This is a genomic window from Serratia sp. 22264 (assembly GCF_052045345.1).
Classification (GTDB): Bacteria; Pseudomonadota; Gammaproteobacteria; order Enterobacterales; family Enterobacteriaceae; genus Serratia; species Serratia plymuthica.
The window spans coordinates 112,755-343,440 of the sequence record NZ_JBQEOY010000004.1; the positions used below are offsets into that span (position 1 = coordinate 112,755).

A 230,686-nucleotide genomic window follows, 5' to 3' on the forward strand; every position below is an offset into this window, starting at 1 on the left:
AATCGCCGCGCCGCAGTTTTTTTAGCTCAAACGCGCTGTAGCCGGGACGCACGTAGCGTGTCGGTCCTTCCTCTTCCAACTGCGGTTGGTATTCATCCGAGAAATAATAGCTGGCATCCACCTGTTCCTGCAGCAGGCGCTGCGGCGCCATTTGCCGGGTTTTTGGCCTGGGTTTGGGGTGGACAACGGTATCCTGACGCAGTTTTTTTGCGCTTGCTATCGACTCTCTGAAGAGCTGCAATTCATCTTTGCTCAGAGGGTGCTTGTTCTTCATTTTTTATTCACCGGAAATCATTTATCACGACAGTTTACCGTGTCGCGGGTATCTGTCGACGCAAAACTCCCGTCCGAATGAAAATGAGAATGTCTTAACGCGACTATTGCTGCTGATTTGTCGCGGGCTTCATGGCAAACTATGCGGCTAAATCATGAATTACAGTGCCTGCCGGAGGGCAAATTGGACAAAATTTTCGTCGACGAAGCAGTGAATGAACTGCACACCATTCAGGATATGCTGCGCTGGGCGGTGAGCCGCTTCAATGCCGCCAATATCTACTATGGTCACGGAACTGATAATCCGTGGGACGAAGCGGTGCAATTGGTGCTGCCAACCCTGTTCCTGCCGCTGGACATTCCAGAGGACATGCACACCGCACGTTTGACCTCCAGCGAGCGCCATCGCATCGTTGAACGCGTGATTCGCCGCGTCAACGAGCGCATCCCGGTAGCTTACCTGACCAACAAAGCCTGGTTCTGCGGCATGGAGTTCTATGTCGATGAACGTGTGCTGGTGCCGCGTTCGCCGATTGGCGAATTGATCAACGATCACTTCAGCGCGCTGATCCCGCACCCACCGCGCCACATTCTGGACATGTGCACCGGCAGCGGCTGCATCGCCATCGCCTGCGGTTACGCTTTCCCGGAAGCGGAAGTGGACGCGGTGGATATCTCCAGCGACGTGCTGGCGGTGACCGAGCGCAATATTCAGGCGCATGGCGTCGAGCATCAGGTTATCCCGATCCGCTCCGATCTGTTCCGCGACGTTCCCGCGATCCAGTACGATCTGATCGTCACCAACCCACCGTATGTGGATGCGGAAGACATGTCCGATCTGCCGCAGGAGTTCCGCTTTGAACCGGAACTGGGCCTGGCGGCGGGCAGCGACGGCCTGAAGCTGGTGCGCCGCATTCTGGCCTGCGCGCCGGATTACCTGAGCGACGACGGCGTGCTGATTTGTGAAGTGGGCAACAGCATGGTACATCTGATGGAACAATATCCGGATATTCCGTTCACCTGGCTGGAGTTTGACAACGGCGGTGACGGCGTATTCATGCTGACCAAACAGCAACTGGTCGATTGCAAAGAACACTTCAGCATCTACCGCAGCTAAGACTTCTTCGGGCCTGTTCTGACGGGCCCACAAAGATCATCATTAACGGTAAGGAGCCGTGATGGCAGGAAACAGTATTGGGCAGATTTTCCGCGTCACCACATTTGGTGAATCTCACGGTGTGGCGCTGGGATGTATCGTAGACGGTGTACCGCCGGGTATCCCGCTTACCGAAGCCGATTTGCAGCACGATCTGGACCGCCGCCGTCCGGGGACTTCGCGCTATACCACTCAACGCCGCGAACCTGATCAGGTGCGCATTCTTTCCGGCGTGTTCGAAGGCGTGACGACCGGCACCAGCATCGGGCTGATGATTGAAAATACCGACCAGCGTTCGCAGGACTACGGCGCCATCAAAGACGTGTTCCGTCCGGGCCATGCAGATTACACCTACGAGCAGAAATACGGCGTACGCGATTACCGTGGCGGCGGCCGTTCTTCGGCGCGTGAAACCGCGATGCGCGTAGCGGCCGGGGCGATAGCCAAGAAATACCTGCAACAGAAATTCGGCGTCCAGGTGCGCGGCTATCTGGCGCAGATCGGCGACGTGGTCTGTGAACTGAAAGATTGGGATCAGGTCGAACAGAACCCGTTCTTCTGCCCGGATCCGGACAAGCTGGAAGCGCTGGACGAACTGATGCGCGCGCTGAAAAAAGAGGGCGACTCGATCGGCGCCAAGGTCAGCGTAGTCGCCGACAATGTGCCGGTGGGCCTCGGTGAGCCGGTGTTTGACCGTCTGGACGCCGATCTGGCGCATGCATTAATGAGCATCAACGCGGTAAAAGGCGTGGAAATCGGCGACGGTTTTGCCGTGGTGACCAAGCGCGGCAGCGAAAACCGCGACGAAATCACGCCCGAAGGTTTCCAGAGTAACCATGCGGGCGGCATTCTCGGCGGCATCAGCAGCGGCCAACCGGTGGTCGCTCATCTGGCGTTGAAACCGACCTCCAGCATCATGGTGCCGGGCCGTACCATCAATCGCCAGGGCGAAGCGGTAGAAATGGTGACCCGTGGTCGACACGATCCCTGCGTAGGCATTCGCGCGGTTCCAATCGCCGAAGCGATGATGGCGATTGTGCTGATGGATCACCTGCTGCGCCAGCGTGCGCAAAACGGTGATGTGGTTTCTAACGTTCCACGCTGGTAATTACGATGAAAAACTGGATGTTAGGCATCGTTGCCCTGATGGCGTCAGGTTCTGCCATGGCGTTGACGCCGTGGCAGAAAATTGATCACCCGGTGGCCGGCGCGCCACAGGCGATTGGCGGTTTTGCCAATGGTTGTATCGTCGGTGCCCAGCCGCTGCCGCTGAACTCACCGGATTATCAGGTGATGCGCCCCGATCAACGCCGCTATTTCGGTCATCCCGATCTGCTGGCGTTCATTCAGCGCCTGAGCAGCAAAGCCAACCAAAAAGCGCTGGGTACGGTGCTGATCGGCGATATGGCGATGCCGGCCGGTGGGCGCTTTAGCAGCGGCCACGCCAGCCATCAGTCCGGGTTGGATGTCGACATCTGGTTACAGCTGCCGCGCCAGCGCTGGAGCGCGCAGCAACTGCTCAAACCGCAGCCGATCGATCTGGTTTCCGGCGACGGCAAACAGGTTGTGGCGCGTCAGTGGCAACCGCAGATTGAATCTCTGATCAAAATGGCGGCGCAGGATGCGGAAGTGACGCGCATCTTCGTCAACCCGGCGATCAAGCAACGCCTGTGTCTGGATGCCGGCGCCGACCGCGACTGGTTGCACAAGGTGCGGCCGTGGTTCGGCCACCGCGCGCACATGCACGTGCGTCTGCGTTGTCCGGCAGGCAGCCTGGAGTGTCAAGAACAAGATACCCCGCCGCCGGGCGATGGTTGTGGGGCGGAGCTGGCGAGCTGGTTCGTGCCGCATCAACCCAGCGCCAAACCGGGCAAGCCGGTCCCACCGCCATTGCCGCCTTCCTGTCAGGCTTTGCTGGATAACCATTTCGCTGCGGAATAATAAATGGATTGGTTCGTCGTTGGCCCCGAGATGCTCGGGGTTTTGTTCGTGGTGGCGTTGCTGGCGGGTTTTATCGATTCCATTGCCGGAGGCGGCGGCCTGCTGACCGTGCCGGCGCTGCTGGCGGTGGGGGTTTCCCCGGCGCAGGCGCTGGCAACCAACAAGTTGCAGTCGGTGGGCGGTTCGTTTTCCGCCAGCCTGTACTTTATCCGCCGGCGGGCGGTGGATCTTAACGATCAGAAACTGACGATCCTGTTGGCGCTGATCGGTTCCATCGCCGGGGCGATTCTGGTGCAGCATATGCGCGCCGATCTGCTGCGACAAATGCTGCCGCTGCTGGTGATTGGCATCGGTCTGTACTTTTTGCTGACCCCGCGTCTGGGGGAAAGCGATCGTCAGCGCCGCCTGAGCGCGTTGCCGTTCGGGCTGGTGGCCGGTGGCTGCGTCGGTTTTTACGACGGTTTCTTTGGCCCCGGCGCCGGTTCGTTCTATGCGTTGGCCTACGTGACGTTGTGCGGCTTCAATCTGGCCAAATCCACCGCGCACGCCAAGGTGCTGAACTTCACCTCCAACGTTGGCGGCCTGACGTTTTTTATCATCGGCGGTAAAGTGGTGTGGGGCATTGGCCTGGTGATGCTGATGGGGCAGGTGCTCGGCGCACGCCTGGGCGCACATATGGTGATGACCCGTGGGCAGAAGCTGATTCGGCCCATGATCGTCATCGTCTCGCTGGTGATGAGCTGCAAACTGCTGTACGACAACCACGGCGCGGAAATCCAGCAGTGGCTGGCGCTGCATATTTAGCATGCCGGAAGATCGCTAAAGTGGAATAATTACCACTTTATTTTTGTGGTTATAGGGTTTTTTATTTATGTCAGACACACAGACTACCCATCAATACGCGCAATTGATTGATATATTTAATCAATGCTTTAGCGAAGACTACAACACGCGGCTGGTCAAGGGCGATGATGAGCCGATCTACCTGCCGGCCGACGATGCGTTGCCGTACCACCGCATCGTTTTTGCCCACGGTTTTTATGCCAGCGGCCTGCATGAGATCTCGCACTGGTGCATTGCCGGTGAAGAGCGTCGCAAATTGGTGGACTTCGGCTACTGGTACTGCCCGGACGGGCGCGATGCGCAAACACAAAGCGAATTCGAAGCGGTAGAAATCAAACCGCAGGCGCTGGAGTGGATGTTCTGCGTGGCCGCCGGTTTCCCGTTCAACGTCAGCTGCGACAACCTGAACGGCGACTGCGAGCCGGATCGTATCGCCTTCCAGCGCAAGGTGCGCGACCGGGTGTTATCGCTGCTGGAACAGGGAATACCCACAAGACCTGCGCGCTTTATTCAGGCGTTACAATCGTTCTACAATACGCCCCCGCTGGCCGCCGGGCATTTTCCCTATCCGGAAGATTTCTGTTAGCGCCACAGCTTGCTATTTAAAGAGGAAATTTGATGATCGCAGAATTTGAAGCGCGCATTCTGGCGCTGATTGATGACATGGTAGAGCACGCCAGCGATGATGAACTGTTTGCCGGTGGCTACCTGCGCGGTCATCTGACGCTGGCGGTGGCTGAGGCGGAAGAGCACGACGAGCACACCGCCGAAGCACTGAAAGCGCGGGTGGAAAATAGCCTGCATAAAGCCATCACCGCCGGCGAGTTGTCGCCACCGGACCAGATTTTGGTGCGCGGCATGTGGGAAAATCTGTACCAGACCGCATTGCCGACCCCCTGATGCCCATCACAGGGCGCTTCAAAAGCGCCCTGCAACTTCTGCATTAAACCGCACGCCCCTTTAGCAATTTTCTCACCCACATCCGGTTCGGATTCAACGCCGCCAGCATCTCCGCGTCGCCCGGCAAGGGTTCGCCAAACAGCTGCGCCGCCAGGATCTCTGCCGCCAGCGGTGCCGAACACAGCCCGCGCGAACCCAGGGCGCCAAGAACAAACAGGTTGGGATAAAGCGGGGCGTCTGCCACGGTTTCGCCAAGCTGACGGTGGCGTTGCAAATCCTGATACTGCGTCAGCGTAGCCTGATAGTCCGGCACTGCGCCAATCATCGGCAGGTGATCGCGGGTAGCGCAGCGCACGCCGCAGCGGGCATGGTGCGCGCTGACGTCCACCTCTCGCGGCCATGCTTGTTCCGGTAGGCAGCGCAACAGACGCGCTCGGTTATCCTGCTGCTCTTCCTCGCGGTATTCAGTGGCGGTATCGCCGCGCTGGTAACTGGCGCCGATACAGTGCTGTTGATTATGAGCATTGACTGGTGTCAGGTAGCCGTCGTAGCACAGCACCTGCTTCAATTCGCTCAGCACCGGGGTGGTAGGAATATGGGAAACCTGGCCGCGTACCGCGTATACCGGCAGCGCTTCACTTTGCGCCAGGTCGGAAAGGCGGTGGCCATTGGCCAGAATGACCGTGGCATGCCGGCGGGTTTCGCCATTGCCGAAGCCGAGCTGCCAATTGCCGTCTGTGTGTATGAGGTTGTTTAGGTCATACTCGTAATGGCAATGCATCCCCTGACGTTGCGCCAACGCAATGGCGCCCCGCGTCAGCTCAGCCGGGCATAGCCAACCGCCTTGCGGGTAGCTGACGCCGCCAAAACCGCTGTCTACGCCGCACAGTGCGCTGAGCGTAGCGCGATCGGCCTGTGCCGCCAGCGCCGAAGGCCATTCAACCGCCACTATCTTGGCAATTTTCCCGGCACTTTTCTCATCAAAGGCCAATTGGCTGACGCCGCACCATTGATGATCGAATGCCACGCCTTGTTGCAACAGCGCATCGTACTGGCGGCGGGCAAACGGGAAGGCGGCGCTGAAAAAGGTTTCCAGCGCGTCCCCGCGGCCGTTCAGCAACGGATAGAGCGCACCCTGACGGTTACCCGATGCACCTTCGGCCGGTTGCGGATCGGCGCAGTATAACGTCACTTTCGCGCCACGCCGCAGCAGGGCGAGAGCGATAAGCGCGCTGGCGACGCCGCCGCCGATGATGGCGATATCGTCAGTGTTTTCCGCCTCCGGGCGCAGGAACCAGGGCGCGGGATGCGGCAAGGCCGGCGCATTGGCGGGTAACTCGCCGATCAGCATTTCGCGTTTTTGACCGAAACCTTTGCTCTTTGTTACCTCAAAACCCGCCTGTTGCAACCCGCGCCGTACAAAACCTGCGGCGGTAAAGGTGGCTAAGGTACCTCCCGGCCGGGCGAAACGCGCCATGGCGGCGAACAGCTGCTCAGTCCACATATCCGGGTTTTTCGCCGGCGCAAAACCATCGAGGAACCAAGCGTCGACCTGATGATTCATGCTGGGGTCAAAGTGCGGCAGCAGCGCGTTGACGTCGCCGAACCACAGATCCAGCGTAATGCGGCCCTGAGCCAGCAGCAGGCGGTGGCAGCCCGGTAACGGTAGCGGCCATTGAGCGCGGAGCTCATCGGCATAGGGGGCCAGTTCCGGCCAGCGTGCGTGCGCGGCCGCCAGATCGGCGTGCAACAGCGGGAATTTTTCAAAACTGATGAAATGCAGCCGTTGCAGCGGGGCATCTTGCATTGCAGCACGAAAACCGGCAAACGCCTGCCACAGAGTTAAAAAGTTGAGCCCGGTGCCAAAGCCGGTTTCCGCGACGATAAACAGCGGGCGCGGGTGCTCGCTAAAACGCTGCGGCAGCCGGTTGCCCTTGAGAAATACGTAACGGGTTTCTTCCAGCCCATCCTGATTAGAAAAGTAGACGTCATCAAACTGTTTCGAAACAGGTGTACCCTGTTCGTTCCAGGATAACGCTGCGGTTTGGATCGGGGCGTGGCTCACGGTTAGTTGCTCGTAACTCAAGGGGTGACGGGATTCTAACGGGGCTAGCGAAATGGCGCAAACTGGATAAGAATAAAGCTGAAAAACGCTGATCGGACTTGTTCGGCGTACATCTGTACGCTAAAGTGCGATGCAAAATCCCGAATGTAAAATTGTGGAAGAGGTACTGAATGAAACGTGCAGTGATTACTGGCCTGGGAATCGTCTCCAGCATTGGTAACAACCAGCAGGAGGTCCTGGCGAGCCTGCAGGAAGGACGTTCTGGGATCACTTTCTCCCAGGAGCTGAAAGATTCCGGCATGCGTAGTCACGTATGGGGCGATGTTAAATTGGACACTACCGGTCTGATCGACCGTAAAGTGATGCGCTTTATGAGCGACGCGTCCGTTTATGCCTATCTTTCCATGGAAGAAGCCATCAAGGATTCCGGCCTGGCTGCCGATCAGGTTTCCAACGATCGCACCGGTCTGGTGGTTGGCTCAGGTGGTGGTTCTCCGCGCAACCAGGTTGCAGGTTCCGACGGCATGCGCGCCAAAGGCCTGCGCGGCGTGGGTCCTTATATGGTGACCAAGGCCATGGCTTCAGGCGTTTCCGCTTGCCTGGCAACCCCGTTCAAAATTCGTGGCGTTAACTACTCCATCAGCTCTGCCTGCGCCACCTCTGCACACTGCATCGGTCACGCGGTGGAATTGATCCAACTGGGCAAGCAGGACGTGGTCTTTGCCGGCGGCGGTGAAGAGCTGTGCTGGGAAATGGCCTGTGAGTTCGATGCGATGGGCGCACTGTCCACCAGCTACAATGAAACCCCGGAAAAAGCTTCCCGCACTTATGACGCAGCGCGTGACGGTTTCGTCATCGCCGGCGGCGGCGGTATGGTGGTGGTTGAGGAGCTGGAACACGCTCTGGCGCGCGGCGCGCACATCTATGCGGAAATCATCGGCTACGGTGCGACCTCCGACGGTGCCGACATGGTGGCTCCATCAGGTGAAGGCGCAGTACGTTGCATGAAGATGGCGCTGCAAGGCGTGGATACCCCAATCGATTACATGAACGTGCACGGCACTTCCACGCCGGTGGGCGACGTGAAAGAACTGGGTGCCATTCGCGAAGTGTTTGGCGACAATACCCCGGCTATCTCTTCCACCAAGGCCATGACCGGTCACTCTCTGGGTGCCGCGGGCGTGCAGGAAGCGATCTACAGCCTGCTGATGGTTGAGCACGGCTTTATCGCGCCGAGCATCAACATCGACAACCTGGACGAGAAAGCCGCTGGCATGAACATCGTGACTCAGCCGACCAAACGCGAGCTGACCACCGTGATGTCCAACAGCTTCGGTTTCGGTGGCACCAACGCCACGCTGGTCATGCGCAAGCTGCAAAAGTAATTTAGCCGCAATCCATGCCAGTTGATCAAGCCCGCTTCGCAGCGGGCTTTTTACTGCCTGTCGCTGCCCGTTCAGAGTTATCCCAAATTACATCTTTTGACGGATCATTAACGCCTCGTTCAGCCTTTTACGCATACAATAGCCCGATAACGCGATTATCACTCGGCGTAGCGTTTTCAGAGTGATCGAACCTTGAGGCATGAGTATGAAAAAGTTAATTGCGGTTGGGTTGCTGTCAGTGTTTCTGGCGGGGTGCGCGACTGAGTCACCTTGTGTCCCGGTTTATGACGATCAGGGGCGTTTGGTGCACACCAACACCTGCATGAAGGGCACGACGCAGGATAACTGGGAAACCGCGGGCGCTATCGCCGGTGGTGCGGCGGCGGTTGCCGGCCTGACGCTGGGTATTATTGCGTTAACCAAATAATCGTCTGTCGGTGAATGTCCCCGTAAAAAGCTCAGCCATTGCTGGGCTTTTTCTTTGGGCGATGAGCCGCCAGTTGATTGAAGTCATGGTATTTTTATTTCTGGTTCGCTGACGGATACCGCTTTGTCAGCGGGTGTAAATTCCATTCCTGCGCCTGCCCTGGGTCGATATACTCCCGCTATCTCATCCGTTGGAATCATCTGATGTCGGCTTTGACGTCCATATCCTTATCCATGCACCGTCTGCGCTTCGCTAAAAAGCGGGCCTGTGCATGGTTATGGGTCGTCAGCTGGCTGTTGTTGAATACCCAGCTGGCGTTGGCCAGCCATAACTGCAACCTGCAGTTCAGCGGCGAAGCGCCGATGGCACAGCATATGATGCATATGCAAAACAGCGTGCCGTCGCAGCAGCAGATACAAGCCCAAGAGCCGCTATGCGAGAAACACTGCGTACCTGAGTCAGCCCAACAGGATCACACCAACCTGACGTTGGCTGCTTTGCCCACCAGCGGCGAATTGGCCATCATTACGCCTTTCCCGTCACGTTCTACCTCGTCCAATACCTGGCAAACGCCGCCAATAACAGGCCCGCCGGCAGAGATTGTTTTCTGCCGGTTCCGTGAATAGCTCTGACAACCGCTTTGCCGTCCCCGACGGTTTTCCGCGTTTGTTAACTATTTTATGGAGTACCCGTTATGCGTAATGTATTTGTCGCCGTAGTGTTCACCCTGTTTTTTGCCTTTACCTCCAGCGCTGCCGATAGGGCGATGCAGGATCCTGCCGCCAAACCGACCGTCGAAATCCACAGTCAGGGCATCATCAAAGCCTGGGATGTGCGGAAGGTGTCCATCGCTCACAAGGCCATTCCTGCGCTTGATTGGCCGCCAATGTCCATGAGTTTCCTGCTCCCTCCAGCGCCTTCCTTCGCCGCATTGCCGGTGGGTACCGCGGTTGACTTCAGCTTCCTGCCGATCGACGGCGGTTACCGGCTGATCGCCATCGCCGCTGCTCGACCATAACGGAGGCGTTATGACCATTATCCTTTCTCACCCTTGGCGGGTGGGCTGGCTGCTGCTTGCCTGTTGGGCACCGGCCACCCTGGCGGCGGGTCTGACGCTGCAACAGTCATTGATGGCGGCCGAAGGTTATTCGGCGGAGTTATCCGCCAATCGGCATCAGGTGAACGCCTTGCAAAACATGGCGGATTCGGCGATGCAGTTGCCCGATCCCAAGCTGAAGTTCGGCATTGAAAATGTGCCGGTGCAGGGCGGTAACGCCCAGCGTTTTACCCGCGAAGGCATGACCATGGGACGAATCGGCATCATGCAGGATTACGTCAGCGGCACCAAACGTCAGCGTAAAGCGGATACCCTGCGTGCCGAAGCCAGCCAGACGGATGCAGGCAGCGCCACCATTCGCGCTCGTCTACAGCAACAAACTGCGCAGGCGTGGCTGGCGTTGGCGTTGAGCCGACAAACCTTGAGTGATGCCTCAGCGCTGGTGACGGAGAGTGAACGTCAGATCGCCACTCAGCATGCTGCCGTGGCCGGCGGTGGAACGCCTGCGAGCGGCGTACTGGACGCCAGGCTGACGCTGCTGAGCATGCAGGATCGCATCAGCGAGGCGCAGCGTGACGTTGCTGTCGCGCAGGCACGCCTGGCGCAACTGACCGGCCTGTCTGCAACGGATACTGCCGGGGCGATGCCGCGCTTTGAGCGTTTACCGGCCGACAGCGACGTATTGCGGCAGGCCATCAGGCAGCATCCCGAAGTGCTGCAAGCCAGCCGCGAGGCTGACGTTGCCAAAGCGCGCTCGGCTCAATCCGCGGTGGCGGCAATACCGGATGTCGGTGTTGAGGTGTATTACGGCAAGCGCGCCGACGATTACGAGGATCTGGCCGGGGTGATGTTTACCGTCGATTTGCCGTTGTTCCGCGCACAGCGGCAGGACAAGGACTATGCCGCCGATGTTTCCCGCAGCATGGAGGCCAACGATCGGTTGACGCTGTTGATCCGTGACCATCAGGCACAACTCGATACGCTGTTGGCGCAGTATCAGGCAGCGCAGGCGCAGTGGCAGCGCCAGCAACGTCAGGTCATTCCCCTGCAGCAACAGCGAGTGAGCCTGTTGTTAGCGCAATATCGCAGCGGTAAAAACGACCTGTCTGCGGTGCTGGAAGCGCGACGGGCGCTTCTCGACAGCCGCCTCAGTGCCGGTAAGGCCGCCAGGGAACTGGCGCAGATTTGGGCCGCCATTCGCTATCTCACCCCTCTGGAATCGATGCAATGAAAATACAATTCAAGCTGGCGCTGTTAGCGGCGCTGATCGGCAGTGGGCTGGCGGGATACTGGTTTGGTGCAGCGGGGGGAGACGCGCCCGCGCCGGCCGCCAAGAGTGAGCGACAGGTACTTTATTGGTACGACCCGATGATGCCGGGACAGCGTTTTGACAAACCGGGTAAATCGCCTTTTATGGATATGCAACTGGTGCCGCGCTATGCCGATGAGGCAGAGCCCGAGGGCGGCGTGACCATCAGCGCCCGCCAACAGCAGAACCTGGGCGTTCGCACCGAAGCTGCGCAATTGCGCCAACTGGCGCCGCAACTCAGCGCTTTCGGCAGCGTCGCGACCGATGAACGTGGAGTTCAGATTATCGCTGCCCGCGCCAACGGGCTGGTGGAAAAACTCTACGTGCGTGCCAGCCAGCAACAGGTGAAAAAGGGCGAAGCCTTGGCGCAACTGTGGATCCCCGACTGGAGTGCGGCGCAGCAGGAGTATCTGGCGGTACGCCAACTGGGAGACACCGCGTTAAGCGCCGCCGCACGCCAGCGGTTGCAGCTGCTGTTTATGCCCGAAGGGGTGATTCGGCAGGTGGAGCGCACGGGTAAACCCGAGCCGCGCGTCAAGATCACGGCACCGGGAAATGGGTTTGTGAATAAGCTCAACATTCTGGAAGGCGCTCAGGTCACCGCCGCGCAGGGGCTGTTTGAGATAGCCAGCCTCGATCCGGTGTGGATCGTTGCCGATTATCCGCAGGCGCAGGCCGGATTGCTGAAAGTGGGCGATAAGGTGCAGGCGGCTTCCGCCAGTTGGCCTGGTGAAAGATTTGAAGGCGAGGTGAGCGAACTGCTGGCCAATGTCGATCCGCTGACCCGAACCTTCAAAGCGCGCATCCTGCTGAAAAATCCTCAGCAAAAACTTCGGCCGGGCATGTACCTGCAACTCACGCTGTCGCACAGCACCCTCGGTCAGCCGGTGTTGGCGATACCGCAGGAGGCGCTGATCGGCAGCGGCGATCGCAATAGGGTGTTGCTCGCCGAAGGCAATGGGCATTTCACGCCGGTTGAGGTGGTGGCCGGGCGTGCACAGGATGGCTGGGTGGAAATCAAACGCGGGCTGAGCGTCGGGCAACAAGTGGTGACTTCCGGCCAGTTCCTGATCGACTCCGAAGCCAGCATGCGCAGCGCCCTGCCGCAGATGGCGGCGCAAACCGAGCTGAAACAGTACCAGGCTGAAGGCGTGGTTGAGGCATTGAATGATAGCGCCATAACACTGTCCCACGGCCCCGTGCCGGAGCTGCAGTGGCCGGCGATGACCATGGATTTTGCTCTGCCGTCGGCGGGGTTGCCGGCCGGCATCAAACCTGGCGACAGGGTGAAAATCGCTTTTACCGTTGATGACCAAGGTTCGCATATCAGTCAGATTGTGCTGACGAGCGCTGCGCATGGGGGCGATTTATGATTGCTTTCGTGATCCGTTGGTCGCTGCGCAACCGGCTATTGGTGCTGCTGGCTTCGGTGTTGTTGGCTGGATGGGGTGTCTGGGCATTGCAGAAAGCGCCGCTGGATGCATTGCCGGACCTGTCTGACGTACAGGTGATTGTCCGTGCCACTTACCCCGGCAAGGCACCGCAAGTGATTGAAGATCAGGTTACCTATCCGCTGACCACCACGCTACTTACGGTACCGGGAGCCAAAACGGTGCGTGGTTTTTCCATGTTTGGCGACGCTTACGTCTACGTGCTGTTTGAGGATGGCACCGATCTTTACTGGGCACGCTCGCGGGTGTTGGAGGCGCTGAGCCAGGTGCAATCCTCGCTGCCGGCGCAGGTGAAAGTAGCTCTGGGGCCGGACGCCACCGGTGTCGGCTGGGTTTACGAATATGCTCTGGTGGATAAAAGCGGGAAACATAGCCTGGCCGACTTGCGCGCGCTACAAGACTGGACGCTGAAATTTGAACTGAAAACCGTCCCCAACGTGGCTGAAGTGGCCAGCGTCGGCGGTATGGTTCGTCAGTATCAGGTGGTACTGGATCCGCCAAGCCTGCGCGCGCTGAATATCACGCATCAACAGGTGGTAAGTGCCATTCAGGATGCCAACCAGGAAGGCGGCGGTGCAGTGCTGGAGATGGGGGAAGCGGAATATATGGTGCGGACCTCGGGCTACCTGAAAAAGCGGAGTGACTTTGCCAACGTGGTGATTACCGTGCGTGACGGCGTACCGATCCTGCTTTCGCAAGTGGCGACGTTGCGCGAAGGGCCGGAGATCCGTCGTGGTGTGGCTGAGCTGAACGGCGAGGGTGAAGTGGCGGGCGGCATCGTAGTGATGCGCTACGGTAAAAATGCGCTGGAGACCATTAACGCGCTGAAGGTGAAGCTGCAAGAAGTTCAGCAGACCTTGCCGCCCGGTGTGGAAATTGTGACTGTGTATGATCGTTCGCAACTGATCGAACACGCGATTGAAACCCTGTCCCACAAGCTGCTGGAAGAGTTTCTGGTGGTAGCCCTGGTCTGCACTTTGTTCCTGTTCCATTTCCGTTCGGCGCTGGTGGCGATGATCACGCTGCCGCTGGGCATTCTTGGTGCTTTTGTGGTCATGCATTATCAGGGCGTCAACGCCAATATCATGTCGCTGGGCGGGATAGCTATCGCGATTGGTGCCATGGTGGACGCGGCGATCGTCATGATTGAGAACATGCATAAGGTGCTGGAGCAGTGGCGGCAACGCCATCCCGGGCAGCAGCCGACGTCGACGGATTATTGGCGCATTTCAGAGCAGGCTGCGGTGGAAGTGGGGCCGGCGCTGTTTTGCAGTTTGCTGATTATCACGTTGTCCTTCATTCCGGTGTTCACCCTGCAGGCGCAGGAAGGGCGAATGTTCTCCCCGCTGGCCTACACCAAAACCTACGCCATGGCGGTGGCCGCTGGCCTGGGCATTACGCTGGTGCCGGTGCTGATGGGCTACTTTATTCGTGGCCGTATTCCCGACGAGCATGCCAACCCGATTAACCGCTGGCTGATCCGCCTGTACCAACCGGTGTTGGCGGCGGTGTTGGCGTGGCCGAAAACTACGCTCGGGGTTTCGTGCTTATTGCTGTTGTTGACGGCATATCCGCTTAGCCGATTGGGCAGCGAATTTATGCCGCAGCTTGACGAAGGCGATCTGCTTTATATGCCATCGTCATTACCGGGCATGTCGGCGCGTGAGGCGAGCAGGTTGCTGCAACTGACCGACCGGCTGATCAAAATCGTGCCGGAAGTGGCGACGGTATTCGGCAAGGCGGGGCGGGCGGAGAGCGCGACCGATCCCGCGCCGTTGACCATGCTGGAAACCACCCTTAGTTTCAAGCCGCGTGACCAGTGGCGGCCGGGTATGACCATGGATAAATTGGTGGCGGAGCTGGACGCGGTGGTCAAGGTGCCGGGCATTGCCAATGTTTGGGTTCCGCCGATCCGCAATCGGCTGGACATGTTGGCCACCGGGATAAAAAGCCCGGTTGGCATCAAGGTGAATGGTAATAACATGGCCGACATCGAGCGGATTTCCGGGCAGATTGAGCAGGTGGTAAAACAGGTGCCGGGTGTCACCTCGGCGCTGGCGGAGCGCATTACCGGCGGCCGTTACGTGGACATTGATATCGATCGCCAACGCGCCGCGCGCTACGGCGTTTCGGTGAAAGAGCTGCAATCCATGGTGGCGACCTTGGTGGGGGGAGAGAACATTGGCGAAACCGTCGAAGGCCGGGCGCGTTATCCGATCAATGTGCGCTACCCGCGTGAGGTGCGCGATTCGGTGCAGCAACTGCAGGCGTTGCCGGTGTTGACCGCCGGCGGTGGTCAGGTGCCATTGTCGATGTTGGCGGACATTCGTGTCACGGAAGGGCCACCGATGCTGAAAAGTGAAAACGCGCGGCTCTCCAACTGGATTTATGTCGATCTGCGCGGACGGGATCTCAAATCGGCGGTGGAAGAGATGCAACGGGCGGTCGCGCAGCAGGTTAAGCTGCCGGCGGGCGTGTCGTTGAGCTGGTCCGGGCAGTTTGAGTATCTGGAACGTGCCAGCGCCCAATTGAAAATCGTACTGCCGGTGACGTTGGCGATCATTTTCGTGCTGCTGTTTGTTACCTTCAGCAGCGTGCGTGATGCGCTGTTGATCATGGCGACGCTGCCGTTTGCGCTAATAGGCGGCGTGTGGCTGCTGTATCTGCTGAACTACAACCTTTCGGTGGCCGGGGCGGTGGGCTTTATTGCACTGGCGGGGGTGGCGGCGGAATTTGGCGTGATCATGGTGCTGTACCTGAATCATGCGCTGGAAAAACACCGCCAGCCGGGGAAACCGCTCACCCGAAAACAGCTGATGGACGCCATCGCCGAGGGGGCGGTATTACGGGTGCGGCCAAAAGTGATGACCGTCGCTACCATCATGGCTGGGCTATTACCGATCATGTGGGGCAACGGCGCAGGCTCTGAAGTGATGCGCCGCATTGCGGCCCCGATGATTGGCGGGATGCTCAGTGCACCGTTGTTGTCGATGCTGGTCGTCCCGGTGGTCTACTTATTGTTGCATCGCAAAGGATGATGGAGCGGGGCGCAGTGTGCTGCGTCCCGCTTTTACGAAACGAAGACTACTTCGCCAGAAACGCTTTGAACTGCGGCGTCATCACGGCGTTGAAACCGTCATCGGTTTTGCTGATCAGGTACACCGCCAGCCCTTTTTCTTCCGCCAGCTTCAGCGCTTTTTCCGTCCCCAGCACCATCAACCCGGTATCCCAGCCGTCCGCTTCCAGCGCGGTTGACGCTATCACCGTGGCGGAGACCAGCCGGTGGGTAATGGGCCGGCCGGTAACGGGATCGATAACGTGCGAATAGCGCTGGCCATTCTGTTCGAAGTAGTTGCGATAGCTGCCGGCGGTACTGATGCCGTAGCCTTGCAGATCGACCAGCGCCTGCACCGCATTTTCCCTGTCGGTCGGTTTTTGGATCGCCACTCGCCACGGCTTGCCCTGGCCGTTGACGCCGCGTGAGGACACCGCGCCGCCGACCGACACCAGATAGTTGGTGATGCCGTTGCGCGCCATCAGTTTAACAAGCTGGTCAACGCCGTAGCCTTCACCCAGGGTCGAGAGATCGACATACATGTTCGGCAGATCTTTTTGCAGCCACTCCCCACGGCTGTCGCTGAGCAATTTGAGATGCTGCAGGCCAATATTTTTTTGCGCGGCTTCAATCTGCTGCTGCTCCGGCACCTTGACTGCGCGTTTGTCCGGGCCAAAACCCCACAGATTCACCAGTGGGCCGACGGTAATATCCATCGCACCCTGCGTATCGCGGCCGATTCGCTGGGCCGTCAGGATAATATCCGCCATCCCGCGCGGGATGGGTTGCGGGTCGGTACTGTGCGATTGATTGAAGCGCGACAGCACCGACGCGGGGCGGTAGGTGGAAATATCATCGTTGGCCCGTTCGAGCAAGGCGTCGACCTGCTGTTGCAGCAACGGCTTGCTGATCTTGACGTCACCGCTGATTTTGACGCTGTAGAAGGTGCCCATGGTTTTGCCTTCGAGGTCGATCTGCGAACGGGTTTCCTGATCGTTACAGGCGGCAAGCAGGCTGAGCGCGGTGCTCAGCAACAGCCCTTTGGCGATAGCGTTGACCATGAAAAATCCTTAGAAACGTAGAAAGGCGCTACAAATAAAGTAAAGCGCGGCAAATGAAAAGCGCAGAAAGGTAAAATAGCATTTTGCTGGCATTGCCGCCGCGCTTGGGCTAACGTCTGGCTCCTTATTCCAGATTGATTTTTGAAGCGATGACCATGAGTTCAAACGCCGCTGCCCGGCTGATCCAACCGTTCCTGAAAGATCGTTTCCTGCATATCCTGCTGTTGGCCGGTGTGGTGATGGCCGCCCTAAACCCGCAGCAGGTGCCTGCATTAGCCGGTTTTATCGACTGGCGCACCATTATTACCCTGCTGGGGCTGATGCTGCTGACCAAGGGCGTTGAGGTCAGCGGCTATTTTGATTTTGTTGGCCGTAAAATCATCAACACGTTGCGCAGTGAACGGTGGCTGGCGCTGTTTTTGGTGTTTTCCGCCGCGCTGCTGTCTTCGTTCCTGACCAATGACGTGGCGTTGTTTATCGCCATTCCGTTGACCATTACGCTAAAAAAACTTTCCTCGCTGCCGATCGGTCGGCTGATTATCTTCCAGGCGCTGGCGGTCAACGCCGGCTCGCTGTTAACGCCGATCGGCAATCCGCAAAACATTCTGCTGTGGAGCAAGTCGTCGCTCTCTTTCCTGGGGTTTATCATTCAGATGGCGCCCTTTGGCGCGGCGATGATGGTCAGCCTGCTGGTCCTGGCCTGGTTCAGCTTCCCGGCGCGGGATATCGTAAAGGCACCGCATACTGAGGGCTATCCCTATCAGCGGCCGCTGTTGCTGAGCTGCGTGGCACTGTACGCGATTTTTCTGCTGTGTCTGGATGTCGGTTTGGCGCTGTACGGCCTGTTGGCGGTGTTTGCCGGTTTCTTGCTATTGGCGCGCCGGGTGCTGTTGCAGATCGACTGGAGCCTGATTTTTGTCTTTATCGCCATGTTTATCGACGTCGGCTTGTTTACCCAATTGCAGGCGATTCAGCCCTGGTTCGCCGATATCACCCGGCTTGGTGACGGCGGCATTTACGCATTGGGGATTGGGCTGTCGCAGATCATCAGCAATGTGCCGGCGACCATTTTGCTGCTCAATTACGTGCCTTCCAGCCAACTGGTAGCCTATGCGGTGAACGCCGGGGGCTTTGGGCTGGCGATTGGCTCGCTGGCGAACCTGATTGCGTTGCGCATGGCGGGGGAGCGCAAGATCTGGCTGAAATTCCATTACTACTCGCTGCCATTGCTGGCCTGGGGTGCGCTGCTCGGCTGGCTATTGGCCTGACACCGGCCGCGCTTTGCTGCGCGGCCAACGCTTTTCTAACCACGCGCAGCCAGCAAACAAATGCTGCGGGTCACCTGATAAGATTTCACAAAGGAACTGACCGGCAGAAACTCGAAACGCGAATGGAAATTGTGCGCGCCGGTGAAGTAGTTCGGCGTCACCACGCCACGGCTGGACAGCGCTGCGCCGTCGGTGCCGCCGCGCATCGGGATCACCTTCGGCGGAATGCCGTGTGCGGCGAGGGCGCCGAAAATCAGTTCGATGGCGCGCTTGTCTTCACCGATTGAATTGCTGATATTGCTGTAGATATCCGTAACGCTGCAGCTCACCCTGGCGCGCGGGTAGTTCGCCGCCACCTGCCGCACCACTTCCTGAATACGCGCTTTACGCGCATTGAAAGCGACCAGATCGAAATCGCGAATCGACACTTTTAGCGTGGCGAGATTGGCGTTGGCGGTGATGTCGTTGAACCAGAAATAGCCTTCGCGCCCCTCGGTATGTTCCGGGGTATCCAGGATATCGAACTGATTGATGATGTCGGTGGCGATGCGAATCGGGTTGATCAGCACGTTCTTCGCCGACATCGGGTGCGCAGTCACGCCCTCGATACGGATCTCCGCCGCCGCCGCATTGAAGTTTTCATAAACCACTTCGCCCAGTTCACAGCAGTCGATGGTGTAGGCGAAATCTACGTCAAAGCGCGCCAAATCCAGCGCTTTGGCACCGCGCAGGCCGATCTCTTCATCCGGCACAAAGGCCACCACAATGTCGCCGTGGCGGTCTGTGGCGCTCAGGTTAGCCAGCAACGTCATAACGACAGTAACCGCCGCCTTGTTATCGGCGCCGAGCACGCTGGTGCCGTCGCTGAAAATAATGTCTTCGTTCGGATAGGCCTGGATCTCCGGATGTTCGGCGGTGCGCAGCCAAATGTCGTGCTCCGCGTTCAGGCAGAGATCCTGGCCGCTAAAGTGCAGGCGCTGAGGATGTATGTGCGCCGACAGACCGACGTCGACGGTATCGATATGGGTAATAAAACCGATGCGCGGCGCACCGGGTTGGTTGCCGGGCTTGCGGGCGGTCACGGTGGCGTGCTCGTCGATTTGCACGTCCTTCAGCCCCAGTTGGCGCAACTCGGCTGCCAGCAACTTTGCCATATCATGCTGGCCGGGCGTGCTGGGCAGGGCGTTGACGGCGGCATCGCTCTGGCTGGTGACCGCCAGATAACGAAAGAAACGTTCGGTAAGCTGTTCGGCAATGGCGCTGGTCATGCGGGTTCCTCTCGATAAGCTGTCTATCGGTTTTAATGCTAAATCAGCCGGTTGTCCATTGCTGCAATGCTTTCTCTGTCGGAATGCGAGACGCCGCGCAGAATAAAAAAATAGCGGCGCAACTAGGAAATAGTCGCAGGTATCTGCGGCAGAATCGTTGTTAGCTGTGGGGGAAAGGGTGCCCCAACAATAAATCTGATCGTTAAAGGAGAACCGATGCGCTCACGTAATGCTTTGCTTATTACTCTGTTATCCCTGGGAATGTCTCATGCCGCCTGGTCATCCACCGCTGCCGGCAATGCCAACAGTAACGTCAACAGCCGCGAAGTGGCCAGCGCACTCGGCGGCCTGAAGAACAAAACCTATGATCTGGAGCAGGCGCCGAAGATCCGCATCGCCAGCTTCAATATTGCCGCCGGCAAGGTCAGCGATATGACCGCCATCGCCAAGGCGATCAAGGCGATGAACGTCGACGTGGTGGCGCTGCAGGAAGTGGATAAGCTCACCGGCCGCAGCGGGAAACTCGATCAGGCGGAGGAATTGGCCAAGCTGACCGGCATGCACGTAGCCTTTGGGCGGGCGATAGACTTTGACGGCGGCGAATATGGCCTGGCGTTTCTGTCGAAATACCCCTTGCATGACAGCAAGATTTATCCGCTGCCTTCCGGCCAGCGTGAACAGCGCATTGCCTTTAGCGCCCAGACCGACGTGCCCGAGTTTCCGGCGCCGATCACTTTGATCAATACCCATCTGGACACCAAGGAAGACCCGGCCATGCGCCTGGATCAGGTGCGTGAATTAAACGATCGCACCATCGAGATACGTGGCATCAAGCTGCTGTTCGGCGATATGAACGACGTACCGGGCAGCGTCACCTGGACCGAACTGAGCCGTTACTGGAACGACATCATGCCCACGACGCAAGATGGCCGCAGCTGGCCGGCGGAAAATGCGGAAATCAAAGTCGATTATATCTTTAGCGGCAATGCCCAACGCTGGCATCTCGACAGCCTGACGGTGCCTAACGCCAGCGGCGACTGGAATGGCATTCACTGGCCCGCGGTCAGCGATCACCTGCCGGTGGTAGCCGAGCTGCGGCTGACCGAGCAGTAAAGGGCCCGAGTAAACGCGGGTGATTGACAGCCGCAGAGCCCGCTGGTTACTATCTGGCGATACAACCCAGGGTTCTGGGTTGCGTAAGCGTTCACGTAATCCAACGCGCTCGTTCTTGTTGCCTTTGGCAACGAGAGAAGAGAGCGTTGGAGTCATCTGGCTCTCTCTGTATTTCCCCTTTTGAGTGAGCAATCTATGTCATCTACGATTTCACATGCGGAGCCTTCCGCTAACAAAGCGCTGCTTTCGCTGACCTGCGCGATCTTTCTCACCTATCTGACTGTAGCTTTGCCGTTGCCGGTGATCCCGCTGTACGTGCATTTTGAACTGGGCATGAGCAACCTGATGGTGGGGGTCGCGGTGGGGATTCAGTTTCTGGCGACGGTACTGACCCGCGGTTACGCCGGTCGGCTGGCTGACCGCTTTGGCGGCAAACGCTCGGCGCGACAGGGGATGATTGCCTGTTCGCTGGCCGGCGTCGCCTATCTGGCGTCAGCGCTGCTGCCGGCGGCGCCAGAGATCAAATTCGCCCTGCTGATCCTCGGACGCCTGATTTTAGGCTACGGCGAAAGCCTGCTGCTGACCGGCACCCTGACCTGGGGCTTTGGTCTGGTGGGGGCGGCCCGCTCCGGCAAGGTAATGTCCTGGACCGGCATGGCGATCTACGGCTCGCTGGCGGCAGGCGCGCCTGTCGGCCTGATGTTGCATCAGCACTGGGGCTTTATGGCGTTAGGCGTGTCTACTTTGCTGCTGCCGCTGATCGCCATGCTGCTAAATATGCGTGTCGCGGCGGTGGCGCCAACGCACGGTGAACGTCCTTCGCTGTGGAAAATGGTGGGCAGCATTTGGCAACCGGGCGTAGCGCTGGCATTGCAGGGCGTGGGTTTTGCGGTGATTGGCACCTTTGTGTCGCTGTATTTTACCGCGAATGGCTGGGGGCATGCCGGCCTGGCGCTGACGATGTTCGGCGTGGCATTTGTGGTGATGCGCCTGCTGTTTGGCCATTATCCCGACAAGTTCGGCGGCATCCGCGTGGCGCTGGTTTCATTGCTGATTGAGGCCTTTGGCCTGCTGCTGCTGTTCTCGGCCGCCACGCCGCTGATGGCGTTGGTTGGGGCGGCATTCACCGGTTTAGGCTGCTCATTGATCTTCCCCGCACTGGGCGTGGAGGTGGTGAAACGCGTGCCGCCGCAGGTGCGCGGCACGGCCGTCGGCGGTTACTCGGCGTTTCAGGATGTCTCTTACGCCATTACCGGCCCATTGACCGGGCTGTTGGCCACGTCGCTGGGCTATTCCTCGGTATTTATGGCCGGAGTGGTGTGTGCGTTGACCGGCGTGGCTTTCACGCTGTTGTTTGCGCGCAGCAACGCTAAGCGGGAATGATCCTGGCCAGCCGTTCTACCCCGGCACGGATCTCCCCCGGCGTCAGGGCGGCGAAACCCAACAGCCAGCCGTCGCGTCGCGCCTGCGCCGTTTGATACTGTGCCGCCAGTCCGGGCGTGATCACACCCAGCTGCTGCGCCTGGCGGGTGAGGGCCATTTCCTGGCCCGGCGGCAGCCAGACGCTGAGTTGCAATCCGCCACCCGCCTGCTGTGGGGTGGCATAATGCCCAAGCTTTTCCTGCACTTCCTGCAGCAAGTGGTCACGACGGCTGCGGTACAGCTGGCGCATGTAGCGGATGTGGGCGGCAAAATGCCCTTGATGGATGAATTCGGCGGTGACCGCCTGCATCAGTTGGGCGCTGTGGCCGTCGTAAACCGTACGTGCGGTGGTAAAAGGTTCTACCAGAGCGGGCGGCACCACCAGATAGGCCAGCCGCAGAGAAGGGAAAAGCGCTTTGGAAAAGGTGCCTAAATACAGTACGTTGCCCTGGCGATCCAGCCCCTGCATCGCCGGCATCGGCTGACCGTCATAGTGAAATTCACTGTCGTAATCGTCTTCAATAATCCATGCCCGCTGCCGCTGGGCCAACGCCAACAGTTGGAGTCGCCGTGCCAGGCTCAGTGCCACGCCGGTGGGATAGTGGTGCGAGGGCGTCAGGTAAATCAACTGCGGCCTGGGTAACTGCTCATGTGGTTGCATACCGGCTTCGTCCACGCTGACCGGTACCAGCTCTGCACCTGCGCTGGTAAAGGCGTTTCTGGCGCCGGCATAACCGGGGTCTTCCATCCATACCTTGTCGCCGCTGTCCAATAGCAGGGCGGCGATCAGCTGTAGCGCCTGTTGCGAACTGGTCAGCACCATGACCTGTTGCGCGTCGCAGTTGACCCCGCGCGCCTGGCTAACGTAACCGGCAATGGCCTCACGCAGCGGCAGGTAACCCTGAGGGTCGCCATAGCGCATCAGGTTTTCTCCCCGCAGGCGCAATTGCTGAGCGGTGAGCTGCTTCCACAACTTTAACGGAAAGGCACGCAGATCCGGGGAGCCGGCGGCAAACGGCAGCGGTTGCTGCGGATCGCGGCAGCCACCGGTTTGCACGATCTGCCGGCCACGTGATGACAAGCGAGGCTCGCCCGCGATTTTGCGTGCTGAAGGGGACTTCACTATGTCGATCGCCACAAAGGTGCCCTGGCCAACCCGTCTCTGCAGGTATCCCTCGGCCTCCAGTTGGCTGTACGCCGCCTCGGCGGTCACCCGCGAGACGCCTAAATCCCCGGCCAGAACCCGTGATGAGGGTAACCGTTGCCCACGGCTCAGCGTTCCGTTATGAATAGCGCGGCGCAGCGTGCCGCAAACGCGTTCACGCAAGGTGCCTGCGTCCTGTTCCGGCCGTTGGAAAAGCGAGATTAGTGCACGGGTCATAATGGGTCTTGTCTTGTGGCGAGAATGGGTATCAATCATAAGACCAAAATCAGGCAATATTGTCATCAGTCTCATCCACAGGAGTGAATTTTATGGCGGCATCTTCATTGGTTTTGGCATTTCCCCCTGGGCCGGCGGCGCAAAGCCTGGACTATCTGGCGGCGAAATTGAGTTATTACGCGGACGCATGGGATGTGGCGGAAGATCTGCGCAACGGCGTCAGCGAGATCCTGGTGATAGATACTCGCGCGCAAGCCTTGTATGCGGCCGGGCATATTCCCGGCGCTATCAGTTTGCCGCATCGGCTGATGGACGAGGCCGGCACGGCGCATCTGGATCGCAATAAAGTCTATGTCACCTATTGCGACGGCATCGGCTGCAACGGCTCGACCAAGGGGGCATACAAGCTGGCGCAACTGGGGTTCAGAGTGAAGGAGCTGATTGGCGGGCTGGATTTCTGGAAACGCGATGGCCATCCATTGGCCACCGGTGAGCAGCCGGGTTCGCTGCGGGGCACTGTAGCAGGGGAAGACTGCGGTTGTGCCTGACGGTTAAAACACCAGCGCCAAGACCACCGCCAGTACCAGAATCAGCAGGATAAACGCCACTGCCGGCTTGTTCAGCGCCTTTTGCAGCGGTTGAGGCAGCGCGGCGATCAACGGATTGAGCAACGGCTGCGGTTCGGCAGGGCCGCCGGCGATCGGCTGAGTGGGGCCGGTTTTTTCAAGACGGCGGGCAAACAGCTGGTTGATGGCATCGCTCATCTGCGGGTGGGTGAGCGGTGCGCTGGCGTTGCAGTTGAAACGCGACTGGCAGTAGTCATTCAACTGTTGTTGTTCCTGTGGGTCGGCCGGTTGTTTAAGTGCGGCCAACAGGCTGTTCAGCGTCGGTGCGGACTGCGGACTAAGCGCCACTTTGACCTGCAAAAACTGGTTTAACAGTTGGAAATGGCGAGCCGGTAGCGGGTCGTTGGTTTTTACCCCGGCCAGATCAAACAGCGTCTGCCAGATCTTGATCGGCGACTCGCCGGTAGCGGCGCTGAGTTTGGTCACCTGCTGTTGCAGGTTTTGGTGCTCGGCAGGCAGTAACGGGCGATCGCTGGTGGCGGTCTGCTGCGGATGAGGAATGGCCAGGCTGCCGGTCTGCAACAGGTTCAACACCTGCTGCAATTGCGGATGGCTCAATTGGCTCAGCACCGTGTGGCCAAACTGCTGGCGAATAAAATCGCTGACGGCCTGGCGGTTATTGCCCTGAGGCAACAGTTCGGTGAGTTGCTGAAGCAACTGGCGGCTGGCATGACTTTGCTGCACCTGGTTCAGGCGGTTTTGCAACAGTTGCTCGGCCGGCTGGAAATGGCGAGCCAGCAGTTCGCTGCTATTATGGTCTGCCCCGAGATCGTGACGCAGCGTGGCCCAGATTTCTGCGGACTTGGCCGGGCTGAGCGCCATGATCTTAACGATCAACTTCTCCAGCGTAGTGCGTTGCGCTGGAGAGAGCGGGCCGTCGTCGGTGGTTGTGGTTTTGCCCGGGTTCGGAGGGCGATCGCTGGCGATCGGGGTGCCCGGTCCACTCAAAGGTTGCATATCACCAGTCCTTCGCTGTGTATCCCCTTCTTACTTGAGGTTGCAGCTGCGTTGACTGTGCAATCTCACCCGAACCACTTACTGAGTCATCGGGATTCACTTGCTTGCCGCCTTGCCGCAACCCCAATTACTTTGGGGAGAGAAAAATCGTCGTACCCGGCGAAAAGCGCAGGTGTGCCTCCATGATACCTGTAAATGGCCGCTACCAATACCGCCCTCAGACATTTCTTTACAGGCAAAATGATTGCTAATCACGTCTGCGCCGCTAAGATAAGCCCAGACTTGGCATTGAGGGCAGCATGGTTAAACAGCAGCGGATTGCGAAATGGTTTTTATGCCTGGCTTGCCTGGTGGTGCTGACCTGCATGACTCAACGCATGGCGGGCCTGCATGCGTTGCAGCAGGCGATGGGCCTGCCCGTTGCAGGTGTCGCACTCTCCGCCCCCGATGACGACGCTGCACTTCAGCCCAAGCCCTGCGAACTGAGCGCCAAGTCCCTGTTGGCCGCGCCGCCGGTGATGTTCGAAACGCTGCTGTTCGGTCTTGGCCTGCTGTTGGTGCTGCTGGCACCCACCGTGGCCGCGCGTTTGCGTATTCCTCCTCCCAGAGTGATTTCTCCCACGACCCTCAGGGTACACCTCCGATTATGCGTATTCCGTGAATGAGTTAATCACCCGTCCTTTTTGGTGATTGACTCATTTATGGAGAAAAAACATGTTGAATATCATCAGGTCGGCGCTTGCCTGCCTGTTAATGCTGTGGCTGCCCGCCTTGCAGGCGGCAGACAGCGGCTGGCTGCAAAGCCCGGCCAACGATCACGCCAAAGTGCGGCTGCGCGCCGACACGTCGCACCCTGGGGAGACCCGGCTGCTGCTGGCAATAGAGTTGCAACAAGGCTGGAAAACCTACTGGCGTTCACCCGGCGAAGGCGGTATTGCGCCGGCGATAAGCTGGCAAGGCAACCCGCTGCCGGCCACCTGGTTTTGGCCGACGCCGCAGCGTTTTGACGTAGCCGGCATTTCCACTCAGGGATATCACGATCGGGTTGAACTGCCGATAGCGATAAAGGGCGCCGTACCGCCTCAGTTGGCGGGCACCTTGACGCTGTCTACTTGCAGTAACGTCTGCATCTTGACCGACTATCCGTTCAGTCTCGATCTCGGCGCGCCCCCAGACGCGCAGTTTAACCACGACTTTGCTCAGGCGATGGGGCAGGTGCCGATAGCCGATGGTCTGGTTGACGGCATTAAAGCCGGTTATCAGCGCGGGGAACTGCAGATCATCGCCGAGCGCACCGCCGGCTGGCAACAGCCCGAGTTGTTCTTCGATACGCTGGAGGATGCCGATCTCGGCAAACCGCAGATCGGCACCGACGGCAGTCGGATGTTGGCGCAGGTACCGGTCAGTGATGGCTGGGGGGATAGCGCACCGGACTTGCGCGGCAAAACCCTGACGTTGGTCATCAGTGACGGTGGCATCGCGCAGCAGGTTCAATTGCCGATTGGCGGGCCGCTGGTTTCTCCGGCTGCGGCGGCTTTCCCGCTGTGGCAGGCGGTGCTGATGGCGCTGGCCGGTGGGCTGATCCTCAACCTGATGCCCTGCGTGCTGCCGGTGCTCGGCATCAAACTGGGCTCGATTTTGCAGGTAGAACTGCGGGATCGGCGCAGCATCCGACTGCAGTTTCTGGCTTCGTCATTGGGTATCGTAGCCTCGTTTATGGCGTTGGCGTTGCTGATGACGGCGCTGCGGTTGAGCAATCAGGCGCTCGGTTGGGGCATTCAGTTTCAAAACCCGTGGTTTATCGGCTTTATGGTGCTGGTAACGTTGTTGTTCAGCGCCAACCTGTTCGGCCTGTTCCACGTGCAGCTTTCCTCTTCGCTGAATACCAAACTGGCGACCCATAACGGGCACGGCCTGAGCGGGCATTTCTGGCAGGGCGCTTTTGCCACCTTGCTGGCGACGCCCTGTTCGGCACCCTTTCTTGGTACTGCCGTGGCGTTTGCCCTGGCCGCGCCGCTGCCGGTGCTGTGGGGCATGTTTGTCGCGTTGGGGATCGGTATGAGCCTGCCGTGGCTGCTGATTGCCGCCTGGCCGGCGCTGGCGCTGCGTTTGCCGCGTCCGGGGCGTTGGATGAACGCGTTACGGTGGGTAATGGGGCTGCTGATGCTGGCCTCTTCGCTGTGGCTGCTGAGCTTGATGGTGAATCATATTGGCGCCACCCCGACGCTGGCCGTGGGCGGCATGGCGCTGCTGGCGCTGCTGTTGGCGGTATGGCGACGGCATGGCGTGCGCCTTGCTGCCGGATGGGTTGCCGCCACGCTGGTGCTGTTCGGCGTGGCGTTGTTGGCCGGTTCGCTCACCGCCGGGGTGTGGCGTCAGCCGTTGCAGGACAAGGTGCGCTGGCAACCGCTGAGCGAGCAGGCGATCACCCAGGCGTTGGCCGAGCGTAAGCGGGTGTTTATCGACGTCACTGCCGACTGGTGCGTCACCTGTAAAGCCAATAAATTCAACGTACTGTTGCGCGATGATGTGCAAAAAGCGCTGAATGCCGAAGACGTGGTCGCTCTGCGGGGTGACTGGAGCCGTCCTTCTGCCGAAATCAGCGCCTTCCTGCAACGGCGCGGCAGCGTTGCCGTGCCTTTTAACCAGATTTATGGCCCCGGCAGCCCTGACGGTGTGGTGTTGTCCCCGCTGTTAACCCGCGATGCCGTGTTGCAAACCCTGTCCGCCGCCAAAGGAAATTCACAATGAAAAAGTTACTGATGTTATTGATGCTGATTGCCGTTCCCGTCTGGGCCGCCGCCCCCTTTACCCCAGAGCAGGAGTTGCGCATTAAGGAACTGATCCGCGAAACCCTGGTGTCGAACCCGGATATTCTGGCGCAGGCGGTCGATGCCTGGCAGCAGCAGACCGCCGGCCAGCAGATCGATCAGGCAATTAAGCAAAACGCCAAAGCTTTGTATGAAGACCCTGCCAGCCCGCGTCTGGGGGCCGGCAACGCCAGGCTGACTCTGGTTGTGTTCACGGATTACAACTGCCCGTACTGTAAGCGCTTTGATCCGATGCTGGAAAAAATCGTCAAACAAAATCCGGAGGTAGCGCTGGTGGTGAAACTGCTGCCGTTCAAGGGCGAAAGCTCGGTCAGCTCTGCGCGTGTCGCTCTAACTGCCTGGCAGCAACATCCGGACCAGTTTTGGGCGTTGCACCAGCGGCTGATGGCGAAAAAGGGCTTCCACGACAGCGCCAGCATCGCCGCCGCCCAGCAGAAAACCGGGGTGAAAGCGGTGGCGCCGAGTGAGCTGAGCATGACCACGCTGCGCACCAACATGGAACTGGCGGAAAAACTGGGGGTGCAGGGAACGCCTGCGACGCTGATTGGCGACCAGATGCTGCCGGGAGCGGTGTCTTACGAGGAATTGGAGGCGATAGTGAAACAGCAACTGGCGAAGGCCAAAAATGGCTAAGCTGCGGCGCTGGGGGCGCGAACTCTTGATCCTGCTGCTGATTGTGCTGGCGGTGGTGATGGCGATGGACTGGCTGCGCGCACCGCAGGCGCCGGCGGCTTTCGATGTGCAGGCGTTGACCACATTGAGCGGCGAGAGGGTTTCACTCGCGCAGCTCAGCCGGGACAAGCCGCTGCTGGTCTATTTCTGGGCCAGTTGGTGCGGCGTGTGCCGCTTTACCACGCCATATGTTGCCAGGCTGGCGGAGGAGGGCGGCAATGTGCTGACCGTGGCGCTGCGTTCCGGTGACGATCTGCAGGTCGAACAGTGGCTGGCGCGCAAACGGCTGACGCTGCCGGTGGTTAACGATCCGCGCGGCGAGCTGTCGGCGCAATGGCAGGTTGGCGTCACCCCGACGCTGGTGGTCATTTCCCAGGGCAAGGTGGTGCAAAGCACCACCGGCTGGACCAGCTACTGGGGAATGAAACTGCGTCTGTGGTGGGCCGGGCGATAAGCCCCGGTCTATTTGGCGGCGATGACCTCATTAATCGCCCGGCAGAGTCGGGCGATACCTTCTTCAATCAGCGGCGGCGTATTAGCGGCGAAATTCAATCGCAAGCCATGCGTACCACGTTGTTCCTGAGCATAAAAACACTCTCCGCGCGCAAAGGTGACGCCGTGGCGCCAGGCCACCGGCATCAACGTTTCGTTGTTAACCGCAGCGGGCAGCGTCAGCCAGATAAACAATCCGCCCTCAGGCGTCTCAAAGTGGCAGCCGTGCGGCAGATGCTGCTGCAATGCCGTTACCATGGCATCGCGGTGCTGGCGGTAGATCCGCCCGGCACGCCGCAGCTGTTTGTCATAGCGGCCAATGGTGACGAAGGCGTCCAGCGCCCGCTGGATCAAGTTGGAGCTGGTAAAGCTGTCGACGTGTTTTAACCGCGCTACCCGCTGATATTGCTCACTGTCTGCGACCAGGTAGCCGATGCGCATGCTGGGCAGCAGCATTTTGGAAAAAGTGCTGACATACATCACCGCGCCCGGCGAGGCCTGCGCCCGCAGTGACGGCAGCTGTTTGCCGTTGTAGCGCAGATCGCCGACGAAATCGTCCTCCAGGATCAGCACGCCGGCATGTTGCGCCAGCGCTAGCAGGCGTCGGCGGCGGGCTTCGCTCATGCAACGCCCGGTCGGGTTATGAAAGTTGGGGATGGTATAAATCAGTTTTGGCCGGTGTTTTTCCAGCAGCGCTGGCAGGTGTTCAACCCGCATGCCGTGTCGATCGCTGGGGATGGTGACGATATTGAGCCTGTGCAGGCGCAGTAGCCCCAGCGCTTCGGCGTAGGTGGGTTCTTCGACGATCACGGTATCTCCCGGCTCAAGCAGGCTTTGCACAATCAGGCTGATGGCGTGTTGCGAGCCGTTGGTGATCAGCACCTGTTCCGCTTGGGTGGGGATGCCTTGGGCGGTGAGGATCCGTCCCAGCGTATCGCGCAGCGGGTAATAGCCGCAGTATTCGCCATAGCCGAAAGCTTCTTCGGCATGGCGGCTGAGCACCGACAGCAATATCTTGCGGAATTCTTCCTGGGGAAAAACCTTCGGGCTACCGACACCGGCGGCAAAGTTGATGATGTTTTCCGGCAGCGGCGTGTCGGGGTAGCCGTCCAGCCGCGAGGTCAGCGTGGTGAAACGCTCTGCCGGGAACGGCGTATCGGACGTCGGCTGCGGTTGAGCAGGCCGCGCGCTCGGATGCAGGACGTAGGCACCGCTACCGCGCCGTTGGCGCAGAAATCCTTTGGACGCCAGTTCGGCGTAGGCATTGTCGACCGTCAGCCGGCTGACGGCCAGTTCGGCTGCCAATGTACGGGTGGACGGCAGTTTGTCGCCATCAACAAAGACGCCGCTCAGTATCGCCCGCCGCAGCGCCTCTTCAATTTGCAGATACAGCGGGACATCCTGCTGGCGGTCTAACGGGATATGCATGGAAATTGGCTCGGTCAGGGACGATGATTTTTACTATACCTCATGGCCATCGGGCTTCAAGCGGATAAAAGTGGCCTGCACAACAATGGGAGAAAGTGGCTCTGGCGACAAAATTTCGCCGCGTTAGAATTCCTGCCTGAGTCCGTTATCGCCGTTTTTGAGGGTGTCATGTCATTACCGTCGGGTATTTCAGCAAGGCCGGTTTTCCCCGGTGCGCGTATTTTGCAGGGCAGCAGTCAGGGGTATGTCATTGCCATCGTCAGCGCCATGCTGCTGGCCTTTACCGCCATTATTATCCGTGTGCTGACGGAGCATTATCACTTGCCCACCTTTGTGCTGGCCTTTTGGCGTGCGGCGTTGGTTGCCCTGGTATTATTGCCGTTGCTGTTGCTGATCAAACCCGAATGGGCGCGTTTGCAGCCTGCGCAGGTGCCTTTTTATGCCTGTTATGGCCTGCTGCTGGCGGTGTTCAACAGCCTGTGGACGCTGTCGGTAGCCTTGAATGGCGCTTCTGTGGCGACCATTCTTACTTACTGCTCGGTAGGTTTTACCGTATTTCTTGGCTGGGTGATGTACAGCGAACGGCTGAACCTGCGCCAACTGCTGGTGATTGTGGTCAGCCTGGGCGGCTGTTTCCTGGTCAGTAACGGCGACAGCCTGGGCAACGCCCATTTCAACCTGCTGGGGCTGTTGATTGGCATGTTGTCCGGTATCGGCTATACCCTGTACACCCTGGGCGGGCGCGTAGCCACGGAACGGCGCTATCCGGTGTGGAATACCATTTTGTATGTGTTTGGTTTTTCGGCGGTTTACCAATGGCTGTTCAACATCGCGCTGACGCTGTTTCCCCTGCCGGCATTTCAGGGCATGACCGGCTCTTTGTGGTTCCTGTCCCAGGGGGCGCAGGGCATTGAATGGAGTGGCTGGCTGTTGCTGGTTATCCTGGCCGCCGGGCCGACGCTGCTGGGGTTTGGCCTGTACAATATCAGCCTGAAGACGTTGCCGCTGGCGGTTGCAAACCTGATTTTGTCGCTGGAGCTGGTGTTCACGGCGGTCATTGCCTATTTCCTGCTGGGGGAAAACATGAACCGGCTGCAACTGCTGGGCAGCGCGCTGGTGATGGGTGGGGTGTTGATGCTGAAGAAGAAGACGGCTCAGGCCTGATTTGTTACCCTTATGCCTCGCTGGAGAGGCAATCATGACTAACAATCCAAGATTAAAAAAGGCGATCATCGCTTAATCGGGCCGTGTTTGGTGAACGAAAACACGGCCACAGATCTCGTTCCGTGGCTCTTGCAACCAGCAAAAGAGAAAGCGCCATGTCTGAAAAACACTGGTCCAAAACAGAACTGCTGCACCAAACGGTGACCAATCCCAATATTATCGTCAAGGGAACCCACAGCTATTACAGCGACTGCTGGGATAGCGGTTTCGAACGCTCCGTCGTGCGTTATTTACACGGCGACGCGGTCAGCCAGCAGTGGCCACCGTTGGGGCCGATAGACAAATTGCTGATCGGCGATTATGTCTGCATAGCCGCCGAGGCGGTGATCCTGATGGGCGGCAATCATACGCACCGTATCGATTGGCTGAGCCTGTACCCGTTTATGGAGAGCATCCAGGCCGCTTATCAGCCCAAGGGCGATACCCGACTGGGCGACGGCTGCTGGATAGGCATGCGGGCGATGCTGATGCCGGGCGTCACTATTGGCGAAGGGGCGGTGGTGGCTGCAGGCAGCATAGTGACTGCGGATGTCGAACCTTACGCCATCGTGGGCGGCAACCCGGCGCGGCCGATCAAGCTGCGGTTTACTCCGGAGACGATCGCAGGGTTACTTGCGTTGCGCATTTATGATTTGTCGGCGGAGGATTTTGCCCGTGTGCAACCTTGGCTGGCCGACAATGATATTGCCGCCCTGGAACGGGCGATAAACGACATTAAGCGTTAAAACTGAAAAGGGCGGGGTAATCTCCCCGCCCACTATACTTACTCGGCTTTGGCCGTTTCTTCCACCCTGCGGCGTTTTCGTACTCCGCGCAGCAACAGCGGCAACACCAGCACCGCTACCGCCAATGCCAGCAGCGTTTGCGCGATACCGCTGCTCCACAGAATGCCGAAATCCCCGTTGCTGATAGACAGCGCGCGGCGCAGGTTCTGTTCCAGCATTTCACCCAGCACGAAACCCAGGATCAGCGGCGACATCGGGAAGTGCATTTTCCGCAAGATATAACCGAACACCCCCAGCCCGACCATCAGCAGCAGGTCAAAGGTGGTGCTGTGCACCGCATAAACGCCCACCGCAGACACGGCGGCAATCGCCGGTACCAGGAACCACAGCGGGATGGTCAGCATGCGGGTAAACAGGCCGACCAGCGGCAGGTTCATGATCAGCAGGATCACGTTGGCAATCAGCAACGCGGCGATCAGGCCCCAGACAATGTCCGGCTGCTCGGTGAACATCGCCGGGCCTGGCGTGATGTTGTACAGCGTCAGTGCGCCCATCATCACCGCCGTGGTGCCCGAACCCGGTACGCCCAGCGTCAGCATCGGAATGAACGAGCCGCAGGCCGAAGCATTGTTGGCGGCTTCCGGCGCCGCGACGCCGCGAATATCCCCTTTGCCGAAGGTCTCGCTGTTGCCGCTGATTTTCTTTTCGGTCATATAGGTGAGCGCACTGGCGATGGTGGCACCGGCGCCGGGCAGAATGCCGACGAAGAAGCCGATCACCGAAGAGCGCAGCGTCGGGCCGACGCACTCGGCGGCCTCTTTGCGGTTAAACAACAGGCGACCGGTTTTACGCACCAGCTTTTGTCCGCCGCTGGTGCTTTCCAGCATCAGCAGGATTTCACTGACCGAGAACAACCCGATCACCACCACGATAAACTGCACGCCGTCGGAGAGATGCACGCTGTCGAAGGTGAAGCGGTAAACGCCGGTGTTGGCGTCTACGCCTACCGTCGCCAGCCCCAGGCCAATCAGCGCCGCCAGCAGCGACTTCAGCGGGTTTTGGCTCATCATGCTGCCCAGACAGGCGATGGCGAACACCATCAGGGCAAAGTACTCCGCCGGACCAAACGCCAGTGACCAGCGCGCCAGCAGCGGGGCGAACAGAATAATGCCGCCGATGGCGATCATGGAACCGACGAAAGAGCTGACCGCCGAGATCGACAACGCCACGCCGGCGCGGCCCTGTTGCGCCATCGGGTAGCCGTCCAGCGCGGTCATGATCGCCGCCGCGTCGCCGGGTACGTTAAGCAGGATGGACGAGATGCGGCCGCCGTATTCGCAGCCGATATAGACCGTCGCCAGCAGGATCAGCGCGGACTCGGCCGGCAGCTTGAGAGCAAACGCCAGCGGCAGCAGAATAGCCACGCCGTTGATCGGCCCCAGCCCCGGCAGCAGGCCGACAATGGTGCCGACGAAGCAGCCAATCAGCGCGATAATCAGGTTCTGCGGCACCAGCGCCACCTCGAACCCTTGGGTTAAATACATCCAGGTTTCCATCATCGCCCCCGTTAGCTCAGCCAAACGCCGAGTGGCAGTGTTACATCGAGTAATTGGTCAAAGGCGTAGTACAGCGCAACGCCCATCACCACGCCGGAGACCGCTGCCGCAAGCAGGCTGGCCTGGAACAGCAAGCCAATGCTGAAGGTCAGCAGTGCGGTGGCCAGCGGAAAGCCCAGCCATTCGAAGCCCCAGGCGTACAGCACCAGCGTAATCACCAGCACCAGCAGGCGTTGCATTACCTTGTTGTGCGGCCATTCGACGGTCTGCGGTTTGTTCAGCAGCAGCAGTGCCGCGCACAGCGACATCAGGCTGAGGATGGCCAGTGGGAAGGGGCGCGGCCCCAGCGGTTCATAGCTGTATTCGCTCTGAATGCCCCAGCCGATAAACAGGCCGCCGATGCACAGCAGCAACCAGAAACCGGCAAAAATGCGATCGCTCATGGTATTTCCCCCGGTTATTTAGCCAGGCCGAAGACTTTGGCCTGCTCGCGGTACTGATTGACCTGGTTTTTCACATAGGCATCCAGCTCCTTGCCGGCCAGGTTGAATTCAAACAGGCCGCGCAGATCGCGCTGCTTTTTGAATTCGTCGGTTGCCATCATTTTCTTGAAGGTGTCGAGCCACCACTGGTATTCCTCTTCGCTGACCTTCGGGCCAACGTAGAAACCGCGGATGATCGGCCAGATCAGATTGAACCCCTGTTCTTTGGCGGTCGGCACGTCGGCTAACTGGCCCGGCAGACGCTGTTCGGAGTACACCGCCAGCACGCGAATTTTGTCACCTTGCAGGTAGGGCACCATTTCGCTCAAATCGCCGGACACTGCCTGAATATGGTTACCGAGCAGCGCGGTGACCGGCTCGCCACCGCCTTCGAACGCGACGTAGCGCATCTTGTGGGGATCGACCCCGACCTCGCGCGCCAGCAGGGCGGTTTTCATCCAGTCCTGGCTGCCGATCGACGCGCCCGCGCCGAACACCACGCTGTTGGGATCTTTCTGGAAGGCGTTCATCAGCTCTTTGAGGGTTTTGTACGGCGAGTCGGCGCGCACGGCAATCATGCCGTAGTCGGTACCGACGGCGGCCAGCCATTTCACGTCATCGACGTTGTACCGGCCGAACTTCCCTTGCGAAAGGTTGAGCAGGGAGCCGCCGGAGAAGGCCACTACAGTGCCGAATTCCGCAGGGCGTTGGGCGACGATGGCGTTATAAGCCACCGCACCGACGCCGCCGGGCATATAGGTAACGCGCATCGGTTTGTCGATGGCTTGGGTTTCTTGCAGCGACACCTGAATCAGTTTGCAGGTCAGATCAAAACCACCGCCGGGCTTGGCGGGGGCGATGCATTCGGTGCGTTTCGGCGCTTCTATGGCAAAGGCCTGATTGGCTGCCAGCAGCAGGGCAGTTGCAGCCAGAGTACGGGTGATTGTTTTTTTCATTGCTTTCCCCAAGGTATTTTCTGTCGGTGTGAATCCCCGCCGATACGGGTTGCTGAATTGTTAAATCAACAACCTTTCATTTACCTTTCAGTCGCAGGGAAAGTTTACAAGATGTGATACGCGTCTCCTGTCCGGGACCAACTGTCGGTGCGCTAGCACATACGGCGTGGCAAGAACAGCCCGTAAACCTGGCTTAAAACATGTGTAATGTCAGTTTTGTTGCGTTGCTCTTGGGGTAAAATAATAAAAAATAAAATTATTACGGACGCATTATTATGTTTTTACTCGGGAAATTATTCGGTGGCAGGGACAACGCCAAGGTGAGCGCTATCAAGATGTTGCCGGCGGCTTATGCTGAAATGATTGGGGAGGCGGGGCATTGTCGGTTAAAACGCCTGCGCCCGGAGATCGGCGTTTTTGAACTGCATTTTTCTACGGCCAACGGCGAAAAACATGCCTGCCAAATGACCGCCTGCATCACCGGCGTGGACATCGTTTTTGCCGCCAATAATCGCTCCGTGCTGGTTTCTCCGCCGTTCAGCCCAGCCAAAGTGCGGCCGGTGCTTGATATCGCCTTGGCCGACAGCGGGCTTCCATGTTGAAATAAACCGGGTGCCGCCAGCACCCGTTGTTCTATATCGTAATTGTGTACCAGCTCCCAAAACGGGCTCTGCGCCACCCTTCTATCACGCCGCCTTCCATGCCATCCTGCTGTTATAAACATGTTAACAAGCGATATGTCGTCTCCTGACGATATGGCGCTGTATTCATCCTGCTTGTACAGATAAATCAATGGAATGGAAAAATGCGGCTGTTATTGGTAGAGGATCATCCCGAGTTATCCCATTGGTTGCAAAAGGCGCTGACCGGCGCCGGTTTTGCCGTGGACATCGCGCCGGACGGGTTGGCGGCCGACCACCTGTTGTTAAACGAACGCTATGCGCTGGTGGTGCTGGACGTAGCGTTGCCGCGCCTGAATGGCCTGGATCTGCTGGCCCGCCTGCGCAAGCGCGGCCAGGACCTGCCGGTGTTGCTGTTGACCGCCAGAACTGACGTTGCCGATCGGGTCAAAGGGCTGAATCTGGGCGCCGATGACTATCTCACCAAACCCTTTGAACTCGATGAGCTGGAAGCGCGCATTCGGGCGCTGCTGCGCCGCAGCGTCGGCGTTACCCAGCAGGCGCTGCAATATGGCGCGCTGACCTATCACGATGAAGGCTATTTTCGACTGGACGATAAACCGCTGTCGCTAACGCCGCGTGAGTTGGCGGTGCTGACCGCCCTGATCCACCGGCGCGGCCGGCCGGTCGCCAAACAGCAGCTGTTTGAACAGGTGTTTACCCTGTCCGACGAGGCCAATCCGGAGAGTATTGAGCTGTACGTGCATCGGCTGCGGAAAAAGCTACAGGGCAGCAACGTGGCGATCGTCACCCTGCGCGGTCTGGGCTACAGCCTGGAGCTCAGCAATGAGGTGGTTTAACGCACCGCGCTCCCTGTTTTATCAACTGCTGCTGTTTTTCGGTTTACCTTTGCTGGTACTGGGCGGCATCTCCATTTACACCCATTACTTTAGCGCCATGAACGCCGCCACATTAGCTTATGATCGCACGCTGCTGGCATCGGCGCGCACCGTGGCGGAGCGGCTGGTGGTGCGCAACGGCCGCCTGGAAGTGGATGTGCCTTACGTGGTGCTCGACAGCTTTGAGCGCAACATGAACGATCAGCTCTATTACGAAGTGATCTCTCCGCAGGGAAAAAGCATCTCCGGTTACGACGATCTGCCGCCCATGCCGCCGCATATCCTGCGATCCAGTCTGTATCCGGCGCTGGTGCATTTCTATGACGCAGAATACAGCGGCCGGCCGATCCGCGTGGCTGCGCTGTACCAGCCGGTCAATGAATCGGGCGTCATGGGCATGGCGACGATCCTGGTGGCGGAAACGCTGGAGTCGCGCCGTTACCTGGCACGGCAGATGATGCTTTCCGCCTTGCTCAGCCAGGGGACCGTGGTGGTGCTGACGATGATTCTGGCCTTCGCCTTGCTCAAGCGAGTGCTAAAGCCGATGCGCAAGCTTTCGGGCATCATGCTGCGGCGCGATCCGGGCGAACTGACGCCGTTACCGATGGTGTTGCCCTGGTCGGAAATGCAGCCTCTGCTGCTGGCGTTCAATCGCTATATCGAACGGCTGCGGGTAATGGTGGCGCGTCAGGAGCGTTTTAGCGCCGACGCCTCTCATCAACTGCGCACGCCGCTGACGGTACTGAAAACTCAGGTGGGGGTGGCGCTGGCCAGCGATAAGCCGGAGCAGTGGCGGGAAAGCCTGGCGGCGATGAGCGTCACGCTGGATAACACCGTGGCGCTGACCGATCGCCTGCTCTATCTCTCGCGGCTTAAAGCCCATGAGCATCACGCCGATCGCAAGCTGCAACCGGTGAATCTGGCGCAGGTACTGCGCGATGCCTGTTTTTCGCGCCTGCCGCAGGCGCGCAGCAAGCGTATTGATTTAGGCTATGAAGGGGAGTCGGTATGCTGGGTCGGCGGTGAGACGCTGTTGCTCACCGAGTTGTGCGCCAATCTGCTGGATAACGCGCTGAAATACGTGCCGAATCAGGGCGTGGTCACCGCGCGTCTGACGCTCGATAAACCGGCCGGGGAGTGCGTGCTGGAGATAGAAGATAACGGGCCAGGCATTGCTCAGCAGGATACCGCGCAGGCGCTGCAACCCTTCCACCGGCTGGATAACGTGGGCGATCAGCCCGGTGCCGGGTTGGGGTTGGCGCTGGTCAGCGACATTACCCGCTATCACGGCACCCGCCCGGAGCTGTTGACCTCGGCCGCGCTGGGCGGCCTGCTGGTGCGGGTGCGTTTTCAGCTGTTGCCTTAGGACTTCACTTCGGCCGCTGGTTTTTTTGCCTTGCGCCCTAACGGCGTGCGCAGGCGTTGCGACAAAATTACGCCCAGCAGCGTGACGCCGCCGCCGATCAAATGGTAGCTGTGCAGCTGTTCATGCAGGAACAGCACGGCGATGACGGCGGTAAAGACCGGCGACAGGTTCATAAATATCGACGCGGTATTGGCCCCGAGGCGCATCACGCCCTGGATCCACAAGAAAGGCGCGATGATCGAAGCCGGGATGCCGGCGAACAGCACCAGCGGGATATTCTGGCTGTTCAGCCCGACATCCTGCGCCATCAGAAAGTTGGGCAGCAACAGCACGACACCGAACAGGATTTGCACATACAGCGCCTGCCAATTAGGCAGAGCAATCATCCAGCGTTTGGTCAGCACGCCGTACAGCGCATAGGAAGCGGCGGCGGCGAACATCATCAGTTCGCCCTTGCCGATGCCATGTTGCAGCAGCTCGCCTGGATGACCGGCGCTGACCAGCCAGATCAATCCGCCGAAGGACAGCACGCTGCCGATCGCCACGCCGACGGTCGGTGCAATGCGCAGCAGTACGATGCTGATCAGGATGGTCAGCAGCGGGATCAGCGACACAATGATACCCATAAACAGCGCGCTGACGCTGTGCGCCGCATAGTAGGCCAGGCTTTGGTACAGCACCATGCCGAGCAGGCCGAGGATCAGCAATTTCCACCCGTTGGCGCGCACCTCCCGCCAATTGCGGATCACGCCGGGCAACACGAACGGGGTCAGGACGATCAGCGCCAGCAGCCAACGGTAAAACGAGATGGCGGCCGGATCGATTGTGGTGGCGGAGAGTTTGCTGACGACGGCGTTAACCGACCAGATCAGCACCGCCAGCAGCGGGAAGAGCATATTCACGATGATTATTCTCAATAACGACGGACATGCTGGCTAGTCTACTCGTGTCCGGTTTATTATATATAGCGATATCCAGACAATATTTTGTGTCAACAAGACAAATCACGGTGTGCAACCATGTCAGAAATCCGTCACTTTCCTGAAGCCTTGATCCCGGCGCCGCGTCCGGTGCAGTTTCGTTGCGAGGAGTTTAATGCCCGCACGGAATTCCAGCCGCACAGCCACCCTTGGGGGCAACTGATGTGGGTGAAAACCGGGGTGATGGTGATGAAGGTCGGCAATCAACGTTTTTTGGCACCGCCGGAATTTGTGCTGTGGGCGCCGGCGGGGATCGAGCACTCCTGCTACAACCAGCGGCAGGCGCAGTGCCGCATGGTGGATATCATGCAGTCGCTGTGCGTCGGGCTGCCGGCCGCCCCCTGTCTGGTGAGCGTGACGCCGATTTTCCGCGCCATCGCCGAAGATTTTTACGCACGCAAACAATACATCCCGCACGACAAACAGGATTTGCGTCTGTGTCGGGCGCTGATCGATCAACTGCATCTGTCGCCGGTCCAGCAAACTTATTTGCCGTCGTCCGAAGATAAATTCCTGGCGCCGGTGCTGGAAGCGCTGGAGCATTGCCCGTCGGACAACACCTCGCTCGCCGACTGGGCCGCCCGGGTCTATACCACCGAACGCACCCTGTCACGCCGTTGCCGGCAAGAGCTGGGCATGTCATTCAGTGAGTGGCGCCAGCGGTTGCGTTTCCTGCATGCCGTTTCGCTGCTTGAACAGGGCAAAACCGTGCAGAACGTCGCGCTGGAGGTGGGATACAGCTCGGCCTCGGCGTTTATCGTCATGTTTCAGCAAATTGCCGGCAGCACGCCCGAACGCTTTCGCCGGGCCTGATTCGGTGGCACACTCTTTCCCAGCCAAAATAAGTCGCAAATCGTCGGAGCAACAAGTGAAAATCCTGGTTGATGAAAATATGCCGTACGCGGCTGAATTGTTCAGTCGTTTGGGGGATGTGCAGGCGGTGCCTGGCCGCCCGATCCCGCGTGATGCGCTGGCGGATGCCGATGCGCTGATGGTGCGTTCGGTGACTAAAGTGAATGAAGATCTGCTGGCCGGTACTCGCATCGGTTTCGTCGGCACCGCCACCGCCGGTACTGACCATGTGGATGATGCCTGGCTGAAACAGCAGGGCATCGGGTTTTCCGCAGCGCCAGGCTGTAACGCCATTGCGGTAGTGGAATATGTGTTCTCTGCGCTGATGCTGCTGGCCGAACGCGACGGTTTTCAGTTGCGCGACAAAACCGTCGGTATTATTGGTGTGGGCAACGTAGGTTCGCGCCTGGATGCCCGCCTTAAAGCCTTGGGCGTCCGTACGCTGCTGTGCGATCCGCCGCGCGCAGAACGTGGTGACGCCGGTGAGTTCTGGCCGCTGGAAAAACTGGTGGCGGAAGCCGATGTGCTGACGTTCCATACGCCGCTGAATAAATCCGGTCCCTATCGCTCGCTGCACTTGGTTGACGCCGAGTTGCTGGCGGCGCTGCCCGACAACCGTATCCTGATCAATGCCTGCCGTGGCGAGGTGGTGGATAACGCCGCGCTGCTGCTGGCGCTGGAGAAAGGCAAAAAGCTGAGCACGGTGCTGGACGTTTGGGAACCGGAACCGGAGCTTTCATTACCGCTGCTGGCGCGGGTGGATATCGGCACTGCGCATATCGCCGGTTACACGCTGGAAGGCAAGGCGCGGGGCACCACTCAGGTGTTCGAGGCCTTCAGCCGCCATGTGGGTCAGCCACAGCAGATTGAGCTGGCCTCGCTGCTGCCGGTGCCGGAATTCAGCCAGATCCAGTTGAACGGGCCGCTGGATGAAGGCAAATTAAAACGATTGATGCACTTGGTGTATGATGTGCGCCGCGATGATGCGCCGCTGCGCAAAGTGGCTGGGCAAGCGGGCGAATTCGATCGCCTGCGCAAGCATTATCAGGAGCGCCGTGAATGGTCCTCATTGCGCGTCCAGTGCAATGACAGCGCCAGTGCGGAACTGCTGCACAAGCTGGGCTTCAGCGTGCTGTAAGGGGTCGGTATCCGGCTCCTTGCCTTAAAGGCATCGCGCCCAATACGTAAGGTTGCCTTAAGCAATCGCCGCTATAATAGGCGGCAAAGGATTATCGGGCGGTGGCAACACTGCCCGTCTGCTTTTTAAATGAATACTCTGGAGAAACCCAATGTCTGACGGCTGGAATATCGCTCTGCTTGGCGCCACTGGCGCGGTAGGTGAAGCGTTGCTGGAATTATTACAGGAACGCCAGTTCCCGGTGGGCGAACTCTATCCTTTGGCCAGTGAACGCGGCGCCGGGGCAACGGTACGCTTCAACGGCAAGTCGGTGCTGGTGCAAAAAGCGGAAGAATTTGACTGGTCACAGGCGCAACTGGCGTTCTTTGTCGCCGGTACCGAGGCGGCGGCCCGCTATGCGGAAGACGCCGGCAACATGGGGTGTCTGGTGATCGACACCAGCGGCCTGTTTGCGCTGGAGCCGGATGTACCGCTGGTGGTGCCTGGCGTTAACCCGCAGGTGCTGGCGGATTACCGCAACCGTAATATTGTCGCCGTGGCCGACAGCATGGTCAGCCAACTGCTGACGGCGATCAAACCTTTGACCGAGCAGGCCGGGCTTTCCCGTCTGCACGTCACCACTCTGATGTCGGTATCGGCACGCGGCAAAGTGGCGGTGGACGATCTGGCCGGCCAGAGCGCGCGCTTGCTGAACGGCATTCCGGCCGAGCCGGGCGTTTTCGCCAAGCAACTGGCGTTCAACCTGCTACCGCTGCTGGCCGACGAGCAGGGCAGCGTGCGCGAAGAACGCTTGATTGTCGATCAGGTGCGCAAAGTCCTGCAGGACGAAGGGTTGCCGATTTCCGTGAGCTGCGTACAGTCGCCGGTGTTTTACGGCCACGCGCAAGTGGTTCACCTGGAAGCGCTGCGCCCGATTTCTGCCGAAGAAGCGCGCAGCGAGCTGGAGCAGGTGGATGATATCCAACTGAGCGAAGAAGACGACTACCCGACTCAGGTAACGGAAGCGTCCGGCAGCGATGCGTTGAGCGTCGGCTGCTTGCGCAATGACTACGGCATTCCTGAAATCCTGCAGTTCTGGTCGGTGGCGGACAACGTGCGCTTCGGCGGCGCGCTGATGGCGATCGAAACCGCAGAGCGTCTGGTGCAGGAGCAGATGTACTGATGTCTGAAGTTGTCTTGCCCACCCAGCCGAGGTTAAAAATCGCGCTGGGGATTGAATATGACGGCAGCCGTTATTACGGCTGGCAGCGTCAGCAGGAAGTCGCCAGCGTACAGGCCAGTCTGGAACAGGCGTTGAGCAAGGTGGCGAATGCGCCGATTAGCGTATTGTGCGCCGGACGTACCGACGCCGGCGTGCACGCTACCGGCCAGGTGGTGCATTTTGAAACCACCGCGCAGCGCAAGGACGCCGCCTGGACGATGGGGGTAAATACCCATCTGCCGCCGGATATTGCCGTGCGTTGGGTGACCGGTGTGGCCGAAGATTTCCATGCGCGTTTCAGCGCCACCGCGCGTCGTTACCGCTACATTATTTATAACCACCGCTACCGCCCGGCGGTGTTGCAGCAGGGGGTGACCCATTTTTATCACCCGCTGGATGCCGAACGGATGGAAAGGGCGGCGCAGGCGCTGCTGGGCGAGAACGATTTTACGTCGTTCCGCGCCGTGCAATGTCAGTCGCGCACGCCATGGCGTAACGTAAAACACGTTAAGGTTACGCGCTACGGCGAGTATATCGTGGTAGATATTAAGGCGAATGCCTTTGTGCACCATATGGTACGCAACATTGTCGGCAGCCTGATGGAAATCGGCTGCGGCAATCAGAGTGAGAACTGGATGGCCGAACTGCTGGCGCTGAAGGATCGGAATCTGGCTGCGGCGACGGCGCGTGCCGAAGGCTTGTATCTGGTGTCCGTCGATTATCCTGAGCATTTTGGTTTGCCCCGGCCGCCAATGGGGCCGCTGTTTTTACCCGACGATTAGTTTTAGCTGACAATTAGACGCCGGCGCGCCCGACGCGTTGCTCCCTTGTACATCTGCCGGGTGGGTGAGACACCCGGTAAAAAGAGAGAATCTATGGACATCATCAAGTTTGTGATTGATTTTATTTTGCATATTGACGTGCATTTGGCCGAACTGGTCGCGCAATACGGCATGTGGGTCTATGCCATTTTGTTCCTGATCCTGTTTTGCGAAACCGGTCTGGTGGTTACGCCTTTCCTGCCGGGAGATTCTCTGCTGTTTGTCGCCGGCGCGCTGGCGGCGCTGCCGACTAACGATCTGAATGTGCATACCATGGTTGCGTTGATGGTCGGGGCTGCGATCCTCGGTGACGCGGTGAACTATACTATTGGCCGGCTGTTCGGCGATAAGCTGTTCAGTAACCCGAATTCGAAAATTTTCCGCCGCAGCTATCTGGATAAAACCCATCAGTTTTATGAAAAACACGGTGGGAAAACGATTATTTTGGCGCGATTTGTGCCGATCGTGCGTACATTTGCGCCGTTCGTCGCCGGTATGGGGAAAATGTCCTACCGTCATTTCGCTGCCTACAACGTGATTGGCGCGCTGGTTTGGGTGCTGCTCTTCACTTATGCTGGCTACCTTTTCGGTGATTTGCCGATCGTGCAGGAAAACCTGAAACTGTTGATCCTGGCGATCATCCTGGTTTCAATTTTGCCGGGCATCATTGAAATCTGGCGCCATAAGCGCGCGGCTGCCCGCCAGCAAAAACAGTAAAAACATCGCTTAACCTGTCGGTTCGACCAGTTTTTTATCCACAGTGTCGGGCCGATATGGTTTAATGAGCGACATTTATGGTCTGTTCCTGCGAGCAAACCCTGAAGCCAGTGCCTCGGTCACGCGTTTGTCGCGTTTCACTCGGGCACTTTTTCATTGGGTCTGTCTGCGGGGGGATTGTTAAAGCATGAACAGCGGACTGGCATGTGCCAGGTTCAAACAGAAAGGTCATCGATGAGCTGGATTGAACGAATTCTTAACAAGAGCAATATTACACAAACCCGTAAGGCGAGCATTCCTGAAGGGGTCTGGACCAAATGTGACAGCTGCGGTCAGGTTCTCTATCGCGCCGAGCTGGAACGTAATCTGGAAGTGTGTCCTAAGTGCGACCACCACATGCGCATGACTGCGCGCATGCGCCTGCATACCCTGCTGGACGAGGGCAGTGAGGTAGAACTGGGCAGCGAACTGGAGCCGAAAGATGTTCTGAAGTTCAAGGATTCCAAAAAGTATAAAGATCGTCTGGTTGCCGCACAGAAAGCGACCGGCGAGAAAGATGCGCTGGTCGTGATGAAAGGCACGCTGTACGGCATGCCGATTGTCGCCGCTTCTTTCGAATTTGCTTTTATCGGCGGTTCCATGTCTTCCGTGGTCGGTGCACGTTTCGTGCGCGCGGTTGAACAGGCGCTGGAAGACAACTGCCCGCTGGTGTGTTTCTCAGCCAGTGGCGGTGCGCGTATGCAGGAAGCGCTGATGTCGCTGATGCAAATGGCGAAGACCAGCGCAGCGCTGGCGAAACTGCAGGAACGTGGTCTGCCGTACATTTCGGTACTGACCGACCCGACTATGGGTGGCGTTTCCGCCAGTCTGGCGATGCTGGGCGATATCAACATCGCCGAGCCGAAAGCGCTGATCGGCTTTGCCGGCCCGCGCGTTATCGAGCAGACCGTGCGTGAAAAACTGCCGCCGGGCTTCCAGCGCAGTGAGTTCCTGATTGAAAAAGGCGCCATCGATATGATCGTGCGCCGTCCGGAAATGCGCCGCACTCTGGCGAGTATCCTTTCCAAGCTGACCAACCAGCCGCAGCCGCATTTCGATGAGGCGGAGCCGGTAGTCGCACAGGAAAATCAGGCCGACGCCTGAGGCCGATAAATCACCCGCGCAGGTGCAAGCCCGCGCGGGGTTCAGCCGTCGTTTTGTGGCTAAAGGCCGGCTGATATGCCCTATGAATTTCACGTTGCGGTCAACTCGCTGCAGCTTGAAAGGTGACGGGTGTTACGGAGAGCATCGCCTTTACCGCGGTGAGGGGGGTGCCCTGATGGATCAATGAACCCAATCAGTGATGGGACTCATGCAAAACCACCAAATTCCCCAAGCCACGTCGCCATTGAGCTCGTGGCTTTATTATCTTGAACGTCTGCACAGCCAGGCGATCGAACTTGGCCTGGAACGCGTACAGCGCGTTGCGGCGCATCTTGATTTACTCACTCCCGCACCGACGGTGTTCACCGTTGCCGGCACCAACGGCAAAGGCACGACTTGCCGGACTCTGGAAGCCATTTTGATGGCGGCCGGTCTGCGCGTTGGCGTTTACAGTTCGCCGCATCTGGTGCGCTATACCGAACGGGTGCGCATTCAGGGCGACGAGCTGAGCGAAACGGAGCACTGCCGTTCGTTCGCCGCCATTGAGGCGGGCCGGGGTGAAACCTCACTGACCTATTTCGAATTTGGCACCCTGTCGGCGCTGCAACTGTTCAAACAGGCTAAGCTTGACGTGGTGATCCTGGAAGTTGGCCTTGGCGGCCGCCTGGATGCGACCAACATCGTCGATCCGAGCGTGGCTGTGGTCACTAGCATCGCGCTGGATCATACCGACTGGCTGGGCAACGATCGCGAAAGCATCGGCCGCGAGAAGGCCGGAATTTTCCGCGGCGGCAAGCCGGCGGTGGTGGGCGAGCCGGATATGCCTGACACCATCCGCGAGGTGGCGGAAACGCTGGGCGCGACGCTGTATCGCCGTGGCGAAGCCTGGGATTACAGCGAACAGGGCGAACGCTGGCAGTGGGAAGGCGGCGGCACGCGGCTGACCGACCTGCCGATGCCCAACGTCCCGCTAGCCAATGCCGCGACCGCGTTGGCGGCGCTGCACTATTCCGAGTTGGAAATCGATGAGCGTGCGATCTTCACCGGCCTGCAGCAGGCGACGCTGCCTGGGCGCTTCCAGATTGTGCGACAGGATCCGATGCTGATCCTGGACGTGGCGCATAACCCGCACGCCGCAGGCTATCTGGCCGGGCGTTTGGCCAAGTTGCCGCGCAATGGCGGCAAGGTGCGTGCCGTGGTGGGCATGCTGTCGGATAAAGACATCGCCGGCACGCTGGCTTGCCTGAGCGAACAGGTGGATGAATGGTATTGCGCGCCGCTGGAAGGGCCGCGTGGAGCCAGCGTTGAATCGCTGGCGCAACATTTGACGGAACCGCGGCAGTTTGCCGATGTCGAAACTGCCTGGCGTCAGGCTATGCAGGACGCTGATGTTCAGGATATTGTGATCGTCTGTGGATCGTTCCACACCGTTGCGCACGTGATGGCGGCGTTAGACGAGATGCGGGGAGTGTGAGTGGCAAGCAAATTTCAAAACCGATTGGTAGGAACCGTCATTCTGGTCGCGCTGGGGGTCATCATCCTGCCAGGGCTGCTGGATGGAAAAAAGAAACATTACGAGGATGAGTTCGCGGCCATTCCCCTGGTGCCGAAACCGGGTGACGTGGAAGAAAACGACGTGGTGCCGCCGGTAACCCAGTCTTTGCCGGCGCAGCCGCCGGAAGGGGCGGGCGCACTGGTCGAGCAGCAGGCGGCGAACGAAGCGGCCTCGCAGCAGGCCGCACGCCAGACGGTGCAACAACCGGTTCAGGTCGCGCCGCCGGTCGAAACTCGCCCGGTGCAACAGCCGAAACCGAAGCCGGTCGAAACCAAACCGGTAGAAGTGAAGCCAAAACCGGTTGAAACCAAGCCGGTGGAAGTGAAGCCAAAGCCGGTGCAGCAGCCGAAACCGGTTGTTCAGCCGAAGCCTGAGGTTGTTCCGGAGGTTAAAGCTGAGCCCAAAGTTGAGCCGAAGCCAGAACCTAAACCAGAACCTAAGCCAGAACCGAAACCGGCCGCAGAAGAGAAAGCGCCGGCAGGGCAGGCTTATGTGGTGCAACTGGGGGCGCTGAAAAACGCCGCCAAGGTGAATGAGGTCGTGGCGTCGCTCAGGCTGTCCGGCTATCGCGCCTTCACCGTGCCGTCAACGCCGGTGCAGGGGCAGATCACCCGGATCTACGTTGGCCCGGACGCTTCAAAACAGAAGCTGCAGTCTTCGCTGTCTGCGCTGAACTCCATCAGCGGTTTGAGCGGCCAGGTGAAGCCCTACGGCGCACGTTGACAGGATTGGGGCACAGCATGCTGTGCCCCTGAATCGATGAGTGCTGGTGTAATCACTATTAAAAATGTGCCTTTCACAGGCAAAACGGCCTATGTAGGCGCGGCGATTGGGAATTTTTTTATCGCCGTTTTTTATTTGTAACGTGCTAGGAAATCCCCTACGCAAACGTTTTCTTTTTCTGTTAGAATTCGCCGCGAATTGGATGCAGGGGCGATTCATCATTGGAATAGTTCATGGTCTGGATTGATTACGTCATTATAGCGGTGATTGGATTTTCGGCTCTGGTGAGCCTGATCCGAGGGTTTGTTCGCGAAGCATTGTCACTTGTGACATGGGGATGTGCGTTTTTTGTTGCCAGCCATTTCTACTCTTACCTTGCGGTCTACTTCACTCGTTTTGAAGATGAACTGGTGCGAAACGGCATCGCGATTGCCATCTTGTTTATTGCGACCCTGATCGTAGGAGCTATTGTCAACTATGTGATTAGCTCACTGGTAGAGAAAACCGGGTTATCAGGCACCGACCGGGTGCTGGGCGTCTGTTTCGGCGCACTGCGCGGCGTGTTGATCGTTTCGGCGATGCTGTTTTTCCTGGATACCTTTACCGGCTTCTCGCAAAGTGACGACTGGAAACAGTCACAGCTCATTCCCCAGTTCAGTTATATCATCAGGTGGTTCTTTGACTACCTGCAGAGCACGTCGAGTTTCTTACCGACCCATTTACCGGGGCGGTAGCGCTGATGAGGAAAAGACAACATGTGCGGTATTGTCGGTATCGCCGGTTTTATGCCGGTAAACCAGTCGATTTATGATGCGTTGATGGTGCTTCAGCACCGTGGCCAGGATGCCGCAGGCATCGTCACCATAGATGCCCACAACGGGTTCCGTCTGCGTAAAGCAAATGGTCTGGTGAAGGATGTGTTTGAGGCACGCCATATGCAGCGCTTGCAGGGCAACATGGGTATTGGCCATGTGCGCTACCCGACGGCTGGCAGCTCCAGTGCCTCAGAGGCTCAACCATTCTATGTAAACTCGCCGTTCGGCCTTACGCTGGCCCATAACGGCAACCTGACCAACGCCCATGAGCTGCGCCAATCGCTGTTTGAAAGCGGTCGCCGCCATATCAACACCACCTCCGATTCCGAGATCCTGCTGAACGTACTGGCCAGTGAGCTGGACCGTTTCCAGGATTATCCGCTGGAGTCAGACAACATTTTCACCGCCGTTGCCGCCATGCATCAGCAACTGCGTGGCGCTTACGCCTGCGTGGCGATGATCATCGGCCACGGTCTGCTGGCGTTCCGCGACCCGAACGGCATCCGCCCGCTGGTGATCGGCAAACGCCAGCTTGAAGATGGCCGTAACGAGTATATGGTGGCTTCCGAGAGCGTAGCGCTGGATACGTTGGGCTTCGAGTTCCTGCGCGACGTGGCGCCGGGCGAAGCGGTGTACATCACCGAGAAGGGCCAACTGTTCACCCGCCAGTGCGCAGAGAACCCGAAAACCAACCCGTGCCTGTTCGAATTCGTCTACTTCGCACGTCCAGATTCCTTTATGGACAAGATTTCGGTCTACAGCGCCCGTGTGCGCATGGGGCAGAAGCTGGGTGAGAAGATTGCCCGTGAATGGGAAGATTTGGACATCGACGTGGTGATCCCGATCCCGGAAACGTCCTGCGATATCGCGTTGGAAATCGCGCGTATCCTGGATAAGCCGTATCGCCAGGGTTTTGTGAAGAACCGCTACGTCGGCCGTACCTTCATCATGCCGGGCCAGCAGGCGCGCCGTAAGTCGGTACGCCGCAAGCTGAACGCCAACCGCGCCGAGTTCCGCGACAAGAACGTGCTGCTGGTGGATGACTCTATCGTCCGTGGTACCACGTCCGAGCAGATCGTTGAGATGGCGCGTGACGCCGGGGCGAAACGCGTTTATCTGGCTTCTGCTGCGCCGGAAATTCGTTTCCCGAACGTGTACGGCATTGATATGCCGAGTGCCAACGAACTGATTGCCCACGGCCGTGAAGTGGACGAAATCCGCCAAATCATCGGTGCCGACGGTCTGATCTTCCAGGATCTGAACGATCTGATCGAAGCGGTGCGCGAAGAGAACCCGGACATCAGCCAGTTCGAATGCTCGGTGTTTAACGGCATCTATGTCACCAAGGACGTAGACCAGAACTACCTCGAGTATCTGGAATCGCTGCGCAACGACGACGCCCAGGCGATGCGTGGCCAGACCGAAGCAGAAAATCTGGAAATGCATAACGAAGGTTAAGCCTAAGCGCTAGCCAAAAAGGTGCACCGCGGCGTTTGTCGCGGTGCATTATCCTCCCCGACTTGCTTATGCACCGCCATTCCGGCAAAGTCTGCCTGATCCTACTTTCTCTTCGGCAGAGGCCAGCTTTATGAAACGACTCATCATCGGTATTTCCGGCGCCAGCGGCGCCATCTACGGCGTGCGCCTGTTGCAGGCATTGCGTGACGTCGCAGAGGTGGAAACCCATTTGGTGATGAGCAACGCGGCGCGGCAAACGCTTTCGCTGGAAACCGAGCTCGGTCTGCGTGAAGTGCAGGCGTTGGCTGACGTGGTGCATGACGCGCGCGACATCGGTGCCAGTATTTCTTCCGGCTCGTTCAAAACCCTGGGTATGGTGATTTTACCTTGCTCAATCAAGACGTTATCCGGTATCGCCAACAGCTATAGCGACGGCCTGCTGACGCGCGCCGCCGATGTGGTCCTGAAGGAGCGCCGCCGGCTGGTGTTGTGCGTGCGCGAAACCCCGTTGCATCTCGGCCATTTGCGCCTGATGACGCAGGCGGCGGAGATGGGCGCGGTGATCATGCCACCGGTACCGGCTTTTTATCACCAACCGAAAAGCGTCGATGACATCATCGATCAAACCGTGAATCGGGTGGTCGATCAGTTCGACATTGAATTACCGAAAGATTTGTTCACCCGCTGGCAAGGCTCCAATTAACAAATTTATCCCCAATTTGGCACATTTGTGCAACACCGCACTGAATTAGGGCGGCACATGCACCATAATGATCCCACTCCATCACGTTCACTGTTTCAAGGCTCTGGCATTTTGTCATTGCCCGTGACGCGGCCCTGACTGGCCGATTTATTTTTGCGGTTATCGTCCCAGGAAACAGTTTTGTGAAGGCCGGAGCCGTTCCCTCCGCCTACAGCAACAAATGTGGCACGATTACTGCAAATTGATTTGGTGGGAAAGTAATGCCCGCAGTGGCATCAGAAAAATCAATTTGAGGGTAATTTATGAAAAAGCTGGTTAAGGTTCTTCCTTTAGTCTTGGCTTTGAGCGCAGTAAGCAGCGCATTCGCCGCGCTACCATCGACGCTGAAGATAGGTACCGATCCGACCTATGCACCATTTGAATCCAAAAATGCCAAAGGTGAGTTGGTCGGCTTTGATATCGATCTGGCCAAAGAGCTGTGCAAACGCATAAATACCCAATGTACCTTTGTGGAAAGCGATTTTGACGCACTGATCCCCTCTCTGAAGGCGAAGAAAATTGACGCCATCATTTCTTCTTTGTCGATCACTGAAAAGCGCCAGCAGGAAATTGCCTTTACCGACAAGTTGTACGCCGCTAACGCCCGTCTGATCGCGCCGAAAGGCTCGAAGCTGCTGCCAACGGTGGACGCGCTGAAAGGCAAGAGCGTGGGCGTGCTGCAGGGCACCACCCAGGAAGCCTACGCGAACGCCATGTGGCAGCCTAAGGGCATCACCGTGGTGCCTTACCAGAACCAGGACCTGGTATATGCCGACCTGGCATCCGGCCGTATCGATGCCGCCTTCCAGGATGAAGTGGCGGGCAGCGACGGCTTCCTGAAGCAGCCTCCGGGCAAGGATTACGCTTTCGCCGGCGAATCGGTGAAGGATGACAAGTTCTTTGGCGTGGGCACCGGTATGGGGCTGCGCAAGACCGATACCGAACTGAAGGCGGCGCTGGATAAAGCCTTTGCCGACATGCGCAAAGACGGCACTTACGACAAGTTTGCGAAAAAATACTTCGATTTTGACGTCTACGGCGGTTAATCCCACGTACCGTTCCATGGTGTGACTACGGGGCCGGCCTGCTGGCCCCGATGGTTCGGGCTCCAATGACGACAGGGTGAAGTAGATGCTGCAAGGCTATTCCCAACTGATATTTGAGGGCGCTCTGGTGACGCTGGAACTGGCCCTCAGTTCCGTACTGCTGGCGCTGGTGATTGGTTTGATCGGTGCCGGCGGCAAGCTTTCCCATAACCGCCTGCTTTCTACGCTGTTTGGTGCCTATACCACGCTGATCCGAGGCGTGCCTGATTTGGTGCTGATGCTGCTGATTTTCTACGGCCTGCAGATTGCGCTGAACAACCTCACAGAACTGCTCGGCTTTTCGCAAATTGATATCGATCCGCTCAGCGCGGGGATTATTACCCTCGGTTTTATCTATGGTGCCTATTTCACGGAAACCTTTCGCGGCGCTTATATGGCGGTGCCGAAGGGGCAGATCGAGGCGGCTACCGCCTACGGTTTTTCAGGCTCACAGATATTCCGCCGCATTTTGTTCCCTGCAATGATGCGTTTTGCCCTGCCGGGCATCGGCAACAACTGGCAGGTAATCCTCAAGGCGACGGCGCTGGTGTCGATTCTGGGTCTGAACGACGTGGTGAAGGCCACTCAACTGGCCGGCAAAGGCACCTATCAGCCATTCTTCTTTGCGATAGTGGCCGGTGTGGTTTATCTGATTTTTACCACCGTTTCCAATGGCGTGTTGTTGTGGCTTGAACGGCGTTATTCATTGGGCGTCAAGAGGGCCGAATTATGATCGAGATTTTGCAACAGTATGGGCAATCGCTGCTGTGGAGCGACGGCTACCGCTTCACCGGTGTGGCGGTCACGTTGTGGCTGCTGATCTCATCGGTGGTGATGGGCGGCTTGCTGGCGATACCTATGGCGGTAGCGCGCGTTTCCTCAATCTCCTGGGTGCGTTTTCCTGTGTGGCTCTACACCTACATATTCCGCGGCACGCCGCTGTATGTGCAGCTGTTGGTGTTTTATTCGGGGATGTACAGCCTGGAGATCGTGCGAGGTACGGATTTCCTCAACGCGTTCTTCCGCAGCGGGCTCAACTGCACCATTCTGGCGCTGACGTTGAACACCTGCGCCTACACCACCGAGATCTTCGCCGGGGCGATCCGCGCGGTGCCGCACGGTGAAATTGAGGCGGCCAGCGCCTATGGGTTCTCTCGCTTCAAAATGTACCGCTGCATCATTCTGCCTTCGGCGCTGCGCACCGCGCTGCCGGCTTACAGCAACGAAGTGATCCTGATGCTGCATTCCACGGCTCTGGCGTTTACCGCCACCGTGCCGGATCTGTTGAAGATAGCGCGAGATATCAACGCGGCGACCTATCAGCCATTCTATGCCTTCGGCATCGCGGCTGTGCTGTATCTGGCGATCTCCTACGTATTGATCAGCCTGTTCCGCAAGGCCGAAAAACGCTGGATGGCGCACGTTAGTCACTGATAATGACGGGGAAAAACCATGTCTGAAAATAAATTAGCCGTCACTGAACTGCATAAGCGTTATGGGGAACACGAAGTACTGAAAGGCGTGTCGCTGGCGGCGAATGCAGGGGATGTGATTAGCATCATTGGCTCTTCGGGGTCCGGTAAAAGCACCTTTTTGCGCTGCATTAACTTCCTGGAGAAACCCAGCGAAGGCTCCATCAGCCTGAATAATGAAGATATTCGCATGGTGCGCGACAAGGACGGCCAACTGAAGGTGTTTGACAAGAAACAGCTGCAATTGCTGCGTACTCGTCTGACCATGGTGTTCCAGCACTTTAACCTGTGGAGCCACATGACGGTGCTGGAGAACGTGATGGAAGCGCCGGTGCAGGTGCTGGGGTTGAGCAAGACCGAAGCGCGCGAGCGCGCGGTGCGTTATCTGGATAAGGTAGGCATCGACGAACGTGCGCGCGGCAAATACCCGGTGCATCTGTCGGGTGGCCAGCAGCAGCGCGTGTCCATCGCCCGTGCGTTGGCAATGGAACCGGAGGTGCTGTTGTTTGATGAACCGACGTCGGCACTGGATCCGGAGCTGGTGGGGGAAGTGCTGCGCATCATGCAGAAGCTGGCTGAAGAGGGGAAAACCATGGTGGTGGTGACGCACGAGATGGAATTTGCGCGCCATGTATCAAGCCACGTGATTTTCCTGCATAAGGGGCTTATTGAAGAGCAGGGGCCACCGGCTGAGCTGTTTGGCAATCCAAAAAGCCCGCGCCTGCAGCAGTTCCTTTCCGGCGCTTTAAAATAATCGGTTGCCGGGGCCCTGCTCCGCCGGGCCCCGGCATTCCCCTCAGCGGGCGTCGATCCGTTGATTGATAACGTCATCCAGCGCCTGTTCCAGCTCCAGAAAGCGGAAACTGAACCCCGCCTCCTCCAGCCGTCTCGGCACCGCCCGTTGGCCGCCCAAGACCAGCACCGCCGCTTCTCCCATCAGTAAACGCATGGCAAATGCCGGCACGCGCAAAAACGCCGGGCGATCGAGCACGTTGGCGAGTTGGGCTGCGAACTGTTCGTTATGCACCGGGTAGGGGGCTACCATATTGAAGGGGCCCTGCAGGGTGGCGTGTTCCAGCAAATAAAGAATACCGTTGACCATGTCGTCGAGATGTATCCAGGGCAGATATTGGCGGCCATTGCCTATCGGCCCGCCCAGCCCCAGACGGAACGGCGGCAGCATTTTCGCCAGCGCTCCGCCTTTGCTTGCCAGCACCACGCCGGTGCGCAGCAGGCAGACACGGGTCGCGTCGCTTTGCGCTTGCAGCGCCAGGGATTCCCACCTTTGGCAGAGCTGATGGGTGAATTCGTCATGCGGAGCTTCATCTTCGGTGACTACCGCCTGGCCCTGATCGCCATAGTAGCCGGCGGCGGAACCGGAAATCAGCACGCCGGGCGGCGAGCTGCCGGCGTTAATCAACGCCGCTAACCGTTCGGTCAGATCCCAACGGCTGTGACACAGGCGCTCTTTCTGCGCCTTGCTCCAGCGTTTATCGGCGATAGGCTCACCGGCCAGGTTGATCACGGCGTCAAAGCCGTCCAGCGACGTTTGGTCCTGCAACGTTGACCAGTAGCTGACTTGTTCGCCAAACCGTTCATGCGCACGTTGTACGTCACGGGTCAGTACCGTGATTGAGTGAGACAGACTCAGCAGCCGCTGCGTCAGGCTGCTCCCTATCAATCCTGTGGCGCCGGTGATCAGGATCCGCATGGTCAACCTCCCTGATACGCTATTGTTTCAGCCCCGGCGATAACTCATGGTCATGGAAACCGAGTCGGCATAACGCAGGGCCAGTAGTTTATCGATCTCTACTTCAGCATAGGTTACCCAGGCATGTTCTTTCACGATATCGAGCACATCCTGAGTTAATTTTTCCAGCAGAGCGAAGCGGTTATCTTCAACATGGCGGATGATCGCTTTGGTGATGGTGCGGTAGTTGAGCGCGTCGTCGATGTTTTCGCTATTGCGCGCCTTATCCGCCGGGTAGTGGATTGCTACGTTAATCAGGACGTCCTGGCGGTTGTTGATTTCTTCTTCCTTGATACCGATGAAAGTACGCAACCGCAGATTTTTGATACGAATAATGGCGTCGGGTTGACTGAATGACATCAGAGAGTCTCCACAGGTCTGATTATTGGCGCTCAGAATACACGGAAAGTAGGGAAAAGATAACGCGCTGGAGAAAACTCCCCGGAGGCCGGGGAGTCGGGCGGTTAACCCTGTTCGGCCAGCTTGTAGGCGCGCCCGGTCGCCGGGCGGTTGCTGATGCGTTCGAACCAGTTGCGTACTGCCGGATAATCCGCCAGATCAATGCGCTGGCGCGGATGCGAAACCACCCAGGGATAGGTGGCGATATCGGCAATGCTGTAGTTGTCGCCGCCCAGGTACGGGTGCTTTTGCAGCTCGGCTTCCAGCACGCCATACAGGCGCTTGGTTTCCAGGTGGTAACGTTCGATGGCGTAAGGCACCGGCTGCGGCGCGTAATGGTTGAAATGATGGTTCTGCCCGAGCATGGGCCCGAAGCCTGCTACCTGCCAGAACAGCCACTGCAGCGTGGCGGCGCGCTCACGCAGCCCTTTGCTCAGCAACTTGCCGGTTTTCTCCGCCAGATACAGCAGGATTTCGCCGGATTCGAACAGGCTGATAGGCGCACCGCCGTCAACCGGTTGCTGATCGACAATCGCCGGGATTTTGTTGTTGGGTGAAATGCTCAGAAAGTCCGGCTTGAACTGGTCGCCGGCGCTGATGTTTACGCGGTGGATACGGTAAGGTAAGCCAACCTCCTCCAGAAACAGGGTAATTTTGTGACCGTTGGGAGTAGGCGCGTAATACAGGTCAATCATGGTGCCTCCTGCGGTAAAGTGATCTGTAAATCATTACACGTTGCAGCGATCTTCGCCGCATACAAAGGTATATCAAAGATTCAACTATACCCGATGAATTTCAAGTTGCTGCCAACATGCAGCTTGAAAGGCAACGGGTATATAGAGTTACCAACAATAGCAGCTAAGAATAGCAGGCTATGTGAGATTCGTCTGATGCTATATCCGCAAGAGATATCACAATTTCAGGCCAATGAGGTTTGACCTCTTGTCAGCCTTGCCGTCCTGGGCCACTGCGCTAAAATAACGCATATATCCATGCTAAAGGAATGGTTATGAAGCTGATATTCGCCTCCGATATACACGGTTCGCTCCCCGCCACTGAAAGCGTCCTGGATCGATTTGAACAAAGCGGCGCCGACTGGCTGATTCTTCTGGGCGATTTGCTGAATCATGGGCCGCGAAATGCGCTGCCGGCAGGTTATCAGCCCGTTCAGGTTGCCGAACAATTGAATCGCTATAGCGACAAGATCATCGCCGTTCGCGGCAATTGTGACAGTGAAGTTGATCAAATGTTGCTGACGTTTCCCATCACCGCATCCTGGCAGCAGGTGTTGCTGCAAAAAAGACGATTGTTTTTAACCCACGGTCACCTTTATCATCCCTCGGCACTGCCGCCGTTATCTTCCGGCGATGTCCTGGTCTATGGCCACAGTCATGTACCGCAGGCGGAACGGCAGGGAGAGATTTACTGCTTTAATCCAGGGTCGGTCAGCATTCCGAAGGGGGGCTTTCCCGCCAGTTATGGCATACTGGAGGAGGGCATTTTAAGTGTGGTTACCCTGCACGGCGGCAAGGCTGTTGCAGAGGTGGCATTAACGCACTAATTTATACACACACAATAAAAATCTTTGAAAAACACTCATTGATTAACCAGCGCGCGGGATGCAACGCGCCAAAATAGAAGGTTTTAGAGGATGGCGGAACAGGGTCAGGCTGCAGATACCGAGTGGGTTGATATCGTCAACGAGCAAAACGAAGTGATTGCTCAATCAAGTCGCCAACAAATGCGTGCTCAACGGCTACGTCATCGTGCTACCTATATTGTGGTGCATGATGGAATGGGTAAAATTCTGGTGCAGCGTCGCACCGACATTAAAGACTTCTATCCGGGCTGGCTGGATGCCACCGCGGGCGGAGTGGTACAAAGCGGCGAGAACGTGCTGGATTCCGCACGCCGCGAGGCGGAAGAGGAATTGGGTATCGCCGGCGTGCCTTTCGCCGAACATGGCCTGTTCTATTTTGAAGAAGAACAGTGCCGGGTTTGGGGCGCACTGTTTAGCTGCGTTTCCCACGGGCCTTTCGCCCTGCAGGAAGAGGAAGTGGTTGAGGTGAGCTGGCTGACGCCGGAAGAGATCACCGCCCGCTGCGACGAGTTCACACCGGATTCGCTGAAGGCGCTGTCGCTGTGGCTGACGCGCAACAACGAACAGGCTTACGGTAAACCGCTACGCGACACCGACGAAAACGCCTGAGAGTCGCCAGGTTGTCAACATGAAAAAGCCGGTCATATGACCGGCTTTTTTTATCGGATAACGTTGGGGGTTATCAGGCTTTGGCGGCCGCATCAGCCTGTGCAGACTGAATGGCGGTCAATGCCACGGTGTAAACGATATCGTCGACCAGTGCGCCGCGTGACAGGTCATTCACCGGCTTGCGCATGCCTTGCAGCATTGGCCCGATGGATACCAGGTCAGCAGAACGCTGTACCGCTTTATAAGTGGTGTTACCGGTGTTCAGATCCGGGAAGATGAACACGGTAGCCTGGCCTGCAACCGGCGAGTTCGGCGCTTTGGATTTCGCAACGTCGGCCATGATAGCGGCGTCGTACTGCAACGGGCCATCAATGATCAGATCAGGACGTTTTTCCTGTGCCAGGCGGGTTGCCTCGCGCACTTTCTCGACGTCGCTGCCCGCACCGGAGTTGCCGGTAGAGTAGGAGATCATCGCCACGCGCGGCTCGATACCGAAGGCGGCGGCGGAGTCTGCCGACTGAATCGCGATTTCTGACAGTTGCTCGGCGGTCGGGTCCGGGTTGATCGCGCAGTCGCCGTAGACCAGAACCTGGTCAGGCAGCAGCATGAAGAACACGGAGGACACCAGCGAGCTGCCCGGAGCGGTTTTGATCAGCTGCAGCGGTGGGCGGATGGTGTTGGCGGTGGTGTGAACCGCGCCGGAAACCAGACCGTCGACTTCGCCTTTCTCCAGCATCAGAGTGCCGAGAACCACGTTATCTTCCAACTGCTCGCGCGCAACCACTTCGGTCATGCCTTTGCTTTTACGCAGCTCAACCAGACGTGGCACGTATTGTTCGCGCACGGCGACCGGATCAACGATTTCGATGCCTTTGCCCAGCTCAACGCCCTGAGCCGCAGCTACGCGCTGGATCTCGTCCGGGTTGCCCAGCAGGACGCATTCCGCGATACCGCGTTCGGCACAGATGGCCGCCGCTTTCACGGTGCGTGGCTCGTCGCCTTCCGGCAGTACGATGCGTTTGCCGGCTTTACGCGCCAGCTCGGTCAGCTCGTAACGGAACGCCGGTGGAGACAGACGACGTGAACGCTCGGAGGTGGCGGTCAGCGACTCGATCCACTCTGCGTTAATGTGGCTGGCCACGTAGTTCTGCACTTTCTCGATGCGCTGATGATCGTCCGCCGGCACTTCGAGGTTGAAGCTTTGCAGGCTGAGCGAAGTCTGCCAGGTGTTGGTGTCGACCATGAATACCGGCAGGCCGGTCTGGAAGGCGCGTTCACACAGCTTTTTGATTGGCGCATCGATGGCGTAGCCGCCGGTCAACAGAATGGCGCCGATTTCCACGCCGTTCATCGCCGCCAGACAGGCGGAAACCAGCACGTCAGGACGGTCTGCCGAGGTGACCAGCAGGGAGCCAGGACGGAAGTGTTCCAGCATGTGCGGAATGCTGCGCGCACAGAAGGTCACGGACTTCACGCGGCGAGTCATGATATCGCCTTCGTTGATCACGGTAGCCTTCAGGTGGCGTGCCATGTCGATGGCGCGAGTGGCGATCAGATCAAAGCTCCAGGGCACGCAGCCCAGCACCGGCAGCGGGCTGTTGGCAAACAGCTGCGCAGGATCAACGTTAGTCACGCTGGCTTTGGTGGAGTCGTCGAAGATCTCTGACAGATCAGGACGGGTGCGGCCCTGTTCGTCAACCGGAGCGTTCAGTTTGTTGATGATGACGCCGGTGATGTTTTTGTTTTTGCTGCCGCCGAAGCTGCTGCGAACCAGCTCAATGCGTTCTTTCAGCTGCGCCGGGGAATCGTTGCCCAGCGCCAGGACGAAGACGATTTCCGCATTCAGGGTTTTGGCGATTTCATAGTTCAGCGCGTTGGCGAACTGGTGTTTACGGGTCGGCACCAGGCCTTCGATCAGCACCACTTCCGCGTCTTTGGTGTTCTCATGGTAGCGAGCCACGATCTCTTCCATCAGCACGTCTTGCTGGTTGGAGCTCAGCAGGCCCTCAACGTAGCTCATGCGCAGCGGTTCGGCTGCCGGAATGGTGGAGTTGCTGCGGATGATGGTGGTGGTCTGGTCGAGAGAGTCGCCGCCGGTGCGTGGCTGGGCGATAGGTTTGAACACGCTCAGACGAACGCCTTTCTGCTCCATGGAGCGGATGACACCCAGGCTGACGCTGGTCAGACCGACGCTGGTGCCAGTGGGGATCAACATAATTGTACGTGACACAGAATAGTCCTCTTCACGATTAACATGAGGCTAAAACAGCACCGCCAGCCTTGGCTGACGGTGTCGGAGAGCGTTACGCGGTCAGACGGGATGCGTCTTGCGCGATGACCAACTCTTCGTTGGTCGGGATAACCAGTGCCAGGCGGCTGCCGTCTTTGGTGATGGCGCCGGATTTACCGAAACGGGCGGCCATATTGCGCTCGTGGTCAATCTCGAAGCCCAGCAGGCCCAGTTTGTCCAGGGTCAGCTCACGCACCATGCCGGCGTTTTCACCGATGCCGCCGGTGAAGATCACCGCGTCCAGACGGCCTTCCATCAGCGCGCTGTAAGCGCCGATGTATTTGGCCAGACGGTGGCAGAACACGTCCATTGCACGCTTGGCGTCGGCTTTGCTTGTGTAGTTGTCTTCAACATAACGGCAGTCGCTGGTGACTTCGGTCAGGCCCAGCAGGCCGGATTCTTTGGTCAGCATTTTGTTGATTTGATCAACGCTCATGCCCAGGGCGTCGTGCAGGTGGAAGATGATCGCAGGATCGATGTCACCGCTGCGGGTACCCATCACCAGCCCTTCCAACGGAGTCAGGCCCATGGAGGTGTCAACGCACTTCCCGTTGCGCACTGCGGTAACGGAACCGCCGTTACCCAGGTGGCAAGTGATCACGTTCACTTCTTCAACCGGCTTGTTCAGCATCTTCGCGGCTTCTTGGGTCACGTAGAAGTGGCTGGTGCCGTGCGCGCCATAGCGGCGAACGCCGTGATCGCGATACAGGCTGTACGGCAGGGCGTACAGGAAGGATTCTTCCGGCATGGTCTGGTGGAATGCGGTGTCGAACACGGCAACGTTTTTATCCGCCAGGTGAGGGAAGGATTTCAGTGCTTCAGCAATACCGATCAGGTGCGCTGGGTTATGCAGTGGTGCAAATGGCACCGAATCTTTGATACCCTGCAAGACTTCATCGTTGATCACGGCAGAAGCGGTAAACTTCTCGCCGCCGTGCACAATGCGGTGACCGATAGCGGTCAACTGTGCAGAAAGCTCCGGTTTTTGTGCCAGAATAGTATTAACAATGTAGTTCAGTGCTTCGCTGTGCGCAGCGCCGGCACCCAGGGCCGCTTCGTGTTTGGCGCCGTCCATCTTCCACTTGAGGCGAGCCTCAGGCAGGTGGAAACATTCGGCCAGGCCGGAGAGGTGTTCTTCACCGTTGACAGCATCGATGATAGCGAATTTCAGGGAAGAACTGCCGCAGTTAAGAACCAGTACTAGCTTACTCGACATGGAAGTACCTACTTAAATAGTTCGTGTTGTTAAAGGAAAACCAAAACACGTGGTGAATTAATCGTCAATCAGACAACAAGCGTAGCGCATAATGCCGTTGACATTTATGATTAACATCATGTGAAGTGCACAAATCACATGATGATGAAAAAACCGATGATTTCTCTGCGGTTTAAGTAATCTTCATTTTTATAGGGCTAAAAGTTGACAGAATTATTGTCATCTTCTACCGGCCAAAAGGCCGGCTTAGGATACCGATAGCCTGCAGCAAACACAAAATAAATTTAAAGCTTCAAATTTTTTAGTATTGTGTTTGCGGTACCCCCATTTTTACTACGTGACGTTGAGGTACGCGATGACGAGCAAACCGTCTGGTTCCGTAAGCTGGTTTCAGGTCTTCCAGCGCGGGCAGCATTATATGAAAACCTGGCCGTCAGACAAACGTCTGGCTCCGGTCTTTCCGGAGAATCGCGTTGCGAGCGCCACCCGTTTTGCCGTCCGCTTTATGCCGCCGCTGGCGGTGTTTACCCTGACCTGGCAGATTGCGCTGGGCGGCCAGCTCGGCCCGGCGATCGCCACCGCGTTGTTCGCCTGCAGCATGCCGATGCAAGGCCTGTGGTGGTTGGGGCGTCGTTCGGTCACGCCGTTGCCGCCAACGCTGCTGCAGTGGTTCCATGAAGTGCGCAACCGGCTGACGGAAGCCGGTCAGGCGGTAGCGCCGGTGGAAGGGACCCCGACCTATCAAACGCTGGCGGATCTGCTGAAACGTGCCTTCAAGCAGTTGGATAAAACCTTCCTGGACGATCTTTAAACGTTAAAGGGCCGCAGTGATAGCGGCCTTTTTCGTGATAACGCCAATAACCCCGGTTTAAATCAAAGAACGGTCGAGTTGTGATTTCCTGCGATATTGCGCTGTGCGATGCTTTCGTCATAAGCAATTTACCGAGGAAATTATGATGGAAATGACCCATGCCCAACGACTGATCCTGTCGAACCAGTACAAGATGATGACGCTGCTCGACCCGGACAACACTGAACGTTACCGCCGTTTGCAGACGATCATCGAGCGTGGTTTTGGCTTGCAGATGCGCGAGCTGGATCGCGATTTCGGCGAAATGAGCGAAGAGGTGTGCCGCACTATCATCAACGTGATGGAGATGCACCACGCCTTGCAGGTCTCCTGGGATAATCTGAAAGACAAACAGGGTATCGAGGCGCGTCGCCTGGCTTTTCTCGGCTTTGATGCCGCCACTGAAGCGCGCCATCTGAGCTATGTGCGTTTCCTTGTTACCACCGAGGGGCGCTATACTCATTTCGATTCCGGCAGCCACGGCTTTAACGCCCAAACCAAAATGTGGGAAAAATACCAGCGTATGCTGGCAATCTGGCTGTCATGCCCACGTCAGTATCACCTGAGCGCCGTTGAGATTGCGCAAATTATCAATGCCTGATTAAAAGAGGTTTCCTGTGGAGTGTAAGGGTTTTCTGTTCGATCTTGATGGGACGTTGGTTGATTCTCTGCCGGCGGTGGAACGTGCCTGGATTAACTGGGCCAAACGCCGTGGCATTAATCCACAGGACGTACTGGATTTTATTCACGGTAAACAGGCCATTACCTCGTTGCGCCACTTTATGCCCGGTGAAAGTGAGGCTGCCATTCAGCAGGAGTTTCTGCTGCTGGAACAGGTAGAGGCTCAGGATACCGACGGCGTCACCGCACTGCCGGGGGCCGCGGCCTTGCTGGCGCGCTTGAATGCGCTCGACATTCCGTGGGCGATCGTCACCTCCGGCTCTATTCCGGTCGCCACCGCCCGCCGTAACGCCGGCGGCTTGCCGCAGCCGGAGGTGTTTATCACCGCCGAGCAGGTAAAACATGGCAAGCCTCAGCCGGACGCCTATCTGCTGGGCGCCGAGCGCCTGGGGCTGGCACCGCAGGATTGCGTGGTGGTTGAAGATGCGGCTGCCGGGATCCTTTCCGGGTTGGCGGCAGGTTGCCAGGTGATCGCGGTGAACGCCCCGGCCGATGCGCCCAAGTTGGATCAGGTCGATCTGCTGCTGTCATCCCTGGAGCAAATCGCGGTGAGAAAGACAGAGCGGGGTGCTGCAATCGATCGGGTTTCCTGACGGGCCTTATCTTCACCCAAATTGATTAGACCCCGCATCGGCGGGGTTTTTTTATGCTAATTTTTAAGACCTTGACTATGTCTGCCGGATGAGGCCGTTTTGAACAGCGAATTACTGTGGGTGCTGAGTTTACTGTTGATTGCCATCGTGCTGTTTACCACCAACAAGCTGCGGATGGACGTGGTGGCGCTGCTGGTGATCATCGCTTTTGTGTTGAGCGGTACGCTGACTCTGCAGGAAGCGACGGTGGGTTTCAGCGATCCCAACGTGATCCTGATTGCCGCGTTGTTTGTGATTGGCGAAGGGCTGGTGCGTACCGGCGTGGCCTATCAGGTGGGCGACTGGCTGGTGAAAGTCGCCGGCAGCAGTGAAACCAAAATGCTGATGCTGTTGATGATCACCGTAGCCGGGTTGGGGGCGTTTATGAGCTCGACCGGCGTAGTGGCGATCTTTATCCCGGTGGTGCTCAGCGTGGCGGCACGGATGAAAATCGCGCCGGGCAGGTTGATGATGCCACTGAGTTTTGCCGGCCTGATCAGCGGGATGATGACGCTGGTGGCAACACCGCCGAACATGGTGGTGAACAGCGAACTGGTGCGTGAAGGTATCGGCGGCTTCGGTTTCTTTGGCGTGACGCCGGTTGGCCTGGTGGTGTTGGTGCTGGGCGTGGGATACATGCTGGTGGCGCGGCGCTGGCTGGGCAATAACGACGGGGATAAAAGCCGGGAAACCTGGCAACGCCGCACCTTCCGCGATCTGATCCGCGACTACAAACTGACCGGCAGGGCGCGCCGGTTGGCGATCCGCAGCGGATCGCCGCTGGTGGGCCGCTCGCTGGATGAATTGCATCTGCGCGCTCGCTACGGGGCCAACGTGGTGGGGATCGAACGCTGGAAGCGCTTCCGGCGGGTGATGGTCAGCGCATCCGGCAGTACCGAACTGCGAGAAGGCGACGTACTGTTGATCGACATGTCGGACAGCCAGATCGACTTGCGCGAGTTTTGCAGCGAGCAGCAACTGGAGCCGATGGTGCTGCGCGGCGACTATTTCTCCGAACAGGCGCGCAACGTCGGCATGGCGGAGGTATCGTTGATTCCGGATTCGACGCTACTGGGCAAAAGCCTGCGCGAATCGACGTTCCGCAGTCGCTATGATTTGAACGTGGTCGGCGTTCGCCGCCATGGCGAAACCCTGTCGGGCAAACTGGTGGATGAATCGCTGACGTTGGGCGATATCCTGCTGGTGATTGGCGACTGGAAGGCAATCCGCCAACTGCAGGCAAAAACCCATGATTTTATTGTCCTCAATTTGCCGGCAGAGGTGGACGAGGTAGCCCCGGCCATCACCCAGGCACCGCACGCGCTGTTTTGCCTGGCGCTGATGGTGGCGATGATGCTGACCGATGAAATCCCCAATCCGATCGCCGCGCTGATTGCCTGCTTGCTGATGGGCAAATTCCGCTGCATCGATATGGAAAGCGCCTATAAGTCGATTCACTGGCCGAGCATCATTTTGATTGTCGGCATGATGCCGTTCGCCCAGGCGCTGCAGAAAACCGGTGGGGTGGACTTGATCGTGCGTGGATTGATGGACGTTGCCGGCGGTGCCGGGCCGCGTGTGATGCTGGTGTGTCTGTTTGCGCTGTGCGCCGCGATAGGTCTGTTTATCTCCAACACCGCCACCGCCGTGCTGATGGCGCCGATCGCCATTGCCGCTGCGCGCGAGATGGGCGTTTCGCCATACCCATTCGCCATGATTATCGCCATTGCCGCCTCGGCCGCCTTTATGACGCCGGTCTCTTCGCCGGTGAACACGCTGGTACTGGGGCCGGGGAACTATAAGTTCGGTGATTTTGTGCGGATCGGCGTGCCGTTCACGCTGCTGGTCATGTTGGTCAGCGTGATTATTGTGCCGTGGCTGTATGCATTTTAACGGCGCAGCGGGCTGCGCCAGGGCAGTTACAGGGAAGAGTCCAGGCTGATTTCATCCAGCGACAGGCTGAAGCTGGGGATAAACACATTCATGAAATAATCCATTTCCGGGCTGCTGCGCTGTTGCAGGGTCTTTTCAAGTCGGGCTTTCGCCAGCTTGAATTCGTTGTTGCCGGCAGACAGCTCTTCCAGGCATTTCAGGTAGGCGCACAGCGCATCGGCCTGTTTCACTACCAGTTTTTCGTCTTCGGTGTAGTAATGCTCATCGAGAATCGACCTGAAATCGTTACGTAATTCCGCCGGGATCATATCCAGCAGCTTCTGCTGGGCGATTTTTTCGATTTTCTTGTATTCGTGGGCGATCTGCGGATTGTAGTACTTGATCGGCGTAGGCATATCGCCGGTAATCACTTCGCTGGCATCGTGGTACATCGCCAGCAGGGCGACGCGCTCGGCGCTCAGGTTGCCATTGAATTTTCGGTTTTTGATCACCGCCAACGCATGGGCGACAAACGCCACTTGCAGGCTGTGTTCGGAAACGTTCTCGGTACGTACGTTGCGCATCAGCGGCCAGCGGTTGATCAGTTTCAAGCGGGACAGGTGGGCAAAGAAATGGCTCTGGCTCATGGTGCTCTCTTCTACAACGGCAAGTGAGGGTTCCATTGTGAGCAGTGACGACGGGTTATGCAACCGGGGCGTGCAGGGAAGGGGCGCAGCAACCGGCTGCGCCCGTTGAGATTACTGACGATAACTTTCCAGGAAGCGGCCCAGTTTGCCCACGGCCATTTCCAGTTCATCGACGCGCGGCAGGGTAACGATACGCACGTGGTCGGGATACGGCCAGTTGAATGCGCTGCCTTGCACCAGCAGCACTTTTTCCTGCAGCAGCAGATCCAGCACCATTTTCTGGTCATCATGAATGTTAAAGCGTTTGGCATCGATGCGCGGGAACATATACAGCGCGCCCTGAGGCTTCACGCAGGAAACGCCTGGAATGTCATTCAGCAGTTCCCAGGTACGGTTACGCTGTTCATACAGGCGGCCGCCGGGTTGAATAAACTCGCTGATGCTCTGGTAGCCACCCAGCGCAGTTTGGATCGCGTGCTGCATCGGCACGTTGGCGCACAGGCGCATGGACGCCAGCATCTCCAGCCCTTCGATATAGCCTTTGGCATGTTTCTTCGGCCCGTTCAGGACCATCCAGCCCTGACGGAAGCCCGCAACGCGGTAGGTTTTGGACAGCCCGTTGAAGGTGACGGTCAGCAGATCCGGTGCCAGCGCGGCGATAGAATGGTGTTCGGCTTCGTCATACAGAATCTTGTCGTAAATCTCATCCGAGAAGATGATCAGGTTGTGCTGACGGGCGATCTCGACAATCTGCTCCAGCAGTTCTTTGCTGTATACCGCGCCGGTCGGATTGTTCGGGTTAATGATCACGATGCCGCGGGTGCGTGGCGTGATTTTGCTGATAATGTCGTCCAGATCCGGGAACCAGCCCGCCTGCTCATCGCACAGGTAATGCACGGCCTTGCCGCCGGACAGTGACACAGCGGCAGTCCACAGCGGGTAATCCGGTGCCGGCACCAGCATTTCGTCACCGCTGTTCAGCAGCGCCTGCATGGATTGCACGATCAGCTCAGAAACCCCATTGCCGATGTAGATATCCTCAACGGTCACGTCACGGATGTTACGCGCCTGGTAGTGCTGCATGATCGCTTTACGCGCCGAGAAGAGCCCTTTGGAATCGGAGTAGCCTTGCGCCGTCGGCAGATTGCGGATCACATCGACCAGGATTTCATCTGGGGCGTCGAAACCAAACGGGGCAGGGTTGCCGATGTTCAGTTTGAGGACTTTATTGCCTTCTTCTTCAAGACGTTTAGCTTCTTTGAGCACCGGGCCGCGAATGTCATAACAGACGTTGTCCAGTTTATGGGATTTCTCAATGGGGGACATAGAAAGTTGGGCCTTTTGCTGGAATGGGGGCGTTCCTACCGTGGAACACCGCAACCCGCTCAATGTACTCCTGGCGCTGGCGCTTTTGAAGGGTTATGCACGCCTTTGGTGCAAACGAGTGGTCCAAAGGCCAATTTCAGCGCTGATAAACATGGGTAAAGTATTTATTTGGTTTTTAATATCCAATAAAAATGGTTTTGTGGTTTTTTATCCTGTTATGATGGCGTGGTGTTAACATTATTGACCTTGTTCAGAACGCTGGGGCTGCAGACTCTTGCGCACTGATAAGCCAGAGGGAAGGATTACCCGGATAAACTGTAAAGAAATGATAATACCGGAGTAGTCTGATAGCGGGTTGTCAATCGGCGACCCAAACTGAGTGATATGGAGATATTACATTAGTAATATTTCAGTCTCTTTCTTAAGTAAAATTTAACTGATTGTTCCCGTATTATTCATATGGGAAATGTTACTAATTGAATTTATTAAAATCATTAAGAGATGAACCTGCGCAACGAAGTAAATAACTTACTTCTTCTCGAGGATTGGGGAGCTAAAGCCTGTCAGATCGCGGAAATCACGCAGCACGATTGGTGTGGCAATCCAGCATTGTGAATGAGTAAAATCTTTGGTTCGGTAAAAATTAAACACTTTCACTAGTAATAAAGCACAGCGTTCTATAAGCATCCGCGATAGATCGCATTTTAAAAGGCGATAGAGGTAACGAAATATAAGTAATTTTTTTGCCCTCCACTAATGAGTGGGGTACTGTCATGTCAGGCATCGTCCCTTTAAACGATGTCTTAGAAACACACCAGGGTAGTTTGTAAATTAGAATTCAAAAAGTGAAGAAAACACTATGACAACTGCAAATCGTCCGATACTTAATCTCGACCTCGATCTGCTTAGAACCTTTGTAGCTGTTGCTGATTTGAACACCTTTGCGGCGGCGGCAGTAGCCGTTTGTCGTACCCAATCAGCCGTCAGTCAACAAATGCAGCGGTTAGAGCAACTGGTTGACAAAGAGTTGTTTGCCCGTCATGGGCGCAACAAATTATTGACCGAACACGGTATTCAGCTTCTCGGCTACGCCAGGAAAATCCTGCGCTTCAACGATGAAGCCTGTACCTCTCTGATGTACAACAATATAAAAGGTGTTTTGACTATCGGCGCTTCTGATGATACCGCCGATACCATCCTGCCTTTCCTGCTTAACCGCGTCACGTCGGTTTATCCTAAGCTGGCGATTGATGTGCGGGTGAAACGCAGCCCGTTTATGCTCGATATGCTGGAAAACGGCGAAGTCGATCTGGCGATTACGACGGTGGAAACCGAGGGGCATCCGCACATTGTGCTGCGCACTTCGCCGACCCTGTGGTATTGCTCTGCGGATTACCGTTATCAGGCCGGTGAGCCGATCCCATTGGTGGTGATGGACGAACCCAGCCCGTTCCGCTCGATGGCGATCAAACACCTGGATGATGCCGGGATCCCATGGCGCATCGCTTATGTGGCCTCGACGCTTTCAGCCGTTCGTGCCGCCTGCAAGGCCGGTTTGGGGATCACGGTCCGGCCGATCGAGATGATGAGTCCTGATTTGCGGGTGCTGGGTGCGGTAGAAGGCTTGCCGCCATTGCCAGATACCCAATATGCCCTGTGCAAGGACACGCAGTGCGGCAACGAACTGGCGATGGCGATTTTCAGCGCCGTACAAAACGGCAACGACAGTTACAGCTTCAATGGAGCGAGTTCATCCCAGCAGGATGATACTTGCCTGGTCGACGACGAGGAATAACCTCCCGGCGCGTTAAGCTGCACGTTAAAACCTCTGCTTCGGCGGAGGTTTTTTTTGGCCGTAATTTCGACAAAATTGACTTTATGACGGTTAGCGTGAGTTTGTTAGGCGAAATGGTTATTTGTTTAACTATTTACGGTAATGAGAACCGTTGTCAGATGGTGAATAAAGGGTTTTGCTTGTTTTTTGAACTTGGGGGAGTGTGCGTAAAGGCCTGGAATTAATATGGTTATTTTGGTAATTTATTGCAGGTGTTTTTACGTCTGAATTTGACAAAATTTGTTAAAGGCCCACACTTTTTTTGAGGAATTATGCTGAAAACGTGTCCTGGATCAAAAAAATACCCCTAGGTAGTGAGTGGAAGAACAGGAGATTCCTGAGACAATGGTATAGTAAAACTGAAATAAGCATGTTGGTTTATATCTATCTGTTTCTACACGGCAATTGACTGACACGATTTAGCCTAAGCCAGTCGCATCAAATGTTAATTAAATGATGGGTATGTAAACTAATGTGTAGATACTTTTGTCAAAGTTGACAAAAGGTTATAGAAAGGAGTAAAAAGCCCACAGTAAAACGCTGCCTAACTCTCTGTAAAAGCAGTTTGTTTGTGTGGTTAATTTATCCTTCCCTTAAATCGATGTGGTGCACTAACTGCCAGTTACAAGAGCAGTGCGATCGACGCCACTTTTGATGAGTAAGCATAGAGTATGTCAACAACCACTGAAGTTATCGCTCATCACTGGGCGTTCGCCGTATTTCTTGTCATGGCTATCGGGCTTTGCGGCCTTATGCTGCTGGGTGCGTTTTTCCTGGGCGGGAGAGCCCGCGCGCGCGCCAAACACACCCCGTTTGAATCCGGGATCGACTCGGTCGGTACGGCGCGCATGCGTCTGTCCGCCAAGTTCTACCTGGTCGCCATGTTCTTCGTCATTTTCGATGTTGAAGCCTTGTACCTGTATGCCTGGTCGGTCTCCGTTCGCGAGAGTGGTTGGGTGGGCTTTATCGAAGCCGCCATTTTCATTTTGGTGCTATTGGCCGGTTTGGTTTATCTGGTGCGTATCGGCGCATTGGATTGGACGCCGTCGCGTTCCAAACGTCTCAGTAAACCAGGCACAATCACTAACACCAACCGTCATCCGCAGTAGTCATTTGTGGTTAAAAACGAGGCATTAAGATGGACTATACGCTCACCCGCATAGACCCGAACGGTGAGAATGACCGTTACCCCCTGCAAAAACAGGAGATCGTCGCCGATCCCCTGGACCAACAGGTTCACCGCACGGTTTACATGGGTAAACTCGAGCATGCGCTGCATGACATGGTGAACTGGGGGCGTAAGAACTCTATTTGGCCATACAACTTCGGCCTTTCGTGCTGTTACGTGGAGATGGTGACGTCGTTTACCGCCGTTCACGACGTGGCGCGTTTCGGTGCCGAAGTATTGCGTGCATCGCCACGCCAGGCTGACCTGATGGTCGTGGCCGGTACTTGCTTCACCAAGATGGCCCCGGTTATTCAGCGCCTGTACGAACAGATGCTGGAGCCAAAATGGGTTATTTCGATGGGCGCCTGCGCCAACTCCGGCGGCATGTACGATATCTATTCCGTCGTGCAGGGCGTGGACAAGTTCCTGCCTGTCGACGTGTACATTCCTGGCTGCCCACCGCGCCCGGAAGCCTACATGCAAGCGCTGATGCTGTTGCAGGAATCCATCGGTAAGGAACGTCGTCCGTTGTCATGGGTTGTCGGCGATCAGGGCGTGTACCGCGCCAATATGCAGTCTGAAAGAGAGCGTAAACACGGCGAGCGTATCGCGGTGACCAACCTTCGGACGCCTGACGAGATTTAAGACGTTCATTTAACGTCCATCTTAGTGCGCTATTGGTTAACACAGCGAAAAGTGAACTTGCGGCGAAATAACCCTTTAGTGTGGTGAAAAAAAATTATGACAGATTCAACGACGCACGACGCCCTGCCATCATGGCAAACCAGGGATCACCAAGACGATCCGGTGATTGGCGAACTGCGCAACCGCTTTGGGCCGGAAGCCTTTACTGTTCAGCCCACCCGTACCGGAATGCCCGTGGTATGGGTTAAACCTGACCAGTTACTGGAAGTAATGACGTTCCTGAGAAAACAGCCGAAGCCTTATGTCATGCTGTTCGATCTGCATGGCGTAGACGAGCGTCTTCGCACCCACCGCGACGGTTTGCCTGCCGCGGATTTTTCTGTTTTCTACCATCTGATTTCCATCGAACGTAACCGCGACATCATGCTGAAAGTGGCGCTGTCTGAAAAAGACCTGCACGTGCCCACGGCGACCAAGGTATTCCCGAATGCCAACTGGTATGAGCGTGAAACCTGGGAAATGTTCGGTATTACCTTCGACGGCCACCCGCACCTGACGCGCATCATGATGCCGCAGACCTGGGAAGGCCACCCACTGCGTAAAGATTATCCGGCACGCGCCACCGAGTTCGATCCCTTTGTGTTGACCAAACAGAAAGAAGATCTGGAAATGGAGTCGCTGACTTTCAAACCGGAAGAGTGGGGCATGAAGCGCGGCACCGAAAACGAGGACTTCATGTTCCTCAACCTCGGTCCGAACCACCCGTCTGCGCACGGTGCGTTCCGTATTATTCTGCAGCTGGACGGCGAAGAGATCGTCGACTGCGTGCCGGATATCGGTTATCACCACCGCGGTGCCGAGAAAATGGGCGAACGCCAGTCCTGGCACAGCTACATTCCGTACACCGACCGTATCGAATACCTCGGTGGCTGCGTAAACGAAATGCCTTACGTGCTGGCAGTTGAGAAACTGGCCGGGATCAAGGTGCCGGATCGCGTTGACACCATCCGCGTAATGCTGTCTGAACTGTTCCGCATCAACAGCCACCTGTTGTACATCAGTACCTTCATTCAGGACGTCGGCGCAATGACCCCGGTGTTCTTCGCCTTTACCGACCGTCAGAAAATCTACGATCTGGTTGAAGCGATCACCGGTTTCCGTATGCACCCGGCCTGGTTCCGCATCGGCGGCGTCGCGCATGATCTGCCGCGCGGTTGGGATCGCCTGCTGCGTGAGTTCCTCGAGTGGATGCCGAAACGTCTGGATTCTTACGTCAAGGCCGCGCTGAAGAACAGCATCCTGAAGGGCCGTTCTGTCGGCGTTGCGTCCTACAATGCCAAAGAAGCGCTGGAATGGGGCGTGACCGGCGCCGGCCTGCGAGCCACCGGCATCGAGTTCGACGTGCGCAAATGGCGCCCGTATTCCGGCTATGAGAATTTCGACTTCGAAATCCCGGTCGGCGACGGCAACAGCGACTGCTACACCCGCGTAATGTTGAAGGTGGAAGAGCTGCGCCAGAGCCTGCGCATCCTCGAACAGTGCCTGAACAACATGCCGGAAGGCCCGTTCAAGGCCGATCACCCGCTGACCACGCCGCCGCCGAAAGAGCGCACGCTGCAGCATATTGAAACGCTGATCACCCACTTCCTGCAGGTTTCCTGGGGCCCGGTGATGCCAGCCAACGAATCATTCCAGATGATTGAAGCCACTAAAGGGATCAACAGCTACTACCTGACCAGCGACGGCAGCACCATGAGCTATCGCACCCGGGTACGTACGCCAAGTTTTGCTCACCTGCAGCAAATCCCTGCGGTAATCCGTGGCAGCCTGGTCTCCGACCTGATCGTCTATCTGGGTAGTATCGATTTTGTAATGTCAGATGTGGACCGCTAACTATGCATGATCAAAAAGACAATCACGCAGTCAACGATGCGCTTGAGCCAATCAATGCAGCCGCTCCCCAGAGCGGCGCTGATGCATTTGTACTGAGCGCGGAAGAACGTGATGCGATCGAGCACGAAAAGCACCATTACGAGGATCCACGCGCCGCCTCCATCGAAGCACTGAAAATTGTGCAGAAGCAGCGCGGCTGGGTTCCGGACGGTGCGATTTACGCCATCGCGGAAGTGCTGGGCATTCCTGCCAGCGACGTAGAAGGCGTGGCCACGTTCTACAGCCAGATTTTCCGTCAGCCAGTAGGGCGTCACGTGATCCGTTATTGTGACAGCGTTGTCTGCCACATCACCGGGTACCAGGGCATTCAGGCCGCCATCGAGAAAAAACTGAGCATCAAACCGGGTCAAACCACCTTTGATGGTCGCTTCACTCTGCTGCCGACCTGTTGCCTGGGCAACTGCGATAAAGGGCCGACCATGATGATTGATGAGGATACTCACAGTCAGCTGAAGCCTGAAGATATCGAGACGCTACTGGAGCAGTATCAATGATTAAAGACATTGTACGCACTCCCGAGATGCACCCGCTGACCTGGCGGCTGCGCGATGACAAACAGCCGGTCTGGCTGGATGAATACCGCAGCAAAAACGGTTATGCAGGCGCCGAGAAAGCCATCAAGGGCCTGGCCCCGGACGAGATCGTCAATCTGGTGAAAGACGCCGGGCTGAAAGGCCGCGGCGGCGCAGGTTTCTCCACCGGTTTGAAGTGGAGCCTGATGCCGAAAGACGAATCCATGAACATCCGTTACCTGCTGTGTAACGCCGATGAAATGGAACCGGGCACCTATAAAGACCGCCTGCTGATGGAGCAACTGCCGCACCTGTTGGTGGAAGGCATGTTGATCTCCGCGTTCGCGTTGAAAGCCTATCGCGGCTACATCTTCCTGCGTGGCGAATACATCGAGGCGGCGGTGCATCTGCGTCGCGCCATCGCTGAAGCGACCGAAGCGGGCCTGCTGGGCAAAAACATCATGGGCAGCGGCTTCGATTTCGAGCTGATCGTCCATACCGGCGCCGGTCGTTACATTTGCGGCGAAGAAACCGCTCTGATCAACTCGCTGGAAGGCCGTCGTGCCAACCCGCGTTCCAAACCGCCTTTCCCGGCTTCCTCCGGTGTCTGGGGCAAGCCAACCTGCGTAAACAACGTAGAAACCCTGTGCAACGTTCCGGCAATCCTGGCGAACGGCATTGAGTGGTACCAGGGGATCAACGGTGGCAAAAGCAAGGATGCCGGCACCAAACTGATGGGGTTCTCGGGCCGGGTGAAAAACCCGGGCGTTTGGGAACTGCCGTTTGGCATCACCGCACGTGAAATTCTGGAAGATTACGCCGGCGGCATGCGTGACGGTCTGCGCTTCAAAGCCTGGCAGCCAGGCGGCGCGGGCACCGACTTTTTGACCGCCGATCACCTCGATCTGCCGATGGATTTCGAGAGCATCGGCAAAGCCGGCAGCCGTCTCGGCACCGCGCTGGCGATGGCGGTGGATCACGAAATCGGCATGGTTCCGCTGGTGCGTAACCTGGAAGAGTTCTTCGCACGCGAGTCTTGCGGTTGGTGCACTCCATGCCGCGATGGCCTGCCGTGGAGCGTGAAGATCCTGCGCGCGCTGGAGAATGGCGAAGGGCAGCCGGGGGATATCGAAACCCTCGAGCAGCTGTGCCGTTCCCTTGGCCCAGGTAAAACCTTCTGCGCTCATGCGCCAGGTGCCGTAGAGCCACTGCAAAGCGCGATTAAATATTTCCGTGAAGAGTTTGAAGCGGGCATAGCCGTTAAGCACTTCAGCAACGCGCATGCGATTGGCGGCATCCAGCCGAACAATCTGCTGAAGCAACGCTGGTAAGCCGGCTCGTTCCGACAACACGGCCAGAATTTTTGATTAACGCCTGCCGCAAGGCAGGCCACTTGGAAGCATGCTGACTATGGCTACGATTCATGTAGACGGCAAAGAATACGACGTAGATGGCGCTGACAACCTGCTGCAGGCTTGTCTCTCCCTCGGGCTCGATATTCCTTACTTTTGCTGGCATCCGGCGCTGGGAAGCGTCGGCGCTTGCCGCCAATGTGCGGTAAAGCAATACCAAAACGCGGAAGATACGCGTGGCCGTTTGGTGATGTCTTGTATGACACCGGCATCGGATGGAACCTTTATTTCCATCGACGATTCCGAAGCCAAACAGTTCCGCGAAAGCGTGGTCGAGTGGTTGATGACCAACCACCCGCACGACTGTCCGGTATGTGAAGAAGGCGGTAACTGTCACCTGCAGGATATGACAGTAATGACCGGCCACAGCTTCCGTAAATACCGGTTCAGTAAGCGTACCCACAACAATCAGGAGCTGGGGCCGTTTATCTCGCATGAGATGAACCGCTGTATCGCCTGTTACCGTTGCGTGCGCTACTACAAAGATTACGCGGATGGCACCGATTTCGGCGTGTACGGCGCGCACGACAACGTCTACTTCGGGCGTACGGAAAGCGGCACGCTGGAAAGCGAGTTCTCCGGTAACCTGGTGGAAGTGTGTCCGACCGGCGTGTTCACCGACAAAACCCACTCCGAGCGGTATAACCGTAAGTGGGATATGCAGTTTGCGCCAAGCATCTGTCAGCAGTGCAGCATCGGCTGTAACACCAGCCCGGGCGAGCGCTATGGCGAACTGCGTCGTATCGAAAACCGCTACAACGGCAGCGTGAACCACTATTTCCTGTGTGACCGCGGCCGCTTTGGCTATGGCTACGTGAACCAGAAAGATCGTCCTCGTCAACCGCAGCAACTGCGCGGCAATGACTGGATCACCCTGAACGCCGAACAGGCGATGCAGGGCGCGGCGGACATTCTGCGTCAGGCAAAGAAAACCATCGGTATCGGCTCGCCACGCGCCAGCCTGGAAAGCAACTTTGCGCTGCGTGAACTGGTTGGCGCCGAGAATTTCTACACCGGTATTGCCCAGTCTGAGCAGGCACGCCTGAACCTGATGCTGAACGTGCTGAAAAACAGCGGCGTTTACACCCCGGCGCTGCGCGAAATCGAAGACTACGATGCCGTTCTGGTTCTGGGTGAAGACTTGACCCAGACCGGCGCACGCATCGCGCTGTCGGTTCGCCAGGCAGTGAAGGGCAAGGCACGTGCGATGGCTGCGGCACAGCGCGTTGCCGACTGGCAGATTGCGGCAATACAAAACATTGGTCAACGCGCCAAACACCCGCTGTTCGTCACCAACGTGGATAACACCCGTCTGGACGACATCGCGGCGTGGAACTACCGCGCGCCGGTTGACGATCAGGCTCGCTTTGGTTTTGCCATCGCCCATGCGCTGGACAACGCAGCGCCGGCGGTCAGCGATTTGGCTGCCGATCTGAACAAGAAAGTCGACATCATCGTGCAGGCACTGACCGATGCGCGCAAACCGCTGATCGTTACCGGCAGCAACGCCGGCAGCGAAGCCATCATCGAAGCGGCGGCCAACATCGCCAAGGCGCTGAAGGATCGCGGTTCTGACGTTGGCATTACCTTCGTCGCCAGCGCCGCCAACAGCATCGGTCTGTCGATGATCGGCGGCGGTTCGCTCGATGAAGCCTTGGCGAAGCTGGAAAGCGGCGAAGCCGACACCGCCATCGTGATGGAAAACGATCTTTACCGTCACGCACCGGCGGCGAAAGTGGACGCTGCACTGGCGAAAGTCAGCAACCTGATTGTGGCCGATCACCAGCGCACCGCGATCATGGATAAGGCCAACCTTATCCTTTCAGCGGCCAGCTTCGCTGAAAGCGACGGTACGCTGGTCAACCAGGAAGGCCGCGCGCAGCGCTTCTTCCAGGTTTACGATCCGGCTTATTACGACGATGCGAAGAAAGACGTTTACACCGTGATGCTGGAAAGCTGGCGCTGGATGCACTCGCTGCATTCCACCTACGCCAGCCGCCACGTGGATTGGACGCAGCTCGACGACGTGATCGCAGCCTGCGTCGCGGCGCTGCCGCAGTTGCAGGGCATTGTGGACGCGGCGCCGGATGCGAGTTTCCGCATTCGCGGCCAGAAGCTGGCCCGTTCTCCGCACCGCTCCAGTGGCCGTACCGCCATGCGTGCCAACATCAGCGTGCATGAACCGCGTCAGCCGCAGGATAAAGACACCATGTTCTCCTTCTCGATGGAAGGGAACAACAGCCCGCTGGCCGATCGTCAGCAGATCCCGTTCGCCTGGGCGCCAGGCTGGAACTCACCGCAGGCGTGGAACAAGTTCCAGGCCGAAGTGGGTGGCAAGCTGCGTCATGGCGATCCGGGTATCCGCCTGATCGAAGCAGGGGAGGGTAACCTGGGCTACTTCACCAACGTGCCTGCCGCCTTCGATCATGCGGAAGGCTGGCGTGTCGCGCCGTATTATCACCTGTTCGGCAGTGATGAAATGTCACAACGTTCCGGTGTGATCCAGCAGCGTATGCCAGAAGCTTACGTGATGGTGAACCCGGCCGATGCCGCAGCGCTTGGCGTCAATGCCGGTGCGCTGGTGGAGTTCAACTGTGCGGGCCAGCAGCTTCGTCTGCCGGTGCGTCTGAGTGAAACTCTGACCCAGGGCCAGGTTGGTTTGCCGCTTGGCTTGCCAGGGATCCCACCGGTGCTGGTGGGCGCAACGGTTGAAAATCTGCGGGAGGCAACACGATGAGCTGGTTTACCCCTGAGGTGATCGACATTCTGATCTCCATTCTTAAAGCGGTAGTGATCCTGCTGGTCGTAGTGAGCTGTGGGGCATTCATGAGCTTCGGCGAACGCCGTCTGCTCGGCCTGTTCCAGAACCGTTATGGACCGAACCGTGTCGGCTGGGGCGGCTCGTTGCAGCTGGTCGCCGACATGATCAAAATGTTCTTCAAGGAAGACTGGGTACCGAAATTCTCCGACCGGGTGATCTTCACCCTGGCGCCGATGATCGCCTTTACTTCCCTGTTGCTGGCATTTGCCATCGTCCCGGTCAGCCCGACCTGGGCGGTGTCCGACCTCAACATCGGTATTCTGTTCTTCCTGATGATGGCCGGCCTGGCGGTTTACGCCGTGCTGTTCGCCGGCTGGTCGAGCAACAACAAATACTCGCTGCTGGGGGCGATGCGTGCTTCTGCGCAAACCCTGAGCTACGAAGTGTTTATCGGCCTGTCGCTGATGGGCGTTGTGATGCAGGCTGATTCGTTCAACATGCAGGCCATCGTTGAATCGCAGGCTCACGTCTGGAACGTCATTCCGCAATTCTTTGGTTTTGTCACCTTTGCGATTGCCGGGGTTGCGGTGTGTCACCGCCATCCGTTTGACCAACCGGAAGCCGAGCAGGAACTGGCTGACGGCTACCACATTGAATATTCCGGCATGAAGTTCGGTCTGTTCTTCGTGGGTGAATACATAGGTATCGTCACCGTTTCCGCCCTGATTGTGACGTTGTTCTTCGGCGGTTGGCAGGGTCCGTTCCTGCCGCCATTCATCTGGTTCGCGCTGAAAACGGCTTTCTTCATGATGATGTTCATTCTGATTCGTGCTGCTCTGCCACGTCCGCGCTATGACCAGGTGATGTCTTTCGGCTGGAAAGTGTGCCTGCCGCTGACGCTGCTGAACCTGCTGGCGACCGCCGCCGTCATTTTGTACAACGCTCAATAAGGGGTGAATAAACCATGACATTGAAAGAGTTATTGGTTGGTTTCGGCACCCAGGTGCGCAGCATTTGGATGATAGGCCTGCACGCCTTCGCCAAGCGCGAAACCCAGATGTATCCGGAAGAACCTGTTTACCTGCCGCCGCGCTACCGTGGCCGCATCGTGCTGACGCGCGATCCGGACGGCGAAGAGCGTTGCGTGGCCTGTAACCTGTGTGCGGTTGCCTGCCCGGTTGGCTGTATCTCGCTGCAAAAAGCAGAACAGAAAGACGGCCGTTGGTATCCGGAGTTCTTCCGCATCAACTTCTCGCGCTGCATTTTCTGCGGCCTGTGCGAAGAAGCTTGCCCGACCACCGCAATCCAGCTGACGCCGGATTTCGAAATGGGTGAGTTCAAGCGCCAGGATCTGGTGTACGAAAAAGAAGATCTGTTGATCTCGGGGCCGGGTAAATATCCGGAATATAACTTCTACCGGATGGCCGGTATGGCGATTGACGGCAAAGCCAAGGGCGAAGCCGAAAACGAAGCCAAACCGATCGACGTCAAAGGTCTGTTGCCTTAAGGAGCCAGCAAGCATGGAAATTGCCTTTTATCTGGCAGGGTTGATTGCGATTGTCGCGACGATTCGCGTGATCTCGCATACCAATCCTGTGCATGCGTTGCTGTATCTGATCGTCTCGTTACTGGCGATCTCTGCAGTCTTTTTCTCACTCGGCGCGTACTTTGCCGCCGCGCTGGAAATCATCGTTTACGCCGGTGCCATCATGGTGCTGTTCGTGTTCGTGGTGATGATGCTGAACCTCGGCAACGCGGTGCAGCAGCAGGAGCGCGACTGGCTGAAGCCGTCGGTGTGGATCGGGCCTGGTCTGATGTCGCTGGCGCTGCTGGTGGTGCTGATTGTTGCTATCCGCAGCCTGTCCGATCAGGGCATCAGCGGTGAGATGGTTGACGCTAAAGCGGTGGGGATCAGCCTGTTCGGTCCTTACGTTCTGGCGGTTGAACTGGCTTCAATGCTGCTGTTGGCAGGTCTGGTTGTTGCCTTCCACATTGGCCGCGAGCACAAACCGGGCGAAGTGTTGAGCAACGCACCGGCCAGTAGCGAAATGGCGAGAAGAAAATCGGAGGAGCAAGCATGATCCCTCTTCAACATGGTCTGATCCTGGCGGCGATCCTGTTCGTGCTCGGCCTGACCGGGCTGACGCTCCGTCGCAACCTGCTGTTTATGTTGATCAGCCTGGAAGTGATGATTAACGCCGCAGCCTTGGCGTTTATCGTGGCGGGCAGCTATTGGGGCCAACCGGACGGGCAGGTGATGTATATCCTGGCGATCAGCCTGGCGGCAGCCGAAGCCAGTATTGGCCTGGCGTTGCTGTTGCAGCTCTACCGTCGTCGTCATACCCTGAATATCGATACTGTCAGTGAGATGCGCGGATGAACCTATTATATTTAACTATTCTGCTACCGCTGATCGGGTTCCTGCTGTTGGCATTTTCCCGTGGCCGCTGGTCTGAAAACGTCTCGGCGACCGTCGGGGTAGGCTCTATCGGCCTGGCTGCGCTGGTTACGGTGCATGTGGCGATGGACTTCTTCGCCCAGAAAGCCACCGGCGTGCAGCTGTTTGAGCAAAGCCTGTGGAACTGGATGACCGTCGGCAACTTCAATATTGGCGTGACGCTGACGCTGGACGGCCTGTCGCTGACCATGCTGTCTGTGGTTACCGGCGTTGGTTTCTTCATCCACATGTTCGCTTCCTGGTACATGCGCGGTGAAGAGGGGTATTCGCGCTTCTTCGCTTACACCAACCTGTTTATCGCCAGCATGGTGATATTGGTACTGGCAGACAACCTGTTGCTGATGTACCTGGGCTGGGAAGGGGTGGGTCTGTGCAGTTACCTGCTGATCGGTTTCTACTACAAGGATCCGGCCAACGGCGCGGCGGCGATGAAAGCCTTTATCGTGACCCGCGTCGGCGACGTGTTCCTGGCGTTCGCGCTGTTCATTCTCTACAACGAGCTGGGCACGCTGAACATCCGCGAACTGATGATTCTGGCACCGCAGAAGCTGGCCGTCGGCGATACCGCTATCACCTGGGCTACCCTGATGCTGCTGGGCGGCGCGGTCGGTAAATCGGCGCAGTTGCCGTTGCAGACCTGGCTGGCTGACGCGATGGCGGGCCCAACTCCGGTTTCAGCGCTGATCCACGCCGCGACCATGGTAACCGCCGGCGTCTACCTGATTGCCCGTACTCACGGCCTGTTCCTGATGGCGCCGGAAGTGCTGCATCTGGTGGGTATCGTCGGGGCTGTGACCCTGGTGCTGGCCGGCTTTGCCGCGCTGGTGCAAACCGACATCAAACGCGTGCTTGCTTACTCCACCATGAGCCAGATTGGCTACATGTTCCTGGCGTTGGGCGTGCAGGCGTGGGATGCGGCGATCTTCCACCTGATGACCCACGCGTTCTTCAAGGCGCTGCTGTTCCTGTCCTCCGGTTCGGTGATCCTGGCCTGCCACCACGAGCAGAACATCTTCAAGATGGGCGGCCTGCGCAAGAGCATTCCGCTGGTTTACGTCTGCTTCCTGGTGGGCGGCGCTGCGCTGTCGGCGTTGCCGCTGATCACCGCCGGCTTCTTCAGTAAGGATGAGATCCTGGCGGGCGCAATGGCGAACGGTCACCTCAACCTGATGATTGCCGGTCTGGTCGGGGCGTTCATGACCTCGCTCTACACCTTCCGTATGATTTTCATCGTGTTCCATGGCGAAGAGAAAATCAAAGCGCATGCCGGTAAAGGCATCACTCACCACCTGCCGCTGTTGGTTCTGCTGGTGCTGTCCACCTTCGTTGGCGCGATGATCGTTCCGCCATTGCAGGGCGTACTGCCGGATACTACCGAACTGGCGCACGGCAGCGTGCTGCAACTGGAAATTACCTCAGGCGTGGTGGCTATCGCCGGTATCCTGTTGGCGGCAGCGCTGTGGCTGGGCAAACGCAGCCTGGTTAGCAGCATCGCTAAAAGCGCGCCGGGGCGTTTCTTCTCGACCTGGTGGTTCCATGCCTGGGGCTTCGACTGGCTGTATGACAAAGTCTTCGTCAAGCCTTACCTGGGTATTGCGAAACTGCTGCAGCGCGATCCGCTGAACTCGATGATGAACCTGCCTGCCGTCTTCTCCCGTTGGGGGAACCGTGGTCTGACAGTAAGCGAGAACGGCCAGGTGCGTTGGTATATAGCGTCTATGGGTGTGGGTGCAGTGGTCGTATTGGCTCTGTTGATTTTGGTTTAATTGAATAATTTAAACAGACGCATTTTTCGGGCGTAGCGCTCTGCAGGGCAGGCGCTACGTACAAAGTTTGAAATTATTCGTATAAGGGACACAAAACGCCATGCTATTACCTTGGCTAATTCTTATCCCCTTTATTGGCGGTCTGCTGTGCTGGCAGTTTGAGCGCTTCGGTACTAAGGTGCCGCGCTGGATTGCGTTGATCGCAATGGGGCTGACATTGGCGCTTTCTCTGCATCTGTGGATGCAGGGTGGCTACACGTTGACTACGCCGAAAGGCATCCCGCAATGGCAGTCTGAATTCCTGCTGCCGTGGATCCCTCGCTTCGGTATTTCCATCCACCTGGCGCTGGACGGCCTTTCACTGCTGATGGTGGTGCTGACCGGCCTGCTGGGCGTGTTGGCTATCCTCTGTTCCTGGCGTGAAATCCAGAAATACCAGGGCTTCTTCCACCTGAACCTGCTGTGGATCCTGGGTGGGGTAATCGGCGTGTTCCTCGCCATCGACATGTTCCTGTTCTTCTTCTTCTGGGAAATGATGTTGGTGCCGATGTACTTCCTGATCGCCCTGTGGGGTCACAAGGCGTCGGACGGTAAAACCCGCATCACCGCAGCCACCAAATTCTTCATCTATACCCAGGCCAGCGGTCTGGTGATGCTGATTGCGATTATGGGCCTGGTGTTCGTGCACTACAATGCGACCGGCGTGTGGACCTTCGATTACGAAGATCTGCTGCAAACGCCAATGTCACACAACGTGCAATATCTGCTGATGCTGGGCTTCTTCATCGCCTTTGCGGTGAAAATGCCGGTGGTGCCGTTGCACGGCTGGCTGCCTGATGCGCATAGCCAGGCGCCAACCGCAGGTTCCGTTGACCTGGCGGGGATCTTGCTGAAGACGGCGGCCTACGGCATGTTGCGTTTCAGCCTGCCTCTGTTCCCTGAAGCGTCGCACGAGTTTGCGCCAATCGCCATGTGGTTGGGCGTGGTCGGTATCTTCTACGGTGCCTGGATGGCGTTCGCGCAGACCGACATTAAACGTCTGATCGCTTACACCTCGGTATCGCACATGGGCTTCGTGCTGATCGCCATCTACACCGGCAGCCAACTGGCTTACCAGGGCGCGGTGATTCAGATGATCGCGCACGGCCTGTCTGCGGCCGGCATGTTCATCATCTGCGGCCAGTTGTACGAACGTCTGCATACCCGTGACATGCGCGAGATGGGCGGCCTGTGGGGACGTATCAAGTACATCCCTGCGCTGTCGCTGTTCTTCGCGGTAGCCACCTTGGGGATGCCGGGGACCGGTAACTTCGTCGGCGAATTCATGATCCTGTTCGGCAGCTTCCAGGTGGTGCCGGTGATCACCGTGATTTCTACCTTCGGTCTGGTGTTTGCTTCGGTTTACTCGTTGATCATGATGCAGCGCGCCTATTACGGCAAAGCTAAATCGGAGCAACCGTTGCCGGGCATGACCGCGCGCGAACTGTTCATCATTCTGCTGTTGGTGGTGTTGCTGGTTCTGCTGGGGGTTTACCCGCAGCCGATTCTGGACACGTCTAATGCGGCGATGAGCAACGTGCAACACTGGTTTGGTTCGTCAGTTTCAGCAATTTCAACAACAAGGCCGTAATTCGCCATGACAATAACTCCTCAACAACTGATCGCACTGCTACCGCTGTTGATCGTCGGATTGACGGTGGTGGTTGTGATGCTAGGCATTGCGTGGCGACGCGACCACTTTATCAACGCCACACTGACCGTGATCGGTCTAAACCTGGCGCTGCTTTCGCTGTATTTTGTCGGCCAGGCAGGCCCAATGGACGTCACCCCGCTGCTGCGGGTCGACGGCTACTCGATGTTCTATACCGGGCTGGTGATACTGGCGAGCCTGGCGACCTGTACCTTCGCCTATCCATGGCTGGTGGGTTACCCGGACAACCGCGAAGAGTTCTACCTGCTGGTGCTGATTGCCACGCTGGGTGGCATTCTGTTGGCTAGCGCCAACCACCTGGCGTCGCTGTTCCTCGGTATTGAACTGATCTCGCTGCCGCTGTTCGGCCTGGTGGGTTACGCCTACCGCCAGAAGCGTCCGCTGGAAGCCGCTATCAAGTACATGCTGCTGTCCGCTGCGGCTTCGTCATTCCTGCTGTTCGGTATGGCGCTGCTGTATGCCGAGTCCGGCGATCTGTCGCTGGCCGGTCTGGGCAAGAGCCTGCACGAAAACATGATGCACCAACCGCTGATCCTGGCCGGTATGGGCATGATGATTGTGGGTCTGGGCTTCAAGCTGTCTCTGGTGCCGTTCCAACTGTGGACGCCGGATGTGTATCAGGGGGCGCCTGCGCCGGTCTCTACCTTCCTGGCCACTGCCAGCAAGATTGCGATCTTCGCCGTAGTGATGCGTCTGTTCCTGTATGCCCCGGCCGCCGACAGCGAAGCGCTGCGTATGGTGCTGTCGATCATTGCCGTCGGTTCAATTCTGTTCGGCAACCTGATGGCCATCAGCCAGACCAACATCAAGCGTCTGCTGGGTTACTCGTCGATCGCCCACCTGGGTTATCTGCTGGTGGCGTTGATTGCGGTGCAAACCCATCAACTGTCGCTGGAAACCGCCGGTGTTTACCTGGCCGGTTACCTGTTCAGCAGCCTGGGCGCGTTCGGCGTGGTCAGCCTGATGTCCAGCCCGTACCGTGGCCCGGACGCCGATTCGCTGTTCTCCTACCGTGGTCTGTTCTGGCATAAGCCGATTCTGTCCGCGGTGATGACGGTGATGATGCTGTCTCTGGCCGGTATCCCTATGACCCTGGGCTTTATCGGTAAGTTCTTCGTTATCGCGATGGGCGTCAGCGCTCACCTGTGGTGGCTGACCGGTGCTGTGGTACTGGGCAGTGCCATCGGTTTGTACTATTACCTGCGTGTGACCGTCAGCCTGTTCCTCAGCGCGCCGGAAGCTCTGCAACGCGATACCCCGAACAACTGGGCGTTGACTGCGGGCGGTGTAGTAGTGCTGATCTCCGCCGCGTTGGTGCTGCTGTTGGGTGTCTACCCACAGCCGCTGATTACGCTGGTGCAGATGGCGCAGCCGATGTTCTGATAGGCATCAAGGCAGTAAAAAAGGTCGCTTCGGCGACCTTTTTCTATTGGGGCGGGGCAGGGACGGGTGAGAGAATCAGCCTGGGTTATTTTTAAACGACGCTTCCAGCGCCTGCACGACGGCGCGCACCCGCGCAGCGCGCTGCAGGTCGGGGTGCAGCACCAGCCAGATATCCACCCAGTCCTTATTTTCCGGGAAGATCCGCACCAGATCCGGATCCTTATCCGCCAGGAAGGAGGACAGCAGACCAATCCCCAAACCGCTCCGTGTCGCCGAGCGCAGCAGCAACTGTGAATTGCATTGCAAAACGACGTTGGGATCGATCAGCGCCTCGCCACAGAAATTATTCCAGTGACGCGGCACCAGTTCGCGCGGAAACATCAGCAAATCGTGGCCGCGCAGGTGATCGCCTTTGGTTGGCAGACCGTGTTTATCGAGATAGTCTTGCGTCGCGTACAGCCCCATTTCGATGGTCGCCATGCGCTTGATAATCAGCTCATCAGAATCGGGCCGTGCGCCACGGATCGCCAGATCCGCGCCGCGATAAGAAATATCGGAGATATTAACCGCCGTCAGCAGTGTGACGGTGATTAATGGGTGCTGCTCACGCAAATCCTTCAACGCCGGAATGACAAAGGCCTCGGCCATGGTGTCGGTGGTGGCGATGCGCACGTTACCGCACAGGCTGTCGTCGCCGCTGGTGGCCTTGCGGCCAATTGCCTGCACCGAGTTTTCCATATTCATTACGTCCGCCAGCATTTCCTCGCCCAGCGGGCTGAGGGAAAATGATTTCGGCGTGCGGATAAATAGCTTCGATCCCAGGTTTTCTTCAAAAGCGGTAATGCGCCGGCCGACAGTGGCCTGGTCGACGTGTAGTTCATTGGCGGCTTTTCGTAAAGTACCGCAGCGTGCTACTGCCAGGAAGAAGCGTGCGTCATCCCAATTCATCATGCCATTTCCTTTGTACAGGCTTATCGGTCTTATCAGTGTTCATTCTCGCACAGCCGCTTTGGCTCTGGTTTTGGCTGCAAATGAAGCCCACGTATCATAATTATTTATTATGTTTCAGGATATGAATAAATGCATCAATGTGAAGCAGTTTTGCATCTTTATTTTTACTAAACAATCTTTATGCTTATCAACGTTTATGCTGTGATCTGGCGCACATTTTTGTATCAATGTTACCCTAACGCGTAAGCAGATGCGCATGAGAGCCTGTCTCTGTGGGCTAACCGCCTGGTGGGATTGACTCTGAATCAGGTTGGCCCACCACGACTGGACATGAAAAATGGAGTCTCACGCAGAGAAGTTATACACCCCCGTAGCACTGGCAACTGCGGACGGTATCAGGGTTATTGCGACGCCTGGCGCGAAAGCGGCAGAGAGAAGCAACGCTGATGTAATTATCCAGGGTCTTGAAGCACGCGGCATTCAATACATATTCCTGGTACCGGGCAAGCTCGTATACCCACTAATTAAATCCATTGAACATTCCGGCATGACCGGCATCGTCGGCGCTCATGAAACTGCCTGCGGTTTTATGGCCGATGGTTACGCCCGTGCCAGCCGCAAGTTCGGCGTTTGTCTCGGCATCTCCGGCCCGGGCACCATGAATTTCCTGCCGGCGATGGCTGCGGCTCAGGCCGATAAGATCCCGGTGCTGTATCTGGCCGGCGGCATCGCGACCTATCATGAAGCGCAGGGCGCTTTTCAGGACGGCAGCAATAGCGGCATCGATGAGCTGACTATCGTCAAACCTCTGCTTTCCGCCGCCATCGAAGTGAAAAATAATCTGACGTTGCAGCATGAACTGCGGCGCAGTTTGTCTTGCCTGAACACCCAGCGTAAAGGCCGTGCTTATTTAAGCGTACCGGTCGACATGCAAAAGAAAGCGGTGGCAGGCAATCATGCTGCAGATCCACAGCGCACACCACAGTGCCGCGAAGCGGCGATCGACCAGCAAGGGTTGGATCAGGTGCTGGACGATTACCTGCTGCGCGGCTTGAAAGTTGCCTGCCTGGTGGGCAACCGCATGAATAACCCGCAGGATGCCGAACTGCTGCTGCGCCTGGCGGAGAAGTATCGTCTGCCGGTCGCCACCACGCTGTCCGGCAAGGGGGCGTTCCCTGAAGGGCACGAGCTGGCGCTTGGCCTGTATGGATTCGCCGGCCATACTCGTGCGGTGGAAACCATCAACGGCGATGACGTGGACGTACTGCTGGTGCTGGGATGCGACCTTAGCCAGCGTGACAGCCTGAACTGGAACCCGCGGCTGCACGGCACCAAAACGCTGGTGGTGATTGACGAAGACTTTGACAAGGTCAGTTCGCACTATCAGCCGGACATGCAGATTTTCTCCAGCCTGACCGGCGGGGTACAACACCTGCTGGATGCGGTCAGCGACGACGATGCGCACCTGGCCGGCATCAAGGCGCTGCGCGATGGCTGGCTTGAACAGGTGCGTCAATTGCCGCTTGAACAGCAACTGCCTGACTTGCAGGCGCGCCAGGCCGCAGGTGAAGCCAACATGTATCCCGGTGATGTCATCAAACGCATCCGCAGCCGCATGGACGAGGACACCAACGTGGTGGTTGACTCCGGGGCGCACCGTATCTTTATGGCCCACCACTGGCTGGCCAGCGGGCGCGGTGATTACCACACCTCAAGCTCCCTGGCGCCGATGGGCTGGGCGATATGCGCCGGTATTGGCATCAAACTGGCGGCACCGCACCGCGATTGCGTGGTGGTGACCGGTGACGGCTGCATGCTGATGCATGGCATGGAGATCCAGACCGCCGCTCGTTATCAGGTCAAAATGACCTTTGTCGTCATGAACAACAGCGCCCACGGTGCCATGCATATCGACACGCTTCAGAACCGTGGCGTATCGGCTGATTACACCGCTCTGCCGAGCCACGACTGGAAGTCCTTCGCCAACAGCCTGGGCGTTGCCTCCGCGAAGGCGACGACGCTGGAGGAGCTGGACGAGGCGCTGGCCGCCGCAGCCGAGTACGCGGGTCCGTTCCTGATCGAAGTGATAGTAGGAAATCATGTCGCACCCAATCGATACTATGCCGAGAGCATCGTAGAATACGAACAGCGTATCAAAGGGTTGTAAGGACGCGCTCCAGAGGCCGTCGTTAATTATCCTTTGTATCACGCCATTTCTGTTCTTATTCACAGAGTCATGGAGCGATAACAATGTATAAATTGATACTTCTGGCATTAACGATGGCATTTCAGGGGAGCGCGCTGGCTGCTGAAGATCACGGCGAAGGGATCAGCAAAGAAACCCTGCTGAAAACCGAAACCTCGTGGGAGGGCACGCCGTACGGGCAGTATCCGGCCGGCGCCCCTCAGATCACCATGTTGAAAGTGACGGTGGAGCCGAACAAGGTGCTTGCCTGGCATACCCACCCGTGCATCAGTGCGGTGTATATGACCGGCGGCAGCGTTTCTCTCACGGTAAAAAAAACCGGCTTGAAGCACACCTTTAAGCAAGGGGATTCCTTTACCGACACGGTAGATATCGTTCATCAGGGCGTTTCTGGCGATAAAGGGGCGGAGATGCTGGTGTTCTTCGCTTGCGCCGACAACAAACCACTGACGGTGAAAACCGCCGAATAATAGTGTCTTTCAAGCTGCGGCGTTGTTGACTGCACAGCCCGTAGGGGGCGAATATATTCGCCCCGTTTGATACGGGTGCAGCATACGGAGGCGCTGGTCCAATCTGGGGCAGCCTGGCCGTACAGGGTATAGATCATTTTTTGCCGCCCGTTTGGGTCGCATTCCGAGGAAATCATGGTTGCTTTGTGGATGGTCGTCGCCAGCGGGTTTTTCGCGCTGATGGGGGCCAGTGTTAAACTGGCTTCGGCCAAAGTCGGCTTTTTCGATATTATTTTTTATCGTTCGTTTATTAACGTACTGATCGTCGCCGCGCTGATTAAGGTTAAAAATCTCGGTTTCCGCACGCAGCACCTCGGTTTGCATATGAAACGCGCCGCCATCGGCAATGCGGCGATGTATTGCGGTTTTTATTCGCTGATCCACCTGCCGATCGCCACCGCCACCACGCTGGGTTACACCAACCCGATCTTTCAGTCGGCGATCGCCTTCGTTACCTCCAAAGGCCAGTTGACCGGCAAACTGCTGTTTTCCGTGCTGTTGGGGTTTATCGGCATACTGGTGTTGCTGCGCCCGGACACGCCGAATGGCGAGTATGTCGCTACTCTGATTGGCCTCTTATCCGGCCTGCTGACCGCGCTGGCCTATTTCAATGTCGGTAAACTGGTGCGCAGTGGTGAGCCGGAGCTGCGGGTGGTGTTCTATTTCTCGCTGGTGGGCACGGTGATTGGCTGTGTGATGACTGCGGTGGTGGGCTTCACGGCCCTGGACAGCGCCATGATGCTGTGCGTAGGCGCTATCGGCGTATTCGGCAGTTTGGGGCAAATCACCATGACCCGCGCTTACGGTAGCGGCAATGCGGTGATTGTCAGCATCCTGTCCTACAGCACCATTATTTTCTCTACGCTACTCGGTTATCTGCTGTTTGGCGAAAAGCTGTCTTATATTGCTGCAGCCGGTATGGCGTTGATTATTCTTTCCGGCGCATTGGCCATTTTGAAACGCAGCCCGGCGAAAGCCTCGAAGGCTGCGGCAGTTTAACCACAAGGAGAGAGACAATTGGATGTAAGCCCAGCCAGGGAACTGGCACGTTATGGACTGTATGGCATTGTGGCGACCGTCGGTATGGACCTGGTCAATTTTATTGCCGCGTCCGCCGGGATTATCAGTAAACTGAACCTGGTTTTTATCGGCAATTTAGCCAATCAATGGTGGCATGGGCAATTCCTGTTCCTGCGGCCTGGCGATATTCCCCCGGCGCCGCACGCATTACTATTGGGCTACAGTGCGCATTATTTTGCCGGTATCTTCCTGGCGCTTCTTTTTTATTATTTTGTTTTTTCCGTTTATCACCCGCGCAGCGGTGCTCTATGCCGGGCCGTTATTTATGGTCTGGTTTGTTCGCTTATATCGCTATGTTTAATTTATCCCTCGGTAGGATTGGGCTTTTTCGGCAGCGCCACTAACGGCACAGGCCTGCTGGTGGCTAGTCTGGTCAACCATGTCGTATATGGTTTGGCCTTGGGTATTTGCGGCATTTGGCCGCGCCGACAGCCAGTTCGCGTGTTGCATTAAACGATCATATTTGCCCTGCTCATGCATTAATGAATCACTGTGATGCATTCTTGGCTATTTTTGCTCTTATACCCAAACGGTATGATGAACGCGTTTCCTGATTGAGTTTGGTTTTCAGGACAGAATGTTTATCCAGCTTGTTTCGGGAGAGAAAAATGTCTGAAGGTGTCGCTGTTAATCAAGCAGCTAAAACGAATTCGGGCACGTCGCATTTTGCCATTCTGCTTTTTTTAGCGCTGGCATTGATGTCTGCATTGCTTAATAGCAGTGCACCGACGCCGCTTTATCCGCTTTATCAACATGAATTGGGTTTAAGTTCGGTCAGCCTGACAATTATTTATGGCGCTTATGCGGCAGGGGTGCTGATTTCGCTGTTTGGCGTGGGCAATATGGCCGGCAAGGTGAAAGATCTGCGCAGCATGATTGTGCCGGCGCTGCTGGTGGTGTTAGCCGGCGCGCTGTTGTTTTCGATGGCCGATTCGTTTTTGATGATGTTTATGGCACGGTTGCTGGCCGGGATTGGGACCGGTGCGCTGACCGGGGCGGCCAATATTGCGCTGGTGCGTTTTGGGCCGAAAGATGGCGGTAAGAATGCGGCGCTGATCGCTACGCTGTCATTTACTCTCGGCCTGGCGTTGGGGCCGATTTTCAGCGGTGTGGCGCTGCAAACCGGATTCCATACTACTTCATTGCCCTTCATTATCATCATGGCGGTGGCGGCAGTAGCCGCGTTGGGCGTGATGCTGAAATGGCCGGGTGACGCTGTGGTTGTGCCGGTCAGCGGGGAGCCGGCGGCAAACGCCGTGCCGGAAAAGAGTTCGTTGGCGGACGGCCTGCGTGCCACGGGCGGCAAGTTCTTCTTGTGCGCCGGCGCGTTGTTCATCTGCTGGGCGGTCGCCGCCAGTATTCTGGCGATTGGCCCGAGCGTATCTGAAAAGCTGTTGGGCATGCAGAGCCGTGGCGTTTACGGTTACGTGATTGCCGTGTACTTGGTGATTGCCGGCATTAGCCAGATCCTCAGTCGCCGCATTAATGCGCGGCACTCGCTGATGTTTGGTTGCCTGGCGCAGGCGTTGTCGGTGGTGGTGTTCGCCGAGGCGATTCAGATCCACTCGCTGGGCCTGGCAGCCGCCGGGATGGTGATTGCCGGTTATGCCTACGGCGCCATTTTTGTCGGCAGCGCCACGCTGGTGAATCTGATTTCACCGAAGGCCAGCCACGCAAGACTGATTTCGCTGTTTTACGTTATTGCTTATATCGCCAACTGGGTACCCATCCTGTTGGGGGTAGTGATCGACCATGCCAGCCTGCACCTGGCGGTCAACCTGTTATTTGTGGTCAGTACCCTGGTGTGCTTGATTCTGAGCTTCATGGTGACCCGCGCGGGCTTCCCGCGCTGATACCCGCCGCTTGTAAAGCCACCGCGTGGTTGGCTGCAACTTGATGTTCATAGGGTCTAAGAAAGAATACTTTAGCCACGCAATGTGGCGAACGATTTCCCTGGTGTTGTTGTGTGTCATTTCCAGCGTGCTTGCCACGCTGGTTTTTTTTGTGACAAATTCCACAAGTCTGTAATTTCCATTTCTCTCATTGCATATTTTTTGTGATTTTTATCACATAAATTTGCCGATTTTCGAGTACACTGCGCGCTTTCTTTTCTGCCGGGTCGATTTATGAACGTTATTTTCGCCATTGCTGTCACTACCGGAATTCTGTCCGGCGTCTGGGGATGGGTTGCCGTCAGCCTGGGGTTGATCGGCTGGGCCGGCTTCCTCGGTTGCACCGCCTATTTCGCCTGTCCGCAGGGCGGGCTGAAAGGGTTGTTGATCAGCACGCTGACCAGCTGTAGTGGGGTGTTTTGGGCGATGGCGATTATTCACGGCAGCGACCTGGCGCCGGGTTGGAGCATGCTCGGCTACTTGCTGACCGGTATAGTGGCCTTCCTGATGTGCATTCAGGCCAAACAGCAGTGGTTGGGGTTCGTGCCCGGCACCTTTATCGGCGCTTGCGCGACCTTTGCCGGCGGGGGCGACTGGCCGCTGGTGACGGCCTCTTTACTGGTGGGGCTGGTGTTTGGTTACGCGATGAAAAACAGCGGGCTGTGGCTGGCGGCGCGCAGCGAGAAGGCGAAAATGCCTGACGTGGCTACCGCGCATTCAAATAGTGCCGCCGAGTGAAATGCGGTAGTGCAGGTCAACGCGCTCAATGCACGGCACCCCTTTTATGCGTTTTAGCAGGATCTCGGTGGCTACCTTGCCGATATCAAAGCGGGGAGTAATCACGCTGGCGATGCCCGGTGTGGTGGCTTTGCCGATATCCAGACCGTGAAAGCCTGACAGAGCGATGTCCTGCGGGATCTTCAACCCAAGCCGCAGGCACTCCTGCAACACGCCCACCGCCAGATCGTCGTTAGTGCAGAGTATGCCGTCCAGGTCAGGATAAAGCCGACGCGCCATCGCCAGCATATCGGAACCGACCGAGACCGATGAAACCTTATGCGGTGTGATCTGGCATGGGGGCAACCCCTGATTTTCCATCGCCTGGCAATAGCCCTGAAAGCGTTTCAAGTCGCGTGCATCGGACATGGCACCGAAATAGACCACCTGGCGTTTACCGCTGGCAAGCAGCGCTTCGGTCATGTCATAACCCGCCTGATAGTTATCGAACCCCACGGCAATTCGCCCTGCCGGCCCTTCAAGATCCATCACTTGCGCCACCGGGATTTTTGCCGCCGTCAGGTACTTTTCCGCCCGCAAAGTGTGTTGCGAATCGGTAAGGATCAGCCCGGCGATCGGGTAGGCCAGCAACTGGACGATGTGTTCTTCCTCGCGCTCGCGGCTGTAGTCATAGTTCACCACCAGCGTTTGATAACCCTGCTCCAGAGTGACGGATTCGATGCCGGCCAGCAGATCGGCAAAGATCTGGTTGTTGAAGGAGGGGACTAGCACGCCGATGCGCGGTTTTTGGTTGGAACGCGCTTCATCCGTGTCGGTGAAGTTCACCTCTTTCATCACGTCGGCGATGCGCGCGGCGGTGTCGGCCGCCACCTTTTCCGGCGTACGCAGATAGCGGCTGACGGTCATTTTGGTCACACCGGCGAGCAGCGCGATATCTTGCAGCGTAACGCGTTGGTTCTTCATTCTGGAGCCTTAGCAGGGTGGGGGCGGAGAAATCGCGGATAACCCATGTTAGCAAATCGATTTGGTGATAACAATCGACGTTATAAAGTATAAAAATCCTATTTATCAATGGAATATGTCAATTGTCTGGCCTGTGCGACTGCGCGGCGTCACGTTAAAGGTAACAGCTTTTAGTAACATGATTTTAAGTGATGCAGCTCACGTTTTTGCCGGCGGCAATCCGGTGAGATAGGCGCCTGTTCTAACTGAATGACAGGGATCGGGGAACCTCATGAACAACTTATTTTCGCTGGATAATAAAAAAATACTGATTACCGGCGCGTCACGGGGCATTGGTTTTCTGCTGGCGCGCGGGCTGGCGCAGTACGGCGCGCACATTCTGGTCAACGCCACCAGTCGGGAAAACGCGCAGCGCGCGGTGGATGCGCTGCGGCGTGAAGGCTTCAGTGCCGATGCCGCCCCTTTTGACGTGACCGACTCGCAGGCCATTCATGCCGCCATTGAGCAGATTGAGGCGGAAATGGGCGGGATTGATGTGCTGATTAACAACGCCGGTATCCAGCGGCGCCATCCCTTTACCGAATTCCCGGAAAAAGACTGGGACGACATTATCGCCGTCAATCAGAAAGCGGTATTTATGGTGTCGCAAACCGTGGCGCGCCATATGGTGCAGCGCCAAAGCGGCAAAATTATCAACATCGGCTCGATGCAAAGTGAGCTGGGGCGCGACACCATTACGCCCTATGCCGCCTCCAAAGGTGCGGTGAAAATGCTGACGCGCGGCATGTGCGTGGAGCTGGCGCGTTACAACATTCAGGTCAACGGCATCGCGCCGGGCTATTTCAAAACCGAAATGACCCAGGCGTTGGCGGACAATCCGGAGTTTACCGCCTGGCTGACCAAACGTACCCCGGCCGCACGCTGGGGCGATCCGCAGGAGTTGATTGGTGCGGCGGTGTTTTTGTCGTCCAAAGCTTCGGACTTTGTTAATGGCCACCTGTTGTTTGTCGATGGCGGCATGTCCGCTGCGGTATAACGGTCTGTTCAACGGAAAATCATGATGAAAATTCAAACCCGGTCCTGTGTGGTCAACGGCAAATATGACGTGGCGGTGGTGGAGCAGGAGGTGGAATATCAGGGAAACGGCACGCTGGTGAAAATCACTCGTGGCGGAATATGCGGTTCAGATCTGCATTATTACCAGGAAGGTAAGGTCGGCAGTTTTCAGGTGCGTCAGCCGATGGTGCTTGGCCATGAGGTGATCGGCGAAGTGGTGGCCAGCGATTCGGCGCTGCTGACACCGGGCCAGAAAGTGGCGCTGAACCCCAGTAAGCCATGCGGGCAGTGCAAGTATTGTCTGGCGAATCAGCAAAACCAATGTACCCAAATGCGTTTTTTCGGCAGCGCGATGTATTTCCCGCATGTTGACGGCGCTTTCACCCAATACAAGGTGGTCGATAGCGCGCAGTGCATTGCGTTCGACGCCGATCGCGATGAAAAGGTGATGGTGTTTGCCGAACCCTTGGCGGTGGCGATCCACGCCGCGAAGCAGCCCGGTGAAGTCAAAGGGAAAAAGGTGTTCGTGTCCGGCGTCGGTCCGATAGGCTGCTTACTGGTAGCGGCGCTGAAGGCGCTGGGTGCAGGTGAAATTGTCTGCGCCGATCTCAGCCCGCGTTGCCTGAATATTGCCGGGGAAATGGGGGCCGACGTCCGTTTGCACGCCGCCGACGACGATTTCAGCGGTTATCTGCAGGACAAAGGGTATTTTGATATCGCTTTTGAGGTTTCCGGCCATCCGTCGTCTTTACAGCGTTGTCTGGAAATCACCCGCGCCAAAGGGACGGTGGTGCAGGTGGGGATGGGCGGCAGTTTCCCGGATTTCCCGCTGATGCTGCTGATTGCCAAAGAGCTGAACCTGCTGGGATCGTTTCGTTTTGTTGAGGAGTTCTCGTTGGCGGTGGCCTGGCTGGCCGAAGGGACAGTCGATCCGCTACCGCTGCTTTCCGCCGAGTTCGATAACCGGCAACTGGCGCAGGCGCTGGAGTTTGCCGGTGACAAGAGCCTGGCTGCCAAGGTGCAATTAGTGTTCTGATTTTAGCCGATAGTCTGATGGCGTGGACCAACGATCCTTGTCTATAGTTAAGAACCGTTTAATTTTTTAACCACGGAGAATTTAACATGGCGAGAAATACGGATGCGGATCAAACCACGCTGGATGACGATCTGAGAATGCTGAGTGACACGCTGGAAGAAGTGTTGAAGTACTCCGGCGATCGCGCCGATCAGGCCTATATCGATATCAAGGCCCACGCGGAACAGGCGCTGAGCGAAGTAAAGTCGCGGCTGACTGACACCACCGAATCCTACTATGCGCGGGCCAAGGATGCCGTATGCCGCACTGACGGCTACGTGCGCGAAAAACCCTGGCACAGCGTCGGTATTGGCGCCACGGTCGGTTTGGTGCTTGGTTTGTTGCTGGCGCGCAAATAACGGCCTGTTGAAGTTGGGCGCGGCAATCGCCGCGCCCCCAATATTTACTGCCCCAGAGTGACCTCCACCTGATGGACCTTCCCATCGTCAACCAGCGTTATCGCTGCCTCAGGCTGTTTTTCACCGTCCACAGTGACCAGCGCCTCGCCCTGACCCTGACGGATCGTCAACCGATATTCGCTGCCGCCTTCGCGGTAGTTCAGCGTTACCTGCGGCCAGTCTGCAGGCAGACGGGTATTGACGGTCAGCCGATCGCCGTGGCGTTTCACTCCCAGCAGGGATTCGACGATTAACCGGTACATCCAGCCGGCGGAACCGGTATACCAACTCCAGCCGCCGCGGCCGATATGCGGTGCCACCGCGTAGATATCGGCGGTGACCACGTAAGGCTCGACCTTGTAACGTTCGGCGGCGGTGCTGTCCAGGCTATGGTTGATGGGGTTAATCAGCGCCATCAATTCCCAGGCGCGTTCGATATTGCCCATTTCGGCAAAGGCCATCACCGCCCAGACCGCACCGTGGGTATATTGGCCGCCGTTCTCGCGTACGCCGGGCAGATAGCCGCGAATATAACCCGGGTTTGGACCGTTGCCGTCGAACGGCGGCGTCAGCAGTTTGATCAGGCCGGCCTGGTTATCGACCAGGTGTTTATCCAGCGACTGCATTGCCTGCAGGCTGCGCGGTTTATCCCCGGCGCCGGACAGCACCGACCAGCTTTGGGCGATGGCATCGATACGACATTCCGCCGACTCATGGGAGCCCAGCGGTTCCCCGCTGTCAAAGTAGCCCCGACGATACCATTCACCGTCCCAGGCGTGGTCACGCAGATTGTCGCGCAAGGTGGCGGCCTGTTGGCGGCACAGCGTCGCCAGCTCCTTGTCGTTGCGGGTGGTTGCCAGTTCGCCATAACGTTGCAGAATATGGAACAGGAAGAAACCCAGCCACACGCTTTCGCCGCGCCCCTCCAGGCCGACCATATTCATGCCGTCGTTCCAGTCCCCGGCCCCCATCAACGGCAGGCCATGCTCGCCGAACTTCAGCCCGTGTTTCAACGCGCGCACGCCGTGCTGATACAGGGTTTCCTGCGTCGCGCTCAGCGCCGGCTGTTCGTAGGACGATTCCTCGCCCGGCGCCAACTTGCGTGCCTCCAGGTAATTCACCGGTTCCTCCAGAATGCTGCGATCGTCGGTGGCGTCCAGGTAGTGACAAATCGCCAGCGGCAACCACAGATAGTCATCCGAACAGAGCGTGCGAACGCCGTTGCCCTGCGGCGGATGCCACCAATGCTGCACGTCGCCTTCGACAAACTGGCGCGATGCGCACAGCAGGATCTGTTGGCGCAGGCGTTCAGGGGCGGCGTGGGTCAGCGCCAGCGTATCCTGCAGTTGATCGCGGAAGCCAAAGGCGCCGCCGGATTGGTAGTAGCCGCTGCGCGCCTGAATGCGGCAGGAGAGGGTCTGGTACAGCAGCCAGCCGTTGGCCAGCAGATCGACCGCCGGCTGCGGCGTGCTTATCTGCACTTTGTTGAGCATGCCGTCCCAATGCGCCGCTACCTGCTGCAACTCATTTTGCAGTGCCTCTTCTTGCAGGTATTTTTGCAGCAGCGCTTCGGCCTCATCGGCATTTTGCCCCAGACCGAGGGCGAACACGAAGCTGCGCTGATCGCCATCGATCAGGCTGATCGCCGATTGCACGGCACCGCAGGGATCCATGCCGGCGCCTACTTTGTCGGATAAGCGCCGCAGTTTCAGCACCGCTGGGCTGGCCAGAGAGCCGTTGCGGCCAATAAATTCGCGCCGATCGCCGCTGACTGAACAATGCGCGCCGGAGACGCCGAAGAAGGCGGTGCGTTCGGATCCGTTGCCACCGTAGTGATTGGTGGCGAGGATGCCGCAGCCGCTTTCGGGCGTTGCCGCCTGCGTGACGATGTGCATGGCCGTTTTCTGCCGCAGATCGCCGAGGATAAATTCCACATAACCGGTAGCCGATAGCTTGCGCGTGCGTCCGGAGGTGTTGGTCAACGTCAGCAGGAACAGTTTCACCGGCGCCTCTTTGGCGACCAATACGGTGAGCTGGCTGTCGATACCGCTTTCGCGATGATCGAACACGCTGTAACCGAAGCCGTGGCGTGTCAGATAGTGGCCGCGACCCCGGGTGGGCAGCGGTGTGGGCGACCAGAAGTGGCCGCTCTCTTCGTCACGCAGATAGAAGGCTTCGCCGCTGCGGTCGCAAATGGGATCGTTTTCCCAAGGCGTAAGGCGGTATTCGTGGGCGTTTTCGTACCAGGTGTAGGCCTGGCCGCTTTCCGAGACAACCGAGCCGAACATTGGGTTGGCCATGACGTTTGACCAGGGCGCAGGGGTGATCTTGCTCTCGTTCATGGCGATCACATATTCACGACCATCCTCCGAAAAGCCGCCGAGGCCGTTATAGAACTGCAGCGCGTCAATGGCGGGCAACTGCGGCGAATGCAGGTTGCGCGGCAGGTTGTTCACCGTCGCCAGTTTCGACGAGGCGGTGACCGGCGACAGCGGTTGCTGCTGGATCTGCGGCAGTTGCAGCCGTTGGTTCAGCTGTTCATTTAATCCGCCACGCCGATCGTCGAGGTAAATACGCGCCACGCTGAGCAACAGACGGTGATCTTCCGGTGACATATGCTCGCTGGTGCGCACGAAAATGCCGCCCGGTTTATCGGTTTGGGTTGATTCCATACCGGCGGCGATCAGGCCCATTATCTGGTTTTGCAACTCCTGGCGGTAGCCGCCGGCGTCCTCGTTAAGGATCACCAGATCCACCTGCAGCCCTTTCAGTCGCCAGTAGTTGTGCGCCTGAATAAGCTGCTGCACCAGCCCGATATTCTCGCCATCGGTCACCGTCAACAGCACGATCGGCAGATCGCCGGAGATCGAATGCCCCCACAGCCCCGACTGGCCGCGGCGATTTTGGATGATTTCGCTGCCGGCAGCCCGCATTTCCTGCGCCGGGAACACCACTGCGCTCGCCAGGCGGTTGAACAGGTTGGCATCTTCCTCATTGGCGTTCAACTGGCGCAATACCACCTGGCTGTGCGACCAGGCCAGTTCGAACACGCGGTCCGCCAGATGGCGATCGCGGTATTTTTCCAGCATGGCCAGGCTGCTGACGCGGTCTTCGCAAACACCGTAGAAAATATCCAGCGTCAGCGGCACGTTAGGCTCCAGCACCACGCGCTGGCGGATAGCGATAATAGGATCGATGACCGGCCCGGCGCTGTTGGTCAACGGCGTATTCTGATACAGCGCCTGTGGGTTGGCCGGGGTGCGGCCACGGCCGATAAACTTGGCGCGATCGGTTTCGAACGAGGTCTGGCTGGAGCGGCCCTGTACCGTCATCATATGCAGCAGCCACGGGCATTTCTCGTTTGGCTCGCGCGGGCGGCGGTGACACAAAATGGCGTCTTGATCCGGCAGCAGTTCGGTCTGAACGAACAAATTGCTGAACGCCGGGTGAGCCAAATCGTTGCCGGCCGGCGCCAGCACCACTTCCGCATAGCTGGTGATTTCGATGGTGCGCGACTGTTTACTGCGGTTCACCAGGGTGATGCGCCGCAGCTCGATATCGTCCTCCGGCGACACCACAACCTGCGTTTTGACCGACAGTAAACCCTGACGGCGCTGATATTCGGCACCGGCATCGTTGAACACCGCGCTGTATCCCTTGGCTGCACCCCCGATCGGTTGCCAGGTGTTGCTCCATACTTCGCCGGTTTGCGGATCGCGCAGGTAACAGAAGGCTCCCCAATTGTCGCAGGTAGCGTCCTCGCGCCAACGGGTCAGGGCCAGGTTTTGCCAGCGGCTGTAACTGCCGCCGGCTTGGGTCAGCATCAGGTGATAGTTGGCATTGGACAGCAACTGCACTTCCGGGATCGGCGAATCCACCCGGTTGAACTCACGTGCAATGAAGCTGGCCGGGGTAATGGTGCCCTCATGGGTTTCGAAATGGCGGCGGGTGCTGTACAGCTCAACCGCATCCGGCACCCGTTCTTGCAGCAACAGGCGCGTCGACTGGAAGGCGGGATAATCCGCGAAGCGCGCCACCATAGGTGCATCCAGCAGCAGATGGGACAGGGCGAGGAAGCTCATGCCCTGATGGTGCGCCATATAGGAGCGGATGATCACGTACAGCTGGCCGCGGCTGAGGCGCGCTGTGGTGTAATCCAGCGCTTCGTAAAACCCGTAGCGGCCTTTGGCACCATTTTTTTCCAGAGCGACGAGGTTGCTGCAAGCGGCATCCGGATCGACAATCAGCGCCATCACCGTCGCGTAGGGGGCGACCACCATATCGTCGCCCAGCCCGCGACGCAGGCCCAGCCCCGGTACGCCAAAGGCGTGATACTGGTAGTTTTGATCGGCATCGAAGCCAAAATAGCCGGATTCGGAGATGCCCCAGGGCACGCCGCGCTCCTTGCCCCAGGCGATTTGCCGTTCCACCGCGGCGCGGCACATTTGCACCAGCAGGGAGTCGGGGTAGGCCGGCATTACCAGTTGCGGCATCAGGTATTCAAACATCGAGCCGCTCCACGACATCAGCGCCGGCTCATTTTCGATCACGGTAAACAGTCTGCCGAGTGCAAACCAACTGCGTTGAGGCACTTGGTTAGTGGCGATGGCGACATAGTTGGTCAGGCGAATTTCCGAGGCCAACAGATCGTATTTACTGCTGTCCATGCGGTTTTGATCGCAGTTAAAGCCGACGGACAGGAAATGGGTCGATTCGTCATACAGGAAGTTGAAGTCCATCTGCGCCATTTTTTCCAGCCGCTGCTGGAGGCTATACAACTGCGCCAGCCGTTCCTGAGCCAATGCGCCGGCGGCGTCAAGCAGGCTTTGCTGCTCTGCCGACAGCATCAGCTGTGCCGGCGGATTGGCCAGCCAGTGCAGGCTTGGCGCCGGCTCCATCTCGGTTACGCTGTCGCTCAGCCAGCCGAACCACAGCGCCCATTCCGCGCAGAGTTCGTTGAGTTGCTGATGCAGGGCGCCGGCCCAGCGTTTGGTTTCTTCGCCGTGATTCAGCGCCGGTTCCTGCAACCCGTTGCTGTAGTTGCGCATGGCGTTCAGTTCGGCCTGCAGCGCGGTGGGATGGCTGTTTAACGCTTGTTCAAAATGGTTACGCAACTTTGGCAGGTTTTTGTGGGCGGCCTCTCCCCAATGCTGTTCCAGCAGTTGCAGGCTGTCGCCAAGCCCGGCCAGCACTAATTGCGGGCTGATGACCGGCTGGTGAGCCAGCGCGGGCAGGCCGGCGCTGAGCGTCAGCAGGTGACCGGCCAGGTTGCCGCTGTCTACGCTGGAAATATAGCGCGGGTTCAGCGGTTCCAGGGTACGGGTGTCGTACCAGTTGTACAGGTGACCGCGATAGTGCTCCATGCGGTCCAGCGTGTTGAGTGTCAGCTCGGTACGCCGCAGCGCCTCGCTGAGCGTCAGATAACCGAAATCATAGGCGGTGAGGTTGGCCAGCAGCGACAGCCCGATATTGGTCGGCGAAGTGCGGTGCGCCACCACCGGTTCCGGTATTTCCTGATAGTTATCCGGCGGCAGCCAGTTTTCCTGCTGATTGACGAAGGTATTGAAGAAGTCCCAGGTTTGGCGGCTGGTGTGGCGCAGGAAGCGGCGCTGTTCGTCGTCGAGCGCGGTTTTACTGCGCTGCGGTTCATGGCTGAGATAGCACAGCAGGAACGGTGCCAGGCACCACAGGGTGGCGAAGGGCAACGTGATAAACAGCGCCATCGGATTATGCAGATAGCTAAACAGCAGCAACGCCACACCGGCCAGCGGATTGATCCACATCGCCCGGTAAAAGTTTGCCAGGGTAACCTGCTGGCGGGCGCCGGATTGAGCGTAGCTGGTCCACTCTTGCAGGTTGCGTTTGCTGATCAGCAGGCGCCACAGGGTAATGGCGATCGCTTTCAGGCTGTACAGCGCTTCATGCGGCAGCGTCGCCAGCCGCAGGCCGACTTGAGCCAGCCGATGCAGCGAACCGTTCATCGCCAGTCGCAGATGCTGCAGGAAGGGCCTGCGGGGTGGTTTGCGGACAACATCCTGCAACAGCGCCAGCAGGGTAGGCAACAGCAGAATGATGGTGAAAACCGTCAGCCAGTAACGGGTGTTCGGCAGCCAGACAAAACCGCAAAACAGCAGCAACAGCAGGCTGGGCGACGTCAGGCTGCGGCGCAGGTTATCGAACAGCTTCCAGCGCGACAGGGTGCTCAATGGGTTGGCGGTGCGGGTGCCGTCTTCGGTTTTTACTCGTGGCAGCAACCAGTTGAGCAGTTGCCAGTCGCCGCGGATCCAGCGCGTACGGCGCGCCACGTCCACCAGATAATTGCTGGGATACTGTTCGTACAACAACACGTCGCTCAGCAGGCCGGAGCGGGCGTAGCAGCCTTCCAGCAGATCGTGGCTCAGCACCAGATTCGGCGGGCAGGTGCCTTTGAGGCTGTGCGAGAACACGTCGACATCGTAGATGCCCTTGCCGATAAAGGATCCTTCGCCAAACAGATCCTGGTAGATGTCCGAAGCCATTAACGTGTAGGGATCGTTGCCCGGCGTGCTGCTGCACAGCGCCGCGTAGCGGCCCTGACCGTAACTCGGTATTTCTTCCGCCATGCGCGGCTGCAGGATGGCGTAGCCTTCCACCACCCGCTGTTGGCGCGCGTCGTACTGCGGTTGATTAAGCGGATGCGCCATGGCGGCAATCAATTGGTGGGCGCTTTCGCGCGGCAATACGGTGTCGCTGTCGAGAGTGATGACGTATTTCACGTTTTTCAGCACTTCCAACCCGGCGCCAACCTGGGTGCAAAAAGCGTTGCCTCGGTTGCGCAGCCAGTCGTTCAGCGCATTCAACTTGCCGCGTTTGCGTTCCAGCCCCATCCATATACCCTGTTTTTCATTCCACTCGCGGTCGCGGTGAAACAGGAAAAAGTGGCTGGGGCCTTCACAGGGATAGCGGCCGTTGAGCGCTTCCATTTGCTGACAGGCATAGGCCAGCAGACTGGCATCGTCCGCGTGCTGCTTTTGCGGCGCATCGTTGAAGTCGGTGAGCAGGGCAAAGTGCAGATGTTTCATTGCGTTGCCCAGATAATAGACCTCAAGCGCGTTGATCAGCTTATCGACGCCGCTTTTGCTGCCGATCAGCGTCGGTATCACCACCAGGGTGCGGAACTCGGCGGGAATACCGCAGGAGAAATCGAGCCTCGGCAGAGGTTGCGGTGTGCGGCTGCGGGTGGTGACCTCACTAAGCAGGTTGAGCACGAACTGGCTGACCACCGCCGCCATCGGGAAGAACAGCAGCGCCAGCCCCCAACTGATGCCGGTGCTGTAGGCGTGGCGCAGCAACTCCGCACAGATGGCGGTGGTGATTAGGCTCAGGCTACCTAGCCAGGAAAGCAACGGCGCCTGATTTAATGCATGGCGCAAGCGGGTAATGCGCCCGAGCCGAACCTCAAGCTGTTGTTCCAGCTCCGGTCGACCATCGTCAATCAGGTAATAGCCAACGTGGTTGCGGCGTGGATCGCTGGACGGATCTTCGGCCGCCACCCGCGCCATATTCAGTACGTGCTGGGCGACCTGCACTTCATTGCGCGAGCAGTGGCGCGCCAGCATTTCGATCACGTGACGGTAGTGATCGCGGGTGTCGAAGTGCATCAACGGGTAAACCCCCGCCGGATCATCGCGCAGGGTTTGATCGACCTGGCTCATGGTTTCGACAAACTCGGCCCAGTCCATTTCGCTGAGCTGGCGCAGGCCGGAAATGCTGTTGCTGACCGACAGTTGGCTGACGGCCAATTGCTGGTTAAAGCGGTGGATCAATTCAGCCGAACTCAGGCTGACCTCTGCCAAACGCTGCTCAACCCAGGTGAGCGGCAACGCCAGCATGGTGCCGTGGCCCTGTAAACGACGGACGAGCTCGGCGACAAAGGCGCTGGTACGCGGGGGGTTGGAGCGCGCCATGTCGGCAATGACCACGATCAGGTTAGCCGGATCGTTTTCCGCCGATTCCAGCATTTTGGTCACCCAGCTGTCGGCCAGATTGCGCTCGCTTTGCGCTTGCGCCACTTCAACGCTAACGCGCCGCAGATTCTCGATCAGTGCCAGACGCAGCATGCCGGGCAACGCCCAGAGCTCGCCCATCGTCAGATTGACTTCTTTTTGATAGGCGGCGATATAGCGCGTGAGGCTTTCGGCGTCCCAGCGGCCATCACCGTGCGCGATGGCTTCGGCGGCCACGTCATAGATTCGCGGGCAGTTATAGGGTGCCGCCAACTGCGGCAGACCGCGGCCAAAGGTTTTCGGCAAATGGTGACGTACGACGCGAATTTGTTCTTCGATCAGATAGTAGTTATCGAGCAGCCATTCGCCGGCGGGGGTCATGCTGGATTTCTTGCCGTTGCTCAGTTGGTGGCAGCTTTCCGCCAGTATGCGTTCGTTTTCGTCCAACCGTTTCAGCAAAAAATAGGGGGTCTTGCGCGTCGCCAGCTTGTGTGAGCGCGCCAGGCGCTGACCATAGCGTTCCATTTGATCGACAGAAAACAGTTCTGCCTTGATGGTGCCTCCGTGGGTCTCGGGGGCGTTTTTATTACGCCGCAGCGGCAACGGTTTTATTTTTGCTGTTTTTCGTTGTTTTTTTAACCAATTGATTAGTATTTCTTTCACACAAAAGCTCCTTACATCTGGCCCAAGGGACAGCCGGTGAAACCGCCGGGAGATCGTGAACATCCTGTTTTTTACGCCGGGCAGATCTGGCGTGGGTTCGCAGCAGGCAGGAACATGCTTTCTCAGTATAGTCGCAGAATGCCCGGTCGGCCGTTTTTTGAACTAATTGTTTAGATTTTATAAACAATTTTTGAGCGTGAACCTTGACTTAACGCCGCTATTTTTCCGCCGTTCAGCCTTGATTTACCGTATAATTCCCTACATTAAGTTTGGTTATTGAGGTGGCCGTGGAACAACTTTCGGGATTGCTGAGGCGATTGCGCCGGCAGCTTGAATCCCCTTTTCCCGTTGGGGGCGGTTTCCGCCAGTTTTCTCTTCCCGTGCCCGCATCGCTGGCCGCCACCTTACTGGAGTGGCTGGCAGCGCAGCCGGCATTCCCGCAGTTTTACTGGCGCCATCGCGACGGCCATGAAGAAGCGGCAGCCTGTGGCGAGTTGCGTCTGTTTACGCAAGCGCAAGAGGCGCAGGCATTTATCGGGGCGTATCGGGGCGCGCGCATATGGGGGCTGAACGCCTTTGACGGCGCTGCGCATTTATTCTTGCCACGTCTGGAAATTCTGAGCCGCGAAGGTGAAACCCAGCTAACGCTTAATCTGTTTTCTGAAAGTTCGCTGCGTGACGATGCGGACGCAGCCGGTCGTTGGTTGGAAAAGGTAGTGGCTGCACGGCCAATCACGCCATTAAAGGCGGATGTGGGCAAGGTGCAGCATCAACCGGAACGTGCCGGGTGGGAAATCATGTTGCACGAAGCGCTGAAAGCGATCGATCGGCAACAGATGGAGAAGGTGGTGTTGGCGCGCAGCACGTTGCTGACGCTGGATGGCCCGCTGTCCGCGCCGGCGATGATGGACGCCAGCCGTAGGGTGAATCACCGATGCTACCACTTTATGCTGAGATTTGATGCACATTCCGCATTTCTCGGTTCCAGCCCGGAAAGGCTGTACCGGCGTAATGGCCTGCAACTGCTGACCGAAGCGCTGGCGGGCACCGTGGCCAATCATCCCGATCAACAGCGCGCGCAGGCGCTGGCGCAGTGGTTGCAGAACGACGCTAAAAACCGGCACGAGAACCTGCTGGTGGTGGACGATATCTGCCAGCGTCTGCAGGGGGGCGCCGGTTCGCTGGACGTGCTGCCGCCGGAAGTGGTGCGTTTACGCAAGGTGCAGCATTTGCGGCGCCGTATCGAAGGGCTGCTCAATCGCAGCGACGACGCCGATTGCTTGCAGCGGCTGCAACCGACGGCGGCGGTAGCCGGGTTGCCGCGTCAGGCAGCGCGCGAGTTTATCTTGCAACATGAACCTTTTTCCCGCGGTTGGTACGCCGGATCGGCCGGCTATCTTTCTTCTTCCCTCAGTGAGTTTTGCGTTGCGCTACGTTGTGCGCAGTTAGAGGAGAAAGAATTAAGGCTGTATGCCGGCGCCGGTATCGTGGCCGGTTCCGATGCCGCCGAAGAGTGGCAGGAGGTCGAAAACAAGGCCGCCGGGTTGCTGACCTTGTTACAGCCGACCAATACGGGCTGAATTTCCCTATTTATTATCCGGATTTATTGAGCGGCAGGGGCGGCGAGTGTAAACTACTCGTGATCTTTATGTTTGTTTTTTGTTCTAAATCAATAAATTGTCCGCCATAAAGTCACAGGGATATACGGCGTTTTTGCGCTGGCGCAAAAGTCGTAGAGATAACTACTCATATAATACAGAACATAATTTTTGGCACGCCGCCCAATGGCGGGCGTCAAAGGCTGATTCTGTTAACCGACTTGTGAGCGAATTATGTCGACAAGTGTTTTTAATCGCCGATGGGCAGCGTTGTTGTTGGAAGCGCTGGCCCGCCACGGAGTGCGGCATGTTTGTATCGCTCCGGGATCGCGCTCTACGCCGTTGACGCTGGCCGCAGCGGCTAACAGGTCTTTTGTCTGCCATACCCATTTTGATGAACGCGGGCTGGGCCATCTGGCGCTTGGCCTGGCTAAGGCATCGCGGGAGCCGGTGGCGGTGATCGTCACTTCCGGCACCGCCGCCGCCAATCTCTATCCCTCGCTGATTGAAGCCGGGCTGACCGGTGAACGGCTGGTGTTTCTCACCGCCGATCGGCCGCCAGAGCTGATCAACTGCGGCGCCAACCAGGCGATCCGCCAAACCGGCCTTTATTCCAGCCATCCGACGCTGATCATCGAACTGCCGCGCCCGACGCCGGATATTCCCGCCAGTTGGCTGGCATCCACCGTCGACAGCGCCATGGCGCGCTTGCAGCACGGCGCTTTACACATCAACTGCCCCTTTGCCGAACCGCTGTACGGTGGCGATGAACAACACTACGCCGACTGGTCGGCGGCGCTCGGCGACTGGTGGCAAGGCAGCCAGCCCTGGCTGCGGGAAATGGATCCCCATGCGGTGCTGAAACAACCGGATTGGTTCTCCTGGCGGCAAAAACGCGGTGTGGTGGTGGCAGGGCGCATGAGCGCGCAAGAGGGCGAGCAGTTGGCGCAATGGGCCGCAACGCTTGGCTGGCCATTGATTGGCGACGTGCTGTCCCAGACCGGCCAGCCACTGCCCTGTGCCGATTTATGGCTGGCTCAGCCTCAGGCGCAGCGCATCTTGCAAGACGCGCAACTGGTGGTGCAATTCGGCAGCAGCCTGACCGGCAAACGCCTGTTGCAATGGCAGGAGCAATGCCGGCCGCAGGAGTATTGGTTGATCGATGATTTGCCGGGCCGGCTCGATCCTGCGCATCACCGTGGCCGCCGCATCCGCTCTGGCGTGGCGCAATGGCTCGAACTGCATCCGGCGCAGCCGCGTTCCCCTTGGGCGCAAGAGCTGGCGCAACTGGCTGATCAGGCTCTGGACAGCGTCTCCGGCTATCTGGTGAACCGCTTTGGCGAGGCGCAATTGGCGCACCGCCTGCCGGAGTTGCTGGCGGAAAATGGTCAACTGTTCCTCGGCAATAGCCTGGTCGTGCGGTTGATTGACGCCTTGACCCGACTGCCGGCCGGTTATCCGGTCTTCAGCAATCGCGGCGCCAGCGGCATCGATGGCCTGATCTCTACCGCAGCAGGCGTACAGCGTGCAACGGCCAAACCGACGCTGGCGGTAGTGGGGGATCTCTCCGCGCTCTACGATCTGAATGCGCTGGCGCTGCTGCGGCAGTGTTCTGCGCCCACGGTGCTGATTGTGGTGAATAACAACGGCGGCCAGATTTTTTCGCTGTTGCCGACGCCGCAAGAAGATCGCCAGCGTTTCTACTGCATGCCGCAGGACGTGGATTTCAGCCATGCCGCAGCCATGTTCCAACTGAACTACGCGCGGCCGGAAAACTGGGGGCAACTGAGGCAGGCGGTCGAACAAGGCTGGCGTCACGGCGGCGCTACCTTGATTGAGCTGCAGGTGCCGCCGAGCGACGGTGCCGAGACGTTACGGCTCCTGGTGCAACAAATGGCGGTGCAATGATGCTGGCGACACGTATTTTACAACGAGGCGAACCGGATCGCCCTTGGCTGATTTGGTTGCACGGCCTGTTGGGTAACAACAATGAGTGGCGAGTCATCGCCGCGCACTGTCCGCAATGGCCGTCTCTGGCTATTGATCTGCCCGGCCACGGCGATTCGGTTGCCGTGACGTGCCGTGGTTTTGACGATATCAGCGCGCAAATCAGCGCCACTTTGCAGATGCATAACATCGAACGCTATTGGCTGGTGGGCTATTCGCTGGGCGGGCGCATCGCCATGTATCACGCCTGTCATGGTCAAACCGACGGCTTGCTGGGAGTGATTGTCGAGGGCGGCAATCCGGGGCTGGACAGCGAAGAGCTGCGCAGCCACCGCCGTGCGCAGGATGCCGCCTGGGCGGAACGGTTCCGCCACCAGCCGATTGCCGAGGTGCTGGCGGACTGGTATCAGCAGCCGGTATTCACCGAACTCAGCGCGGTGCATCGCGATGCGCTGATTGCCGCGCGATCCGACAACAGCGGCCCGGCGGTGGCCGACATGCTGCAAGCCACCTCGCTCGGCCAACAGCCTTATCTGGCGCCGCAGCTGCAGCAATTGACCGTGCCGCTGATGGTGTTGTGCGGCGAAAACGACCCCAAATTTCAACGTTTGGCGCGCGACGCCGGGTTGCCGTTACGCACCGTGCCGCAGGCCGGGCACAATGCGCATCTGGCTAACCCGCAGGATTTCGTCGCCGAGCTGCAGGCCTTTCTCGTTAACCCTGGTTAAGGAACCGAACATGCTTTATCCGAATGAAGAACTACTGTATGCCGCCATCGACTGGCAGGATTGCTCCGGTGATTTCGAGGATATCCTGTATCACAAATCCGCCGACGGCATCGCCAAAATCACCATCAACCGCCCGCAGGTGCGCAACGCGTTCCGGCCGCATACGGTGAAAGAGATGCTGGAAGCGCTGGCCAATGCCCGCTACGACGACGGTATCGGCACCATTATTCTCACCGGCGCCGGCGATAAAGCCTTCTGCTCCGGCGGCGATCAGAAAGTGCGCGGCGACTACGGCGGCTATCAGGACGACAGCGGCGTACATCACCTGAACGTACTCGACTTCCAGCGCCAGATCCGCACCTGCCCGAAACCGGTGGTGGCGATGGTGGCCGGTTATTCGATCGGCGGCGGCCACGTGCTGCACATGATGTGCGATCTGACCATTGCGGCGGACAACGCTATCTTTGGCCAGACCGGCCCGAAAGTCGGTTCGTTCGACGGCGGCTGGGGGGCTTCTTATATGGCGCGCATCGTCGGCCAGAAGAAAGCGCGCGAGATCTGGTTCCTGTGTCGCCAGTATGACGCTGCCGCCGCGCTGGACATGGGCCTGGTCAACACCGTAGTGCCGTTGGCGGACCTGGAAAAAGAAACCGTGCGCTGGTGCCGTGAAATGCTGCAGAACAGCCCGATGGCGCTGCGCTGCCTGAAAGCGGCACTGAATGCCGACTGCGACGGTCAGGCCGGCCTGCAAGAGTTGGCGGGCAACGCCACCATGCTGTTCTACATGACCGACGAAGGCCAGGAAGGGCGCAACGCGTTTAACGAAAAGCGCCAGCCGGACTTCAGCAAATTCAAGCGTAACCCGTAATGAACGCGCCGATCCGCAACGCCGCGGTTTATCGTTACTGCCTGCCGATGGAGGCGGGAGTGGTGCTGCGTAACCAGCGGCTGAAAACCCGTGATGGCCTGCTGATTCATCTGCAGCAGGGCGAGCAGGAAGGCTGGGGCGAGATTGCGCCGCTGCCGGAGTTCAGCCAGGAAACGCTGGCCGAAGCCGAACAGGCTGTGCTGGCCTGGCTGCAAGGCTGGCAGGCGGGGTTGTTGCCGGCAGACAGCCCGCTGCCTTCGGTGGCGTTCGGCACCAGCTGCGCGCTGGCCGAGCTGGAACAGCGCCTGCCGCAGCAGGCCGATTACCGCAAAGCACCGCTCTGCACCGGCGACCCCGATGAGCTGTTCGAGGTATTGAGCGCGCTGCCGGGCGAGAAAGTCGCCAAGGTGAAGGTTGGGCTGTATGAGGCGGTGCGTGACGGCATGATCGTTAACGTGCTGCTGGAAGCGCTGCCGGACTTGCGCTTACGGCTGGACGCCAACCGCAGCTGGACCCGTGCCAAAGCCGAGGGTTTCGCCAAATACGTCAACCCGGCGCTGCGCGATCGCATCGCTTTTCTCGAAGAACCCTGCAAAACCCGTGATGAATCGCGGGATTTCGCGTTGGCGACCGGCATTGCCATCGCCTGGGACGAGAGCGTGCGCGAGGCGGGTTTTGTGGTGCAGGCCGAACCGGGCGTGGCGGCGATAGTGATCAAGCCCACGCTGGTCGGCAGCCTGAGCCGCTGCCAGGCTCTGGTGGAACAGGCCCATGCGGCAGGGCTGACGGCGGTGATCAGTTCCAGCCTCGAATCCAGTCTGGGGCTGACCCAGCTGGCGCGCATCGCGCACTGGCTGACGCCGGCTACCGTCCCCGGGCTGGATACGCTCGATTTGATGCAGGCGCAGTTGCTGCGGTGTTGGCCGGGCAGCCGCCTGCCGTTGCGGGATCTGCAAGCGATGGAATGCCTATGGCGCAGTTGAACGACTGGCCGTGGCGGCATTGTGCGCAGCGCCAACCGCAGGCGACGGCGGTCATTGTCGGGCGACAACCAATTGACTGGCAGGCGCTGCAACGCCAGGTCGATGAGCTGGCGGCCGATTTTCAACATCAAGGCGTCGAACCCGGTTGCGGCGTCGCGTTATGCGGCAAGAACAGCTATCCGCTGCTGTTGGCCTATCTGGCGCTGCTGCAGTGCGGTGCGCGGCTGTTGCCGTTGAATCCGGCATTGCCCGTTTCTCTGTTGGAAACGCTGTTGCCTGAACTGGATATGGCGTTTGTCTTCAGCCCTGATCCCTTGCCGGCGTTGCCGGTCGCTCTTATTCCGTTGACCCCGCCCTCTACCGAACCGCGTAGGCTGACTTTGCCCGCTTGGGATCCGCAGCGGCTGGCGACGCTGACGCTGACCTCCGGCTCCAGCGGTATGCCAAAGGCCGCAGCGCATAACTGCGCCGGGCATTTAGCCAGCGCAGAAGGGGTGCTGCGGCTGATGGATTTTCAGCCGCAGGATCGTTGGTTGCTTTCCCTGCCGCTGTTTCACGTATCCGGCCAGGGTATCCTCTGGCGCTGGCTGGCTGCCGGCGCCACGCTGGTGGTGCGTGATATGTCTCCATTGGCCGATGCGTTGGCGGGCTGTACCCATGCCTCGCTGGTGCCGACGCAACTGTGGCGGCTGTTGGCGCAGCCGCTGGACGATCTGTCGCTGAAAGAGGTGCTGCTGGGCGGTGCGATGATCCCGGTTTCGCTGACCGAACAGGCAGAGGCGGCGGGCATTCGCTGCTGGTGCGGCTATGGTCTGACCGAACTGGCTTCTACGGTGTGCGCCAAGCGCGCCGATACACGGCCGGGCGTCGGGTTGCCGTTGGCCGGCCGTGAAATTCGGCTGGTGGATGAGGAAGTGTGGATCCGTGCGCAGAGCCTGGCATTGGGGTACTGGCATTGCGGCGCTTTGCAGCCGCTTGCCGATGAGCAAGGCTGGTTTCATACCCGCGATCGCGGCGTGATGGCGCAGGGCGAGCTGCGTATTATCGGGCGGCTGGACAACCTGTTTTTCAGCGGGGGGGAAGGTGTGCAACCTGAGGATATTGAGCGCGTGCTGACGGCTCATCCGCAGATTACGCAGGCGTTTGTGGTGCCGGTGGACGATGCGGAGTTTGGCCAGCGGCCGGTGGCGGTGATCGACAGTAAAGGCGTCCTCTCGCTGGATGAATTGCTGACGTGGGCACAGGGCAAGCTGGCCAACTTCCAGCGTCCGACTACGCTATTGGCTTTACCCGCCGAGCTGAAAGCCGGCGGCATCAAGATTTCGCGCCGTCTGCTTCAGCAATGGGTGGCGGAGCAACTTTCAACGGCATAAAAAAGCCGCCCGAAGGCGGCCGTAGCAGCAAACAGGGCCGATTACTTCAAGCCAAGCGCACTGGCGACGCCGGCGCCGTAGTCCGGATGCACCTGGGTAAACAGATCGACCTGACGGCGTTGGATCTGTTCCGGCACTTGCGACAGTTCACCGGCGATACGGGTGAACATACGCTGGTGTTCTTCGGCACTCAGCAGGTTAAACAGCGCGCGCGGCTGGCTGAAATAATCCTTATCCTCGCGGTGATTCCAGTGATCGGCAGCACCTTCGATGCTCAACGGCGGTTCGCTGAAGTCCGGTTGCTCCTGGAACAGGCCGAAGCTGTTCGGTTCGTAGGTCGCCCCGTTGCCGCTGTTGCCGTCCACGCGCATCGCGCCGTCGCGGTGATAGTTGTGGAACGGGCATTTGGCGCCGTTAACCGGGATTTGGTGATGGTTAACGCCCAGGCGGTAACGGTGCGCATCCCCGTAAGAGAACAGGCGGCCTTGCAGCATTTTGTCCGGCGAGAAGCTGACGCCCGGAACCACGTTGGCCGGGTTCATCGCCACCTGTTCGACTTCTGAGAAATAGTTGTCCGGGTTGCGGTTCAGTTCGAAGAAGCCGACGTCGATCAGCGGGTAGTCGCCATGCGGCCATACTTTGGTCAGATCGAACGGGTTGTAGGGCGTCTGCGAGGCTTCGTGTTCAGGCATGATTTGAATTTGCAGCTTCCATCGCGGGAAATCACCGCGCTTGATTGCGTCGAACAGGTCGCGCTGCGAGCTTTCGCGATCTTTGGCGATGATCGCTTCCGCTTCGTCATCCATCAGGTTTTCAATGCCCTGTTCGCAGCGGAAGTGGAATTTCACCCAGAAACGCTCGTTATTGGCATTGATAAAGCTGAAGGTGTGGCTGCCGAAACCATGCATGTGGCGATAGGATTTCGGGATACCGCGATCGCTGAAATCGATGGTCAATTGGTGCAAAGATTCCGGCAGATGGGAGAAGAAATCCCATTTGTACACCGGGTTGCGCAGGTTGGTGTGCGGATCGCGTTTTACTACGTGGTTAAGATCGGGGAACTTCAGCGGATCGCGCAGATAGAAAACCGGCGTGTCGTTGCCTACCAGATCCCAGTTGCCTTCATCGGTGTAAAATTTCATGGCAAAACCGCGAATGTCGCGCTCGGCGTCTGCTGCGCCGCGTTCACCGGCTACGGTGGAGAAGCGGATGAACATGTCGGTTTGCTTGCCGATTTCAGCGAAGATTTTTGCGCGGGTGTATCGGGTAATATCATGGGTGACGGTGAAAGTGCCGTAGGCGCCGGAACCTTTGGCGTGCATGCGGCGCTCGGGGATCACTTCGCGGTCGAAATGGGCCAGTTTTTCCAGGAACCAGACGTCCTGCAGCAGCATCGGCCCGCGTTTTCCTGCGGTGATCACATTATTGTTATCGACAACCGGGGCACCGGCTGCGGTGGTCAATCCTTTCTTGCTCATCACTTGCTCCTTATCGTATTGCCATTGAGTTAAGACTCGGGCGGCTTAAGCGTTCATCATGATGGTTCTGCCGGGGGTTCTCTCCTGACGTTGATTAATGCCAATACTATTTGTAGTTCTATTAGGCGATGGCGGCAAATAGGTCTGAGTTATCGTTGGCGTCGTCAGCCTGAATTCGCCTTTCACTTGCAAAACTTTACAATTATCTGATATCCGAAGGTTTTTTTCGCCCTTATCCCTTAAAGACTCGTTGTGCTTTGGTATAGACTCGTGACCGTATTATTAAAGGTTGGCTCAAGCCATTCTGAACGGATAAAAAACGAGAGGGAAAAATGATGAAAAAAACTTTGGTCGCGTGCGCAGCCGGCATGCTGTTTGTGACCGGTACGGCGAGCGCTATCAGCCTGTCGGGCGAAGCCGGGCAGCATTACACCAACCTCGGCTTCGGCCAAGACACCGGTAGCACCGGATTGGGGTTAACGGGCAATTGGTCGCGCAGCGATCATGACGGCAACGTCGGTAGCCTGGGGCTGAATTTCGGCCTGCCGTTTGGGCCGTTGACCGCTACGGTGGGCGCCAAGGCCGTGTATTTGAGCCCGAAAGACGGCGACAGCGGTGGCGCTTTGGCGTTGGGCGGCGGCCTGGACTGGGCTATCAGCCGTTACTTTAGCCTGCACGGCGAAGGATATTTTGCACCGGATTCGCTGACCAGCGGTGTGAAAGCCTATAACGAAGCCAGCGGTGGCTTGCGTTGGAATATTTTCCGCCCGCTCAGCGTAGATGTGGGTTACCGCTACATACAGATGGAAGGGAAGGACGGGCGTCGTGACAACACGCTTGCCGATGGCCCGTACATCGGCGTTGGTCTGAGCTTCTAACCCAGCAAAAAGGGGGCCACGGCCCCCTTGTTTCAATGAAAGTCCGCTGTTACCCCACTGCCGGCAATAGGCCGCTGGCGATACCCAGTTGAATGGCAATCACCGTAACCCCGCAGACAAACACCAGCGCCAGCGCCGGCGTGCCGCCCCAGACGCGGTATTGCGCCTGATGCCGTTGACGCGTCTTCCAGACCAGCAATGACGGCAGCAACAGCGCCAGCACCGCCAACGCAATGGCGGCAAACCCCAGGGCCAGCACAAAACCGCGTGGATAGAACAGAGCGAACGCCAGCGGCGGCAGGAAAGTGATGGCCCCGGTTTGCAAACGGCCGCGCACATTGTTCTGGCGCTTGCATAAATCGGCCAGGAAATCGAACAGCCCGAGCGCCACGCCAAGGAAAGACGTAGCCAATGCCAGATCGGCAAACAGATGTACCGCCAACTCTACGTGCGGTGACGCCACCACGTCGCGTACCGCCTGCAACAGGCCGTTTAGCCCCGCTTGTTGCGCCAGAATGCCGACGAAGGTGGTAGAACTGATGGCGCCGAGCGTGGCCAATTGCCAGAAGATATAGGCCACCAGCGGAATGGCGCTGCCGATGATGAACACCCAGCGCAGCTTGCGGATGTTGCCGCCCATGTAGTTAACGATGCTGGGCACGCTGCCGTGGAAGCCAAATGAGGTGAAGATGACCGGGATGGCCGACAGTGCCAACCCCTGTTCCAGCGGCAATGTCATCAGATTGGTGCGATGAATGTTCGGCAGCATCAGGCCCAGCATGACGATCAGAAACACCACTTTAGCGCTGAACAATATGCGGTTAAACAGATCGACCGAATGGGTGCCGATGCAAACCACGCCGCCGGCCACCAGAGTAAACAGCAATACGCCGAGCGTGGTGGGGAAATCCTGTGAGGTCCATTGGCTGATGCTGGCTGCCAGCAATTCACCTGCACCGCTGATATAGGCGGCGGTCAGCGCGTACATCAGGAACATCATGCTGAAGCTGGTCAGCCATTGGCCGCCACCGCCGAGGTAACGTTTCGCCAGGGTACCCAGACCGGTATCCGCCTGTTCATGCTGATAAACCTCCACCAGCAACAACGCGGTGTAACACATCAAGAGCCACAGCCCGACCAGCAAGGCCAGCGTGACGCCGAAGCCTACGCCGGCCGCCGCCAGTGGCATCGCCAGCATCCCGGCACCAATGGTGGTGCCTGCCACGATAAAAACACTGCCCAGAGTGCGATTCTTCACTTTTTTCTCTACCAGCCAAAGATTTGGGAAAATTATAGATAACTAATTCTGAGTGCGGCAGGATAGTTGATTGACTATTTCGTGTCAAACATGCGTTACGGGTAGTGTTAAGTTATGTTTACATCAATGCGGCCGCTCGGCACCGCAAAAATGCCTTCAACAGAAATTAACCTGTGATGCATAGTGAAAACTTATTTACGGGCTTCTATAGTGGAATGACTGGAAAATAAGGGAGAGATCAATGTTAAGGGTGGAGATGCTCAGCACCGGCGATGAGGTGCTGCATGGGCAAATTATAGATACCAACGCCGCCTGGCTGGCAGATTATCTGTTCCAGCAGGGCATGCCGATGAGCGGCCGTGAAACGGTGGGGGACAGTCTCTCCTCTCTGATCGAAACGCTGCAGGAACGCAGCCATATCGCTGATGTTCTGATCGTTAACGGCGGGCTGGGGCCGACCAGCGACGATCTCAGCGCGCTGGCGGCGGCTACCGCCTGCGGCGTCGAGCTGGTTGAGCATGCTGAATGGATGGCGCGCATCGAGGCTTATTTTGCCGAGCGCGGCCGACCGATGGCGGCTTCAAACCGCAAACAGGCGCAGATCCCGGCCAACGCCGAAATGCTCGATAACCCGGTTGGCACCGCCTGCGGTTTTGCGCTCAAGCTGAACAAGTGCACGATGTTTTTCACTCCCGGCGTACCTTCCGAATTCAAAGTGATGGTCGAGCAGCAAATCGTTCCCCGCCTGCGCCAAGGTTTTTCCCTGCCGGCGCCGCCGCTGTGTCTGCGTTTAACCACCTTTGGCACCTCGGAAAGCGATCTGGCCGCCGAGCTGGACGGCATGCCGCTGCCGCCGGAAGTGGTGCTCGGCTACCGTTCTTCCAGCCCGATCATTGAACTGAAACTGACCGGCCCGGAGAGCCAGCGTGCTGCGATGGAACAGGCATGGGAGCGAGTGCGCCAGGTGGCGGGTGAAAACACCATTTTTGAAGGCACGATAGGCTTGCCGGCGGCGCTGGCGCAGCGGTTAACCCAACAAGGGTTGAAGCTGGCGCTGAGCGAACAGTTCAGCGCCGGGTTGATCAATCTGCAATTGCAGAGCGAAGGCGCACCGTTGGTCGGCGGCGAGCTGTTGCCGTCGCACTGTGTGGAAACCCTGGAAACCACGTTGGCTCGCGCCCGTTCGTTGGCAGAGCTGGCTGGGGCGCAATTGGCGCTGGCGGTCAGTGCGATGAGTGAGGATCGGGTAAGCGTTGCGTTGCACACGCCGAAGGGAGGAATTGGCCAAACGGTACGCTACCGGGCGGCGCGCCATGGTTTGCGCCTGCGACAGGAGTCGGTGGCGATGCTGGCGCTCGACATGCTGCGGCGCTGGCTCAACGGCGAACAGGTCTGCGGCAAGAACGGCTGGCTGGAGATCGTGGAGATTATCGAGTAAGGACTCGTTAGATTTAATGATATATCCCTTATTAATCATAATATTATAAGGGGTTATCTTGGTTGGGACAGGCTGTTACAATCGCTGCGGGTGCTTGAGACTGTTCGTCTTGAGCATTGTGTGGCAAGGCGGATAAGTGAAAGCCCCAAACTGACTCTCAATCAGAATGGGGCTGCCCTAACGCCTAGACACCGTTATGGTAGCCCCTTCACAGCAAGGAGGCAAGCATGCGGTTAAAGCATGTGTTTCACTCGTTAACTGTTGTATGTATTACTATTTTGTTATTTATCTGGATGATAAGAGACTCACTGTGTGAGTTGGCCATCTACCAGGAAAATATCACGATTTTGATCAGGTTAGCTTGTGAGGTGAAGCGGTAATCATCGGGCGGGGGAAAACCCCGCCTTCTGGTGACCAGGCGCGGTTTCAGGCACCCAACGTCAAATTTCCAGCTCGATGTCCGTCAGCGGCATGCAGCAGCAGGGCAGGATCTCCCCGTCATTGATAAACGCCAGCGGCTGTTGGTGATAGGCCACTTCGCCTTTTACCAATGTCAGGCGGCAGGCGCCGCAATAGCCGGAGCGGCATTGGTATTCTACCTGCACGTCGTGCAGTTCCAGTACGTCGAGCAGGCAGCTTTCACTTTTCGGGCAGGATAACTGCGTGCCTGTGGCACGCAGTGTGATGAGAGGTGATGCCATCGCTTACAGTTCGAAGTCGCTCAGGTCGTCGGCATGCACTTCCGAGTCGATCTGACCAACCAGATAAGAGCTGACTTCCACTTCCTGCGGCGCAACCTGAACGTTGTCGGACACCAGCCAGGCGTTGATCCACGGGATCGGGTTAGAGCGGGTTTCGAAAGGCAGGCCAAGGCCAACCGCTTGCATGCGGATATTGGTGATGTATTCCACATACTGGCACAGAATGTCTTTGTTCAGGCCGATCATCGAGCCGTCGCGGAACAGGTATTCCGCCCACTCTTTTTCCTGTTGGGCTGCCAGCACGAACAGATCGTAGCACTGCTGCTGACACTCAACGGCGATTTCCGCCATTTCCGGGTCATCGGCACCGGAACGCATCAGGTTCAGTATGTGCTGGGTACCGGTCAGGTGCAGCGCTTCGTCACGGGCGATCAGCTTGATGATTTTGGCGTTGCCTTCCATCAGTTCGCGTTCCGCAAAGGCGAACGAACAGGCGAAGCTGACGTAGAAGCGGATGGCTTCCAGCGCGTTCACGCTCATCAGGCAGATGTACAGCTGCTTTTTCAGCGCCCGCAGGTTAACGGTGACGGTTTTGCCGTTGACCTGATGAGTGCCTTCACCCAACAGGTGATAGTAGCCAGTCATCTCGATCAGATCGTCGTAATAGCCGGAAATGTCTTTCGCGCGCTTGAGGATCTCTTCGTTGGTAACGATGTCATCAAACACCAGTGCAGGATCGTTGACGATGTTACGAATGATGTGAGTATAAGAACGCGAGTGGATAGTCTCGGAGAATGACCAGGTTTCCACCCAGGTTTCCAGCTCCGGGATTGAGATCAGCGGCAGCAGGGCCACGTTCGGGCTACGGCCCTGGATGGAATCCAGCAGCGTTTGATACTTCAGGTTGCTGATGAAAATGTGCTTTTCATGTTCCGGTAGCGCCTGATAGTCGATACGGTCGCGGGACACGTCAACTTCTTCAGGACGCCAGAAGAAGGACAGCTGCTTCTCAATCAGTTTTTCGAAGATTTCATGTTTTTGCTGATCGAAACGCGCGACGTTAACCGACTGGCCGAAGAACATCGGCTCCAGCAGCTGGTTGTTTTTTTTCTGAGAAAATGTGGTGTAAGCCATAAGCCTGAATCCATCGTAACGTGGCTAAATGAAGGGGCCGGAAGAGTTCCGGCCCGCTGTGTCAAACATTAGATCTTGCAGGCGCCGCTTTCGCAGTCGTCGTCGCCGCCCTTGGCCGGCAACAAATCTTCCTGCACATCGTCCGCACCGTCACGGGTGTTCTGATAGTACAGCGTCTTGACGCCAAACTTGTAGGTGGTGAGCAGGTCTTTCAACAACTGCTTCATTGGCACCTTGCCGGCCGGGAAACGGCTTGGGTCATAGTTGGTGTTGGCAGAGATCGACTGGTCGATAAACTTCTGCATCAGACCAACCAGTTGCAGGTAACCGTCGTTGTTCGGCATTTCCCACAGCAGCTCGTACTCGTTTTTCAGACGCTCATACTCCGGAACCACCTGGCGCAAAATGCCGTCTTTCGACGCTTTGATGCTAATGTGGCCGCGCGGCGGCTCAATGCCATTGGTGGCGTTGGAAATCTGCGACGAGGTTTCCGAAGGCATCAGCGCAGACAGGGTGGAGTTGCGCAGGCCGGTTTCCTTGATCTCTTTACGCAGGGTTTCCCAGTCGTAATGCAGAGGTTCGTCGCAGATCACATCCAGATCTTTCTTGTAGGTGTCGATCGGCAAGATGCCCTGAGAATAGGTGGTTTCATTGAACCACGGGCAGGCGCCTTGTTCCTGAGCCAGACGGTTCGACGCCTTCAGCAGGTAATACTGGATGGCTTCGAAGGTTTTATGGGTCAGGCTGTTGGCGCTGCCGTCGGAGTAGCGCACACCGTTCTTCGCCAGATAGTAGGCATAGTTGATCACGCCGATGCCCAGAGTACGGCGGCCCATGGCGCCACGGTAAGCGGCTTTGATCGGATAGTCCTGGTAGTCCAGCAGGGCGTCAAGCGCGCGCACCGCCAGGGTAGCCAGCTCTTCGAGATCGTCCAGGCTTTCGATGGCACCCAGGTTAAAGGCGGACAGCGTACACAGCGCGATTTCGCCGTTTTCGTCGTTGACGTCATCCAGCGGCTTGGTCGGCAGGGCGATTTCCAGGCACAGGTTGGACTGACGCACTGGTGCGATCTGCGGATCAAACGGGCTGTGGGTGTTGCAATGGTCAACGTTCTGGATGTAGATACGGCCGGTAGAAGCGCGTTCTTGCATCATCAGCGAGAACAGTTCGACCGCTTTCACGCGTTTCTGGCGAATGCTGTCGTCTTTTTCGTACAGGGTGTACAGACGTTCGAATTCGTCCTGATTGGCGAAGAACGCGTCATACAGGCCCGGCACGTCAGACGGGCTGAACAGGGTGATGTCTTCGCCCTTGATCAGACGCTGGTACATCAGGCGGTTCAACTGCACGCCGTAGTCCATGTGACGTACGCGGTTGCCTTCAACGCCACGGTTGTTCTTCAGCACCAGCAGGCTTTCCACTTCCAGATGCCACATTGGGTAGAACAAGGTGGCTGCACCGCCACGCACGCCGCCCTGAGAACAGGATTTCACCGCGGTCTGGAAGTGTTTGTAGAACGGGATACAGCCGGTATGGAAAGCTTCGCCCCCACGGATCGGGCTGCCCAGCGCACGGATGCGGCCGGCGTTGATGCCGATACCGGCGCGTTGCGAAACGTATTTCACAATGGCGCTGGAGGTGGCGTTGATGGAATCCAGGCTGTCGCCGCACTCGATCAGCACGCAAGAGCTGAACTGGCGGGTTGGGGTGCGTACGCCGGACATGATTGGCGTAGGCAGCGAAATCTTGAAGGTGGAGATCGCGTCGTAGAAACGTTTAACGTAGTCCAGACGGGTTTCGCGCGGATAGTTGGAGAACAGGCACGCGGCGACCAGGATATACAGGAACTGGGCGCTCTCGTAGATCTCGCCGCTGACGCGGTTCTGCACCAGATACTTCCCTTCCAGCTGTTTGACGGCCGCGTAGGAGAAGTTCATATCACGCCAGTGATCGATAAAGGAGTCCATCTGCTCGAACTCTTCAGAGCTGTAGTCTTCCAGCAGATGCTTATCGTACTTGCCCATTTCTACCATGCGCGTCACGTGAGCGAGCAGCTTTGGCGGCTCGAACTGGCCGTAAGCTTTCTTGCGCAGGTGGAAGATGGCCAGACGTGCCGCCAGGTACTGATAATCCGGCGCGTCGCGCGAAATCAGGTCGGCTGCAGCTTTGATAATGGTTTCATGAATATCGGCGGTTTTGATGCCGTCATAAAACTGAATATGGGAACGCAACTCTACTTGAGATACCGAGACGTTATTTAAACCTTCTGCGGCCCAGTCGATGACCCGGTGGATTTTGTCGAGGTTGATGCGCTCTTTACGGCCATCGCGTTTAGTTACAAGCAGACTTTGGTTCATGTGGTTGTCCGTATGATTCCCCCAAGCAGAAGTGTAGTCGCTCTGCTCAGTATGTAAACACTACATATAGGGGTTGTATGTCGGTGAGGTAACAAGATAGTGAGAAAACAGGGCGTTTGCAAGTGAACAAAACCGGCCTATTTTGTGGATAACTTGGGGGTGAAATTTGGCTTCCGGCCGTGAGTGCGCGCTGTGACTGGTGCGACGAGCTTGTCAATAAGCGTGATAAGAATTTCCTTAGATTCACAAAAATGTGATCGTTTGCCGCTTTATTAAACGTTAGAAAAAAACGTGATATTGATCTGATTTAATATTCTTAAAAACTGTTTACAACGGCGATTTTGATCGAAATCGCGAAAATAGGGCGTTTATCCTGATTGAGATGCGCACCGGATCCGGCGGAGCCAGTCCCGGTGCGGGCTGAGATACTTACCCTTCGTGCTGAGTATGTACCATATAGTTCACATCAACGTTGCGGCCAAGCTTGAAATGGTCAGTGACAGGATTGTAATGCAGGCCAATCATGTGTTTTTCGCGCAGCGGGGTGCCGTCGACCCAGCCGATCAGTTCGGAAGGGCGGATGAACTTCTTGTGATCATGGGTGCCCTGCGGGACCATCTTCAGAATATATTCTGCCCCAATCACCGCCATCAACCAGGCTTTGGTGTTGCGGTTAATGGTGGAAAAGAACACATGGCCGCCCGGTTTCACCAGGTGAGCGCAGGCGCGTACCACCGAGGCCGGATCGGGAACGTGCTCCAGCATTTCCATGCAGGTCACCACGTCATACCGTTGCGGGTTGGCCTGTGCGTGGCTCTCCACCGTTTCTTGCACATAAGTGACGTCTACGCCGCTTTCCAGTGCATGCAGTCGGGCCACTTGCAGCGGCTCTGCGCCCATGTCCAGCCCGGTCACCCGCGCGCCTTCAAGCGCCATGCTTTCCGCCAAAATGCCGCCACCGCAGCCCACGTCGAGCACCGTTTTGCCAAAAATGCCGCCGGCACGCTGCAGGATATAATTCAAGCGCAGCGGGTTGATGCGGTGCAACGGTTTGAATTCACCTTCCAAATCCCACCAGCGTGAGGCCACTGCCTCGAACTTGGCGATTTCCTGATGGTCAACGTTTTGCGTTTGGTTGGATGATTCTGCATTCATGGGCGTGTTTGGCTCCTTGTTCTCGTTGCGCGGATTATACATGTATCGGCGCAGCGTCGCCTGCGCCGATACATTTTTACCGCACATATATGCACAATTTCAGCGAAACAGCGGCGGTTATTTTCCCGTAAAGCGTGCTTTGTGATATAGTTTTACACCTTTGCCACTATGGCAGCGGGCAGATGAATCATTAGTAGAGGGATAGCAGCTCCATGAGCGACCTTGCCAGAGAAATCACACCGGTAAACATCGAAGACGAGTTAAAAAACTCGTATCTGGATTACGCGATGTCCGTCATTGTCGGACGTGCGCTGCCAGATGTTCGTGATGGACTGAAGCCGGTGCACCGCCGCGTTCTGTTCGCGATGAGTGTATTGGGTAACGACTGGAATAAACCATACAAGAAATCGGCCCGTGTCGTCGGGGACGTGATCGGTAAATACCACCCACACGGTGACAGCGCGGTATACGACACCATCGTGCGTATGGCTCAGCCGTTTTCACTGCGCTATATGCTGGTGGACGGTCAGGGTAACTTCGGCTCCGTCGACGGCGACTCCGCCGCGGCGATGCGTTATACCGAAGTACGCATGTCCAAAATTGCTCACGAATTGCTGGCGGATCTGGAAAAGGAAACCGTCGACTTCGTGCCTAACTATGATGGCACCGAGCAGATCCCGGCCGTCATGCCAACCAAGATCCCGAACCTGCTGGTTAACGGCTCGTCGGGCATCGCTGTGGGCATGGCCACCAACATTCCGCCGCATAACCTGTCTGAGGTTATCAACGGCTGCCTGGCTTACATCGATGATGAAAACATCAGCATCGAAGGCCTGATGGAACACATCCCGGGGCCGGACTTCCCGACGGCGGCGATCATCAACGGTCGCCGTGGCATCGAAGAAGCCTACCGTACCGGGCGCGGTAAAATCTACCTGCGCGCTCGTGCCGAAGTAGAAACCGACGCCAAAACCGGCCGCGAAACCATTATTGTTCACGAAATCCCGTATCAGGTGAACAAAGCGCGTCTGATCGAGAAGATCGCCGAGCTGGTAAAAGAAAAACGCGTGGAAGGCATCAGCGCGCTGCGTGACGAGTCCGACAAAGACGGCATGCGCATCGTGGTTGAAATCAAACGCGACGCGGTCGGCGAAGTGGTACTGAACAATCTGTATTCGCTGACTCAGCTGCAGGTCACTTTCGGCATCAACATGGTGGCATTGCATCAGGGCCAGCCAAAACTGCTGAACCTGAAAGACATTCTACAGGCGTTTGTCCGTCATCGCCGTGAAGTGGTGACCCGCCGTACCATCTTCGAACTGCGTAAAGCCCGTGACCGCGCCCATATTCTGGAAGCGTTGGCCATCGCGCTGGCGAACATCGATCCGATCATTGAACTGATCCGTCGTGCGCCGACCCCTGCGGAAGCTAAAGCCGGGTTGGTTGCTCAAGCCTGGGATCTGGGCAATGTGGGCGCGATGCTGGAACGTGCCGGTGACGACGCGGCCCGCCCTGAGTGGCTGGAGCCGGAGTTTGGCATCCGTGACGGCAAATACTACCTGACCGAGCAACAGGCTCAGGCGATTTTGGATCTGCGTCTGCAGAAACTGACCGGCCTGGAGCATGAAAAGCTGCTGGACGAGTATAAAGAGCTGCTGACTTTCATCGCTGAGCTGATCTTTATTCTGGAAAACCCCGATCGTCTGATGGAAGTGATCCGCGAAGAACTGGTGGCAGTCAAAGAGCTGTACAACGACGGCCGTCGCACCGAGATCACCGCCAACACCTCAGATATCAATATCGAAGACCTGATCAACCAGGAAGACGTGGTCGTTACGCTGTCGCACCAGGGCTATGTGAAATATCAGCCGCTGAGCGACTATGAAGCGCAACGCCGTGGCGGTAAAGGCAAGTCAGCCGCGCGTATTAAAGAAGAAGACTTTATCGATCGTCTGTTGGTGGCCAACACCCACGATACGATCCTGTGCTTCTCCAGCCGTGGCCGCCTGTACTGGATGAAGGTGTATCAGTTGCCTGAAGCCAGCCGTGGCGCACGCGGTCGTCCAATCGTCAACTTGCTGCCGCTGGAAGCCAATGAGCGTATCACCGCCATTCTGCCGGTGCGCGAGTATGAAGAAGGGCGTCACGTGTTTATGGCAACCGCCAGCGGCACCGTGAAGAAAACCGCTTTGACCGAGTTCAGTCGTCCGCGCAGCGCCGGCATCATCGCAGTCAACCTCAATGAGGGCGATGAGCTGATTGGTGTTGACCTGACCGACGGCAGCAACGAAGTCATGCTGTTCTCCGCCAACGGTAAAGTGGTGCGCTTCCCGGAAACGCAGGTGCGTTCAATGGGCCGTACCGCTACCGGCGTTCGCGGTATCAACCTGGGTGAAGGCGATGGCGTCATTTCCCTGATCGTTCCGCGCGGTGAAGGCGATATCCTGACCGTGACCCAGAATGGCTACGGCAAACGAACCGCAGTCACCGAATACCCGACCAAGTCGCGCGCTACCCAAGGGGTAATCTCCATCAAGGTGAGCGAGCGTAATGGTCAGGTTGTCGGCGCGGTGCAGGTGGAAACCACCGATCAGATCATGATGATCACCGATGCCGGTACGTTGGTGCGTACCCGCGTGTCGGAAGTCAGCGTGGTCGGCCGTAATACCCAGGGTGTTACGTTGATCCGTACTGCGGAAGACGAGAACGTCGTCGGTCTGCAGCGCGTTGCCGAGCCGGTGGAAGACGAAGAGTTGGACAGCCTTGAGCCGGGTGCGGAAGAAGCGGAAGAAGACGCCGCACCGCTGGACGACGCAGACGATGATTCTGAAGCCGCAGATGATGCGGAAGACGACAACGCCTAAGCGGTAGGGGGCAGCGCTATGCTGACCCCTGATCGTACAGATGCAAACAGGGCCTGGCAGCGATGCTAGGCCCTTTTTCAGTTCTATGGTTTAATTGCCGTGCCAAAATCAGCGATCCCGACCCTGAGGCGAATGCGCTGGCCGCCACTTAATTTTTCATGGTATCCGATTGAAATATTTAGCTTCTTTTCGCACCACGTTAAAAATATCCCGCTATCTGTTCCGGGTGTTGGCGATTATGCTGTGGTCGCTGGGCGCGCTGCTCACAACCTTCTATATCCTGAATATCCTGAACGACAAAGAGACGGACATCCGGCAAGAATACAGCCTGGATTTCGATCAGGCGCAGGGCTATATCCGTCATTCTGCCGATATTATCCGCGATATCAAATATATGGCGGAAAATCGCCTTAACGGCTCGGTCAGCAGTCTGGACATGTTCGGTGGGATATTTTCCGCCAAGAACAGCACGCCGGAGTTTCTTCCGCTGTATCCGGAATCCAACTGTTCGCTTAACACCACTTACCGCAGTTCGCTCAATTCGCTAAGCGGGCTGATCCAGTATTGGAAAGAGAATTTCGTCGCGGCCTACGATCTCAACCGGGTTTTTTTCATCGGCGGCGATAGCCTGTGCATGGCGGAGTTCGGTGGCGGCAATGCCGTGCCTAATCGCGAGAACGTGCTGAAATCGTTGCATGAGCGCATCCTTAAATACCGCAACGCCAAAAATCAGGATAAAGATAATAACCTGTACTGGATCAGCCCAAGCCAGCAGCGGCCGGATGTCGGCTATCTGTATGTGCTGACGCCAATCTATATTGGCAACAAGCTGGAGGCTCTGCTGGGCATAGAGCAGACCATTCGCCTGGAAGATTTCGTCACTGCAGGCAACTTGCCGATTGGCGTGACCCTACTGGATGAGAATAACGAACCGATATTGCGTCTGGCGGAAGGGGAACGTGCTGCCGCGACGCTCGATAGCTACCCGGATGCGCATACCTATTTTGGTTATGACGATAATTACCGCCATCTGATTATGAAGAAGGTGCTCCAGCCTTCGTCGCTCAGCATTGTTTATGCCTTGCCGGTAAAGAGCGTGGTCGAGCGTTTCAAGATGCTGATCCTCAATGCGTTGCTGCTGAACCTGTTGTCGGCCATTGTGTTGTTCACCCTGGCCTGGCTGTTTGAACGTAAAATGTTCCTGCCGGCGGAGAATAACGCCTTCAGGCTGGAAGAACATGAACAGTTCAACCGCAAGATCGTCGCCTCGGCGCCGGTGGGGATCCTGATTCTGCGCATCAGCGACGGCACCAATATTCTGAGCAATGAGTTGGCGCATAACTACATCAATTTGCTGACCCACGAAGACCGTGACCGCATTACGCGCATTATCTGCGAACAGCAGGTGAATTTTGTCGATGTGTTGACCAGCAATAACAATAATCTGCAAATCAGCTTCGTTCATTCCCGCTACCGTAACGAGGATGTGGCGATCTGCGTGCTGGTAGACGTCAGCGCCCGCGTAAAAATGGAGGAGTCGCTGCAGGAGATGGCGGCGGCGGCGGAACAGGCCAGTCAGTCCAAGTCGATGTTCCTGGCGACCGTCAGTCACGAACTGCGCACCCCGTTATACGGCATTATCGGTAACCTCGATTTACTGCAAACCAAGGCGTTGCCGCAGGGCGTTGACCGTCTGGTCAATGCGATGAACAACTCGTCCGGGCTGCTGTTGAAGATCATCAGCGACATTCTGGACTTCTCCAAAATTGAATCCGAGCAGTTGAAAATTGAGCCGCGCGAGTTTTCCTGCCTGGAGGTGATCACCCACATCGCAGGCAACTATTTGCCGCTGGTGGTGAAGAAGCGGCTGGGGCTGTACTGTTTTATCGAACAAAACGTGCCGGAGCGTATTTCCGGCGATCCCGTGCGGTTGCAGCAGGTTTTGTCCAACCTGTTAAACAACGCGATTAAGTTTACCGACACCGGCTGCATCATCTTGCAAGTCTGCACGCGCAGCAGTTATCTGGAGTTCAGCGTTCGCGATACCGGCGTCGGGATTCCGGAAAAAGAGATTACCCGTTTGTTTGACCCTTTCTTCCAGGTGGGCAGCGGTGTGCAGCGCCATTTCCAGGGGACCGGGTTGGGGCTGGCGATTTGTGAAAAACTGATCAATATGATGGATGGCGATATCGCCGTTGAATCAGAGCCGGGGTTGGGAAGCCTGTTTACCATACGTATCCCGCTGTTTAACGCCCAATTCCCGATCCCGCAGGCCAGTGATACCTGGCAAGGCAAAACCCTGTGGCTGAGCATTCGCAATCAGCGGCTGGAAAGCTATCTGATGGAGATCCTTGGCGGTTATGGCGCTACGGTGCTGCGCCATCAGGGGCAGGACACCGCCGCAGGGGAGGTGATGCTCAGCGACTATCCGCTGATGGTCAATACGCCGCTGCTGGCGCAGATCCAGTTTTCCATCGAGCACATTGGCCCGTCGCAGGAAACCCGGCCGGGTTACTGGATGCATAGCACCTCAACGCCGCGCGAAACCTTGGCGTTGCTCAATCGGCTGTTTGGCACCAGCACTGAAAGCGGCAGCACCCTGATGCAATTGCCGTTACCGGTCAAAGCCAGCACGGTGGACAACGGCGATATTCATCTGTTGGTGGTGGATGATCATCCAATTAACCGTCGGTTGCTTTCCGACCAGCTCGGCTCACTGGGTTATCAGGTGGTTACCGCCAACGATGGGCTCGATGCACTCGACGTGTTGAATCGCAATACCGTCGATATTGTGCTGACCGACGTCAACATGCCAAATATGGACGGCTATCATCTGACCCAGCGCCTGCGCCAGCAGCACTTTACCTCTCCGGTGATTGGCGTGACGGCGAATGCTCTGGCGGAGGAGAAACAGCGCTGCATGGAGGCGGGAATGGATAACTGCCTGTCGAAACCGGTCACGCTGGAAACCCTGGAACAGACATTGGCGTACTACAGCCAGCAGGTGCGCCGCCTGCGCGCCGAGTCGGGGGATGCCTAGAAAGCAAAAGGGCGCGGCATACCATGCCGCGCCCTCGGTTAACCGTGAAGGTTTTACTCTTTATCCAGCGGCGCCATGCTGACGGATGAGAGGTAGTTGAGCAGCGCGATATCGTTCTCGACACCCAGCTTCATCATGGCCGATTTCTTCTGGCTGCTGATGGTTTTGATGCTGCGGTTGAGCTTCTTGGCGATCTCGGTCACCAGGAAACCTTCGGCGAACAGGCGCAAAACTTCGCTCTCCTTCGGTGACAGACGCTTATCGCCGTAGCCGCTGGCGCTGATTCTCTCCAGCAGTTTGGAGACGCTTTCCGGCGTGAATTTTTTGCCTTTTTGCAACGCGGCCAGCGCTTTCGGCAGGTCGGTTGGCGCACCCTGTTTCAACACGATGCCTTCGATGTCCAGATCCAACACGGCGCTCAAAATTGCCGGGTTGTTGTTCATGGTCAGAACGATGATCGACAATTGCGGATAATGACGTTTGATGTATTTGATCAGCGTGATGCCGTCGCCATATTTATCACCTGGCATCGAAAGGTCGGTGATCAGTACGTTAGCGTCCAGTTTGGACAGATTGTTGATCAGCGCTGTCGAGTCTTCAAACTCCCCAACGACATTCACCCATTCAATTTGCTCAAGTGACTTCCGGATGCCAAACAGTACGATAGGATGGTCATCAGCAATAATTACGTTCAGGTTATTCATGTTGTTGGCTACCTTGCTGCAGCAGTCTACTGACGAAAAAATCAATCTGACTGATGTTATTCTCGATCTTGAGCGCATCACCGTCTGCGATGTGCTGTTCTAACGATTCACACAGTTGCTTGCCGGGAAGCAGATTTAACATGGCAAACACGCCTTTCAGGCGGTGTGCTGTCTGTGACAGAGCATTGAAATCACTGCTGCCCGCCTCAGTATACAGTTTTTTGACATCGTCGGGTACTGTATCAACGAATAGGCCATAGTAATCACTTGATTTCAATTGTTTTTCATAGAGTTGGATGTCATCGGCGGTCAGCGATAGCGCGATTTCCTCCTGTTCCAGCGCGGCCATTTGCTGTTCGATCAGCATCAGTACGGCGTCTATCATTGCGCCACTCAGGTTATAGTTTACCCGAATATAACGCTTTTCAAGCTGTTGCCACCCGGCCTCATCGCTGGCCAGCAGCAGGGTATAGTCGTCGGCCCTTTGCGGATTATCGGTCAGCAGCACGTCGTAGTCGCGATTGACCTGGCGGTCGTCGGCAATGATGCAGCTCGCGCCATAGGCATGCAGCAAGGTAGTGACGATACCGCGCACCTCTTCGGACGTGATGTCCAGCAGCGCGGTCACGCCGTCGAGCAGTTTCTCCTGCGCTTCGGTGTCCTTTTTCTCCATTTCCATCGGCACGCGGATGGTATAGCGAGTCCCGATGTCTACCTTGCTGCGGATGTCCAACTGTCCGTTGAGTTTTTTGCACAGCTGGTTGCACAGGAAGAAGGTGAGGCCAGAACCATGATTAAAGCGATCCACCAACGTTTGGCTGAGGAACGGATAGTTCAGGTTGCTGATTTCTTCGTTGGAAATGCCAGAACCTGTGTCATTGATATGGAATATCAGGCGATCCTGGTGTTCCGGCTCATGGTCGATCACCAGCGAAATCTTGCCGCAAGCGGTAGTGATGATGGCGTAATGGACCAGCAGTGAGATCACTTTGCGCAGCGCGTTGGCGTCGCCGATATAGTGCTGTTCGACGTCAAGATTGACATGGTTGAACAACGACAGACCTTTTTGATTGATGGCCGGCAAGGCTTCCAGCAGCAGCTCATCTATCAGAGCTGCAGGGTTGAAAGGCTGGCGCGAAGGCTGCCAGTCCTGGGTTTCCAGGCGGGTAAGCAAGGTGATGTTCTCGATCAACCCCAACACCGATGCCGATTCCTCGACCAATTGGTTCAGCAGCGTCTGTTGCTGTTCCTCATCCGGCTGGGTACGCAGGCGATCGGCCAGATCGTGCATTTGGCGCACCGGTTGGTTCAGTTCGATACCCAGGTTATGCAGCATCAGTTTACGCGCCTGCACGTTTTTATCGTATTCGCGGCGGGCCTGCTGCAGCCTTTTATTCACCATCACTTCCTTGTCCTGATCGTTGAGCAGGAACAGGTAAGTTTCCGGCGATAGCTGGCTGCGGAAGATGCGAATTTCGTACACCTCATTGTTGACCGTTGCCTGAATGACGCCGTGATGTTGCTCGGCCATATGGGCGATTTTTTGCAGGCTGAGGTGGGGCAGCAGATGTTGGGCAATTTTATTGCTGGCGATCACCGTATTGCTGGCGAAGCTGTACACCAGCAGGCCGGAAGGCAGGCTGGCAATGATTTCCTGATTCAGCGCGCGTTCGGCTTCCAGTTCAACCGCCATGCTTTCGCTCGGCCGGATGTACTGGCGGCGAATAGAGTAAATGCCGATCATCGACAGCACCAACAGCAGCAGATTGATGGCGACCAACCACACATTGTTACGCAGCAGGTCAATCGCCAGGTTCAGGGCCGATACGCGGTAAACCACTTTCAGGGGCGCATTCGGCAGCGGAGCGCTGAACTCCACCCAACTGGAGGTCAAGGATACGCTGGCGTTGGTGGCCGTTTCCACCGGCAGAGTGTTGTCATCCAAATCGGTTTCATCAGGCAGCAGCATAAAGTTGGAACGCGCCATATTGATTGGAATGATGTCGTTAATCGGCAGATCGAAAGCAATGACCGTAGCCAGGTGCCCCGGCTGATTAAAAGTGGTGCGGATTGAAAATGAGTAGGCGTTTTGGAAGCGCTGTTTGCGCAAGCTGGAGAAACTTTCCCGTTCGTCGAGCATGTTGGCCTGTTGCAGCATTTCTGCCCGACGATCCTCCGCCGACGACGTCAGGTAGCTTTCCCTGAAGCGTGAGGCCAGCTCTTTCAGCGGTTGAGTGGTGATCAGGCTCAGGCTGTTATCCTGGCCATTAAGATAATACATGGCGTAGCTTTCAGATTTGGCGCCCCAACGGGTATCCAGGTAATCCGAAATTCTGGCGATCATGGCCAGCGTGCTGTCGTCGTGGCTGCCAAAAATCACCGCATCGGTTTTTTTGTGCGGTTTCTCTACATAATAGACGTCCGGGCGTAGCCGGGTTTCCTGCAAGCTGGGATCGGGACTTAAAGAAGAGACCGTGCCGAACTTATCGTAGATCTGGTAGGTGATATAGCGATAGTTGTCTACGCGCTTTTGCAGGCCGTTGGCGATGCTGTTCAGCGCGTACTTTTTCTCCGCCAGCCAGGCGTTGGTGTAGTTGTAGCCATACAGGCCGATGGCAATCGTCAGCAGGACGGTAAATAACAGGAAGAAGCGGGTAATATTGCTTGAGCTAATCGTCAGTTGTTTGTTTTGCATAGTTGACTGCACATTCCTGAATCAACGGGTTACGGCTCTGGCGCTGGCGGTAACCGCCAGGAGTAATACGGCGACGCAGGCAAAAGCCACCGTCAGGTTGAAGAACTGGGCGATGAAGCCAATCAGCGCCGGCCCGGCGAGAATGCCGGCATAGCCTACGGTGGTCACTGAAGCGATGGCCAGGTTTGCCGGCATATCATGTTGGTTGCCCGCCGCGCTGAACAGGATCGGCACCACGTTGGAAGCGCCCAATCCAACCAGCATAAAGCCAACCAGCGAAATCATCGCGTTGTTGAAGACAATCGCCAGGCTCAGGCCAATGGCCGCGCAGAGGCTGCCGAGCAACAGTACCTTATACCTGCCCAGGGAGTTCACCACGCGATCGCCATTCAGCCTGCCGATGGTCATGGCAATGGAAAACAGCGCGTAGCCTAAACCGGCCTGGCTGCTCGCGACGCCGCGCAGGGTGGTGAGGAACAGGGCGCTCCAGTCGAGCATTGAACCTTCCGCCAGGAACATGATAAAGCACAGGATGCCGATAAACATCACCCAGCCGCGCGGCAACACGAACAGGGGCCCACCTTCTTCGCCACCGCTCTCGCGCAGTAAATTGCGACTGGCGAGCGTCAGCAGGGCTGCAATGGTCAGTACGATCATCAGCGTTGCCAACAAGGGCGACAGTCCGAGCCACAACACCACGCTGACACCGCCGGCACCGGCTATGCCGCCGACGCTGAAGAAACCGTGAAAGCCGGACATCATCGCCTTGCCGCTGGCACGCTCGACCACCACGGCCTGCACATTCATCGCTACGTCGATCATGCCGATAGCTGCGCCAAACAGCAACAAGGCCAGCGCCATGCCGCCGGTGCTGTCCATCAGCGCCAGCAAGGGTAAATCAATGCACAATGCCAGGCCGGCGAGCAGGATCACCGGTCGGCAACCCAACCTACCGGTCAGATAGCCGGTCAGCGGCATGGCCAGCATGGAACCGGCGCCGATGCAAAGCAGCAGCAAACCCAGCGACCCATCATCAATACCGATACGTGCTTTGGCAAAGGGCACTAGTGGCGCCCAGGCGGCCATGCCGAAACCGGCGACAAAAAAGGCCAGGCGCGTGGCAATCTGTGCCGGGACACCGGGTTTTTGCTGTTCATTGCACAGGGTAGAAGTCATGTGGGCATCAGAATCTGTTATGGAAGTGCTGATTGAAAGTAATGGACTGTTTTTATCACAATCCGCGATCCGGGTCGAAAGGATTCGCGCCGCCGTCGGGGGGTATCGGCCGGGGCGAGGGGGCAGCTATAGCGTTTCATCGGATTGAAATATCTTCGACCGTCTTCTTGTTGCAGGGCATTTTTTACCGTCTGGTAGACAGATAGGTTGAGCGTAGGTCGTGCTGAAAAAAACGCCATTTAAAGCAATCGAATACTTTTTAAATAATGCGATTAAACTGCAGTCAATGAGAAATGTTAGCGATTTGTGCTGAAGTTAATTAGGGTAATGATATCGATGGGTTATTATTTCTTGGCAAAAAATGCGATTGAAGGAGGGTGTCGGTGCATCAAGAAATAAAAAACCGGCCAGAAGCCGGTCGAAATGGATAAAAATTATCGTATAGATAATGAAGGTAATAATGAAAATAATGATGATAGCGGCGCAATTATAGCGCCAGTTGGATGGGATGCTTTTGGCACAATGTGCTTATTGATGATCACTTTTGTATGGCTATCTTTTTTTTCTTATATTTTTGTATAACCACATGATTTTGTATTAATTAATGTATTTTTTATCATTACGTGCTGTATTTGTTTTGTCTGTAATGTTTTGTGGAAGTTCGCGCATATTTACATTTTGAATCATTTGTTAATTACAATGAAACACTATTGGGTACTTGGTATCATTTTCTTTCTGGATTAATATAACCCCTGTTACCAGAATGGTAATGCACAGTCGTGCTAATAATGCTCAGAAGGGCAGTGGCCATAGCTCGACATAATTAATGAGGATAATAACGATGAAACTTCGAGTACTCTCTCTGATAGTACCCGCCCTGCTGGTTGCAGGCACTGCAGGCGCGGCGGAAATTTACAACAAAGACGGAAATAAACTGGATTTGTTCGGTAAAATCGATGGTCTTCACTATTTCTCCGACAACAAGAATTCCGACGGCGACCAGTCTTATATGCGTTTTGGTCTGCGCGGCGAAACCCAAATCAGCGATCAACTGACCGGTTATGGCGAGTGGGAATATCAGGCGAACCTCAATCGTGCGGAAAGTGAAGATAACAATAACTTTACCCGTGTCGGTTTCGCCGGTCTGAAATTTGGCGACTACGGCTCGCTGGATTACGGCCGTAATTACGGCGTACTGTATGACATCGGTGCATGGACCGACGTTCTGCCGGAGTTCGGCGGTGACACTTACGGGGCAGATAACTTCATGTTCCAGCGCACCAACGGCGTGCTGACCTACCGTAATACCGGCTTCTTCGGCCTGGTCGATGGCCTGAACTTTGCCCTGCAATATCAGGGTAAAAATGACAGCGCGACCGAATCCAATAACGGCCGCGACGTGCTGGCGCAGAACGGTGACGGTTATGGCATGTCTGCGTCCTACGATCTGGGCTATGGCATCAGCGCTGCAGCCGCTTACTTCTCTTCCGATCGTACGAACGACCAAAATGGTGTCAACGGCAACTACAGCAATATTCTCGGCCGTGGCGATAAAGCCGAAGCCTACAGCGGCGGTCTGAAATATGACGCCAACAACGTTTACCTGGCGGCGATGTACACCCAGTCTTACAACGCTACCCGTTTCGGCAGCAGTGACAGCACTGTTTACGGCTACGCCAACAAAGCGCAAAACGTCGAAGTTGTTGCACAGTACCAGTTTGACTTTGGCCTGCGTCCGTCCGTGGCTTACCTCCAGTCGCGAGGCAAGGACATCGACCGAGGTTACGGCGATCAGGATTTGATGAAGTATGTTGACGTGGGTGCGACTTACTACTTCAACAAAAACATGTCCACCTACGTTGATTACAAAATCAACCTTCTGGATGAAAACAATTTCACCAAAGCTGCCGGCATCAACACCGACAACGTGGTTGCCTTGGGTCTGGTTTACCAGTTCTAAGCAACAAAGTGTGAAGGTGACCACGCGGCCTTCGGGTCGCGTTTTTTTTGCCTGCGATTAGGCACAAATGGATATTTGCCCGGCACGGATTGCTATTTCGCCGCCCCCTTGTGTGACTAAGCTCTACCTATATAGATAGTCACCTCAGGAGGTTAGTATGGAACTCAGCATAGATCGGGTTATTGAAACGGTCCTGTATGTGCGCGATATCGAACGCGCCAACACTTTTTACCAACAGGTGTTAAAGCTGCCGGCGATGGTGGCCAACGAGCGTTTTCGTGCCTACAACGTGGGCGAACAAAGCGTATTGCTGCTGTTTATTGAAGGCGACTCGCTTAAGGGGGCACATTATCCGGAAGGGTATATTCCTCCGCATGACGGCAACGGGCCATTGCATATCGGGCTGGCGGTGGCGAAAGAACAGTTACCGCATTGGGAACAGCATCTGACGGCGCATGGTATAGAGATAGAAGGGCGGATGACCTGGGAACACGGCGGGGAGAGTATTTATTTCCACGATCCCGACGGCCACCTGCTGGAGCTGGTGACGCCGGGGATCTGGGCCAATTATTGATCGAGCCAGGCTAGCGCCAACGCCTCAAGCATTCCACTCATCAGCAGCAATGTCTGTTGTGGTTGCTGCTCAATTTGCACTTTGACGATCGCCCCGTCTATCAACATCGCCAGCATTGCCGCTTGCTGTTCCTGCCGCGGGCCGACAGGCAGGTGGCGTGCAATTGCGTCGGCCATCTGCTCTTTGTGCTGCCGTGCGATGTTCAGACTTTCCGGCAGCATATCCGCTAATTCCACCGCCGTATTGATAAAAGCGCAGCCGCGGTAGTGCGGGTCGTTGAACCATTCCGCAAGACAGGGCGTTAAAGCAGACAGCACATTGCCCTGCTCTGCAACATGCCGTTCCAGAGATTGGTTAAACCAGGCCAGCCACTGCTCATGGCGATAGGCTAAAAACGCTGCGATCAGATCGTTCTTGCTGGGGAAGTGCCGATAAAACGTCACTTTTGTTACGCCAGATTCGCTGATGATGCGATCGATACCGGTCGCGCGTACACCTTCACGGTAAAACAGATCGTGCGCCGTCAGCAGGATACGCTTGCGCGCAGGCAGAATGCTGGTTGTAACAGACATCAGAGCACCTCATAAATTATTTATCGGATTGATTGTAGACAACTCTGTCTACATGCGCTAGCTTAATTGAGTAGACAAACCTGTCTACTTAATCCCAAGCCCAGAGGTGAACAATGAGCATTAAACCCCCGTTACCGCCATTTACCCGTGAATCAGCCATCGAGAAAGTCCGTTTGGCGGAGGATGCCTGGAACAGCCGCGATCCTGAACGTGTATCTCAGGTTTATTCTGTAGATACCCATTGGCGCAATCGGGCTGAGTTCGTTGATGGCCGGGAGGCGGTCTGCAAGTTCTTGCAGCGCAAATGGGCTAAAGAGCTGGAGTACCGGTTGATTAAGGAGCTTTGGGCGTTCGATGGGGCGCGTATCGCAGTACGGTTTGCCTATGAATGGCGCGATGATTCTGGCAACTGGTACCGCAGCTTTGGCAACGAGAACTGGGAGTTTAATCCGGACGGCCAGATGATTAACCGGCATGCCTGTATCAACGATATGCCGATCCGTGAACAGGATCGTCAATTCCATTGGCCGCTTGGCCGCCGACCGGATGATATTCCGGCCCTGAGTGACTTTGGCTTCTGATCGCGTTTACTGATAATAGGGCCGCAGTTCTAGCCTGGCGCGCAGAAATAATCGAAGAGATTTCAATCCGGAAAGTAAAAGTTAATTACGTTTTAGGTTATTTTATTTTTGGCGTAATAAACCCTGCCTGAATAAATAAGCATATAAATTAAAATGGCTGTACTGGATGTGGAAATAACGGTGGTGCGCGTGTTTGATAAAATGGAAAGGTGGCCAGAGTAATAACGAGGTAAATAGCGTGAATGAGGCGGGGTGCACATTGAACCGGCAGGGGCGGTGCCGCAGGTATCAGGGCCATCAGCGGCGGGTTGTGATGTAACAGGCTGCAATAGCCGCAGAGGTCAAAACAGGCGCCGGAGGCCATATCCGCCATGCCGTGGCCTGCGGGCGGGCTGTCCTCTGGCTGATGACTCATCATCACCATATGCTCGTCATGCTCCCCGCTCATCGGCATATCCATAGTCATCTCTTTGTTATTGATATTATTTTTCGAGAGATGCGAGGAGATGGACGGCGCGATGAAAACCATCGACATAGCGAATAAGCCCAGCCAGGCCAGAGTACGCATATGTTGAGTGGACAGTTTCACCAGGAAGGTCTTCCAGAGTCAGAGGAGAAATGATTGATGATGACGGTAATTGTGCCCGCATTGTAACATTAATGAGAATTAAGCTAAACAGAGAAGAAATCTGTTTGTTAAATGAAAATAATTCGGGTAGATTTCGCCATTATTCTATTTGACCACGGATAACCTATCATGTCTGAACGCACTTCTGCGTCGCCTGCGGCTGCGCAGAATATTAATCAGCAGGTAACCACCCGCAGTTGGTTTATTCCGTTGATGATGCGGATTCATTTCTATATTGGTCTGTTTGTGGGGCCGTTTTTACTTATTGCCGCAGTGAGTGGAATATTTTACGCATTGACGCCGCAAATTGAGTCCCGCCTGTATGCCCAGCAGCTATTTAACGACAGCACCGGGCCGACGCTGCCGTTAGAACGCCAGATAACCGCCGCTCAGGCGGCAGCACCGCAGCAGGCTTCGCTTTCGGCGGTGAGGCCGTCACCTGGCGAAGGCGAGAATACTCGTGTGTTGTTTGACGTTGCGGGATTAAAGGCCTCTGAACGGTTGGCGGTGTTTGTCGATCCGGTGACCGCGCAAACGCATGGCGCAATGACGGTTTATGGCACCAGTGGCATATTGCCGCTGCGCACCTGGCTGGATCAATTTCATCGCAGTTTGTTGCTGGGGGATTTTGGTCGCAATTATAGCGAGCTGGCAGCGTCCTGGTTGTGGATTGCGGCGCTCGGGGGATTGATGCTCTGGGGCGCGCGCAAGCGCAAACAGACGAGGCCAGGGCGTAAAGGTTTACGTTGGTTGCATGAGAAAAGCGGCTTGCTGTTGCTCATCGGCCTGTTGTTCTTTTCCGCCACCGGGCTGACCTGGTCGCAGTGGGCCGGTGAGAATATCAGCGTGTTGCGACAGCACCTGGGCTGGGCGACCCCCTCGCTGTCTACGGCAGTGGGTGGGCAGAGCGCACTGCCTGCTGATGAGCATGCCGAACACCGTGGCCACAAGATGCACATGACAATGGCTGAGCCGCCTCAGGACAGTGCCATGTATGACAGAGCGCTGGCCGTCGCACGTACGGCAGGCATTGATGCCGACAGGGTTGAAATCAGGCAACCGGCAGCGGCGGGCCAGGCTTGGGCGGTGATGGAGATCGATCGCCGGTGGCCGACGCAGGTTGATGCCGTGGCAATCGATCCCGCGACGATGGCGATCGTTGATCTGGTCAGGTTCGAACAGTATCCGCTGGCAGCCAAATTGACGCGCTGGGGTATCGATCTGCATATGGGTATCTTGTTCGGTCTGGTAAATGAGCTGGTGTTGGTGGCCTTCGCTGCCGGGCTGGCGGCGATGGTGGTGATGGGGTATTTGATGTGGTGGCGCGGCCGGCCCACTCGGGCAGTGCGTAAACCGCTGTGCTCACCCTTTATGTTGCTGCGCAAAACGCCCAAAGGGCCGCTGTTGCTGATCGTCAGCCTCACGTTGCTATTGGGCGTTTGCCTGCCGGTGATGGGCGTTAGCCTGTTGGCCTTTTTACTGTGCGATCTATTACGGTTTCTGATGGCGCGGAGGAGTGAACCGCACCTATCGACAAAGTGACGTTTGTAGAAAAGCCTTTCCTCTTCTACACTTAGAGAACAACAAACGTACGTCAAGAGGACAAGCCATGACTAATAAGCTGGTTTTAGCCGTTTGCACCGCAGCGACATTTTCCATTCTTGCCGGCTGTACCGCTTATGACAGGGCCGCCAGTTACGTGAAGGAACCTGTGGTAAGTGATGTAAAAGTAGGGATGACAAAACAGCAGGTGCGGGCAATTGCCGGCCCACCGTCTACCTCTGCAACGCTGGTAAATGCGAAGGGCACATGCGACACCTACGCTGTGGCGCCGCGCGACGGTAAAGTGCAAACCTATTTTGTCAGTTACAGCGACACTGGCCATGTGATGAACAAGGGGTACCAGACTTGTTCAGACTACGATTCTCAGCCTAAATAAGCCCCATTGCGCTGAACAATAAAACCTCGCTTTGGCGGGGTTTTTCATTTTTTAACCGCCAGTCGCATGAAGTTTAAGCAAACGCGCTTTTTACTGCATTTTTTTGCATGAAACGGTAGACATTTCATAACGGTATCGTTAATATCTGCGCCCATTGGAAGGATGGCCGAGTGGTTTAAGGCAACGGTCTTGAAAACCGTCGAGTGTAACAGCTCCCAGAGTTCGAATCTCTGTCCTTCCGCCAAATTTAGCCGGCTTAGCTCAGTTGGTAGAGCAACTGACTTGTAATCAGTAGGTCACCAGTTCGATTCCGGTAGCCGGCACCATAAAAGAAGCCCCAGCAGAAATGCTGGGGCTTTTTCTTTATTTGTTACGCTACGGTGTCCAGTAGCGCAGCTGGCGTGGAACCGCTCAATTCGATCTGCGGTGCGGTATAGTGCAGGTCTGAGAGCGTTTGGCTGAGATCTCGGTTGCCCAGTGAGAAGACAATATCCTGGCTGTCAAAGCTGTGATTGCCGTTGTTATCGATAATCACATAGAGAGAATTACCCAGTTTTATCGCACCAACCTCCGCCAACGAGCTTTCACTGGCACTCCCGGTCGCTTTACTGAGAGCGGCGGTAAATAATGATTGGGCATCCGTCGCTCCTCCGAGAGTGGAGAACAGGGCATTGAGATTAGCAGAGCTACCGTAGTCACCGTAGGAAACCAACGATTTGTCACCGGCTGATGAAAACGTCCATTGCTGACCGTCAGTTCCCGCATTGATACGATCGACAGACGCGTTGTAATCGGTGATTTTGACCGATCCGGCAATGGTGCTTTGCGTAAAGCTGAAAGTATCGCCCTGATACCCCGAGCCATGTCCAGCGATTGTCGTGTTGCCAACCACGCTGAAGCTGTCATCTTGCGATTGGCCCTCGATAAACAATTGCTTGCCGGCTAGCGCACTGATGATGCCACTGAATTGGCCACTATTTTGTAAGGTGCCCAGTGTGCTGTAAAAATCACCGCCGCCGGTTCCACCTTGTTCGGAATGAATATCAACGCTGACAGGGGCAATATTGCCATTGGGATTATTCAGCTCGTCAATGTAGATATGCGTTAGTGAGTCACTGAAGTCCGATTTGATATTGAGCTTCAGAACATAGTTGTTCTGTCCGCCAAGGGCAAAGCCGTTCAGACTGATATCCGTAACGTGATTGTTGCCTCCAGACAGCGTCAATTCGGCGTTGGTGAAAGAAGATGAAATCTTGAGGGTTTCTTTAACCGGCCGATTAGTATAGTGGCTGGTCAGAGCGAATGTCCCTGCATTGATCGCCTGCGTATTGTATTGCGTTGGCACCGCATCGGTATAAGGGTTGAACTCCCTGCCAATATCGATGTTGAGGTCGGTTACGGTGTTTGCTCCCCGAAACGTTGCCAGTTCGACATGAACCTTACTGGCCGCAGTGGCGTCATTAAATACCCGGACGCTGGTCGGCAAATAATCTCCCGCACCGAGGTAGCGGTTTGCGTTATACAAATGGACGTTGTCTGCATATCCCGTCAGTGCAAAACTTGTAGGGGTAGTCAATGTCGTCGAGGGCTGAGTGATGTTGCTTACGTTGCTATAAGCCGTGTTGTAGATAATGGCGTTACTTTGCATCACGCCAAAATCAAAGGCGTGTTCGCCTTCTGTTGCCTCTTGTTGCCCATCAACAAATATACGCCCACTACCGGTATATCCCGCCAGATCGATGTAGTTAAAGAACTCAAAATTACTGGCGTTGGTCGTGATGGATGCAGATTGGCTGCCGCCTGCGCCCGTCGTAATATAGATGTCTTTGGTAATAAAGTTGGCGGAAAGTATTGAGGTGTTTCCTGATCCATACTCCGCCGAGCCGACTGCGCGGAAGTTACCGCTCACGCTATTGCTCCCGCCGGCTATGGCGTTGCCGCTCCAGGTGAGCATATTGAAGCCGGCGCCAATTTTTATATAGGCTTTGGAAATACTCAGATCTGAATCTTGGCTGACGATTACCTTGGTATTATCAATGTCGGTTAACCTTACAGATTCTGTTTCCGGATCCAAATGCAAAATGATCTCATTCATTTGTTAATCATCCCTATTAATCTTCGTAACGACTTGCAGTGGGTTAATTGCCCGTTTGGGTAATGACATCAGGCAAATGCTTCTTCTGCAGGAGCAGCAGAGACGGCGTTCAGAATCACTTGTGGAGAGGAGTAGTGTGTCTCGACGACCGTCTGGTAGAGATCGTGGTTGCCGAGTGAGAACACGATATCCTGATCGTCAAAAGTGTGATTGTTGTTCTTATCTATCACCACGTACAGGCTATTACTCAACTTCAGGGCGCCAACTTCTGACAGTGCATTTTCACTGGTACCGCCAGTAGCTTTGCTTAGCAGGGCGCTGAACAGTGATTGAGCCGAGTTGCCGGCGGCGGTATCGACAGAGTCAAACAGGGTATTCAACGCCGCACTGCTGCTGTAATCCCCATAAACGGCCATCTGTTTTTCCGCCTGTTTGGAGAAGGTCCAATGATGGTTCGCATCCCCTGCTTCAATCTTGGTGCTGCTAATATATTGGGTAGCGATTTTTACCATACTGTCGACGGTACTATGGGCGAAAATGACTTTATCACTACCCTCAACCCCGTTCACCGTGGTATTGCCAACGACATTGAATGTATCGTCGCCATTTCCACCATTAGCCGTCAACTGCTTGCCCGCCAACTGTGTGGTCAAACTGTCGAAACGTTCACCGTTTTGTAAGGATTTGAGGTTAGCGTAAAAATCTCCACCACCTGAGCCACCGATATCCATTGTTAGCTTCAGGCTCATTTGCGGGAAATTAAGAGCATTTTCTAGCGAGTGGCCTACCGTTTCCAGCGAGTCGCTGAAATCTGCTTTCACATGCAAGTCGATAGTAAAGTTATGCCAAAACGCACCTATGCTGCTGACATCAATATTCGTTACATTATTATGGCCACCCGATAGGGTGACGATGGTATTAACCGAGTGGACCGAGATAGTAAACTTGACTTGCTGCTCTTTATTGCCGTAGTTGGTGATATAACCGATGGTGCCAACGTTATAGGTAAAACCATAGTTGGGTGCGGCACCGGTTCCGACATTAAGATCCCTCATAATGTCAATGGTATAGGCGTCAACTTGAAGTGCTTCATAAGAGCGGTGTTCTGATTCGAGCATCAGATTACTGGCTGCAGTCAGATCCTTGTCGATGATCAGCGTGCCGTCAGTCAATGTATTAATAATGTGCAAATTATCCACTTTTCCTGACAGCAGCAGGTTGGGGCTGGCGAACACGTCTGCCTGCGTCAGGTTTTTCACCTGCGAGAAATTCGGGTTGTGGATGGTGGCTCTGCCCACAAGGAGCCCGGAATCGAAGACATTTGTGCCATCGGTGCCGGCCAGCGTGCCATCAAGATAAATATCGCCGGTGCCGCGGTAGTTGGTTAAGTCGATATAGGCATAGTTGCTGAAGTTTTTCAGGTTGGTGCTGATGACGCCTGAAAGGCTGCCGTCCCCAGCTGTGGTCAAATTGACCGTTTTGGTAATGAAATTGGCGTTGAGGATCCCCTCGGAAAAGACGGCATATAAATCGCTGCTGACTTTATTTGAGCTGCCATCCACCGAGTTACCTTGCCAATCAAGCCTATCGGTGCCACCTCCCAGCGTGATTTTTGCATTTAGCGTGCTGAGATCGAGACCTTTGGCGAAAACAATGGTGTCATTCTCTTTACCCAGCATGATATCGCCGCTGAAGCTGGACAGGTTGGTCTGATCGATGGACAGAACAATATCTTTGCCATGGTTGGCCAGCGAACCCAGAGTAATGCTGTTTCCCGCGTGACTCCCGGTTAGCGTGATGACTTTGACATTCGCAGCCAGGCTTAGATCAACAGTGGCGTCATGTATCACATTGAGCGTCAAGGTGCTGAACATCGACAGTTCAGCATTAGTCAGTTGGTGATAATGACCGGAGTTCACCGTCCCCGATGGATTCCCCCCGTTTGCGCTGGTGTCCAACATTGGCGCAGTTTTATAACCGAGCGATGTGCCCAGCGCGTTTTCATACTCAAACACTTTTTGGCTAGAAACCGGGTAATTGCTGCCAATCAGGCTTTCGCCATTGCGGAAGTAGTCGATCACCAGCAGCGTAGCCTTTAACTTGTCATTGCCAGCCCGCAGTAAGATGGCCTGAGATTCCACTGTGGTGAGTTTATGTTGTGTGCCATGCAGCTGGTAATAGACTTTTTCATAGTTGGATGCATGGCTGAACTCTGCATTTTTAGACAGAAGCTTCAGTAAATCATAATTGCTGGTACCGCTGGCTAACATTTTGCTCCAGGTTTCCAAGCCAGAGGCATCGATCCCGCGGCCTGCCAGAGTCATGTAGATTGAAGCGACTTGCTCCTGGTATTCGGCTGCGGGTAGTTCCCCAGGGGAATATACATGCTCAATTTTGGCCAGTTGCTGCTGGGCCACGCTATCTGCAGGTGCGGTGGAAGACCGTAGATCATTGATGATGGCGGCGACTACATCACCCCGGGTGCCGCTGTTATTATTGATAATGTCGAGGTAATGATTAATGTCGCCCTCTGCAGGCGGTCGTTTGTGGGTTTGCGCGTAGATGGTTTTGATAAAGTCGCTGTCATTAAGCCCGCCGAATTTGTCCGCTTTGACATTAACGAATTTCTGAGCAACTTCAGCAAAGGTATTTTTGCCAGTGCTGATGACACTTCCCCAGTAGTTGATGCCGCTGCTGCTGGCGATGGAGCCCAGGGCATAAAACAGTGCAGAAACGTCCTCTGCTCCGGAGTGCTGCTGCGGAGTGCCATTAAACGCCGGGTAGAGCGACTGGTTGATAGTTTCTTGTTGAGCGTGCTGATGTTCCAGTGTGGTGCTGTCAGTGCCCTTATAGCTATCAAGCGTGTTAAACACATCTTGTGCAATATTGCCGAGCGCTTTCCCGCCATTGAGCTGTGTCAGTAGCGGTTGTAGCTGTTCTTGAGTTGGGGGAACTGAATTAACATTCTGATAAATAAACGTTATTTTTTGTTCGTTATTCATTGTGCCATAGTGTTTTTGGCCTTCCGGACCTTTGATAATCCAGGTGGCTAATTCAGCGGAGCTCATTCCGGCCATCAGTTTTTTGGCAAAATACTCGACGTCTTTAAACGCAGGTTTACGGCCTAGCGTGGCAAAAAAAATCCCGGCGGCATGTTTTTGATATAATAAAACGTTCATAAATAGAGTTCCCTTAAGTATGAATAAATCCTAAAAAATATAGTACAAAAGCGGGATTTTTGTTTACGCGCGGCCGGTTAATATTTGTGTTTATTTCCAGGGTGATACCCTCTTTTATTTATAATGTTTTTTCTTTCGCTAGTGTTTGATTATTATTGATTTTTATTTTTACTTTGCGATAGGCGAGGGCAGCGGAAGAGGGAGTTTAAGAATATCCTTATATTGGAGTATTGATATGGGGAGGGAATAGGTTTATTGGGATACAATTAGGGTGACACTTATATTATTAACACTTTGAATTATTTCTCTTTAATGCTTTCAACTCCCATTGAGATATAAAAAAACCAACCGCAAAGGGTTGGTTTCTTTAAGGATGTTTGGTCGGCATGAGAGGATTTGAACCTCCGACCCCCGACACCCCATGACGGTGCGCTACCAAGCTGCGCTACATGCCGACGCTATGGCAAGTTATACTACCCTTAACCAAAATCAATGCAAGAGTAGCAGAGCCTGATTGCTTGTATTTTAAGCAGTTAGTTGGCAATGAAGCGTTTAACGTCAGTCAGCACCTGCAACAGCAGGGTAAGCTGCGGTTTCTCGTCTTTTATTTCTTTGTCGTTTTTATCGTACGCGCGATAAGTGCCATTGCCGTCCAGCACCAGGGTTTGTGTTGGCGTAGTGATGATCAACAGGTTGTTATCACCGGTGGCGACCCAATTGTTCTTGCGCTGTGCGGTGAACAGGTCTTCACCTTGCGAGTAATCGTTAGGGGCCGTTTTAACGTGCAGTAAACGCTGCATCAGCGTGCGCATCACATCGTTATGGCCGGTCAGCTTATTGATGGTCTGAGCTGGCGTACCCGGCCAGTGGATAACCAGCGGCACTTGCAGCTGCTGTTGGTTATAACTGCTGCCAGCACCCCAGTAGCCTTTGCCGCTGTCATTAAATTCAATGCCGTGCTCTGCGGTAATCACCACGACCGTTTTATCCAGAACGCCACGGGCTTTCAGCGTGCTGAGCACCTCCGCAATCTGCGTATCCACATCCTGCGCACCGGCGCGGTAACGTTGAATAAAGTCAGCCGGGGCCGGCGTTTTTTCATTGGCTGCCGGTTCAGCGCCACGGAAGTTGATGTAGGAGAACCACGGAGCCTTGTTGTTCTGATCGGCCAGCCAATTCTGCCATTGTTGAGTGGTGACTGCATCGTTTTGCCTGCTTGGCGTCGGCAGCGAGAAGTCGGTCAATAGTGCCTGACGATATAGGCTGGCGTTAAAGCCGTCGGACGAGAACAGGCCAAACTGATAACCCTGGGCGCTAAGTGCGTTCACCAGGGCAGAAGGTTTGCGCGCGGCGAGAATGCTGTCCAAATAGGTCGGCGAAATACCGTAGAACAGGCCAAACAGGCCGGTATCCGCATGATTGCCCGAACTGTAGTGATCGCTGAAGCGAACGTTTTCCTGCGCAAAGCGGGTGAGGGCAGGCATATCCTTTGTCATATCCTGGGCGCGAACGCCATCTACGACGATCATCAACAGGTTATAGCCGCTGCCTTTGTCGTTGTAGCTGAGATCGTTGAGTGGATATTCCACCGCTACGGCCTCCGGATTACCCTGCTGCACCAAACGGCGCTCATACTCTTGTGGATCGAGCAGGCCGTGTTTCTCAAGGAATTTACGTGCGGTCATGGGGTAAGAAAGCGGCAGGTTGGCTCGCTGCATGGTGATCGGGCGATAGAAATTGGCGTCGGCCCAGATATAAATCAGGTGCGAGGCAAAAAAGGCGCTGATGAACAGCACGGCCAACGGCTTGCCAAAGTGTTGGCGGTTCAGGCTGCGAAGCTTTTGCCAGCTCCAGGTGCCAAACAACATCTCCACCAGGAAGATAACGGGCACGCAGATGAACATCAGTTGCCAGTCGCGCGCCAGCTCGCTTTGATCCGGGTTGACCACCAGTTCCCACACCACCGGGTTAAGGTGAAGGTGGAAATGCGTGAACACTTCGCTGTCTACCAGCAACAGCGTTAGCCCGGTCGTGGCCAGCGCGGCGGAAATAAGCCGCAGCAGCCGCTGTGACATCACCACAAAGGTCAGCGGGAATATCACCAACAGGTAGCCGGCGAAAACGATAAAGCTGAAATGCCCCAGCAAGCTGACCAGGGCATAAACCCGGCCCAACAGGGAGGAGGGCCAGTCGGTGACAAACAGATAGCGGCTGCCCAGCCCGAGGGCGAGCAGAATATTGAATAAGGCGAACCAGTGCCCCCAGCTAATCATCTGGGAGACTTTTTCACGATAACGCTGACGGTTTGTCACCATAATTAATTATTAATGCGCTTTGTCTTCACGAATAGAAGCTTGCAGAGCTTCTGCAAACGATCTTGCCAACGTCTTCCGCTGCGCGGGAGCAACGCTGGTGTTGATCAGATTAGTTACCATGTTGCCCAGCACCATCAGAGAAAGATCGGTGGGAGTATGGTGTTTTTCCAGAACATTGACCAGCTCAGAGAGCAGTTGTTCAACGTGTTCGTCACTGTAACGGGATGATTGTGGCATAAAAATTGCGCTCAAAGCCTGACAAAGTCCCATATCTTACCGTATAGAGCCGTGATTTTCCGCTCTTTTATAGCGTGGTAGCCGTTAAGGTAACGATCGTTTGCCGATCCCGCTTTACAGTTGCAGGGCGAAGCCTTCGGTGCTTGAATACGCGCTCAAAGAACAGGAGGATTTATCATGAGTCTGGATATCGACCAGATCGCTCTGCACCAGTTGGTAAAACGCGACGAACAAACGCTGGACGTGGTGCTGCGCGACTCTCTTCTTCCCACCAATGCGGCGGTGGAAGAGATGATGGAGGAACTGCATCGTGTCTACAGTGCCAAGAGCAAGGCTTATGGCCTGTTCAATGAAGGCAGTGAGCTGGCGGATGCGCTGCGCACCTGCCGCAAGGACGATAAGGATTTTCTGGCTTTCAGTCGCGCGGCAACCGGCCGTCTGCGCGATGAGCTGGGCAAGTACCCGTTTGCCGAAGGCGGCGTGGTGCTGTTCGGCCAGTACCGCTACCTGTCGACAGAGTACTTGCTGATTGCGGTGCTCAACAGCCGCAACAGTTCGCGCGTTAACGAAGAGCTGGATATCAACACCACCCATTATCTGGACATCAACCACGCCGATATCGTGGCGCGCATCGATCTGACCGAATGGGAAACCAACCCGGAGTCCACCCGTTACCTGACCTTCCTGAAAGGCCGGGTGGGGCGCAAGGTGTCCGATTTCTTTATGGATTTCCTGGCGGCGGCCGAAGGGCTGGACACCAAAGCGCAGAACCGGGGCTTGCTGCAGGCGGTTGACGACTATTGCGCCGACGCCCAGTTGGATAAAAATGAGCGCCAGTCGGTGCGCCAGCAGGTTTACAGCTATTGCAACGAACAGCTGCAGGCCGGCGAAGAAATCGAGCTGCAGGAGCTGTCGAAAGAGATCGCGCCGGTGGGCGAGAAAGATTTCCTGCAATTTTCCAGCGAACAGGGCTATCAACTGGAAGACAGCTTCCCGGCCGATCGCGGCACTCTGCGCCAGTTGACCAAGTTCGCCGGCAGCGGCGGCGGCATCAGCATGAATTTTGACGCCATGCTGTTGGGGGAACGGGTGTTCTGGGATGCGGCAACGGATACGCTGACGATTAAGGGCACGCCGCCGAACCTGCGCGATCAGCTGCAACGCCGGTTAAACGGCGGCAACAAGTAACGTTTGCCGAATCGCAGACAATAAAAAACGCCGCAATTGCGGCGTTTTCTACTTCGGCGTCCCGAAAAGCTCGAATACGTTGCGATTACGCGCGAACGAAGTCGATGTGGGTCAGTTTTGGCTTGAACGGGTGACGCTGTACAGCCTGAACCTTAACTTTGGTTTCTTTACCGTCGATAACCAGAGTTACTGCTTCGCTGTAGAATTCTGGTTTAGCTTCCATGTTCTTTACAGAATCATGGTCTAATTCGATGGAAACTGCAGCTTCTTCGCCACCGTAAACGATAGCTGGGAATTTGTTAGCTGCACGCAGGCGGCGGCTCGCACCCTTACCCTGGTCTTTACGTACTTGTACATTGATAGTGAACATTGTTTTTTCTCTTAAAAGAAAATTTACCCTGTTAAGGCGACCCAGTAACAGGTTCGATAAACCACTTTAGCACCGGGCGAACCCAGCTAAAGCGGGCGGCATTTTAACGGAAAGCCGTCGGCAGGGCAATGGAAACCTCCCGAATCTGCGCGATGCGGGCATCAATACAGCTCGTTGGCCCGGCGGAAGCGGCCTTGATAATCGAACACTTTTTCCCGTACCTGCCAGAATTGCCCACGTTTGCGCGCCACGACAAAATCCGGATGACGCAACAGAGTCTGTTGGGCCAGCACGTCGGCTGCGGTTTGCCAACTGAACGGTACCCCCGGGGCGCGTTGATGCGGGCGCAGAAACAGCATCTCGAAGGCTTTGCGCTGCGCCGGCGTTTGCAGGCGGAAACGCTCGCTGGTGCTGGTGCCGTCTTCATCGTAATAGGTGGCCTTCAGCCACTCGCCTTTTTCATCGCGTCCGCTTTGCAACTCCATACCGCCGCAGCGCAGAACCAATGCGTCCTTCAGTTTCAGCGCCTCTTTCAGCATATCGTCGGGATCGACCAGCACTTCCTGGCACTGGTGACAGCGGCGCGCAGCAATGTCGTTTTCTGCGCCACAGTGCGGGCAACTCTTGAAACGAAAGCGGTAGTCGCACTGTTCGCGATGGCCATCATCGTCTTCCAGCCAGCCCTGGCAGCGGCGGCCGTAATGCTCGATGATGTCGCCATTTTCGGTGCATTTTCCCCAGAACAGGTTGGCGAAGCCGCAGCCGGGGCAGAATACCTGTACCGGCTGGCTGTCGCTGTGCGGTTTGCTGACGCCCACCTCAGGCGTAAACAGGTCATGCGGGTTGCCGGCGTAGTCGAGGATCAGGCAATCCTCTTTGCCGGGAGCCAGCCGCAGCCCGCGGCCGACGATTTGCTGATAAAGGCTGACGGATTCGGTGGGGCGCAAAATGGCGATCAGATCGACATGCGGCGCGTCAAAGCCGGTGGTCAACACCGCCACGTTGACCAGATAGCGCAGTCGTTGTTGTTTGAACGCCTCAATCAACGCATCCCGTTCGGCGGCCGGCGTTTCGGCGCTGACCAGCGCGGCCTCACCGGCCGGCAGCAGGCCGTGGATCTCACGAGCATGCTCAACGGTGGAGGCGAAAATCATCACCCCTTTGCGAGTTTCGGCATATTCGACGATCTGGCTGATGATGTGCGGCGTGATGCGATTTTGCTGTTTCAGCTCGCGGTTGAGGTCTACCTCACTGAACAGGCCGTTGCTTCTGGCCTCCAGGCGGCTGAAATCGTACTGCACAATCGGCATGTCGAGCCGTTCCGGCGGCACCAGATAACCGTGCTTGATCATGTAGCGCAGCGGCAGTTCATAAATGCAGTCGCGAAACAGGCTACCGGCATCGCCGCGGGTAAAGCCGTGGTAGTGATACTGATAAATCCAGCCTTTACCCAGCCGGTAAGGCGTGGCGGTCAGTCCCAACAGCCGCAACTGCGGGTTGGATTTTTGCAGATGCTGAATAATTTGCTGGTACTGGCTGTCATCGTCGTCGCTGATGCGGTGGCACTCGTCGATAATCAGCAGGGAAAATGCGCCGTCGAACAACGACAGATTACGCGCCACGGACTGTACGCTGCCGAACACCACTTTGCCGGCGCTGTCTTTTTGCTGCAGCCCGGCGGCAAAGATATCCGCCTCCAGCCCGTAGGCGCAGTATTTGGCGTGGTTTTGCGCCACCAGCTCTTTCACGTGGGCCAGCACCAATACCCGGCCGCGTGCGCGCTTCGCCAGTTCGGCGATCACCAGACTTTTGCCTGCACCGGTCGGCAGCACAATCAGCGCCGGTTGAGAGTGCTGGCGGAAATGTTTGATGGTGGCTTCGACCGCTTCCAGTTGGTAGGGGCGTAGAGTAAAGGCCATGAATTAACGCCGTTGGTTGAAATGGGCCGCCGGGAACATGTTTTGCAACATCTGAACCCACAGAAACAGTGACATTTTACTCCTCAGGCGGCTAAAAAATTTCTATTATTATGCCTTGTGAGCGCATGCGGTGCGAGAAGCGTGGAAATTACCTCTGTCAGGGGGCCGTTTCCGCCGCTATACTCCTGTCACAGTAATCGCTGTTTCCCCCTCTCCGAACCTGCCCTGTTGCACCTGGTGCAACGGCGGGCGTCATATTTTAGCAATACGATCAATGCGATCATAACAACGACAGGCAAAGCAGATTCAATGCGACTGGACAAGTTTTTATCTCAGCAGTTAGGTGTTAGCCGCGCGCTGGTAGCGCGTGAACTTCGGGCAAAACGCGTCACCGTGGACGGTGAAGTGGTGAAGAGCGGGGCTGTCAAACTGACCCCGGAGCAGGAGGTGGCGTTTGACGGCAACCCGCTGCAACAGCTGAGCGGCCCACGCTATTTCATGCTCAACAAGCCTCAGGGGTACGTTTGCTCTACGGACGATCCCGATCACCCGACGGTGCTGTATTTCCTCGATGAGCCGGTCGCTTATAAACTGCATGCCGCCGGTCGGCTGGATATCGACACCACTGGCCTGGTGCTGATGACTGACGACGGGCAGTGGTCGCACCGCGTCACCTCACCGAAACATCATTGTGAGAAAACCTATCTGGTCACGCTGGAGCATCCGCTGGCGGAAGATACCGCACAGCAGTTTGCCGAAGGCGTGCAGTTGCATAATGAAAAAGATCTGACCCGTCCGGCGCAGCTGGAAAAAATTGAAGACACTCTGGTGCGTTTGACCATCAGCGAAGGGCGCTATCACCAGGTGAAACGCATGTTCGCGGCGGTTGGCAACCGGGTTGTCGAACTGCACCGCGAGCGGATTGGCGCCATCGTAATGGATGAGGATTTGGCTCCGGGCGAATACCGCCCGCTGACTGAAGAAGAAATCGCCAGCGTGGGCGCACCACATTTGCAGGACTAACGGCTGCGGCTGATTAAGGAGTCGTTGAACGTGCAACAGAACCGGTCATCTCACCTCGGTTTGATTTTTATTCTGGGCCTGCTTTCCATGCTGATGCCGCTGGCTATCGACATGTATCTGCCCAGTATGCCGGTGATAGCCAAGCAGTTCGGCGTCGAGTCGGGCAGCGTGCAGATGACGCTCAGCGCCTATATGCTCGGTTTTGCCCTGGGGCAGCTGTTCTATGGGCCGATGTCGGACAGCATAGGGCGCAAGCCGGTGATCCTGTGGGGGACGCTGATCTTCGCCATTGCCGGCGGCGCTTGCGCCATGGCGCAGTCGATCGAGCAGTTGATCAACCTGCGTTTCCTGCACGGTCTGTCGGCGGCGGCGGCCAGCGTGGTGATTAATGCCCTGATGCGCGATATGTTCACCAAGGACGAATTTTCGCGCATGATGTCGTTTGTCATCCTGGTGATGACCATTGCGCCCTTGCTGGCGCCGATGATCGGCGGTGCGCTGCTGCTGTGGTTCAGCTGGCATGCGATTTTCTGGACCATGGGCGCAGCGGCGCTGATCGGTTCGCTGCTGGTGGCGTTCTTTATTAAAGAGACGCTGCCGAAAGAGCGGCGGCAGAAATTCCATCTGCGCACCACGTTGGGCAATTTCGCTTCGCTGTTCCGCCACAAGCGCGTGCTGAGTTATATGTTGGCCAGCGCCTTCTCGTTCGCCGGCATGTTCTCGTTCCTCAGCGCCGGGCCGTTCGTGTATATCGAATTGAATAACGTTTCGCCGCAGCATTTTGGTTACTACTTTGCGCTGAATATCGTGTTTTTGTTCCTGACGACTTTGGTTAATAGCCGCAACGTACGGCGGCGGGGGGCGATCAACATGTTCCGCCTGGGGCTGCTGGTTCAGTTGGCGATGGGGCTGTGGTTGCTGGCGGTGAGCGCCATCGGCCTGGGCTTCTGGGCGCTGGTGCTTGGTGTGGCGGTTTATCTGGGCTGCATCGCCATGATTTCGTCCAACGCCATGGCGGTGATCCTGGATGATTTCCCGCATATGGCGGGTACGGCGTCCTCGTTGGCCGGTACGCTGCGTTTCAGCATCGGCGCTCTGGTCGGGGCGGTACTGTCGATGGCGCCAGGCAAGAGCGCCTGGCCGATGGTCTCTTCCATGGCGCTGTGCAGTATCGTAGCGGTGCTGTTCTATTTGTATGCCAGCCGTCCACGCAGCAACCTTGCCTGATCCTTCCGCGATTTATCTCTGAATAACCAAGGCCGGCGTAGTGCTGAGCCTTGGTTACTCCATTCTTTTCAACACCCTCTCATCAATCCCGTTGGCAATGCAGATTTTGTTGCTAAATATAAGTACGCTAATTAAATGCTCGGCGTGCAATCTGTGTGCTTTTTGTTAAAAAAAGCGCAGGTTAAGAAACGATAATTACAGAGGTTCCGCACGGTATCTTTGCCGGGATGTGGTGTTTGACTTATATTTTGTCTATTTAAAATCAATAGATTAAATCGATTTTTTACCTTGAAGGGCGAAGTTAAATGTTTCTGCAATGTAAAATTATAAAGAGTGAAAAGTAACCGCATTGCAAGAAAAAAGAGTTGAGATCGTGGCGGGAAAGGGTTACATATAACGCAAAAATGCGAGCTGAGTCGCAAAATGCCGTGAAATGACACCGTGCGGCGCACCAAAACAGCACGATATCAGCAAGCGCAGGGTGCGGTTAATGAGTTGTGACATATTTTACATTTAAATAACATATGTGCGCGGCAGAGTCGGTTCTCAACGGCTATAACTTAGTTACCCTGTCAGGTAAAAACTGTTTCACTTTTCAAACTAGGGATTTCATGTGGATAGTATCCAACTTTCGGTAGTGCATCGCTTGCCGCAAAGTTATCGTTGGCTATCAGGTTTTACCGGCATCAAGGTTGAACCGATTCCGCTTAGCGGGATAGACGAAGATAACAATCTGATTGGCTTGAAACTGCTCAGCCACGAAGGGGCGGACGCCTGGCAGGTTATGCAACAGCTTAAGCTGTCCTTGCAGGAGATTCAGGTCGATTGCGCCATCGTGGAGTGGGAAGGGGAAGCTTGCCTGTTTGTGCATCGCAGCGATGAAAGCGCCACCTTATGCCGGTTAAAAAACGTTGGTGCCGCCATCGCCGAGCCACTGAGCGCGCAATACCCTTTCTGACCCCCGCCGCTAATCGGCCAGCTGTAGCAACTGCTGCGTATAAGCGGCGGCAGGCGAGTTAAAGATCGTCTGGCAGTCGCCCTGTTCAACCACTTCTCCCTGGCGCAATACGATCACCTGATGGCACAGTGAGCGTACTACCTGCAAATCATGGCTGATGAACAGATATGCCAGCCGATGGCGCCGTTGCAGAGACTTCAGCAACGTCAGGATTTGCGCCTGTACCGATTTATCCAGCGATGAGGTCGGCTCATCCAGAATCAGCAACTGCGGCTGCAGAATCAGCGCCCGTGCGATAGCAATGCGCTGGCGCTGGCCACCGGAAAACTCGGTAGGGTAGCGGTGGCGCAGGGCGGGATCCAGCCCCACTTCTTGCAAGGCTTCCATCACCTTTTGTTCACGCTGTTCGGCGCTCAATTTCTGATGTACCTCCAGCCCCTCGGCGATAATTTGCAACACGCTCAGTCGCGGGTTCAGCGCGGAGTAGGGATCCTGAAACACGATCTGTATCTGGCTGCGGTACGGCAGCATCTGTTTCAGGCTGAACTGGTGCAGCGGTTGGCCGTTAAACCAGATAGCGCCGCTGGCGTTCAACAGACGCAGCAGCGCCAGCCCGGTGGTGCTTTTACCCGACCCCGACTCCCCCACCAATCCAACGCTTTCCCCGGCCTTCAGCTCAAAACTCAGTCCTTTCAACGCGTAGTGATGGTCAACCGTGCGGCGCAACAAGCCGCGCTTGATCGGGAAACTGACCTGCAAGTTTTCCACTTTCAGCAGCGGGGCGGCGTCCGCCGGCAACGGCAGAGGATCGCCGACATTTTCCGCTGCCAGCAGTTGCTGGGTATAGGGATGCTGCGGCTGGCTGAACAGGCCCGCCCGGCTGTTCTGCTCAACGCACTGACCATTGCGCATCACCGCCACATTGTCCGCCAGGCGGCGAACGATATTCAGGTTATGAGTGATAAACAACAGCCCCATCCCCATTTCTTGCTTCAGCTCTTTCAGCAGCAGCAGGATCTGCGCCTGAATGGTCACATCGAGCGCAGTGGTCGGTTCGTCGGCAATCAGCAGTTTTGGCTGGGTCAATACCGCCATGGCGATCATGACCCGCTGGCGTTCGCCGCCGGAGAGCTGATGCGGATAGTCTTTCAACCGGCCTTTGGCGTTGCGAATACCGACGCGATCCAGGCACTGAATAATCTCCCCGCGCGCTGCGTCGCGCCGCATGCCACGGTGCAAGGCCAACACTTCCGCCAGTTGTTTCTCAATGGTGTGCAATGGGTTGAGCGACACCATCGGCTCCTGAAAAATCATCGAAATCTGGTTGCCGCGTACGTTGCGCAGCTCGGCTTCCGGCGCATGCAGCAACGAGCTGCCATTGAACAGGATATCCCCCCCGGTATAGACCACCGGCGGCGAAGGCAGCAGCCGCAGCACCGACAGCGCGGTCACGCTTTTGCCGGAGCCGGATTCACCCACCAGGGCCAACGTTTCCGCTTTTTCTATTTGCAACGACAAGCCGTTGACCACCTGATTCAACTGCTCTCCCTGACGGAAAGCAACGCCGAGATCCTGAATTGAAAGCAGTGGAGTACTAGCCATATCAATGTGCCTTGCTGGGGTCAAAGGCGTCGCGTATGGCTTCGCCGATAAAAATGAGTAAAGACAGCAACACCGCCAACACCAGGAACGCAGTAATGCCGAGCCACGGTGCTTGCAGGTTGTTCTTGCCCTGCAGCAACAGTTCACCGAGCGACGGAGAGCCGATCGGCAGGCCGAAGCCCAGGAAATCGAGAGAGGTCAGGGTGGTGATGGAACCACAGAGGATAAACGGCAAGAAGGTCAGCATCGCCACCATCGCATTGGGCAGCATATGCCGGTACATAATGACCCGGTCCGGTACCCCCATAGCGCGTGCGGCGCGGATGTAATCATAGTTGCGGGTGCGCAGGAACTCGGCGCGCACTACGCCTACCAGGCTCATCCAGCCAAACAGAATGGTGATACCGAGCAACCACCAGAAATTGGGTTGTACGATACTCGACAGCAAAATGATCAAAAACAGCGTCGGCATGCCCGACCACACCTCGATAAAGCGTTGTCCCCACAGGTCAAAACGCCCGCCGTAATACCCTTGCATCGCACCGACGCAAACGCCGATCACACTGGAAAACAGCGTCAGCGCCAACCCGAACAGCATCGAAATGCGAAAGCCGTACAGCACGCGGGCCAGCACGTCGCTGCCGTTACCGTCGGTACCCAGCAGGTTATGGCGCGAGGGGGCTGAGGGGAAGGGCACTTCAGTGGCGAAGTTGATGGTGTCGTAACTGAAGCGAATCGGTGGCCAAACCGCCCAGCCGTGGCGGTCGATCTGCTGTTTTACGAAAGGATCCTGGTAATCGGTGGCGGTATTCAGCTCACCGCCAAAGGTGGTCTCGCTGTAATTGATCATGAACGGCAGGTACAGGCGGCCTTCGTAGCGCACCAGAAGCGGCCGGTCGTTGGCGATCAGGTTGGCGGCCAGGCTGAGGATAAACAACACCAGGAAAACCCACAGTGACCAGTAACCGCGGCGATTACTGCGAAAACGCGCCCAGCGCGCTTGGTTGATCGGGCTTAAGCGGCTCATTGGCGGGCCTCGAAATCAATGCGCGGATCGACCAGGGTATAGGTGATATCGCTGAGGATATTCAACAGCAGGCCAATCAGGGTAAAAATATACAGCGTGCCGAACATCACCGGATAGTCGCGCTGCAGGGTGGCGTCATACCCCAGCAGCCCCAGCCCGTTGAGCGAGAACATCACTTCAATCAGCAATGAACCGGTGAAAAACATGCTGACGAACGTCGCCGGGAAGCCGGCGATCACCAGCAGCATGGCATTGCGAAATACGTGACGATAAAGGATCTTGTTCTCGTCCAGTCCCTTGGCGCGCGCGGTGACTACATACTGTTTGCGGATCTCGTCAAGGAACGAATTTTTGGTCAGCATGGTCAGGGTGGCGAAACCGCCAATGACCGTCGCCAGCACCGGCAGGGTGATGTGCCACAGATAATCGGCAATTTTGCCGTACCACGACAGGCTATCGAAGTTGCTGGATACCAGGCCGCGCAATGGGAACCAATCCAGATAACTGCCGCCGGCGAACAGCACGATCATCAGAATGGCGAACAGGAAGGCCGGAATGGCATAGCCGATGATAATCAGCGTGCTGCTCCAGATATCGAAAGCGCTGCCGTTATGCACCGCCTTGCGGATACCTAGCGGGATCGACACCAGATAGATAATCAGCGTGCTCCACAGGCCCAGGGTGATGGATACCGGCAGGCTATGGCCCACCAGTTGCATCACCGACGCGCCGCGGAACAGGCTGTCGCCAAAGTCGAAACGCATATAATTCCACAGCATGGTGAAATAGCGCTCATGCAGCGGTTTGTCGAAACCATAGCGTTTGGTGATTTCGGCGATCACTTCCGGATCCAGCCCGCGGGATCCCCGGTACTGGCTATCCGTGGCGGTGCCGACGCCGATCCGAGCGTGCCCCAGGCCTTCACCTGCGCCACCGCCGCCAAAACCGCTGCTCTGGCCCATCTCGATGTTGGCAATTGCCTGATCGACCGGGCCGCCGGGCGCGATCTGAACGATGAAAAAGTTAATGGTGATGATCGCCCACAGAGTGGGAATAATCAGCAACAGTCTGCGAATCAGATAAGCCGCCATCGCCGACCCCTTATTGTTGTCGGGCCGGCAAACGCGCCGCCTTGTTGACGTCAAACCACCAGTTGTCGAAGCCAATCACGTAAGCAGGACGGATCGCCGGCGTGGAGAACTTGTCCCAGTAGGCATAGCGATCGTGATTGGAATACCACATCGGCAGCATGAACCTGTTCCAGGTCAGCACCCGATCCAGCGCACGGCCCAGCGGCAGCAGGGCTTTTTCGTCGCCCTGGTGCCGCAGGATGTTGCGCACCAGGCTGTCGACGGCCGGATCGGTGACGCGGGGCGTATTCCAGCTGGAATTGATGTATTCGGAGTCCCAGTTCGTCTGGAGCGCAGAACTCGGGAAAGGCATTGCCAGATAGACCGTAGGCATCATGTCAAAATCGCCGTCACGCATGCGTTTGGTGAATTGAGTGACGTCAATTTCACGGATCTGCATCTCGATCCCCAGCCGCTTGAGGTTGTGCTGGAACGGCAAGACGTACTGAAAGTTGCTGCCGCTCAGCAACATCAGCTCGAAGGTAAAGGGCTTGCCGGTTTTGCTGTTCACCAACTGCTGGTTTTTCACTTCCCAACCGGCTTGCTTGAGCAACTGGGTGGCTTTCAGCAGGTTCTGGCGATCGCTGCCGCTGCCGTCAGAGGATGGCGGCTGGTAGATGCTGGTGAACACCTCCGGCGGTACCTTGCCCTTCAGCGGCGCCAGCAGCGCCAGTTCGGCGGCATCCGGATAGCCGCTGGCGGCGTAGGGGGTATTCTGGAAATAGCTGTTGGTACGTTGATAAGCGTTGTAATACAGCGCCTTGTTCATCCAATCGAAATCGAAGGCCAGCGTGATCGCCTCGCGCACTCGCCGATCGGCAAACAGGGGGCGTTTCATATTGAACGCCATCCAGCGGGTATTTTGCGCCGACTGGTTGGTTTCATCCTGTTTGACTATGTAGTTGCGGGCGAAGTTGCCGCCCTGATATTGGGTGGCCCAGCTTTTGGGCGAACCCTCAATGCGGAAGTCGTAGGCACCGGCCTTGAAGGCCTCCAGCGCCACTTTGTCATCCAGATAGTAGTCGTAGCGGATGCTGTCGAAGTTGAAGCGGCCGCGATTGACCGGCAGGTTGGCCGCCCAGTAGTCGCGTACCCGTTGATAGGTAATGTATTGACCGAGGCGGTAACTGCCGACCTTATACGGGCCGCTGCCAAGTGGCGGCGCAGCCAGCGGCTCGTTCAGCTTATGATCTTTCCAGAAACTCTCCGGCAGCACCGGCAGCCCAAATAGCCCGAGCAGTTTGTCTTTATCCGGCTGCGGGAATTCGATGCGAACCGTCAGGCGGGAGATGGCCTTTACCGTAATGCCTTTGTAGACAATGCGAAATTGCGGCACGCCTTCGGTCATAAACTTGTTAAAGGTAAAGGCGACGTCGGCTGCGGTGATAGGGCTGCCATCGTGGAAGCGGGCGCGGGCGTTAATGTCCAGCTCCACCCAGTGCATATCGGCCGGGAAGCGGGCAGATTCGGCGATCAGTGGATAGTAGCTGCCTATTTCGTCGTCCGAGGTGGTGAACAGCGAGTCGTACAGTGCGTCGGTGCGTTCGCCGGCCACGCCGCGCGAGGCGTAACGGTTAAAGTTATCGTAGGTGCCGATCGCCGCCATTCGCACGTCGCCGCCTTTCGGAGCGGCCGGATTGACGTAGTCGTAATGACTGAAATCGGTGGCGTATTTCGGCTCACCGAGAAGGGCGAAAGCGTAACTTTCATTGAGGGTTTCGGCCTGCAGGCCAAAACTCAGTGCTGAGAGCACCAGGGCAGCAAAAACGCGCACGGACATCTTGACGGTAAGCTCCTGCTGATAAGTCGGTTAAGTCTGCGGCCAGCATAACATTCACTGCCGCGCCGCAGGGTGAAGTAATGTAAAGATCAGGCTTTTTGCGCCTGATAATCAAAGACCTGCTGGCTAGTGCAGAATGTCACGAAGTTGTCGATGCTCAACGGCTTGCTGAAATAATACCCCTGCATAAAGTTAACGTCCCGTTCCTGCAGGAAGTGCAATTGTTCGGCGGTTTCCACGCCTTCCGCCACGGTTTGCATTTTCAGCTTTTTAGCCAGTGAGATCACCGCGTCCAGCACCGGTGCGGTGACCGTATCCTGACCGATGGTGTTGACGAAACCACGGTCTATTTTCAGGTAGTCCATGGTAAAGCGTTCCAGATAAATCAGCGCGCTGTGGCCGGTGCCGAAATCGTCGATGGCGATTTCAATGCCTTGCTGGTGCAGCCAGTCAAACTCCGCCAGCGCGTTGGCTTCCTCTACCATGCCGCGCTCGGTTATCTCGAATACCAGCGTAAAGTAGTTGCTGGGCAGCTGTTTCAGCAGTTCGTACACGTCCTGATGGAAGGAGGGGGCGCTCAGATGGGAAGGGGAGATGTTCAGACCCAGTTTGGCGCCTTTTGGCAACACCGTCGCCAGGCGTGGCACGTCTTCGGCGATCAGGCGGAACAGATGGCGCGTCAGCGGCACAATCAGCCCTTCGCTTTCGGCGTAGGGGATAAACAGGTCCGGCGGGATACGCCCTTCAATCGGATGCTGCCAGCGGATCAGCGCCTCCAGTCCGGCGACGGCGCCTTTGCGGGTATGGAACACCGGCTGGTATTCGATAAAGAATTCATTGCGCTTGATGCCGCGCATCAACGCACGCTCCGGGCTTTGGCGCAGCAGCAGCATGTAGTAGCACAGGACGCCGATCATCAATGACAGCACCAGGCTGCCCAACAGGGTCAGGCGGATATCATTGGGCGTCAGCGTTTCGTTATAAAACAGAATCGTCATCGGCGTGCCCGAGATGGCTAAGCGATCGGCCTGGCCGTTCGGCAACTGGCTCACCGGCATCAGGTTCGGGCTGAAGGTGGTCAGGGCGAGATCGCCCAGAATAATGGCAATGCCGGGTGTGCGTGCGTCACGCGAAGCGAACAGCAGATAGGGCATCAGGTTGATATCCAGGGTCGCCAACACGCCGGTGTTTTCCTCTCCGGGATGACGCAACCAGACGGCTACTGCGGGTTTTCCCGGCACAAGAGGGGTGCCTTGCTGCAGTTTGAGATCCCGCGTCTGGCGCGGATCGATTTCCGGATAAATATTTTTCAGTGCCAGCATCATGCTGCCGGTAGCCGAGGAGCAATAGGCAAAACCGTTTTTCACCAGCAGGAAGCTCCGCACGCCGGAATTAAACGCCGCCTGATAGGTAATATCCGGCTGACTGGAAGCGCAGGAGCGTTCCGTCAACGGCATCAATTGCAGCATGATTTCCGTCAGACTATCCAGATTTTCGAGGGTGAATTTCTGTGTGCGTTGTTCTACCGTGCGTTGATATTGTGTGCGCTGGTGATTAATCAGGAGAAGTGTGATACCCGTAAACAGGACAAAAAATACCAGAGCGACAATGCTGCTTTTAGCCAGGCTGCGTCGTCTGTGCGAAACATGGCGTGCAAATGCCCTTTTCAAGCCCATAAACCTTTGCCCCCTGAGCACGGCGTATCATTCTGTTTTTGTTATCGAGTGCTCGCTTAATATATCCCAATGGTGGTGGTGCAGTCATTATTCATCGTTATTTACGCAGGATAATCCGCTAACAAACGCTTAATTGTATTTGATGATGATAGGTGAGTTTTTTATCAGCGTAACGTTAGGGATAAAAAAAACGCTGCCCGGGGGCAGCGTTTTATTGCTCGTTTGGTATTCAGGACAATCAGGTATTTTGCGCCGTCAGCTGCTGGTCAGCACTCTGCGGGCTTCACGATAACGTTTATTCCAGTAGTTATCGTTCAGATTCGAAATCATCACGCCGCTGCTGGTAGAGGCATGAACGAATTGATCGTTACCTAAATAAATGCCGACGTGGCGCCCGGTAGAGCCGGCGCGGAACAGCACCAGATCGCCAGGACGCAGTTTGGTACGCACGATTTTCTTGCCGAGGTCTTCCTGTTCATAGGTAGAACGCGGTAAATCCATACCAAACTGTTCACGGAAGGTGCGTTGTACAAACGCCGAGCAATCAATGCCGCGCTTGCTTTCACCGCCTAAACGGTAGCGAACACCTTTCCAGTCTGCATACTGATCCATAATTTTTGACTTAACGTCAACGTTACGGACCATTGCTTCGAATTCATCCTGAGAGGCTTGCAGTAAAAGACCGTTTTTGTCATTAACTGCATGCATCTCAGTTTGTGCGTTATTCAAGTTCGAAGTGTGAGTCGAGCTGCACGCAGAGAGCATTACCGCTGCGGCAATTGCAGGTACTACCCGCAAAAAATATCTCAGAAACGGTTGAGATTTGACCATTGTTGTTGTTTTCCCTTGAAGTCCTTAACGACGAAAGTCGCTACCTGAAAATGCCAAACGAAACGAGCCTAATCTGCACCTGCTGCCCCGACAATCGCTTACCGCTGAAAACGTGGCGGAACGCACATTTTTCACGGATTTAATGCTGAAACGAGGTAAACCAGGCACAAACGCATCCGAGGTTACCGCAACGAATCAGGGATTGCGAGCCTTTTCCTGTCCTTTTTTATATGAATTTGTGATGTAACATAATGTAAAACTTCATATAAAAAACGCCGATTGCCCGTTGTGTTGGTTTTACGTGAAATCAGGTGACGAAAGCGTTAACGCGCTGATGTGGAAATAGACAAAAGGCGGCGCGGAAATAATCAGGAGGCGGCGGGCCTCCTGCGGGTCATAGCGATTTGTTATGACTGGACGGGGCGGTGCTTGCCGGGCAGCATGAGGTTCAACCCGTTAATCAGCTTGTCGCTGAGTGGGGTCATCAGGCACCAACTGACGCCCACCAACACCACGGACAGTGAGCCGACGGCGATATCGGTGAACCAGTGTGCGCCGATCATCACGCGCGGCAGTGAGAAAACCAGCGTGATCAGCAGCGCCACGGCAAAAGCGCGGCGGTTAAAATAGCGCAGCATAAAACAGGTAAAAATCATCAGCATCATGCCGTGGTCGCCGGGGAAGCTGTCGCTGGAGGCGTCTTTGGTGGGAATGCCGGTCAGCATACTGACGCGGTTGATATTCTCGAAGCTGAGCGACGGGCTGGGGTGTTTTACCGGCAACAGGTGCCCAAGCTGGTTCAGCACTACGGCGGTGAGCAACATGACAACGCCGGTGACCAATAAACGACGGCGGCCGACGGCATCCTGCTTGAGATAAAAATACAGGTACAGCAGCCCCATGGCGATCAGGGAAATCACGTCGAAAGCGCGATTATTGGTGATGGCCACCAGGTGCAGAAAGCCGGGATCGGTCGCCAGATGGCGGTTGAAGAAAAAGAAAATCGCTGAGTCCAGAGTAAACCAGTAACCGTGGTTAGCCGGCAGGAACCAGGACAGAAACAGCGCAATGCCCAGTAAATTGAAGAAAATGATGAAGGGTAAATTGCGGCGTGTCATGACATAACCTGTTGTAAGTCTAAAAATAAAATGATGTTAACGGTAAAGATTCTAACTTAAACGAATGTTAAACAATTGGGATTGCAGGGCGTTCCAGTCAGCATTTTCGCTGTGGATCAGTTCGATGCGGCTGTCCAGTGGTGCGACAGGGCGCGTTTCGATATTGAGATCCTGCCCCTGGCGGTTAATCAACAACGTGCCCTCCGCAATGCGAACTACGCCTTTGGCGCGTTCGACCGGCGCCAGCCGCACCCATTCCATGATGCCAATGGTATCGAATACCGTGTCCGCATCAAAAATCCAGCCGCAGCTGGTAAACCCCTGGCCTTGATTGAGCGCCCGTCGCCAACGCGAGGTTTCCGGCAGCCGCAATGCGGCCAGGCCCTGGGTTTTGGCATGGCTATGATGATGCTGCGCATCCGGTAATTCTGTGCGATTCGTGCGAGGCAGGTTGAGCCAATCTACATTCGCCTGGCCTTGTTCTATGGGGTAAAGCGGCCGCTGGCGGGGATCTTGCGCCGCCCACTGTTGTAAGGCCAGAAGATCCTGCGGTCGATAGGTGTCGCTTTTACTGGCCAATATGATGTCGGCTGCTGCCAGTTGATCGCGAAAGTTTTCATTTTCTCGATAGCGCGGCTCGCTGAGTTGGCGAGCGTCCAGCAGGCACAGCGTGGCCTGCAGATCGATCCAGCCGGCGTAGCTGTCCTGTGTCAGCAACGACAGGATTTGCTTCGGATGGCCCAGGCCGGTCGGCTCGATGAGCAACCGATCGGGCTTGCTTTGCTGCAACAACATATTCAATCCGACCTGCATCGGCAGGCCGTTAACGCAGCACATGCATCCGCCGGGGATCTCCTTCAGCACTGCGCCGCTGTCCGCCAGCAACGCGCCGTCGATGCCAATTTCACCGAATTCATTCACCAGCACCGCCCAGCGTTCGTGTTCCGGCTTGTTGGCCAGGAGATGACGGATGGTGGTGGTTTTGCCGCTGCCGAGAAAACCGGTGATCAGGTTAGTTTTGGTCATTGATGATTCCTGATGTTGATAAAGTCCAGAGGGGCGATAATTAAGCTGTGCCGCCTGGCCGTGTATGAGTGTGTTTAACCTGCGCCAGGTCACAAATTCAATACGTTAAAATGCGTTATTTAGCCGGCTAAATCCACGCCTGGCGTTCGGAAAATTCCCAACAAAAACCCGGTATTAGATAAGGATGTTAGCGTTTAGTAGCTTGTTTTTACGCTATTAATGGCCGGAATATCCATCAAATTAACCCCCTTTCCTTACGATTATTCTTAAGAAAGTCCTCTATGTTTAAATTGAGTTAGCAAAAGTGAGGTTGCCATGAACATCTTTCGGTTATTTTTGATCGCAGGAATGTTGTTTTCATGGATGGCGGCAGGCCATGCCGGAACCACTGGCGGGGTTATTCATTTTGTTGGTTCTATCGTAGAGAGCCCCTGCTCGGTGGATATCGCCGGTTCAACGGCCAATACGCAATGTTACCGCAATGGGCAACACTATCAAGGGCAACAGACCCTGTCGCATTTCGATGTTTCACGCAAAGAGCTTCCACTGAATTTAGGTACGACGGAAATGCAGTGGGTGGATCAACAGAAAAAACTGGCCGTCATGACCGTGGTTTATCGCTAAGCTATCAGGCCATGCCGGGTACAGCTTGCCCGGCATGGCTTTCATTTCCTTAGACAAGCTGAGTCGCAACCCACTCTTTCACCGTTTGGCGTGCCCCGCGATCGCGCAGCGACAGGTAAGCGCGGGTTACCGCCGCCACAAATTCTCCCTCGACCGGCAGCTGTTCACCGAAAACGCTTTTCAACCCCAATAGCGCCTTGACCCGCTGTTCATCGTCCGGCGTAGCGGCCACCCTTTGCTGCAGTGCAGGCAGCAGCGGATCGCGGATGTCGATAGGTTGGCCGGCGTCATCCACACCGCTGACATAGCGCATCCAGGCGGCGACGCCCAACGCCAGGCCGGCATAACTGCCGCCGTGCTGCAAATGCCAGCGGACCGAATCCAGCATGCGCTGCGGCAGTTTTTGCGTGCCGTCCATGGCGATTTGCCAGGTGCGATGCTGCAGCGCTGGGTTGCTGTAGCGTTCGATCAGCTGTGCGGCGTAGGCGGCCAGATCGATGCCGCTGACGCTGAGAGTCGGCGCCTGTTCTGCCAGCATCAGGTGGTGTGCGGCGCGGCGATAAGACTCGTCGGCCATGCAGTCGTTAATGTACTGATAGCCGCCCAGATAACCGAGATAGGCCAGAAACGAATGGCTGCCGTTCAGCATGCGCAGCTTCATCTGTTCAAACGGCAGCACATCGTCGACCAATTGCGCCCCGGCCAGCTCCCAGGCCGGTCGGCCGGCGACAAAATTATCTTCCACCACCCATTGAATGAAGGGTTCGCAAGCGATGGCGCACTCATCATGGACGCCGCCGAGCGCGGCGGCAATGTCAGCCAGCGTTTCCGGCGTGGCGGCCGGAACAATACGGTCGACCATGGTGCTGGGGAAGCTGACCTGCCGGGCTATCCACTCGGCCAGCATGCCGTCACGCTCCTGCGCCAGCCCGATTATTGCGTTACGCAGCACATGGCCGTTTTCCGGAATGTTATCGCAGGAGAGCAGGGTGAAGGCGGGCAGGCCGCGCTCAAGACGCAGACGCAGCGCCTCCACCAGAATGCCGGGTACGGTGGCCGGCTGGCCGGGATTGGCCAGATCGGCACGGATCGCCTCGTGTTGCAGATCCAGTTTTCCACTGCCCGGCTCGATACAGTAGCCTTTTTCGGTAATGGTCATCGACACGATCGCCACCTGGGGCTCCGCCAGCTTTTCCAGCACGGCCTCGATCCCTTCCAGTTTGCGATGCACGCTTTCATTCACTGCGCCTATCACGATAGCCTGATTACCCGTCGCGCCTTTCTCCAGCACGCTGTACAGATGCTCTTGCAAGCGCAGGCTCTGGAACAATGGCACGCCGCCAGACAGGCTGATTTCGCAAATACCCCAGTCGCCGCCCTGGCGATTCAACACCCGGTCGGTAAGCAACGCCTGGTGGGCGCGGTGGAAAGCGCCAAATCCGATATGCACCATGCGACTTTGCAATGCGCTGCGATCGTAGCGCGGTTGCTGGACCGCATCCGGCAGCGGCGAGTTGGCGATAGTCTTCATTCAAAGCTCCAAAGCTGAGTAAAAAGGTGCTGGCCGGTAGCTTTGCAAAAGCTATCGGACCAGTTTTTCGGGCGGCATGCGGGGCTGCTTTCAGCCTTTACCGTACGGGCTCTCTGCCGCCAGTGTAAGGCTGTCTGCGCATCAATAAAATTGCTCAGTCCAAAATAAGCCAGATTCGTGAAGTGGATCAACCCAGCGAGATTTCTGTTTTGACAACCCGCCTCGACGGAGTAAGGTAAAAGATAAATGATATCTATCTCATTTGGTATAACAAAATTGCCGGGTTTGAGCGGTCTTGATCACCAACCGGCAACCTCCGGCGATTTTTACAAGGATAAACAATGGAACAAACATGGCGTTGGTACGGGCCGAACGATCCTGTCTCTCTTGACGATGTGCGCCAGGCCGGTGCCACCGGCGTCGTCACCGCACTGCACCATATCCCGAATGGCGAAGTTTGGCCGATCGATGAGATCAAGGCGCGACAGGCGCTGTTGGCTGAGAAAGGGCTGGTGTGGTCGGTGGTGGAAAGCATTCCGGTGCATGAAGAGATCAAAACCCACAGCGGCAATTACCCGCGGCATATCGCCAGTTACCAGCAGTCGCTGCGTAATCTGGCGGCCTGCGGTATCGATACCGTGTGCTACAACTTTATGCCGATTCTCGACTGGACACGCACCGATCTGGAGTACCTGCTGCCCGACGGTTCGAAAGCGTTGCGTTTCGATCACATCGCCTTCGCCGCTTTTGATCTGCATATCCTGCAGCGCGCCGGCGCAGACCAGGATTACACACCGGAAGAGCAGGCGCAGGCGGCCGCCCATTTCGCTGCCATGAGCGAAGCGGAGAAAAACACATTGACCGGCAATATCATAGCCGGGCTACCGGGCGCCGAAGAGGGGTACACGCTCGATCAGTTCCGCGCCCGCCTGGCTGAGTACGATGCGATCGACAAGGCGCAACTGCGCGAAAATATGGCGGTGTTCCTGCGCGCCATTGTGCCGGTGGCGGAGGAAGTCGGCGTGCGTTTGGCGGTGCATCCGGACGATCCGCCGCGGCCGATCCTCGGCCTGCCCCGTATCGTGTCCACCATTGAGGACATGCAGTGGCTGAAGCAGACCGTCGACAGCCTCTATAACGGTTTCACCATGTGCACCGGGTCTTACGGCGTGCGTGCGGATAATGACCTGGTACGGATGATTAACACCTTCGGCGACCGCATCCATTTCACCCACCTGCGCGCCACCTGCCGTGAAGAGAATCCGAAGAGTTTCCATGAGGGGGCCCATCTGCAGGGTGACGTGGACATGGTTGCGGTGATCGAGGCGATCCTCAGCGAGGAGCAACGGCGTCATCAGGCGGGCGATCGTCGGCCGATCCCGATGCGTCCCGATCATGGGCACCAGATGCTGGATGATTTGAAGAAAAAAACCAATCCGGGTTACTCGGCGATTGGTCGGCTGAAAGGATTGGCGGAGCTGCGTGGCGTTGAACTGGCGCTTAAGCGCCGTTTCTTCCCTGAATTGCCGTAACGGCGAAAAGTTGCGCCAAAATCTGGAATAAGCGTTATCGGCGCGGCCAATTTTCGCCCGGCCAGCGCGCAGGGCCCGGAGCGTACACGCAGTACGTGAGGACCCGAGCACTGCCCGGACGGAAAGTGGCAAGCAAGATAGCTTATTCAGCCCGGCTCATATAGCGGCGCTCTGCAATATGAATGCGGATTTTGTCGCCGGCGCTGAGGTATTCCGGTACCTGAATGGTCAGGCCGGTCGCCATGGTGGCCGGCTTGTTGCGGGCGCTGGCGGAGGCGCCTTTGATGCCCGGCGCGGTGTCGACAATTTCCATATCCACGGTCTGCGGCAGTTCCAGCGCCAGCACCTGGCCGTCCAGCGTCAGCACCTGCATGCCCGGCAGGCCGGCTTCAGGAATAAACAGCAGCTCGTCTTCGATCTGGTCTTTCTTGAAGATGTACGGGGTGAAATCCTCGTCATCCATGAACACGTATTCTTCCCCGTCGATATAAGAGAAGTTCACCTTGCGGCGGGACAGGGAAATGGTGTCCAGAATATCGTCGCCCTTAAAACGCTCTTCTACCTTCAGCCCGGTGCGGACGTCGGAGAAACGCATTTTGTACAAGGTGCTGGCGCCGCGTGCGCTTGGGCTTTGCACATCGATGTCTTTCACCAACAGCAGTTTGCCGTTGTAATTGATCGCCATGCCGCGCTTAATTTCGTTAGCCTTTGCCATATAAAGTAACCTGCAATGAAGAGTATTTGGGAAGTTGCGACAAGTTACTCGCGCCGCCGATTTCAGGCAAGCAGATCGCGCAAAAACAGTGACGGAAAGGGGATGACGAATGTCATCCCCTGAGCGGATTTACTGAAATACCGGCAGCAGGCCGAGCAGCGCCAGCAGATGTGCGGCGGCGTTGATCACCCCGAACAGAATGATGAACAGGATCATGCCGTGGCCACCAGGCGCGCGATACTGCGCCTGCGGGAAGCGGCGGCGGCTGGCGCGCGCCAACATCGCCGGCACGATCACCGCCCAGATGGTGGCCGCCAGCCCGGCGAAGCCGATGGCGTACAGGAAGCCGTTCGGGAACAGCAGGGCGGCCAGCGTTGGCGGTGCGAAAGTCACCAGCGCGGTTTTGCTGCGCCCGGTAGTGTCATCGCTGAATTTAAAGAAGTCCGCCAGATAATCGAACAGGCCCAGCGACACCCCGAGGAATGAACTGGCCAGCGCCATATAAGAGAAGGCGTTCAGCAATTGGCCAACGGCCTGGCTGCTGGAGACGTTGCCCATTTGTTTGAGCAGGCTGCCGATGTTGCCGCCTTCGGCAATCACCTGCTTGAAGGCGTCGCGGGCGATGTTGCCCTGAATCACATACTGCCACAGGATATAGATAGCCAGTGCCAGCAGCGTGCCGTACACCAGGCTGCGTACCACCGCACGGCTGTCTTTTTGGTAGTATTTCACCAACCCCGGCACGTTGCCGTGGTAGCCGAACGACGTCAGCAGATAGGGCAACGCCGCCAGTGCATAAGGCAGGTAGCTGGCCTGGTCATCGCCGCGGTTGAACAGCACCGCCGGTTGTACGTGGGTGAACATATCGCCCACCGACATCACAAAGGTGATCACCATCCCGCCGATCAGAATGGTGCTCAGGCGATCGACGGCGCGGGTCGACAACCAGACGATAAACGCCACCAGGATGGCAAACACCAGCCCTGCGGTGGTTTGGCCGACACCGACGATGCCTTCCAGCGTGTGGGCGATGATCGAGCCGCCGGCGGAAATGTAGGCGTAGGTGAGGATGTACAGCACAAAGGTAATGGAAAGGCCGTTAATGGCGTTCCAGCCTTTGCCCAGCAGATCTTTGACGATGGTATGGAAGCTGGCGCCGCTTGGGTAATGCAGTGTGGCTTCCAGGATCATCAGGCCGGATACCAGCATGCAGGCCCAGGTATAAATCAACAGCGCCACGGAGCCGCTGAACCACACGCCAGAAGTGACGATGGGAATGGAGAACATGCCGGCGCCGACGGCGGTGCCTGCAATGATCATCGCGCCGCCGAGTACCGAAGGGCGGGCTAGCTTCTGGATGGTGTCCGTGGACATTTTTGCTCCTGAGTGGCCGCGTCGGCCGTGAGTTCTTTTGTACTAGCTCAATGGTACATGTGAGATTGGTGCATGTAAAGCCGCTAATGCGCTTGTTTCATGCATTAATTGGCATTAATTGGACAATTTATGGCGTATTTTTTTGCCTGTGTGTGAGAGGCCTGTTTGTGACTATGGAGGTGGGGTGTAAAGATTCGCGAGCAACACCGGATTATGCTGGCGGCGGATGAGCCGTGCTGATATTGTCGCGCTTCAATTCCGCCAGCCCACCGGGAGACTCGCTGATGGACTGTCGTGCCGACTGCGGCGCCTGTTGTATCGCGCCTTCAATATCCAGCCCTATCCCCGGAATGCCCAACGGCAAGCCCGCCAATACCCGCTGCATTCATCTGAGCGAGCAACTGCGCTGCGGCCTGTTCCACTCGCCGCTGCGGCCCAAAGTGTGCGGCAGCCTGCAGGCCAGCCGCGAGATGTGTCATGACCATCGCGACCAGGCATTGATCTACCTGATTAAACTGGAAGCGGACACCGCGCCATAAACACTTTTAAGCGTCTTTAAGCTTCCACAGGCACAGCACCGCGCCGACAACCATCGCCAGCGCGGAATAAAACACCGCGTGATAGCTCCAGATCTCCGCCACCACGCCGGCGACAGAGCCGGCAATAATCCAGCCCACGCGCGTGGTGTTGGTAAACAAGGTGGTGGCTGCACCCGCCTGTCCGGGCATCAAATCCTGAAAATAGAGCATGCCGATCCCCGCCAGCACGCCGATAAACGCCGCGTTAAGCAGTTGCAGGGCGATCAGTTGCCAGGTGCCGGTGATAAACAACAGCCCGAAATAAAACAGCAGGCCCGCCGCCACCGCGCAGCGCATCAACATACGTTTGCCGAAGCGTTTGGCCACCATGCCGGCAATCAGCATGGTCGGTATCTCCAGCCCGGCCGCCGTGCCCATCAGTATCCCGGCCAGTTTTTCCGACAGTTGCAGTTCGTGCACCATATACAGCGGCATATTAATCAAATACATGCCATTTGCGGTCCACATAAAGGTGCAGGCCATAAACAACAGCAGCGTATCGCGGCGGTTCTGGCGTGGCGCCTCCAGCGTGGCGCGGGTTGTCACCTGCGTTTTGCGCATCGATGGCAGCATTTTCCACACCAGCACGCCGCACAGGATAAATGCCGCCGCCGCCGCCAGATACATCACCTTAAAGCCAAAGCCCAATGCCAGCGCGAAGGCGATAGGCGGCCCTATTACCCAGGCGAGGGAAACCTGCGCACGCAAAATTGAACTGAACATCACCGCCTCGCGGCCGGTGCGATCGGCGTGTTCGCGCGCCAGGGCAAACATCTGCGGGTTGGCGGTAGAGCCGAAACTGGTCAGCATCACGCCCACGATCAGCAGCAGGTAATAATTACGGTTCCAGGCGAACAGCACGCAGCCCAGCGCGCCCAGCATGCAGCAGAGGAAAATCAGCGACTTGCGGTCGCCTTTTTGATCCGAGCGGCGGGCGAGAAACTGGCTGACCAGAATGCCGATGACGGCGCTGCCGGTGAAAAACAGACCCACCATCGAAGGACGCACCTGCACTTCCGTCGCCAGAAACAGGCTGAGCGTGGGTGTCTGTAAGGCACCGGCAATCCCGGTGAGAAAAGCCACGACGAGAAAGGCCAGCGAAGTGAGATCGGGCGAGCGTCGCGTTACCGCAGTCGATGTAGGCATAGAGGTCAGCAAAGGATCGGAATGATAAGGAGGTCGGGTGAATAATACGCCCATTTATCAAGAAAGAACAAAAAAACAAAAAGCGGTTTCATTTTTCCTGGCAGTAAAAAACGTTTATCTGGATAAGGCCAAGTAAAAAAGGGCGACGTTGCCGCCGCCCTGTCTGGCAGTTTACGCGCCGGCAGGCACGGCGTGTGCGGTGTTTTTCAGCACCGGGCCCTGATACTTCTCAATCTGCAACTGCGCCATCTGTCCGCAATTGCCTTGTGCCAGGCTGGAGGAGCCCACGTCGAAGGTCAGGCAGTTGACGTTGCCGTTCTTGCACAGCGACCCCGGTTGGGAAGGATCGGCCGGATCGAACCAGGCGCCTTCGCTGATGCGCACCACGCCGGGGCGCACGTCTTCGCTGACCACAGCACCGACCAGGATCTGGCCGCGATCGTTAAACGCCCGCACCAAATCGCCATTGGCGATACCACGCAGTTGGGCATCCTGAGGGTGGATCACAATCGCTTCCCGATCCGCTACCGCGTACTTTTTGCGCAGCGGCGTGTTGTCGAGTTGCGAATGGAGTCGGTTGATCGGATGCGCGGTGTTCAGCGACAGCGGGTACTTCACCGCTTCCGGCCCGCGATACCATTCGTGAGGCGGCATCCAGGTCGGGATGCCCGGGCAGTCCTGATACTTCATTTTGGCGATGGCGTCGGAGTAGATCTCGATTTTGCCGGACGGCGTACCCAGCGGATTCAGCAGCGGATTTTCGCGGTAGTCGGCGAAGCGCACCCATTGGGTATTGGCCTCGGGCACCGGGAAACGCACATAGTTGTTGGATTGCCAGAACATGTCGAACGGCGGCAGGGCCACCCGGGCGGCGCGCGCCTGGGTTTTCATGTCGTCGTACATGCCTTTGAGCCACTGGGTTTCATCTTTGCCTTCGGTAAAGGCATCCTGAACCCCCAGCCTGGCGGCCATCGCCGCGAAGATATCGAAATCGCTGCGCGACTCATGCTGCGGCGGCACGCACTGGTGCATCGGGAACACGTACAGCTGCGAGTAATCGCCGCCCATTTCCAGATCGTTGCGCTCGTAGCTGGTGGTGGCCGGCAATACGATATCGGCGTGCTTGGCGGTGGCGGTCCAGTAGGGTTCGTTCACCACGATAGTGTCCGGCCGTTGCCAGGCTTTGACCAGGTTATTGGTGTCCTGATGCTGGTGGAAGGTGTTGCCGCCCGCCACGTACACCATTTTCACCTCAGGGTAGGTAACCTGCGCGCCATTGAAGTTAATGGTCTTGCCGGGGTTGGCCAGGCATTCGGCAATGCGTGCCACCGGGATCGGCGACGGGGAATTCTTCGGTGAATTGCCGGCGGAGATACCGGCAATAATGCCGCCTTTCGCCGTCGGGCTGCCGCCGGAGGAATAATGATAGCTGAAACCGAAGCCGCCGCCCGGCAGGCCAACCTGGCCGAGCATGGCCGCTACCGTGACCAACAGCCAATGTTGCTGTTCGCCATGATGCTGACGCTGAATGCCCCAACCGCCCATGATCATGGTGCGGTTTTTCGCCATGTCGCGCGCCAGTTGGCGCAGTACTGCGGCATCTACGCCGCAAATGTCCGCAGCCCATTCGGCGGTTTTCGGCATGCCGTCGTGTTCGCCCAGCAGATAGGTCTGGAACTTGTCAAAACCGACGGTGTAGGTTTTCAGGAAGTCCGGGTTATGCAGTTTCTCGGTCAGCAACGTATGGGCGATGCCGATCAGCATGGCGCCGTCCGTATAAGGGCGCGGAGCAATCCACTGCGCGCCGACAAATTTGGCGCTGTCGTTGTGCACCGGATCGATGCTGATGACGCGGGTGCCTTTTTTCTTCAACGCTTCAAAACCGGTCTGGCCGTAGTGATCCGGCACGTTCCAGCTGTTTTTCAGCGTGATCATCGGGTTACAGCCCCACATCACCACCAGTTGGCTGTTTTCAATCACGTTGGGCCAGGCGGTTTGCTGTTCGTAAACCTCCATCGAACCCACTATGTGCGACATGATCACCTGCGCCGCACCGGTAGAATAGTCGCCGGCATAGCCGAGGAAACCGCCGGTCAGGTTCATCAGGCGTTGCAGCAGCGTGCGGCTGTTATGCAGCATGCCGACGCTCTTCCAGCCATAGGAACCGGCGTAAATGGACTGCGGGCCGTGGTCTTTCTGTAAACGAGTGATTTCATTGCAGACCAGTTCAATCGCTTTGTCCCAGCTGACGCGCACCCATTCGTCGCGCCCGCGCAGTTCAGTGCGGCTGCCGGGGCCGCCTTCCAGCCAGCTTTTACGCACCATGGGGTATTTGACGCGGTTTTCGGCATGCACCTGGAAGGGGGCCATGGTGATCAATTCGTTCGGATAAGGATCGTCTTTCACCGGCTGTACGCCGACCATTTTGCCGTCCTGTACTATGGCTTCGAAAGCGCCCCAGTGTGCGCCGGTCAGAATGCCTTTTTGCGCCTGACGCAGTACCACAAATTGCGGTAGCGCCTGGCTGATGGCTTGCGCCAACGCAGATTTGGGCCACAGGCCCGCCAGCAGAGGTGCGGCGGCCAGTGCGGTGGCACCGGTCAGGAAGCGGCGGCGGCTCATTGTTAACGGGTGTTGTTGATATTTGCTCATTGCGCTTCTCCCTTAAAGCTTGGCTGGTGCGGCAGGTGCCATGTCGCTGGCGTGTTTCTGCACGTACTGTGTCAGAACGCGCAGCTGTTCCTGCGTCAGCGAGGTGCGTGGAGCCATGCCTTTAATCACGCCGATCCACTGGTTGGCGTTGAAGCGATCGAGGGCGGTCAGGCCGTGACAGCCGGTACAGTTGGCCGACATCATATCCGCCGCGTAGCGCCAGATTTTTTGCTGATCGTCGATCAGTTGCTTGCGTGGCAGCCAGACCTGCAGTGAAACCTGATGCCATACCAGGCCGGTTTCGGCATCTGTCAGAGTATTGCCGGTTTTCAATAATTTACGGGCGTCTTCACCCAAGAGCACGCTGAGGATGCGTTTGCCCTGCGCGGCATAAAACACTTCGCTCACGCCGTCCTGTTGCCAACCTGAGACGTTGGCCAGCACCTTGTCGCCGTCTTGTTTCACCACCTGAACTTCGGTGGAAGGCATCAGGTTACCGGCATTGTGGCTGTCGTCCGGTTGCAGGAAGAACGGCTCGGTGGCGATGGTGTACAGTGTGGTGGCGGTAGGCGAGGTTTCCGCCGCCGCCTTCGCCAGTTCGGCGGCGCCGGCCTGAGTTTCGCCGCTCATGTCCGGCAGGATATGCGCCACGCCTTTATGACAGTCGATGCAGGTTTCGCCTTGTTTGATGGCGACCGGGTGCTGAATACGCGCTTCAGGCCGTTGGGCGGTGATGTCCATGGCGTCGAAGCTGTGGCACGAGCGGCAGGTGGCGGAGTCGTTTTCTTTCAACGTTTTCCACACCGACTGGGCCATCGCCAGCTTGTGCGCCTCGTATTTTTCCGGCGTGTCGATGGTGCCGACCATTTCGCCATAAATGTCTTTTACCGCGCGGATTTTGGTCCACAGGTAATCGAGCGGTTCATGCGGGACGTGGCAGTCGGCGCATTCGGCGCGGATGCCTTTGGTGTTCTGGAAGTGAACGCTGCCCTGATATTCAGCCAGAGGCTGTTGCATGGTGTGGCAGGAAACGCAGAAGGTGGTGTCGCTGGTTTTATGGAACACGGTGGCGGTGCCCGCCAATAGCGCCGCGCCGAGGATAATGCCGAGCAGCAGTAGCCACAGCCATCCCCACCGGCGCTTTGTTGCCCAGCCCGTCAGTTTTTTGTTCATATTGAACCCACTTATAATTATGAAATACCAAGGAAAACCTTTCCCTAAAAGGTGTTGGCTAAAGGCCAATTAACCAGATTAAGTATAAGGTTTATCGGTAAAAACATCTAACACTATAGGGTTATTTTTAGTGGAAAAAAGGCCATTCGGGGGATATTTCAGCGTTATATTTTGTATTACATAACGCGTTTTTACAGAGGATTATGACTTTGTAAACACCGTCACGGACAGGGTATGAAAACCCTGAATGGGAAATGGTTATTTTGTCGGCAGCAATGAGGCTGACGGTAAATAGCATTGGCCGGTCAGCCAGAGATGGATGGCGTTGCGGCTGGCTTCAAAATGCGGCTCCGGCAACGCCTCAGGTAAACACCAGCGCCATTCCGAGCATTTATCCGGTTCTTTCAGTTGTGCCTCACCGCCAGGATGTTGCGTCACCATACATACCGATACCGTATGCTTGCCTTCGGCGCGCCAGGTCTGCAGATTGTTACTGATGCCGATCAGGCTCGGCGGGGCGATGATCAACCCGGTTTCTTCGGCGATCTCACGCTGCGCGCACTGTTCAAAGGTTTCGCCGGCATCCAGATGTCCACCGGGAATTGACCAGAAAGGGGCGTGTTTACCGCAGCGTTTTCCCAGCAAGATCTCTCCCTGCGCATTAACGATGATTACGCCTACGCCCGCGACTACAGTCATGCTTCTCTCCGTCAGCAAAGTTTCAGCACAGTATGTCACTTTTGCGCCGCAGCGGATAACCCATAGGCCAAAGTGTGCGTAAGGTCAAAAATTTATCACATCAAAATTGAGAAAACTTGCTTTCAGTCTGGGCTGCTCACACACTGATTGAAACGTTTCAGCGTTATTGCCGCAATGACTTCGTGTCGATAACGCTCCTTTTTCTCAATAAAGCTGAAACGATTCAATTCAGCAGGAGAGGAGAATCATGTTCCAGTTATCACAACAAGACATCCACCTGGGCGCTGCCGCCGGCAGCAAACAGGACGCTATCCGCCAGGTGGCCGCCGGGCTAACCGAGGCCGGCTGCGTCAGTGCCGCCTATGTAGACGGCATGCTGCAGCGTGAGCTGCAAACCTCAACCTACCTGGGCAACGGCATTGCCATTCCGCACGGCACTACCGATACCCGGGATCTGGTGCTGAATACCGGCGTGCAGGTCTTCCAGTTCCCTCAGGGCATCGAGTGGGGCGAAGGGCAAACCGCGTATGTGGTGATCGGCATTGCCGCCCGTTCCGATGAACACCTGGCGCTGCTGCGTCAGCTGACGCACGTCCTGAGCGACGACAGCGTGGCCGAGCAGATGGCGAAAACCACCTCATCCGAAGAGCTGCGCAGCTTGCTGATGGGTGAAAAGCAGACGGCTGAATTCCAGTTCGACGCTTCGCTGATCGCACTCGACGTAGCCGCAGATAACCTAATGACGTTGCAAGCGCTGAACGCGGGCCGCCTGCAGAAAATCGGCGCGGTCAACGCACAGTTCGTCAGCGACGTCATTACCCGTCGGCCGTTGAATCTCGGGCAGGGCATCTGGCTGAGCGACAGCACCGAAGGCAATTTGACCAGCGCGGCGACCCTGAGCCGTCCGGCGCAGGCGTTTGACGAAAACGGCGAGCAAGTGGCGCTGTTGCTGACGCTGTCCGTGGCCGACCAGCAACCGCTGGCGGTGCTGAATTACCTGGGTGACCTGCTGCTGGCGAACAAGGCTGAACGCTTGCTGAACGCCGATGCCGCCACCGTGCTGGCATTGCTGACCAGCGAAGTGGAAGAAGAAAGCACCACGCTGAGCGCCGAGTACGCGATCCGCAACGAACACGGCCTGCATGCCCGTCCCGGCACCGCGCTGGTTAACGTGATCAAGCAGTTCAACAGTGAAATTACCGTCACTAACCTGGATGGCAGTGGCAAACCGGCCAACGGACGCAGCCTGATGAAGGTCGTGGCGTTGGGCGTGAAAAAAGGACATCACCTGCGCTTTACCGCCAAGGGTGAAGATGCTGAAGCGGCGCTGAAGGCGATCGGTGATGCGATTAACGAAGGACTGGGCGAGGGCGCAGCATGACCAGAAGAGTAGCCACCATAACCCTGAACCCGGCTTACGATTTGGTGGGCTTTTGCCCGGAGATCGAGCGCGGGGAAGTGAACCTGGTGAAAACTGCTGGCCTGCATGCCGCCGGCAAAGGCATTAACGTTGCCAAGGTTCTGAAAGATCTGGGCATTGATGTCACTGTGGGCGGTTTCCTGGGGAAAGACAACCAGGATGGCTTCCAGTTGCTGTTCAGCGATCTGGGCATCGCCAACCGCTTCCAGGTGGTACCGGGCCGTACCCGCATCAACGTCAAGCTGACGGAAAAAGACGGTGAAGTGACGGATTTCAACTTCTCTGGTTTTGAAGTGACATCGCAGGATTGGGATCGTTTCGTGACCGATTCGCTGAGCTGGCTGGGCCAGTTCGACATGGTTGCGGTGAGCGGCAGCCTGCCGGCCGGCGTTGATCCCGATGCCTTTACCGACTGGATGATCCGCCTGCGTGCACAATGCCCGTGCATCATTTTCGACAGCAGCCGCGAAGCGCTGGTCGCCGGATTGAAAGCGGCACCATGGCTGGTGAAACCGAACCGCCGCGAGCTGGAAATCTGGGCCGGTCGTCCGTTGCCGCAGTTGGAGGACGTGGTTGAAGCCGCGCATGCGCTGCGCGATCAGGGCATTGCCCACGTAGTGATTTCTCTCGGCGCCGAAGGCGCGCTGTGGGTTAACGCCTCCGGTGCCTGGATTGCCAAGCCGCCGGCCTGCGAAGTCGTCAGCACCGTGGGCGCCGGCGATTCGATGGTTGGCGGCCTGATTTATGGCCTGCTGATGCGCGAATCCAGTGAACACACTCTGCGTTTGGCCACCGCCGTGGCTGCGCTGGCGGTAAGCCAGAGCAACGTTGGCGTGACCGATCGTCCACAGTTGGCCGCGATGATGGCGCGCGTCGATCTGAAACCTTTTAACCAATAGCAGGAGGCGTAATGAAAACGCTGCTGATGATAGACAATTCGTTGGGGCAGGCCCGTGGCCACCTGGCGAAACGCATGCTCGGCGCTGCTGCGGCGAAAACCGGCCTGACGCTGGTTGAGTCGCCTGCCGAGGCCGAACTGGTGGTGGTGGCGGGGCAGACAGTGCCTGCTGACGCCGCGCTGAACGGCAAACGGGTTTATGTGGGCGATGTGGAGTTGGCGGTGCGCGAACCGGAAGCCTTCCTCGCACTGGCCAAAGCCGAGGCGAAAGCCTGGCAGGCGCCGGCTGCGGTTGCCGTGCCGGCAAAAGCGGCGGGTCAAAAACGCATTGTGGCGATCACCGCTTGCCCAACCGGCGTGGCGCATACCTTTATGGCAGCCGAAGCCATTGAAAGCGAAGCTAAAAAACGCGGCTGGTGGGTGAAAGTGGAAACCCGCGGCTCCGTGGGCGCCGGTAATGCCATTACGCCTGAAGAAGTGGCGGCGGCGGATCTGGTGATCGTGGCGGCTGATATTGAAGTGGATCTGGACAAGTTCGCCGGCAAGCCGATGTACCGCACCTCTACCGGTTTGGCGCTGAAGAAAACCGCGCAGGAACTGGACAAGGCGCAGGCCGAAGCCGAGATTTTCCAACCGCAGAAAAGCGGCGGTCCGGCTGTGGCCGGCAAGAAGAAAGAGAGCGCAGGGCCGTATCGTCACCTGTTGACCGGCGTGTCGTATATGCTGCCGATGGTGGTGGCGGGCGGTTTGTGTATCGCGCTGTCGTTCGTGTTCGGTATCAAGGCGTTTGAAGTCAAAGGCACGCTGGCTGCGGCACTGATGCAGATTGGCGGCGGTTCAGCCTTCGCGCTGATGGTGCCGGTGTTGGCCGGTTTTATCGCGTTCTCCATCGCTGACCGTCCAGGCCTGACGCCGGGTCTGATCGGCGGCATGCTGGCGGTGAGCACCGGTGCCGGTTTCCTCGGCGGTATCATTGCCGGTTTCCTGGCGGGCTACGTCGCCAAATTTATCAGCACCAAGCTGCGTTTGCCGCAGAGTATGGAAGCGCTGAAGCCGATTCTGATCATTCCGCTGGTCGCCAGCCTGGTCGTTGGTCTGATCATGATTTATATCGTCGGTACGCCGGTGGCGAAAATCATGGAAGGTCTGACCCACTGGCTGCAATCGCTGGGTACCGCCAACGCGGTGCTGCTGGGTGCGATCCTCGGTGCCATGATGTGTACCGATATGGGTGGCCCGGTTAACAAAGCGGCTTACGCCTTCGGCGTGGCGCTGCTGAGTTCTTCGGTATATGCCCCAATGGCTGCCATTATGGCCGCCGGTATGGTGCCGCCGTTGGCGATGGGATTGGCGACGCTGCTGGCGCGTCGTAAGTTCGAGAAATCCGAGCAGGAAGGCGGTAAAGCGGCGTTGGTATTGGGCCTGTGCTTTATCTCTGAAGGCGCGATCCCGTTCGCTGCCCGCGACCCGATGCGTGTGCTGCCATGTTGCATCGCCGGCGGCGCGCTGACCGGTGCGCTGTCGATGGCCTTCGGCGCCAAGTTGATGGCTCCGCACGGTGGTCTGTTCGTGCTGCTGATCCCAGGTGCTATCACGCCGGTGTTGCTGTATCTGGTGGCGATCATCGCCGGTACGCTGTTGGCGGGCGTGTCTTATGCGCTGCTGAAACGCGCTGACGTCCCTGCGGCTACCGCTGCTTAACGTTATCGCAGGCAATAAAAAAACCGGAGCATCAGGCTCCGGTTTTTGCGTTTTTGGGGCTTATTGTTGCGCTTTCAGCCAGGCGATTTCTTCCGCCCAGATATCCGGGTTCACGGTTTCGAGAATCAGGGGGATATTGTCGAAACGCGAGTCGCTCATGATGTAACTGAATACCGTTTTGCCGATATTGCCTTCGCCCAGGCTGTGATGGCGATCGACTCGGCTGCCGAACTCGCTCTTGGCGTCGTTCAGATGCATGCCGCGCAGGTAGTTGAAGCCCACCACGTCACCCAGCGCTTTAAAGGTCTGTTCGCAGGTTTCTTCGGTGCGCAGATCGTAACCGGCGGCAAAGGCATGGCAGGTATCGATGCACACGCCGACGCGGCTTTTGTCTTCCACGCCGTCAATGATCGCCGCCAGGTGTTCGAACCTGAAGCCCAGATTGCTGCCCTGGCCGGCGGTGTTTTCAATCACTGCCGTCACGCCGACGGTTTTATCCAGCACGATGTTGATGGATTCAGCAATGCGCGCCAGGCATTTGTCTTCATCAATCTGCATCAGGTGGCTGCCGGGGTGGAAGTTCAACAGCGTCAGCCCGAGTTGTTCGCAGCGCTGCATTTCATCCAGAAACGCCTCGCGAGATTTTTCCAACGCTTCGGTCACCGGGTGGCCGAGATTAATCAGATAGCTGTCGTGCGGCAGGATTTGCCCTGGGCCGTAACCGTACTGCGCGCAGGCGCTTTTGAATTTATCAATCACCTCTGCCGGCAGTGGTGCGGCTTTCCATTGACGCTGATTTTTGGTGAACAGGGCGAACGCGGTCGCCTCTAATTCGTGCGCGCGGATAACCGCCTGATCCACGCCGCCTGACGCGCTGACATGTGCACCGACAAACTTCATTTTCATTCTCCTGTGTAATCGGCGCCATTATGGCATTGATGGCGGCAGGATTGAATGGCGACAAAAAGGCCCGCGATAAATCGCGGGCCAGCGAAAGCTCAAGGCTCATCAGAAGAAATGTTGCACCAGCAGGTTCATCGCGCCGCCACCGACAATCAGCCAGATAAACAGCAGGGTGGCCAGCAGAATGGGTTTGACGCCCGCCTCGCGCACTGCGCTGATGTGGGTGGTCAACCCCAGCGCCGCCATCGCCATCGCCAGCATCCAGGTGTCGGCGGTAATCAGGTGTTTCACCCAGGTGGCCGGGATCAGGTTGAACGAGTTCAGCCCGGCGACGGCGATAAACAGCACCGCGAACCACGGAATGGTGATGGCCGATTTGTCCGCCTTGCTCCCGGCATCGCGGCTGCGGCTGATATAACCGGAAAGCAGCAACAAGAACGGTGCCAGCATCATCACGCGGATCATTTTGGCGATCACTGCGGCGTTTTCGGCATCCGGCCCGACGGCATGACCGGCGGCGACAACCTGCGCCACTTCGTGGATGGTCGAGCCGGCATAGATGCCAAAGGTTTCCTGGCTCAGCGGCAGCCACCGGTAATGTTCATTCAACTGGAACAGCCACGGGTAGGCGAAGATCGCCAGCGTACCGAACACCACCACGGTGCTTACCGCGACCGCCACCTTGCTGGAATCGGCCTTCAGCACCGGTTCGGTCGCCATCACCGCCGCTGCGCCGCAGATGCTGCTGCCGGCGCCGATCAACATCGCCGTCTGGCTGTCGATGCCGAACACTTTTTTACCCAGCCAGCAGGCCAGCAGGAAGGTGGTGCTCAGCGTCAGCGCATCGATGATGATGCCGGTAGCGCCGACGTCGGCAATTTGCTGAAACGTCAGGCGGAAGCCGTAAAGAATGATGCCCAACCGCAGCAGACGTTGTTTGGCGAGTTGAACGCCGCTGTGGCAACTCGGTTGCAGCCAGGGATACAGCGTATTGCCCACCAGAATGCCGAACAGGATCGCCAGCGTCAGCGCACCCAGCCCCAGACCGGCAACCCACGGGATATCGCCTGCCCAGATGGCCAGCGCGGTGAGCGCGCCGACCAGCAATAACCCCGGCGCCAGCCGAGGTAAACCGAGCAGGGGAAAGTGTCGTGATGGAAAAGCAGGTGCGGTATTGGTCGCCATGAGTCAGCCCTTTTATTCGAATTCCTTGAGCACAAGACTACGTTTTGGCGGCATAAAAGAGAAATTGATTATATATTTATAACCTATCTGAATAAGTGGTAAATCTCTTCCTCTTTCAGGCTGCAACCTGAACGTTATTGGGGAGAGAAAGCCGTGGGCGAGGTGCGGTCGTCATACCGATTTCTGCAAACGTGGTAATCTTAATGAATAGATACCCTGTGCGTCGTTGCCGGACAGCGGCGCAGATTTAGCATTAATTTCAGTGGTTTTACGATCAGGCCACTTTTCAATACCGAGATGGTTATGCATATCACCTTACGTCAACTGGAAGTCTTTACCGAAGTGCTGAAAAGCGGTTCGACCACGCAGGCCTCGGTAGTCCTGGCGTTATCACAATCGGCGGTCAGTGCCGCGCTGGCTGACCTGGAAGGGCAGTTGAGCGTGCAACTGTTCGATCGCGTCGGCAAGCGTCTGGTTATCAATGAACATGGCCGGTTGCTGTATCCGAAGGCGCTGGCGCTGCTCGAGCAGGCGGGGGAGATTGAACAGCTGTTCCGCCATGACGGCGGCGCTTTGCGTATCGCCGCCAGCAGCACCATCGGCAACTATATGCTGCCGGAAATGATCGCCCGTTACCGCCACGATTTCCCGGCTACGCCGCTGGAGCTGAACGTCGGCAACAGCCAGGACGTGATTGGGGCGGTTGCGGATTTTCGCGTCGATTTGGGGTTGATCGAGGGGCCTTGCCATATGCCCGAGCTGGTTACTCAGCCGTGGCTGGAGGATGAACTGGTGGTGTTTGCCGCGCCGGAAAGCCCGCTGGCCCGGCAGCCTCTGACGCTGGAGCTGCTGGCCAATGCTCCCTGGATCCTGCGCGAGCGCGGGTCGGGCACGCGAGAGGTGCTGGATCACCTGTTGCTGGCGCATCTGCCGCACTTCCAACTGGTGATGGAGTTGGGCAACTCGGAGGCGATCAAACACGCGGTGCGCCACGGCATCGGCATCAGTTGCCTGTCGCGGCGGGTGATCGACGAACAGCTGGCGAGCGGCGTGCTGGTGGAGCTAAACATTCCGCTGCCGCCGCTGATGCGCACCTTGTATTTGATCCACCATCGGCAAAAACACATCTCCAACGCCCTGCAGCGCTTCCTCAGTTACTGCACGTTGCCGGCCTGAGGCGGCGCACTGCGCCAATAATATCCCCATGCGGGGAAATGAAGCATAAAAACCTGCACCCTGTCACATTAATGACAGTAAGTAAGGAAAAATGGGCTGCCGCTAATAATTAGCGCTGAGTTATGAAGCTATCTTATATCAGCGCAATGTTACTAGTTCGCCGGTGGGTATTTGTTACAATCCGCCCTCATTTTTTGACGAGCAGATAGGGTAAGAATGGCTCAGCAGGATATAAAAACATCGGGGCAGCAAGCACCCGGATTGCGCCGCGAGCTGAAAGCGCGGCACTTAACCATGATCGCTATTGGTGGCTCAATCGGCACCGGCCTGTTCGTCGCCTCCGGCGCCACTGTCTCTCAGGCCGGTCCGGGCGGGGCTCTGCTGTCTTATGCATTGATCGGTCTGATGGTCTATTTCCTGATGACCAGCCTGGGCGAACTGGCGGCCTTTATGCCGGTGTCCGGCTCGTTTTCCACCTACGGCGCCAAATACGTAGAAGAAGGCTTTGGTTTCGCGCTGGGCTGGAACTACTGGTACAACTGGGCGGTGACCATCGCCGTTGACCTGGTGGCTTCGCAGTTGGTGATGACCTACTGGTTCCCGGATGCGCCGGGCTGGATCTGGAGCGCGCTGTTCCTCGGCCTGATGTTCCTGTTGAACTACATTTCGGTCAAAGGCTTCGGTGAAGCGGAATACTGGTTCTCGCTGATCAAAGTCACCACCGTCATTATCTTTATCGGCATTGGCGTGCTGATGATCTTCGGCATTCTGAAGGGTGGCGAACACGCCGGCTGGCAGAACTGGACGGTAGGGGATGCGCCCTTTACCGGCGGCTTCTCGGCGATGATAGGCGTGGCGATGATCGTCGGCTTCTCGTTCCAGGGGACCGAGCTTATCGGTATCGCGGCCGGCGAATCGGAAAACCCGGGCAAAAACATCCCGCGCGCGGTGCGCCAGGTGTTCTGGCGTATCCTGCTGTTCTATATCTTTGCGATCCTGATTATCAGCCTGATCATTCCTTATACCGATCCAAGCCTGCTGCGTAACGACGTAAAAGACATCAGCGTCAGCCCGTTCACGCTGGTGTTCCAGCATGCCGGCCTGCTGTCGGCGGCGGCGGTAATGAACGCGGTGATCCTGACGGCGGTGTTGTCCGCCGGTAACTCTGGCATGTACGCTTCTACCCGCATGCTGTTTACCCTGGCATCGGAAGGCAAAGCGCCGCGCATTTTCGCCAAACTGTCGAAGGGTGGGGTGCCGCGCAATGCGCTGTATGCGACCACCGTGGTGGCGGGCCTGTGTTTTCTGAGCTCGATGTTCGGTAACCAGTCGGTTTATCTGTGGCTGCTGAACACCTCGGGCATGACCGGCTTCATCGCCTGGTTGGGGATAGCCATCAGCCACTACCGGTTCCGCCGCGGCTATATGATTCAGGGGCGTGACCTGAACGATCTGCCGTACCGTTCCGGCTTCTTCCCGCTGGGCCCGATCTTTGCCTTTGTCCTGTGCCTGATCATTACGCTGGGACAGAACTATCAGGCGTTCCTGCAAGACCGGATCGACTGGTACGGCGTGACCGCGACTTATATCGGCCTGCCGCTGTTCCTGGTGATCTGGTTCGGTTACAAGCTGACGCGCGGCACCCGCGTGGTGAAGTACAGCGAGATGGAATTCCCGAAAATGGACGTGAAATAACGCCAGTCTGTACCTTGTGAATGTCCGGTTGCAGCCTGTAGCGGCGCAATCGGGCATTCAACGAGTATGAAACGCGGTGTCTCTCGCCGCGTTATTCCTTAGTATTCATCGCCAGCGCTTGCTGCGCCGCCGCCATCAGGCTGTCCACAGTTTGATAATCCTGAGTTAACGCCAACGCCCCGGCGTTCAACTGCAACGTCACCTCACCGAAAACACCAAAGACATACGGCGCTTCCAGCGGGGGCATGATGCGCGCCAGAAACTCCCCTTCGGAGCCGTAAGGCAAATCGTGCACCAGGATCAGAAACTGGCCGCCGGTATAACGGCTGACAAAATCGCTTGGACGAACCAGCATTTTCAGGCGCTCGCCGATAGTGCGCAACACGTCATCGCCGATCAGCACGCCGTGGCTTTGATACAGCGCCGCCAGCGGAGTGAATTCAATAATAAACAGGTGCGAAAGCGGGTGTGCCGTTGCCGATGGCCGGCAAATCTCTTGCATCACCGCTTCACCCCCCGCGCGGTTGAGAAAACCGGTCAGATGATCGCGATGAGCCGCTTTTCGTTTTTCGCCTCTCAGCGTGACGTACTGCACCAACTGGCGATGGTAGAGCGCGATCACCCCATGAGCCAGCAGTAGCCACAGCGGGATGATATTCGCCAGCAAAAACAGATTTTGCATGCGTGACAACGGCGCGGCCAGCAGGTAAGGCAGCGTCAGCAGCATGACCTCCAGCAGGGCAAAGCGGGGCGCTGCGGCATGGCGCTGCATCAGCCAGAAGGCCAGCGCGGTAATCAGCAGGCCGGCGAACAGGATTAGCACCATGCGGCCAGAAAGCATGGCCAACAGCGCAATGGCGCCGACCAGCGCCGACCACAGCAGCACTGACACCAGCATGGCATTCGGCCAGATGGGAGGGGTGACGCGAGCCAGCCACCAGCGTATGCCGGTCAACCCAAGCAGCAGCACCAGCAGCGCGGCGCCGATCGTCATATTGCTCAGCCAGGCGTAGGCCAGCAGCAGCACGACTACACCGGCGGCGTTCAGCCAAGGGGTTCGGGGAGAAGGGACAAGCGTAAGCCGTAGTTGGTGTTGGAACTGGGCGTCATCAGCCTGTTGTGGACCTTGTACCAGCCAGTGCAGCAGGGCGGGTCTTTTAGGCGTTAACGTGGATGGTCGACTTCTCATGGCTGCCTCTTCAATAAGGGCCTAAGCAGTAGGTCCTAAATATCCGGCCAGGCGTGGTTGACGCGCCGTTTACCGGTCAGGATTTGGATTCTAGGTGGTTTTGTCGCAATTTGTCACAGCGCTGCGTGGGGCGATGAAACTTTCGGAATTATTAACCCTGCTCAGCAGAATGAGGTTGTTGCGGCTGCTTGGCGAATACTCTTTAAAAATAAAGTGTTACATCTCAACATGGCAGGTAATAGCTATTGATATGATTGATAAGTATTATCGTTTGCTTTATTGTTAGCGGCTGCTTGTCAGGGTAAAGCGGCCGTTTGCATGCCGCTATGGTCATCGTCGTAACAGGTATCCGAAATAATGAGCGTATCCACCGAACCTATGTCTGACGCCAAGGGGCAACCCGACGCCAACGTCATGGGGCGTTATCAACATATTCTTCGCCACCGTTTATTGATGATGGGGGTGTTGGCACTGGCGATTGTTGGTTCGCTGCTGCTGGATTTTACCATGGGGCCATCCGGGCTCTCACTGTCCTCCCTGTGGCAAACGTTGATTGACCCTGCGGCGGCAGATGCCGGAACGCGAGTGATCGTGTGGGATATCCGCCTGCCTTACGCGCTGATGGCGGTGGTGGTGGGGTTTGCGCTGGGTTTGGCCGGCGCGGAAATGCAGACCATCCTGAACAACCCGCTTGCCAGCCCGTTCACTCTCGGCGTTTCTTCCGCTGCGGCTTTCGGGGCGGCGTTGGCTATCGTGCTGGGTATTGGCGTGCCGGGCATTCCGGACCAGTGGTTTATTTCCGCCAACGCGTTTGTTTTTGCCCTGTTTGCCGCACTGATGCTCGACGGCATCACGCGCTGGACACGGGTTGCCACCTCCGGCGTCGTGCTGTTCGGTATTGCATTGGTGTTCACCTTTAACGCACTGGTTTCAATGATGCAGTTTATCGCCAGCGAAGACACGCTGCAGGGGCTGGTGTTCTGGACCATGGGCAGCCTGGCGCGCGCTTCATGGGACAAGTTGGGCATCCTGCTGGGCGTGTTCGCCGTGCTGTTGCCATTGTCGATGATGAGCTCCTGGAAGCTGACCGCGCTGCGGTTGGGCGAGGATCGGGCGGTGAGCTTCGGTATCGACGTGCGTCGCCTGCGCCTCACGACCCTGCTGCGCATCAGTATTCTTTCCGCGCTGGCGGTGGCCTTTGTCGGCCCTATCGGTTTTATCGGCCTGGTGGCACCGCATATCGCCCGCATGATTTTCGGTGAGGATCACCGCTTCTATCTGCCGGCCAGCGCCCTGATTGGCGCGCTGGTGCTGTCGATGGCTTCAGTCGCCTCGAAAAACCTGATCCCGGGCATTATCATTCCGGTCGGCATAGTGACGTCACTGGTGGGTGTGCCGTTCTTCCTGAGCATTATTCTGCGTCATCGGGGGAATGTATGAGTCAGGGATTGCGTATTGAGCATTTTTCCGCCGGTTATCCAAAGCGCCAGGTTATTCGCGATCTTGCGGTGCCGATGTTGCCGCGCGGGCAAATCACCGTGTTGCTGGGGCCGAACGGCAGCGGAAAATCGACGTTGCTGCGTTCTCTGGCCGGGCTGAACCCGGCACAGGGGCAGCTGTGGCTGGATGACATCGATTTGATGCAGTTGCCCTTTGCCCGTCGCGCGGAAAAAGTGGTGTATCTGCCACAGTCGCTACCTGCGGGGGTGCACTTGCACGTGCTGGAGTCGATCATCGTAGCGCAACGCGCTTCGGGCGGTCGCAGCAACGCCGGCAGTGAGGCGGAGGTCATGGCCCTGCTGGCGCAGCTCGGTATCGACCATTTGGCGCTGAGCTATCTCGATCAGCTTTCCGGCGGCCAGAAACAGTTGGTGGGCCTGGCGCAATCGCTGATCCGCCAGCCTTCGCTGTTGCTGCTGGACGAACCGCTGAGCGCACTTGATCTCAACTACCAATTCCACGTGATGGATTTGGTGCGTAAAGAGACGCGTAAACGCAATATCATCACTGTGGTGGTGGTGCATGACATCAATATCGCTCTGCGGCATGGCGACCACGTGTTGATGCTGCAGGATGGTGAGTTGATTGCCGACGGTACGCCGGAAGAGGTGATCACGCCGCAAAGCCTGGCGAGAGTCTACGGCGTGCGCGGGCGCATCGAGCGTTGTTCGCACGGGACGCCGCAGGTGCTGATCGACGGTTTGGTTAACCAGCCGGTGATCTGACAGATTGCTGCGTTTTGAAAGTCAGCTATTTTGACAACCAAAAGGCCCGGTGTCGTACAGATACCGGGCCTTTTGGTTGTCGCGTATCGAGCGCGCAACGTGCGCGCTCCTATTGGCATCAGAAGTTGTACGTCATGCCGACGGTGTAGCGGCGGCCGTCCAGCGTGGTGTTGTAGTTATCGTAATCGACGGTTTTGTCGAGAATGTTGTAAATCCCGCCGGTGACCGTCAGGTCTTTATTCGCCTGGTAGCTGAGGCCGGCGTCAACAAAGGTATACGAAGGCGTGCTCTTGGCCATTGAGGTACGGCTCAGGTATTCCGATGTCTTGCTGCGGAAGTTGACGCGTGACCACAGGCTGACGTCATGGGTAGCCTGCCAGTCCAGTACGGTATTGAGCATGTGCTTCGGCATCTGGTTCAGCGGTTTACCCTGGTTATCGCCGCTTTTCTGTTCGGATGAAGTAAAGGTGTAGTTGGTGTTCCACTTCCAGTCTTTGCTTATCTGCCAGCCGAAAGTGGCTTCCACGCCGCGCATATTGGCTTTATCGACGTTGATGCGATCGCTGATAAAGTAATAGGCCGTGTTGCCAATCATGCATTGCGCGTCGCCATCCCCGCTGTCGCAGCGGCGCACTTCGGTGATCTTGTCTTTGAAATCGGTGTTGAACAAGGTCACGCCGGCGTTCAGGTTTTTCTGGTTATCCCACATCACGCCGATCTCTTCGCTCAGGCTCTTCTCTGGCTGCAGATCCGGATTGCCGATGATGATCGATTTGCGCCCGCCACCGGTAATTTGCCCCCAGTTGGCTGAAGATTGGCGCAGATCCGGCGAGCGGTAGCCGGCGGATACGCCGCCTTTCAACGTCCACTGTTCGGTCAGGTGCCAGACGCCGTACATGCGTGGCGTCCAGTGATTGCCGTAGTTCTGATCCTGGTCCATACGGATGCCGCTGGTCAGGCTGAAGTCGTTGGTCAGCGCCCATTCGTCTTCGGCAAACAGCGCCCAGCTCCAGCGGGTCAATTTGTTCAAACCGTCGGCCGCATCCAACTGATTGCCCTGGTCGCTCAGTTTTTCGTAGCGGTACTGCCCCCCCAGGCTCAGCATATGAGCACCGAGGTCAAACTGGGTCTGGGTATTGAAGATGGTGTTATACATCTTCATGTCGCGGCCCGGATTATTCGTCTCTTCGCGTTGAATGTAGCTGGTGGTATTGCCGAAATCGTAATAACCGTTGTGCGTCACGGCATAGTTGGTGCGGGTGTAGAGGCTGTCGCTGACGCTATTTGCCGTACACTTGCCGTTGCGGCAGTTCTCGGTCGCCATGGATTTGCCCGGCGTGCTGTTGCGATCTTGCAAGGAACGGCCGATTTCGAAATCAAAATCATTCTGCTCGTTCGGCGTCAGGCTGAATACCGCGGTGCCGCTGCGCATGCGCTGTTCATTGAATCCGTTAAGGATTTGGTCCTCGGCGCGGCGCGACAGCAGGCCGTTGACCCGCAGGCCGAGCAGGCCTTCAATCAGCGGGCCGGAGGCATAGGCGTTGGTCTGGAAAATATCGCCGGAATCGCTGCGTTCCTGGAAGGTGGCGTCGCCGTGCAGCGAACCTTTCCACTCGGTTCTGGAGGTTTTGCGAGTGATGACGTTGATTACGCCGCCCATGGCGTCGGAGCCGTACAGCGAAGACATCGGCCCGCGCACCACTTCGATGCGTTCAATCGCCTCCAGCGGCGGCAGCCAGCCTTGTTCGATACCGGAGTTGTCGCTGTTCGGGCGGGTGCCGCGGGTGTCCACGCGTTTGCCGTCCACCAGAATCAGGGTGTATTTGGAGGACATGCCACGGATGCTGATATCGCTGCTGCTGGCACCGCCGGTGACCACCACGCCCGGCACGTCTTTCAGTGCGTCGGTGATGTCTCGGTAGGCTTTGTCTTCGATCTGCTGGCGTGGGATCACTGAAATAGAGGCGGCGGAATCCTGGATTTTTTGCTGGAAACCGGAGGCGGTCACCACCATGGTGTCCTGGGTATCCTCTTGCGCCGCCAGTGCGCCGGTGCTGGCGAGTGAGGCGATAATCAGTGCGGTGAGTTTGTTATAGCGTGGCTTTTCCATGGGCAACCTTTCCTGGTTTGCTGTAATTCGACAAAGGTGTCGACTTAACGGGTTGAATAATAGGTAGAAACGGTTCCCTGTCGTGGCAGGGGACATCATTTCGGCAGTATTTCGTCAGGCCATTGTAAGGATTTAAAACCGAATGTAAACGCAAATGATAATTCGTATCATTTGTATGCTTAAAAATAGGTAGGGAGAGGTAACCGGATGAATTAAAGGGAAAACCGGCGCGGCAGGGCGCGCCGGGGGAAAGTCAGCGTTTCTGTATATAGGTGATAGCGAGCGCCAGAGCCAGTACCAGCCCTTTGATAATATCCATCGCATAGTAGGGGACTGAAAGCATCACCAGCCCATTTTGCAATACGCCGAGGATCACCGCACCGACCAGCGTGCCGAGCGCGTTGGGTTTGCCGGAGCCGGCCAGAGAGAAACCGATGTAGGCGGCGGCGACGGCATCCATCAGATAACCGCCACCGGCGTTAACCTGTGAAGAGCCGATACGTGACGCCAGCAATATGCCGCCAAGCGAGGCCAGCAGCGAGGAAATCACATACGCGGCGACCTTGTAACGTACAGTGCGGATCCCCGAAAGGCGCGCCGCCTCCGGGTTGCCGCCGATGGCGTACATGCGGCGGCCGTGTTTGGTCAGCGACAGGAACAATTGCACCACAATCGTGACCGCCAGCATAATCAGCACAATCACCGGTACCTGGCCTAGCGCGGAGAAAATGTCCGGGATGAGCCCCTCGGCCATATCGCCATTCGGCAACAGCATATTTTGGGTGATCGACCCGCCGTAGCTGTAGGTCATGGCAACGCCCTGGATCACAAACAGGCTGGCCAGCGTCGCCAGCATGTCAGGGATCTTCAACACCACAATCAGGAAGGCGTTGAACAGACCAACCAGCGTACAAATCAGCAGCGTCAGCACAATCGCGCCGGTGGTGCCGAAGCCGTACCAAACGAACAGCGAGACCACCAGCGCGTTAGCCAGCGAGGCGGTGGAGCCGACGGAAAGATCGAAACCGCCCACCGACAGCGAGATAGACACCCCAATGGCGATCACCGTAACGATGGCGATGGAACGCAGGATGTTGATGATATTGTTGGGATCGAGGAAGTTGTCCGACGCCAGCCCGAACAAGGCGATCAGCGCGACAACGGTGAGCAACATCCCCCATTTGTAGAGAAACTCAAACAGCTGATGACGCCAGGGCTGTGCATTGGGCAGGGATAATTCTTTACTCACGCAGGGGTTCCTCCGGTGGAATACAATAATAATGTTTCTTCATCAATATCGGCGGCGTTCAGCTCCGCCACCACACGGCCGTCCCACAGGACGCAAATGCGATCGCACAGGCCGAGCAGCTCCGAGAACTCGCCGGAGGCGTAGATAATGCCTTTGCCGTCGCGGGCCAGGCCGTCGATCAGGGTAAACAGCTCCTGTTTGGCCTTGATATCCACGCCCTTGGTCGGCTCATCGAAAATCAGCACGTCGGCATCGCCACGCAGCCATTTGCCGATGGCCACCTTTTGCTGGTTACCGCCGGAAAGCCTTTTTAGCCTTTGCTGCGGGCCGGAGGCGCGAATGTTCAGGCGTTGCATGATATCGCGCGCCCAGCGCAGCTCCTGTCGGCGGCTGAACAGGCTCCAGCGCGAGAAGCTGTCATCGGCGCTGACGCTCAGGTTCATCGGGATGGCCTCATCAATAAATATGCCTTCTTTGCGGCGCTCTTCCGGCACCAGCGCCAGCCCCTGTTCAACGGAAAGATGCGGCGCGCGCGGTGCCCAGGGCGTGCCGCGCAGCTCGCCGCGCTCTACACGGGCCGGCGAGGCGCCGAACAGCGCCTTGCACAGTTCGGTTTTGCCCGCGCCGGCCAACCCGGCGATACCCAAAATCTCCCCCTGATGCAGCTGCAGGGAGACGTCGCGCAGCTTGTGGCGATCGTGCAGACCTTCTACCTGCAGCAGCGTGCGCGAGCCGTGCGGCGGCCGCGGTGGCGGGAAGATATCGTCCAGCCGGTGGCCAAGCATTTTCTCGACAATCTGCTCGCCGACCAGCCCCTGCATGGCATCTTCGCTGACGTGGCGGCCATCGCGCAGCACCGTCAACCGATCGCAAATTTCACTCAGCTCGTGAATGCGGTGGGAGATAAACACAATGCCGATGCCCTCGGATTGCAAGCGACGCACCACGCGAAACAGGCGCTCGCTTTCGGCGCGATCGAGCGGGGCGGTGGGTTCATCGAGTACCAGGAAGCGGCAGCGATGCGACAGCGCGCGCGCCAGCAGCACCTGCTGTTTTTCCGCCAGCGTGCACTCTGCCAGACGCTGGCGCAGGTTGAGGGATAAATCCAGTTGCTGAAGCAGTTGCGCAGCCTGGCGGTACATCTGCGCCCAGTTGAGCAAATGGCCCGGTTCATTCAGCCAGTCGAGCATGATGTTTTCCGCCACCGACAGCGTGGGGATCAGCGCCACGTCCACCTCCTGCTGCACCACATGGATGCCGTGTCGGCGGGCCTGCAGCGGTGAGTGAATATCGACTTTTTGGCCGTCGATAAAGATCTCGCCGCGGTAATGATCATGCGCGCCGGAAAGGATCGCCATCAGCGTTGATTTTCCCGCGCCGTTGGCACCGACCAGCGCATGCGTGGAGCCGCCCTGCAGGGTGAAGTCGACGTTTTGCAGCGCATTGAATCCGGCAAAGGCGATCGAGATATTGCGCATCTCGAGGCGTGAGGGCGTTGCGGTTGGCATAGTGTGATTAAAAGACGTTTAGGTGTTTAGATGGCTAAAGGTCTTCTTTTGTAACACAGATTGCGATTTTGGCAACAAACTAAATGGCATAACTGAGACGAAAAAATTCCTGGAGAGGCGCGCTAGAATCCCAAACGGTCCCGCAGCGCATAGTACGCCGCACCGAGGGCGGTGAAGGGAACGCGGAACTGACGTCCGCCGAAAAAGGGCAGGTGCGGCAACCGGGCGAAGGCGTCGAAACGTTCGGCATCGCCGCGCAGCACTTCGGCAATCAGCTTGCCCGCCAGATGGGTGCAGGTGACGCCGTGACCGCTGTCGCCCTGCATGTAATAGACGTTATTCTCCAGCCGGCCGAACTGCGGCATGCGCGACAGCGTCAGCAGGAAATTGCCGCTCCAGCGGTAATCGATACGCACCTGTTTCAATTGCGGAAAGGTTTTTAATAGCTTGGGCAGGATCAAGGGATCGATATCGGCCGGATCGCGCGCGCCGTAAACCACGCCACCGCCGTACAACAGCCGGTTATCGGCGGTCAGACGAAAGTAATCCAGCAGGTAATTGCAGTCTTCGACGCAAAAATTATTGGGCAGCAACGACAGCGCCATGTCTTTTGACAGCGGCTCGGTGGTGAGAATTTGCGAGCCGCACGGCATGCTCAGCCGGCTGAGGCGCGGCTCCAGTTTGTCGCCCAGATAGGCATTACCGGCAATAATCACAAAACCGGCGGTGACCGACCCCTGTGCGGTGTGCACCCTGGCCGGTTCACCGTACTCGATGCGTGTGGCCGCCGACTGTTCGTACAGCCGCCCACCGTGACGGCGTATCGCGTCAGCTTCGCCCAATGCCAGATTGAGCGGGTGCAAGTGGCCGCCGTTGCGGTCCAACAGCCCCCCCACGTAGCGTTCGCTGGCTATCTCGCGCCTGATTGCCTGTTGATCCAGCAGTTCCAGCCGGGCATTGCCATAGCGCCGCCAGTTGGCCTGCTGGTGTTCCAGCGTTCGCAGTTGTTTAGGGTTCAGCGCGGCGAAGATACCGCCGGGGCGATAGTCGCAGGCGATGGCGTAGTGATCGATGCGGTTGCGGATAATCTCCGCACCTTCGAACATCATGCCGCCAAGCATGGCTGCGGTATCTGCGCCGTAACGCGCCTCGATCACATCGATATCGCGGCTGTAGGAGTTGACTACCTGACCGCCGTTGCGGCCGCTGGCGCCCCAACCGATACGAGCAGCTTCCAGCACCACCACGTCAAAACCGGCCTCGACCAAGTGCAACGCCGACGACAGGCCGGTAAAACCGCCGCCAACGATGCAGACGTCGCAGCGGATATTTTCGCTCAGCGTCGGGTAGGGCGCGAACGCATTGGCGGTGGCGGCATAATAGCTGGCAACGTGTTCCGTCATGACTCCTCCGCCAGAATCGGTCAGAAGGTGGTGGGCGTATGCGCGCTGACGATTCGGCAGACGCGCGCCGACGTATTGCTAAAACTGTGGGGAATGCCGGTATTGATGGCGTAACTCTGGCCGGCGGTCAGGCAATAGGTCTGGCCGTTGATGGTCAGCATTATTTCGCCTTCCAGCAGAGTGCCGATCTCCTCGCCCTGATGCTTGATCTTCTCGCCGGTGGTGGTGCCGGGTTGATAGGTTTCCAGCATCATTGCCAGATTGCGCGCCGGATTGCCGTTGTGCACCAGCTTCATCGACACACCCTGGCTACCGATTTCGATCAGATCCTCCGCCTCGATCACCACTTTGGGTTCATCGGCGGCTTCCGGTTCGGCAAAAAAGGCGGACAGCGACAGTCCATACACTTTCAGCAGCTTTTGCAGCGTACTGATGGCCGGGCTGACCTTGTCCTGTTCGATGGTGCTGATCGCGCTGTGGGTTAACCCGGACAGTTCGGCGACTCGGCGCTGCGACAAACCCAATTGCAGACGGATCTGTGACAGGCGCTTACCCGGCGCCAAGCTGACTTCGCTCATAGCGGTACTTCCTTCTGATAGGGACGACAGGCAGAAATGAATAACAGGGTCGGGTGCCTGTCTGGGGGATATCGACACAGCATGATATCGGTAGTTAAGGTTGATTTGGAAAATATATTGCCCATAGTCACCCCCGTTCTGGCGGACGAAATTCTGTTCGTTAAAAGGCGGTCAACGCCTTTTCGGTCAATATTTTATCAATTTAGCAGCCGGTGGCGAATAATCAAACGGGATTGTAACATTTGCAAACCATTTGTGTTAAGGCTATGTTTCATATTATGGATGTTATTTTGAGCGCCAGTCAGGGCGCAGTCTACAGAGAAATCAGACCATGTGTTGAACCGATCGGCAGACGGATGCGCAAGCGTCCTTAGAGCATAATGGCGGGTGATGTATGCAAACCAATATCGCAGCAGTTGAAAATTTTGCACAGCATAATGAAGAGAGGCGAAGTAGCGCGTTCCAACGTGAGGTTGCTCACTATCTGGAACGCCATCCCTCAACGCAGTATATCGATATCCTTCTCACAGACCTGAATGGTTCCTTCCGCGGTAAACGTATTCCCGTCTCCGGGCTGAAAAAATTGGAAAAAGGCTGTTACTTCCCCGCCTCGGTATTCGCTATGGATATTCTGGGCAACGTGGTGGAAGAGGCGGGCCTGGGCCAGGAACTGGGCGAGCCGGACCGCGTTTGTATGCCGGTGGCCGGATCGTTGACCCCGTCGGCGGCGGACCCGGACAATATCGGTCAGGTATTGCTGACCATGCTGGATGAAGATGGTACTCCCTTTGACGTTGAACCCCGCAATGTCCTGAATCGAGTGTGGCAGGCGTTGCGCCAGCGCGGCATGTTCCCGGTGGTAGCGGTAGAGTTGGAGTTCTATCTCATTGATCGACAGCGAGACTCTGAAGGTTATTTGCAACCCCCTTGTGCGCCCGGCACCCAGGAGCGAAACATGCAAAGCCAGGTCTACTCGCTGGATAATCTGAATCATTTCGCTGAGGTGCTGAACGACATCGACACTTTGGCGCAGATGCAGGGGTTGCCGGCGGACGGCGCGGTGGCGGAGGCGTCGCCCGGCCAGTTCGAGGTAAACCTGAACCATACCGATAACGTGCTGCTGGCCTGCGATCATGCGCTGTCGCTGAAACGGCTGGTGCGGTTGGTGGCGGAAAATCATCATCTGCATGCGACCTTTATGGCGAAACCCTATGAGGAGTACGCCGGTAGCGGCATGCACGTGCATATCAGCATGCTGGACGGTGACGGCAAGAATCTGTTTACGGATGCGGATGGCGAAGACTCGCCGCTGTTGCGCCGCGCGCTGGCCGGGATGATCACCTTGATGCCGGCCTCCATGGCGCTGCTGGCTCCCAACATTAACGCCTTCCGTCGTTTCCAACCGGGGATGTATGTGCCTACCCAGGCTTCCTGGGGGCACAATAACCGCACTGTCGCGCTGCGCATTCCCTGCAGCGATCCGGAGAATCACCGGGTGGAATACCGCGTCGCCGGGGCCGATGCCAACCCCTATCTGGTGGTGGCGGCGATCCTGGCTGGGATCTTGTACGGCCTGGACAACGAACTGCCGCTGCCTGAGCCGGTGACCGGCAACGGCCTGGAGCAGGAAGGGCTGCCGTTCCCGATCCGCCAAAGCGATGCGCTGTATGAGTTTGAACACCAGCATGAGCTGACGCAGTATCTGGGCGAACGTTTTGCGCAGGTTTATCATGCTTGCAAGATGGATGAACTGATGCAGTTTGAGCGGCTGGTGACGGAAACCGAGATTGACTGGATGTTGAAAAACGCCTGAGCCTGGGTAAACTGGATGTTAATATTCTGGTGATAAGCGGATTGATAGCGGAATAATTCGCCTTGCAGGCGGATTTTGAGCACGATCGCCAAAAGAATTTGTGTAAGAAGGTTTCCGGATCTTGTCATCCGGCTGCTTTCTGGTGCAAAATATGACTAATGCAGATAGCCGACGTTTTAAAGCGTCGGTTATTTTTTTTGCATTTGTGTTCTAACAACTGTGCGTTTCATACACCAAGCGAGGCCGGACACCGATCCGGATAGATAAATAGTTTCGTGCGCGATCAAACAAAACTTTATGGTCGTGACTCATGAGGATAAGAAAGATGGGGCAATTTTTCACTTTAGCGCCGGTGCCCGCCGGTTTCCGCTGCGGCCGCAGCGATTATGGAGCAGTCAAGGCTACCTTGACCCGTTATCCAGCTTCCAATCCCCTTCTTTTTGAATTCAGTCGCACGTTGCGAAGTTTCCCCGCAACCTTAAGTCTTGGCGTGTCTATGCTCCGCAAGGCAGAAGGTAAGGGGGGGCTGCGTCATGTCCGATAACATCATCAGCGCTGCTCCAGCCCAACGCGCGCAACTGCGTAAAACCCTGACTTTAGTTCCGGTAGTGATGATGGGGCTGGCTTACCTGCAGCCAATGACCATCTTCGATACCTTCGGCATCGTATCCGGCCTGACCGATGGTCACGTCGCCACTGCGTACGCCTTTGCTCTGCTGGCGGTCCTGTTTACCGCATTGAGCTACGGCAAACTGGTGCGGAAATTCCCGTCCGCCGGTTCTGCTTATACCTATGCCCAAAAAGCCATCAGCCCGCACGTCGGCTTTATGGTGGGCTGGTCGTCGTTGCTGGACTACCTGTTCATGCCGATGATCAACATCCTGCTGGCCAAAATTTACCTGGAAGCCATCTTCCCGGGCGTGCCTTCATGGATTTTCGTGGCGGCGCTGGTCGCGCTGATGACCCTTTTCAACCTGCGCGGCATCAAGCTGGTGGCGAACCTGAACTCCATCATCGTGGTAGTGCAGGTGGCGATCATGATCGTGTTCCTCTGCCTGGTGGTGAACGGTATTTCCCACGGCGAAGGTGCGGGCACGCTGATCAGCAGCCGTCCGTTCTGGTCTGAGAATGCGCACGTGGTGCCGATGATTACCGGTGCGACCATTCTGTGCTTCTCGTTCCTCGGGTTTGACGGCATCAGCTCGCTGTCTGAGGAAACCAAAGACGCGGAGAAAGTGATCCCGAAAGCCATCTTCCTGACGGCATTGATCGGCGGCATCATCTTCATTGTGGTGTCTTACTTCGTGCAGTTGTACTTCCCGGACATCTCGCGCTTCAAAGATCCTGACGCGTCTCAACCGGAAATCATGCTGTACGTGGCCGGCAAGTTCTTCCAGTCGGTGATCCTGGTGTTCTCCTGCGTAACCGTACTGGCTTCCGGCATGGCTTCGCACGCCGGTGTTTCGCGCCTGATGTATGTGATGGGCCGCGACGGCGTATTCCCGGAGCGTTTCTTCGGTTATGTGCACCCGAAATGGCGTACCCCGGCGCTGAACGTACTGCTGGTCGGCGCGATTGCGCTGTCTGCGGTGTCGTTTGACCTGGTGACGGCGACGGCGTTGATTAACTTCGGCGCGCTGGTGGCGTTCACCTTTGTGAACCTGTCGGTGATTTCGCAGTTCTATATCCGCGACAAGCTGAACCGTACCGTAAAAGACACCTTCAACTACCTGATTCTGCCGGTGTTGGGTGCGCTGACCGTAGGTGCGCTGTGGCTCAATCTGGAAACCAGCTCAATGACGCTGGGGCTGGTATGGGCGGCGATTGGTCTGATTTATCTGGCTTTCGTGACCCGCAGCTTCCGTCTGCCGGTGCCGCAGGCCAGTGAAGACGTGGCATAAACCTTAACCGGTCATCATTAAAAAGGGCGCATTGCGCCCTTTGTTGTTTTTATTAGCCCACCAACTCTTTGCCGTATTCAAACAGCGCTTTCAGCAGCGCGGTCTTTTCTTTATCGCCTTCGTGCAGGTTATACAACGATTCCAACTGCAGCACGTAGCTCTGCACCCGTTCTGCGCTCAGGGCCTCCTGACGGTGCTGCAACCAGCGGCGCTGCTCGGCGTCATCCAGCGTATTCGGGTAGTTGCGGGCGCGAAAGCGGAACAGCAGCTCTTTCATGCGTCCATCGCTGAAGGTCAGATCCAGCGCCGGCAGATTCTGAGGTTTGGTTTGCTGGATGATCCTCATCGCCGCCTTGTCGGCATCGCTGAAGAAACCGTCGTACAGCCTGGCGTCCACATCGTCGACGGCTTTAAAAGGCTCTGCATCGGCGAACAGCGCCACCACTTTCTCGCGCACTTGCGGATTCTGGCGCAGCAATTGCAAATTCTGCAGGCAGGCCTGGCGGTCAATACCCAACCGCTCGGCGTTTTCCGGCAGCAGCGTCTTGGCAGGGGCCAGCACCGGGCATTTATTGATATGCACCAGCTTGATCGGCACCGGGGATTGGTCGGCCGCCAGATCCTCACGGCGGGTATACAAGCGTTCACGCAGTTCGTCGGCGCTCAAGGTCAGCAGCGGGGTCATATCGCCGGCCAAATCGCACATGATCACCGCGTTCTTGTTGTCCGGGTGCCAGGCCAGCGGCGATACCCAACTGGTGTTGCCGCGCGCTGCGCCGAACATACCGGAAACGTGCACCAGCGGCGTCATTTCCGCGATATCGATCAAGGCGTTCAGTTTGTGTTTGTTGCGGTGTTGCAGCAGAAAATCAAACAGCCGCGGTTGCGCCTGCTTCACGAGCTTGGCCATGGCGATGGTGGCGTAAACGTCCGACATGGCGTCATGGGCATGCTCGTGCTCGACGCCGTTGGCGCGCGTCAGATGTTCCAGGCGGAAACTGGGGAAACCATCTTCGTTCTCCGGCCAAACGATGCCTTCCGGCCGCAGCGCATAGCAGGCACGCATCACGTCAAGCAAATCCCAGCGGGAGTTGCCGTTTTGCCAACTGTAGGCGTAAGGATCATAGAAGCTGCGATAGAAAATATTACGGCTGACTTCGTCATCGAAGCGGATATTGTTGTAACCCAGAATACAGGTGCCCGGCACGCTGAACGCCTGATGGATTTCGCGCGCAAAGTCGGCCTCGTTAATGCCTTTGGCCAGCGCCAGTTGCGGCGTGATGCCGGTGATCATCACCGCTTCAGGATCGGGCAGGTAGTCGTCGGCCGGTTTGCAGTAGATGACCAATGGCTCTTCGATGATATTGAAATCCATATCGGTGCGTACGCCGGCAAATTGCGCCGGGCGGTCCATCGATGGGCTTTTGCCGAAGGTCTCGTAATCGTGGATGTAGAATGTGGCCGGTGCCTTACTGCTCAAAATCGCATCTCTCAGGTGGCGTAGGGAATATGCCCCTATTGTAACGGCGAGATGCTCGATGCCAAGCGGTCGTTACCGTTAATCGCCCAAATGCGAAGGATTACGCATTGCGGTAGTAGTTCAGGCGTTGATGAAAGTAGGGGCGTAAGTGTTCGGGGACCTGTTCTTCGGCGCTGATTGCGTTGGAAGCAATGCCATAACGCTCGTTATAAATGACGCTAAGTGCGAGTAAATCGGCTTCAATTTTTTCGCGTTCCGCCTGCGGTAAGCTATCCAGCTTTCGACCCATATTCTTCTCCCTGTGAACCAAAGGGCATCATAGGATCGTTAGCTGCGCTTGTCCCTACCCCATTCAGGGGGGGAATCTCACAAGGCCGGCGTACGTGCCTGAAGGCTGTGACCAGACGTCGGATTGGCATGATAGTGATGAGAGGTTTGTGCCGTGAGCGCCTCAAGACTTTGCTGTTGGGTGCGTTCGAAGACTCGATTGGCTGAAAAAATACTGCCGATCACCACCAGCCAGAAAACGCTGCACAGGACCAGAACGCTCAACCAGGCTTTTTGGTTATAGCTCATAGAAACTCCTGACGATAAAAGAGGATGACATTGACCGGTAAATTAAATCAGAGCTTGTATCAATGGTCGATAAACGACGGTGTTTAATACGCCCCTTTTTTATTGAATGTGTTACCAAATACCGCAACGATGTTTCAGAATATTCCTTAAGATAATATTAAGAAAAGATAAATAAGTACCACTGAGTTCCATTTAATATTTGTTTAATTATCCCCGCATACAATCAGCAACATTCAATGCCAATGTGGGTACATATTATGAAAACGCTACTGTTGACTGGCGCTACCGGCTTTCTTGGTGGTGCGGTCCTTGAGAAGTTACTGAATGAAAATCAGGTAATTAACTATCTTTTTCTGGTGCGTGCTGAAAATGCACAGCAGGGATTGGACCGTATTCGGATGAATATGGAAAAATTCAATATTGCTGCCGATTTATTATCTAAAATTACGATAGAAAATATATTGTTGGGCGACTTAAGTGAGCCTGAAGGTTTTTTATCGGACACACGTATTAATAAAGTAACGCACGTTATCAATTGTGCTGCGGTAGCCTCGTTTGGCAATAATCCTCTTATCTGGAAGGTTAACGTCGAAGGAACGCTGGCTTTTGCCGAGCGAATGGCGCAAGTGGAAGGATTAAAACGTTTTCTGCATGTGGGCACCGCAATGTCTTGTGCGCCGGAGCCGGGTTCACTGGTGGCGGAAAGCGCGGAGTTTGAAGAAACCGCTGAACATCTGGTGGAATATACTCGCTCCAAATCCACCATTGAACAGTTGATGCGTCAACGTTGCCCGCAACTGCCGTTGGTGATCGCCCGTCCTTCCATTGTGGTAGGGCATACCCGCCTTGGCTGCCAACCTTCCAGCAGTATTTTTTGGGTGTTCAGCATGGCGCTGATGTTGCGCCAATTTATGTGTTCGTTGCAGGACAATATCGATGTGATTCCGGTGGATTATTGTGCCGATGCGATGGTGATGCTGCTGAACAGAGAAACGCTGGATAATGACGTTTATCACATCTCTGCCGGTGAAGAGTGCAGCGTCAGTTTTGCGGATATCGATCGCGCTATGGCCGTTGCGCTGCAGAAAGCGCCGGTCGGCGATGCCTATGCCCAGGTCAATTACGACGTTCTGGTGAAGATGCGCAGGCAGTTGAAAGATATTTTCGGGCCATGCAACGAGCGGCTAATGTTGAAGGCGATGCGTCTGTACGGGTCGTTTGCCATGCTCAATGTTCGTTTCAGCAACGACAAAATCCTCAAACTGGGTATGCCCAAACCGCCACGTTTTACCGATTACATCGGTAACTGCGTACAGTCGACGCGGGGTTTGTCCATTCAGCAGCAAATGGTGGTGGATTTCAAATAGTGCCATGGCGAGCTACCCCGTGAAATCCACGGGGATATCCTTGCCCTTACCAGGATGAAGACGACCAGAAAACGCGGCCCAGCACCACCAACTGGTCTTTACGCTGCGCATAACTCAGGTGCTCATCCTGGTATTCTTCCCGATTCAGGGAACGAATGGTCACACCGCCGTCAGGCTGCTCGATCAAGACCTTCACCCGCAGCAGGTTACCGTGGCGGATAGCGTAGGTTTTACCTTCGCGGATGCGGGTGTCATCGGTGTTGATGCCCACCACGTCGCCATCTTGCAGGCGTGGCTCCATGCTGGAGCCGGAGATGCGGATGATCCGCGCGGCATTCACCGCCACCCCCATCTTGTGCAGATAATAGCGGCGGAAGATCAGCGAGAACTCTTCACGGTCGACGATTTCATAACAGCCATCACCGGCTGAGAAATCGATATCCAGCAGGGGAATTTCCACAAACTCTTCCTTGTCTTGTTCGGTATCTTCCCACACCACCGGTTTCAGGCGGGCGGGTTGAAAATCCGACTCTGCCGCCACGTTATCGAAAGGGCGCACCAGCTGTTTTTCATGGAAAACGTCAAACCAGCCTTTGGGCAGGTTCAGTTTGGCCTCGATCCGCCTGGCGAGGTTGTCGCCCAGGTTGCGGGAGGATTTCTCACCGGTGATTTGGCTTAGCGTAGGCGCGGAGGATTCAACCAGTATCGCAAACTCATTCTGGTTAACGCCCTGCCGGGCGTAGCGGGCCATCAGGTCGCGCAAATTATTGCGTCTTATTTCTTTGGTTTCCATCGTCGGATGATCGCATTCTTTAGCAAAAAGGTAAATATCGTTTTTGCTAAAAACCGCTTGCGTTTAATTTAGCAATTAGCTAAACATGAAGGAGTGGACAGCGTTCACGCAGACAGTGTAGGGGGCACTATGCAGCGCCCGCACGAGTCGGTGCGGCCCCTACATGATAATGAAGACCAACAGACAAGAAGGAATTTACGATGTTCAGTATTGATTACAATAGCTACCGTTCGGTGGCCGGTTTTGGCCACCGCGTGCGTTTTCTGGTGTTGCATTACACGGCGCAGAATTTTGCCGATTCGGTGCAATCGCTGACCGGGAAATCGGTCAGTGCCCATTACCTGGTTCCGGATCCGGAAGATCAAACTTATCAGGCAGCCGGTTTTAGCGGCGTGCGCATTTTCAACCTGGTGGATGAAGATGAACGTGCCTGGCATGCCGGGGTCAGCAAGTGGGGCAGCCGCAATAATCTCAACGATACGGCGATTGGCATCGAGATCGTGAATCTGGCGAGCGGCGAGGGTGAGGACATTACTTTCCCGCCGTTTAACCCGCAGCAGATCGCGGCGGTAACGCAGCTGGCGCAAAATATTCTGCAGCGCTATCCGGATATCACGCCGATCAACGTGGTGGCGCATTCCGATATAGCGCCGGGCCGCAAGAGCGATCCAGGCCCGCAGTTTCCGTGGCATCAACTGCATCAGGCCGGCGTAGGCGCCTGGTATGACGACGCGGTTAAACAGCGTCACCAGCGTGAGTATCACTGCCAGGGCATTCCCGCGCAGCGGGAACTGTTGGCGCTGTTCGCCAAATACGGTTACGACACCTCGGCTGCGACCGACGCCGAGGGCTATCGCCAACTGGTACGCGCCTTCCAACTGCATTTCCGCCCGCAACAGTATGGCGGCGTAATGGATGTGGAAACCGCCGCCATTCTGCGCGCGCTGGTGGATAAATATGCCGCTTAAGGTTCGCCTGCGGGTGGGGGGCGCCTCATCCGCCTTTTCTCCACCCGCTTTCCTCCGCTAAACTAAGCGTCTTCCTCGTCATCGGTAACGGGATGCATTGTGCGCCTCGACAGAAAAATATCGCCTTTTGAACGACTGACCTATCGGCATTATCGCGTCGTCCATGGTTTGCGCATTGGGCTGGCGTTTGTCCTGACCTTCCTGCTAATCCGCCTGCTCGAGGTGCCGGAAGGCACCTGGCCTCTCATCACCCTGGTGGTGGTTATGGGGCCTATCTCATTTTGGGGCAACGTGTTGCAGCGGGCGTTGCAGCGCATTGCCGGCACGGTATTTGGCGCCGTCTCCGGCCTGATTGCTCTGTATCTTGAACTTTACTCGCTGTCGCTGATGCTGGCGTGGTGCGGGGTAGTGATGTTTTTTTGCGGCTATTTGACGCTCGGCAAGCGGCCCTATATGGCCTTGCTGGTGGGGATCACGTTGGCGGTAGTCTGCGGTGCCGGGGCCGGTGATATGCATACCGCGCTGTGGCGCAGCGGCGACGTGATCTTTGGTTCGTTGCTGGCGCTGTTGTTCAGCAGCATTTATCCGCAACGCGCTTATATCCTGTGGCGCATGCAGTTGGCCGATTGCCTGCAGAGCGCAGGCAAAATCTACGGCGCTTATCTCTCGCCGAACATGATTGAACGGCCGCGGCTGGAGCCGCAGTTGAAAGATCTACTGAGCCAGGTGGTCAGGTTACGTGGGCTGATTGTCCCCAGCAGCAAAGAAACCCGCATTCCTACAACGGTATTTGAAGCGGTGCAGACGCTGAGCCGCAATCTGGTGTGCACGCTTGAACTGCTGGCGGACGCTTACTGGGCCTCGCGCGAAACCCATTTTATTATGCTGAATGCCAAAACGCTGCGCAGCGCGCAACTGTTGACGTTGCGTTCGCTCGAATCGTTGGCGGAAATGATGCACAACGGCCCCCAGGAACAACAGCAGGCGGCGGTGGGGCAACTGAGCGAAATCGCCGCCGAACTGAAAACCCTGATGCAGGAGGCCAGCGTTGTCCAGCACGGTGAAGCACCGATCTACGGCTATGTCTGGCTGAGCATGGAGCTGACGCAGCAGTTGGAAGAATTGGGCGATCTGCTCAAGGTATGTACCGCCGCCGGTCACGATTAAGGGGTCAGATCATGAAGCAGGCGCTTCGGGTTTTTGTCGGGCGGTTAAAGTGGGTAAGATAAGGCAATGAGAGTTGTGCCGGACCGCCACAAACCTGTATCTTGGTGTCATTGTGGCCGTAAGCAAATGAATCTGTGTATTACTAAAGCAAGGGTATGAAGATGGATAATGCAAATAAGCCGAGTTTCCAGGACGTTCTGGAGTTTGTGCGTATGTTCCGCCGTAAAAATAAGCTGCAACGCGAAATTATCGACAACGAGAAAAAAATCCGTGACAACCAGAAGCGTGTGTTGCTGCTCGACAACCTGAGTGAGTACATCAAGCCTGGCATGAGCATTGAAGACGTTCAGGGCATCATTGCCAACATGCGCAGCGACTATGAAGATCGCGTTGATGACTACATCATCAAAAATGCCGATCTGTCTAAAGAGCGCCGTGATTTGTCCAAAAAGCTGAAGGCTATGGGCGAAGTGAAGTAATGAGTTTTATCGGGTCAGGCATTCGCCTGGCCCTTTTAGTTTCCCCGCTCGTCTCTGTTATTGCCCCGAAGTGCCAGCGCAGCGCCGTTTTTGCGCGTTATTGGCCCGCGCCGTAGACGTCAAAATCAAAATATTTATCATTCACTTTCTTGTATGTGCCGTTGGCAATGATTGTTTGCAGCGCAGAATTGAACGCGTCGCGCAGTGCTGTATCCTCTTTGCGCAGCCCAATACCGTCGCCGATGCCAAAATACTTGCTGTCATTGAGTTCGGCGCCGACAAACGCAAAGTCTTTCCCCGCCGGAGTATGGAAGAACTCGCCGGCGCTGACGCTGGCCAGCAGCGAAGCATCCAAACGGCCATTGATCAGATCTTCATTGGCTTCCTGCTGGCTTTGATAGGACACCACGTTGACGCCGGCCGTTCGCCACAGGGCCGTGGCGTAGGCTTCCTGGCTGGACCCCTGCTGCACGCCAACCGACTTGCCTTTCAGCGAAGCCGCGGTGGGCTGCAGATCGCTGCCTTTACGGGCCACCAGACGCGCCGGGGCGTTGGAAACCTTGTTTGAAAACGCAATCTGCATCTGACGCTGCGGCGTGATGGTCATCGACGAGGCTATGGCGTCAAACTTTTTCGCCAGCAACCCGGGGATCATCCCGTCCCAACTGCTCTCGACCCAAACGCATTTGGCCTGCATCTGATCGCACATCGCCTGCGCGATATCGACGCCGAAACCGGTCAGCGTACCCTGCGGGGTTTTATATTCCAGCGGCGGGTAGGTCGGGTCTACGCCCAACTTAATCACTTTGCCGCTAAACTCCCCGCCAAAGGCCGAAAAACTTAACGCCAGTGGCAAGACTAAAACCAGACTCATTGTTGTCTTCATTTCATTTTCCTCAGCGTTGTGGCGGTCAAGTCAGGACATTAAGCCAAAAAGCGCTCAACCAGCTTGACCCAGTAAGTGGCGCCAATGGGCAGGCACTCATCGTTAAAATCGTAAGCGGGATGATGCAGGGCATTGCCTGGGCTGCTTTCACCGTTGCCGATTGAGATATAGCTACCGGGGCATTTTTCCAACATAAAGGCAAAATCTTCGCTGGCGGTGAACGGCCGCAGTGACGGGATAAGCTGAGGTTCGCCCGCCCAGTCCAGCGCCACGCGGCGCGCCAGTTCGGTTTCCTCCTCATGATTCACCAACACCGGATAGCCATGCTGGTAGTCAATGTCGGCTGTGGCGCCGAAACTGGCTGCCTGCGCCGTGACCAATGCGGTAATGCGGCTTTCCAACCGTTGGCGCACTCCGGCATCGAGTGCGCGCACGCTTAGCGTCATTTTGGCGCTGGCGGGGATCACGTTGGCGGCAAGGCCTGCCTGGATCGCGCCAACCGTGACGATCGCCGTCTCCTGCGGATCGATATTGCGCGAGACGATGGTTTGCAGGCTCATCACTATGGCGGCGCACACGACCACCGGATCGACCGTGTGTTGCGGCACTGCGCCGTGACCGCCCTGGCCGTGCAGGGTAATGGTGACCGTATCGGCCGAGCACATGAAGGGGCCGCTGGCAAAACCCAGTTGACCGACCGGGAAGCCGGGAACGTTATGCATGGCGAACACGGCATCGCAGGGAAAACGCTCGAAAAGCCCGTCTTCAATCATCACGCGTGCGCCGCCGCCGCCTTCTTCCGCCGGTTGGAAAATCAGGTGCAGGGTGCCGGTAAACGAAGGATGTTGCGCCAGATAGCGCGCCGCCGCCAGCAGCATGGTGGTGTGGCCGTCATGACCGCAGGCGTGCATCACGCCGCTGTGGGTGCTGGCATAGGGCAACCCGGTGGCTTCTTCGATCGGCAGTGCGTCCATGTCGGCACGCAAACCGAGCGTTTTCCCCGTGCCGCGTTGCAGCGTGGCGACAACACCGGTTTGTCCTACATGGCGCGTAACCTGATAACCCCATTCGGTCAGAAGCTTCGCCACCAGATCGCTGGTGGCGAACTCGTTGAAGCCCAATTCGGGATGCGCGTGAATATGGCGGCGAATGGCGACCATTTCGTGCTTAACAGCGGCTATTTCAGGTAAAACAAGCGGGTTTGGCATCACTGTCTCCAGAGTGAATTTCCGATTTTCGGCGGGTCGACAGCCGGAAAGCAGGGTGTCTTCGAGACTAGCAAACAACCTTTTTGCCGGGGAGCCGCCGTTCGGTTATGCTGACAATCTTTGGTTGTCAGGGGGCGCGATGAAACTGCATCAATTACAAGCCTTGGTCGCCAGCGCCGACAGCGGCAGCATTCGCGGCGCCGCACGGCAAATGGAGCTTTCACAAGCGGCAGTCACGCGGGCCTTGCGCGAACTGGAACAGGAGCAGGAACTGCCGTTGCTGATCCGCACGCCGGCCGGATTGGGTTTTACCCCTTACGGCAAAACGCTGTTGGCTCACGCCCGGCTGGTGCTTAACCAGTTGGAACAGGCCAACATGGAGATGGCGGGTCTGCGCGGGTTGGCGGAAGATCAGGTAAAAGCGGCGATAACGCCTTGGCTGATGCTGACGGTGTTGCCGCCGGCGGTGATGGCTTTTCGCAAAAAAATGCCCAAGGTCAAGCTGGAGTTGTTTGAAAGCCTGATGGCCAACGCGCAATCGCAATTGCGAGAGGGCACGATGGATTTCGCCATCACGCCGTTGCCGGCCTCTATGGCGCCGCAGGAGTTTCATTGCGAACCGTTGCTGGACTATGAAACGGCGGTGATGGTGCGGCAAGGGCACCCGTTGAGCCAGAGCACCTCGATCCACCAATTGCTGGAACAGGACTGGGTGCTGAATTACACGCCGGAAAACTACGACGATTTGGTCCGCCAACTGTTCAGCCGCCATGGCGCCCAGCTTGATCCCCATCGCATCATCCACGCCCATTCCCTTGGCATGCTACAGGCAATGGTGGAGTCGGCGGACATGTGCACCTGGTGCCCGGCGCCGCTGGCCGGACTGCCGCAGCTTACCGGGCGCCTGATGCCGCTGACGCTGCGGGAAAGCTGCGATCCGGTGCGGCTGAATATCGTTACCCGCCGCAACAGCATCCTGAGCGCGGCGGCGAATGCTCTGATTGACGCTCTGGTGCGCCAACTGCGTCTACATACCCGCTCGGCGCGGCAGGAAGACCGCCGGATTTTCGAACGGGTGCGGATCCTGATTTAGGCCAATGGCGGCCACCGTGCAGGAAGGCAAGTGGAAAATCACCCTCTGCCAACTGTTTGCGGCCAAAGGCCCGCTACGTTTTTCTGACCTGGAGCGGTTGAAGGATGCCCCGCTTTATTGGGGCGGCGTGGTTTTCCGCACGGTCGATAAAACCGTTTCTGACGCAGCGCGCCAGGGATTAAGCGCCTGCATTTGGGCAAGCACTTCCAATCCCTGGAGGGTTAAGTGCTCAGAAGAGGCCATATCATTCCCCAATTCGCCCAGGGCGATAGAGGCGTTATGGCCCGCATACTCCGCGCAGTCTTTCAACCCGCCGAGTACCAGACGACGGGCAACTTCCACTGCCATGCCTTTTTCGGCAAGCCAGCATTGCAAACCCTCGGCGAAGAAGTAGAACCACCCATTCATGCAAAGGCTTACCGTCGCCAAATCAAAGTCCGATTCGTTGGGCAGCACGGTCAGTTGGCCCAATCGGGAAAACAGGTCCTGGATCTCTTCGTCGGCGGCCGTCAGGATCACGCTCGATTTGTTGATTTCAGCGGCGAAAGTCAGCATCAATCTGACGCAGTCAGCGTGTCTGAACAGATCTCGCAGGCTCTGAGAACCCATCCCCGGAACCAGAGAAACCAGCGTCTGCGAGCTGCGCAGTTGCACCTGACTTGCGATTTCATTCAGAGCATGTCGGCCCACGCCGGTAATAATAACGTCAGCTTCATCGACGACATCCTGATAATGATCCAGAGTCCAGCAGGGCAGCTCTCTCTCCAGCTTGCGCACCCGTTCATTATTCCCAGAGACGAGAAATACCTGTGCCTCAGGAACGGCGAGAAACATTCCCCTGACCAGTTTTTCGGTCAGTTCGTCAACGTCCAGAATACCCATCCTCTTCATTAACAACGCTCCGGCGATTAGTCTGTGTTCTGGAGCCGCATTTGCGGTGCGGGGAAATCACGACAGTGCAACCACTGTGTTGATACGGACGAAGAATGTTCGTTTTTCATTGTGTCATTACATCGGCTTGCGGAGGTTGCCAACCGCCCCCGAGCGCCCTGAACGCGGCCACCGCCGCGCGCGCCGATTCCGTTTGGGCCTGCGCCCTGGCGTCGGAGGCCTGCAGCAGGGTTTCATCGTTGCGCAGGACGTCAATCAGGCTGGCTGTCCCTTGCCGATAGGCGACGAAAGACGATTGCCTGGCGCTGGCCAGGGCCGTTTCACCCCCGGTCAGTATTGCTGTTTGTGTTTCACGATTGATCAGTGCGGAGAAGGCGTTTTCGACGTCTTCGGTGGCGCGTAACACCGACAGACGGTAAGCTGCGAGCGCTTCGGCCTCCTGGCCTTTCGCCTGATCGATCTGCGCGTTGATGCGGCCGAAATCGAAGAGCCGCCAACGCAGCCCCAGTACGCCTGCCGATTGGCTGGCGCCGCTGGAGAACAGGTTGCCGCTTGCCACCGCCGTTGCGCTGCCGAGTAATGCGCTGAGTGAAAACTTCGGATAGTACTCGCTGACGGCCACCCCGATGCGCGCACTGGACGCGGCAAGATGGCGTTCGGCCACGATAATGTCGGGGCGGCGGCGCAGCAGATCGGCGGGGGTACCCGTAGAGGTGAGCTGCGGGGCCTGTGGAATGGCGCCCGGCGTAGTCAACTGAGCGCGATGAGTGCCGGGCGGGGTTCCGAGCATGACGTCCAGCGCGTTCATGGCGGCGTCGAGCCCGGTTTGGAGAACCGGCACCGTTGCCTGAACCTGCGCCAGGGCCCCTTCGGTCTGGCGGACCTGATACTCAGCGGCCAGCCCCTTGCTGTGAAGGAGCTGTACTTTTTCCAGTAACTCTTGTTGCGTACTGACCTGTTTGTTTGCGATAGCCAACCGGGTTTGCAAGCCGCGCAGGGTGATATAGATGTCGGCCGTCTGGGCGGCGACGGCAAGGCGTGTCGCGGCGACGCCCGCCTCGGAAGCCTGGTAGTCAGCCAGTGCGGCCTGGCGACCGCGCCGCAGGCCACCGAAGATGTCGATCTCCCAGCTTGCGTTGAGGTCGGCTTCATAGGCATTGCCGTAGCGATTATAATCGGGTGTTGAGCTGAGAACCTGGCCCAATGGGGTTTCGACCGACTGATAGGCGCGAGTGGCCTGGCCGCTGATGTTACCCGACGGCAGCAACGCCGCTGTCGCCGCGCCAAGTCCGGCGCGGGCCTGCGCCATCCGGGCGCTTGCCTGAGCCAGATCGAGATTTTGCGCGAGTGCGCTTGAAACGAGGTCACTCAATAAGGGATCGTCAAAGCCTTCCCACCAGACAGCAAAACTGGCCGGCCGGGCGGCGCTTCTGTGTTGGACGGCGGATTGAGCCTGATAACGATCCGAGAGTGGAGCGTCTGGGCGCTGGTAATCCGGTCCAACCGCGCAACCCGCCAGTAAGCCGGTGCTCACAACCAGAGCAAGAGTACGGAGGGAAAACATGGGGATTCCTTGAATCGAAGCAGAATGGTGACTACATTACCAAATGGTCACTTGTTGTCAATCAGTGCTCATCGAGCTAAGCTAGAAAAATGACTAAACACATGAATGCACTTTCCCCGAGAGGGCCATTGGATCACAGCGTTCGCGATCAGATCGTGGAAGCCGCCACAGAGCACTTCGGGCACTTTGGGTATGAGAAAACCACCGTGTCCGACTTGGCCAAGGCGATTGGTTTTTCCAAGGCTTACATCTATAAATTTTTCGATTCCAAACAGGCAATTGGTGAGGTGATCTGCGTCAATCGGCTGGCCATGATCATGGAGATTGTCAATTCGGCGCTCGCAGATGCGCCGACGGCCTCGGAAAAATTAAGGCGCCTTTTCAAAGCGTTGACGGAAGCAGGTAGCGACCTGTTTTTTCACGATCGCAAGCTTTACGACATCGCTGCCGTTGCCGCCCGCGAACGCTGGCCTTCGGTGGTGGCGTATGAAGAACGTTTGTGCCAGGTGATCCAGCACATCCTGCTCGAGGGCAGGCAGTCGGGGGAGTTCGAGCGCAAAACGCCGCTGGATGAAGCGACACTGGCGATCTCCCTGGTGCTGCGGCCCTATATCTGCCCTGTCCAACTGCAAAATAACCTGGAGAATGCGCCGGTGGCGGCGGTACTTCTGTCGGCATTGATACTGCGCAGCATGGCGCCTTAAAATTTGTGACCATTGACATTATTGGTCACTGGTTGGAGAATGCGGTTACCGTCCTGTTCATTAATTAAGGGAACCCATGCCCCGGCTAAAATCTGCCCCCTTTGCTGTTTGCCTGTTATCTTTCGCCCTGGTGGCGTGCGGCGACGCTGCCAGCGTCGACGATCCGCGTAGCCAACCTCCTCTGGTGAGGGCGGCTACCGTGAAGAGCGCCGTCGATGCCTCCCGCGCCTTCACCGGCGTCGTCGTCGCCCGCGTTCAGAGCGATCTCGGTTTTCGGGTGCAGGGTAAAATACTTGAACGTCTGGTCGATACCGGCCAAAGCGTCAAACGCGGTCAGCCGCTGATGCGTCTGGACCCCGTCGATCTTGGCCTGCAGGCGCAAGCCCAACAGCAGGCGGTCGCCGCCGCGCGGGCGCGCGCCAGACAGGCTACCGATGACGAAGCTCGTTATCGTGGTCTGGTTGCCTCAGGGGCCATATCGGCTTCGGCTTACGATCAGATAAAGGCCGCTGCCGATACGGCTAAAGCGGAGCTCAGCGCGGCGCAGGCACAGGCCGACGTGGCGCGCAATGCGACGGGCTATGCCGTCTTGCTGGCCGATGCAGACGGCGTGGTGGTGGACACCTTGGCCGAGCCGGGGCAGGTCGTCAGTGCAGGGCAACCGGTGGTACGGTTGGCGCGGGCGGGGCAGCGAGAAGCCATCGTACATTTGCCTGAAACGTTGCGCCCGGCTATCGGGAGCGAGGCCCTGACGACGTTATACGGCAAGGATACGGCAGCGGTTCCTGCAAAATTGCGCCTGCTCTCCGATGCGGCCGATCCTCTGACGCGCACCTTTGAGGCAAGGTATGTGCTGGAGGGGGCGCTGGCGAGCGCACCGCTTGGTGCCACCGTTACCCTCGCCATCGCCGAAGGCAAGTTAACCGGGCAGGTGCTGCAGGTGCCTATCGCCGCTCTCTATGATCCGGGCAAAGGACCGGGCGTGTGGGGCATTTCCGGCCAGCCTGCCAAAGTGTCGTGGCGGCCGGTTCAGGTACTTGGCCTGGGCGACGATGCGGCCAGGGTGACCGGCGGCCTCAAGCCCGGTGAACGGGTGGTGGCTTTGGGCGCGCATTTGCTGCACGAAGGCGAAGCCGTCCGTCTTAGTAATCAGAGCGATGCCAGTGTCGCCGGGAGCCGGCCATGAGCGGAGGGCGGTTCAACCTTTCGGCGCTCGCCGTTCGCGAGCGCTCAATCACGTTGTTCCTTATCATCCTGATTACCGTGGCCGGCATTCTTTCGTTCTTCGGGCTGGGGCGTGCGGAAGATCCGCCGTTTACGGTCAAGCAGATGACGATCATTTCTGCCTGGCCGGGTGCCACCGCGCAGGAAATGCAGGATCAGGTGGCCGAGCCGCTTGAAAAACGCATGCAGGAACTCAAATGGTACGACCGCAGCGAGACCTACACGCGGCCTGGTCTGGCTTTTACCATGATGTCGCTGCAGGACAGCACGCCGCCTTCACAGGTGCAGGAAGAATTCTATCAGGCGCGCAAGAAACTCGGCGACGAGGCCAAGAATCTGCCGGCGGGCGTGATCGGCCCGATGGTCAACGATGAATTCTCGGACGTGACCTTTGCGCTCTTTGCATTGAAAGCCAAAGGGGAACCGCAACGCCTGCTGGTGCGCGATGCCGAATCGTTGCGCCAGCGTTTATTGCATGTCCCAGGGGTAAAGAAGGTCAATATCGTCGGGGAGCAGGCTGAGCGTATCTTCGTCTCTTTCTCGCATGACCGGCTGGCCACGCTGGGCATCTCCCCGCAGGACATTTTCTCCGCGCTCAACAACCAGAACGTGCTTACGCCGGCCGGTTCGATTGAAACCCATGGGCCGCAGGTCTTTTTGCGCCTGGATGGCGCCTTCGACAAGCTGGAGAAGATCCGCGATACGCCGATTGTGGTTCAGGGAAGGACGTTAAAACTCTCGGACGTGGCGAAGGTCGAACGTGGCTACGAAGATCCTGCGACCTTCCTGGTGCGCAATCAGGGTGAGCCGGCGCTGTTGCTGGGCATCGTGATGCGTGAGGGCTGGAACGGCCTGGATCTGGGCAAGGCGTTGGATGCGGAGACGGCAAAAATCAATGAAGGCATGCCGCTGGGCATGACATTGACGAAAGTCACCGATCAGTCGGTGAACATCAGCTCATCCGTTGACGAGTTCATGATCAAGTTCTTCGTCGCGTTGCTCGTGGTGATGGTGGTCTGTTTCGTCAGCATGGGTTGGCGCGTGGGCGTGGTGGTTGCGGCGGCGGTGCCGTTGACGCTGGCTATCGTCTTCGTGGTGATGGAGGCCACCGGCAAGAACTTTGACCGCATCACCCTCGGCTCGCTGATCCTGGCTCTCGGGCTGCTGGTGGATGACGCCATCATCGCCATCGAAATGATGGTGGTGAAAATGGAAGAGGGCTACGACCGCATCAAAGCCTCGGCCTATGCCTGGAGCCACACGGCGGCCCCGATGCTGGCCGGTACGCTGGTGACGGCCGTCGGCTTTATGCCCAACGGTTTCGCTCAGTCTACCGCCGGCGAGTACACCAGCAACATGTTCTGGATCGTGGGCATCGCGCTGATTGCGTCCTGGGTGGTGGCGGTGGTGTTTACGCCTTATCTGGGCGTGAAAATGCTGCCGAAAATCAAAACGGTTGAGGGTGGGCACGCGGCCATCTACAACACCCGCAATTACAACCGTTTTCGTCGACTGCTGACGCGCGTCATCGCCCGGAAATGGATCGTGGCAGGCACGGTTATTGCCGTGTTTACCCTGGCCATTCTCGGCATGGGGCTGGTGAAAAAACAGTTCTTCCCTACCTCCGACCGTCCGGAAGTGCTGGTTGAAGTGCAGATGCCTTATGGCACCGCCATTGAACAGACCAGCGCCGCAACGGCCAAGATCGAGGCGTGGCTGAAAAAGCAGAAAGAGGCAACGATCGTCACGTCCTATATCGGGCAGGGTTCACCGCGTTTTTATCTGGCGATGGCGCCGGAGTTGCCCGACTCGTCATTCGCGAAGATTGTCATACTGACGGACAGCCCGGAAGCGCGTGAGGCGCTCAAGTTTCGTCTTCGCCAGGCGGTGGCCGATGGGCTGGCACCCGAAGCGCGTGTCCGGGTCACGCAACTGGTATTTGGCCCGTACTCGCCATTCCCCGTTGCCTATCGCGTGATGGGACCGGATCCCGAGCTATTGCGCGCGATCGCCGATCAGGTCGAGACGATCATGCAGGCCAGCCCGATGATGAGGACCGTCAACTCCGACTGGGGCCCGCCGGTGCCGACGCTGCATTTCACGCTCGATCAGGACCGCTTGCAGGCCGTGGGGTTGACCTCAACGGCGGTCGCCCAGCAACTTCAGTTCCTGCTCTCGGGTGTGCCGATCACCTCCGTGCGTGAAGATATCCGTTCGGTGCAGGTCATGGGCCGTGCCGCGGGGGATATCCGGCTTGACCCGGAAAAAATTGCCGGCTTTACGTTGGTGGGGGCTGCCGGTCAGCGCATTCCGCTGTCGCAAATAGGGGATGTCGATGTGCGCATGGAAGATCCCGTTCTCCGTCGGCGCGATCGTACCCCGACCGTTACGGTGCGGGGCGACATAGCCGAAAACCTGCAACCGCCGGATGTGTCCGCGGCGATCACGAAAGCGTTGCAGCCGGTTATCGACCAACTCCCGGCCGGGTACCGCATCGAGCAGGCGGGGTCGATTGAAGAGTCGGGCAAAGCGACCGAGGCGATGGTGCCGCTGTTCCCCATCATGATTGCCATGACGCTGCTGATCATCATCCTGCAGGTGCGTTCGATGTCGGCGATGGTGATGGTCTTCCTCACCGCGCCACTGGGGCTGATTGGGGTGGTGCCAACGCTGCTGCTCTTCAACCAGCCGTTTGGCATCAATGCGCTGGTGGGGTTGATCGCGCTGTCGGGCATCCTGATGCGTAATACCTTGATCCTGATAGGGCAGATCCATCACAACGTGCAGGAAGGGCTGGATCCGTTCCATGCCGTGGTCGAGGCGACGATTCAGCGAGCCCGACCGGTGTTGCTCACGGCGATGGCGGCCATTCTGGCGTTTATCCCGCTCACCCACTCGGTGTTCTGGGGCACCCTGGCTTACACCCTGATTGGCGGGACCTTTGGCGGAACTATCGTGACGCTGGTGTTCCTGCCGGCGATGTATGCCATCTGGTTCAAGATACGCCCGGACAACACGCCGCCAACCGACAAGCCGACATTGGCATAAGTCATAACGGGGGAGCGCGATCCCCGCGGTGGCGCTCGCCGAATAACCTACCGACACGTTATGGCCGCAAAGCCCTGACGTGTCGGTAGACGTTTACCGCAAAACGAAAGGGTCCGATGATGAAGGCTGAGGGTGTTTACGCGCCGGCCACTCCCGGCGAGGGATTACCATGAGTACAGAAAACACGCCCACTGAAGTGAGGGCGGCTATCCCTTCGGCCGAAGGCCCGCAACTAACAGGTAAAATCGTCGCGTTACTGGCCGGCCTTTCTGCCATTAGCATACTGTCCACCAACATTATCCTTCCCGCGTTTCCGGATATCGGAGAGCAGCTTGGGGTGTCAGCGCGTGAGCTTGGTCTGACGCTCTCCAGCTTTTTCATCACCTTCGCGCTGGCTCAGTTGGTCGTCGGCCCGCTGGCTGACCGATACGGACGCAAGAAGCTGGTGTTGGGGGGACTCTCAATATTCATCGTGGGTACGGTGGTAGGCGGTCTCGCCGGTTCGCTGGAAACGCTGATCGTCGGGCGCATCATCCAGGCGCTGGGCGTATGCGCGGCAGCGGTTTTAGCCCGCGCCATTGCGCGTGATCTGTTTGAAGGCGAAACGCTGGCGCGCGCGTTGTCGCTGACCATGATCGCAGCGGCTGCCGCACCGGGCTTCTCGCCGTTGGTGGGGAGCGTGCTGACTACGGCGTTGGGGTGGCGTGCGATCTTCATACTGGTGGGCATTGCCGCCTTCGTTGTCGCCGTATTTTACGTCAACGTGCTGGGGGAAACCCATCCTGCTGAGCGTCGCGCACCGCACTCGATGCCGAGTGTGATATTCGCGTACGGCAGGCTGCTAATGGAGGGGAAATTCATACTTCCGGCATTGTCGATGAGCCTGTTGATGAGCGGATTGTTTGCCTCTTTCGGTGCCGCGCCCGCCATTTTGATGAACGGGATAGGCTTGTCGTCGCTACAGGCCGGGCTGTATTTTGCCGCCACCGTGTTCGTGGTCTTTGCCGCAGGGATGGCGGCACCGCGCCTGGCACACCGCTATGGCGCGCAAATCATTACCTCGGGAGGTATTCTCATCGCATTATTGGGGGGGAGCCTGCTGCTGATTGGGCCGGAAACTCCAGGCTTGGCTTGGTATACCTTGTCCATGAGTCTGTACCTCTGGGGAATGGGGTTGGCCAATCCATTGGGAACGGCAATCACAATGGGGCCCTTCGGGAAACAGGCCGGCCTGGCATCCGCATTACTGGGTTTTCTTACAATGGGGGCGGCTGCAATCACAACCTGGCTCGGCTCGGTGCTGACGTTCCCCGCGGTCACCACGCTGGGGGGCATACAGGCAACGGCCTGTCTGATCGCACTGTTATTGTTCCTGCTGCGGGGAAAATTAACGGCACCGTCTTCGTAAAAACCCGTCATTTTTGGCAAGCCTGCATCGACAAGGATCCTCAACGGTAATCCGGGTGCAGTGCTTCTCTCTACCCCTGCAAGCACCTTAATGGTGCGAGTGGTTTTTTTTGGGGCAAGAGATGCCCTCTTTTGTTCGTTTTTTCCTCTCTGTACAGCCCATCTCCCTAAAACCGCCGGTATTACCCTGCTTTGGTAAGTTGGCATCCTGCTTGCTAGGTTGTACATACAGGTTAGTACATATCGGGTCTGCGAATAGCTGAAAGGCAGGCGACGGTTAACAACAGTCCGTAATGGGGCAGGAAACGTAATGATTTCATTTGAGAGCATAAGCAAATTTTACCCCGATGGTACGGTGGCCGTAGACAGGCTGTCGTTCAGTGCGCCGACAGGCAAAATCACCATGCTGGTCGGGCCTTCGGGCTGCGGAAAAACCACGTCACTGCGCATGATCAACCGGTTAATCGAGCCTTCTTCGGGGAGTATTTTGCTCAACGGACAACCGACGGCAGGGATGGACCTGGTCAAACTGCGCCGCAAGATTGGCTATGTGATCCAGAATGCCGGTCTGTTTCCGCATAAAACGGTGCAGGACAACATCGCCGTCACCGCGCTGCTTAACGGGGCAACGCGCACGGCGGCGCGTAAAAAGTCATTGGAACTTCTGGAACTGGTCGGGCTGTCGCTGGCGATGGCGGAACGTTATCCGTGGCAGTTGTCCGGCGGCCAGCAGCAGCGGGTCGGTGTCGCCCGCGCACTGGCTTCCGACCCTGAATTCATGCTGATGGATGAACCTTTCAGCGCCGTCGATCCTGTGGTTCGCGAACAGTTGCAGGAGGAGTTTTTACGTTTACAGCGTGAAATCGGCAAGACGATCATCATGGTTACCCATGATATTGACGAGGCGATGAAATTAGGCGATCAGGTGGCGGTTTTTCGTCCCGGAGGGCGTCTGGCGCAAATTGCCTCGCCGGTCAAATTATTGAATGAACCTGAAGATGCTTTCGTCGCCGATTTTATCGGCCGCGATCGCGGATACCGTAAGCTTTCTTTTGAGATGATCCCTGAAGATATTGCGTTGGCTAAAGAGAAAGTCATTGCGCCGGGAATGTCGGTCAGCGAAGCCCGTTTAGTGGCGGGGCATGATTCCTGGGTGCTGGTGGTGGAAAATGATTGCCCGGTCGGCTGGTATGATGTGCAGCAAAACAAAACCACGGTAGAGGCGGAAGACATTAATCTTGGCAGCACCTTTGCGCCAAGAAATGGCACGCTGCGGCAGTTAATGGATTCTGTATTAAGTTCCCCCTGTCAGCGCGGCATTGTTGTCGATGAACAACAACGCTTTATCGGCACGGCGAATATCGAACAGGTATTTTCGCTTTCTCACTCCCGTGCCGAGAGGTAATGCCATGCGCTTTGACTGGTTGTTTCAGCAGCGGGAAAATATAGCGACGTTACTCGGCTGGCACGTTTATCTGTCCATCATTCCTGTCTTGATCGGGCTGGCATTGGCCATTCCGGTGGGCGGTTTACTTCACCGTTGCGGAAAGTTTAAGGACGGCATTCTTAATCTGTTGGGGCTGCTTTATACCATTCCCTCGCTGGCCTTGTTTGTCTTGTTACCGGGGCTGCTCGGCACCAAAATTCTGGATGCCGTCAATGTCGTTGTGGCGTTGACGCTGTATGCCTTCGCGCTGTTGATTCGCACGGTTTGCGACGGGCTGGATTCTGTCCCGCAAGAAACGCATCAGGCCGCCGTGGCTATGGGGTATCGGCCGCTACAGCGATTTCTGAGTGTCGAACTGCCGCTGGCGGTGCCGGTGATCGCCGCCGGCATGCGCGTGGTGGTGGTGTCGAATGTCAGTATTGTTTCCATCTCGGCGCTGGTCGGGATGCCGCAACTGGGGGCGTTATTTACCCAGGGTTTCCAACTGCATTTTCTGACGCCGATTATCGCCGGTATTTTCCTGTGCATCGCGCTGGCGCTGCTGCTGGATAATCTGGTGCTGCGCACCGGCAATAAAATTACCGCCTGGCAACCGAAAAGGAATGCGAAATGATTAACTGGTTGCTCGACCCAGCTCATTGGCTCAATGACGACGGACTGCTGATATTGATTTTCCAGCATCTGGTTTACAGCGTCGAAGCCTTGTTTGTTGCGGTGATTATCGCGTTTCCGGTGGGGTGTTATGTCGGGCATACCGGCAAAGGCGCGACGTTATTAATCGGCAGCGCGAATGCCATGCGTGCGCTGCCATCTTTCGGGTTGATCATCTTACTGGTCATTCTTTTCGGGCCGGTATTTGAATCCGATCTGGCCTTTATTGTGCCTTGCCTGATAGTGCTGATTATCCTGGCATTGCCGCCGATCATGATGGGCGTTTATTCCGGTATTCGGGCAATTAATCCGGCAATTATTGACGCAGCCATAGGTATGGGGTATTCGCCGTGGAAATTACTGCTCACCGTTGAGATCCCCTGTGCGCTGGCGTTGATATTATCCGGTATCCGGAGCTCGGCATTACAAATCGTTTCGACCGCCACCATTGCGGCTTATGTTTCTCTCGGCGGATTAGGGCGTCTTATTATTGATGGCCGCGCGCAGAACGATTATCCGCAGATGGTCGCGGGGGCTTTTATGGTGGGAATATTAGCCTTGCTGGTCGATGTGTTTTTCTCTTTTTTAATTCGTTTCACGGTATCACCAGGAATACGGCAGCGTGAACGCCGCCGTAAAAAAACATTGCCTTTATCGAATAGCTGAATCATCTACTCACTCATTCCGGAGTCTGATAAAAATGAAATTGAAAAACCTGCTTGCTGTTGCCCTGTTTTCTGCCGCCGTGGTGCATGCACCTGTGGCCCTCTCTGCTGATGCCGGTGGAACCATTATCATCGGTTCCGCAGACTTCCCGGAAAGCCAACTGCTTGCCACTATTTACGAGCAGGCGCTGGCCGCTAAAAACGTCAAAGTGGAAACCAAACTCAATATCGGCAGCCGTGAGGTGTACATGCCTGCGCTGCTCGACGGTTCCATCAGTCTGATCCCGGAATACAGCGGCGCCACGCTGAGTTACCTCGACGAAAAAACGCAGGCTCACTCTTCCGAAGATGTGGCGGCGGCGCTGGCCAAAGCGTTGCCGGAAAAAATCAAGATGCTGGATATTTCGGCCGCGCAGGACCGTGATGTACTGGCAGTAACGGAAAAAACCGCGAAAAAATACAACCTGAAAGACATCAGCGATCTGGCTCCGATCGCCAAAACGCTGGTGCTGGGCGGCCCGGCAGAATGGAAAACCCGTCGTGAGGGCGTGAGAGGGTTGAGCGAAGTGTACGGATTAACCTTCAAAAACTTTAAGGTGCTTGATGTTGCCGGCCCGCTGACGCTGTCTGCACTGACCAACAATCAGATCCAGGTTGCGGATATGACCTCAACCGATCCGGCCATTAAAACCAAAAATCTGGTGGCGCTGGAAGATTCCAAACACTTGTTCCCTGCGCAAAATATCGTGCCGTTGATTGCGAAAGACAAAGCCAGCGAAGTGGTCGAAACCACGCTCAAAGCCGTCTCCGCACAGCTGACGACCAGCGATTTGATCGTGATGAACGGCAAACTGGCGAATTTCGAAAGCGTCGATGCGGTAGCGAAAGAATGGCTGACTCAGCACGGTCTGAATAAATGAGGGTGCAACCGGTCACGTTAGGCACGGCTGAAACGTCGATCCGCGACATCGTCGATATTGCTTATGGTGCACAGGTGTTGCTCTCACCGCCTGCGTTGGACGGCATGCAGATTGTGCACGAGAAAATCAGACAGGCGATAGTCGAAAACAAAGTGATTTATGGGTTGACCACCGGCGTGGGCGATCTGGTCACGCAGCGGTTATCGCCGGAACAAATCTCCGATGTGCAACTCAATATGCTGAAAAGTCATGCTTGCGGGGTGGGGCCAGAACTGGCACAGCATGAAGTGCGCGCAATGATGGCGGTGATGATCAAATCCCTGTTACAGGGTTTCAGCGGCGTCAGCCCGGCATTGGTGCTGACCATGGCGGATATGCTCAATAAGGGCGTGATCCCGTGGTCGCCCGGTAAGGGGTCGGTCGGGTATCTGATTGCCACGGCACACATCGGACTGTCGGTGTTTGGTTATGGAAAATCGTACTATCAGGGCGAGCTGTTGCCTGCCCGCGAAGCGCTGAAGCGGGCGGGTATTGCCCTGCGCATTCCCGGCCCGCGCGAAGGCCATGCGCTGGTCAGCGGCACCTACGAAATTACGGCGCTCGGGTGCCTGGCAGCGGAAGCTTTCCGGGAACTCATCCCGGTGGCGGACGCCGCCGGCGGCATGAGCCTTGAGGTGCTCAAAGGGAATATCCGTGGTTATGACGCTCGCTTGCATGCCCTGAGGCCGCATGACGGGCAGCAGGAAACCGCGCGGATTTTACGCTGCCTGCTGCGTGACAGCGAGATCCTGGACAGATACCGCGATTTCCGCGTTCAGGATGCCCTGAGCCTGCGCTGCATCCCGCAAATGCATGGCGCGGTGCGTGATGTGCTGAGTTATTGCCAGAAAACCCTGACCACCGAAGTCAATTCTGTCACCGACAATCCGGTGTTTATGGTTGAAGACGGGGAACTGAATGTGCTGCCGGGCGGCAACGGCCATGGCGCCCCGGTTGCGTTGTGTCTCGATGCGCTGGCGATCGCCATTGCCCAGCTCAGTACCGGTTCGCAGGCGCGTTCCGACCGGCTGACCAACAGCCATCTCAGCGGCTTACCGGCCTTTTTAGTGGCGGACGGTGGGGCGCACTCAGGAATGATGATCCCGCCTTACGCCGCGGCCGCGCTGGCAGGGGAAAACCGAGCCTTGGCGGCACCGGCCAGCGTGCATACCGTGTCCACCTGCGCGGGACAGGAAGATCACATTTCTATGGGCGTCACGGCGGCGCGTAATGCCATCGATGCCGTCGAAAATGCCATCGATATCGTGGCGATAGAAATATTGTGCGCCACGCAGGCGGTGGAGTTTCACCGACCGTTGCGGGCGTCCACGGGCACCGAAAAGGTGCTTTCGTTGGTACGGCAGCGGGTGGCGTTCAGACAAAGCGATGAAGAAATGTATCCGGATATGCTGGCCATCCGGCAGCTCATTAGACAGGGCGATATTTACCGCGCACTGACGCCACTGATTTTTGCAGACACCGCTGAAGGAGAAACCGCATGAGTGCATCAGCTGCATCCCGGCCACTTGAAGGGATCAAAGTGCTTGACCTGTCCCGTGTGCTGGCCGGGCCTTATTGTGCTTCGTTGCTCAATGATCTGGGCGCGGAAGTGATCAAAATTGAAATGCCGGGAAAAGGTGACGATTCTCGTGATTTCACTCCGCATCTCAACGGAGAAAGTACCTATTTCATGCTGCTCAATCACGGCAAAAAAAGCCTGACGCTGAACCTGAAATCCCCGCAAGGGCGGGAAATGCTGGAGCAGTTGATAGAAGGTGCGGATGTGCTGGTGGAAAACTTTCGCCCCGGTGTGACCGCACGTTTAGGCATTGATTATGAAGCGGTGAAGAAGATCAATCCGAAGCTGATTTACGCCAGTATTTCCGGCTTTGGTCAGCAGGGGCCGCTAGCGCATAAAGCGGCTTACGACCACGTTATTCAGGCTATGGGCGGCATCATGCAGGTCACCGGCTGGGCGAATGGCGAACCAACGCGGGTGGGCGATGCCATCGGTGATGTAGTATCCGGCCTCTACTGCTCGTGGGGGATCCTGGCGGCCTTGTTGCAACGGGGCATTACCGGCCTCGGCCAGCACGTGGATGTCGCCATGCTGGATGCCATGGTGTCGATGCAAATGGTGTCGCTGACGCAGCTTCTCGGCGGCATGCCGCTGGCCGGACGGCTGGGCAATGCGCACCCGATCAGCGCACCGATGGACAGCTACCGCGCGGCCGACGGTTATCTGGTGATCGCCGTCGCCAATGACAGCCTGTTCCGTCGTCTGGCCGACACCCTTGGCATGCCGGAAATCTTGCAGGATGCGCGCTTTGCGACGGATCCGCAGCGCCTGAAACATCAGTACGAATTACGCGTGCTGATTGAAAAATGGCTGCACCCCAAAACCGTGGTGGAGGCGCTAGAGCTGCTCGATACCGGCGGTATTCCCGCCGCGCCGGTCTGGGGGCTGGATCAACTGCTGCAAAGCCCGCATGCTGCGGCGCGCGGATTATTGCATCAGGTCATGCATCCGGTCGCCGGTGAAATCAGCATTTTGCCGCAGCCGGTGAAGCTCAGCGGCATGAGCCAGTTACCCGATTTAATGCCGCCGCAGCTTGGCGAGCACACCCGCACAATTCTCGGCGCTCAACTGGGGCTGTCTGCGCAGGAACTGGACACACTTTCGCAGCAGGGCGTCATTTAACCGGAGGCAGAAAACATGGAATTAACGCAGGTTGCCGTGATTGGCGCGGGCACCATGGGCGCGCGGATCGCCGCGGTATTTGCCGCCAGCGGTTTCAGGGTGGCGCTTTATTCACGTACCGAAAACTCGCTGCATAACGCGGCGAAGCTGATTGAAAGCATCGGAGCCGGGCTGACGTCTTCCATTACCTTCACCACGTCACTGGCGCAATGCCTGCAAGACGCGAAGATTGTGTCGGAAAATATCGCCGAAGTACTGGCGCTCAAGCAGCAGATTTTTCAGGAGATTGAAAAGCATGTCAGCGATGAGTGTCTGCTGACCACTAACACGTCCAGCGTGCCTATCGGACAGATTGCCAGCGTGCTGGCGGTGCCGTCGCGCTTTATTGGCCTGCATTGGTTTAATCCGGCGGATGTGATGCCGATGGTGGAAATCGTCTGCGGGCCGCAAACCCAGGAGAGCACGCGCCAGCAGGCCGCTGCGCTTTGTCAGCAACTGGGCAAACAGAGCGTGACCATTCATAAAGAAGCCCCCGGGTTTATCGTCAACCGGCTGCAGTACGCCATGTTGCGTGAGGCGTTGCATCTGGTGACGGCCGGAATTGCCAGTATCGAAGACGTGGATTTTGCGGTGCAAAGCACGCTGGCACCACGCTGGTCGGCGATGGGGCCGCTCAAGCTCATGGATTTTGCCGGGCTGGATACGGTGAAAAATGTCGCCGCGATATTACTGCCGGATTTGTCCAGCGACGATGTGCTGCCGCCGTGGTTGCTGGCGCAAATTGAGCAGGGCAATCTGGGCACCAAAACCGGCGCGGGGTTTTATCCGTGGACGGCGCAGGAGATTGCCGAAGGTCTTGCGTACCGTAACGACACGATCCGTGCCATCAGCGGGATGCAAAAACCATGAGTGAACCTCTTCATTGTCAACGTCATGGCGACGAACTTATTGGCTGCGAACGCCATCAGGGCGTAGCGCATATCACCTTGAACCGGCCGGAAAAACTCAACGCGCTAAGTGCAGAAATGCTGACGCAGTTGCTGGAAAAAATGCGCGAACTGGATGGCGATAAACAGATCCGCGCAATAGTCATTTCCGGTTCGGCGCGGGCGTTTGCCGCCGGTGCTGACACCGGCACGCTGGCAACCGCCTCCGCAATTGCCCTTTACACCAGCGGTTTCAGTGAGAAATGGGATCAGATTTCCGCCATCGAAAAGCCGGTGATCGCGGCCTTATCCGGTTATGCGCTGGGTGGCGGGCTGGAACTGGCGTTGTTGTGTGACATCGTGATTGCCGATGAAACGGCCATTCTCGGACTGCCGGAAACGCACATCGGAATTATCCCCGGCGCGGGGGGAACGCAACGGCTGGTCAAATCGGTGGGGAAATCACTGGCGATGGAGATGATCCTCGCCGGGCGAAAAATCACCGCCGCAGAAGCGCTGGCCGCCGGGCTGATCAGCCGGATCACCTCGCCGGAAGCGTTAACGGAACAGGCGTTAAAGATTGCACAGAATATTTCCCGCGCTGCACCGCTCGCCGTTAAGATGGCCAAAAAAGCCGTGCTGGCGAGTTTCGATATGGGCTTAACGGCGGGCGTGAGTTATGAACGTTCGCTTTCGGCCCTGATTGCGGCCAGCGAAGACCGCAACGAAGGCATGCGGGCGCTGGCGGCGAAAGAGCCGGCAACGTTTACCGGCGAGTAAACACCGGCACTGCGCGGCATGTAACCGTCTAGGAAACTGGGGTCTACTCACAAACAGTTAAAAATGGGTCTGGGATGGTATTTACTCCAGACCAATAATGAAATAATTTTCATTGGTTTTTAAAAGATTGACGGGCAGCACGGACTTTTGACTCGTTCATAAATGCCCACTCTGCTAACCCATGTACATGGGGCATAAAGCTTTGGCCTAACTCTGTCAATTCATACTCGACGCTTGGCGGTTTTGTCGGGTACACCGTTCGTGTTACAAGCCCATCTTCTTCCAAAGAGCGCAGCGTTTTTGAAAGCATTCTTTTCGATATTCCACCTGGAATTTTTCGAAGAACCTCCGAAAATCTTAGCTTCCCATCACAAAGACACTCCAGGGTCAATGTGCTCCAGGGATCCATTATACGGTAAAGCACATCACGCACAGGGCAATCTTCAAATCGAGTAACTACACCCATAAGTAGGTTACTCCTTAGTAACCAAGGGAGCCAAAAGGCCCTTCTTGTAAAAGTTTTAAGGTGCAATATCATAACCTGGTTCCAAACAGTAACCTACTAAGGAAACGGACCCATGAAGAAAGTGATTGCAATTTTTGGTGCTGGTTCAGGTCTGGCCGCCTCTGTCGCTCGCCAGTATGGCGCTAAAGGTTTTGCCGTAGCATTAGTCGCACGCAATGCTGAAAAACTGAATGCTCTAGCAGAAAGCATTAGGTCAAACGGGGTTGATACCGCAACATTCATCGCTGATTTGTCGGATGCTGAAGCTATTTTGTCAGCGATCGTGGCTATCAGAGAGAGGTTCGGTCGCATTGATGCTTTGTATTACGCACCAAACCCTCAGGATACGTTCACTCCTGCCACTGAATTGACTCCGGCGATTCTGCAGCCAAGGATCAATTTATACTTCTATGGGTTGATTAACGTTATTAATGTGATATTGCCAGAGTTTAGAGAACGTGGGGAAGGTATTATCCTCTCGGCATTCGGTGGCACAGCTCAAGTTGGTTGCCCATTTATGAGTGGTCTCGGGCCTGCGATGGCTGCTGCACGTAACTACTTGCAATCGCTACAAAAAGAGCTAGTCATCGAGAACATCAAGGTTGGTGTTGTCACCATCACAGCAATAGTACAGAACAGTGCTACTCATCAAGAATTACAGTCACAGGACGGGATGAATGATCTGGTGATGGAGCTTGGTCTTTCTGAGGTTGATCCTGACCATTTAGCCATTTTACTGGATGACGCTCTCAATAATACGAAAATTCTGGAAATGTCCTTCCCAGTATTGCCACATAATTCTGATGAGATACACTGAGCCTGGTTTTATCTGAAAGAACAATGAACTGGTCTTTAATTATGGTGTGTTTTATAAATTTGTTTTAATTTTTGTGGGCCTTTCGTTATTTGGATTGATAAATTGAATGTTATATATGAAGATTTTTATGGTGCTTCCATTGTTATGTTCACTTGGGATCTTTATGGGTAATAATATTCAAAAAACAATCGCAATTTCGAATTGGTCCATTTTTTACCGCTATAGTGACTGCTAATTAAATTTTTCAAAACTTAAAACAATATCAGTATTTATTTTTTTTGTTTTTTTATTTAAGTTTTCCGTAATTTATTATTGTCAACTCTACCAGAGTCCTAAAAAAACTCACGGTTGTAGATAATTACGGTGGCCATAGTTAAAATAAGTGCTAAAATTATATTTATATATCCTACTATGAGAAAAGCTAATGATACCAGGTTTCACAACGGCAACGAATGGTCATTTCTATTGCAATGCTGTACTGACGACATTGACGAGAATTGGCGATAAGTGGAGCATATTGATTATTATGCAGTTAGCCGATGGCCCTTTGCGTTTCAACGCACTCAAACGTGCGGTTGGCGATATAACTCAGAGGATGCTAACGCGTGCGTTACGGCAGTTGGAACGCGACGGTATGGTCATACGTTCAGTGTTCCCTACGATTCCACCGCAAGTTGAGTATCAGCTTACCGATCTAGGCCGGTCCTTACTTGAACCTCTGATTATTCTTGCTACTTGGGTTATTGAGAATCAAAGCAACGTTGAAGTTGCCCGTCAGGAATTTGATAAAAAAGGGGAAAGTGAGACTTGATAAAGTAACTAAAGCAGTAGCGTCGGGATTGAGTGTGGGATGTTTACCCGCGCAGCGGGCTTGTCCCAAGCGATGTACTACGCTTGAAAAGCGAAATACGCTGGAATGGAGCTAATCTCAAAAATCGAAGCGCAGTACACCGAAATCCCCCAATTATTTTCCGTAATGGGTGCTTCCGCTTGGATTTATTGAGAAATCTACCTGTTGTCAGAAAATGTAGCTATATGAAGTCAGTTATTCTTGGTGTTGAATGGTTCATGTTTAGACGCGGCCACGACTCTCACCGAATGCTACGTCTTATCCTGCGATAGGATAAACCTTAGTCCATCTATTTTTCGTTTTTCATTAATAAAAATTTTTCTTAGATTATTACTGCCCTTCAAACGTATTTTTCAATGACTTGTACATTAATGATACTTGGTATCATTAATGTACCTTCTTGTCAGTTTGTCATGCTTGACAATATAGTCAATGTAAGTGACAGAACCCTCTCGCAACTAAATAATAGGCTGGTTTTAATTAAGGGTATTAAGAATGAAAATACAAGATCCGATTACGATAGAACTCTGGTCAGATGTAGTTTGTCCCTGGTGTTGGATTGGTCTGAATCGCCTTGAAAAAGCTATCAATGATTTTGGGACAGATCGTCAGGTTTTAGTCATTCCACGATCTTTTCGACTGCTCCCGGCTATGCCCCCATCCCCTATTAGTACTGTTTTTATGAAACGGTTGAATATTCCGCTATCTCAGGTCTCGTCTATGTTGTCAAATATAGAGGCAACTGCGTTAGCAGAAGGATTAACTTATCAGCTTTCTGCCACTAAGCTGGGCGATACTATTGATGCGCATCGCATAATTAAGTTTGCTCAATCTCAGGGCAAAGGACATGAAATGCTGCGGTGGTTTCATCAGGCTCACTTGTCGAAAAACCTTTCTGTCTTTGAAAGAGAAAGCTTGCTGATGCTGGCGAGCCAGTGCGGGCTAGAACGTAATGATGTGACGAATATGCTCAACCGGGGGTTATTCCGTGCTGAGGTCGAAGCTGACCAAGATCGCTTACGGAAACTGGGTGGAAATGGTGTCCCGTTCTTTCTAATCAACGGCCAGCATCCCCTTTCTGGCGCTCAACCACAAGACGTATTTTTACAAGCTTTGACGCAAGCTTGTGAGGACACTTCGTCAAAGGTTAACCAGGGAGAAGTCCATACTAAAAATACGTGTAACTAGATGATGGTTATTCAGTGATTGGAAATTAAATTATAATTATTTATTTGAAGCTCAGTTTTAGTTTATGATTAAAAAACAATCCCCCTATTAAAATAAATTGGCTATTTACTTATGACTATGTCAGGAGGTTTAATTTATATTATTAAGAGTATATAACATGCAAAGCGGATTTGCAGATTTCATTAAATTAAAAGGTGTATTGTATTTTTATGCAGATTGCTACTATCCGCTAACATATGCAAGTTTAGCTATGGATTGCTTTCGAATGTCAACAGTGTTTAATTTAAATATTTTTAGGTAATGATATGAAATTTATAAAGTTGTTTTTTTTATCAGCATCATTGATTCTCGGTGTCGTATCTTTCGGCTCTTTGGCTGCGACATTATTGACTGCCCAAGAGGTAAAAGATAATCCCGGGAAATATGAGAAAATCGGGTCGATAACGACGACGGCTGAAGCCACTTCGCCGATGGACGCGAGGGATAAATTGTCTAAAATGGCGGATAAGCTAGGTGGGCAATATTATGTGATTATCGCGGGCCGTGAACATGGGCGGTTCAGTGCAGTTGCTGAGGTTTATAAAGATAAAAAATAAGGGATTAGCTATAAAGGCGCAGTACAATTTGTATTGCGCCTTTCTTAATCTATTAGGGAGTATTACTTTTTTGGGAAGAGGGCTCACGTGTTAGCACCGCTATAGTTGAGTATGTTTAATCAGCTCTTTGGTTCAGTCCATAGCCAAAGGGACTTTGCACGGTAATGCCTTATTAAAGGGGTTAACTCATACTCTCAATTGATTGCTTCGGTAATGGCCTTGCCCGTGGCCACGCTCACGGTGAATCCGCTCGCAATCAAGTGCGTGATGCGCTCAGTCGTTGGGCTGAGCATACCCTCTTATCTGCCCATCAGTACACGGACATAGATGCCTATGTGCGGCGCTTTATTACTCATACCGGTCTACTTTCCATAATCAATCGGTGTCTACCGGATCTGGTTGAAGAAGTTCGCGGTATTGCCCAGGGGGCGGGGCTACCCTTCGAGCATGTCCTGGTCTACAACTTTATGGACGAACAGTGGTGGTACGATTTGCCACAACCCGCTGAAACAGAGCCAGGATGCAGTCTGCTGGCAATTGATATGGGCAGTGAAAAGCTATTGGCACAAAATATGGATCTGCCTACTAGCATGAATGATTCACAAGTCTTGTTGCGAATTAAGGGGAACGAGGTTCCCGAGACTCTGCTGTTAAGTGCCGCTGGTATGATTGGCCTCACGGGGGTCAACCGCGACGGCGTTGGGATATGCATAAATACGTTATTGATGTTGCGACATAACCCAGCGGGGATCCCAGTGACTTTCGCTCTACGTCATGCCTTGAAGCAACCAACTCGCGTTAGCCACACTTAAGACTTTGTCTCATGCCAGTGGTCAACACTATGCGGTGGCTGATGTGACAGGCATCACCAGCTTAGAGTGCTCGAGGCAAGGTTGCATTCTACAAGATGTGCTACGATTGGTTCATACCAATCACCCATTGGCCAGTCAGGATGTGAACGACAACGCTTTAGCGTTACTCACGGAGCGTGGGCGGGTGGCGAATTCCTACGAACGCCTGAGATACCTCGAACAACAGATTACGGAGCTTAACAATGAAGCCGATATCTATGCCCTGTTGTCAGACTCAGAGACACCGATAGCCATGCTGCCTGGCCACGGAAGATTGGGCCAGACATTTGGCTCAGTGGTGTATCGTTTGGGGGAGGAAACTCGCGCATCATTCGCTCTCGCAAGCCCCGGTCAGAAGCCTTGGCTTCATACCAATTTCTTGGGGTGAAATACTTAACTATTAATTAAAGGATAATTAAATAGGCGAGGCTGCAGAGTGAGTTATTTCCTTTTATCGATGGGGAGCTGGTTGTGATTTTTGTATAGTGATAATTCCCTGAATTTAAATATTCAATTTGTCGGTTAACCACCAGGATCTCATTTTACCTGTCTTTCCCGGGTAAACTAACGAAAATAACGGGCTACCTGTGATATATCCTGTTCATTGAGCACCCCGGCCAGGCTTTGCAACGCCACCCAGGCTTTCAGATAACCGTACTTGGCTTCCGCATACTCTTTTTGCGTC

Annotated in this window: 197 protein-coding genes and 3 tRNA genes (2 of these 200 only partly in view); 128 read left to right on the forward strand and 72 right to left on the reverse strand. The window is 56.6% G+C overall.

What is annotated here, in order from left to right; genetic code table 11:
- Nucleotides 1–274 carry the 5' portion of an endonuclease SmrB gene (gene smrB / locus ACTJJ1_RS16335; protein WP_006326965.1) on the reverse strand. Its footprint begins 257 nt before the window's first position, so the window shows 274 of its 531 coding nt (coding positions 1–274); its start codon is at nt 272–274; the stop codon falls past the left edge of the window.
- Nucleotides 275–457: 183 nt separating this feature from the next.
- Here smrB and prmB point away from each other — a divergent pair, with 183 nt between their 5' ends.
- The 6 genes from prmB (at nt 458) to ACTJJ1_RS16365 (ending at nt 5,113) form a co-directional block, all read left to right on the forward strand.
- Complete coding sequence (prmB, locus tag ACTJJ1_RS16340; protein ID WP_006326964.1) at nt 458–1,390, forward strand: 50S ribosomal protein L3 N(5)-glutamine methyltransferase; 933 nt, start codon at nt 458–460, stop codon at nt 1,388–1,390.
- A 61-nt stretch (nt 1,391–1,451) separates the two neighbouring features.
- Nucleotides 1,452–2,537 carry a chorismate synthase gene (aroC, locus tag ACTJJ1_RS16345; RefSeq protein ID WP_004947483.1) on the forward strand — a complete coding sequence of 362 codons (1,086 nt, stop codon included), beginning with the start codon at nt 1,452–1,454 and terminating at the stop codon, nt 2,535–2,537.
- Nucleotides 2,538–2,542: 5 nt separating this feature from the next.
- Complete coding sequence (gene mepA / locus ACTJJ1_RS16350) at nt 2,543–3,370, forward strand: penicillin-insensitive murein endopeptidase (RefSeq protein WP_004947480.1); 828 nt, start codon at nt 2,543–2,545, stop codon at nt 3,368–3,370.
- Nucleotides 3,371–3,373: 3 nt separating this feature from the next.
- Nucleotides 3,374–4,174: a sulfite exporter TauE/SafE family protein gene (locus ACTJJ1_RS16355; protein WP_006326962.1), complete on the forward strand. Its 801-nt coding sequence runs from the start codon at nt 3,374–3,376 to the stop codon at nt 4,172–4,174.
- A 67-nt stretch (nt 4,175–4,241) separates the two neighbouring features.
- Complete coding sequence (locus ACTJJ1_RS16360) at nt 4,242–4,799, forward strand: elongation factor P hydroxylase (protein ID WP_004947474.1); 558 nt, start codon at nt 4,242–4,244, stop codon at nt 4,797–4,799.
- Nucleotides 4,800–4,831: 32 nt separating this feature from the next.
- Complete coding sequence (locus ACTJJ1_RS16365; protein ID WP_004947471.1) at nt 4,832–5,113, forward strand: YfcL family protein; 282 nt, start codon at nt 4,832–4,834, stop codon at nt 5,111–5,113.
- A gap of 43 nt (nt 5,114–5,156) precedes the next feature.
- Here the strand turns inward: ACTJJ1_RS16365 and mnmC are convergent, their stop codons facing one another.
- The gene (mnmC, locus tag ACTJJ1_RS16370; RefSeq protein ID WP_440834497.1) at nt 5,157–7,178 is read right to left on the reverse strand and encodes a bifunctional tRNA (5-methylaminomethyl-2-thiouridine)(34)-methyltransferase MnmD/FAD-dependent 5-carboxymethylaminomethyl-2-thiouridine(34) oxidoreductase MnmC; all 2,022 of its coding nucleotides are present in this window, start codon (nt 7,176–7,178) and stop codon (nt 5,157–5,159) included.
- Between the two features lie 170 nt (nt 7,179–7,348).
- Here mnmC and fabB point away from each other — a divergent pair, with 170 nt between their 5' ends.
- From fabB to ACTJJ1_RS16405, 7 genes are all read left to right on the forward strand, one after another.
- Nucleotides 7,349–8,563, forward strand: a complete 1,215-nt coding sequence (fabB, locus tag ACTJJ1_RS16375) for a beta-ketoacyl-ACP synthase I (protein ID WP_004947465.1) — start codon at nt 7,349–7,351, stop codon at nt 8,561–8,563.
- A 205-nt stretch (nt 8,564–8,768) separates the two neighbouring features.
- Nucleotides 8,769–8,990 (forward strand): hypothetical protein, encoded by a 222-nt coding sequence (locus ACTJJ1_RS16380; RefSeq protein WP_004947462.1) that lies wholly within the window; start codon nt 8,769–8,771, stop codon nt 8,988–8,990.
- 203 nt (nt 8,991–9,193) lie between these two features.
- Entirely contained in the window at nt 9,194–9,616 is a 423-nt protein-coding gene (locus ACTJJ1_RS16385; protein ID WP_202290694.1) for a hypothetical protein, read from the forward strand.
- 68 nt (nt 9,617–9,684) lie between these two features.
- Nucleotides 9,685–10,008: a copper-binding protein gene (locus ACTJJ1_RS16390; RefSeq protein ID WP_440834501.1), complete on the forward strand. Its 324-nt coding sequence runs from the start codon at nt 9,685–9,687 to the stop codon at nt 10,006–10,008.
- A 10-nt stretch (nt 10,009–10,018) separates the two neighbouring features.
- The gene (locus tag ACTJJ1_RS16395) at nt 10,019–11,278 is read left to right on the forward strand and encodes a TolC family protein (RefSeq protein WP_440834503.1); all 1,260 of its coding nucleotides are present in this window, start codon (nt 10,019–10,021) and stop codon (nt 11,276–11,278) included.
- A complete protein-coding gene (locus ACTJJ1_RS16400; RefSeq protein ID WP_440834504.1) occupies nt 11,275–12,729 on the forward strand; it encodes an efflux RND transporter periplasmic adaptor subunit in 1,455 nt (484 codons plus the stop codon). Before ACTJJ1_RS16395 ends, ACTJJ1_RS16400 begins: the two co-directional genes overlap by 4 nt.
- Nucleotides 12,726–15,845, forward strand: coding sequence for an efflux RND transporter permease subunit (locus ACTJJ1_RS16405; RefSeq protein ID WP_440834506.1), 3,120 nt, complete (start codon nt 12,726–12,728; stop codon nt 15,843–15,845). Before ACTJJ1_RS16400 ends, ACTJJ1_RS16405 begins: the two co-directional genes overlap by 4 nt.
- A 46-nt stretch (nt 15,846–15,891) precedes the next feature.
- Here the strand turns inward: ACTJJ1_RS16405 and apbE are convergent, their stop codons facing one another.
- Nucleotides 15,892–16,923: an FAD:protein FMN transferase ApbE gene (apbE, locus tag ACTJJ1_RS16410; protein ID WP_440834508.1), complete on the reverse strand. Its 1,032-nt coding sequence runs from the start codon at nt 16,921–16,923 to the stop codon at nt 15,892–15,894.
- Between the two features lie 155 nt (nt 16,924–17,078).
- On the opposite strand from apbE, the gene ACTJJ1_RS16415 reads away from it, so the two are divergent.
- A complete protein-coding gene (locus tag ACTJJ1_RS16415; protein WP_440834510.1) occupies nt 17,079–18,191 on the forward strand; it encodes an SLC13 family permease in 1,113 nt (370 codons plus the stop codon).
- A gap of 35 nt (nt 18,192–18,226) precedes the next feature.
- On the opposite strand, the gene pepT is transcribed toward ACTJJ1_RS16415, so the two are convergent.
- Entirely contained in the window at nt 18,227–19,459 is a 1,233-nt protein-coding gene (gene pepT / locus ACTJJ1_RS16420) for a peptidase T (protein ID WP_006326946.1), read from the reverse strand.
- Between the two features lie 216 nt (nt 19,460–19,675).
- Between pepT and ACTJJ1_RS16425 the strand changes: the two genes are divergently transcribed.
- Together ACTJJ1_RS16425 and ACTJJ1_RS16430 are read left to right on the forward strand one after the other, a co-directional pair.
- A complete protein-coding gene (locus tag ACTJJ1_RS16425) occupies nt 19,676–20,572 on the forward strand; it encodes an endonuclease/exonuclease/phosphatase family protein (protein WP_004947424.1) in 897 nt (298 codons plus the stop codon).
- Nucleotides 20,573–20,767: 195 nt separating this feature from the next.
- Entirely contained in the window at nt 20,768–21,955 is a 1,188-nt protein-coding gene (locus tag ACTJJ1_RS16430; protein WP_440834512.1) for an MFS transporter, read from the forward strand.
- On the opposite strand, the gene pdxR (ACTJJ1_RS16435) is transcribed toward ACTJJ1_RS16430, so the two are convergent.
- A complete protein-coding gene (pdxR, locus tag ACTJJ1_RS16435) occupies nt 21,942–23,375 on the reverse strand; it encodes a MocR-like pyridoxine biosynthesis transcription factor PdxR (RefSeq protein WP_440834514.1) in 1,434 nt (477 codons plus the stop codon). The genes ACTJJ1_RS16430 and pdxR (ACTJJ1_RS16435) overlap by 14 nt on opposite strands.
- A 92-nt stretch (nt 23,376–23,467) precedes the next feature.
- On the opposite strand from pdxR (ACTJJ1_RS16435), the gene ACTJJ1_RS16440 reads away from it, so the two are divergent.
- The gene (locus ACTJJ1_RS16440; RefSeq protein ID WP_440834516.1) at nt 23,468–23,923 is read left to right on the forward strand and encodes a rhodanese-like domain-containing protein; all 456 of its coding nucleotides are present in this window, start codon (nt 23,468–23,470) and stop codon (nt 23,921–23,923) included.
- Between the two features lie 3 nt (nt 23,924–23,926).
- Here ACTJJ1_RS16440 and flk read toward each other — a convergent pair whose 3' ends face one another.
- Entirely contained in the window at nt 23,927–24,958 is a 1,032-nt protein-coding gene (gene flk, locus ACTJJ1_RS16445) for a flagella biosynthesis regulator Flk (protein WP_122289605.1), read from the reverse strand.
- 299 nt (nt 24,959–25,257) lie between these two features.
- Here flk and ACTJJ1_RS16450 point away from each other — a divergent pair, with 299 nt between their 5' ends.
- From ACTJJ1_RS16450 to ACTJJ1_RS16465, 4 genes are read left to right on the forward strand one after another with little or no spacing between them, the layout of a single operon-like run.
- Nucleotides 25,258–25,623 (forward strand): hypothetical protein, encoded by a 366-nt coding sequence (locus ACTJJ1_RS16450; protein ID WP_004947404.1) that lies wholly within the window; start codon nt 25,258–25,260, stop codon nt 25,621–25,623.
- Nucleotides 25,624–25,672: 49 nt separating this feature from the next.
- A complete protein-coding gene (locus tag ACTJJ1_RS16455) occupies nt 25,673–27,709 on the forward strand; it encodes a protein-disulfide reductase DsbD family protein (protein ID WP_440834519.1) in 2,037 nt (678 codons plus the stop codon).
- Nucleotides 27,706–28,422: a DsbA family protein gene (locus ACTJJ1_RS16460; protein WP_006326930.1), complete on the forward strand. Its 717-nt coding sequence runs from the start codon at nt 27,706–27,708 to the stop codon at nt 28,420–28,422. The genes ACTJJ1_RS16455 and ACTJJ1_RS16460 overlap by 4 nt, the downstream gene beginning before the upstream one ends.
- Complete coding sequence (locus ACTJJ1_RS16465; RefSeq protein WP_409442876.1) at nt 28,415–28,915, forward strand: protein disulfide oxidoreductase; 501 nt, start codon at nt 28,415–28,417, stop codon at nt 28,913–28,915. The genes ACTJJ1_RS16460 and ACTJJ1_RS16465 overlap by 8 nt, the downstream gene beginning before the upstream one ends.
- Nucleotides 28,916–28,923: 8 nt before the next feature.
- Here ACTJJ1_RS16465 and pdxR (ACTJJ1_RS16470) read toward each other — a convergent pair whose 3' ends face one another.
- Nucleotides 28,924–30,381, reverse strand: coding sequence for a MocR-like pyridoxine biosynthesis transcription factor PdxR (gene pdxR / locus ACTJJ1_RS16470; protein ID WP_440834522.1), 1,458 nt, complete (start codon nt 30,379–30,381; stop codon nt 28,924–28,926).
- Between the two features lie 168 nt (nt 30,382–30,549).
- Here pdxR (ACTJJ1_RS16470) and ACTJJ1_RS16475 point away from each other — a divergent pair, with 168 nt between their 5' ends.
- Together ACTJJ1_RS16475 and ACTJJ1_RS16480 are read left to right on the forward strand one after the other, a co-directional pair.
- Nucleotides 30,550–31,545, forward strand: coding sequence for a DMT family transporter (locus tag ACTJJ1_RS16475; RefSeq protein WP_062792089.1), 996 nt, complete (start codon nt 30,550–30,552; stop codon nt 31,543–31,545).
- 155 nt (nt 31,546–31,700) lie between these two features.
- A complete protein-coding gene (locus tag ACTJJ1_RS16480) occupies nt 31,701–32,330 on the forward strand; it encodes a CatB-related O-acetyltransferase (protein ID WP_004947390.1) in 630 nt (209 codons plus the stop codon).
- Between the two features lie 38 nt (nt 32,331–32,368).
- Here the strand turns inward: ACTJJ1_RS16480 and ACTJJ1_RS16485 are convergent, their stop codons facing one another.
- Genes ACTJJ1_RS16485 through ACTJJ1_RS16495 form a run of 3 tightly spaced genes read right to left on the reverse strand, consistent with a single transcriptional unit; the run spans nt 32,369 to nt 35,324 of the window.
- The gene (locus ACTJJ1_RS16485) at nt 32,369–33,886 is read right to left on the reverse strand and encodes a tripartite tricarboxylate transporter permease (protein WP_440834641.1); all 1,518 of its coding nucleotides are present in this window, start codon (nt 33,884–33,886) and stop codon (nt 32,369–32,371) included.
- Nucleotides 33,887–33,897: 11 nt separating this feature from the next.
- Nucleotides 33,898–34,329, reverse strand: coding sequence for a tripartite tricarboxylate transporter TctB family protein (locus tag ACTJJ1_RS16490; RefSeq protein WP_409442872.1), 432 nt, complete (start codon nt 34,327–34,329; stop codon nt 33,898–33,900).
- 14 nt (nt 34,330–34,343) lie between these two features.
- A complete protein-coding gene (locus tag ACTJJ1_RS16495; RefSeq protein WP_004947380.1) occupies nt 34,344–35,324 on the reverse strand; it encodes a Bug family tripartite tricarboxylate transporter substrate binding protein in 981 nt (326 codons plus the stop codon).
- 275 nt (nt 35,325–35,599) lie between these two features.
- On the opposite strand from ACTJJ1_RS16495, the gene ACTJJ1_RS16500 reads away from it, so the two are divergent.
- From ACTJJ1_RS16500 to ACTJJ1_RS16510, 3 genes are all read left to right on the forward strand, one after another.
- Nucleotides 35,600–35,926: a hypothetical protein gene (locus ACTJJ1_RS16500; protein WP_004947376.1), complete on the forward strand. Its 327-nt coding sequence runs from the start codon at nt 35,600–35,602 to the stop codon at nt 35,924–35,926.
- A gap of 203 nt (nt 35,927–36,129) precedes the next feature.
- Nucleotides 36,130–36,804, forward strand: coding sequence for a transcriptional regulator TctD (gene tctD, locus ACTJJ1_RS16505; RefSeq protein ID WP_440834525.1), 675 nt, complete (start codon nt 36,130–36,132; stop codon nt 36,802–36,804).
- Complete coding sequence (locus tag ACTJJ1_RS16510) at nt 36,791–38,209, forward strand: sensor histidine kinase (RefSeq protein WP_062792092.1); 1,419 nt, start codon at nt 36,791–36,793, stop codon at nt 38,207–38,209. Before tctD ends, ACTJJ1_RS16510 begins: the two co-directional genes overlap by 14 nt.
- Here ACTJJ1_RS16510 and ACTJJ1_RS16515 read toward each other — a convergent pair.
- The gene (locus ACTJJ1_RS16515) at nt 38,206–39,105 is read right to left on the reverse strand and encodes a DMT family transporter (RefSeq protein ID WP_421417098.1); all 900 of its coding nucleotides are present in this window, start codon (nt 39,103–39,105) and stop codon (nt 38,206–38,208) included. The two genes, ACTJJ1_RS16510 and ACTJJ1_RS16515, sit on opposite strands and share 4 nt — an antisense overlap.
- 123 nt (nt 39,106–39,228) lie before the next feature.
- Between ACTJJ1_RS16515 and ACTJJ1_RS16520 the strand changes: the two genes are divergently transcribed.
- From ACTJJ1_RS16520 to hisP, 15 genes are all read left to right on the forward strand, one after another.
- The gene (locus ACTJJ1_RS16520; RefSeq protein ID WP_421413247.1) at nt 39,229–40,002 is read left to right on the forward strand and encodes an AraC family transcriptional regulator; all 774 of its coding nucleotides are present in this window, start codon (nt 39,229–39,231) and stop codon (nt 40,000–40,002) included.
- Between the two features lie 55 nt (nt 40,003–40,057).
- On the forward strand, nt 40,058–41,179 hold the full coding sequence (gene pdxB, locus ACTJJ1_RS16525) for a 4-phosphoerythronate dehydrogenase PdxB (protein WP_004947361.1): 1,122 nt from the start codon (nt 40,058–40,060) through the stop codon (nt 41,177–41,179).
- Between the two features lie 151 nt (nt 41,180–41,330).
- A complete protein-coding gene (locus tag ACTJJ1_RS16530; RefSeq protein WP_004947358.1) occupies nt 41,331–42,341 on the forward strand; it encodes an aspartate-semialdehyde dehydrogenase in 1,011 nt (336 codons plus the stop codon).
- A complete protein-coding gene (truA, locus tag ACTJJ1_RS16535; RefSeq protein WP_004947355.1) occupies nt 42,341–43,162 on the forward strand; it encodes a tRNA pseudouridine(38-40) synthase TruA in 822 nt (273 codons plus the stop codon). The genes ACTJJ1_RS16530 and truA overlap by 1 nt, the downstream gene beginning before the upstream one ends.
- Before the next feature lie 93 nt (nt 43,163–43,255).
- The gene (locus ACTJJ1_RS16540; protein WP_004947352.1) at nt 43,256–43,918 is read left to right on the forward strand and encodes a DedA family protein; all 663 of its coding nucleotides are present in this window, start codon (nt 43,256–43,258) and stop codon (nt 43,916–43,918) included.
- 234 nt (nt 43,919–44,152) lie between these two features.
- The gene (gene accD / locus ACTJJ1_RS16545; RefSeq protein ID WP_004947349.1) at nt 44,153–45,061 is read left to right on the forward strand and encodes an acetyl-CoA carboxylase, carboxyltransferase subunit beta; all 909 of its coding nucleotides are present in this window, start codon (nt 44,153–44,155) and stop codon (nt 45,059–45,061) included.
- Between the two features lie 208 nt (nt 45,062–45,269).
- Nucleotides 45,270–46,535 carry a bifunctional tetrahydrofolate synthase/dihydrofolate synthase gene (gene folC, locus ACTJJ1_RS16550; RefSeq protein ID WP_122289610.1) on the forward strand — a complete coding sequence of 422 codons (1,266 nt, stop codon included), beginning with the start codon at nt 45,270–45,272 and terminating at the stop codon, nt 46,533–46,535.
- Nucleotides 46,536–47,339 carry a cell division protein DedD gene (gene dedD / locus ACTJJ1_RS16555; RefSeq protein ID WP_440834530.1) on the forward strand — a complete coding sequence of 268 codons (804 nt, stop codon included), beginning with the start codon at nt 46,536–46,538 and terminating at the stop codon, nt 47,337–47,339.
- A 233-nt stretch (nt 47,340–47,572) separates the two neighbouring features.
- On the forward strand, nt 47,573–48,073 hold the full coding sequence (gene cvpA, locus ACTJJ1_RS16560; protein WP_004947341.1) for a colicin V production protein: 501 nt from the start codon (nt 47,573–47,575) through the stop codon (nt 48,071–48,073).
- A 21-nt stretch (nt 48,074–48,094) separates the two neighbouring features.
- Nucleotides 48,095–49,612, forward strand: coding sequence for an amidophosphoribosyltransferase (gene purF, locus ACTJJ1_RS16565; protein WP_004947338.1), 1,518 nt, complete (start codon nt 48,095–48,097; stop codon nt 49,610–49,612).
- 130 nt (nt 49,613–49,742) lie between these two features.
- Nucleotides 49,743–50,315: a UbiX family flavin prenyltransferase gene (locus tag ACTJJ1_RS16570; RefSeq protein ID WP_004947335.1), complete on the forward strand. Its 573-nt coding sequence runs from the start codon at nt 49,743–49,745 to the stop codon at nt 50,313–50,315.
- A 302-nt stretch (nt 50,316–50,617) separates the two neighbouring features.
- Nucleotides 50,618–51,400: a histidine ABC transporter substrate-binding protein HisJ gene (gene hisJ / locus ACTJJ1_RS16575; RefSeq protein ID WP_004947333.1), complete on the forward strand. Its 783-nt coding sequence runs from the start codon at nt 50,618–50,620 to the stop codon at nt 51,398–51,400.
- 85 nt (nt 51,401–51,485) lie between these two features.
- On the forward strand, nt 51,486–52,172 hold the full coding sequence (locus ACTJJ1_RS16580; RefSeq protein WP_004947330.1) for a histidine ABC transporter permease HisQ: 687 nt from the start codon (nt 51,486–51,488) through the stop codon (nt 52,170–52,172).
- Nucleotides 52,169–52,873, forward strand: a complete 705-nt coding sequence (locus tag ACTJJ1_RS16585; protein ID WP_004947327.1) for an ABC transporter permease — start codon at nt 52,169–52,171, stop codon at nt 52,871–52,873. Before ACTJJ1_RS16580 ends, ACTJJ1_RS16585 begins: the two co-directional genes overlap by 4 nt.
- Nucleotides 52,874–52,891: 18 nt before the next feature.
- Complete coding sequence (gene hisP, locus ACTJJ1_RS16590; RefSeq protein ID WP_004947323.1) at nt 52,892–53,665, forward strand: histidine ABC transporter ATP-binding protein HisP; 774 nt, start codon at nt 52,892–52,894, stop codon at nt 53,663–53,665.
- Between the two features lie 42 nt (nt 53,666–53,707).
- Here the strand turns inward: hisP and ACTJJ1_RS16595 are convergent, their stop codons facing one another.
- The 3 genes from ACTJJ1_RS16595 to yfcG all read right to left on the reverse strand — a co-directional run bounded on the left by ACTJJ1_RS16595 (nt 53,708) and on the right by yfcG (nt 55,755).
- Nucleotides 53,708–54,622 carry a TIGR01777 family oxidoreductase gene (locus tag ACTJJ1_RS16595; protein ID WP_004947320.1) on the reverse strand — a complete coding sequence of 305 codons (915 nt, stop codon included), beginning with the start codon at nt 54,620–54,622 and terminating at the stop codon, nt 53,708–53,710.
- A 27-nt stretch (nt 54,623–54,649) separates the two neighbouring features.
- Nucleotides 54,650–55,021: a dihydroneopterin triphosphate 2'-epimerase gene (folX, locus tag ACTJJ1_RS16600; RefSeq protein WP_004947317.1), complete on the reverse strand. Its 372-nt coding sequence runs from the start codon at nt 55,019–55,021 to the stop codon at nt 54,650–54,652.
- Nucleotides 55,022–55,125: 104 nt separating this feature from the next.
- Nucleotides 55,126–55,755, reverse strand: a complete 630-nt coding sequence (yfcG, locus tag ACTJJ1_RS16605) for a GSH-dependent disulfide bond oxidoreductase (RefSeq protein ID WP_004947314.1) — start codon at nt 55,753–55,755, stop codon at nt 55,126–55,128.
- A gap of 314 nt (nt 55,756–56,069) precedes the next feature.
- Between yfcG and yfcE the strand changes: the two genes are divergently transcribed.
- Entirely contained in the window at nt 56,070–56,621 is a 552-nt protein-coding gene (yfcE, locus tag ACTJJ1_RS16610; protein WP_004947311.1) for a phosphodiesterase, read from the forward strand.
- A gap of 90 nt (nt 56,622–56,711) precedes the next feature.
- Nucleotides 56,712–57,269, forward strand: coding sequence for an NUDIX hydrolase YfcD (gene yfcD, locus ACTJJ1_RS16615; protein WP_004947308.1), 558 nt, complete (start codon nt 56,712–56,714; stop codon nt 57,267–57,269).
- A gap of 73 nt (nt 57,270–57,342) precedes the next feature.
- Here the strand turns inward: yfcD and pta are convergent, their stop codons facing one another.
- Together pta and ackA are read right to left on the reverse strand one after the other, a co-directional pair.
- The gene (gene pta / locus ACTJJ1_RS16620; protein WP_004947305.1) at nt 57,343–59,499 is read right to left on the reverse strand and encodes a phosphate acetyltransferase; all 2,157 of its coding nucleotides are present in this window, start codon (nt 59,497–59,499) and stop codon (nt 57,343–57,345) included.
- Between the two features lie 73 nt (nt 59,500–59,572).
- Nucleotides 59,573–60,775, reverse strand: a complete 1,203-nt coding sequence (gene ackA / locus ACTJJ1_RS16625) for an acetate kinase (protein ID WP_440834536.1) — start codon at nt 60,773–60,775, stop codon at nt 59,573–59,575.
- A gap of 355 nt (nt 60,776–61,130) precedes the next feature.
- Here ackA and yfbV point away from each other — a divergent pair, with 355 nt between their 5' ends.
- The 4 genes from yfbV to ACTJJ1_RS16645 all read left to right on the forward strand — a co-directional run bounded on the left by yfbV (nt 61,131) and on the right by ACTJJ1_RS16645 (nt 64,831).
- Nucleotides 61,131–61,586, forward strand: coding sequence for a terminus macrodomain insulation protein YfbV (yfbV, locus tag ACTJJ1_RS16630; protein WP_004947297.1), 456 nt, complete (start codon nt 61,131–61,133; stop codon nt 61,584–61,586).
- 145 nt (nt 61,587–61,731) lie between these two features.
- Entirely contained in the window at nt 61,732–62,226 is a 495-nt protein-coding gene (locus ACTJJ1_RS16635; protein ID WP_006326874.1) for a YfbU family protein, read from the forward strand.
- A 16-nt stretch (nt 62,227–62,242) separates the two neighbouring features.
- Nucleotides 62,243–62,899, forward strand: coding sequence for a sugar phosphatase (locus ACTJJ1_RS16640; protein WP_004947292.1), 657 nt, complete (start codon nt 62,243–62,245; stop codon nt 62,897–62,899).
- A gap of 99 nt (nt 62,900–62,998) precedes the next feature.
- Nucleotides 62,999–64,831: an SLC13 family permease gene (locus ACTJJ1_RS16645; protein ID WP_440834539.1), complete on the forward strand. Its 1,833-nt coding sequence runs from the start codon at nt 62,999–63,001 to the stop codon at nt 64,829–64,831.
- Nucleotides 64,832–64,857: 26 nt separating this feature from the next.
- Here the strand turns inward: ACTJJ1_RS16645 and yfbR are convergent, their stop codons facing one another.
- A complete protein-coding gene (gene yfbR, locus ACTJJ1_RS16650; protein WP_006317020.1) occupies nt 64,858–65,457 on the reverse strand; it encodes a 5'-deoxynucleotidase in 600 nt (199 codons plus the stop codon).
- Nucleotides 65,458–65,568: 111 nt separating this feature from the next.
- The gene (locus tag ACTJJ1_RS16655; protein WP_004947286.1) at nt 65,569–66,783 is read right to left on the reverse strand and encodes a pyridoxal phosphate-dependent aminotransferase; all 1,215 of its coding nucleotides are present in this window, start codon (nt 66,781–66,783) and stop codon (nt 65,569–65,571) included.
- Between the two features lie 859 nt (nt 66,784–67,642).
- Between ACTJJ1_RS16655 and lrhA the strand changes: the two genes are divergently transcribed.
- The 14 genes from lrhA (at nt 67,643) to nuoN (ending at nt 84,386) form a co-directional block, all read left to right on the forward strand.
- Complete coding sequence (gene lrhA / locus ACTJJ1_RS16660; protein ID WP_004947284.1) at nt 67,643–68,578, forward strand: transcriptional regulator LrhA; 936 nt, start codon at nt 67,643–67,645, stop codon at nt 68,576–68,578.
- A 710-nt stretch (nt 68,579–69,288) separates the two neighbouring features.
- Nucleotides 69,289–69,726, forward strand: coding sequence for an NADH-quinone oxidoreductase subunit A (locus ACTJJ1_RS16665; protein ID WP_004947282.1), 438 nt, complete (start codon nt 69,289–69,291; stop codon nt 69,724–69,726).
- A 29-nt stretch (nt 69,727–69,755) separates the two neighbouring features.
- On the forward strand, nt 69,756–70,430 hold the full coding sequence (locus ACTJJ1_RS16670) for a NuoB/complex I 20 kDa subunit family protein (protein WP_004947278.1): 675 nt from the start codon (nt 69,756–69,758) through the stop codon (nt 70,428–70,430).
- Nucleotides 70,431–70,526: 96 nt separating this feature from the next.
- Entirely contained in the window at nt 70,527–72,323 is a 1,797-nt protein-coding gene (nuoC, locus tag ACTJJ1_RS16675) for an NADH-quinone oxidoreductase subunit C/D (protein ID WP_004947275.1), read from the forward strand.
- 2 nt (nt 72,324–72,325) lie between these two features.
- Nucleotides 72,326–72,877, forward strand: a complete 552-nt coding sequence (gene nuoE / locus ACTJJ1_RS16680) for an NADH-quinone oxidoreductase subunit NuoE (protein ID WP_004947273.1) — start codon at nt 72,326–72,328, stop codon at nt 72,875–72,877.
- A complete protein-coding gene (gene nuoF, locus ACTJJ1_RS16685; RefSeq protein WP_004947269.1) occupies nt 72,874–74,226 on the forward strand; it encodes an NADH-quinone oxidoreductase subunit NuoF in 1,353 nt (450 codons plus the stop codon). Before nuoE ends, nuoF begins: the two co-directional genes overlap by 4 nt.
- A 79-nt stretch (nt 74,227–74,305) precedes the next feature.
- Nucleotides 74,306–77,044, forward strand: a complete 2,739-nt coding sequence (gene nuoG / locus ACTJJ1_RS16690) for an NADH-quinone oxidoreductase subunit NuoG (RefSeq protein WP_006326854.1) — start codon at nt 74,306–74,308, stop codon at nt 77,042–77,044.
- A complete protein-coding gene (nuoH, locus tag ACTJJ1_RS16695) occupies nt 77,041–78,018 on the forward strand; it encodes an NADH-quinone oxidoreductase subunit NuoH (RefSeq protein WP_004947259.1) in 978 nt (325 codons plus the stop codon). The genes nuoG and nuoH overlap by 4 nt, the downstream gene beginning before the upstream one ends.
- 14 nt (nt 78,019–78,032) lie before the next feature.
- A complete protein-coding gene (gene nuoI / locus ACTJJ1_RS16700; protein WP_004947256.1) occupies nt 78,033–78,575 on the forward strand; it encodes an NADH-quinone oxidoreductase subunit NuoI in 543 nt (180 codons plus the stop codon).
- A 13-nt stretch (nt 78,576–78,588) separates the two neighbouring features.
- Nucleotides 78,589–79,149, forward strand: coding sequence for an NADH-quinone oxidoreductase subunit J (gene nuoJ, locus ACTJJ1_RS16705; protein WP_004947252.1), 561 nt, complete (start codon nt 78,589–78,591; stop codon nt 79,147–79,149).
- Entirely contained in the window at nt 79,146–79,448 is a 303-nt protein-coding gene (gene nuoK, locus ACTJJ1_RS16710) for an NADH-quinone oxidoreductase subunit NuoK (protein WP_004947249.1), read from the forward strand. The genes nuoJ and nuoK overlap by 4 nt, the downstream gene beginning before the upstream one ends.
- A complete protein-coding gene (gene nuoL / locus ACTJJ1_RS16715; RefSeq protein WP_004947246.1) occupies nt 79,445–81,292 on the forward strand; it encodes an NADH-quinone oxidoreductase subunit L in 1,848 nt (615 codons plus the stop codon). The genes nuoK and nuoL overlap by 4 nt, the downstream gene beginning before the upstream one ends.
- A 100-nt stretch (nt 81,293–81,392) precedes the next feature.
- Nucleotides 81,393–82,922 carry an NADH-quinone oxidoreductase subunit M gene (nuoM, locus tag ACTJJ1_RS16720; RefSeq protein ID WP_004947242.1) on the forward strand — a complete coding sequence of 510 codons (1,530 nt, stop codon included), beginning with the start codon at nt 81,393–81,395 and terminating at the stop codon, nt 82,920–82,922.
- Between the two features lie 6 nt (nt 82,923–82,928).
- Nucleotides 82,929–84,386 (forward strand): NADH-quinone oxidoreductase subunit NuoN, encoded by a 1,458-nt coding sequence (gene nuoN / locus ACTJJ1_RS16725; protein WP_004947238.1) that lies wholly within the window; start codon nt 82,929–82,931, stop codon nt 84,384–84,386.
- A gap of 75 nt (nt 84,387–84,461) precedes the next feature.
- On the opposite strand, the gene ACTJJ1_RS16730 is transcribed toward nuoN, so the two are convergent.
- The gene (locus ACTJJ1_RS16730; protein ID WP_006326839.1) at nt 84,462–85,337 is read right to left on the reverse strand and encodes a LysR family transcriptional regulator; all 876 of its coding nucleotides are present in this window, start codon (nt 85,335–85,337) and stop codon (nt 84,462–84,464) included.
- 337 nt (nt 85,338–85,674) lie between these two features.
- Here ACTJJ1_RS16730 and ACTJJ1_RS16735 point away from each other — a divergent pair, with 337 nt between their 5' ends.
- The 6 genes from ACTJJ1_RS16735 to ACTJJ1_RS16760 all read left to right on the forward strand — a co-directional run bounded on the left by ACTJJ1_RS16735 (nt 85,675) and on the right by ACTJJ1_RS16760 (nt 91,762).
- Nucleotides 85,675–87,504, forward strand: a complete 1,830-nt coding sequence (locus ACTJJ1_RS16735; RefSeq protein WP_004947234.1) for a thiamine pyrophosphate-binding protein — start codon at nt 85,675–85,677, stop codon at nt 87,502–87,504.
- An 83-nt stretch (nt 87,505–87,587) separates the two neighbouring features.
- Entirely contained in the window at nt 87,588–88,013 is a 426-nt protein-coding gene (locus tag ACTJJ1_RS16740; protein ID WP_004947230.1) for a cupin domain-containing protein, read from the forward strand.
- Nucleotides 88,014–88,187: 174 nt separating this feature from the next.
- Entirely contained in the window at nt 88,188–89,051 is an 864-nt protein-coding gene (locus tag ACTJJ1_RS16745) for a DMT family transporter (RefSeq protein WP_004947227.1), read from the forward strand.
- 18 nt (nt 89,052–89,069) lie between these two features.
- Complete coding sequence (locus tag ACTJJ1_RS16750; RefSeq protein ID WP_020439493.1) at nt 89,070–89,585, forward strand: DUF6789 family protein; 516 nt, start codon at nt 89,070–89,072, stop codon at nt 89,583–89,585.
- 155 nt (nt 89,586–89,740) lie between these two features.
- Complete coding sequence (locus ACTJJ1_RS16755) at nt 89,741–90,985, forward strand: MFS transporter (RefSeq protein WP_004947224.1); 1,245 nt, start codon at nt 89,741–89,743, stop codon at nt 90,983–90,985.
- Between the two features lie 273 nt (nt 90,986–91,258).
- On the forward strand, nt 91,259–91,762 hold the full coding sequence (locus tag ACTJJ1_RS16760) for a DUF1097 domain-containing protein (protein ID WP_006326800.1): 504 nt from the start codon (nt 91,259–91,261) through the stop codon (nt 91,760–91,762).
- Here the strand turns inward: ACTJJ1_RS16760 and ACTJJ1_RS16765 are convergent.
- Complete coding sequence (locus ACTJJ1_RS16765; RefSeq protein ID WP_440834549.1) at nt 91,742–92,725, reverse strand: LacI family DNA-binding transcriptional regulator; 984 nt, start codon at nt 92,723–92,725, stop codon at nt 91,742–91,744. The genes ACTJJ1_RS16760 and ACTJJ1_RS16765 overlap by 21 nt on opposite strands.
- A gap of 271 nt (nt 92,726–92,996) precedes the next feature.
- Here ACTJJ1_RS16765 and idnO point away from each other — a divergent pair, with 271 nt between their 5' ends.
- From idnO to elaB, 3 genes are all read left to right on the forward strand, one after another.
- Nucleotides 92,997–93,761: a gluconate 5-dehydrogenase gene (gene idnO / locus ACTJJ1_RS16770; RefSeq protein ID WP_006326794.1), complete on the forward strand. Its 765-nt coding sequence runs from the start codon at nt 92,997–92,999 to the stop codon at nt 93,759–93,761.
- A gap of 24 nt (nt 93,762–93,785) precedes the next feature.
- On the forward strand, nt 93,786–94,817 hold the full coding sequence (idnD, locus tag ACTJJ1_RS16775; protein ID WP_006326793.1) for an L-idonate 5-dehydrogenase: 1,032 nt from the start codon (nt 93,786–93,788) through the stop codon (nt 94,815–94,817).
- A gap of 86 nt (nt 94,818–94,903) precedes the next feature.
- Complete coding sequence (gene elaB / locus ACTJJ1_RS16780) at nt 94,904–95,215, forward strand: stress response protein ElaB (protein WP_004947209.1); 312 nt, start codon at nt 94,904–94,906, stop codon at nt 95,213–95,215.
- Between the two features lie 44 nt (nt 95,216–95,259).
- Here elaB and ACTJJ1_RS16785 read toward each other — a convergent pair whose 3' ends face one another.
- Nucleotides 95,260–103,902, reverse strand: coding sequence for a GH36-type glycosyl hydrolase domain-containing protein (locus ACTJJ1_RS16785; protein WP_440834552.1), 8,643 nt, complete (start codon nt 103,900–103,902; stop codon nt 95,260–95,262).
- A gap of 287 nt (nt 103,903–104,189) precedes the next feature.
- Here ACTJJ1_RS16785 and menF point away from each other — a divergent pair, with 287 nt between their 5' ends.
- From menF to menE, 6 genes are all read left to right on the forward strand, one after another.
- Complete coding sequence (gene menF / locus ACTJJ1_RS16790; protein ID WP_440834553.1) at nt 104,190–105,482, forward strand: isochorismate synthase MenF; 1,293 nt, start codon at nt 104,190–104,192, stop codon at nt 105,480–105,482.
- Nucleotides 105,483–105,734: 252 nt separating this feature from the next.
- Complete coding sequence (gene menD, locus ACTJJ1_RS16795) at nt 105,735–107,408, forward strand: 2-succinyl-5-enolpyruvyl-6-hydroxy-3-cyclohexene-1-carboxylic-acid synthase (RefSeq protein WP_325986829.1); 1,674 nt, start codon at nt 105,735–105,737, stop codon at nt 107,406–107,408.
- Nucleotides 107,405–108,175: a 2-succinyl-6-hydroxy-2,4-cyclohexadiene-1-carboxylate synthase gene (menH, locus tag ACTJJ1_RS16800; protein ID WP_440834556.1), complete on the forward strand. Its 771-nt coding sequence runs from the start codon at nt 107,405–107,407 to the stop codon at nt 108,173–108,175. The genes menD and menH overlap by 4 nt, the downstream gene beginning before the upstream one ends.
- Nucleotides 108,176–108,185: 10 nt before the next feature.
- Nucleotides 108,186–109,043 carry a 1,4-dihydroxy-2-naphthoyl-CoA synthase gene (gene menB, locus ACTJJ1_RS16805; RefSeq protein ID WP_004947190.1) on the forward strand — a complete coding sequence of 286 codons (858 nt, stop codon included), beginning with the start codon at nt 108,186–108,188 and terminating at the stop codon, nt 109,041–109,043.
- Nucleotides 109,043–110,026, forward strand: a complete 984-nt coding sequence (gene menC / locus ACTJJ1_RS16810) for an o-succinylbenzoate synthase (RefSeq protein ID WP_020439486.1) — start codon at nt 109,043–109,045, stop codon at nt 110,024–110,026. Before menB ends, menC begins: the two co-directional genes overlap by 1 nt.
- Entirely contained in the window at nt 110,014–111,399 is a 1,386-nt protein-coding gene (gene menE, locus ACTJJ1_RS16815; protein WP_440834558.1) for an o-succinylbenzoate--CoA ligase, read from the forward strand. Before menC ends, menE begins: the two co-directional genes overlap by 13 nt.
- Before the next feature lie 41 nt (nt 111,400–111,440).
- On the opposite strand, the gene katA is transcribed toward menE, so the two are convergent.
- Nucleotides 111,441–112,877 carry a catalase KatA gene (gene katA, locus ACTJJ1_RS16820; protein ID WP_004947182.1) on the reverse strand — a complete coding sequence of 479 codons (1,437 nt, stop codon included), beginning with the start codon at nt 112,875–112,877 and terminating at the stop codon, nt 111,441–111,443.
- A gap of 335 nt (nt 112,878–113,212) precedes the next feature.
- Here katA and ACTJJ1_RS16825 point away from each other — a divergent pair, with 335 nt between their 5' ends.
- Nucleotides 113,213–113,755, forward strand: a complete 543-nt coding sequence (locus ACTJJ1_RS16825; RefSeq protein ID WP_004947179.1) for a YfaZ family outer membrane protein — start codon at nt 113,213–113,215, stop codon at nt 113,753–113,755.
- A gap of 49 nt (nt 113,756–113,804) precedes the next feature.
- Here ACTJJ1_RS16825 and tyrP read toward each other — a convergent pair whose 3' ends face one another.
- Nucleotides 113,805–115,013 (reverse strand): tyrosine transporter TyrP, encoded by a 1,209-nt coding sequence (gene tyrP / locus ACTJJ1_RS16830; RefSeq protein WP_004947176.1) that lies wholly within the window; start codon nt 115,011–115,013, stop codon nt 113,805–113,807.
- 241 nt (nt 115,014–115,254) lie between these two features.
- Here tyrP and ACTJJ1_RS16835 point away from each other — a divergent pair, with 241 nt between their 5' ends.
- Both ACTJJ1_RS16835 and ACTJJ1_RS16840 read left to right on the forward strand, forming a co-directional pair.
- On the forward strand, nt 115,255–116,451 hold the full coding sequence (locus ACTJJ1_RS16835) for a nicotinamide mononucleotide deamidase-related protein YfaY (RefSeq protein ID WP_440834561.1): 1,197 nt from the start codon (nt 115,255–115,257) through the stop codon (nt 116,449–116,451).
- 227 nt (nt 116,452–116,678) lie between these two features.
- Nucleotides 116,679–116,831: a Hok/Gef family protein gene (locus ACTJJ1_RS16840; protein ID WP_013813865.1), complete on the forward strand. Its 153-nt coding sequence runs from the start codon at nt 116,679–116,681 to the stop codon at nt 116,829–116,831.
- Nucleotides 116,832–116,891: 60 nt separating this feature from the next.
- Here ACTJJ1_RS16840 and yfaE read toward each other — a convergent pair whose 3' ends face one another.
- The 4 genes from yfaE to ubiG form a co-directional block, all read right to left on the reverse strand.
- Nucleotides 116,892–117,152 (reverse strand): class I ribonucleotide reductase maintenance protein YfaE, encoded by a 261-nt coding sequence (gene yfaE, locus ACTJJ1_RS16845; RefSeq protein ID WP_004947170.1) that lies wholly within the window; start codon nt 117,150–117,152, stop codon nt 116,892–116,894.
- A gap of 3 nt (nt 117,153–117,155) precedes the next feature.
- Entirely contained in the window at nt 117,156–118,286 is a 1,131-nt protein-coding gene (gene nrdB, locus ACTJJ1_RS16850) for a class Ia ribonucleoside-diphosphate reductase subunit beta (RefSeq protein ID WP_006317935.1), read from the reverse strand.
- A gap of 68 nt (nt 118,287–118,354) precedes the next feature.
- Nucleotides 118,355–120,643 carry a class 1a ribonucleoside-diphosphate reductase subunit alpha gene (gene nrdA, locus ACTJJ1_RS16855; RefSeq protein WP_006326780.1) on the reverse strand — a complete coding sequence of 763 codons (2,289 nt, stop codon included), beginning with the start codon at nt 120,641–120,643 and terminating at the stop codon, nt 118,355–118,357.
- A gap of 429 nt (nt 120,644–121,072) precedes the next feature.
- On the reverse strand, nt 121,073–121,798 hold the full coding sequence (gene ubiG / locus ACTJJ1_RS16860; protein WP_440834564.1) for a bifunctional 2-polyprenyl-6-hydroxyphenol methylase/3-demethylubiquinol 3-O-methyltransferase UbiG: 726 nt from the start codon (nt 121,796–121,798) through the stop codon (nt 121,073–121,075).
- Between the two features lie 212 nt (nt 121,799–122,010).
- Between ubiG and gyrA the strand changes: the two genes are divergently transcribed.
- Together gyrA and rcsC are read left to right on the forward strand one after the other, a co-directional pair.
- Nucleotides 122,011–124,662 (forward strand): DNA topoisomerase (ATP-hydrolyzing) subunit A, encoded by a 2,652-nt coding sequence (gyrA, locus tag ACTJJ1_RS16865; protein WP_004947160.1) that lies wholly within the window; start codon nt 122,011–122,013, stop codon nt 124,660–124,662.
- Between the two features lie 169 nt (nt 124,663–124,831).
- Nucleotides 124,832–127,702, forward strand: coding sequence for a two-component system sensor histidine kinase RcsC (gene rcsC / locus ACTJJ1_RS16870; RefSeq protein ID WP_020439479.1), 2,871 nt, complete (start codon nt 124,832–124,834; stop codon nt 127,700–127,702).
- Between the two features lie 53 nt (nt 127,703–127,755).
- Here the strand turns inward: rcsC and rcsB are convergent, their stop codons facing one another.
- Genes rcsB through ACTJJ1_RS16885 form a run of 3 tightly spaced genes read right to left on the reverse strand, consistent with a single transcriptional unit; the run spans nt 127,756 to nt 132,277 of the window.
- Nucleotides 127,756–128,406, reverse strand: coding sequence for a response regulator transcription factor RcsB (gene rcsB / locus ACTJJ1_RS16875; RefSeq protein WP_004947156.1), 651 nt, complete (start codon nt 128,404–128,406; stop codon nt 127,756–127,758).
- Complete coding sequence (rcsD, locus tag ACTJJ1_RS16880) at nt 128,399–131,101, reverse strand: phosphotransferase RcsD (protein WP_004947153.1); 2,703 nt, start codon at nt 131,099–131,101, stop codon at nt 128,399–128,401. Before rcsD ends, rcsB begins: the two co-directional genes overlap by 8 nt.
- A gap of 21 nt (nt 131,102–131,122) precedes the next feature.
- The gene (locus ACTJJ1_RS16885) at nt 131,123–132,277 is read right to left on the reverse strand and encodes an MFS transporter (RefSeq protein ID WP_004947152.1); all 1,155 of its coding nucleotides are present in this window, start codon (nt 132,275–132,277) and stop codon (nt 131,123–131,125) included.
- Nucleotides 132,278–132,700: 423 nt separating this feature from the next.
- Between ACTJJ1_RS16885 and ACTJJ1_RS16890 the strand changes: the two genes are divergently transcribed.
- The 3 genes from ACTJJ1_RS16890 (at nt 132,701) to ACTJJ1_RS16900 (ending at nt 134,811) form a co-directional block, all read left to right on the forward strand.
- Nucleotides 132,701–132,859: a hypothetical protein gene (locus tag ACTJJ1_RS16890; protein WP_440834568.1), complete on the forward strand. Its 159-nt coding sequence runs from the start codon at nt 132,701–132,703 to the stop codon at nt 132,857–132,859.
- 259 nt (nt 132,860–133,118) lie between these two features.
- Nucleotides 133,119–134,237, forward strand: coding sequence for a porin OmpC (locus tag ACTJJ1_RS16895; protein ID WP_004947148.1), 1,119 nt, complete (start codon nt 133,119–133,121; stop codon nt 134,235–134,237).
- Nucleotides 134,238–134,394: 157 nt separating this feature from the next.
- Nucleotides 134,395–134,811: a VOC family protein gene (locus ACTJJ1_RS16900; RefSeq protein WP_440834570.1), complete on the forward strand. Its 417-nt coding sequence runs from the start codon at nt 134,395–134,397 to the stop codon at nt 134,809–134,811.
- Here the strand turns inward: ACTJJ1_RS16900 and ACTJJ1_RS16905 are convergent.
- The gene (locus ACTJJ1_RS16905) at nt 134,805–135,383 is read right to left on the reverse strand and encodes a TetR/AcrR family transcriptional regulator (RefSeq protein WP_440834572.1); all 579 of its coding nucleotides are present in this window, start codon (nt 135,381–135,383) and stop codon (nt 134,805–134,807) included. The two genes, ACTJJ1_RS16900 and ACTJJ1_RS16905, sit on opposite strands and share 7 nt — an antisense overlap.
- A gap of 113 nt (nt 135,384–135,496) precedes the next feature.
- On the opposite strand from ACTJJ1_RS16905, the gene ACTJJ1_RS16910 reads away from it, so the two are divergent.
- The gene (locus ACTJJ1_RS16910) at nt 135,497–135,964 is read left to right on the forward strand and encodes a nuclear transport factor 2 family protein (RefSeq protein ID WP_004947138.1); all 468 of its coding nucleotides are present in this window, start codon (nt 135,497–135,499) and stop codon (nt 135,962–135,964) included.
- 148 nt (nt 135,965–136,112) lie between these two features.
- On the opposite strand, the gene ACTJJ1_RS16915 is transcribed toward ACTJJ1_RS16910, so the two are convergent.
- Entirely contained in the window at nt 136,113–136,553 is a 441-nt protein-coding gene (locus ACTJJ1_RS16915) for a DUF2946 domain-containing protein (protein ID WP_440834574.1), read from the reverse strand.
- Between the two features lie 168 nt (nt 136,554–136,721).
- On the opposite strand from ACTJJ1_RS16915, the gene ACTJJ1_RS16920 reads away from it, so the two are divergent.
- From ACTJJ1_RS16920 to ACTJJ1_RS16935, 4 genes are all read left to right on the forward strand, one after another.
- Nucleotides 136,722–138,134, forward strand: a complete 1,413-nt coding sequence (locus tag ACTJJ1_RS16920; protein WP_440834576.1) for a PepSY-associated TM helix domain-containing protein — start codon at nt 136,722–136,724, stop codon at nt 138,132–138,134.
- Between the two features lie 67 nt (nt 138,135–138,201).
- Nucleotides 138,202–138,531 carry an osmotically-inducible lipoprotein OsmE gene (gene osmE, locus ACTJJ1_RS16925; protein ID WP_004947131.1) on the forward strand — a complete coding sequence of 110 codons (330 nt, stop codon included), beginning with the start codon at nt 138,202–138,204 and terminating at the stop codon, nt 138,529–138,531.
- Nucleotides 138,532–138,687: 156 nt separating this feature from the next.
- A tRNA-Ser gene (locus ACTJJ1_RS16930) sits at nt 138,688–138,775 on the forward strand.
- 6 nt (nt 138,776–138,781) lie between these two features.
- A tRNA-Thr gene (locus ACTJJ1_RS16935) sits at nt 138,782–138,857 on the forward strand.
- A 44-nt stretch (nt 138,858–138,901) separates the two neighbouring features.
- Here ACTJJ1_RS16935 and ACTJJ1_RS16940 read toward each other — a convergent pair.
- From ACTJJ1_RS16940 to ACTJJ1_RS16960, 5 genes are all read right to left on the reverse strand, one after another.
- Nucleotides 138,902–140,626: a hypothetical protein gene (locus ACTJJ1_RS16940; protein WP_440834578.1), complete on the reverse strand. Its 1,725-nt coding sequence runs from the start codon at nt 140,624–140,626 to the stop codon at nt 138,902–138,904.
- 68 nt (nt 140,627–140,694) lie between these two features.
- Nucleotides 140,695–143,805, reverse strand: coding sequence for a hypothetical protein (locus ACTJJ1_RS16945; protein WP_440834580.1), 3,111 nt, complete (start codon nt 143,803–143,805; stop codon nt 140,695–140,697).
- Between the two features lie 378 nt (nt 143,806–144,183).
- A tRNA-Pro gene (locus ACTJJ1_RS16950) sits at nt 144,184–144,260 on the reverse strand.
- A gap of 78 nt (nt 144,261–144,338) precedes the next feature.
- Nucleotides 144,339–146,120, reverse strand: a complete 1,782-nt coding sequence (gene yejM / locus ACTJJ1_RS16955) for an LPS biosynthesis-modulating metalloenzyme YejM (protein WP_004947119.1) — start codon at nt 146,118–146,120, stop codon at nt 144,339–144,341.
- A 9-nt stretch (nt 146,121–146,129) separates the two neighbouring features.
- Nucleotides 146,130–146,357, reverse strand: a complete 228-nt coding sequence (locus ACTJJ1_RS16960) for a YejL family protein (RefSeq protein WP_006317912.1) — start codon at nt 146,355–146,357, stop codon at nt 146,130–146,132.
- 177 nt (nt 146,358–146,534) lie between these two features.
- On the opposite strand from ACTJJ1_RS16960, the gene yejK reads away from it, so the two are divergent.
- The gene (gene yejK / locus ACTJJ1_RS16965; RefSeq protein ID WP_004947114.1) at nt 146,535–147,545 is read left to right on the forward strand and encodes a nucleoid-associated protein YejK; all 1,011 of its coding nucleotides are present in this window, start codon (nt 146,535–146,537) and stop codon (nt 147,543–147,545) included.
- 85 nt (nt 147,546–147,630) lie between these two features.
- On the opposite strand, the gene rplY is transcribed toward yejK, so the two are convergent.
- Entirely contained in the window at nt 147,631–147,915 is a 285-nt protein-coding gene (gene rplY / locus ACTJJ1_RS16970) for a 50S ribosomal protein L25 (RefSeq protein ID WP_004947109.1), read from the reverse strand.
- A gap of 161 nt (nt 147,916–148,076) precedes the next feature.
- Complete coding sequence (locus ACTJJ1_RS16975; protein ID WP_004947106.1) at nt 148,077–149,834, reverse strand: DEAD/DEAH box helicase; 1,758 nt, start codon at nt 149,832–149,834, stop codon at nt 148,077–148,079.
- A 309-nt stretch (nt 149,835–150,143) separates the two neighbouring features.
- Between ACTJJ1_RS16975 and rsuA the strand changes: the two genes are divergently transcribed.
- The 3 genes from rsuA to ACTJJ1_RS16990 all read left to right on the forward strand — a co-directional run bounded on the left by rsuA (nt 150,144) and on the right by ACTJJ1_RS16990 (nt 153,042).
- Nucleotides 150,144–150,857 carry a 16S rRNA pseudouridine(516) synthase RsuA gene (gene rsuA, locus ACTJJ1_RS16980; RefSeq protein ID WP_004947102.1) on the forward strand — a complete coding sequence of 238 codons (714 nt, stop codon included), beginning with the start codon at nt 150,144–150,146 and terminating at the stop codon, nt 150,855–150,857.
- A gap of 30 nt (nt 150,858–150,887) precedes the next feature.
- Nucleotides 150,888–152,084: a Bcr/CflA family multidrug efflux MFS transporter gene (locus ACTJJ1_RS16985; protein WP_122289199.1), complete on the forward strand. Its 1,197-nt coding sequence runs from the start codon at nt 150,888–150,890 to the stop codon at nt 152,082–152,084.
- A 613-nt stretch (nt 152,085–152,697) separates the two neighbouring features.
- Nucleotides 152,698–153,042 carry a YejG family protein gene (locus ACTJJ1_RS16990; protein ID WP_004947098.1) on the forward strand — a complete coding sequence of 115 codons (345 nt, stop codon included), beginning with the start codon at nt 152,698–152,700 and terminating at the stop codon, nt 153,040–153,042.
- A 9-nt stretch (nt 153,043–153,051) separates the two neighbouring features.
- Here ACTJJ1_RS16990 and yejF read toward each other — a convergent pair whose 3' ends face one another.
- The 8 genes from yejF to ACTJJ1_RS17030 all read right to left on the reverse strand — a co-directional run bounded on the left by yejF (nt 153,052) and on the right by ACTJJ1_RS17030 (nt 163,232).
- Entirely contained in the window at nt 153,052–154,644 is a 1,593-nt protein-coding gene (yejF, locus tag ACTJJ1_RS16995) for a microcin C ABC transporter ATP-binding protein YejF (protein ID WP_004947095.1), read from the reverse strand.
- Nucleotide 154,645: 1 nt separating this feature from the next.
- Nucleotides 154,646–155,671 carry an ABC transporter permease gene (locus ACTJJ1_RS17000; RefSeq protein WP_006326758.1) on the reverse strand — a complete coding sequence of 342 codons (1,026 nt, stop codon included), beginning with the start codon at nt 155,669–155,671 and terminating at the stop codon, nt 154,646–154,648.
- A complete protein-coding gene (locus ACTJJ1_RS17005; RefSeq protein WP_004947087.1) occupies nt 155,668–156,762 on the reverse strand; it encodes a microcin C ABC transporter permease YejB in 1,095 nt (364 codons plus the stop codon). Before ACTJJ1_RS17005 ends, ACTJJ1_RS17000 begins: the two co-directional genes overlap by 4 nt.
- A 10-nt stretch (nt 156,763–156,772) precedes the next feature.
- Complete coding sequence (locus tag ACTJJ1_RS17010; RefSeq protein WP_004947084.1) at nt 156,773–158,581, reverse strand: extracellular solute-binding protein; 1,809 nt, start codon at nt 158,579–158,581, stop codon at nt 156,773–156,775.
- Between the two features lie 89 nt (nt 158,582–158,670).
- Nucleotides 158,671–160,257: a cyclic di-GMP phosphodiesterase gene (locus ACTJJ1_RS17015; RefSeq protein ID WP_004947079.1), complete on the reverse strand. Its 1,587-nt coding sequence runs from the start codon at nt 160,255–160,257 to the stop codon at nt 158,671–158,673.
- A 255-nt stretch (nt 160,258–160,512) separates the two neighbouring features.
- A complete protein-coding gene (gene mepS, locus ACTJJ1_RS17020) occupies nt 160,513–161,088 on the reverse strand; it encodes a bifunctional murein DD-endopeptidase/murein LD-carboxypeptidase (protein WP_004947077.1) in 576 nt (191 codons plus the stop codon).
- Nucleotides 161,089–161,495: 407 nt separating this feature from the next.
- Entirely contained in the window at nt 161,496–162,206 is a 711-nt protein-coding gene (locus tag ACTJJ1_RS17025; protein ID WP_004947075.1) for a phosphatase PAP2 family protein, read from the reverse strand.
- A gap of 51 nt (nt 162,207–162,257) precedes the next feature.
- On the reverse strand, nt 162,258–163,232 hold the full coding sequence (locus tag ACTJJ1_RS17030; RefSeq protein ID WP_037433358.1) for a CobW family GTP-binding protein: 975 nt from the start codon (nt 163,230–163,232) through the stop codon (nt 162,258–162,260).
- A gap of 315 nt (nt 163,233–163,547) precedes the next feature.
- Here ACTJJ1_RS17030 and ACTJJ1_RS17035 point away from each other — a divergent pair, with 315 nt between their 5' ends.
- Entirely contained in the window at nt 163,548–163,856 is a 309-nt protein-coding gene (locus ACTJJ1_RS17035; protein ID WP_004947068.1) for a type 1 fimbrial protein, read from the forward strand.
- A gap of 49 nt (nt 163,857–163,905) precedes the next feature.
- On the opposite strand, the gene ACTJJ1_RS17040 is transcribed toward ACTJJ1_RS17035, so the two are convergent.
- Entirely contained in the window at nt 163,906–165,387 is a 1,482-nt protein-coding gene (locus ACTJJ1_RS17040) for a mannitol dehydrogenase family protein (RefSeq protein ID WP_440834587.1), read from the reverse strand.
- Between the two features lie 341 nt (nt 165,388–165,728).
- On the opposite strand from ACTJJ1_RS17040, the gene uxuA reads away from it, so the two are divergent.
- Nucleotides 165,729–166,919, forward strand: a complete 1,191-nt coding sequence (gene uxuA / locus ACTJJ1_RS17045) for a mannonate dehydratase (RefSeq protein ID WP_440834589.1) — start codon at nt 165,729–165,731, stop codon at nt 166,917–166,919.
- Between the two features lie 142 nt (nt 166,920–167,061).
- Here uxuA and yeiP read toward each other — a convergent pair whose 3' ends face one another.
- Both yeiP and mtr read right to left on the reverse strand, forming a co-directional pair.
- Nucleotides 167,062–167,634, reverse strand: a complete 573-nt coding sequence (gene yeiP, locus ACTJJ1_RS17050; RefSeq protein ID WP_004947056.1) for an elongation factor P-like protein YeiP — start codon at nt 167,632–167,634, stop codon at nt 167,062–167,064.
- Between the two features lie 129 nt (nt 167,635–167,763).
- On the reverse strand, nt 167,764–169,008 hold the full coding sequence (gene mtr, locus ACTJJ1_RS17055) for a tryptophan permease (RefSeq protein WP_006326741.1): 1,245 nt from the start codon (nt 169,006–169,008) through the stop codon (nt 167,764–167,766).
- A 284-nt stretch (nt 169,009–169,292) separates the two neighbouring features.
- On the opposite strand from mtr, the gene ACTJJ1_RS17060 reads away from it, so the two are divergent.
- Nucleotides 169,293–169,547, forward strand: coding sequence for a YkgJ family cysteine cluster protein (locus tag ACTJJ1_RS17060; RefSeq protein WP_004947052.1), 255 nt, complete (start codon nt 169,293–169,295; stop codon nt 169,545–169,547).
- Between the two features lie 6 nt (nt 169,548–169,553).
- On the opposite strand, the gene ACTJJ1_RS17065 is transcribed toward ACTJJ1_RS17060, so the two are convergent.
- The 4 genes from ACTJJ1_RS17065 to ACTJJ1_RS17080 form a co-directional block, all read right to left on the reverse strand.
- Nucleotides 169,554–170,732 (reverse strand): sugar efflux transporter, encoded by a 1,179-nt coding sequence (locus ACTJJ1_RS17065; RefSeq protein WP_037433983.1) that lies wholly within the window; start codon nt 170,730–170,732, stop codon nt 169,554–169,556.
- A 171-nt stretch (nt 170,733–170,903) separates the two neighbouring features.
- Nucleotides 170,904–173,384 (reverse strand): trimethylamine-N-oxide reductase TorA, encoded by a 2,481-nt coding sequence (gene torA / locus ACTJJ1_RS17070; protein WP_440834592.1) that lies wholly within the window; start codon nt 173,382–173,384, stop codon nt 170,904–170,906.
- A 12-nt stretch (nt 173,385–173,396) separates the two neighbouring features.
- A complete protein-coding gene (locus ACTJJ1_RS17075) occupies nt 173,397–174,557 on the reverse strand; it encodes a NapC/NirT family cytochrome c (RefSeq protein WP_004947044.1) in 1,161 nt (386 codons plus the stop codon).
- 258 nt (nt 174,558–174,815) lie between these two features.
- Nucleotides 174,816–175,256 (reverse strand): nucleotide triphosphate diphosphatase NUDT15, encoded by a 441-nt coding sequence (locus tag ACTJJ1_RS17080; RefSeq protein WP_004947041.1) that lies wholly within the window; start codon nt 175,254–175,256, stop codon nt 174,816–174,818.
- A gap of 247 nt (nt 175,257–175,503) precedes the next feature.
- On the opposite strand from ACTJJ1_RS17080, the gene fruB reads away from it, so the two are divergent.
- The 3 genes from fruB to fruA are packed head-to-tail and all read left to right on the forward strand — an operon-like array spanning nt 175,504 to nt 179,275.
- Nucleotides 175,504–176,637: a fused PTS fructose transporter subunit IIA/HPr protein gene (fruB, locus tag ACTJJ1_RS17085; RefSeq protein ID WP_440834595.1), complete on the forward strand. Its 1,134-nt coding sequence runs from the start codon at nt 175,504–175,506 to the stop codon at nt 176,635–176,637.
- Entirely contained in the window at nt 176,634–177,575 is a 942-nt protein-coding gene (fruK, locus tag ACTJJ1_RS17090; RefSeq protein WP_004947035.1) for a 1-phosphofructokinase, read from the forward strand. Before fruB ends, fruK begins: the two co-directional genes overlap by 4 nt.
- Before the next feature lie 11 nt (nt 177,576–177,586).
- Nucleotides 177,587–179,275, forward strand: a complete 1,689-nt coding sequence (fruA, locus tag ACTJJ1_RS17095; RefSeq protein ID WP_004947032.1) for a PTS fructose transporter subunit IIBC — start codon at nt 177,587–177,589, stop codon at nt 179,273–179,275.
- Between the two features lie 60 nt (nt 179,276–179,335).
- On the opposite strand, the gene nfo is transcribed toward fruA, so the two are convergent.
- Both nfo and ACTJJ1_RS17105 read right to left on the reverse strand, forming a co-directional pair.
- Nucleotides 179,336–180,175: a deoxyribonuclease IV gene (gene nfo, locus ACTJJ1_RS17100; RefSeq protein ID WP_004947030.1), complete on the reverse strand. Its 840-nt coding sequence runs from the start codon at nt 180,173–180,175 to the stop codon at nt 179,336–179,338.
- Nucleotides 180,176–180,283: 108 nt separating this feature from the next.
- The gene (locus tag ACTJJ1_RS17105) at nt 180,284–181,363 is read right to left on the reverse strand and encodes a YeiH family protein (RefSeq protein WP_006326729.1); all 1,080 of its coding nucleotides are present in this window, start codon (nt 181,361–181,363) and stop codon (nt 180,284–180,286) included.
- A 303-nt stretch (nt 181,364–181,666) separates the two neighbouring features.
- On the opposite strand from ACTJJ1_RS17105, the gene yieE reads away from it, so the two are divergent.
- A complete protein-coding gene (yieE, locus tag ACTJJ1_RS17110; protein ID WP_041417054.1) occupies nt 181,667–182,539 on the forward strand; it encodes a DNA-binding transcriptional regulator YeiE in 873 nt (290 codons plus the stop codon).
- Between the two features lie 216 nt (nt 182,540–182,755).
- Nucleotides 182,756–184,234 carry an amino acid permease gene (locus ACTJJ1_RS17115; protein WP_440834599.1) on the forward strand — a complete coding sequence of 493 codons (1,479 nt, stop codon included), beginning with the start codon at nt 182,756–182,758 and terminating at the stop codon, nt 184,232–184,234.
- Nucleotides 184,235–184,325: 91 nt separating this feature from the next.
- Here ACTJJ1_RS17115 and ACTJJ1_RS17120 read toward each other — a convergent pair whose 3' ends face one another.
- A complete protein-coding gene (locus tag ACTJJ1_RS17120) occupies nt 184,326–185,423 on the reverse strand; it encodes a GGDEF domain-containing protein (RefSeq protein WP_004947019.1) in 1,098 nt (365 codons plus the stop codon).
- Nucleotides 185,424–185,780: 357 nt separating this feature from the next.
- Between ACTJJ1_RS17120 and ACTJJ1_RS17125 the strand changes: the two genes are divergently transcribed.
- Nucleotides 185,781–186,863: a FecCD family ABC transporter permease gene (locus ACTJJ1_RS17125; RefSeq protein ID WP_004947015.1), complete on the forward strand. Its 1,083-nt coding sequence runs from the start codon at nt 185,781–185,783 to the stop codon at nt 186,861–186,863.
- Entirely contained in the window at nt 186,860–187,648 is a 789-nt protein-coding gene (locus tag ACTJJ1_RS17130; protein WP_020439463.1) for an ABC transporter ATP-binding protein, read from the forward strand. The genes ACTJJ1_RS17125 and ACTJJ1_RS17130 overlap by 4 nt, the downstream gene beginning before the upstream one ends.
- Before the next feature lie 118 nt (nt 187,649–187,766).
- Here ACTJJ1_RS17130 and ACTJJ1_RS17135 read toward each other — a convergent pair whose 3' ends face one another.
- The 5 genes from ACTJJ1_RS17135 to puuR all read right to left on the reverse strand — a co-directional run bounded on the left by ACTJJ1_RS17135 (nt 187,767) and on the right by puuR (nt 194,496).
- Nucleotides 187,767–189,758, reverse strand: coding sequence for a ligand-gated channel protein (locus ACTJJ1_RS17135; RefSeq protein ID WP_122289205.1), 1,992 nt, complete (start codon nt 189,756–189,758; stop codon nt 187,767–187,769).
- Between the two features lie 253 nt (nt 189,759–190,011).
- Complete coding sequence (locus ACTJJ1_RS17140; protein ID WP_004947008.1) at nt 190,012–191,007, reverse strand: ABC transporter permease; 996 nt, start codon at nt 191,005–191,007, stop codon at nt 190,012–190,014.
- Nucleotides 191,004–192,515, reverse strand: coding sequence for a sugar ABC transporter ATP-binding protein (locus tag ACTJJ1_RS17145; RefSeq protein ID WP_110605855.1), 1,512 nt, complete (start codon nt 192,513–192,515; stop codon nt 191,004–191,006). The genes ACTJJ1_RS17140 and ACTJJ1_RS17145 overlap by 4 nt, the downstream gene beginning before the upstream one ends.
- A gap of 122 nt (nt 192,516–192,637) precedes the next feature.
- A complete protein-coding gene (locus ACTJJ1_RS17150; RefSeq protein ID WP_122289206.1) occupies nt 192,638–193,918 on the reverse strand; it encodes an NAD(P)/FAD-dependent oxidoreductase in 1,281 nt (426 codons plus the stop codon).
- A 20-nt stretch (nt 193,919–193,938) separates the two neighbouring features.
- Nucleotides 193,939–194,496 (reverse strand): HTH-type transcriptional regulator PuuR, encoded by a 558-nt coding sequence (gene puuR, locus ACTJJ1_RS17155; protein WP_004946995.1) that lies wholly within the window; start codon nt 194,494–194,496, stop codon nt 193,939–193,941.
- A gap of 394 nt (nt 194,497–194,890) precedes the next feature.
- Between puuR and ACTJJ1_RS17160 the strand changes: the two genes are divergently transcribed.
- Entirely contained in the window at nt 194,891–196,309 is a 1,419-nt protein-coding gene (locus ACTJJ1_RS17160) for a glutamine synthetase family protein (protein WP_122289207.1), read from the forward strand.
- Nucleotides 196,310–196,842: 533 nt separating this feature from the next.
- The gene (locus tag ACTJJ1_RS17165; RefSeq protein WP_004946987.1) at nt 196,843–198,210 is read left to right on the forward strand and encodes an APC family permease; all 1,368 of its coding nucleotides are present in this window, start codon (nt 196,843–196,845) and stop codon (nt 198,208–198,210) included.
- Nucleotides 198,211–198,262: 52 nt separating this feature from the next.
- Here ACTJJ1_RS17165 and sbcB read toward each other — a convergent pair whose 3' ends face one another.
- The 3 genes from sbcB to ACTJJ1_RS17180 form a co-directional block, all read right to left on the reverse strand.
- Nucleotides 198,263–199,690, reverse strand: a complete 1,428-nt coding sequence (sbcB, locus tag ACTJJ1_RS17170; protein WP_004946982.1) for an exodeoxyribonuclease I — start codon at nt 199,688–199,690, stop codon at nt 198,263–198,265.
- 100 nt (nt 199,691–199,790) lie between these two features.
- A complete protein-coding gene (locus ACTJJ1_RS17175) occupies nt 199,791–199,979 on the reverse strand; it encodes a DNA polymerase III subunit theta (protein ID WP_006318058.1) in 189 nt (62 codons plus the stop codon).
- Between the two features lie 77 nt (nt 199,980–200,056).
- The gene (locus ACTJJ1_RS17180) at nt 200,057–200,266 is read right to left on the reverse strand and encodes a hypothetical protein (RefSeq protein ID WP_041417052.1); all 210 of its coding nucleotides are present in this window, start codon (nt 200,264–200,266) and stop codon (nt 200,057–200,059) included.
- A gap of 257 nt (nt 200,267–200,523) precedes the next feature.
- Here ACTJJ1_RS17180 and ACTJJ1_RS17185 point away from each other — a divergent pair, with 257 nt between their 5' ends.
- The gene (locus tag ACTJJ1_RS17185) at nt 200,524–201,633 is read left to right on the forward strand and encodes an SDR family oxidoreductase (protein WP_004946974.1); all 1,110 of its coding nucleotides are present in this window, start codon (nt 200,524–200,526) and stop codon (nt 201,631–201,633) included.
- A gap of 46 nt (nt 201,634–201,679) precedes the next feature.
- Here ACTJJ1_RS17185 and ACTJJ1_RS17190 read toward each other — a convergent pair whose 3' ends face one another.
- The gene (locus tag ACTJJ1_RS17190) at nt 201,680–202,426 is read right to left on the reverse strand and encodes a S24 family peptidase (RefSeq protein WP_006326620.1); all 747 of its coding nucleotides are present in this window, start codon (nt 202,424–202,426) and stop codon (nt 201,680–201,682) included.
- 200 nt (nt 202,427–202,626) lie between these two features.
- Between ACTJJ1_RS17190 and ACTJJ1_RS17195 the strand changes: the two genes are divergently transcribed.
- The 3 genes from ACTJJ1_RS17195 to tmaR all read left to right on the forward strand — a co-directional run bounded on the left by ACTJJ1_RS17195 (nt 202,627) and on the right by tmaR (nt 205,040).
- On the forward strand, nt 202,627–203,394 hold the full coding sequence (locus tag ACTJJ1_RS17195) for an N-acetylmuramoyl-L-alanine amidase (protein ID WP_004946968.1): 768 nt from the start codon (nt 202,627–202,629) through the stop codon (nt 203,392–203,394).
- A 99-nt stretch (nt 203,395–203,493) separates the two neighbouring features.
- The gene (locus ACTJJ1_RS17200) at nt 203,494–204,561 is read left to right on the forward strand and encodes an FUSC family protein (RefSeq protein WP_004946966.1); all 1,068 of its coding nucleotides are present in this window, start codon (nt 203,494–203,496) and stop codon (nt 204,559–204,561) included.
- Between the two features lie 161 nt (nt 204,562–204,722).
- Complete coding sequence (tmaR, locus tag ACTJJ1_RS17205) at nt 204,723–205,040, forward strand: PTS system regulator TmaR (RefSeq protein ID WP_004946962.1); 318 nt, start codon at nt 204,723–204,725, stop codon at nt 205,038–205,040.
- Between the two features lie 97 nt (nt 205,041–205,137).
- Here the strand turns inward: tmaR and ACTJJ1_RS17210 are convergent, their stop codons facing one another.
- Nucleotides 205,138–205,926 carry an ABC transporter substrate-binding protein gene (locus ACTJJ1_RS17210; protein WP_004946959.1) on the reverse strand — a complete coding sequence of 263 codons (789 nt, stop codon included), beginning with the start codon at nt 205,924–205,926 and terminating at the stop codon, nt 205,138–205,140.
- Between the two features lie 38 nt (nt 205,927–205,964).
- Nucleotides 205,965–207,134 carry a M20 aminoacylase family protein gene (locus ACTJJ1_RS17215; RefSeq protein WP_004946957.1) on the reverse strand — a complete coding sequence of 390 codons (1,170 nt, stop codon included), beginning with the start codon at nt 207,132–207,134 and terminating at the stop codon, nt 205,965–205,967.
- 139 nt (nt 207,135–207,273) lie between these two features.
- Between ACTJJ1_RS17215 and ACTJJ1_RS17220 the strand changes: the two genes are divergently transcribed.
- On the forward strand, nt 207,274–208,227 hold the full coding sequence (locus tag ACTJJ1_RS17220; protein ID WP_006326615.1) for a LysR family transcriptional regulator: 954 nt from the start codon (nt 207,274–207,276) through the stop codon (nt 208,225–208,227).
- Nucleotides 208,228–208,341: 114 nt separating this feature from the next.
- Here ACTJJ1_RS17220 and ACTJJ1_RS17225 read toward each other — a convergent pair whose 3' ends face one another.
- Entirely contained in the window at nt 208,342–209,118 is a 777-nt protein-coding gene (locus tag ACTJJ1_RS17225) for an NAD(P)-binding domain-containing protein (protein ID WP_421413106.1), read from the reverse strand.
- A 106-nt stretch (nt 209,119–209,224) separates the two neighbouring features.
- Complete coding sequence (locus tag ACTJJ1_RS17230; protein WP_440834608.1) at nt 209,225–210,682, reverse strand: efflux transporter outer membrane subunit; 1,458 nt, start codon at nt 210,680–210,682, stop codon at nt 209,225–209,227.
- Nucleotides 210,683–210,771: 89 nt separating this feature from the next.
- Here ACTJJ1_RS17230 and ACTJJ1_RS17235 point away from each other — a divergent pair, with 89 nt between their 5' ends.
- The 12 genes from ACTJJ1_RS17235 to ACTJJ1_RS17290 all read left to right on the forward strand — a co-directional run bounded on the left by ACTJJ1_RS17235 (nt 210,772) and on the right by ACTJJ1_RS17290 (nt 225,194).
- Nucleotides 210,772–211,386, forward strand: a complete 615-nt coding sequence (locus ACTJJ1_RS17235; protein WP_004946948.1) for a TetR/AcrR family transcriptional regulator — start codon at nt 210,772–210,774, stop codon at nt 211,384–211,386.
- A 76-nt stretch (nt 211,387–211,462) separates the two neighbouring features.
- Entirely contained in the window at nt 211,463–212,572 is a 1,110-nt protein-coding gene (locus ACTJJ1_RS17240) for an efflux RND transporter periplasmic adaptor subunit (RefSeq protein ID WP_004946946.1), read from the forward strand.
- Nucleotides 212,569–215,658, forward strand: coding sequence for an efflux RND transporter permease subunit (locus ACTJJ1_RS17245; RefSeq protein ID WP_409442828.1), 3,090 nt, complete (start codon nt 212,569–212,571; stop codon nt 215,656–215,658). Before ACTJJ1_RS17240 ends, ACTJJ1_RS17245 begins: the two co-directional genes overlap by 4 nt.
- Nucleotides 215,659–215,827: 169 nt before the next feature.
- The gene (locus tag ACTJJ1_RS17250; RefSeq protein WP_440834611.1) at nt 215,828–217,066 is read left to right on the forward strand and encodes a multidrug effflux MFS transporter; all 1,239 of its coding nucleotides are present in this window, start codon (nt 215,828–215,830) and stop codon (nt 217,064–217,066) included.
- A gap of 309 nt (nt 217,067–217,375) precedes the next feature.
- The gene (locus tag ACTJJ1_RS17255; RefSeq protein ID WP_004946939.1) at nt 217,376–218,470 is read left to right on the forward strand and encodes an ABC transporter ATP-binding protein; all 1,095 of its coding nucleotides are present in this window, start codon (nt 217,376–217,378) and stop codon (nt 218,468–218,470) included.
- Nucleotides 218,471–218,474: 4 nt separating this feature from the next.
- Nucleotides 218,475–219,125: an ABC transporter permease gene (locus tag ACTJJ1_RS17260; protein ID WP_004946938.1), complete on the forward strand. Its 651-nt coding sequence runs from the start codon at nt 218,475–218,477 to the stop codon at nt 219,123–219,125.
- Complete coding sequence (locus ACTJJ1_RS17265) at nt 219,122–219,829, forward strand: ABC transporter permease (protein WP_004946936.1); 708 nt, start codon at nt 219,122–219,124, stop codon at nt 219,827–219,829. Before ACTJJ1_RS17260 ends, ACTJJ1_RS17265 begins: the two co-directional genes overlap by 4 nt.
- Nucleotides 219,830–219,863: 34 nt before the next feature.
- Nucleotides 219,864–220,748: an ABC transporter substrate-binding protein gene (locus ACTJJ1_RS17270; protein ID WP_004946934.1), complete on the forward strand. Its 885-nt coding sequence runs from the start codon at nt 219,864–219,866 to the stop codon at nt 220,746–220,748.
- The gene (locus ACTJJ1_RS17275) at nt 220,745–222,289 is read left to right on the forward strand and encodes an HAL/PAL/TAL family ammonia-lyase (RefSeq protein WP_440834614.1); all 1,545 of its coding nucleotides are present in this window, start codon (nt 220,745–220,747) and stop codon (nt 222,287–222,289) included. Before ACTJJ1_RS17270 ends, ACTJJ1_RS17275 begins: the two co-directional genes overlap by 4 nt.
- Nucleotides 222,286–223,488 (forward strand): CaiB/BaiF CoA transferase family protein, encoded by a 1,203-nt coding sequence (locus ACTJJ1_RS17280; RefSeq protein ID WP_440834616.1) that lies wholly within the window; start codon nt 222,286–222,288, stop codon nt 223,486–223,488. The genes ACTJJ1_RS17275 and ACTJJ1_RS17280 overlap by 4 nt, the downstream gene beginning before the upstream one ends.
- Nucleotides 223,489–223,503: 15 nt before the next feature.
- Nucleotides 223,504–224,397 carry a 3-hydroxyacyl-CoA dehydrogenase family protein gene (locus ACTJJ1_RS17285; RefSeq protein WP_440834618.1) on the forward strand — a complete coding sequence of 298 codons (894 nt, stop codon included), beginning with the start codon at nt 223,504–223,506 and terminating at the stop codon, nt 224,395–224,397.
- On the forward strand, nt 224,394–225,194 hold the full coding sequence (locus tag ACTJJ1_RS17290; RefSeq protein WP_122289090.1) for an enoyl-CoA hydratase-related protein: 801 nt from the start codon (nt 224,394–224,396) through the stop codon (nt 225,192–225,194). The genes ACTJJ1_RS17285 and ACTJJ1_RS17290 overlap by 4 nt, the downstream gene beginning before the upstream one ends.
- A gap of 109 nt (nt 225,195–225,303) precedes the next feature.
- On the opposite strand, the gene ACTJJ1_RS17295 is transcribed toward ACTJJ1_RS17290, so the two are convergent.
- Nucleotides 225,304–225,660, reverse strand: coding sequence for a winged helix-turn-helix transcriptional regulator (locus tag ACTJJ1_RS17295; protein WP_440834620.1), 357 nt, complete (start codon nt 225,658–225,660; stop codon nt 225,304–225,306).
- 112 nt (nt 225,661–225,772) lie between these two features.
- Here ACTJJ1_RS17295 and ACTJJ1_RS17300 point away from each other — a divergent pair, with 112 nt between their 5' ends.
- The 6 genes from ACTJJ1_RS17300 to ACTJJ1_RS17325 all read left to right on the forward strand — a co-directional run bounded on the left by ACTJJ1_RS17300 (nt 225,773) and on the right by ACTJJ1_RS17325 (nt 230,389).
- A complete protein-coding gene (locus ACTJJ1_RS17300; protein ID WP_440834622.1) occupies nt 225,773–226,516 on the forward strand; it encodes an SDR family NAD(P)-dependent oxidoreductase in 744 nt (247 codons plus the stop codon).
- A gap of 424 nt (nt 226,517–226,940) precedes the next feature.
- Nucleotides 226,941–227,327 carry a winged helix-turn-helix transcriptional regulator gene (locus ACTJJ1_RS17305; RefSeq protein ID WP_440834624.1) on the forward strand — a complete coding sequence of 129 codons (387 nt, stop codon included), beginning with the start codon at nt 226,941–226,943 and terminating at the stop codon, nt 227,325–227,327.
- Between the two features lie 534 nt (nt 227,328–227,861).
- A complete protein-coding gene (locus ACTJJ1_RS17310) occupies nt 227,862–228,554 on the forward strand; it encodes a DsbA family oxidoreductase (protein WP_440834626.1) in 693 nt (230 codons plus the stop codon).
- 305 nt (nt 228,555–228,859) lie between these two features.
- Nucleotides 228,860–229,150, forward strand: coding sequence for a YdgH/BhsA/McbA-like domain containing protein (locus ACTJJ1_RS17315; protein WP_440834628.1), 291 nt, complete (start codon nt 228,860–228,862; stop codon nt 229,148–229,150).
- A 197-nt stretch (nt 229,151–229,347) separates the two neighbouring features.
- Nucleotides 229,348–229,962 (forward strand): C45 family autoproteolytic acyltransferase/hydolase, encoded by a 615-nt coding sequence (locus ACTJJ1_RS17320; protein ID WP_440834645.1) that lies wholly within the window; start codon nt 229,348–229,350, stop codon nt 229,960–229,962.
- A gap of 43 nt (nt 229,963–230,005) precedes the next feature.
- Entirely contained in the window at nt 230,006–230,389 is a 384-nt protein-coding gene (locus ACTJJ1_RS17325) for a hypothetical protein (RefSeq protein WP_440834630.1), read from the forward strand.
- Between the two features lie 176 nt (nt 230,390–230,565).
- On the opposite strand, the gene ACTJJ1_RS17330 is transcribed toward ACTJJ1_RS17325, so the two are convergent.
- Nucleotides 230,566–230,686 carry the end of a TolC family outer membrane protein gene (locus ACTJJ1_RS17330; protein ID WP_440834632.1) on the reverse strand. It continues 1,244 nt past the right edge of the window, so the window shows 121 of its 1,365 coding nt (coding positions 1,245–1,365); its start codon lies beyond the right edge, outside the window — the gene reads right to left on this strand; its stop codon occupies nt 230,566–230,568.

Bases quoted from the DNA above. Each gene is read 5' to 3' on its own strand.
- aroC (WP_004947483.1), top strand. From the start codon at position 1,452: ATGGCAGGAAACAGTATTGGGCAGATTTTCCGCGTCACCACATTTGGT.
- mepA (WP_004947480.1), top strand. From the start codon at position 2,543: ATGAAAAACTGGATGTTAGGCATCGTTGCCCTGATGGCGTCAGGTTCT.
- ACTJJ1_RS16355 (WP_006326962.1), top strand. From the start codon at position 3,374: ATGGATTGGTTCGTCGTTGGCCCCGAGATGCTCGGGGTTTTGTTCGTG.
- ACTJJ1_RS16360 (WP_004947474.1), top strand. From the start codon at position 4,242: ATGTCAGACACACAGACTACCCATCAATACGCGCAATTGATTGATATA.
- ACTJJ1_RS16365 (WP_004947471.1), top strand. From the start codon at position 4,832: ATGATCGCAGAATTTGAAGCGCGCATTCTGGCGCTGATTGATGACATG.
- fabB (WP_004947465.1), top strand. From the start codon at position 7,349: ATGAAACGTGCAGTGATTACTGGCCTGGGAATCGTCTCCAGCATTGGT.
- ACTJJ1_RS16380 (WP_004947462.1), top strand. From the start codon at position 8,769: ATGAAAAAGTTAATTGCGGTTGGGTTGCTGTCAGTGTTTCTGGCGGGG.
- ACTJJ1_RS16385 (WP_202290694.1), top strand. From the start codon at position 9,194: ATGTCGGCTTTGACGTCCATATCCTTATCCATGCACCGTCTGCGCTTC.
- ACTJJ1_RS16390 (WP_440834501.1), top strand. From the start codon at position 9,685: ATGCGTAATGTATTTGTCGCCGTAGTGTTCACCCTGTTTTTTGCCTTT.
- ACTJJ1_RS16395 (WP_440834503.1), top strand. From the start codon at position 10,019: ATGACCATTATCCTTTCTCACCCTTGGCGGGTGGGCTGGCTGCTGCTT.
- ACTJJ1_RS16400 (WP_440834504.1), top strand. From the start codon at position 11,275: ATGAAAATACAATTCAAGCTGGCGCTGTTAGCGGCGCTGATCGGCAGT.
- ACTJJ1_RS16405 (WP_440834506.1), top strand. From the start codon at position 12,726: ATGATTGCTTTCGTGATCCGTTGGTCGCTGCGCAACCGGCTATTGGTG.
- apbE (WP_440834508.1), bottom strand. From the start codon at position 16,923: ATGGTCAACGCTATCGCCAAAGGGCTGTTGCTGAGCACCGCGCTCAGC.
- ACTJJ1_RS16415 (WP_440834510.1), top strand. From the start codon at position 17,079: ATGAGTTCAAACGCCGCTGCCCGGCTGATCCAACCGTTCCTGAAAGAT.
- pepT (WP_006326946.1), bottom strand. From the start codon at position 19,459: ATGACCAGCGCCATTGCCGAACAGCTTACCGAACGTTTCTTTCGTTAT.
- ACTJJ1_RS16425 (WP_004947424.1), top strand. From the start codon at position 19,676: ATGCGCTCACGTAATGCTTTGCTTATTACTCTGTTATCCCTGGGAATG.
- ACTJJ1_RS16430 (WP_440834512.1), top strand. From the start codon at position 20,768: ATGTCATCTACGATTTCACATGCGGAGCCTTCCGCTAACAAAGCGCTG.
- pdxR (WP_440834514.1), bottom strand. From the start codon at position 23,375: ATGACCCGTGCACTAATCTCGCTTTTCCAACGGCCGGAACAGGACGCA.
- ACTJJ1_RS16440 (WP_440834516.1), top strand. From the start codon at position 23,468: ATGGCGGCATCTTCATTGGTTTTGGCATTTCCCCCTGGGCCGGCGGCG.
- flk (WP_122289605.1), bottom strand. From the start codon at position 24,958: ATGCAACCTTTGAGTGGACCGGGCACCCCGATCGCCAGCGATCGCCCT.
- ACTJJ1_RS16450 (WP_004947404.1), top strand. From the start codon at position 25,258: ATGGTTAAACAGCAGCGGATTGCGAAATGGTTTTTATGCCTGGCTTGC.
- ACTJJ1_RS16455 (WP_440834519.1), top strand. From the start codon at position 25,673: ATGTTGAATATCATCAGGTCGGCGCTTGCCTGCCTGTTAATGCTGTGG.
- ACTJJ1_RS16460 (WP_006326930.1), top strand. From the start codon at position 27,706: ATGAAAAAGTTACTGATGTTATTGATGCTGATTGCCGTTCCCGTCTGG.
- ACTJJ1_RS16465 (WP_409442876.1), top strand. From the start codon at position 28,415: ATGGCTAAGCTGCGGCGCTGGGGGCGCGAACTCTTGATCCTGCTGCTG.
- pdxR (WP_440834522.1), bottom strand. From the start codon at position 30,381: ATGCATATCCCGTTAGACCGCCAGCAGGATGTCCCGCTGTATCTGCAA.
- ACTJJ1_RS16475 (WP_062792089.1), top strand. From the start codon at position 30,550: ATGTCATTACCGTCGGGTATTTCAGCAAGGCCGGTTTTCCCCGGTGCG.
- ACTJJ1_RS16480 (WP_004947390.1), top strand. From the start codon at position 31,701: ATGTCTGAAAAACACTGGTCCAAAACAGAACTGCTGCACCAAACGGTG.
- ACTJJ1_RS16485 (WP_440834641.1), bottom strand. From the start codon at position 33,886: ATGGAAACCTGGATGTATTTAACCCAAGGGTTCGAGGTGGCGCTGGTG.
- ACTJJ1_RS16490 (WP_409442872.1), bottom strand. From the start codon at position 34,329: ATGAGCGATCGCATTTTTGCCGGTTTCTGGTTGCTGCTGTGCATCGGC.
- ACTJJ1_RS16495 (WP_004947380.1), bottom strand. From the start codon at position 35,324: ATGAAAAAAACAATCACCCGTACTCTGGCTGCAACTGCCCTGCTGCTG.
- ACTJJ1_RS16500 (WP_004947376.1), top strand. From the start codon at position 35,600: ATGTTTTTACTCGGGAAATTATTCGGTGGCAGGGACAACGCCAAGGTG.
- tctD (WP_440834525.1), top strand. From the start codon at position 36,130: ATGCGGCTGTTATTGGTAGAGGATCATCCCGAGTTATCCCATTGGTTG.
- ACTJJ1_RS16510 (WP_062792092.1), top strand. From the start codon at position 36,791: ATGAGGTGGTTTAACGCACCGCGCTCCCTGTTTTATCAACTGCTGCTG.
- ACTJJ1_RS16515 (WP_421417098.1), bottom strand. From the start codon at position 39,105: ATGCTCTTCCCGCTGCTGGCGGTGCTGATCTGGTCGGTTAACGCCGTC.
- ACTJJ1_RS16520 (WP_421413247.1), top strand. From the start codon at position 39,229: ATGTCAGAAATCCGTCACTTTCCTGAAGCCTTGATCCCGGCGCCGCGT.
- ACTJJ1_RS16530 (WP_004947358.1), top strand. From the start codon at position 41,331: ATGTCTGACGGCTGGAATATCGCTCTGCTTGGCGCCACTGGCGCGGTA.
- truA (WP_004947355.1), top strand. From the start codon at position 42,341: ATGTCTGAAGTTGTCTTGCCCACCCAGCCGAGGTTAAAAATCGCGCTG.
- ACTJJ1_RS16540 (WP_004947352.1), top strand. From the start codon at position 43,256: ATGGACATCATCAAGTTTGTGATTGATTTTATTTTGCATATTGACGTG.
- accD (WP_004947349.1), top strand. From the start codon at position 44,153: ATGAGCTGGATTGAACGAATTCTTAACAAGAGCAATATTACACAAACC.
- folC (WP_122289610.1), top strand. From the start codon at position 45,270: ATGCAAAACCACCAAATTCCCCAAGCCACGTCGCCATTGAGCTCGTGG.
- cvpA (WP_004947341.1), top strand. From the start codon at position 47,573: ATGGTCTGGATTGATTACGTCATTATAGCGGTGATTGGATTTTCGGCT.
- purF (WP_004947338.1), top strand. From the start codon at position 48,095: ATGTGCGGTATTGTCGGTATCGCCGGTTTTATGCCGGTAAACCAGTCG.
- ACTJJ1_RS16570 (WP_004947335.1), top strand. From the start codon at position 49,743: ATGAAACGACTCATCATCGGTATTTCCGGCGCCAGCGGCGCCATCTAC.
- hisJ (WP_004947333.1), top strand. From the start codon at position 50,618: ATGAAAAAGCTGGTTAAGGTTCTTCCTTTAGTCTTGGCTTTGAGCGCA.
- ACTJJ1_RS16580 (WP_004947330.1), top strand. From the start codon at position 51,486: ATGCTGCAAGGCTATTCCCAACTGATATTTGAGGGCGCTCTGGTGACG.
- ACTJJ1_RS16585 (WP_004947327.1), top strand. From the start codon at position 52,169: ATGATCGAGATTTTGCAACAGTATGGGCAATCGCTGCTGTGGAGCGAC.
- hisP (WP_004947323.1), top strand. From the start codon at position 52,892: ATGTCTGAAAATAAATTAGCCGTCACTGAACTGCATAAGCGTTATGGG.
- ACTJJ1_RS16595 (WP_004947320.1), bottom strand. From the start codon at position 54,622: ATGCGGATCCTGATCACCGGCGCCACAGGATTGATAGGGAGCAGCCTG.
- folX (WP_004947317.1), bottom strand. From the start codon at position 55,021: ATGTCATTCAGTCAACCCGACGCCATTATTCGTATCAAAAATCTGCGG.
- yfcG (WP_004947314.1), bottom strand. From the start codon at position 55,755: ATGATTGACCTGTATTACGCGCCTACTCCCAACGGTCACAAAATTACC.
- yfcE (WP_004947311.1), top strand. From the start codon at position 56,070: ATGAAGCTGATATTCGCCTCCGATATACACGGTTCGCTCCCCGCCACT.
- yfcD (WP_004947308.1), top strand. From the start codon at position 56,712: ATGGCGGAACAGGGTCAGGCTGCAGATACCGAGTGGGTTGATATCGTC.
- ackA (WP_440834536.1), bottom strand. From the start codon at position 60,775: ATGTCGAGTAAGCTAGTACTGGTTCTTAACTGCGGCAGTTCTTCCCTG.
- yfbV (WP_004947297.1), top strand. From the start codon at position 61,131: ATGACGAGCAAACCGTCTGGTTCCGTAAGCTGGTTTCAGGTCTTCCAG.
- ACTJJ1_RS16635 (WP_006326874.1), top strand. From the start codon at position 61,732: ATGGAAATGACCCATGCCCAACGACTGATCCTGTCGAACCAGTACAAG.
- yfbR (WP_006317020.1), bottom strand. From the start codon at position 65,457: ATGAGCCAGAGCCATTTCTTTGCCCACCTGTCCCGCTTGAAACTGATC.
- ACTJJ1_RS16655 (WP_004947286.1), bottom strand. From the start codon at position 66,783: ATGTCCCCCATTGAGAAATCCCATAAACTGGACAACGTCTGTTATGAC.
- lrhA (WP_004947284.1), top strand. From the start codon at position 67,643: ATGACAACTGCAAATCGTCCGATACTTAATCTCGACCTCGATCTGCTT.
- ACTJJ1_RS16665 (WP_004947282.1), top strand. From the start codon at position 69,289: ATGTCAACAACCACTGAAGTTATCGCTCATCACTGGGCGTTCGCCGTA.
- ACTJJ1_RS16670 (WP_004947278.1), top strand. From the start codon at position 69,756: ATGGACTATACGCTCACCCGCATAGACCCGAACGGTGAGAATGACCGT.
- nuoC (WP_004947275.1), top strand. From the start codon at position 70,527: ATGACAGATTCAACGACGCACGACGCCCTGCCATCATGGCAAACCAGG.
- nuoE (WP_004947273.1), top strand. From the start codon at position 72,326: ATGCATGATCAAAAAGACAATCACGCAGTCAACGATGCGCTTGAGCCA.
- nuoF (WP_004947269.1), top strand. From the start codon at position 72,874: ATGATTAAAGACATTGTACGCACTCCCGAGATGCACCCGCTGACCTGG.
- nuoG (WP_006326854.1), top strand. From the start codon at position 74,306: ATGGCTACGATTCATGTAGACGGCAAAGAATACGACGTAGATGGCGCT.
- nuoH (WP_004947259.1), top strand. From the start codon at position 77,041: ATGAGCTGGTTTACCCCTGAGGTGATCGACATTCTGATCTCCATTCTT.
- nuoI (WP_004947256.1), top strand. From the start codon at position 78,033: ATGACATTGAAAGAGTTATTGGTTGGTTTCGGCACCCAGGTGCGCAGC.
- nuoJ (WP_004947252.1), top strand. From the start codon at position 78,589: ATGGAAATTGCCTTTTATCTGGCAGGGTTGATTGCGATTGTCGCGACG.
- nuoK (WP_004947249.1), top strand. From the start codon at position 79,146: ATGATCCCTCTTCAACATGGTCTGATCCTGGCGGCGATCCTGTTCGTG.
- nuoL (WP_004947246.1), top strand. From the start codon at position 79,445: ATGAACCTATTATATTTAACTATTCTGCTACCGCTGATCGGGTTCCTG.
- nuoM (WP_004947242.1), top strand. From the start codon at position 81,393: ATGCTATTACCTTGGCTAATTCTTATCCCCTTTATTGGCGGTCTGCTG.
- nuoN (WP_004947238.1), top strand. From the start codon at position 82,929: ATGACAATAACTCCTCAACAACTGATCGCACTGCTACCGCTGTTGATC.
- ACTJJ1_RS16730 (WP_006326839.1), bottom strand. From the start codon at position 85,337: ATGATGAATTGGGATGACGCACGCTTCTTCCTGGCAGTAGCACGCTGC.
- ACTJJ1_RS16735 (WP_004947234.1), top strand. From the start codon at position 85,675: ATGGAGTCTCACGCAGAGAAGTTATACACCCCCGTAGCACTGGCAACT.
- ACTJJ1_RS16740 (WP_004947230.1), top strand. From the start codon at position 87,588: ATGTATAAATTGATACTTCTGGCATTAACGATGGCATTTCAGGGGAGC.
- ACTJJ1_RS16745 (WP_004947227.1), top strand. From the start codon at position 88,188: ATGGTTGCTTTGTGGATGGTCGTCGCCAGCGGGTTTTTCGCGCTGATG.
- ACTJJ1_RS16755 (WP_004947224.1), top strand. From the start codon at position 89,741: ATGTCTGAAGGTGTCGCTGTTAATCAAGCAGCTAAAACGAATTCGGGC.
- ACTJJ1_RS16760 (WP_006326800.1), top strand. From the start codon at position 91,259: ATGAACGTTATTTTCGCCATTGCTGTCACTACCGGAATTCTGTCCGGC.
- ACTJJ1_RS16765 (WP_440834549.1), bottom strand. From the start codon at position 92,725: ATGAAGAACCAACGCGTTACGCTGCAAGATATCGCGCTGCTCGCCGGT.
- idnO (WP_006326794.1), top strand. From the start codon at position 92,997: ATGAACAACTTATTTTCGCTGGATAATAAAAAAATACTGATTACCGGC.
- idnD (WP_006326793.1), top strand. From the start codon at position 93,786: ATGAAAATTCAAACCCGGTCCTGTGTGGTCAACGGCAAATATGACGTG.
- elaB (WP_004947209.1), top strand. From the start codon at position 94,904: ATGGCGAGAAATACGGATGCGGATCAAACCACGCTGGATGACGATCTG.
- menD (WP_325986829.1), top strand. From the start codon at position 105,735: ATGTCGACAAGTGTTTTTAATCGCCGATGGGCAGCGTTGTTGTTGGAA.
- menH (WP_440834556.1), top strand. From the start codon at position 107,405: ATGATGCTGGCGACACGTATTTTACAACGAGGCGAACCGGATCGCCCT.
- menB (WP_004947190.1), top strand. From the start codon at position 108,186: ATGCTTTATCCGAATGAAGAACTACTGTATGCCGCCATCGACTGGCAG.
- menC (WP_020439486.1), top strand. From the start codon at position 109,043: ATGAACGCGCCGATCCGCAACGCCGCGGTTTATCGTTACTGCCTGCCG.
- menE (WP_440834558.1), top strand. From the start codon at position 110,014: ATGGCGCAGTTGAACGACTGGCCGTGGCGGCATTGTGCGCAGCGCCAA.
- katA (WP_004947182.1), bottom strand. From the start codon at position 112,877: ATGAGCAAGAAAGGATTGACCACCGCAGCCGGTGCCCCGGTTGTCGAT.
- ACTJJ1_RS16825 (WP_004947179.1), top strand. From the start codon at position 113,213: ATGAAAAAAACTTTGGTCGCGTGCGCAGCCGGCATGCTGTTTGTGACC.
- ACTJJ1_RS16835 (WP_440834561.1), top strand. From the start codon at position 115,255: ATGTTAAGGGTGGAGATGCTCAGCACCGGCGATGAGGTGCTGCATGGG.
- ACTJJ1_RS16840 (WP_013813865.1), top strand. From the start codon at position 116,679: ATGCGGTTAAAGCATGTGTTTCACTCGTTAACTGTTGTATGTATTACT.
- yfaE (WP_004947170.1), bottom strand. From the start codon at position 117,152: ATGGCATCACCTCTCATCACACTGCGTGCCACAGGCACGCAGTTATCC.
- nrdB (WP_006317935.1), bottom strand. From the start codon at position 118,286: ATGGCTTACACCACATTTTCTCAGAAAAAAAACAACCAGCTGCTGGAG.
- nrdA (WP_006326780.1), bottom strand. From the start codon at position 120,643: ATGAACCAAAGTCTGCTTGTAACTAAACGCGATGGCCGTAAAGAGCGC.
- ubiG (WP_440834564.1), bottom strand. From the start codon at position 121,798: ATGAATGCAGAATCATCCAACCAAACGCAAAACGTTGACCATCAGGAA.
- gyrA (WP_004947160.1), top strand. From the start codon at position 122,011: ATGAGCGACCTTGCCAGAGAAATCACACCGGTAAACATCGAAGACGAG.
- rcsB (WP_004947156.1), bottom strand. From the start codon at position 128,406: ATGAATAACCTGAACGTAATTATTGCTGATGACCATCCTATCGTACTG.
- rcsD (WP_004947153.1), bottom strand. From the start codon at position 131,101: ATGCAAAACAAACAACTGACGATTAGCTCAAGCAATATTACCCGCTTC.
- ACTJJ1_RS16885 (WP_004947152.1), bottom strand. From the start codon at position 132,277: ATGACTTCTACCCTGTGCAATGAACAGCAAAAACCCGGTGTCCCGGCA.
- ACTJJ1_RS16890 (WP_440834568.1), top strand. From the start codon at position 132,701: ATGGATAAAAATTATCGTATAGATAATGAAGGTAATAATGAAAATAAT.
- ACTJJ1_RS16895 (WP_004947148.1), top strand. From the start codon at position 133,119: ATGAAACTTCGAGTACTCTCTCTGATAGTACCCGCCCTGCTGGTTGCA.
- ACTJJ1_RS16900 (WP_440834570.1), top strand. From the start codon at position 134,395: ATGGAACTCAGCATAGATCGGGTTATTGAAACGGTCCTGTATGTGCGC.
- ACTJJ1_RS16905 (WP_440834572.1), bottom strand. From the start codon at position 135,383: ATGTCTGTTACAACCAGCATTCTGCCTGCGCGCAAGCGTATCCTGCTG.
- ACTJJ1_RS16910 (WP_004947138.1), top strand. From the start codon at position 135,497: ATGAGCATTAAACCCCCGTTACCGCCATTTACCCGTGAATCAGCCATC.
- ACTJJ1_RS16920 (WP_440834576.1), top strand. From the start codon at position 136,722: ATGTCTGAACGCACTTCTGCGTCGCCTGCGGCTGCGCAGAATATTAAT.
- osmE (WP_004947131.1), top strand. From the start codon at position 138,202: ATGACTAATAAGCTGGTTTTAGCCGTTTGCACCGCAGCGACATTTTCC.
- ACTJJ1_RS16940 (WP_440834578.1), bottom strand. From the start codon at position 140,626: ATGAATGAGATCATTTTGCATTTGGATCCGGAAACAGAATCTGTAAGG.
- ACTJJ1_RS16945 (WP_440834580.1), bottom strand. From the start codon at position 143,805: ATGAACGTTTTATTATATCAAAAACATGCCGCCGGGATTTTTTTTGCC.
- yejM (WP_004947119.1), bottom strand. From the start codon at position 146,120: ATGGTGACAAACCGTCAGCGTTATCGTGAAAAAGTCTCCCAGATGATT.
- ACTJJ1_RS16960 (WP_006317912.1), bottom strand. From the start codon at position 146,357: ATGCCACAATCATCCCGTTACAGTGACGAACACGTTGAACAACTGCTC.
- yejK (WP_004947114.1), top strand. From the start codon at position 146,535: ATGAGTCTGGATATCGACCAGATCGCTCTGCACCAGTTGGTAAAACGC.
- rplY (WP_004947109.1), bottom strand. From the start codon at position 147,915: ATGTTCACTATCAATGTACAAGTACGTAAAGACCAGGGTAAGGGTGCG.
- ACTJJ1_RS16975 (WP_004947106.1), bottom strand. From the start codon at position 149,834: ATGGCCTTTACTCTACGCCCCTACCAACTGGAAGCGGTCGAAGCCACC.
- rsuA (WP_004947102.1), top strand. From the start codon at position 150,144: ATGCGACTGGACAAGTTTTTATCTCAGCAGTTAGGTGTTAGCCGCGCG.
- yejF (WP_004947095.1), bottom strand. From the start codon at position 154,644: ATGGCTAGTACTCCACTGCTTTCAATTCAGGATCTCGGCGTTGCTTTC.
- ACTJJ1_RS17000 (WP_006326758.1), bottom strand. From the start codon at position 155,671: ATGAGCCGCTTAAGCCCGATCAACCAAGCGCGCTGGGCGCGTTTTCGC.
- ACTJJ1_RS17005 (WP_004947087.1), bottom strand. From the start codon at position 156,762: ATGGCGGCTTATCTGATTCGCAGACTGTTGCTGATTATTCCCACTCTG.
- ACTJJ1_RS17010 (WP_004947084.1), bottom strand. From the start codon at position 158,581: ATGTCCGTGCGCGTTTTTGCTGCCCTGGTGCTCTCAGCACTGAGTTTT.
- ACTJJ1_RS17015 (WP_004947079.1), bottom strand. From the start codon at position 160,257: ATGGGCTTGAAAAGGGCATTTGCACGCCATGTTTCGCACAGACGACGC.
- mepS (WP_004947077.1), bottom strand. From the start codon at position 161,088: ATGGTCAAATCTCAACCGTTTCTGAGATATTTTTTGCGGGTAGTACCT.
- ACTJJ1_RS17025 (WP_004947075.1), bottom strand. From the start codon at position 162,206: ATGACACGCCGCAATTTACCCTTCATCATTTTCTTCAATTTACTGGGC.
- ACTJJ1_RS17030 (WP_037433358.1), bottom strand. From the start codon at position 163,232: ATGACCAAAACTAACCTGATCACCGGTTTTCTCGGCAGCGGCAAAACC.
- ACTJJ1_RS17035 (WP_004947068.1), top strand. From the start codon at position 163,548: ATGAACATCTTTCGGTTATTTTTGATCGCAGGAATGTTGTTTTCATGG.
- ACTJJ1_RS17040 (WP_440834587.1), bottom strand. From the start codon at position 165,387: ATGAAGACTATCGCCAACTCGCCGCTGCCGGATGCGGTCCAGCAACCG.
- uxuA (WP_440834589.1), top strand. From the start codon at position 165,729: ATGGAACAAACATGGCGTTGGTACGGGCCGAACGATCCTGTCTCTCTT.
- yeiP (WP_004947056.1), bottom strand. From the start codon at position 167,634: ATGGCAAAGGCTAACGAAATTAAGCGCGGCATGGCGATCAATTACAAC.
- mtr (WP_006326741.1), bottom strand. From the start codon at position 169,008: ATGTCCACGGACACCATCCAGAAGCTAGCCCGCCCTTCGGTACTCGGC.
- ACTJJ1_RS17060 (WP_004947052.1), top strand. From the start codon at position 169,293: ATGGACTGTCGTGCCGACTGCGGCGCCTGTTGTATCGCGCCTTCAATA.
- ACTJJ1_RS17065 (WP_037433983.1), bottom strand. From the start codon at position 170,732: ATGCCTACATCGACTGCGGTAACGCGACGCTCGCCCGATCTCACTTCG.
- torA (WP_440834592.1), bottom strand. From the start codon at position 173,384: ATGAGCAAATATCAACAACACCCGTTAACAATGAGCCGCCGCCGCTTC.
- ACTJJ1_RS17075 (WP_004947044.1), bottom strand. From the start codon at position 174,557: ATGAACAAAAAACTGACGGGCTGGGCAACAAAGCGCCGGTGGGGATGG.
- ACTJJ1_RS17080 (WP_004947041.1), bottom strand. From the start codon at position 175,256: ATGACTGTAGTCGCGGGCGTAGGCGTAATCATCGTTAATGCGCAGGGA.
- fruB (WP_440834595.1), top strand. From the start codon at position 175,504: ATGTTCCAGTTATCACAACAAGACATCCACCTGGGCGCTGCCGCCGGC.
- fruK (WP_004947035.1), top strand. From the start codon at position 176,634: ATGACCAGAAGAGTAGCCACCATAACCCTGAACCCGGCTTACGATTTG.
- fruA (WP_004947032.1), top strand. From the start codon at position 177,587: ATGAAAACGCTGCTGATGATAGACAATTCGTTGGGGCAGGCCCGTGGC.
- nfo (WP_004947030.1), bottom strand. From the start codon at position 180,175: ATGAAGTTTGTCGGTGCACATGTCAGCGCGTCAGGCGGCGTGGATCAG.
- ACTJJ1_RS17105 (WP_006326729.1), bottom strand. From the start codon at position 181,363: ATGGCGACCAATACCGCACCTGCTTTTCCATCACGACACTTTCCCCTG.
- yieE (WP_041417054.1), top strand. From the start codon at position 181,667: ATGCATATCACCTTACGTCAACTGGAAGTCTTTACCGAAGTGCTGAAA.
- ACTJJ1_RS17115 (WP_440834599.1), top strand. From the start codon at position 182,756: ATGGCTCAGCAGGATATAAAAACATCGGGGCAGCAAGCACCCGGATTG.
- ACTJJ1_RS17120 (WP_004947019.1), bottom strand. From the start codon at position 185,423: ATGAGAAGTCGACCATCCACGTTAACGCCTAAAAGACCCGCCCTGCTG.
- ACTJJ1_RS17125 (WP_004947015.1), top strand. From the start codon at position 185,781: ATGAGCGTATCCACCGAACCTATGTCTGACGCCAAGGGGCAACCCGAC.
- ACTJJ1_RS17130 (WP_020439463.1), top strand. From the start codon at position 186,860: ATGAGTCAGGGATTGCGTATTGAGCATTTTTCCGCCGGTTATCCAAAG.
- ACTJJ1_RS17135 (WP_122289205.1), bottom strand. From the start codon at position 189,758: ATGGAAAAGCCACGCTATAACAAACTCACCGCACTGATTATCGCCTCA.
- ACTJJ1_RS17145 (WP_110605855.1), bottom strand. From the start codon at position 192,515: ATGCCAACCGCAACGCCCTCACGCCTCGAGATGCGCAATATCTCGATC.
- ACTJJ1_RS17150 (WP_122289206.1), bottom strand. From the start codon at position 193,918: ATGACGGAACACGTTGCCAGCTATTATGCCGCCACCGCCAATGCGTTC.
- puuR (WP_004946995.1), bottom strand. From the start codon at position 194,496: ATGAGCGAAGTCAGCTTGGCGCCGGGTAAGCGCCTGTCACAGATCCGT.
- ACTJJ1_RS17160 (WP_122289207.1), top strand. From the start codon at position 194,891: ATGCAAACCAATATCGCAGCAGTTGAAAATTTTGCACAGCATAATGAA.
- ACTJJ1_RS17165 (WP_004946987.1), top strand. From the start codon at position 196,843: ATGTCCGATAACATCATCAGCGCTGCTCCAGCCCAACGCGCGCAACTG.
- ACTJJ1_RS17175 (WP_006318058.1), bottom strand. From the start codon at position 199,979: ATGGGTCGAAAGCTGGATAGCTTACCGCAGGCGGAACGCGAAAAAATT.
- ACTJJ1_RS17180 (WP_041417052.1), bottom strand. From the start codon at position 200,266: ATGAGCTATAACCAAAAAGCCTGGTTGAGCGTTCTGGTCCTGTGCAGC.
- ACTJJ1_RS17185 (WP_004946974.1), top strand. From the start codon at position 200,524: ATGAAAACGCTACTGTTGACTGGCGCTACCGGCTTTCTTGGTGGTGCG.
- ACTJJ1_RS17190 (WP_006326620.1), bottom strand. From the start codon at position 202,426: ATGGAAACCAAAGAAATAAGACGCAATAATTTGCGCGACCTGATGGCC.
- ACTJJ1_RS17195 (WP_004946968.1), top strand. From the start codon at position 202,627: ATGTTCAGTATTGATTACAATAGCTACCGTTCGGTGGCCGGTTTTGGC.
- tmaR (WP_004946962.1), top strand. From the start codon at position 204,723: ATGGATAATGCAAATAAGCCGAGTTTCCAGGACGTTCTGGAGTTTGTG.
- ACTJJ1_RS17210 (WP_004946959.1), bottom strand. From the start codon at position 205,926: ATGAAGACAACAATGAGTCTGGTTTTAGTCTTGCCACTGGCGTTAAGT.
- ACTJJ1_RS17215 (WP_004946957.1), bottom strand. From the start codon at position 207,134: ATGCCAAACCCGCTTGTTTTACCTGAAATAGCCGCTGTTAAGCACGAA.
- ACTJJ1_RS17220 (WP_006326615.1), top strand. From the start codon at position 207,274: ATGAAACTGCATCAATTACAAGCCTTGGTCGCCAGCGCCGACAGCGGC.
- ACTJJ1_RS17225 (WP_421413106.1), bottom strand. From the start codon at position 209,118: ATGAAGAGGATGGGTATTCTGGACGTTGACGAACTGACCGAAAAACTG.
- ACTJJ1_RS17230 (WP_440834608.1), bottom strand. From the start codon at position 210,682: ATGTTTTCCCTCCGTACTCTTGCTCTGGTTGTGAGCACCGGCTTACTG.
- ACTJJ1_RS17235 (WP_004946948.1), top strand. From the start codon at position 210,772: ATGACTAAACACATGAATGCACTTTCCCCGAGAGGGCCATTGGATCAC.
- ACTJJ1_RS17240 (WP_004946946.1), top strand. From the start codon at position 211,463: ATGCCCCGGCTAAAATCTGCCCCCTTTGCTGTTTGCCTGTTATCTTTC.
- ACTJJ1_RS17245 (WP_409442828.1), top strand. From the start codon at position 212,569: ATGAGCGGAGGGCGGTTCAACCTTTCGGCGCTCGCCGTTCGCGAGCGC.
- ACTJJ1_RS17250 (WP_440834611.1), top strand. From the start codon at position 215,828: ATGAGTACAGAAAACACGCCCACTGAAGTGAGGGCGGCTATCCCTTCG.
- ACTJJ1_RS17255 (WP_004946939.1), top strand. From the start codon at position 217,376: ATGATTTCATTTGAGAGCATAAGCAAATTTTACCCCGATGGTACGGTG.
- ACTJJ1_RS17260 (WP_004946938.1), top strand. From the start codon at position 218,475: ATGCGCTTTGACTGGTTGTTTCAGCAGCGGGAAAATATAGCGACGTTA.
- ACTJJ1_RS17265 (WP_004946936.1), top strand. From the start codon at position 219,122: ATGATTAACTGGTTGCTCGACCCAGCTCATTGGCTCAATGACGACGGA.
- ACTJJ1_RS17270 (WP_004946934.1), top strand. From the start codon at position 219,864: ATGAAATTGAAAAACCTGCTTGCTGTTGCCCTGTTTTCTGCCGCCGTG.
- ACTJJ1_RS17275 (WP_440834614.1), top strand. From the start codon at position 220,745: ATGAGGGTGCAACCGGTCACGTTAGGCACGGCTGAAACGTCGATCCGC.
- ACTJJ1_RS17280 (WP_440834616.1), top strand. From the start codon at position 222,286: ATGAGTGCATCAGCTGCATCCCGGCCACTTGAAGGGATCAAAGTGCTT.
- ACTJJ1_RS17285 (WP_440834618.1), top strand. From the start codon at position 223,504: ATGGAATTAACGCAGGTTGCCGTGATTGGCGCGGGCACCATGGGCGCG.
- ACTJJ1_RS17290 (WP_122289090.1), top strand. From the start codon at position 224,394: ATGAGTGAACCTCTTCATTGTCAACGTCATGGCGACGAACTTATTGGC.
- ACTJJ1_RS17295 (WP_440834620.1), bottom strand. From the start codon at position 225,660: ATGGGTGTAGTTACTCGATTTGAAGATTGCCCTGTGCGTGATGTGCTT.
- ACTJJ1_RS17300 (WP_440834622.1), top strand. From the start codon at position 225,773: ATGAAGAAAGTGATTGCAATTTTTGGTGCTGGTTCAGGTCTGGCCGCC.
- ACTJJ1_RS17305 (WP_440834624.1), top strand. From the start codon at position 226,941: ATGATACCAGGTTTCACAACGGCAACGAATGGTCATTTCTATTGCAAT.
- ACTJJ1_RS17310 (WP_440834626.1), top strand. From the start codon at position 227,862: ATGAAAATACAAGATCCGATTACGATAGAACTCTGGTCAGATGTAGTT.
- ACTJJ1_RS17315 (WP_440834628.1), top strand. From the start codon at position 228,860: ATGAAATTTATAAAGTTGTTTTTTTTATCAGCATCATTGATTCTCGGT.